This is a genomic window from Bartonella sp. SL317 (genome assembly GCF_059687655.1).
On sequence record NZ_CM185144.1, the window covers coordinates 1586100 to 1816785 of the forward strand.

A 230686-nucleotide genomic window follows, 5' to 3' on the forward strand; every position below is an offset into this window, starting at 1 on the left:
TAAACACCATTTGAAAGATAAAGCCCCATAAGTTGGCGATTGCTTTCAGGATTTACTTCCGTAACCAAACTCAATGTAAAAGGAGCTGCTGGTGGTGTTGTAATTTCTAAACGTGAAGGTGTAACTTTATAAGCATTTGGGGCTAATGTCTCACCATTAATCGCAACAGAAATTAAAGTAAGATCATCACCAGAAAGCACAAGAGGTGTTAATTCTTTTGTATTCTGACGGGGCTCAATAGACAATATGGCTGTAACAGAGGTTTTTGTTGGTGCCAATTGGAAGGAAAGTTGTGTTTTAGGAATGGTGTAAGGGGTTGGCTGGTAGTCTTCCAAACGATAAATAGGCGTTGTCGGCTGTTTCATAATTTTCTCCCATTCGTATTTTTATAGTTTAAAGAAAGTGCTTAATTTCAGAGACAAAGAAGGTTAAAATCATACAAGGTTATCGAGACGATTTTTTACTTCTAAAAAGTCTATCCATGTAAGCTTTTTTTGACTAGGGGTTCGAAGAAGGTAAGCAGGGTGAAAAGTTGGCATAACAGGTATTTTTATATTATCTTCACTTTCATAAACATGCCATTTCCCTCGTGTTCGGATAATCCCATTTTGAGATCCCGTAAGAAATTGTGCAGCAACGCCTCCCAGCGCTATAAGCACACGAGGACGTGCTAAATAAATGTGCCGTTCAATAAAAGGGCGGCACAAGGCAACTTCTCTTGGTGTTGGTGTACGATTGCCTGGTGGGCGCCAAGGAATAGTGTTGGCAATATAGACATTATCTCTTGTTAAGCCAATTGATGCTAGAATTTTATTCAGTAACATTCCTGCCTTTCCCACAAAAGGAATTCCCTGTATATCCTCTTCTCGTCCAGGGGCTTCGCCTATGAGCATCAGGGGGCTTCCTGCTGTTCCATCTGAAAAACAGGTATTTTTTGCTGTCAACTTTAATGAACAACCATTAAATGCAAGAAGAGCAGATTTTAATTCATCGAGTGTTTTTGCATTTTTGGCACTCTCGACAGCTGCTGGGTCACTTTGTATGACCTTAGAGTTATGCTGCGTATGATGATTTAATTTTATGGTTGGAGATGTTTTGGGGGATGTTCGTTGATGATGAGAAATATCCACAACAGGTGTTGTTTTTTTCTCTGAACAAGCAGACGACTTAAAACGATCAATCGGTAAGTCTGTCAGAACAGCATCCGCACCACTTTCTTTATAAAAGTTTAAGAGTTCTTCATAGGAAATTGAGTACGGCGTTTGATTGAGCATTTTATTTTTTCTAATGATCTAACGACTATAGATCAAACAAAATTATCCTTCAAGTTTTATAAATATTTTTGTTAGCGTTCGTATATAAAGAACGATAATAGCATTTTTTCTTTATCATAAAAAATCTAGATCGTAAAATGCAGGTATTTGCGATTATACGCACCTGTTAAATGTACAAACTGTTTAAATTTCAGTATATTAGCTTCTAATAAGAGAAGTAATTTCTTTATGTTAAAAGAATTTTAGACTGAATGCAAGTGTAATAAATAATAATATTTGTAATCATTATATTCTATAATTAATTAAAGTTAAGTTTATTATATTCTGTTTATAAATTTTTATTAAAAAATATTAATTATATGAATAAAATATATCAATATTACTTTATATATGAAAAAATATAAAGATTTTAAAAACTATTTTTACAATGATTTAAAAGCAATGTGTGGGTATATTCTTTTGCTTTTTTTACAGCTGAAATAAGAGATTCATTGAGTGCTAAATGAGCCGCAATAGCACTTGAGAGAATACATCCTGTTCCACGCATTGTTCCTTTTATACGGGGAGCAGAAATATTGATGATTTCCATTTTGTCAATGAAGCTATCAATTGCAAGGGGGCCCTCTGCATGTCCCCCTTTTACTAAAACAGAACGGGCTCCCAATGATAAAAGTGTTTTTGCTTGTTGTATTGTCTCTTCATGATGAGATGCTAAAGGGGCTTGGCTGAGAACAGAGAGCTCGACTCTATTTGGTGTTAAAAGAGTAACACGTGGAAGAAGCTGATTGATCATAATTTCTATAACTTTTTCTGTTGTCAGCTTTCCTCCTGATGAGGCAACCAGTACAGGATCAAGAATAACGGGAATATGAGGATAATCTTCAAGCACACGACAAATTGCTGCTATAATTGCTTGATTTCCTGTCATACCAATTTTTATTGCGCTGATGGAATGAGCCTCTAAGGCACTGCGCATTTGTGCGGCAATCAGTTTTTCATTCATGGGGACAATTTCAGCAACGTGATGATCATCTTGTACATTGACACAAGTGATGGCTAAATTTGCTTTGATATGAAAATATGCCGCTGTTTCTATATCACGAACAATGCCAGCACCACCTGTTGGATCAGTGCCAGCAACAATGAGAATAGAAGGTGTTAACGCCATGGCTGAGTCACCGTAAGCCATTGTTTTACTCGCTCTTCGGGTTTTTTATGGAGAATAATGTCGGTAACAACAGCCGCGCTATTGGCTCCTGCGTTCAACACATCTATTGCGCGTTCTGGGGTTAAACCACCAATGCTAACGAAAGGTAAATCCCCAATCTGTTTTCTCCATTGTTTAATTTTTTCTAACCCTTGAGGTTGCCATTTCATTTTTTTTAAGATTGTTAGATAAATAGGACCAAGAGCAATATAATCAGGATGAACAGAAAGCGCGATATCCAATTCATGTTCATCATGGGTACTAAGACCAAATCTTATACCATTTCTGCGAATTTCAGGAAGATCAGCATTGCTTAGATCTTCTTGTCCAAGATGAATAAAGTTGCATTTTTCATCAATGGCTATGCGCCAATGATCATTAATAATGAGTTGTGCCCCCCATTGATCACAGATGTTTTTTGCGCGTCTGATATGTTGACGGATTGTTTGAAGATCTTCGTCTTTCATCCGCAACTGTATGAGTTTGACACCAAGAGGAACTAAGCGTTCAATCCAATCAGCATTATCAACGATGAGGTAAAATGGATCTAATTTCATCAAAAGACCGCTTTACCGATAACGGGGGTTGAAGGAACCGCTACATTGCGTGCTTCGAGAATACCGGCTTTATATCCCATACGCCCTGCCTGAATAGCTTTAGAAAATGCTTCAGCCATCAAGACAGGGTCACCTGCTTTAGCAACAGCGGTATTAAGAAGGACGGCATCATAACCCAGTTCCATAGCAACAGCGGCATGGGATGGGCGCCCAATACCAGCATCAATCACAAGAGTAACATCAGGAAGGTAAGCGCGAATAGAGCGCAGTCCATCAGTATGATGAGGGCCTTTTGCCGATCCAATAGGGGCACACCAAGGCATAATAACACGGCAACCAACATCGAGAAGCTTTTCAGCAACAATGAGATCATCGGTTGTATAAGCAAAAACTTTGAAATTTTCACTGTTTAAAATTTTTGCGGCTTCAATTAAAGAAAAAACATTGGGCTGCAAAGTATCGGAATTACCAATAATTTCGAGTTTAATCCAAGAGGTTTTAAAGAGATCACGAGCTAAATGGGCTGTCGTTACTGCTTCTTTAACAGTGTAACAACCTGCAGTATTGGGAAGTACCGTTATATCAAGCTCTTGAAGGAATTGCCAAAATTGTCCCCCTCCTTTTCCACCGGCACTTTCTCGGCGCAACGAAACGGTTATAATTTCTGTATTCGATTTATGAATAGCATCACGCAGAATTGCAGGTGAGGGATATTGCGCTGTACCTAACAGTAGACGGGATGAGAATTCACGTCCATAAAGATTCAACATAAAGATTAGCCTCCTTGCATTGGGCTTAAAATTTCTACTTTATCTCCTTCACGCAAAATAAATTGGTCGCGCGCCTCTACAGGAACAACTTGTGCATTAACAGCTGTTGCGAGCCAATTTCCTTCATACCCCAATTCCACAAGCAAGAGATTAAGAAAAGTGGCTTCTGTTTGAATTTTTTCACCATTAACAAATATCTGCATGTTTTATTCCAATGCCAATTTTACTGCTCGTTTTGCCATTTCTGGAGATAAAAGAAAACCATGTCTATAAAATCCATTTATAGAGATGTGATTACCATATTTGTATACAGAAGGGAAGTTATCAGGGTAAGCTGGACGAATTCCAACGCCGGATTCAACAATTTCTGCTTCAGCAAAAGCAGGGTGCAATGTATAGGCGGCGTTAAGCAATTCCATCATTGATCTAACCGATATGGCACCATCAAAGTCACTTTCAATCATCGTTGCACCAATCATAAAAATATTATCTTCTCTCGGTACAATATAGAGCGGAATCCGTGGATGGAGAAGACGAATTGGGCGGGAAAGTTTAATATCTTTACTGCGCACCAGCAGCATTTCACCACGCACCCCCCGTATATTTTTATCTTTTCCCAAACGAGCGATTCCTGTTGCATCAATGATCATATCAAAATCTGTTTCAGCTATTTCGACATCAACAAAACATGCACCGTTTTTTATCAGGGTTTCTTTTAAAGCAATAAGCGCTTTACGAGGATCCAGATGAGCTTCATTTTCATAAAAAAGCGCACAATCAAAATGTTCTGCAAGATCGGGTTCAAGATGCGCTATTTCTGCATGGCTTATCATTCTATGATGATGTGTCCGCTCTGAAAATCGTTTAAGTTCTACCTTATCTCGTGCTGGTGCAACGACTAAAGTTCCTTTTTGTATAACAAGATCTGGAAATGTTGTAGACCACCATCGTATGGCTTGTACACCAAGGTCTTCAACAATCTGTTCAGCATTTTCTCTTTCACAATAAGGGGCGAGCATTCCGCCCGCATACCAACTTGCCGTTCCTATAGGAGAAGAAGAAGGGGCCGATACAGTAACATGAGCGCCTTTTTGTTGTAACATAAAAGCGACGGTTAAACCACCGACCCCCGCACCTTTGATAAGGATATTCTTCAACTGTGTGCTCTCTTTTTTTGAGGTGCTTCAACATAAAGATCACCATTTTCTTGATATTTTTCAGCCATAGCAACCATCCCTTCACCTTTTGTTTTTTGGAGTGCTGCAGCATCACGAATATCATGAGAAATACGCATAGAACAGAACTTTGGTCCACACATGGAACAAAAATGCACCAATTTATGGGCATCTTTCGGCATTGTTTCATCATGAAAGCTACACGCTGTTTCTGGATCAAGAGACAGATTGAATTGATCATGCCATCTAAAATCAAATCGTGCACGTGAAAGAGCATTATCGCGCAATTGTGCTCTGGGTAAACCTTTTGCAAGATCAGCGGCATGAGCGGCAATTTTATAAGTGATGACTCCCGTTTTGACATCATTTTTATCGGGAAGTCCTAAATGTTCTTTAGGGGTTACATAGCACAACATAGCGGTTCCAAACCATCCAATCATAGCCGCTCCAATGGCGGATGTAATATGGTCATAGCCAGGAGCGATATCAGTTGTAAGAGGTCCCAAAGTATAAAAAGGGGCTTCATGACAAAGATCGAGTTGTTGTTCCATATTTTCTTTAATTTTGTGCATAGGAACATGTCCTGGTCCTTCAATCATAACTTGTACATTTTTTTCCCAAGCAATTTTTGTCAATTCTCCTAAAGTTCTCAGTTCAGCAAATTGGGCTTCATCATTAGCATCAGCAATAGAACCAGGGCGTAATCCATCTCCTAAGGAAAGAGAGATATCATAGGTGCTTGCAATATCACAAATTTCATCAAAATGCTCATAGAGAAAGCTTTCTTTATGATGATGGAGACACCATTTTGCCATAATAGAACCACCTCGTGAAACAATACCTGTGACACGATCAATGGTCATCGGAATAAATGGTAACCTTAAGCCTGCATGAATAGTAAAATAATCAACGCCTTGTTCTGCTTGTTCTATGAGAGTATCACGAAAAATATCCCATGTTAAATTTTCCGCAATACCTTGTACTTTTTCAAGTGCTTGATAAAGAGGAACAGTCCCAATGGGAACAGGGGAATTTCGAATAATCCACTCACGAATATTATGAATATTCCGCCCTGTCGAGAGATCCATTACTGTATCTGCTCCCCAACGAATGGCCCAAACCATTTTATCAACTTCTTTTGCCATTGAAGAAGTTACGGCAGAATTGCCAATATTGGCATTAATTTTAACACGAAAATTGCGTCCAATAATCATTGGTTCGCATTCTGGATGATTGATATTTTGAGGAATAATAGCGCGTCCATTTGCAATTTCATTGCGAACAAATTCCGCAGTATAAATTTCTGGTATTTCTCCACCCAATGGATTTGATTGCGCTTTTTGTTGATCTTTTACGGCTAATCCTTCATTTTCTCGTATAGCAACATATTCCATCTCTTCTGTAATAATCCCCGCACGTGCATACGCCATTTGTGTAATTTCTTTACCACTTTTGGCACGTAAAATAGGACGTTTTTGTTCAAAGGCTGGTATAGGAGAGCCTGTTAATCCATTATCTTCAGGTTTAATTGGGCGTGCAGGATAAGGTTCAGTATCAGCACGATTAGAGAGCCAAGATGAGCCAATTGCAGGTAAACCTTTGGTAAGATCAATGTTTGCATCTTTGTCGGTATAGGGGCCAGAAGTATCATAAACATTTAAAGGTTCTTCACCACTACCATGGGTTAATGAAATTTCACGCAATGGAACACGTACATCAGAAAAGAGCAGGCTCTGTTGATAAATTTTGCGTGAAGCGGGAAAGGGACCACAACTGATTGATGGAATATTTTTTGGCACAAACTTTTTCCTTCTAAATACAGAGTTTAAAAACCAAGGTGGTATGGGGATATATTCAAACGATCAATTATGTACTCTTAAATGAAGAAAGACTTATAATACTTTATAGTCAGCGGCCTTCAACAAAGCTTAAGAAAATTTATTTTGAAAAGATTAATGCAATATTTAAATAATATCTGCACTCCCCCCATGTAAACACTTTTATGAGCACAGATATGATTGGCTTAAATACGGATATTGTCAATCACAAAGATATATTTTTAAAGATTTTGATGTATTTTTAGAGAATGGAAATAGATATTATGAAGCGATAAACTATAATATTAAGAAGTTATCTTGGAGAGTTAAAGGGATAGCAAATGCTCACATCAATGGAGCATTTTTGGTTTTTTTATTAATGAGCCAGATGAGTTTGCAAAATAGTTTGGAAAATGCTTACTTTTATATCGTAATGAATTAAAGAAAACACCAATAATTACGAGATCATGTTTAAAAGGATTTATTGTTCTTGCAAAAAAAATATACCTATAATAAAATATATACACTAGGAGAGCCGTTTTAAGTGTGGAGGGGAGAAGGCGGTTACAAAGCGTTGGTTTTAAAAAGCTGGTGATATGTTTTTGTAAGAAGTTGGGGGTGAGGGCATATTTCTTAGGGCCCAGATCGGATATAATCTTCAGAGATACAATTTTAGATTTGAGAAAAGTCTTGTGATCTTGCCTTAGTATTTCAGTTTACTGAAGAGAAGAGATTATCATATCGAATATATTCTCTATGATACATTAAGGTTGAAGAGAAGTCAGTTCAAAAAATATTGGTACTGATCTCGTAATACACTTTCAGAAATAAATTGAATGAAATAGAATAAAGTATCTGCATGTAAATAAAAATATAATGAAGCATGCGAAGAATTTGAAGCTAACTTTTGATTTTTTTTAATATAAATCATAGTCAAAAGATAAACTTAACATATTAAAAAAACAAAGTATCTCATTAAAAATTTAAATCAGCAATTTTATATGTAGATGGCAAATTATTGTATTCAATAATGGTTATGTCACATCCATAGCGATAGAAGAATTAAAAAGTATTTTTAAACTTTGCAACAAGATGCAAGCTTAAAAATACAATTGTATAACAACAATAAAGCAACCAAGTAAGATATTAAGTAACATCAGATGAGATGGCTATATTACACATTAGAAATGGAAGCATTTAAGACTGATATTATAAAAAATCTGATGAAATGAGCTTATTAAATTGAAAGGAGTGAAGAAAGAACGCGTAAAATATGGAGATTGTACAGTGGTTATGATGTAACAATGCGGTAAGAACATTTTACAGCATAGAACGAAAAATTATTAGAAAAACGATGAACATTATGGGGGATTTATAATGTCTAATATTTACGATTGGTCACTAAAAGCTGATGAAAATGCTCATTCAGATAATATCATTAATTGGGCAGAAGGTCAGCCACCTAGTTCTGTCAATGATAGTGCGCGGGCGATGATGCAACGCGTGCGTGAATATCTTGCAGATAATGGCGGATCTATTGACTCAAGCTTTGTGATTAATGCGGAAGATAAAACAACATTAATTACTTTAAAGACAGTTTCGTCTATAAAGAAATATAACAATGATATCGTTATACGTTTTAAAGCGCGTGGTATGAATATTGGCACAACGACAGTAATTGTTAATAACATAGGAGAAAAACTTATCTATAAAGCCACTGATGCAGGCATTATACCATTAGAAGGAGGAGAATTACAAACAGATGGCATCTATGAAATGGTATACAATAATGGTTTTTCAATACAAGAGCATGAGGGGTGGTATTTATTAAATCCTACACCACCAAAGATAGAAATTTTTCCCGCTGGATTTATTGCGACATTTGCTATGCAAGAAGTACCAGTCGGTTGGCTTTTATGTGATGGTAAAGCCTATAAACGTGAAGATTATCCGCAGCTATTCAAGGCAATAGGCGATACATGGGGAAAAGACAGTGAAACAACTTTTAAAGTTCCAGATTTTAGAGGCATGTTTTTGCGTGGTTTTGATGATGGCCGTGGTCTAGATGAGGATAGACAATTTGCCAATGAACAGCAAGATAGCATAAAGTCGCATACGCATATTGGAACCATTGAAGAATCAGGTGAGCATACACACAATTTTCAATATAAAGGCGTTGGATGGCAGACTGGTGATATTGGGAGAGCATCGCGTTATTATACCTATGATGCTACCTTGCAAGGGACAACAGATCCTGTTGATGCACATACACACAAGATAACTCTTTCCCATACAGGTGAGGCAGAAACGCGACCTGTTAATACAACGGTTGTCTATGCTATAAAATCATGAGCATGATCGAGGAATAAAGAAGCTCTACAGATTTGATAATTTTACTAACGCGGAATTATTCCGCGTTATTTTTATGTATGTGAAAAGAAAACGTATACTATTAATACGATACTTAAAAGAGTCAAAAAATAATTTTTAAATGATTGGAGGCCGTTGAATCTGTAGAGCTGATGATATAGCTTAAATTGTAATTTTTTATAATGATGACATAGAGAAAATGTGTAAAAATCATTTTAAAATTTATCCTTGAGTGATCTTGAGATATACTTTTTCGTAAGATGTTTTGAGAGGGGAAAAAGAGAGAGCGTTATTCAATTTGATGCATGAAAAAGTGCAATGTTTGTAACGTTTTTTATTGTGCACAAACAACAGACCTCTCTATGAAAGTCATTCATCTCATAAAGAGATTTTTCCTTTGTTAAACTTATTTCTTAGATCATTTTCATAAAGACAAGAGTGATAAAAAGAGCCGAAAATGTGTATTTCATGTTATATAAACGCGTGATAAAAAAATAAAAACTCCAATATTTCTAGTTACGTAAAATCTTAAATGATTTTAATGAGGTGGTTTTTTCTAAAAATATCTTTTGGGTGTATGTTTTAATGACAGATAACAGAAAGACACTTATGTAAAATAAAACAAACTCTTGAATATTGGCATGTTTTATTTTTCTCATGGCTTTTAACTTTGAGACTAAAGCTGATGGTTTTAGGATTTGACTTCATAGGAAGATGCTGTTTGAGGGAGTATAAACGGGATATCTTCTTTAGGTAATTCAGAAACGTTTAAGGAACAATGATAAACATTGCGGAGATTTTGTGTTGTCAAAACGGCAGAAGCATTTCCTTCGCAATAAATCTCTCCCTCTTTGAGCAAGATCATGCTATCTGCATAATGTGCCGCGAGATTGAGATCGTGAAGAACAGCAAGAACGCCACCACCAGAATGAGCAAATTGTTTTGCAATATCCATAACGATAATTTGATGTTGAATATCGAGGCTAGCAATAGGCTCATCTAATATCATCCAACGAGGAATTCCATTATAAATGGGTTCCCAGATTTGACAGAGAACACGCGCAAGTTGTACACGCGCTTGTTCTCCACCTGATAATTGGTGATAATACAGGTTACCGTAATCAGAAAGGTCAACACGCTCTAAAGCTTCTTGGATAAGATTTTGTAATTTGGCTTTGGCAGTGGTAATTTGATTTACGGAAAGGCCAAGGCCTACAACTTCATGGACTAAGAATGGAAATACAAGCGTTGTTGATTGCGGGAGTACAGCGCGCATTTTTGCCATCTCATAAATCTTTGTTTGTCGGATGTCATAACCATTTAAGATTATTTTTCCACTGTAAGGAATTTCCCCACTCAATGCTTTGATAAAAGTACTTTTTCCAGATCCGTTGGGACCGATAATGATGGTAAAAGCCCCACTTTTAGCTTGAAGATTAATATGGTTAAGAATCTGTTTCTTTCCGCGTTGAACGCAAATATCTGTTGCTTCAATCATGAAAAATCTGTTCCTCTTTTGCATATAAGGATCCACAGAAAGAAGGGAGAACCAAAAAGCGCTGTTACGATTCCAATTGGTAATTCTGCGGGGGCAACAATTAAGCGTGAAAATGTATCAGCAAAAATAAGTAATGTTGCTCCCAAGAGGGCAGAATAAGGAATGAGATAGCGGTGATCAGGACCAATAAGCTGACGTAAAATATGAGGAACAATAATCCCAATAAAACCAATACCACCACTGACAGCAACAGAACTACCACACATAAGAGCAACAAGGGGAATAGCAATATTTTTAACACGTTGCACAGGGAACCCGATATGGCCAGCAACAGCTTCTCCAAGAGCCAGAGCATTCAGTGCGCGTGATAAAAAGGGAGAGAAAAGAAGACCAATGAAGATGAAAGGGAGAACAAGCCATACTTTCAACCATGTTGCACCCGCAAGAGAACCAAGACTCCAAAAAGTGATATCACGTAATTGTTGGTCATTGGCCATAAAAATCAACGTTCCGACAACTGCACTACTTAAGGCACCAAGAGCGATACCAGCAAGTAACATGGTTGCAATAGAGGTAAAGCTATGATGCGTTGCGATTATATAGAGAATAATCGTTGATAAAAGCCCACCACAAAAAGCACCTATGATAACTTTGTAAGGCTCTAGAAAAGGTACAAATGAAACAGGAAAGGCAAAACCTACAACAATGGCTAAAACAGCACCAAGACCGGCTCCTGCTGAGACACCTACGATGCCAGGATCCGCAAGCGGATTACGAAAAAGTCCTTGCATAAGAACGCCGGAGACAGCCAAAGCGGCACCGATCAATAACCCTAAGATAACGCGAGGAAGCCTTATATCGATAAATATGAGATAATCGCGTGTTTTACGACTGACAGAAAATTCTTGCGTAAACATGCTATAGAGAAAATCAAAAAGTGAAGTATTGGAAGCACCATTTAAAAGTCCGCTTAAAATACTAAAGACGAGGAATATTATGAGGCCTAATAAGAGTATTCTTCTCGCATTTTCACGATTTGTTTTTTTATTTTTTTCTGTTTCAGATGCATAAGCCATAGATGGATTTTCTGCCAATTCTATCCGTTTTTATCGTTTTGGTTTGCACCATAAAGCATATGAATAAGGTCTCTTGATGCTTCTGCAGTGCGTGGACCAAATCCTAAAAGGTACATAGCATCCATTTGTTTAATGGCATGATTTTTAGCGGCAGTTGTTGCTTGAATTGCTGGTATAGCTAAAAGCTTTTCAAGATTAGTAGATTTTTCACTATGTGTTATAAGTAAAATAGCATCAGGATTTGCTTTCAATAACGCTTCGTTATTGAGAAGCTTATACCCTTTATAATCCGTAATGGCATTGATAGCCCCTGAGAGTTTTATGATACCATCAGCCGCTGTATCTGTTCCAGATGCCATAACGCGTCCATTTTGCACGGACAAAATAAAAAGCACACGCTTTGGTTTGGTTACTTTTGCCAAAAGAGCATCATTTTCTACAAAATCGCGACTTACTTTTTGAATGAGATCAGCAGCTTGTGCTTCACGATGGATGGCTTTTCCAACAAGGCGAATTTTTTCTATGACACTTTCTCGAGAATAGTTTTCAGGTATGATCACGATAGGAATTGACGTTTTTTTAAGAATTTCAATTGTTGAAGGGGGCCCACTTCCTTCAACGAGTAAGATGCCTTCTGGAGAAAGAGATAGAACACCTTCCGGTGAAAGAGTACGCATATAGCCAAGTACAGGAAGTTTAAGGGCTTCTTTGGGATAAACGCTCGTACTATCACGGGCAACAAGTCGATCTTGTGCGCCTAATGCATAAACAATTTCTGTAAGAGAACCACCAATGGAGACAATTCGTGCATTTTCAGAAAAATACGTGGTAGGTTCAGCAATGACTCTTTGAGAAAAAAAGCTAAGAGAAAGCGATATAAAAAGAAGAAAAAAGCTTAAATGTCTGCGCAAAAGAAGTATAAGCATATCTCGTCTTCCTAAGCGACGACTAATTCTTGATAGAGCGGAAGAGATTTCAATAAAGAACGCCAATCTTCACGTTCTTTTTGACCTTCTTTGCGCAGGCCAAAGAATTGAACAATCATTTCATCATTCTTATCGAAAACTTCAAGTGAACTGACATATCCATCACGGGTAGGTTTGCGAACATGCCATACACTCGCAATTCCAGACGTGAGTAAATGGAGGTCAAATCCTAGATCAAGAACATTAAGCCAAGGTCCCATTTGCTTAATATTTTTTACAATTCCACTAAAAATTTGAATACATCCCTTATTTCCAACAAAGCACATAATGGGCAATTCTTGTTGTGCAGCTTGATTTAACATTATTTCAACAGCATCTATCTGCAATTCTTCGGCAAATTCATTGCCAGCATATTTTACAGCATGATGTCGATTAATTTTAAATTCAGAAATAATTTCGTGAAGTTGGTGTACGTCGGTCATTTTCCGCCAACGATCCCGAAACTTCTCAATGTCCGATTCTGTTATGTCACAATGAATGGGGAGAGAAACAGGAAGAATGTCGAGAACAGAAGATTGATCTTCAAGAAGGAGCTTCTCAACAAGTTCATTCCACTCTTCCATATTCGTCATATCTTGAGAATAGATTTTTAAAATAGCAACGCCATGTGGATCAAAGAATTGTAAACTTTTTGCAGGTTTTCCACGAATGATGAGATCATATTCAAAACCAAACTTCCAGTATTTCGTAAAAATACGCAAATCAATTTCACCAAGTGTTATAGGAACATATTGATTTTGAACAATTTTTTCAAAACATCCTGTTATTTCATGAACAGCATGCTCGTTGCGTGTTAAGACCATGACTTTTCCAAGTCGAGGAGCACTCTCCAAGAGAGTAGCAACATTAGTTTGTAGCTTTTTTGCTTTTCCAACGGTACAATAAGCCGCAATCAGTTCCGCTTCAGATATACCAATCGAAACGGCAAAATCACGGTTTCGCATTTCTTTTTTTTCTTCACGCAAACGAAGAATCATTTCAGCTGTATGGGGCATGGACTTCAACCTTATTTTACTTAACTCAAAAACGAACTCTCAAATTTTACATTCCACGGTGATAGATTGAACGCTTAAAGAAGTTCAATCTATCACAAAATAACGCTTGATCACCAACAGCAGAACAATCAAAAAACGATAAAATAGAAGGAATACAAGCTTCTCTATCAAATCTTTATAATTCTAAAGACGTTAAAAACAGAAACACAAATAAATTATCCTTTTATCGATATGACTTTCTATTAACTAAATCGCTAACAGAAGTGATTAAAATTTTTGTACAAACGATATCTTAAAGTTGCGACCAGGCTGGCTATAATAATCCTTTGGTGTTGAACTTTTTCCTGAAGGAAGCTCTGATGCATTCCAATATTTTGTATTGAAAAGATTATAAACACCAGCTCTTAGAACAGGCCCCGTTTCACCGAATGGTTTCCACCATCCTGTCATATCAACGACACGATATCCTGGAATTTTTTGATAATCAGATTCCTCTGCTACTTTATCACGTTTGGCCGCCAAAGTAAGGATAATATCGCTTCCCCAAGACTCTTTTGCATATCCCAATCCAATAACGGCCTTTAAAGGAGGAATTGAGTTAAGATATTCTTTTTTATCAAGATCTTTTCCTTGTGAATAAGCAAGAGCAACATTGCTATGAAAACCGTTTTTAAGAACTAAATGCGCTTTTGTTTCAACACCAAAAATTTGCACACGTAAACGATTCATGTAATGCTTACGCGACAATCTAAATTCTTCTGATGGTCCTCTCTCCTCGGTATCTATGAAATTCTTATATTGGTTAATAAAGGCGTTAAATGAACCACCAAAACTTGTATTTCCATACCGCAGGCCAACATCATATCCATTGCTTGTTTCTGGTTGAAGATCAGGATTTCCCTTCACGTAATAAGCAGAAGGTTTGATATAAGAGACGTAAAGTTCCGAAATACGCGGTGCACGAAAAGCTTGTGCCCACTGAGCATAGAGTGTTACTTGATTACGAACATCCCATTCTACACGTACTTTAGGAGAAAAGCGTGATCCGTTTCTCTCGGGAGGGAATTTATCAGAAATCAGTGCTTTCTCATAAGCAGGTGTTTTCTGAGGAACATATTTATACCAATCATACCGAATTCCTGGTGTTACACGAAAACGATTATCAACCAAACCAATTTCATCTTCAAAAACAAAACCTAAATTGTAGCCATTGGTATCTGGTGAATCTGACCGGTTAGCAGGAACAAAAAGACATCCTCTCGCGTATTCTTTTATATGACAATTGTCTTTTCCGAACAAATAGTGATGAAATTTAGATGACGAAACATTCGTTGCAAACTTTAATGTATGACTTACAGTGCCAAAATCTATTTTTTTAAGTGCATCAGCATTGAAACCATAATTGATATTACGCAAAAAATTATCTCTCAAATAATCGCCTTTGGGGGCTGAAACACGAACACCAGTTATAACGTTACGATCTGATTGTCTTTGCCAATAAAGCTGCCCACTAAACGCATCAAGAATCGCATCGCCGTTACCATTATAATTATAAGAAAGAGAAAAACGCTCACGAAGTTTATCATCCTGTTCATAAACGGAACCTGGAGTGTATCTCTTAGGTGAATTTAATTCATGCGTATTACTATTATGACCAAAACGTTCTGCGGTAAAACCAAGCCGATGATTATCACTCAAATATTGATGAATTTTAAAAAGCAAGTTATTTTTGTCAAATTGAGAGGGGTTTTTACGTGTGCGTTCTTCATATCCTTCCACTGTTCCCATATTTTTGCGCTCATGACCTTCTACATAAGACCCTTGAAAAAGCAAAAATGTCCGATAATTGCGCACAGCAAAAGCTTGATCGATACGCCAGCTGTTATCAACAGAATGATAACCACCTTTTATAAGGCTTCCCCAATTTTTTCCTTCCACGATAAGGTCTTCAGGATCAAGGGTCCGCAATGCAATTATCCCCCCTAGGGCGCCAGAACCATAAAGACTAGAATCCGATCCTTGAATAGTATCAAATGTAGAAAGAGCATTAAAATCAAAAGTTGTGTTTCCGCCCCCACCACGGAATATATCATTAAACCATGGAAGAGAAATACCATCCATTGTCGTAAGAACACGATTTGCATCTAAACCACGAATAACGAAACTATTATTTTCTGAGTTATAGGAGACAGAAGGATTAAGACGACTCACATCATAAGCATCAGTTATTTGTTTTTCATCAATATTCTTATTGGTCTTACGATCAGTTAGAACGGTTATTAAATTTGAAGGGTCTTCTATTTTTTTTCCTTTAATAAGGATTGGTTTAAGCTCAGTCACAGCATTCTTGTCGCTGTTTTGTGCAAAAACAAATGAAGGTATACAGACCGACAACGCACCTAAAATCACACAGCTCTTATGGATATTTTTTCGTCTTATTTGCATAACACATTATAACCTTTTTTTTTAACATCCCCTCTCTAAGCTTGAAATTTTACATATAAAAATGTCCGTAAAAACGCTTGACTTAACCCTATCAAAAATTAGCCAACCAAGCAGGAATGATTTAATAATATAAAATCACAGAGAGACCATATTAAACATGATAAAATCAGTCAAGAAAAAAGTTGCAATTTCAAAATAGCTTGTTTTAATGAGATGAAATACCAATATTACACTTAGAATAGTGGCGGAATCAACGATGAATTTTGCAAATACGAGGCAGTTATCAACTCTTTGGATTGGTGCATTTGTTGGCGCTCTTTCTTTGCATATTGCATTGGGAACACAGTTTTATTTTCGAAAGACTGGTATCAATAATGGTATGCCTTCGTCGATGGTTATGCTGACTCTTGCCCAAGAGGTTCTATATTTGGATACTGATGTAGATTCATCAAATCCAGATTATGATACAGATTTATTAAGTATCAGCACAAAGTCAGAACTATTACAGCCGGATCTTGCAGAAAAAGAGCCAGAGATATTGGACACAGTAGATGAAATTCAACCGGAAGAGCAGCGACATACTGTAGAAAAAGATGATTTTACAGAAAAAAAATTGGAAGAATCTCTTCCTCAAAAAGCAGAAGATAAAATATTTGAGAAAAAAACAAAACCAAAGGCCGTTGTAAAGAAGCAACCTCTAAAGGCCGTGCGTTCATCAACCGCCAGACAGAGCGGCAGTACAGCAGGGCTTGAAGATATAGTGTTAATGGAGTGGTTAGCAAAGGTACAGTCACAATTAGAAAAGCAAAAAAATTATGTTGTAGGACAACGTACCAGTCGGGCAAAAGGAACGGTGAAATTAGAGTTTAGGGTACATGAGCGGGGGAGTATTTTTTCCAGCCGTGTCGTCGTTTCTGCTGGAGATCCAGAGCTTGATCGATTGGCCATGGCAGCCCTTCAACGTGTTGGTTCTTTTCCTCCCCCTCCACCATCAAAAATGAATAAAGCGATCAGAGTATCCTTGATATTTAGTTGATTTTTATGGGAGGCTATTCGTATAATATATTCACTTATAATAATTTTTATTATTTTATAATTTGAATGAGATATGGTTTTCTCCAAATCTTTTTAATGTTGAATCAGTCAAAACCATTCGCTTGATACGTCAAAAGAGAGAATACGGATAAAAAACTTGAGCAGTGAACATATTTTTCTGAATACCCTAAATGAATGGGCTGTTGCAACATTGGATATTAGGGGATGATAAGGCTATCATTTTTATCTCATTAAAATAATATATCTAATTGCTTTTTATAGCATTTATGAGAGGCTTTTTATAAGTACTCTTCAGGTTCACCGTTGTGAAATAAACTTAGAAATACCAAAAAATCTTTTTTAACAAAAAAAGCATAAGAAATAAATACTATTTGAGTGAGATATTCTGTTTTGTATGAAGGATGTAAATTCATATATATAAATGAGAGATACAAAAGGCAAAGGTTCATCTTCATTCTTTAAAGATATTGATATGTTTTTAGAGTCGTCAAGCTGAATGAAAAGGGAAGGGGCGAGAGGATATTTTGTTAAGATTTTCATGTCCAATGAATCTCTCTTTCTGATTCAGAATGATCCAAGTAGATAGATGCAACAATGCCTCCTGTTTAGTATAGAAATATTGTATAGAAAAAATATTCTTAAAAGATTCTGTTGTATAAGAGTTGAATGTTGATGAATAAGAAACAGTAAAAAAGAGTGAACTATTCGTTTCACTCTTTTTACATTGAAGCCTCTGTGATATTATTGTTTATGTGTTAAGATGAAATGCACTATTTGTGCAACATGATGATTTGTAATGATAAATCATTATTTTATATTTGAAATGAGAGCCCCGAATAGCCAAGGATTTTTCCATTTCAGCTCTATTGCTCCTAAATCAGTTTAAATCACAGATTTGCACTTCATAAAGCAGGGTTATATGCGGGTACTCTTTAGAAGAGGATAAAATGTTTCTTAAGAACACCATGCTATTAGGGAAGATTAAGGCATATTATTTCCAGCGACCCGAAAGCAGGTCGGTTTTGATATCTATTTTTCCAGTGAGTCGTGCTTTGTAGACACCGTAATTTTCCATGACACGCATCACATAATTGCGTGTTTCTGTATAAGGAATGCGCTCAATCCAATCAATGATGTTATCAAGAGATTGTCCTCGAGGATCGCCATAACGTTTTATCCATTCATTGGCTCGACGGGGACCAGCATTATAGCCAATAAGCGTTAGTATATAGGATCCATTAAAACGTTCCAATTGTTCATTGAGAAAATGCGCCCCTAATGTTGCATTATAACGAGCATCACTGCCGAATTTTTTATGAGACCATGCGATTGAGTATTTTTTTGCGAGTGCCTTTGCTGTTGTAGGAAGCAATTGGAGTATGCCTTGTGCTCCTGCTTTTGATATGGCTGTCGGATTAAATTCGCTTTCTTGACGAGCAATGGCATAAATAAGTGATTTTTCTTCTACAGAAATATGAGTAGAAGCTGGTATGGCTCCCAGAGGATGAGCAAGTGCTCCGACATTTTTTCCCTGAAATGCAGCCATTTTTCCGATTTTGAGGCTGGTATAATAGTCCCCATTTTTTTCTGCCATAACAGCCAGAAGAGCTAATTCACCGGGGCTTTCTATTTTTTTTCCGAGTTCTCTATAAAAAACTTTAGCAAAATCAGTATAGCCGGCTTCTTCAAGACGTTGAATGGCTTTGATCGCTTTTCGTGCACTAAAATGTTGTCGCTCAGCGGTTGTGGGCTTAGGAAAGGAAATGTTCAGCTTTTTTTGGTTGAGTCGTGCAGCGGCTAATTGACCATAATAAGTTGTACCGAAATGAGCTGCGCGATGAAAGTAATGCTGGGCATTTTTGTGTTCTCCTAGCGCTTCTGCTGTTCGTCCCATCCAATAATATCCACGTGATGCAGAAAAAGGTAAAGAAGAGAGTTGAGGAATGCGTGAAAAATGCTGCATTGCTAATTTAGGGTTATGAAGAAACCGCAGTGCGTACCATCCTGCATGAAACTGAGCATCGACAGCTAATTCAGATTTCATACCCGTGTGCATTACAACGAGTTTATAAGCCATTTTTGGTTTATTTAAATCGAGCATTTCGCGAGAAAGGGCCCGTTGTTCTTTCCATAATGAATAAGAATTCATAAGATGGAAGGCATCTTTTGATGTTTTCATCATGAGCGCTGCAGCTGCATCATATTGCTCTGTTTTCCGAAGGTGGCGTATTCGGGCAAACTGAAAGAAAGAATTTTTTTTCCATACTCTCTCTATAGCTTTTAATTTTTGTGTCGCTTGAGGGGCATTTTTTTCAACGGCTACAAAAGCATCAAAAAGAGATTGGGCATGGGCTAATTTTGCAATACGTGCCGCTGAATCAAAACGATGTGCATATAGCATAGACTGCATGCGTTTTAAATGATCAATGGGTTTTAAGGCAGCGCTTGCATTTTTAAGCACAAACATTTCTTCCTTTGCATTAAGCGGTGTTTTATGCCACCACGGTGCAATAACGTGTTGAGCACGGGTGACCTGTCCTGTTGCTATAAGGGCGCTAGCAAAGAGAGCCATGCCTTGTGCAGTTCGGGGGGAATGATGAGAAAATTTTTGAATGATGGTGCGTGTAACATTGGTTTCATTCAGAAAAGCACGCTCGGCATTGCGTTGCATCGTTTCTATACCTGGCCATCCTTTTAGCGTGTTGATTGCATAAAATATTTCAGAGCTTGGTATATTATCTTGGTTGGATATTCCCAGCGCCCATGTCAAAATGTAACGATCAAGGCTTTGTTTTTTCAATGAATTACGAAGACTTATTGCTTTTACAATATTGTTATTCGCAAGGGCTTCTAGTCCAGCTTTTAGTTGCTTGAGTGTTGCAGCATTGTGTACTGTCGTGTCTTTTTGTTGAAGAGGTTGACCTTCTTGTTTTACGACAAGGGTGGTAGGGCGTGCCAAAGGGATGGGTACTTTTCCATGTAAAAGGGGCGTTTGTGCATAGGCACTTGAAAGTAAAATCCTTATTGCCAGTATAAATACAGTAAAGGTTGATACGAAAAGAGAGGTGGAAGATACGCGCATAGAAAAAAGACCTTGAGACCTTGCTTTTTGTAAAAAAACTTAAGGATTTATAGAACATAAGCATGAAAAACGCGTTAATACAGATAGTTTCTTTTAAAGAAATGTTCAAAATTTAAGGGAAAACAAGTTCATCTTATCGAGGCTTTTTTCAAATTCATCTTGCTTCAATGATGGAGCAAGATTATGCTCTATTTAAAATTTATAAAGGCGATTATAAAAAGAATAAAAGCGAACATTATAGGGAGTTTATCATGCTCAAGGGAGCTATAACTGCGCTTATCACACCGTTTGATCATAAGGGTGCAATTGATGAGAAAGCGTTTTGTGATTTTGTTGAATGGCAGATCACACAAGGAATTAATGGTGTAAGTCCTGTTGGGACAACAGGTGAATCAGCGACTTTAAGTCATGAAGAACATAAACGAATTATAGAATTGTGTGTTAGGCAGGTTGCAAAGCGTGTTCCTGTTGTTGCTGGAGCAGGATCCAATAGCACAAGTGAGGCTATAGAGCTTGCACAATACGCTCAAAAAGCTGGTGCAGATGCCGTTTTGGTTGTGACTCCCTATTATAATAGACCCAATCAGTCTGGTTTATATAAGCACTTTTCTTCTATCGCCAAAGCAGTTTCTATTCCGATTATAATTTATAATATTCCAGGTCGTTCTGTTATCGATATGGCTGTAGAAACGATGCGAGAGCTTTATCAAGATTTTAGCAATATTATTGGTGTTAAGGATGCAACGAGCAGAATTGAGCGCGTGAGTGAACAAAGTGAAAAGTGCGGCAAAGATTTTGTGCAACTTTCCGGTGATGATTGCACAGCATTAGGGTTTAATGCTCATGGAGGTGTTGGATGTATTTCGGTTTCCTCCAATGTTGCTCCAAAACTTTGTGCAGAGCTTCAAGCCGCTTGTTACCATGGTGATTATAAAACAGCACGGAAATTAAATGATCGTCTCATGCCTCTCAATCGTGCGGTATTTATTGAACCGAGTCCTGCCGGTATTAAATATGCTGCTGCAAAATTAGGATTTTGTGGTGAGACTGTACGTTCTCCGATTGTTCCATTAACAGAGAGCACAAAGAAGATTATCGATGCTGCTCTTAATCATGCTGGTCTTTTAAAAGCGTAAAATGATATTAACAAAGCCATGAATAAAAAAAAGAATGCGCCCGTACGGAAAATAATTGCTGACAATCGTAAAGCACGTTTTAATTTTGAAATCCTAAATAGTCTTGAGGCGGGCCTTGTTCTTCAAGGAGCGGAAGTGAAGTCTTTACGTTCTAATCATGCGAATATTGCTGAAAGCTATGCTAGTTTTGAAAATGGGGAATTATGGTTAGTAAACAGCTATATTCCTGAATATACGCAGGCTAATCGTTTTAACCATGAGCCGCGACGTTTGCGTAAGTTATTACTTTCAAAACGTGAGATGGCACGCTTTTTTAATGCAACATCGCGTGAAGGAATGACTCTTGTTCCTCTCAAACTTTATTTTAATGAACGGGGACGTGTTAAGTTAGAGATTGCTCTAGCACGTGGAAAAAAACTTCATGATAAGCGCGAAACGGAAAAAAAACGTGATTGGGGACGCGAAAAAGCAAGACTTTTAAAAAGATATGGATGATCGGCTTGGATATCCTTTATTAATTTAACATTGATCCAAGTATGTTTTTGCTGCTTGAAAAATTTGGTGAAACATAGCGTCTGTTAAGCGACCAGTATTCGTATTATAACGAGAACAGTGATAGCTTGAAAAGATGCGTAATCTGCCAATGTTATTAATTTTACCATGTCCAAAAGGGTGAGCTAGAACTTTTGCATTAAGAGCGCGTATCGTTGAATGGTGTGCAATGGTACCTAAGGTAATAACGGCTTTGAGTTTGGGAAGATTTGTTAAAAGAGGCGAAAAAAAAGAGCGGCATGTATTAATTTCTACACCGGTGGGCTTATTTTCTGGTGGAACACAACGAACAGAGTTAACAATTGCAGCATCAATCAGTTCAAGAGTATCGTCTGCTCTTTCTTCAAAAACGCCTTGTGCAAACCCGAATTTTTTTAAAGTAGAATAAAGTAAGTGCCCAGCATAATCACCCGTAAATGGACGTCCAGTTCGATTGGCTCCGCGTAATCCAGGAGCAAGACCAACAATGAGAAGACGCGTTGTTTCTGCTCCTTTGTAGGGAAAGAAAGGGCGTACCGGTGCATTATGCCAACTTGGTTCTTTTATACGCCAGTCGGCAATAAACTGATGGAGTCTAGGGCATAAATTACAATTTGAGGGTGGTTCTGGGCAAAGCGATGTTAATGGGCTATTCATGGCGTTAAGCATCAATTATTCTTTATTCTTTTGAGTCTTTTGTGGTGTGTATGACGGGTTATGTTTGGATAAACAACCTAGAATATAAATAAACTGCTTTAGAAAAAAGTTTAATATAAATTCATTGGCTAATTATGATGTCATAAGAGGCAATTTTTTAGTCATTTATTTAATGCATAAGAGTGTGATACACATAATGTTTAAATGTTAAAAAAATCTGTTTTCATAAATATATTAATCATAAAAAGTATGTATTAAGGCTGTTGTTATTGGAAAGAATTTTTAAGAGTTGGTATTCCTTTTAAAAGGATAAAGATTCTAAAGGGATACTTTTGCAAGAAACGCCTTCCTTTGTTTGAATCCAGTCTATTGAAACTCTTTTAAGAGCAGCTTTGATAACGAGCATGAAGAGGATATACATTTTTTATAAAGTTTCCAAGAATTTTCTTAAATTAAGTTTTTTAAGCAAAAAATATGAAAGCTTGTATTGTTTTTCTTGTGTTTTATTTTAGTTATTGTATATACTCCTAGTATCCGCTATTAAACTTTTTATTTGAGAAAGAGGCATAAATGGCCCGCGTAACGGTAGAAGATTGTATTGATAAAGTTGATAACCGCTTTGAATTGGTACTTTTAGCAGGCCATAGGGCGCGTCAGATTTCACAAGGAGCGCAGATTACAGTTGATCGTGATAATGACAAAAATCCGGTTGTTGCTTTGCGTGAAATAGCAGAGGAAACATTGTCGCCTGCTGATTTAAAGGAAGATCTTATTCATTCGCTGCAAAAACATGTGGAAGTCGATGAGCCAGAAATGGCAAGTGAACTTATCACCCATTCAAGTGAAGCTGAAAGTGTTTTTAATACATCATCGCAAGAAGAAGGCACTTCATTTGATCAGATGTCAGAAGAAGAACTTTTAGCGGGTATTGAAGGTTTGGTTGTTCCAGAAAAAAGTGACGATTATTAATTGCGCCAGTGAATATTACAGGAATAGAGATACTTTGTCTGTAAGAAGCTATTATTTTTCTTGTCATTTATTGATAAGATGTGTTCAATGGGCGTTAGAGGTGTGAAAAGATAAAGGATATGCTCGTATGATGCGTCAGTGTGAGCTTGTTGAGCGTGTTCAACGTTACAAGCCTGACGTAGATGAGGCTCTTTTAAACAGAGCCTATGATTATGCAATGCGAAAGCATGCCCACCAAAAGCGTGCTTCGGGAGATCTCTATTTTTCTCATCCTTTAGAAGTTGCTGCTATTTTAACAGATATGCGGTTGGATGAAGCAACGATTGCTGTTGCTCTTTTGCATGATACGATTGAAGATACAAGCGCTACACGAGCAGAAATTGATCAGCTTTTTGGCTCTGAAATTGGGAAGTTGGTTGAAGGTCTTACAAAGCTTAATAAGCTTGATCTTGTCTCGAAAAAAGCTGTACAGGCAGAAAATCTTCGTAAACTTCTGATTGCCATTTCTGATGATGTTCGTGTTCTTTTAGTCAAACTTGCAGATCGCCTTCATAATATGCGTACCCTTGGCGTTATGCGTGATGATAAACGTCGGCGAATTGCTGAGGAGACGATGGATATTTATGCGCCACTTGCGGGGCGTATGGGTATGCAGGATATGCGCGAAGAGTTAGAGGATCTCTCTTTCTTTTATTTAAATCCAGACGGTCATCGTACGATTACCAATCGACTTTCTGAATTATTGAAGCACAACCGTGATTTGCTTTCCACGATTGAAAATGAATTGACAAAGCTTTTTTTCGAGCATGGCATTAAAGCAGATGTTAAAAGTCGTCAGAAAAAATCTTATTCAGTCTTTCGCAAAATGGAAAGTAAAGCCTTATCTTTTGAACAGTTATCGGATATTTTTGGATTTCGTGTGATTGTTGAATCGGTTAATGATTGTTATCGTGCTCTTGGTGTTATCCATACGACATGGCCAATGGTTCCTGGTCGTTTTAAAGATTATATCTCTATACCAAAACAAAATGATTATCGTTCTATTCATACAACTATTGTGGGGCCTTCAAGACAACGCGTTGAATTACAAATTAGAACAGCTGCCATGGATGAAGTTGCTGAATATGGGGTTGCGGCTCATTCCATATATAAAGAGCAGGGTTCCAATTATTCGGCTTCGAAATTGTCAAGCGAAACGAATGCCTATGCATGGTTGCGTCAAACGATACAAGCTTTATGTGATGGAGATAATCCGGAAGAGTTTTTAGAACATACAAAACTTGAACTTTTTCAAGACCAGGTTTTTTGTTTTACGCCAAAAGGTCGTTTAATTGCTTTTCCTAAAGGCGCAACACCTATTGATTTTGCTTATGCTGTCCATACAGATATCGGTGATTCTTGTGTAGGCGTAAAAATTAATGGTCGTATTATGCCTTTAATGACTAAATTAAAAAATGGTGACGAAGTTGATATTATCCGTTCACATGCTCAAATTCCGCCAGCCGCGTGGGAACTTCTTGTTGTCACAGGTAAAGCACGTTCAGCTATTCGACGCGCAAGTCGAGCAGCGGTCCGTAAGCAATATTCTGGCTTAGGATATCGTATTCTTGAACGTTCGTTTGAATATATGGGAAAACAATTTTCAAAAGATGTTTTGAAGAAAGTTTTGCCACGTTTGGCACGTAAAGATGTAGAGGATGTATTGGCTGCTGTTGGGCGTGGAGAGCTGTTTTCGGCTGATGTGATTAAAGCGGTTTATCCTGACTATCAAGAGCGTGTAGTACAAAAGTCATCTTTCAAGCCTGGGGAAGAAGGGTGGTTTAATATTGAAAATGCTCAAGGGATGATTTTTAAGGTTCCAGAAAAAGAAAAGGATGCTATGATAGAGGACCAGCAGTCTAAGGCATTACCTATTCGAGGAACCCGTGGGGATATACCTGTATGTTTTTCACCAGAAGGCGCTGTGCCTGGAGATCGGATTGTTGGTATTATGCAACCAGGTGCTGGAATTGTTATTTATCCAATACAGTCTTCGGCTTTGAAGGCGTATGATGATCAACCAGAACGGTGGATTGATGTCCGCTGGGATATTGATGCCCAAATGAATGAACGTTTTCCTGCACGGATAAATATTTTGATTGTAAATAGCCCAGGTTCTTTAGCTGAAATTACGCAAATAATTTCTACCAACGATGCCAATATCCAAGATTTATCTTTTATCCGTACAGCACCAGATTTTACAGAAATGATGATTGATTTAGAAGTTTGGGATTTAAAACATTTGAATCGTATTTTTTCTCAATTAAAAAAGGCAGATTCAGTCAGTACAGTACGGCGGGTTCATGGATAACAAGAAAGATTTTGCAATGAATACACAAGATGTCATTGATATTTTTAAACAGGCAGATGCTATTCTAGAAGGGCATTTTATTTTAACATCGGGGCGCCATAGTGCGACTTATATGCAAAAGGCGAGAGTGTTTATGCATGCTGACTTGACAGAAAAGCTCTGTCGTGGATTGGCTGAAAAAATCAAAAAATCTATTGAAGGAAAAATTGATTATGTTGTGGGTCCTGCAATTGGTGGTCTTATTCCTTCCTATGAGACTTCGCGTCATCTTGGTGTTCCTTCTCTTTGGGTAGAGCGTGTCAATGGAATCTTTGAATTGCGTCGTTTTGAAATCAAGAAGGGGGCACGGGTTGTTATTGTCGAAGATATTGTGACAACGGGTCTTTCTATTCGTGAGACTGTTGAGGCTTTGACAGCAGTAGGAGCAGAGGTATTGGCAGGAGCATGTATCCTTGATCGTTCTGGTGGTAAGGTGGATGTTGGCGTTCCGTTGATTGCGCTTGCTGAATACGAGATAGCTTCTTATGCGAGTGATGCACTTCCTGCGGATCTTTCTGTTCTTCCAGCGATTAAACCGGGCAGTCGAAATATCTAACTGTCTTTCTATTTTTTTATGCAAAAGCTTAAAAAGATTAATTTGGATGATGTAGATTATTTCATCATCAAAAGATGTGTATATGAGAGTTATATGCTTTTTCGTCGTCGAGAACCAATTAGTTGTGTAGCACGTATTAGACTTTGGTTATGGCCACGTCGTTCATTTTTTCGCTCATTTTCTTACATTTATAAACGTATTTTGCGTCTATCTGCAACACCGCATGAAGTTGCGTTAGGGGTTGCTATTGGTATTTTTTTAGCCTGTTCTCCTATCTTCGGGGTGCATATCATCTTGGCAATATTTCTTTCTTGGCTTCTGCGTGCAAACTTTGCGGCCGCAATCATTGGGACGGTTTTTTCTAATCCACTCACATTTTTATTGATTGCTATGGCTGATTATAAAGTAGGATATTTTTGTTTATCGCTTTTTAGTGATGTCAATGAGATTTCTCTTTCTCAAATTCGTGCTCTGTTTAGTGGTTTGACAGTGTCAAATCTTCCTCTTCTTTTTAAAGGTGCATGGGACACAATTATGAGGCCTATGATTTTAGGTGGAGCTCTTTTAGGTGTTGTTTTTGGTGGTTTATCTTATATAGGTGTTTACAGAGCAACAGCTCGTTTTAAACAAAAGCGCTATCAAAAGATTATAAAAAAAGGGCGTTTAAAGAAGCATTCATCGTAAGAAAGATCGGGTAATATCTTATGATTGTTGGTCTTGGAAGTGATTTAGTTGATATACGACGTATTGAAAAAATGTTGGTTCGTTATGGCGAGCGTTTTATCCAACGTATTTTTACGGATATTGAAAGGAATAGATCCGAAAGTCTTAAAAAAAAATCTTCTTCTTATGCGAAAAGATTTGCTGCTAAAGAAGCATGTGTTAAAGCTTTAGGAACGGGAATCGCTTGTGGTATTAATTGGAAAGACATAGGTGTTGTTAATTTGCCATCTGGTAAACCAATCATGGAATTAACAAATTGTGCGCAAGTGCAACTTCAAAAGTTATTACCTCCTCATCATGATGCGGTTATTCATCTCAGCATAACGGATGATTTTCCTTGGGCGCAAGCATTTGTTATTATTGAAGCACTTCCACGTGGATAGATGGCGTGAGAGATTGTGCTTTTGTTATTTGAATATTATGATGAAAAAAAATTATATTTGTGATGAGAAGGCAGTTGGTGATGATCCAAAAAGATAAAGTGCATAAAAAAGAAAAAAAGGTGGGATTCTTGAATTAATTTCTGTTCTAATACAAGCTCTGCTTTTAGCCGCGTTTATTCGGACACTTTTTTTTCAGCCTTTTAGTATTCCTTCTGGTTCAATGCGTCCTACTTTATTAGTGGGGGATTATCTATTTGTTTCTAAATATGCATATGGGTATTCTCATTTTTCAATGCCCTTTTCTCCTCCCCTTTTTTCTGGACGTATTTGGGCCTCTCAACCTAAACGGGGAGATGTGGTTGTTTTTCGTTTACCAAGTAATCCGAAGATTGATTATATAAAACGTGTTGTTGGGCTACCAGGTGATCGTATACAAGTTCGTCAAAGTGTTCTTTATATTAATGATGAGGCTGTTTCGCGTCGCTTTATGGGAGAGATTGATAATTCTGATATAACGGAAGTCAACTATCCCGTTGAGGTCTATCGTGAGACACTGCCCAATGGTGTTAGCTACGATACGCTTGATTTAGCTTTCATCCCAAAAGTTGATGATACAGAAGTCTTTGAAGTTCCTCAGGGACATTATTTTATGATGGGTGATAACCGCGACAATTCGGATGATAGTCGTTTGGATGTAGGCTATGTTCCAGAAGAAAATCTTATTGGTCGCGCGAGCATAATTTTCTTTTCTATCAGTAACGGTTCAAGTGCTTGGCAGATTTGGCGCTGGCCATTTGATGTGCGTTGGAAACGTTTGTTTTCTTTCATAAATACGGTTCATGATTTGCCGCTTATCAAGCAAGGAAACAACGATGAAACGTCTCGTGATTGATCAGCTTTTCAAGCTGACGGGGCATCGTTTTAAAGATGAAGAGAGATTAAAAAGAGCATTAACCCATGCAAGTGTACAAGATTCGGAACAGGGGAATTATGAACGGTTAGAGTTTTTAGGTGATCGGGTTTTAGGGCTTTTGATTGCAGAGATGCTCTATCAGCTTTTTCCTCAGGCAAGTGAAGGTGAATTATCAGTCCGTTTGAATCATTTGGTTAATGCGCAGACATGTGCTGATATTGCACGTGAAATGAGGCTGCCTGATATGATCCATGTTGGTTTTGAGATGAAAAATTTTGCAGGACGTCGACTCATTAATATGCATGCAGATGTCGTGGAAGCTTTGATTGCCGTGATTTATCTAGAGGGAGGATTGGAAAGCGTTCGTCCCTTTATTCAAAAATATTGGCAAGGTCGAGCAAAAAAAATGGATGCTGGTCGACGTGATGCCAAAACAGAATTACAAGAATGGGCACATATCCAAGGCAATGCACAACCACATTATCAGGTTATTAAACGTTCAGGTCCAGATCACGATCCTGTTTTTATAGTAGAGGTCAGTCTTTCAGGTTTTGCTTCAGAGATTGGGCAGGGAAGTTCTAAAAGATATGCTGAGAGGATGGCCGCTGAAAAAATTTTACGACGAGAGGGAGTATGGAAAAACGTGGGAAAAAATGATCATGAGTGACGTTATGAAAACACGCTCTGGGTTTGTTGTGCTTATTGGGATGCCTAATGCTGGTAAATCGACATTGGTTAATCAATTGGTTGGAACAAAAGTTTCAATTGTAACGCATAAAGTACAAACAACACGAACTTTAATCCGCGGCATTGTCATTCATGATGATGTGCAAATTGTGTTAGTCGATACACCGGGTGTTTTTCGTCCTCATAAGCGTTTAGAACGTGCCATGGTCTCTGCGGCTTGGGGAGGTGCTAAAAGTGCTGATGTTCTTCTTGTTTTAATTGACGCTCAAAGTGGTCTTTCAGATGAAGTTGATAGGATGTTAGATATTGTAAACAATATGAAACAAGAAAAAATTCTTGTTCTCAATAAGGTTGATACCGTTGTTAAATCATCTCTTCTAGCGTTAACCACTCAAATAAATGAACGTGTAAAGTTTGCACAAACATTTATGATTTCTGCTCTAAACGGTTCTGGTTGCAAGGATTTACTTCATGCGTTGAGTAACATGATGCAGGAGGGGCCGTGGTATTATCCGGAAGATCAAATTTCCGATATGCCGATGCGTCATCTTGCTGCAGAAATTACGCGTGAAAAACTTTTCCTTCGTCTTCATGATGAGCTTCCTTATTCTTCCACAGTTGAAACAGAAAGCTTTGAAGAGCGTTCAGATGGTTCTGTTAAAATTAACCAAGTTATTTATGTAGAGCGTGAGAGTCAGAGGAAAATTGTTTTGGGGGCAAAAGGCGATACAATTAAAACGATTGGTCAAGCAGCACGCAAGGAACTCATGGAAATTATGGACCAAAAGGTTCATCTTTTTCTCTTTGTAAAAGTGCGCAATAATTGGGATACCGATCCAGAACGTTATCGCGAAATGGGATTGGATTTTTTGAAATAATTAAAATAAAATGAAATGGAAAGAACAAGCTGTTATTCTTGGGGCACGCCAATATGGCGAAACAAGTGTTATTCTTGAGATTATGACGCGCGAGCATGGTCGTTATATGGGCGTGGTAAAAGGGGGACGTTCACGTCGTATGGCCGCTCTTCTTCAGCCGGGCAATTTTGTGGAGGCTGAATGGTGGGCGCGTTTAGAAGAACATCTAGGGCTTTTTCGCCTTGAAGCACTGGATTTACATGCGGCACGATTAATTTGTTTACCGGAAGCACTTTATGCTTTGCAATTGATTGCTTTTCATTTACGGCTTCTTCCTGAGCGTGATCCACATCCCGTTTTATATGATATTTTACACCTTTTTATGCAGAATTTTGATGAACCATTTGTCAATGCAGAATTGCTTGTACGTTTTGAAATGCGGCTTCTTGAAGAACTTGGCTTTGGTCTTGATTTATCTTGTTGTGCTGCCACAGGTCGCCAAGAAAAGCTTTATTACGTATCGCCAAAATCTGGACGGGCTGTTTGTGAAGAAGCAGGGGAGCCTTGGAAAAAAAAGCTTCTCATTCTTCCACAGTTTCTTGTGCAAAGAGCAACCCGTCCTGCTAATTTTAGGGATATAATGGATGGTTTTAACTTAACGGGTTTTTTTCTTATGCGTCATGTTTGGGAGCCACGAGATATCAAACAGCCATCGGTGCGGATGAATTTGATCCAGTTGTTTGAGCGTCGATTTGGTATACAAGACTTTATTTGTTGATCTGATCATAATTGAATAGAATAGAAAAATGAAAGTTTTAGAGACAATTGCGGAAGTTCGCCAATATATTTCACAGGAGCGGCATTTAGGCTTTTCGATTGGTTTTGTTCCAACAATGGGAGCACTCCATGAGGGGCATCTGGCATTAGTACAGCGTGCAAAAGCAATGTGTGACCGTGTATTGGTTTCTATTTTTGTTAATCCAAAGCAATTTGGACCCCATGAGGATTTTGCTCAATATCCAAGAAATTTGAAAAGTGATTGTACTTTATTAAAAAAAGAGGGTGTTGAATGTGTTTTTGCGCCTTCTGTAGAAGAAATGTGGCCCTTGGGAAATGATACAATTGTAGAGGTAAAAAAATTATCACGTATTTTGATGGGAAAATTACGTCCAGGGCACTTTTGTGGTGTAACAAGCGTTGTGGCTAAGCTTTTTAATATTGTTCAACCCGATAAAGCTTTTTTTGGAGAAAAAGATTTTCAACAAATTTTAATTATTCGGCGTATGGTTGAGGATTTAGCTTTTCCTGTTGAAATTGTTGGTGTTCCTATTTTACGTGAAGCAGATGGTGTTGCACACTCTTCACGGAATAAACTTTTAACATTAGAAGATCGTAAAGCGGCTAAAATTATTCCTGAAAGTGGAAAAGCTGCTGAAAAGCTTTACCATGAAGGTGAGCGGTCGGTTGATAAGTTATGCAAAACTGTTCGCAATATTTTACAACAAGAAACGCGTGCCATCATTGAAGCAATAGATTTACGGGATATGAAAACTTTGCATGCGGTCAAAGGAAAATTGAATAGACCGGCAGTTTTATTACTGACGGTTCGTTTTGGTGAGGTAAGGCTTATTGATCAATATATATTGCAAGAAAAGGGCGGAAAATGAGTATACATAAAACTGTAAGGCGCATAACATCTTCTCAAATACGTGAAAGAAAAGGACAACAGCCAATTGTTTCTTTAACAGCTTATCAAGCTTATACGGCGCGGATTGCTGATCCCTATTGCGATATTCTTTTGGTTGGTGATAGCCTTGGTATGGTGGTATATGGATTTGAGACAACACTTCCTGTTAATTTAGATATGATGATTTTACACGGGCAGGCTGTGGTACGTGGGTCTCAAAAAGCTCTTGTCGTTATCGATATGCCTTTTGGCTCTTATGAGGAAAGTAAAGAGCAGGCTTTTGTTAATGCATCGCGTGTTCTGGCACAAACGGGATGTGGGGCCGTTAAGCTTGAAGGTGGTGCTTATATGGCCGAAACAATAGATTTTTTATGTAAACGTGGTATTCCAGTGATGGGGCATATTGGTCTCACACCCCAAGCGGTGAATCGTTTTGGTGGTTTTAAGACACAAGGGCGTAAAGAGAGTGATTGGCAGAAAATTGAAGCTGATGGGATTGCAATTGAAGAGGCTGGTGCTTTTGCTGTTGTGTTAGAAGGAATTGTCGAGCCTTTAGCGGTAAAATTGACAGAAAAGCTTTCTATTCCAACCATCGGTATTGGTGCATCCAGTCAATGTGATGGACAAGTATTGGTGATGGAAGATATGTTGGGCTATGGTGCGCATGTACCAAAATTTGTACGTCGTTATGGAGACTTTGAACAAGCCATGGAAACCGCAATCAAAAACTATGCAGAGGATGTTACATCCCGTGCTTTTCCAGCGGATAATGAAGTTTATAAACTGAAATAGATGTTCAGTTTAAGATAAAAAGTTTGAGAATAGAACATTTATTGTTTCGATAATAAATAGGGAGTGTTTCATATATTTTTGTATGTCATTTGAATTGTGATTTCTCTCATTGCTTTTTTCTTTAATTGGAATACGCTTTTCATGCAAAAGAGAGACGCCATTGGCATGCTAATTTGCGCGCTTTAAAAAACTTTCTTAAGATCCCCAATCCCATTTCGTGACAGCACTTGTAAATAGCATAACGATTATAACGATAAAGTCTCTATGAAGTATATAAAATTTGTTAATTACCGCCATCTTTACGTTTCACAAAAGAGTAAGCTGGTTCCATTACACATTTTACCAACTTTCAATGTTGCAGCAGTGCTTAATACTTGAGGCGGTCCATAAGAGGCATTTTTAGTTCTTTCTTGTATAGTTTTATTCACATAACTCTCTCTGTTTAGATGTGTAAGAAAATGATTTGATTGATTCAATATAAACAGAAAAAATAATAAATTATTATTATAAATCAGTATATTGATTTTATATGTTATTGGTAAATGGTTACGGAGGCTCTTTTAAAAGGCTCTTCTTTGGGTGTAAAAAACTTTTGTTTCGATGATGTTTTTTTAATTGATAGGATATAAGGGCGGTAATTGTAGAAGAGTAATAAAGATGCTCAGCTTTATTACTCTATAGCACTTTCGCGCCATAAATGGAAAAAAACGATATATATTCAGCTATAATGACAAGAATAAATAATGCGAAGAGATCTATGATCTTTGGGTATCCAAGTCATTAAAGCGCGTTAAAAATTCTTTTTCAATTTGTTGTGTAGAGGAGGGGTGTAAATGAAGATCATCCGGTACAATATTATTGGGAGAGCCAAAATAGCGAACGGCTTCTTCTGTCTTGAATCCAGCAAGCGTGATTGCTTCATAATATGCTGCGATACGGTCAGCTTGTTTAATTTTTTTTAAAAGCTTTTGAGAAAGATCAACGGGAAGAGAAAAGCGCATGTGAATAGCATCTTGGATGCGCTTTTCGATGCATTCATATTGTTTTCCTATGACAGCTTTAAAGGGTGAAATCATATCGCCGATGACGTATTCTGGTGCATCATGAAGAAGCGTATAAAGACATTCGGTGCTCTTTGTTTGTGGGAAAAGTTTTTGAAATATTTGTTCAACCAAAAGTGAATGTTGGGCAACAGAATAGGCGTGATCTCCTCGTGTTTGACCATTCCAACGGGCCACGCGAGCAAGTCCATGGGCAATATCTTCAATCTCGATATCAAAAGGAGAAGGGTTGAGAAGATCAAGTCTGCGTCCAGAAAGCATTCTTTGCCAAGCGCGTGCTTCTCCACTTTTTAATAGTTCAGCTTTAGCCATGCATATTTTCTATCTTAATTTTCAGGAAAGGTAAAATTCATATTTTCAGCAATATGTATGGTGACAGGAATATTTTTTACAGTAAAGGGGATATTTTGATCCATAGCATCTTTGACGTGGTCAATACGCATTAAAGCAAGAGCCTCATTTGCGACACATGTTCCCAAATGCCCAAGTACTTTTGTTCCTGCTTCAATACTTGCTTGAGGGGGGAGATCACACTGGCCTTTTACAATTAAAATACGGCGTCGTGCTGCACGGCGGTGGTGCATTCGTGAAACAATTTCTTGTCCAATATAACACCCTTTGTTGAATGCAAGTCCATTGATTTGATCGTAATTAATATCATGAGGAAAGACTTTTCCGACTTCATAGTCTTGACCACTTTCCGCAATCGCATAACGAATACGCAATTGATTCCATGCGTCATAATCTTCTGAAGCTAAAAACGGAACTTTGCTGTAGATTCTTATTATTTTTTCTTGTTGTGGGAAGCGTTTATCAACAAAATTTGAATCAAAATTTAAACTATCTAATTCATTCTTCCAAGAAACTGTTACAAGCTCTTGTAATGGTTGTATAATTTCTACTTTTTTACGCAGTTTATAAAGCAACAGACGCTTATAGAGTGTATCGGCCAAAGACATCTCAATATCAATAAAATAGCCTTCCTCTTTTTTACCGATAAGAAAATCAGCAAGGACCTTTCCTTGTGGAGATAAAAGCGCTCCAGGGAAAATTGCTTGGGGGGGGATTTTTTTTACATCTGTCGTGATCAGGGATTGTAAAAAATCTGTTGCTTCTTCGCCTATAACTTGAATAATTTCGCGATTTTTTAAGCAAATGGCGTTTTGTTTTTCAATCATGGTTCTTGCCTTTCTGCTCAAAGTTACCTAATCGATAAGTGAGCAACATGTAAGGAGCGTGGCTATGTTTAAAACATTTGATACAATTTTTAAAGGTGCAACAGTTGTGAATCATGATGGAAGAAGCAAGCGTGATATTGGTGTTATAAATGGCCGTATTGCGGAAATTGGTGACCTTACATGTGCTTCGGCTGGTGAGGTGATTGATTGTACGGGACTGCATATTTTACCGGGAATTATTGATAGCCAAGTACATTTTCGTGAACCAGGCAATGAACATAAGGAAGATTTGGAAAGTGGTTCATATTCTGCTGTGTTAGGGGGGGTTACAGCAGTCTTTGAAATGCCGAACACCAATCCATTGACAACATCAGAAGATACATTAAGGGATAAGGTTAAGCGCGGATTTCATCGCATGCATTGTGATTTTGCATTTTGGGTTGGAGGAACGCGTGAAAATGCTCATGAACTCTCTGAATTAGAAAGACTTCCTGGTGCGGCTGGAATTAAAGTCTTTATGGGGTCTTCTACAGGAGATCTTTTGGTCGATGATGATGAAAGTGTACGTCTTATTTTGCAAAATACACGCCGTCGTGCAGCCTTTCATTCTGAAGATGAGGAAAGGCTCAAAGAGCGTAAAATACTGCGTATTGAAGGGGATGCCTCATCACATCCCGTTTGGCGTGATGAGATTGCGGCGTTAAAGTGTACACAACGTTTGGTAAAAATTGCGCATGAAACGAGGGCTCGCATTCATGTGTTACATCTTTCGACAGAAGAAGAAATTGATTTTCTAAAAAAACATAAAGATGTTGCAACAATTGAAGTGACACATCATCATTTAACTCTTACGGCTGATGATTATAAGCAATTTGGTACATTAATTCAGATGAATCCACCTATTCGTGAGCCGCGTCATCGTGAAGCTCTTTGGTATGGTGTTCAACAGGGGATTATTGATGTTTTAGGTTCTGATCATGCGCCACATACCCTTGAAGAAAAGCTTCAACCTTATCCCTCTTCGCCTTCAGGAATGACAGGGGTGCAAACAACAGCAGCTATTATGTTGACACATGTGAATGCAGGAAAAATGTCTCTTGAGCGTTTTGTTGATCTCACTTCACATAGTCCTAGTCGTATTTTTGGTATCAGCTGTAAAGGACGTCTTGCTGTTGGATATGATGCTGATTTGACGATTGTTGATCTTAAACGGGAAGAAGTCATTACGAATGCCCTGATTGGTTCGCGTGCCGGTTGGACGCCCTATGATGGTCAAAAGGTTAAAGGCTGGCCTGTTGGAACGATTATCCGCGGTATGCGCGTTATGTGGGAAGGTGAAATTGTCACACCTTCACAAGGAGAACCGGTTAAATTCATAGAAACTTTGGTGTAGACAGCATAAATTTTATCTTATGATGCCAAAAACACCATCTTTTAGGGCAGTGATGTGATATTAAGGCATATCAGATTTCTTGATACATAATGTTTCAGTGTCTAATGAATGTCCTTAGGCTTTTTTCTAGAGTGTTAATGAAGCAAATTGTATGAGTGGGAATTTTAGGTGAAATCTGCTAGAATTCGGACTTTTATATCGGTATGGGGTAGGAGTTTTTATCCTTAAAAAACGCAGGGAGAAGGACAAAGAACGATATGGAGGAAAGACTCCCATAAGAATAAAAGCATTATTTTTCAAAAGTTACTCTCTTTTGAGAAGCCAGTTTATTGATCTTTGCATTTATGAAGGCGGCATCGTTGATGTTACTAAAAGTGAGGGAGATATTTTTTTACAGGTTCGCTGTTATAATGCGTGAGAAGGTTTTCAGATAAAGTTCTTCCCTCTTCAATGTATCTTTGATTAGCTTCAATGGCAGCTTGTGTACAATGATGATAATTTTCAGAAAAAGCAAGATAGGATTCATTAAACGCTTCATAAAAATAAGCGCGTCTTTGTGGGGTGGGGTGTTCTGCTTCAATCAGTGCGTTCATATAATCATACCATTGGTTTGTGGGGACTCGCAAAGATTTTGGAGAGAATGCAGGGATCCCAAAATTTCCGCGAGGCGAAGGAGTTTTTTTTCATAAGGTGGAGATTGTTGCGCAAAGACTGGCATTGAAATGATAAGAAATGTTAAAATAATAATATTCATCAATCTATTACGCATTATTTTTATTACTTTCTTTGAATAAAACTCTGTACAAATAAAATAATTATGGCATGAAAATGATGTCTAAAAATAGAGTAATTGCGACGTTATTCTCAATGATTTCTTATAAAATATAGGGCGTAAAAGATCGTAAGAAACCCATTGTGAAATATTGAAAATGCTGATGAAACTCTGTGTGGTTAAAAATTTAGATTTTGTTTTTTTTTCATATAAATTCAAACTGTATAGTTTATGAAATTGTTTCTAAGGCTTCTTTTCTTAAGGAGGAATAAGATCTTTATCAAATCAAATGCTTTTAATTAAATAAAAGGGAGTGTTTTTATGATAAATGATGAATACAGCTTCGAGACAATGTGGAAGAAGAATTTTATATAAGCTAAAAGTTTTTATTCTAAACTGCATAATGCGATCATTTGAGATAAGAGACATCTAAAGGGGCGGTGCATCATATCGTTCACGGAGTATAATGATGAAAGAGTTGCGATTTTATAATACGCTGACACGAAAAAAAGAAAATTTTATACCAATCGATCCGACAAAAGTACGTCTTTATGTTTGTGGTCCAACAGTTTATGATTATGCGCATATAGGTAATGCACGTCCTATCATTGTTTTTGATGTTTTATTTCGCTTATTGCGTTATATTTATGGTAATGATCATGTTCTCTATGCGCGTAATATTACCGATGTCGATGATAAAATTAATGCACGAGCCGCCCACGAATATCCAAATTTGTCACTCAATGACGCTATTCGTCAATTAACAGAACGTACATATGCCCAGTTTCAACAAGACACAATAGCGCTGGGGTGTTTATTGCCAACCAGCCAGCCACGTGCAACTGAGCATTTAGAGGAAATGCGTGCGCTCATTGAAAGGTTACTTGAAAAGGGGCACGCTTATAAAGCGGAAAATCATATATTATTTTCTATAAGCAGCATAAAAAATCCTCCCCATTACGGGGCATTTGCCAATCGTTCTTTAGATGAAATGAGGGCAGGGGCGCGTATTGATGTTGCTGCTTATAAACGAGAGGAGATGGATTTTGTTTTATGGAAACCTTCTGCGGAAGGAGAACCAGGTTGGGAATCGCCGGGAGGCATACCTGTTTTAGGTCGTCCAGGTTGGCATATTGAGTGTTCTGCCATGTCAATGGCAAAGTTATTAGTGCCCTATGGTGGTGGTTTAACTTGCGATGATCCAACGGCGAATATTTTTGATATCCATGGTGGTGGACTTGATTTAATTTTTCCTCACCATGAAAATGAGATAGCACAAAGTTGTTCAGCTTTTGGGACGGAACGAATGGCTAATTTTTGGATGCATAACGGCTTTTTACAAGTTGAAGGCAAAAAGATGTCGAAAAGCTTTGGCAACTTCATAACCATTCGTTCTGTTCTAGAGAATAATTTTTTGGAATTTAATGGTGTTTTAGCTGATGAAATGAGGCAAAATTGGGCGGGTTTATCTGCACGTTTTTCAATGTTGCAAACGCATTATCGTGAACCATTAAATTGGACCGCACAGCGTTTAAGACAATCAAGCAGTGAACTTTATCGTTGGTATGAACTGCTTCGCAGTAAAAAGAGTATAATCGAAAATAATGAAACGATTGATGATACTTTAATAGATGCTCTCGGTGATGATCTTAATACGCCCAAAGCATTAACGGTTTTGCGAAAATTTTATAAAGCAGGGGATGTTTTGGCTCTTGCTCATGGAATGAGTTTATTAGGACTATTACGACAAGAATGGATTAAAGAAATAGACTGCCCATTATTCATAAAAAAAATCTCTCTTGATTCAAAATTTATTGATCAGCGCATTGCCGAAAGACTACGGCTTATCCATAATAAAGAGTGGGACGCTGCGGATACAATTCGTGATGAGCTTGCAGCCGAGGGGATTCTCTTAAAAGATAGTAAGGATCCGCAAAGTGGTGAGCGTATAACTATGTGGGAAATAAAACGATCCTAATTTCCCTATTCCAGCAGTTCTCATAAATAAAAGGGAGAATATGATGGAATTTTTATATCATTACGGATATATCGCGCTTAAGCTGGCCGTAGGTCTTATTGCTTTCCTATTTATTTTAAGAACGACAGGTCGTGGGAGTTTGAGGCAGATGACACCCATCGATTTGGTCAGCAATTTTGTCATGGGAGGTATTATTGGAGGAGTCATTTATAACCAGAATATTAGCAGCATTCAATTATTGCTTGTTTTATTGATTTGGCAAACCTTGATTGCCTCTTTTAATATTTTGGCACGCTATTCAGTTTTTTTTCGCCATCTTATTGCAGGGCGGAATGTTACATTGGTTTTAGATGGGGCCTTTCAAATGGATAAGATTAAAAATTTAGGGATCAATATCAATGATCTTATTGCGATGTTACGTCTTAAAGGATGTCATTTACATGAAGCTGCTTTTGTGCGTTTGGAAACCAATGGTGATTGCACTGTTATTAAAAAGGAAGAGGGGAAGAAATCAACGATTGTCGTGGAAAATGGTGAGGTTATTGATGATGGTCTTAAAGAGATTGGTAAAACAAAAAAGTGGCTTCAGGCAGAATTGAAAAAAAAGCATGTAAAAGTTGAAAATTTATTTGCAGCAGAGTGGTATGAGAAGATAGATCAAAATAATAAACTATATAGTGGATTATTTCTTGTTCCTTTTTCAAAAACAGTCTAACTTCACACAATGAGTAGGTATAGCTTATCGAAAAGCGTAACAAGAGATGGACCTATGAATATATAAATAACACAGGGGGGTGTTTTGCCTGTTTGTGTGGATGATAGAGAAGTAAAGGCTTTATGAAACGCAATGAAATGAGAAAAACTGTATCATCTGATACAGAGGGAACTCTGCACACACTTTACAATTTATGGCCTTATATGTGGCCGGTAGGGCGGCGTGACCTAAAAATACGTGTGCTGTGGGCAATATTTTATCTTGTTTTGGCTAAGCTTGTTCTTATATCTGTACCGTATTTTTTTAAATATGCTACGAATGTGCTTGATACAAGCTTTCAGCTCCCTGAATGGTTTCCATCCAGTTTACTTATTCCCATCATGCTTGTTTTGGCATACAATGCTGCACGTATTATACAGGCTGGATTAAATCAATTACGCGATTCTCTTTTTGCCACTGTTAGTCAATACGCTGTTCGTCAACTCGCTTATAAAACCTTTGTCCATATTCATGAGTTATCTTTACGATTTCATTTAGAACGCCGAACTGGTGGACTTTCTCGCGTGATTGAACGTGGTACAAAAGGGATTGAAGCAATCGTAAGATTTTCAATTCTCAGTACTGTACCGACAGTTTTAGAATTTTTATTAACGGCCTTTGTATTTTACATCAACTATGGAGGGTATTATCTTCTCATCGTTGTTATAACAGTTTTATTATATACCTTGTTTACTATTAAGGCGAGTGATTGGCGTATTCGTATTCGGCAACAAATGAATACAGCAGATACGGAAGCGAATACCCGCGCTGTTGATTCTCTTTTGAATTTTGAAACGGTCAAATATTTTGGCAATGAAACGCTAGAAGCCGATCGTTTTGATGCTGCTATGGCTGGTTATGAAAAAGCTGCAACAAAGATTTGGACATCGTTAAGTTGGCTTAATTTTGGTCAGGCTCTTATCTTTGGTATTGGCATGACGATCATGATGTTGATGTCAGCTTATGAAGTTTTTTATAAGACACAAACTTTAGGAGATTTTGTTTTTATTAATGCTCTTTTAATGCAACTTTCTATTCCACTGAATTTTATTGGTTCAATTTATCGTGATGTTCGACAAGGTTTAACGGATATTGAAGCGATGTTTGATCTTTTAGATGTTCAGCAGGAAATCGTTGATAAATCAGATGCTAAACCGTTAGAGATAAGTGATGGGACCATTCGTTTTCATCAGGTAAAGTTTTCTTATGATTCGGTGCGTCAGATTCTCAGAGATATTAATTTTGAAGTCCCAGGAGGAAAAACAGTCGCCATTGTTGGTCCATCGGGTGCTGGTAAATCAACCATTTCTCGATTGCTTTTTCGGTTTTATGATGTTGATGCGGGCTCTATCACAATTGACGGGCAGGATATTCGTAATGTAACACAAAAGAGTTTGCGTGAAGCAATTGGTATGGTTCCACAAGATACGGTATTATTTAATGATACAATTGCTTATAATATTTGCTACGGACGTCCAAGTGCGACAGATGAAGAGATGCGCAAAGCTGCTGAAATGGCACAAATATCAAAATTTATTGAGATGTTACCGGAAGGTTTTCAGTCTATGGTAGGAGAGCGTGGTCTAAAATTATCAGGAGGTGAGAAACAACGTGTGGCTATTGCACGAACGCTTTTAAAAGCTCCCCCCTTCTTATTCTAGATGAAGCAACAGCGGCTCTTGATACGACAACGGAACAGGAAATTCAACAAGCATTAGATATTGTAAGCCGTGGACGAACAACATTGATTATTGCGCATCGTCTTTCTACGGTTATTAATGCTGATGAAATTTTGGTTCTTAAAAGTGGTCGTATTATTGAAAATGGGACGCATACAGAGCTTTTACGCAAGAAAGGTTTATATGCTTCAATGTGGAATAAGCAGCTTGAAGCATCGCAAGCTGAAGAAAAATTACGTAAAATGCGTGAAGAAGATGAGACAGGTATTGTTAATCGTAAAAAATAATGTGGGCAAAATGTAATCTATACCTTGTATATAGGGTGATTGATAAAATACATAAAAAGACACAAGGGGAACAAAAAGAGTTATTGCTTGTTTAAGTTTACGATGAATAGGAAATTATATGAGTATTCTACAATCTGTCCATAATGGCTTTGTGCCGATTCATAAAGAAGGTTATCCTTTTATTGTAGCATTTTTTGTTATTTCGCTTATTCTTGGTTGGATATGGAGTCCATTGTTTTGGTGCGGGCTTGTTCTCACGGTGTGGTGTATATACTTTTTCCGCGATCCCGATCGTGTGATCCCTTTAAATTCAAATTGGGTTATGTCGCCTGCAGACGGCCGTATTTCATTTGTGGAATCATGTGTTCCACCTGAAGAATTAGGGTTAGGGCAAGATGAAATGATCCGTATTTCTATTTTTATGGATGTTTTTTCATGTCATATCAATCGTATTCCTATCAATGGTACAGTAGAATCGATCGTTTATCATCTAGGTCGGTTTACCAATGCTGAGTTTGATAAGGCTAGCCAGTTTAATGAGCGTAATGGGCTGGTCATTGAGAGCAAACATGGTAAAATTGCTATTGTACAGATAGCAGGGATGCTTGCGCGTCGCATTGTTTGTTGGTCAAAAGAAAACGATGCCGTTATGACGGGGGAACGATTTGGATTGATTCGTTTTGGTTCTCGCCTTGATATTTATGTACCAACTGAAATGAAATTGCGTGTTGCAGTTGGTCAGACAGCAATTGCTGGAGAGACCGTTTTGGGCTCTTTTGATGATAAGAGTGCTACAACGGACTTCAGATACGATTAGGATACACAATGAAAAATTTTTCGCCATTTTCTTCATTCAACCCTGAAGGGCAGCATGATGATGTTACAAATCGGCGGCGTTCACCTACATCAATGCGATATGTCATTCCCAATATCATTACTATTTTAGCAATTTGCGCAGGGATGAGCAGCATTCGTTTAGCTTTGGAGCAACGCTATGAAGCTGCTATTTTAATGGTTCTTTTGGCCGCAGTTTTAGATGGTGCGGATGGTCGCATTGCGCGTTTAATAGATGGGAGTTCACCTTTTGGAGCACAGATGGATTCTCTTGCTGATATTGTCAATTTTGGTGTGACTCCTGCACTTATTGTTTATTCTTTTATTTTAAATCAAGCACACCACATTGGTTGGGTTGCTGCTCTTGTTTATTGTGTCGCTTGTTGTTTGCGATTAGCGCGTTTTAATGTGATGTTGGATAACACCAATACACCTCAATGGCAGAAAAGTTATTTCGTGGGCGTTCCAGCGCCAGCGGGAGCGTTACTGCTTTTATTGCCTACCTATTTAGGAGCTCTTGGTTTAGTTCCCAGTTGGGGGTGGGCATTGTTTTTTAGTCTTTATACTGTCATTATTGCTTTTCTTTTGATTAGTCGCCTACCAGTATGGAATGCAAAGACAATTGATCAAAATTTAAGACGTGATATCGTGATACCTTGTATGTTGGTCATTGTTATTTATGTCGGTTTTCTTGTAACTTACACATGGATAACTTTATTGATCACAGCTGTTAGCTATATGATTTTTCTCCCCTGTAGTTTTATCGCTTATAATAAACGCGCTGCTTTAGAAGAGAAGAAGGCTGATACCAAAGCCATCGAAAATTGATAAAGTACTTCATTTTTCTTTTGAAAAGCACAGAAAAAAGAGAGCTTTGGTTATTGATATCTCAAATGATGATCAATCAGGGATATGATAATCCACAAACCTATTTTTATGGACATTAAAGAGTTTTCCAGTTTCCTTTAAATCAGGTGAGAGCAAATGGACTATTTTTTTTGCAACTTCTTGTGGTGATGGGAGTGTTTGTGGATCTTCACCAGGCATAGCTTCGGCTCGCATAGCAGTGCGTGTGGCACCAGGGTTGACACAATTAACTTTAATAGGGGTTTGTTTGAGCTCTTCTGCCCAACAGCGCGCAATCATCTCTAAAGCGGCTTTAGAAGCTGCATAAGCCCCCCAGAAAGGACGTGCATTATGCGCAACACTTGAGGATAACAGGATAGCCCGTCCAGCATCAGATTCACGTAATAAAGGCTCTAAGGCTTTCATTAAGCGCCATTGGCTGAAAAGATTTATTTGAAAGACATCTTCAAATACTGTGTTTTCTATATGCGCTATTGGTGAAAGCGTTCCAAGGATTCCTGCATTTGCAACGATAATATCAAGTTTTTTCCAACGTTTTGTAATAGAGAGTGCAAGAGCATCGATATTTTCCATATGATGCAAGTCAAGGGGAACAAGGGTAGCAAAAGCCCCTTTTTCTTGGATTTGATTGTCCAGTTCAGTAAGCCCACTGACTGTTCGTGCAAGAGCAATAATATGAGCACCACGTGCAGCAAGCTCGAGTGCCAAATAATAGCCAATCCCTCTTGATGCACCAGTAACAAGTGCAATACGTCCATGGAGACTAAAGTCATGTTGTGTCATCATTAATCTCTTGTTTTAAGAACAGATGATTGATGAATTTTGGAGAAATTTTCTTGATCAATCAGATGCGTAGGATAATATCCAGTAAAATAATGGTCAGTAAATTGTGGATTAGCGTTATTTCGTTTTTCACCTGCTACAGCAAGATATAATCCATCCGTTGAAAGAAATTCTAAAGAGTCTGCTCCAATAAAATTGCACATAGATTTTAAATCAGGATATTGATTTGCTAAAAGGCTTTCAGCTTTAGGGGTATCAATACCATAAAAGTCAGGATAAAAAATCATAGGGCTAGAAACACGCATATGCACTTCTTTTGCTCCTGCATCACGGAGCATTCGCACAATTTTAAGCGATGTTGTTCCCCGTACAATGGAGTCATCAATTAAAATAACCCTTTTTCCTTCAATAATAGGGCGGTTTGCAGAATGTTTTAACTTGACGCCAAAAGCGCGAATTTGTTGTGTTGGTTCGATAAAAGTACGACCAACATAGTGATTACGAATAATACCAAGCTCGAAAGGAATTCCAATTTCTTGTGCATAGCCAATTGCAGCGGGTGTTCCTCCGTCAGGAACAGGAACAACAACATCACCCTCACAAGGGGCTTCCTGTGCTAAACGGATCCCCATATTTTTGCGTGTTGTATAAACACTCCGTCCTCCAACGATGGAGTCAGGACGAGCAAAATAAACATATTCAAACAAGCAAAGTTTTTCTGGCCTTTCATTTTCTGGTTTTATAATTTTTTTCGTAATTTCTCCATTTTTTTGTATTTCACAGATAATGATTTCCCCATTCTTTACATCACGGACATATTTTGCCCCAATAATATCAAGAGCACAAGTTTCGGAACAAAAGATAGGCTTACCATCAAGTTCCCCCATCACGAGGGGTCTAATCCCAGTTGGATCACGTGCTGCAATAAGCTTTGTACGTGTAAGTGCTAACATAGCATATCCCCCTTCTACTTGCCGAATCGCATCAACAAAACGATCAGAGGACGATTCATAACGTGAGCGGGCAATAAGATGGAGAAAAACTTCTGAATCTGATGTTGATTGACAGATAGCACCAGAAGCGATGAGTTCACGGCGTAATGTAAGACCATTGGTAAGATTACCATTATGAGCAATAGCAATGCCTCCAGCTTTCAATTCAGCAAAAAGGGGTTGAACATTGCGTAATGCTACTTCTCCAGTTGTTGAGTAACGTGTATGTCCAATAGCGCGATTTCCTGGCAAGCGTGCAAGTGTTGCAGGGTTTGTATAGTGATCACCAACAAGACCTAAATGCTTTTCTTGATGAAACATTTTATTATGGTAGGAAACAATACCAGCTGCTTCTTGTCCACGATGCTGGAGTGCGTGGAGTCCAAGAGCTGTTAATGTTGCTGCATCTTCATGCCCAAGAATGCCAAAAACCCCACATTCTTCATGAAGGGTATCATCATCTAATGAAAATTCTTGACAGGAAATATTGCTTTTTATCATCATATTCTTTCAGTTGTGATAGAGAAGGATTATTAATATCACATTTTATATTATTTAGTTTTCTTTCCTTGTGAAAAGCTATTCTCCATTTTTTAGAATTGTCTTTTCATGAGGGAGCTCCTTATGCGTATGTTTATCGCTCTCTTTAAATAAATTTTCCGCCTTTTCGAGGACAGATCCAAAATCTTTTGGAAGTATTTCCCAAACCTTTTGTCCCAGTGAATCTAAAATAGGCCTCATTTTAGCATCTTTTAACCAGTTTGCTTGGTGTTCTGGTTTAATCAGGGCATTAATCAACAACATACCGATGACCATAATCAGTAAACCACGAAGTGCTCCAAAAACAAAACCAATAGAACGGTCAAGAAGACCAATTCGACTATCAATAATAAAATCAGAGATCTTCATTGTAATAATTGAAGTAATAATGAGAACAATAATAAAAATTGTGACCAATGTTGTGATCAATGCAATCATTTTATTAGAAAGATATTGTTCAAAGAAAGGTAAGACAGGCTTAAATAAAAGCAATGTCGTAACAGCTGCAACTGCCCAAGAAATCAACGATAACACCTCACGTGAGAATCCTCTAAGCATAGCAAGAAAAGCGGACAACAGGATGATTACTACGACAATTCCATCAAGGATTGTTATGATCATTTGTTTGTTCCTTATACATAAAGTTTTATTCTTTTAAGTCAGTATAAAAATATATTTTTTGTGCTTATAGCAAGGATCTTTTATATTTTATAGAGTTTTTTCTATATTATCATAGCTATGGTAAAAATCATTTTTTACTTGCGGTAAGAGTAGCAACGAGTTCAGGAAGGTCGGAGAAAGTTTTTTGTTGAAAATTAAGCGACTTCATCATTTCGGTTGTTGTCGTGGGATGGAATGCTCCCTGAAAGCCGAGTTTTTTTGCTTCATTGATGCGTTGTGCTGAATGGGCAACAGCGCGGGTAGCTCCTGAAAGACTGACTTCACCAAAATATACATAATCCGTTGGCAAAGGGATATTGGCAAGAGAAGAGACCAAAGCCGCGGCTACAGCTAAATCAGCGGCAGGTTCTGATATGCGATATCCACCTGCCACATTTAGATAGACATCATGCTGCCCAAAGCGAATGCCACAATGAGCTTCTAAAACAGCAAGAATCATAGAAAGACGATTTCCATCCCAACCGACAACCGCACGTCGTGGTGTTCCAAGGGAAGAGGGAGCAACAAGTGCTTGAATTTCTACCAATATTGGGCGTGTTCCTTCCATTCCAGCGAAAACAGCAGCGCCTGGTGCTTTTTCATTGCGTTCTCCTAAAAATAATTCGGATGGATTGATCACTTCGCGTAAGCCTTTATCAGACATTTCAAAGACGCCAATTTCATCTGTTGGCCCGAAGCGATTTTTTACAGTTCTAAGAATGCGATAATGATGTCCTCCTTCACCCTCAAAATAGAGAACGCCATCAACCATATGTTCAACGACCCGAGGACCGGCAATTTGTCCATCTTTTGTCACATGACCAACAAGAACAACAGCGGCTCCTGTTTTTTTAGCAAAGCGTATCATAGCCTGAGCACCAATCCGCACTTGTGTGACAGTGCCGGGAGATGAATCTGCTGTATCTGACCATAAAGTTTGAATGGAATCGATAATCACCATATCAAGGTTTTTATGCTCGCTTAAGGTTGCAAGAATATCTTCAACATTGGTTTCAGCAGCAAGCTTTACCTCTGTATTATGCGCTCCAAGCCTTTGCGCGCGCAGACAAATCTGCGCAATAGCTTCTTCACCTGAGACATAAATAACATTATGTCCTTTGCGTGCTAAAGCGGCAGCTGTTTGTGTGAGCAATGTTGATTTTCCAATACCTGGATCACCACCAACAAGAAGTGCCGATCCACGAACAAAGCCCCCACCGGTAACACGATCAAGTTCAGCAATACCAGAATGAATACGTGGAGCATCTTGGATATCTCCAGAAAGGGATGTAAGGGTGACGATGCGCCCTTTACGAGTATTTTGCTTAGGACCACTTCCTATGCCGCTATTTATATTTTCTTCGATAAGGGAATTCCATTCTCCACAGGCGCTACATTTCCCTGCCCAACGAGAGTGGACAGTTCCACAATTTTGGCAAATAAATTGAACACGGGTGCGTGCCATACTGATTTAACCGATTTGTTCTGGAAGATAATTGCTATCTGCCAGATCACTAAAGCGTGTGAAGTCAGATTGAAAGGCAAGGGATACGACGCCTGTGGGGCCATGGCGTTGTTTTGCAACAATAACATCAGCTTTCCCCATAATTTTATCCATTTCATCTTGCCATTTTGTATGTTCAAAAGTGCCCAATTTTGGTTCTTCATTTTTGAAATAATATTCTTCACGATAGACAAAAAGAACGATGTCGGCATCTTGCTCGATAGAACCAGATTCACGCAAGTCTGAGAGTTGTGGTCGTTTATCCGTTCTATTTTCGACTTGGCGCGAAAGCTGTGAAAGAGCGATAATAGGGATGTTCAATTCTTTGGCTAAGGCTTTGAGCCCCGTCGTAATTTCTGTAATCTCTTGAACACGATTTTCAGATGAACGCTTTGAGCTACTTGTCATAAGTTGGATATAATCGATGATTAAAATATCCAAACCATGTTGTCGCTTAAGACGCCGTGCACGAGCTGCCAATTGCGTAATTGATATTCCCCCTGTTTGATCAATATAAAGAGGCGCCCTTTGGAGTTGGTTTACCGCACGAATAATTTTTGAAAATTGTTCATCTGAAATATTTCCCCGTCGAATATCAGAAGAAGAGACTTCAGTTTGTTCAGAAATAATACGGGTCGCAAGCTGTTCAGAGGACATTTCAAGTGAGAAAAATCCTACAATGCCGCCTTCATTTTCTTCGGTCTTGCCATTACGGTTATAAGCATTGGCAATATTAAAGGCAATGTTGGTCGCTAGTGAGGTTTTTCCCATACCAGGGCGCCCCGCAAGGATAATTAAGTCAGATGCTTGTAATCCTCCCATTCTTTCATCAAGTGTTTTAATATGGGTGGCTATCCCTGATAATTGTGAAGTGCGCCTTTTCGCTGCACTTGCCATATCGATAGCTTTTTTGATAGCTTCATTAAAATTTTCAAATCCACCTCCATATTTTCCTTTTTCTGCAAGCTCAAATAACTGATTTTCAACAGTTTCAATTTGTTGGGCAGGCGTAAGCTCTACAGGAGCATCAAAGGCTGTATTGACAACTTGAGTTCCAAGATTAATCAAAGAACGGCGGATAAAAAGGTCGTAAATAACACGTCCATAATCTTCCGCGTTAATAATGGTGACGGCCTCTTTGGCTAAGCGGACAACATACTGGTATACAGTAATATCTCCAATGTTCTCTTCCATTTGGAGGTGAGGTTTGATCGTAACGGGATCTACATGTTTTCCTATTTTAATAAGGTGAGATAAAACAGTATAAATCTTTTGATGGAGCGGGTCAAAAAAATGTTCTGATTTTAGAAAGTCGGAAACGCGATCGAGAGAATCATTGTTGATAAAGATGGCACCAAGTAATGCCTGCTCAGCTTCAATATTATGCGGAAGTTGACGAAAAGAAGAGGAATCTTCTTTTTTCGAAGAGCTGATATTAACAACGCTAGTTTCTTCCATAATATTATTTTCCACTAAAATTCTAAGTCTAGCAACTTTAGGTGATCAATTTAAAATCATACATTAACAGTATAGAGCTACAAAGCTTCATTTTAAGTTAAAATCATATAATTAAAAAAAATCTTTTTTCGTTGTTCATTTATCATGCGTGTTTTATTGATAGAATAACACCTATTGCGTATATTTTATTTTTACAATATGCACTTTTTAAGTAGCGGATTTAGGTAATCTAAATTTAAGTATTTTGAAGTTACGTGAGATTAAAATTACAATATCCCCATAAGTATAGCTACTTTTCTATAACTGAAATTATTTTAGATCATATGAAGATATAATAAAATGGTTACTCTTTCAAACGTTAAACTTAAGAGTAGAAATCTAAATTATTTTTTACTTATATACTGGCAAAATAAGAACCATTTCCGCTTATTGCTGTTATCATTTTAGGAATGCAATATCTTTAGATTAAAATGTTGCTCATTCTTTCAAAAAACGAGCCTCTATGAGAGTCATAAAATACTCGCACTTTAAAACGTAAGTATTTTATGACCAATATTTTATATGGAATAAAAGATATAAAACAGGAAAAAGAAGCCATTAAGCTTCTTGATGAGGACTGTTTGTATCGTTGTCATTCATTTCTTCTAGCAACAATTCTTCCTGACTTTCTTCTAATGTTTCTTCTGGAATATTATATACTTCTTCAGCAGAAGTAAGCGTTTCACCTTCTGCTTGGCGTTGTGCTTCACTGGCAGAACGTGCAACATTAATAACCACAGAAATCTGAACTTCAGGATGGAGGTTAAGAGTGATGGTGTGAAGACCGATCATTTTTATTGGATGGTTCAGTTCAATTTGATTTCGTGCAATAGAAAAACCTTCATTCGTTATGATTTCAGAAATATCACGCGTTGATACAGATCCATAAAGTTGTCCTGTTTCACCAGCAGAACGAACAACGATAAATGATTGACCATCAAGTTTTTCAGCAATTTTTTGTGCTTCGCTTTTGCGTTCAAGATTACGTGCTTCAAGCTGTGCACGTTGTATCTCAAAATGTTTTTTATTCGCTTCATTTGCACGTAAAGCTTTCCCTTGAGGCAAGAGAAAGTTACGTGCATAACCATCTTTAACTGAGACAATATCACCCATCTGGCCAAGACGAGGAATGCGCTCAAGTAAAATAATATCCATAGTTTTTCCTTTCGAATAAATAAATTTAGGGAAGTTTTTTGCGTGATTGAAAGTTGTATTGAATAGCGGCCCAAATCCCCATCAAAAGCATCATGAAAGAAACAGGTGGGAAAAAAACAACAGTTAAAATAGCAATATAGACAAGCGAAAGTATAATAACCCGACCGTTTACCCCTTTTGTAATATTGTGAAGGTAGGCTAAACCGCTAATTGATATGATGACAGTATAGGCAGAGCTAAAGACATATGTTCCCAAATTAAGAGAATCGCTCAATTCAATCATTGATGCAATGGAAACAACAACGAAAATAACAATTCCAGAAATTGGAAGACGAAGGGTTTTGCTCCAATCATCTCGAGGTCTTTTTAGCCACTTCATATATTGAGCTGTCATTATTGAAAAATAAAGATTACCAATGAGAAAAACCAAACTATAAACTGTTAGAATAATAGCTGCTAGAGTTGCAGCATGCGCCATTACAAACTCACTAATATTAAGTATATCAGCTTCCTTTAATGATTGCGATTGTTGTAGAGCTTGTACTATATTTGCAGCGATTCTTTGTGCAACGAAAGGGCTATCTGGGCGGGCTTTTACATAGAGTCCAATGAAGGTTACCATAAAAGCAATAAAGTTTGTTAAATGAAAAATAACAGATGATAAAGGGTACCATATCAGTGTATTTTCTTTTTGCTCTGGTCGTGCAAGCCCAAGGAGCCAAGAAGCATAAACAGCAGGAAGAAAAGATAACAGCATAAGCCCAAGAGCAATATAGATATCAGTGACGATGACAAGAATAACAGTTGCACTGATTAAGGCAATAAAGCTAGCAAATGTTCCTTGGCCAAATGCAACAATAAAAATTGGTAATGAAAGAAAGCAACCAAGAAGTAGAGATAAAGAGGGTACTATCTTTTCAACACTGATGATCGCCACTCCTATCACAGCAGCAAACAACCCAGCTAAAACACCGGTCAATATCTCATCAGTACGATCTTTTTTCATTTATTGCTGTCCTGCTTTTTTGCAGTTAGAGGTATCGAAATACCTCAACTATAATATTTAATAGCCTAACATAGTATATAATAAGCCATTTTCCTAAACCATACAAGAAAAGCAACTGAAGAGTTTCTCCAGTTGCACAAGTGTCCTGATCGTTTACTTTATAACATATGGGAGTAAGCCTAAAAAGCGAGCACGTTTGATCGCGTTAGCTAATTCACGCTGCTTTTTCTGACTAACAGCTGTAATCCGTGAAGGAACAATTTTCCCACGTTCAGAAATATAACGTTGCAATAATTTGATATCTTTATAATCAATTTTGGGAGCATTCGTTCCTGAAAAAGGACATGTTTTACGACGACGATGAAAGGGACGACGTGTAGAGGTTTGATTAGTGTCAGCCATCATTCTACCCCTTCTATAGCACTTTCGCGTTGACGACGTGGAGAACGAGAGCGCTCTTCATCCTGACCAATGTGGGCATTACGATCAAGGTGTGAGAGCATTGCAGATTTTTCTTTTTCGTGTTTTTCTACACGAATAGTCATGTAACGCAAAATATCTTCATTGATTCGCATCTGACGCTCCATTTCAGCGATTGCTGCAGCTGGCGCATCGATGTTGACCAAGGCATAATAAGCCTTACGGTTTTTACGAATACGATAAGCAAGAGGACGAAGTCCCCAATTTTCTACACGCCCAACTTTTCCACCGTGCGTTTCAATGACACCTTTGTAAAGGTTCAAAAGTTCATCAACTTGCTGTGGTGCAATATCTTGTCGGGCAAGGAACATATGTTCATAAAGAGCCATTGTTTTGCCTTTCTTCAATTAAGTCTTACCGGTTTTAGCGCAAAGCCTCTGCGACTTGTCTTTTTTGGAAATCCAAAGAAGAAAGGACGCTTTTACAATTCGAGACATCTCAGAGCGGAGATACGGGAGGCCGGAAACATTGTATTTCCTACTGATATTCTACAGCCCTCCGTTCAACCTCCAGCTAAAATGCCGGCAACGAACATTTCACATCTACAGGTTATTTTAAAAAATAGCAAGTTTACGCACATAAAAAAATTGATTTATTAAATCTTGATATATTTTCACTATATTTCCCTCTTCTTCTACAAAAGCGATAATGCTGTAACATACAGATAAAGGAGATAAAAATGGACTTGTTAAACCAGATTGATGTGACACTTTTTAAGATGCTTGTCGGCAATCATCAATCTTGGTCGATTTTAATTTTGTTTAGTATTTTTTGCGCAAAATTTTTAATTTACATTATTCCTCTTCATCTATGTGCGTTGTGGTTTTGTGGTGGAGAAAGGGAACGGTGTGTCGTGCTAAGCATTTGCATGAGCATTTGTACGGCTCTTTTTATAGGTTATTTGATTTCTCTCATTTATTTCCATCCACGTCCATTCGTTGTAGGGTTGACGACACCGCTGATTAAACATCGTGCAACAGCTTCTTTTCCTAGTAATCATGCTTTAACCATTGCATCTTATACAGCGAGCTTTTATTTTTACCGATACAAAGGGACTTTTAAATGTGCTGTGGTATTTTTATGCTTGATCTGTTGGGCACGCATTTTTGTTGGGGTACATTATCCTTTTGATATTTTAGCAGGTATAATTTTAGGAATTCTCATAAGTTTGTGCGTTATTCAGTTTATCGCTCCTTATTTTCCTAAGTTTTTATATCAAATTCCGCCCTTAAAATATAATTTTAAGAGAGATATTCATTCTAAATAAAGCACTTTATCTTGACTTTTTGTGGATGAATAAGGTCAAAAGAAAATAATTAATGGCATAATTTTAGGAGTCGGTTAATGGGTGCAGCTTTTATTTTTCCAGGGCAAGGGAGTCAACTTGTTGGAATGGGAAAGGCGCTTGCAGAGCAATTTGTTGCAGCGCGAATGGTTTTCGAGGAAGTTGATGATGCTTTGGGGGAAAAATTATCAGAGATCATTTTTGAAGGACCTGCTGATGTTTTAACGTTAACAGCCAATGCCCAGCCAGCACTCATGGCTGTATCTATGGCTGTCATTCGTGTGATGGAACAATTAGGGCTTCGTATAGAAGAAAAGGTAAAGTTTGTTGCTGGTCATTCTTTAGGAGAATATTCAGCTCTTTGTGCTGCTGGTACATTCAGTCTCACAGATACGGCAAGGCTTTTGCGTATTCGTGGCAATGCCATGCAGGCTGCTGTTGCGGTTGGTGAAGGTTCTATGGCAGCTCTTATCGGTTTGGAAGAGCAGGTTGTGGAAGAAATTTGCCAAACTGTTTTGGGAGAAGGACTATGCCAGATTGCCAATGATAATGGTGGGGGGCAAATTGTTATTTCAGGTGTTGCAAAAGCCGTTGAGAAAGCAGTAGAGATTGCCTCAACAAAAGGCGCAAAACGTGCACTTCTTCTTCCAGTTTCCGCTCCTTTTCACTCAATGTTAATGCAGCCTGCTGCCGATGCCATGAAGAAAGCACTTTTGACTGTTAACAAAGCAGCGCCTATTATTCCTTTGATTGCCAATGTTTCTGTTGCACCAGAAAGCGATCCTGAGCGTATTGCTACTCTTCTTGTTCAACAAGTAACAGGAAGAGTGCGGTGGCGTGAAACAATAGAATGGATCGGTGCGAATGGGGTTGATACGCTTTTTGAGGTTGGTTCTGGAAAAGTATTAACAGGTCTAACGCGTCGTATTAATAAGGATATAAAAGGAATAACAATTGGCACAGTTGATGAAATAGAAGCAGCACTAGAGATGCTTGGTACTTAATCTATGAAGGAGTTAAAAAATGTTTAGATTAGTAGGACGTAAAGCTCTTGTAACGGGGGCATCGGGAGGAATCGGTGAGGCAATTGCACGTTGTTTCCATGCACAAGGAGCCATTGTTGGACTTCATGGAACACGTGAAGAAAAGCTTCAAGAAATAGCAGCAGAATTAGGACAGAATGTTTTTATATTTCCCGCTAATCTTTCTGAACGTCAATCGATTAAACAATTGGCTGAAGCTGCAGAAAAAGAAATGGATGGTGTTGATATTTTAGTTAACAATGCGGGAATCACCAAAGATGGTCTTTTTGTGCGTATGCAAGATAAAGACTGGGACAATGTTTTAGAAGTTAATTTAACGGCTGCTTCTCTTTTGACGCGTGAATTAACACATTTTATGATGCGCCGTCGTTATGGAAGGATTATTAACATTACATCTGTTGTGGGTGTTGTGGGTAATCCTGGCCAAACGAATTATTGTGCTGCAAAGGCAGGCTTGATAGGTTTTTCTAAAGCTTTGGCACACGAAATTGCTTCACGAAATATTACTGTCAACTGTATTGCTCCAGGATTTATTAAATCTGCTATGACAGATAAGCTTAACGAAAAGCAAAAAGAGAATATTATGGCTGCGATTCCGATGAAACGTATGGGAAGTGGGCAAGATATAGCAGCAGCAGCTGTTTATTTAGCGAGCGATGAAGCATCTTATATGACAGGCCAAACACTCCATATTAATGGTGGAATGGCAATGATTTGAGTATTTTCTTGTATTCCACATTGATTTATAAGACGTATTATTTTAGATAGTAACAGTTGAAATGGAAAGATGCGTCTGTTTCTTTAATAAGGTCGTTGATCAATTGATGTAAAAATGTCAGATTGGTCCATTTTGGAGGGGATATCCACAGGATGTTTTAAATCATTGCTAAAATCTTTTAAAGAATGCATCTATTGCTTGATTAGATGAGTCAATATAGTTAACCAAATTATATAGTTAACCAAATTATAGGAAAATATAAATTTGAGGATTGCAACATGAGTGATACAGTAGAGCGCGTTAAGAAAATTATTGTGGAACATCTTGGGGTTAATGCTGATAAAGTCGTAGAAAACGCAAGCTTTATCGATGATTTAGGGGCTGATAGCCTTGATACGGTTGAGCTCGTTATGGCTTTTGAAGAAGAATTTGGTGTAGAAATTCCAGATGAAGCTGCTGAAACGATTTTCACAGTGGGTGATGCAGTCAAGTTCATTGATAAAGCTTCTGCATGATTGCTAAAAGGCAAAGGCATTTATTGCTTTTGCCTATATTCTACAGGCTTTTTTTGAAAAGAAAGCTTTGAAAGCTGAAGTTTAGTTCAAGGTTAGAAGTTATGAGACGTGTTGTTGTTACTGGTTTAGGATTAGTATCACCATTAGCTGGTAATGTTGAGTATAGCTGGAAACGACTTCTGGAAGGAAGAAGTGGTGTTCGGCGTGTTACTGAGTTTGATGTATCTGATTTGCCATGCCAGATTGCAGCACGTATCCCCTTAGGGGATGGAACAGAAGGAACTTATAATCCTGATTTGTATATGGAACCTAAAGAGCAACGTAAGGTTGATGCATTTATCGTTTATGCAATGGCTGCTGCTAACCAAGCGCTTGCAGATGCTGAATGGTTTCCTAAAAATGATGAAGATCAGATTTGCACAGGGGTATTAATTGGTTCTGGGATTGGAGGAATTGAGGGCATTGTTGAGGCTGGTTATACGCTTCGTGATAAAGGTCCACGTCGTGTTTCCCCATTTTTTATTCCAGGTCGTTTGATTAATCTTGCTTCTGGTTATGTGTCTATTCAATATGGTTTACGAGGACCTAATCATTCTGTCGTAACAGCTTGTTCGACAGGGGCACATGCGATTGGTGATGCCGCGCGTTTGATTATGTTTGGTGATGCAGATGTTATGGTAGCAGGGGGGACCGAATCTCCAATAAATCGAATATCTCTTGCAGGGTTTTCTGCTTGTAGAGCTCTTTCTACTTGTCGCAATGATGATCCTGAACGAGCTTCACGCCCTTATGATGTTGATCGTGATGGTTTTGTGATGGGGGAGGGAGCCGCAGTTGTTGTTTTAGAAGAGCTGGAACATGCCAAAAGGCGAGGGGCACGTATTTATGCTGAGGTTATCGGCTATGGTTTATCGGGTGACGCTTACCACATTACGGCGCCTTCAGAAAGTGGTGAAGGGGCTCAGCGTAGTATGATGGCAGCTCTTAAGCGTGCACAAGTGAATGTGAGTGAACTTGATTATATTAATGCTCATGGGACATCGACGATGGCTGATTCCATAGAGTTAGCAGCTGTTGAGCGTGTTTTAGGGAGTTCTGCCTCACAAGTTTCTATGTCATCAACGAAATCATCTATTGGGCATTTACTGGGTGCTGCCGGTGCTGCTGAGGCTATTTTTTGTGTTTTAGCCATACGGGATAATATAGCCCCAGCGACCCTTAATCTTGACAATCCGTCGATTGAAACGAAAATCGATCTTGTGCCGCACAAGCCGCGTGAACGAAAGATTGATACGATACTTTCAAATTCTTTTGGATTTGGTGGGACAAATGCATCGTTAGTGATGCGACGTTTTAGGGGATAATAAGTATTTTCATTTAATTTCTGCTTTTGAATTTTCTCCTTTATTATAATTATAAGGTGAAAGGGAAATTATAATATTGTCCTTAATTTCTATTGAGGGGTTATGTCCGATATGAAAAATCATTAAAGGACAGAAGTGATTCCTCTTCGAATCATTGAAGCAGATATATGACATGCTAACACATAAAAAACGAAAGAAATCATTTATCGTCCGTAACCCATTGGTTATTATCGGTCATTCTTTTCTTATGCTGATTGTTATTATTCTTTTTGGCATAAGTATTCCTCTTTATATTGGAAAAAGTATTTTTGAGGAAAAGGGAAAAATTGAGGAAGAACAAGTTGTTCTTATTCATCCAGGAACAGGAATTCGTGAGATTGCTTCATTGCTAGAAAAGCGTGGTTTCATTCGGTCATCAGATATTTTTGTTTATGGGGTTGGTTATCACCAAAATACAACTCACCTGAAGGCTGGTGAATATTTAATTCCAGCCCATGCATCAATGCGAGATATTATGGATATTCTTGTGAAAGGAAAATCCATTGAGTATACGTTTACAGTACCAGAAGGTTTAACAGTTCAGCAAGTTTTTGATCGATTAGCGGAAAATGAAATTTTGATTGGGGATCTTCCAAAAGTTTTGCCTCCAGAAGGCTATTTGATGACGGATACTGTTCGTTTTATTCGAGGGACGACGCGTGAAGAAATTATCAAAAGATTGCTCGAAGGACAGAAAAAATTAATTCATAGAATATGGGCTACACGTTCACCTGATTTACCCATTAAATCAATTGATGAATTTGTCATATTGGCCTCAATTGTTGAGAAAGAAACAGGAGTTGCTGCAGAAAGACCAATGGTTGCTGCGGTATTTTATAACCGCCTTGCAAGACACATGCGTCTTCAATCGGATCCAACGGTAATTTATGGTCTCTTTGGAGGAAAAGGAAAGCCATCCGGTCGTGCAATTTACCGTTCAGATCTTGAGAAGGAAACACCTTATAATACTTATAAAATTAATGGTTTGCCGCCAACAGCTATTGCAAATCCAGGGCGCGATTCTTTGAAAGCGGTGGCACATCCACCAAGCAGTGATGCGCTTTATTTTGTTGCAGATGGTTCAGGAGGGCATGTTTTTTCTCGAACCTTAGAAGAACATAATGTGAATGTTCGCAAATGGCGAGAATTAAAGGCAAAAAATTGATTTATAATGATATCGAATCTTTTGGTTTCGTAAATGAGAGTCGAAATAGAGTAAGATTTTTCTATGTAAACTTTTGATAAGAGTGATAAAAAAATCGTTTTCTTATATGTTACGAGTAGAGTGAATGTATGAATAAAAAATCTTTAAAAAATAAAGTAATATATTTATGATAAATTATTTCAATGGAAGAACAAAAGAAAACAATTGATTGGGAAAAAGGTTGAGATAATGTATCACTCAAATTTTGAAAAAAATGATGAACAAAGTAGAGTGGTATAATGACAGACTTTGAAAGTGCATTGAATAGGATAAAAACAAACCAACGTCGTGGTTTTTTATTTATTCTCTCTTCACCTTCAGGTGCTGGTAAATCAACAATTTCTCGGTTACTTCTAAAAGATGGACAATTAGAGCTTTCTGTCAGTGTGACAACAAGGAAAAAGCGTCCTAGTGAAGTCGATGGACTCCACTATCACTTTATTTCAAAGGAAGAGTTTGAACATAAACGTGATAGAAATGAATTTATTGAATGGGCAGAAGTCCATGGGAATTATTATGGCACGTTACGTGAAACTGTTGAAGATGCATTGAGCGCTGGTCGTGATATGTTGTTTGATATTGATTATCAAGGCACTGAGCAGATGCAAAAAAAGATGCTAGGAGACACCGTATCTGTTTTTATTCTCCCTCCATCAATGAAAGAGCTTGTTTCACGTTTACATCGTCGAGCAGAAGATAGTCAAGATATCATCAATTTACGACTGGAGAACGCACGAACGGAGCTAACACATTGGCATTCTTACGATTATGTAGTTATCAATGAGGATTTAGATCAGTCTTTATCACTTATTAAATCAATTTATTTAGCTGAAACCGCAAAACGCGAGAGATGTGCTTTTCTTGGCTCTTTTGTTGATAGACTTATTGCTGAAAATATTGACAAATGACTTTATTAAAAAAGAATGCATAACAAAAGGTACACTTTTTAAAGCATAAGATGCGCTAAAGTTACAAATTCGGAAATAGAGAGCGTTTCAGCACGGCGCGTTCCATCAATGCCAGCTTTTTCTAACAGCACTGCACCTCCAAGTGTTTTGAGGTTTTGACGAAGCATTTTTCGTCTTTGTCCAAAAGCGGTTTTTGTGACGAGGCTTAATTTCTGTGCAGAACAGACAAGAGGTCGTGTTCGTGGAATAATATGAACAACGGAAGATGTGACTTTAGGCGCCGGTATGAAAGCTTGAGGAGGCACATCAAAAGCAATTTTAGCCGTGGTACGCCAGCCAGTTAAGACACTAAGACGTCCGTAATGAGAAGATTGAGGTTTGGCTGTAATCCGTTGGGCAACCTCTCGTTGAAACATCAATGTCATTGATTCATAAAAAGGAGGCCATGGTTCCACTAACAGCCAATTTAATAAGAGTTGTGTTCCAATATTATAAGGAAGATTGGCAATAATGCGTGGTTTTTCAGGGCTTGTTTCAAAGAGTTTTGAGAAATCTTGTTTTAGGGCATCATTACAGATAACTTTTAACTTGTTCGGATAGTGCTTTTCTATTTCTAAGAGAGCCGGTATACAACGCTCATCACGCTCTATGGCTGTTACAATAGCACCCTTTGCAAGCAAGGCGCGTGTGAGACCTCCAGGACCTGGTCCAACTTCAATAATGGGCTTTCCTTCTATATTTCCTGCTTGATGAGCAATTTTAGAGGTTAAATTCAGATCAAAAAGAAAATTTTGTCCCAAAGATTTATGAGCTTGTAAGCCATATGTATCAATGACTTCACGCAGAGGAGGGAGATTATCTATTGGCATGGTATCAAACTATTTTTTGCAAGTTGATTTGCAAGCTTAAGAGCAGCAATAAAGCTTTCAGGAGAAGCTATGCCTTTATCAGCAATGTCAAAAGCAGTTCCGTGATCTGGAGATGTGCGAATAAAAGGGAGACCTAACGTAACATTAACGGTCGTATCAAATTCTAATGTTTTAACAGGGATAAGGGCTTGATCATGATACATGCAAAGAGCAACATCATATGTCTTTCTTGCACATTCGTGGAACATTGTATCAGCAGGAAGCGGGCCTGTAATATTGAGTCCTTTCTTTTTAAGATATTCAATAGCAGGCATGATAACTTCAAACTCTTCTCTTCCCATTGCTCCTCCTTCTCCAGCATGAGGATTAAGACCAGCAACAGCTAAGCGGGGCGATGTTATTTTAAAACGTGTTTTTAAGTCATATTCAGTAATGAAGGCTGTTTGAGTGATTAAATGATGGGTCAGCTGTGAAGGAACATCTTTGATTGGAATATGAACAGTCGTTGGAACTGTCTTTAATCGAGGTCCTGCCAACATCATAACTGGATGATAACATTTATGAAAAGCTTTATGAGCCAAATCGGCTAAAAATTCTGTATGACCTGGAAATTCAAATCCGACATCATAAAGATTCTTTTTTGCAATAGGACAAGTGACAAGAGCACATGCATGACCATCATGAATTAATTGAACACAGCGTTCAATCGCTTCAATGATTCCAGCGGCATTGTCTGATGAAGATATACCTACTTGATCACTTTGTTTGTTTTTTAACGGTATAACAGGAAGAGCATTTTGAAAATTTTTTACAGAATTGGTGGCTAAAACAGATTCCACCTCAACATCAATCTGTAAAAAACGAGCGCGTGAACGAATAACATCTGGATCAGCAATAAGAACAAAAGGTGGAACTTGACGGTTAACACGTAAATTCCACGCTTTTAAAGCTATTTCAGGACCAATTCCGGCAGGATCACCACCACTAACAACAAGAGCAGCCATTATTGAATACGTGCGACACGCCGTAGTTCTTCTAAATATTTTTCGCTTAATTCTTCAAGTTTTTTAGGACTTCTTTTTTTACTGTCTTGAAGAGAAAATATTAGCCGCGCAACATAATCATCAGAAACTCTTTTTATTTTGCAAACAGCAATTGCTTCGATTCCATCAGATGTTTCTTGCAATTTTGTCATCTTTCCAGCAGGTGTTGCAAGAATAGCTTGCTCCCATGCACTGGGAAGTTGAGGTTCCAGAAATTTTCCTAAATGGCGAATTGTAACATCTAAAATACCTCTTGCTTGATTGTGGGCATTTGCACATCCACGGAAATGCGCGCGGAAATTACTTGCTTCTCTTTGACGTCTTTCAAAGATTTCTGAGCGACGATGTGCAGGAATGACAAAAATAATGCGCTGTAATGTATATTCATTGGTTGAAGGTTTAACACCACCATTTTTTAATATTCTGCGTACAGCTTCTTGTTCGCTAATCATACCTGTTTCAGCTTGATAACGTGCGCTAACAAGACGACCCCACCCTATTTGTCCACGGATGTAATCTTTAAAGTGTTGCACAGTAATATCACTTTGGATCAGAATCTGATTAAGCTGATCAATGGTCATATTATTTTGTGTTGCAAAGTTTTCAAAAGCTCTATCAACTTCATCATTGCTCACTTCAATATTACGGCGTTTTATTTCAATATCTTTCAACTTTTCGTCAATAAGCTCTTTTTTAGCCTGTGCTACCAAATTGCCTTGTTTTTGTTGCAGTCTTAGAAAAGCAACACGCCTTTGTATATCATAATTTGTAATGGGGTTACCATTAACTGTAACAACAATAGCAGTCTGCGCAAAGGCCAACGGAATAAAAAACTCATTTATTAGGAGGCCGCTTATACTCAAAGACGTAATATAAAATAAAGCAAGAACACGCTTTTTCAATTTATTCATGTAAATAGGCTTTCGCATTGTTTATTAATTCTCATCAACAACTTAAATTATACACTTTCTTTCATAAAAACAATAATAAGTTAAATCACTTATACATTCTCTTTATAAATTTGAATCTATCTTTTTTCCGATATCCGCGATTGTACGCAATGAAAAAGAGAAATTAAAGTTTTGTAAGGGGGCTTTTTTCCCTGGATTTATTACCTGTTGATAACCGAATGTAACACCGAAACATTCATCTGCATAATTCAAGCTAATTCCTCGCTTTATAAATGTACCAGATACAAGATCATAAGCGGCGTTGCTATTAATAGACCAATAGTCTGCCAGTTTAAGTCCTGTTTGAAAAGAAATTTCTTGGCGCTTGTTTGGATATTCATAATTTGGTTGGCGTGCGATATAAGCATATTGGACAGAGGCCCACAAAAAACTCCACTTTTGTGATGCTTCAATTTCACTACGGCGGATTTTTCCTGTTTTTTTATCAAAGCGTCCACGCGTTTCTAAGGAAAAGCCGTTTTTATGGGTTGCACCAAACATTGCAACATAATCTGAACGTTTTTCCTCTAAGCTAGAATGAATACCGACATTAACAAAGTCTTTTTCTGCAAAAGAATTTTTCCCTGCGAGATGAAAAGATTGTCCAATAAGACCATAAAGAGACCAATTCTCATTAAAGCTTCCAGAATATCTTAGACCTATATTGGCTCTTGTGCCTCCTTCTACACGATCATAACCAGAAAATTTATCTCGTTGAAAGAGAGTGGTTGCATCAAAGACAAAGCTTTGTGCATCTTCATTAGGAAGTTGTCCGATATATTGTTCGTTATTGCGTATAAAAATTTGTGCGGTTGGTTCTATAATATGTGTAGAATGACCAGTTGTAATGAGTAAGGGATAGCGTGCCTCCAATCCTGCTGTTGCCATGCCACGAATTTTTGAGCCGTGAATTATGGATAAGGTATTGTTTTCTACAGAAGGTGCATGATTTTCTTTTCCATTGACTGTAAGGATATCGGCTCGTAGAGAGAAAAGAGGGGTTAATATGAGTCCATTGTGCGTATTGAAGCGCCTTTTCCACTGAATCTCATTTGTTAAACGCAAACTATTTCCAGCCATACCAGAAAGTCTCACTGTATTGAGAGGATTTTTGTTCCAGTCGGGTGAATTGAAGTCAGCATGAGAACGATAAATTGATTGCATATTGCTATGGAAAGTTAGCTCTCCATTATAAATAGGCTCATCTGGTGTGAAAGAGTAATCAATACGTGGTAGAACCCACGCTTGCCGAGAATGACGTTCATAATAAGGATCATTCAATACCGAATCTTGAATTTTAAAATGATAAAATCGCATATCAAAATGGTTTTTCCCTGCAAGACCGTTCAGATAGATCTGAGAAAGTTGTGTAGGATTTCTATAATTTTCAAGTTTATAGGCACGGCTAAAATGTCGATCCGATTGTGCAAGAATATCCCATCCATAAGTCCAATGTGCATTAATACGAAAGTCCCCCTTTGTCGCTAGCATATAACGGTTTTTATATTGTGCATCAATTGTATCACTATCAAATCTATGCGGTTTCATTTGATATATATGAGCAAAACGAATATTATAACGGCCCGTTTTTAAACGCTGACGCCATTCTCCTTCGGTTAAAAGTCCTTGTTGAGTATAAATGGTAGAAGAAAGCGTGAAATCATAATGGGGGGCGAGATTCCAGAAATAAGAATTCTTTATGCCCATACCAAGATAATTAGTAAAAGAAAAATGAGGCGTAAGCAGACCGCTAGCACGCTTGATAGTTGGATCATAGAGTTCAAAAGTTGGAAGTTTTATAATGGGGACACCAAAAACTTCAAAGCTGCTATTTTCAAACCGAATTTTTTTGACACTATTATTCCATATGATCTTTCTGGCTTTAATTTTCCACAAGACCTCTCTATCTGGTTTATAGGAGCATGGTTCACAGGCTGTATAGGTTGCATGTTCAAAGACTGTTATTTGATTGTTTGTTCGTGTTGCATTTTGGGCTGCAAAGTGAACATTATTGACCGTATCAATTCGTAAGGCATTTACAAAACCCTCGCCAAGGTCTTTGGTCATATCAATTTGATTGGAATAAATTTTATTTCCATCTTTTTGAGTAATTTCAACATTCCCTTGTGCAATAAGCCGTCCTGTTTTTTGATTGTAAATAATTTTTTGAGCGACAACTTTATTGCCATTATATTCGATATGGACATTCCCTTGTGCAGAAACAGTGTTTTCATCACGATTATAGATGAGTTCATCCGCAGAGAGCAAAAGAGGAAGTTCCGGATTTTGAATGCGACTTTGAGAAGAAGACATAATGCTTTGAGTGTGCGCACTATAAGGCAAAGCTCCCCCTAAAATAATTCCCATGACACTTCTAAAAGCAAGAGCACTTAGTTTTTTTAAAATAATTTTTTTATGTGTTAATGCTTTCACTTAGCCATCCTCTTTATGAAGTAAAAAAGAGATTCCCAAGAATAATGCAATAACAACCGGTGTCCAAGCGGCAATAATTGGTGGAATATATCCAGCATTACCAAATGCCTGAACAAGTACGGAAACAACATAAAGCATAAACCCAGCGATGACGCCACCAAGAATCAACATTCCAGATTGGCCAGAACGTGTAAAATTTAAAGAGACAGTTGCCGCAATAAGAGTCATTGCCACAAGCAATGCTGGTAAGGCAATCAAAGATTGTAAATACATATCAAAATTATGGGCAGAATGGCCAAATGAACGTGCAATCATAATTTTTTTGGGCAATTGGTAAAATGGAATAGTCGCCGGATTTACTAAACGTTCCGTTAAAAATTCAGGTTTTAGATTGGTCTTTATTTGCAACACGGAAAATTTTTCAGGGGGATGCCCTATTTTATAGATTGTTCCATTTGTTAAGAGCCAAGCACCATTGGTTAAGGTTGCTTTTGGGGCGTTAATCCAATTTTTGACGGTTGCGTTATTCTTATATTGTACAAAGGTTGCATCGAGAAGAGAAAGTCCTTGATCGGTGATAAATTTAGCACCAATGGTTGTTCTGCCTAAGTCTGTACGCTGTGTTAACCAATGAATACGTGGATTATGAAGAGGTGTTAGCACATTACTATTGCGCCATTCAGTCATCATTTTTTCTGCTTTAGAAAATCCCCATGCCGCAAGGGGGTTAATGAGAAAAATTGAAAATAGTCCCAAAAGCAAAGCTCCCAAACAGGCTGGCATAAGAAATTGCCATGCAGAAACACCAATTGAACGCGTTATCACAAGTTCAAGTTTTTTGTTAAGCGAGATAAGCGTTGCCATGGCTGAAAAGAGCGCAATAAAAGGGATAAGCTGTTGCATAATAAAAGGGATGCGTAAAACAGAAAGGAAAAAAGCATCTTTTGCTGTGTAATGCGCAAGAGAGGGGAGTCTGCCAGAATTTTCTGTAAAATCGATTAAAAGAGCAAGAACAAAAATGCCCCCCAAAAAATAACAAGTTATTTTAAGGTAACGTATAAAAAAATAACGTCCAAGTGTCCACCCAATCATGATATTTCATCCGGAAAATCTTGAGATTTTCGATGTTTAAATTTGTTCATTACTTTTTGAAAAAAAAATTGAAATATCTCATTAAGTTTTGTGGGAAGGCCAATTTTATGATTTGTTAAAAGCATAAACGAGACCAATATACTTGTTCCTATGGGTGTAATATAAAGAAAAGGAACATATGCAAGATCGTTCTTTGCTTTTTCAGCGAAGAAATATCCTATCCAATAGACCAGAAAAGAAAGGGCAATTGCCAAGAAACTTGTAGCGTGACGAGCTTGTCGATGGGAGCGCACATCGCCTGCCGCTGCTAATGCAATAAGTGAAAAAACGATAGGATAGAGCCATTGTGTTAGTCGGCGGTGAAACTCAGCTCTATACTGGAGTGGTTTTCGTTGATAATAGGGATCTTTTGGATCTGGATTTTGTAAATAAGAAAGAGATCGATCTTTGGGATAAAGAGTAGGTGTTTTATCGTTGGGGATAAACTCCCCTAGGCTAAAGGTATATGAGCTAAATTGAACGATTGAAACACTGTTGTTTTGATGGTTTATTCTTTCTATTTCACCGTTATTGAGAACTAAAAAGCGACCGTTTTGATTGTTTACAATGGAGGCTTTTGTTGCATAATAAAAAAGATCAGTTTTAGGATCACGCTGGTCGGCAATGAAAAGACGTTCAAGTGTTCCGTTTGGATTCCGTTCGCCAATTTCTATGTAAAGGTTATTGGCAAGTTTTTGAAAGCTTCCTTCACTAATCAACAGATTAATAAGATCAAAATGGGCACTTGCGAGCATTTGTCGCATATAAAGACGTGCTTGAGGAACAACAAAATTAGCGATAGAAAAAGAGATACATGATGCAACAATAGCAAGCAGAAGAATAGGTTTCCAAACAGTAGTTCTCGGAAAACCAGAGGCATTGATAACAGCAAGTTCTGAGTCTTGATTCATTGTTGAAAGGATGGTTGTAACTGCAATCACTAATGCAAATGGAATAACAAGAAAAATAACAGAAGGAACCAATGAAAGTGAAAATTGTAAGACTGTAAGGAGTGTTTGTTTACTTGTTGTAAGAAAGTTTATCCGCGCAAGAATCTGTACTGTCCAACTCACACTTACAGCTGCAACCATGACAGAACTAAACAAAACAAAGACACGTTTCAGAATGTAGAACTCAATAATACGCATAAATTAGGGAATATCCTCAGTCTTTAATTCGACAGCAAATATTCTTATTGCTCTCGGTTAAAATGTAATAAAATAAAAAAACACCCCTCCCTACATTGGATATTTTCACCCTAATACAAAATTACTCACTAGATTCCTTTTAATTCTTCCACGCATTATATTTTATTTTCAAAGATAGTCTACAAAGAATCTAGAAAATAACTTAAAAGCTTTTTATTAACGTTGAAAATAATTTTTTTGCCTTTTTTTTAAGAGCCTTTTAAAGAAACGAGAAAAAAGCTGATACAGCTCAATAGAAAAAGAGGTTTATATCTTGAACCATTTCCTTTTATATAAGGGATATAGAATTTTCTCTAAAAAAGATGTTGGCTTTTTATAAAGAATAATGAGGGCTTAAGAGATTGGATATTTTATTCTATCATTTGACGCAGTCAACGCTGAAAGACATTTTGCCAACGCTTGTGGAGCGGGCATTAGCACGTTTTGGTAAAGTAACAATACAATGTGTGAGTAAAGAACAACGTGATTCTATAGATATGCATTTATGGGTTTATGCTGATGAATCATTTATTGGACATGGAACAGAGTGTGATCAATATTCAAGCTTTCAGCCTGTATTTCTGACGACAGGACAAGAAAACCCCAATGATTCAAAGATTCGTTTTCTCGTCGAGGGAGCCGTTTGTTCCAATATTGATGCTTATCAACGGCTTGTTGTGCTCTTTGATGGTAGAAATAATGAGCAGTTGAATTTTGCACGGGAACAGTGGAAAAAATATAAAATGAAAAATCATAATTTAACGTATTGGCAACAGAGTGAAGATCGTAGTTGGGAAAAACAGGTTTAATGCGTCTTGTATCTTTTGTTCTGATTTTTATAGGATTGCTAGGAATGATCAATCCAGCACTTTTTATTGCGGAGGGATCGGGAGGAGGGCGTTGGGTCTTTCTTGTGATTCTTCTTTTAGGTGTACTAAAAATATGGCCTATAAGTAAAACAATGAAACGGCGTGATGATAATGATTGATCGCATTTTGCTTGTTTTATGGGCTGTGATATTGGCTTTTTTTTGTGTCTCGTGGTTGGGGACAACGCATATCTTATCAGGAATATTCGCTGTTACTGATATGAGCAATATTGCGGACTTTTTATTTTTCTTTTTGAGTGCATTGTTTGCAGGAATATTGTGGTGGAGTATACCGCAGCCTCTGTCTTTAAAAACGAGACTGGCAGCATTTTTGCTGCCAGTCCTTATTTTATTTTTCCTCACAATATTTTAGTTGGATATTTCATCATCTGTAAATCCGACAAAGCAAATCAGTGAAATAAAAGAAGCAAGAAGCAAATAATAGCCGATATAAGATGTATCGAAATGTTGCACCAGATATTCTGCAATATAAGGCGCAAGAGAGGCACCTACGATACCCGATAAGTTGAAGGTGATAGAAGAACCTGTGTATCGAATGGCTGTTGGGTATGGTGAAGCCAAAACAGCACCAAGAGGGCTATATATCATTCCCATGATAGATAAACCAATGACAGACATTGCAAGCACTCCTATAATTCCAGAATTTAAGAAATAAGGAATTGCGAAAGAATAGATACCAGTGATGATTGTAACCCAAATCATCAAAGTTCTCCGTCTAATACGATCAGCGAGTTTTCCAGTGATAACAGTAAAAATTCCACAGAAAATAGCACCGATAATTTCGACTTGAAGAGCTTGATAAAACGGTAATTGTAGATGATTTGTTGAGTAGCTCAATAAATATGCACTAACCAAGTAAAACAAAACAAATGTCGCCATACCAGAAAATATGCCAAGAAATAGGATTCGTGGACATTTTAAAAAGACATCGATGATAGGAACTCTAACACGTTCTTTACTTTCAAGCGTTTTTTTGAATTGAACAGTTTCATTGATTGAAAGACGGACCCATAATCCTATAATCATGAAAACAACTGAAGCAATAAACGGAATGCGCCATCCCCAAGCTAAAAGTTCATCATGATCGAGAAAATACAAAAGAGCTAAATAAACAGCAATGGATAAAAACAAGCCGATTGGAACACCCAATTGGGGGAACATTGCATACCAGCCGCGTTTTTCTGGTGGAGCATTTTCTGTTGCCAGCAAAACTGCTCCTCCCCATTCTCCTCCTAACCCCATTCCTTGTCCAATACGGCACAAAGTTAAGAGGAAAGGGGCAATCCATCCAGCGGTTTCATACGTGGGAAGAAAACCAATAATGACTGTTGAAAGCCCCATTGTGAGAAGAGAGGCGATCAGTGTTGTTTTTCTTCCAATTTTATCTCCAAAATGTCCAAAGACAATTGATCCAACGGGGCGGGCAAAAAAGGCCGCTCCAAAAATAAGGAAAGATTGCAAAATGGCAATCTGATCATTTTGTGTTGGAAAAAACACATGAGGAAATATGAGAGCTGCGGCAGTGGCAAAGACATAGAAGTCAAAAAATTCAATTGTTGGGCCAATAAGGCTTGCAAATAAAATGCGACGAGGGGAATTTCTGTTGCTTATACCTTGTATTTCTGAGTTTATAGACATGAATAGAATGTCCCTTTCAGTATATGACAAATCAAATATGAATTAACTAACTATAATTATAAAAATTTCAAATCAGTGTCGAGTTGATATTATGCATATTCTCAATATATTAGAACATTCTCAATATATTAGAATAATGATTATAAATTGATGAGCATGAATAAGTGTTTTGGGAATTATTAAAGTTGAAATGAATAAAAAACTATTTTCAATGCTGTAAAAGATGGAAATATGTAGCGATAAAATATACTCTCATTCACAGTGCTATTTCATTTAAAATTTAATACCCTTTTTATTTATTCACAGATCAATCTTATTTCTAAATCAGTGTTTAGTGTCTAAAAAAGATTAAAATTTTTTTATGGATACAATTAAAACACTTTTTGGTTGTATTCAGTAAAACAAACCCTTTAGTTGTATGCGAATCTTAAAAACATAACGTATATTTGATTCTTTAAACTATAATGTATCGAATGTTTTAATAAGGTAATTTATTATCTTTAAAGACATGACGTTGAGTAATATGGTTTTGTTTTGTTGTTTTTATTTATGTGCTTTTTTCTAAATGGGAGGATTTAAATTTGGAGTTATGGAGTGTGAATAATGCAATGCAAATTGAAATTAAGTTTTTGCGCGTTAATAACCAGTAGTTTTTTTGTCAAGATGACGAATGCAGCTGAAGTGGCAACACCAAAAGAAAAGCTATTAACACCAATAGGGGTTAGTGCACATCTAGAAGAGACAAGAAGATTGTTGTCAAAAGTGAAGGGATTAAAAGCAAAAGGAGAAAGTTCGAACACTATATTGAATAAACAAAGAGCAAAAGTAGATGAGCGCTCTGAAGAAGAGGAGGAAAAAATAGAAAGTCTATTTTTTAAAACCCTCACAGATTCAATAATAAGTGATGGTACTTCTATCTATATTACTGATTATGATTCTGAAAATCCTGAAATAAATAGCTTTAATTATAAGAATGCAGGTTATTCCATCAATAATACGGTTCGGGAAGGTGGAAAACTTTACATTATTGAAGCGAGTGTTAGTAAGGATACGACAATTGAACATGATGGGATTGAGTTTGTCCAAAACTTAAGCGATTCAGAATATGCTACTGTTAAAAAAGGGGGAAAACAAATTGTTGAGAGTGGTGCAAATGCTGAAGGGACTAAAATTTATGGTGGTGAACAGGTTGTTTTTGGCAAGGGATTATTTGAAGATGAGGCGTTATTAGATGGCTTTAAGCCAAGCACTGCTTACGATACAGAGATTTATGCTGAAGATGGAGTGCTAGGGCTACAAAGTGTCTATAGTGGGGGAATTGTTTTTGACACAAAGGTTATGGAAGGCGGTGTCCAGAATCTTTATGGTAAAAAGAATTTTAATAATGGGGTTTCAGAAGATGCTGATATAGTTGATATAGAAGATGAAAATTTTACCCTTAATGAGGGGGCTTCTGCACTGAGGACCCAACTTTTTAAAAATGGCGTGCAAAATATCTTTGCAGGAGGGAGTGCGAGTGAAGTTACCTTAAATGATAGAGCTACTCAGAAGATATATAATTCTGGATATGCAGACACTTTAACAATTAATCATCAAGCACAGTCATGGGTTTTTTCTGGTGCAATATTAGATAAGGATACTAATGTTCATGATTTTGGCAGCCTCTATCTTTATGCTGGGAATGATAAAGCGGTTACGGAAGTAGAAAATCTTAATTTAAATGGAGGAGATACCAAACTATACATTATTGCTCCTGAGAATAACGGCAAAAAACCTCAGGTTAATATTAAGAATTTAAAAGGAAGTGGTCGCGTTATTTTTACGTCTTCTGGGGCTAATAAACATTACTCTCAGCTTAATATTGATGATCTTTCAGGTTCTTTACATTTCGATTTCAATGTTGATTTTGCCAAACACTTTAATGATTATCTTCTCATTACAAAAAGTGCTTCAGGTCATCACACAATCAGTGTGACAGATTCTGGGCGTGAAATTACAAATTCTCCTCTACTAAATCAGAACTTAGTTCTTGAGCTTGATTTAATTCATGAACAAAGTGAAAAGGCTCATTTTTCTCTGATAAATTTTTCTGGTGAAGAGATAACGACTGTCGATAGTGGAGCCTACATGTATGCTCTAAAGAAAAAAAATGATAACAGTGGAAAGATTTGGTATTTAACGCCGTTGGAAACAACTTCTACTTCTATCGTTTCTTCATCTCATACGGAATTATCTATGGAGAAATTATCTGATTCAGTATCTTCTCAATCTTTAGCTGATCAGATGACTTTGCGTCCAAGTAATCAAGAACAAGCTTCTCAACAATTGAATGAGACACTTTCAGTTTCTCAATTTTTAACCACGCCTTCTACAGATGCGGTATTGTCTATGTCTGTCGCTCCAGCGATAGTGTTTCACAATGAAATGCAAACCGTGCGTGCGGGAAGAGGAATTTTAGATCAAAGTAAAAAGAATACGGCTTTATGGACCTATGCGATTAAAACGAAAGAGAACATTGCGACAAAGCATATAGACTTTAAGCTCGATCAGACCGGTATCGTTTTAGGGCTTAATGGCTTAAGCGAATGGGAAAATGGAGCGTTTTATATTGGGGGTTTTGGAAGTTATGACCACGCACGTATTGCGCATGCACGGGGTGGTACCAGCGGTATCAATAGTTATGGCATTGGGGCTTATGTCACTTATTTTGATCATAGTGGCTGGTATCTCGATGGCGTTTTAAAATACAATCATTATCAAAATACTCTAAAGGCAGTTTCCACGAATGGTTTAGGAATTGAAGGAACCTATACGCAATGGGCAGTAGGAACCTCCTTTGAAGCCGGTTATCGACTTCAGACGTCCAAGAGCAGTTGGTTGCAGCCTTATGGGCAATTTACATGGTCGCAAGTTGAGGGTAAAGAAATCAAGTTATCAAATGATATGACCGGTAACATGCGTCCTTTTATTTCACTCCGCAGTGAGGTTGGTTTATCTTTAGGGTATGAATTTGGCTCTGGCATGGCTTCTTCTTCACAGGCATATATTACAGCAGCATGGTTGCGTGAACATAAGGACAATAATCAGACATTGATTAATGAACAACATCCATTTATCACAGATTTATCAGACAATGCGGGTAAATTAGGCATAGGTTTGAGCAGTTTTGTGAGTGAGAAGTTGAAGTTATATGGTGAGGCCCATTATGTTAAAGGGCGCAAAACAAAACAATCTCTTCAGGGCATTATAGGGGTACGCTATAGTTTTTAGCGATATGGTTATTTTTTCGTTATCTTTAAGTGTATGATTGTTTTTAAAAGCCTTTAATGAAGTGTCAGAAAGTATTTTTTAGCATGCAGATTCACTTTTTATGATAAGTCGTATAGCCTTATATACTCTATGATATATTGCTTTTTTATTTGATAAGAAATCTTGAAAGGCGTGCTAAAGGAACACGATAAAAATGTCCTTATATTCTCGACCAAAAAGCATCTAAAAGATTGCAAAGAGTGTTTTTTTAGCGAGGTGATGGGGTTTCTCAGAAGAATTATTACAATCTAAGATTGAAAATATATTTTGTAGAGCTAATTACGTTTGTTGTCTATGAAAGACGTGAAGGGGGGAGGATATGGCTCTACAATATAAATGGAAACGAAATTTTTGGGTATTCATGTTGAGCAGCTGTTTTGTGCAAGCTGCTGCTGCAAAGGAGGAAGGAGCACCACTTTTTTGTCAGTCTTCAAGTTATAAAAATGATCAAATATTTCAGGATCAATATAATGGAGATATGAAAATAGGAAGATGCATATTGGGGGCATCGAATGATGTTGTTGTAAGAGCGAACAATGAAGTAGATTTCTTTAAAAAGCCTATCGACTTTACTCTTGTTAAGGGCGCTAGAGTATTTGCCAGTCAACAGGAACTTGACAGCAATCATCGTGATAATCTTGGCTATAAGGAACAAACAGAAAAGACTGCATTTTTGAAAAAGCCTGAGCTTATCTCCATTAAAGATGGGGCACTGCTCGAAAATTATGTCCTTGATAATGAAGGTAAAGCTTACGTTTCAAATGATGGTGAGATTGATAGTCCAGGGCGGTCAATCAATAACACGGTAAAGAATGGTGCAGAGCTTTATGTGTATGCAGGAGGTCTTAGTGAAAATAGTAAAATTGAACATGGTGGAATTGAAAATGTTCAGGCTTTAAAGGGAAAGCAAGGCTTTTCGAAAAATGCTGTTGTTAAAGAAGGTGGACAGCAAAGTGTTGGAAATGGAGGAAAAGTCGAGGGGACTAAAATTTATGGTGGGGAGCAGCTTGTTTTCGGCGAGGGGAATGTTGCAGGAGAGGTTAAAGGGAGTAGCGCTTCTCATACGGTCATTTATGGTCAAGGTAAAACACCAGGTCAACAAAAAGTGTATGATGGGGGGAAAGTTTGGAATACAAAAGTTATGCGAGGGGGCGTCCAAGAGATTGGAAAAAAATCTCAAAATACAAAAAATAATGGTGTTGCATTTGATACAGAGGTTTTTGCTGGTGGTAAGCAGCGTATTTTAAAAGGCGGTCAAGCTATTGGAGTTACTTTAAATGAGAGTGCTGTTCAGGAAATATATACTGACGGATCTGTAAAAAATCTAACAATGAATGATGAAACAACATCATGGGTGCATGCTGGAGCGACATTAGACGGCAAGACACAGGTCAATCATTCTAGTCAGCTTCATCTTTATGCGGGGAATGATCAACAGCGTACGAGAGTAGAAGATATTCTTCTCAATGGAAAAGATGCAAAATTATATTCTATTACGGATGAGATTGATGGAAAAAGCTCTTTGATACAAAAATTAAGTGGTGAGGGAAGTGTTATTTTTACATTTACGGGTTCTGATCCCTACTATTCTCAGCTTCATGTGAACAATCTTTCAGGAAATTTACATTTCGCATTCAATACCACGATTGCTCATAACCGTGGTGATTATCTCTTGGTTGAGAAAGGTACTGGGAATCATACAATAAGTGTTGCTGATTCTGGCGTTGAAATTACGGATCCTTTTTCAAATAAGCGTGATTTAATTACAGATCAAAGTGGTGGAGCGCATTTTGCCTTAACAGATCTTAAGGGTGAAAACATTAATGCTATTGATGGTGGAACTTATATGTATGGTCTGAAAGAAAGAAAGGATGAAAATGGAAAAGTTTGGTATTTATCTGCAGATCGTCTCAGTGGACCAGAAACCTCTATTCCAGATCCTAAAAATCCGTTCGCTCCTGGTGGAATAGCAACCACTCCTTCTACGGATGCAGTGTTAACGTTGTCCGTAGTCCCAGGACTTGTTTTTAACAATGAGTTGCAAATTGTACGAAATGGTAGAAAAATCTGGAACAGAAATAGAAAAGATATCGAACTGTGGACTTATGCGATTAAGAGCAGGGAACGCATTGCAACAGGTCATACAAACTTTAAGTTTGGGCAGACAGGTTTAGTTGTTGGTGCTGATCAGTTAAGTGAATTAAGGCATGGAGAGTTGTATATTGGTGGTTTCGGCAGCTATGATCAAGCGCGTATTTCTCATGCACGAGGGGGAGATAGTGGTCTGAGTTCTTATAGCATTGGAACGTACGCAACTTATTTTGATCGTCGTGGATGGTATATGGATGGTGTTTTGAAATATAATTATTATAAAGATAATTTGAAAGCCATATCAACCAATGGTTTAGCAATTCAAAGTTATTATAATCAATGGGCGATAGGGGGATCATTTGAGATTGGTTGTTATTTTGAACCAGCGCAAAATACTTGGATGCAGCCTTATATAAAGCTAACAGGTCTACAGGTTGAAGGTAAAAAAATAAAACTTTCCAATGGAATGATCGGTGATTTAAGTCCGTCGACTTCATTCCGTAGTGAAGTTGGATTAACGGCAGGACATGAATTCTTTGTGAATTCAGAAACGTCATTAACAGCTTATATTATGGCAGCTTGGTTGCGTGAGAATGTAAATAATAATGATGTGATAATTAATAACCAGTATAAATTTATCACAGACTTATCAGGTAGTGCGGGTAAACTGGGAATTGGTTTAAACAGTTCGGTCAATGATAAACTGACACTTTATGCGGAAGCACATTATCTAAAAGGACGTAAGATTAAGAATGCTCTTCAAGGTATTTTAGGGTTACGTTATAGTTTCTAAATACACATTTATACGGCTGATTAATTTTACCAATATCATTGCTTTGCAAACTTAAACAGATAATGCATCACTATGTCTTCTCGAGAGTATAGAGATCTTCTTGAAACAGTATGATATCTTTATACTCTCTTTTAGTTGAATGAGAGTTCTGATTATCATAAGTTTCTCTTATTCTAAATCTTCTCCATGTTGAATCAATCAAAACCATTTGCTTGCACAGCATAAGTTATGAGAGCCTGTGTGGTGTAAAAATTGTATAAGAAAGCATTCAAAAGTTTCTCATAAACCACCACAAATGTTAAGGGTTTTAGCAATATTTTAGGGCTGGAAAAGTGTTTGATGATGTTGGCTTGCTTTGTCATACGGCGTAAAGATGCGTGGTGCGCAATAAGGTTATTATTGTAGCATTCATAGTCGATGTTGGGAAATGGACTTGGGCCTATTGAGAGATATTTCTTTAAAATAAGCGTGTGAATGAGCAACGCAAGTATGTTTCGTTTAGAATGTTTTATTTTACGTGAAGGGTGTGACCTCATTAAAGGGTACGAGCATTTTCTTCATCCGTAGTTTCAAATACAAACATGCAAACTATTTTTTGAATACAAATAACATTTTGAATTTTATTAATTTTTTTTCCTTAAGTCAGCATTTTTAGTGGTTTAAATATCTACAACTTATAATTGTTTTAAATTTAAAAATACACTAAAAAATTGTATTTAGACATAAATAAAACACATTATGATACAATCTAAAATGAGCTACCCACGTAGTCGCGGGGTATTTTTCTAAATAATTGAGAGTGGAGTGTGGATAATGCGGTATAAATACAAGTTAAGTTTTTCAATCTTGATGATTAGTAGTTGTCTTGTTCCATCTGCAAATGCAGTTGAGAGCAGGAATGGAGAGCTAAAAAGATTAGAAAATGTGACGCCTAGAGGAACTGTCCAAAAAGGTTCAGCATTGATTACAAACATGTTGCCTAGTACTAATATTCAAATTGGAGATGGTGGTGTTGAAATTGTTGAAAATGGAAAAACTTCAATGGGTGCCACTATTCAAAAAGGGGGGATGCAAATAGTTACACGCGGAGGAAATGCAATAGATGCTAAAATCCTTGGAGGTAAACAGTTTGTTCATGAAGAGAAAAATATTGATCTTACAAGTGTGATTAGAAGAAGCAGCGCATATAGTACCACAGTTTCTGGAGGGAGTGGAGCCGTAGGACAACAGAATGTGTCTGATGGAGCAACGGCCTGGAATACGAAAGTGGAAAAAGATGGAGAACAAAATCTTTATTCGGGAGAAAGAAGAGAGGGGGGAAAATCACAGGATACTATAGTTTCGGGGAATGGCAGGCAGCATGTTTTAGCACTGGGAGAATCTGTAAAAACTACCTTGCGTGAAAGAGCTACCCAAGTTGTTTATCCTAGAGGGCTGGTGAATACTTTAACAATTATGGATTATGCTAGGTCTTGGCTACATGTTGGCGCAAAAGATGTCGTTGGGGCCGTAAGGGTCAATGGGGGCGGGGAACTTTATTTGTTTGCTGGTGATGAGACAAATCATACTACTAGGAAAAATATTCCTATAGCAGAAAGAGCCCCAGAAACAATATTTGAGGTAGGTGAGCGAAATGTAGGAGAAAAACCAAAGATTAAAATTCAAGATTTAGGGGGACAGAATGGAACTATTATTTTTAGTTCTATACCGTATGATCCACGACATATTTCACTTCATGTTGAAAAGCTTTCAGGCGATTTACATTTTCGTTTTAATATCAATGCTACAGGAGATCATAATAGTGATTATTTATTGATTGATGAAAGCGCAGGTAATCACACAATAAGCGTTGCGGATTCTGGTCGTGAAATTACTGGTCCTCTCTTACAAAAGAATAGTTTAGTTAGCGGAATCAATCTAATTACCGATAGAAGCCAGAATGAAGGAGCTAACTTTACTTTGGCAGATCTTTCAGGGAAGGGTATTACAGTTGTTGATGGTGGAACCTATCAGTATCAATTGCTGAAGAGAGAAAGGTGTGCTGACTCTAGTGGTGGTGCTACGATTTGGTATTTAGGTATAGCCTCTGAAGGTACGGAACGTTCAAATATTTCCTCTCAGTGTGGAAAACAGAAACAAAAATTTTCTTCTACATCACCTACTGGTAGTGGTAAAGGGGCTCAAAAAGGCGCTTCTTCTAGAGGAAAAAATACTGATTCTCAAAAGTCTACTAAAAAAGCGCAGACCAACTCACGGCCTCCACGTCATTTAAGAGAAGCACAAAACGTCTCGAGTGTTGCGTTATCTTCCTCTCAAGAAAATATGACTCATATGGTATATTCTCCAGAAAGTCATTCTCCTCTTTCTGATAATGAGCAACAGGCTGCTGTTTCAGCATCTTCTCAAGTTTTAGCTGATCAGATGACTTTGCGACCAAGTAATCAAGAGCAAGATTCTCCACAATTAAGTGAAACGCTTCCAGTTTCTCAATTTTTAACCACGCCTTCTACAGATGCGGTATTGTCTATGTCTGTCGCTCCAGCGATGGTATTTCACAATGAAATGCAAACCGTGCGTGCGGGAAGAGGAATTTTAGATCAAAGTAAAAAGAATACGGCTTTATGGACCTATGCGATTAAAACGAAAGAGAGTATTGCGACAAAGCATATAGACTTTAAGCTCGATCAGACCGGTATCGTTTTAGGGCTTAATGGCTTAAGCGAATGGGAAAATGGAGAATTTTATATTGGGGGGTTTGGAAGTTATGACCACGCACGTATTGCGCATGCACGGGGTGGTACCAGCGGTATCAATAGTTATGGCATTGGGGCTTATGCCACTTATTTTGATCATAGTGGCTGGTATCTCGATGGCGTTTTAAAATACAATCATTATCAAAATACTCTAAAGGCAGTTTCCACGAATGGTTTAGGAATTGAAGGAACCTATACGCAATGGGCGGTGGGAACCTCCTTTGAAGCCGGTTATCGACTTCAGACGTCCAAGAGCAGTTGGTTGCAGCCTTATGGGCAATTTACATGGTCGCAAGTTGAGGGTAAAGAAATCAAGTTATCAAATGATATGACCGGTAACATGCGTCCTTTTATTTCACTCCGCAGTGAGGTTGGTTTATCTTTAGGGTATGAATTTGGCTCTGGCATGGCTTCTTCTTCACAGGCATATATTACAGCAGCATGGTTGCGTGAGCATAAGGACAATAATCAGACATTGATTAATGAACAACATCCATTTACCACAGATTTATCAGGCAATGCGGGTAAATTAGGCATAGGTTTGAGCAGTTTTGTGAGTGAGAAGTTGAAGTTATATGGTGAGGCCCATTATGTTAAAGGGCGCAAAACAAAACAATCTCTTCAGGGAATTATAGGGGTACGCTATAGTTTCTAATTATGAGATATTTTTAAATTGTTCTCAGAGTGTAAAGGAGTTTTCACACTGAGATACGGAGTGTCTAGATCCATTTTCTTTTAACGAAGAAGATTTTTATAAAAGATATATATTTTTTTGTGTATTAGATTTTCTTATAATTTTTTATTGCTCAAATGGTAACTTTTGATGGGAGGCGTTTAGGAATATAACGGGAGCTATTTAATAAGAGGTGGCAATACATCTTATGATGGGAGGAGGAGTTGCAGGTATTCCTATTGAAGTCTTCTTTATAATTTATTCTATATTTTTGAGAATTTGTGTAGATTTTTGCAGAGACACTTGGCAAAGGGCTGCTTGCTCGCTATAGAAATGGCTAGAGAATGTTATCAATAGAATAAAGGTGGTTAAATGGCTTTAGAGCGTACTTTTTCGATGATTAAACCAGATGCAACACGTCGTAATTTAACGGGCGCAATTACCAAAATGCTTGAGGATGCGGATTTGCGTGTTATTGCATCTAAACGTGTCTGGATGAGTAAGCGTGAGGCTGAAAATTTTTATGCTGTGCATAAAGAACGCCCTTTTTTTAGCGAATTGGTTGAATTTATGTCTTCTGGTCCAACAGTAGTACAGGTTTTAGAAGGAGAAAATGCCATAGCTAAAAACCGTGAAGTGATGGGGGCGACTAATCCTAGTGATGCAGAAGAAGGAACAATTCGTAAAATTCATGCTTTGTCGATAGGTGAGAATTCTGTCCATGGATCCGATAGTGCTGAAACGGCAAAAACAGAAATCGCTTTTTGGTTTTCTGAGGTAGAAATTGTTGGTTAATAAAAACGTAAATAAAAAGCAAAAACCCGAAACATTGTGTTTTGGGTTTTTGCTTATAAGATTATAGGTCTCTTTGGCAGATATGTAGATTTATCACTTTTTCTGCTTTTAATATTGCAACTGTTTTGTTAGAGCTCATTTATCTTTTCTTGAGGAGCATAACTATATTTGTGATATGCAAAAGAAGAGTTTTGGCTGTTTCATCATCAATAGATTTGAAATAAGTCAATCTTACGGTATTTTTATCTCTTGTTTAAGTGGCAGAAAAGGTAGATTATCATTAAAAATCAAGAGACTATTTCATGAGATGACGTGTTTTAAACCGGCGCGAAAATAGTCCCATCCTGTCCACAATGTAAGCAGGGCAGCAATCCACAGCATCGTAATGCCAAATTCTACTGTGTAAGGGAAAACTTTATTACCCGCTGGTCCTGCTAAAAGAAAGACAATAGCGATCATTTGTACAAAAGTTTTCCACTTTGCAAGACGAGAAACCGGAACGCTTACTTTTAATTCAGCTAAATATTCACGCAATCCTGATACAAGAATTTCTCGGCAAAGAATGATAATAGCAGCCCACAAAGTCCATCCAGCGATGGTACTGTCTGCGGCAAGTAAGAGCAGGCACGCAGAGACCAGAAGTTTATCGGCAATTGGATCTAACATACGACCAATATTGGATGTTTGTTTCCAAATACGGGCAAGGTAACCATCAAGAAAGTCAGTAATGGAAGCAATGACAAAAATAGAAACGGCAATCCAGCGTGCTATATCACTTGATTGTAGGCGTCCTTCTACAAAAAAGCACGCAACCACCATTGGGACTGCAACAATTCGTGCATACGTTAAAAGATTTGGAAAAGAAAAAGTATGATTTTTCATAGAGCTATTTTAAATTCTTGTGAAAGAGAATATATCCCCTTAAACGTAACAAGGCTAAGCTGATGAAACAAGCCTATTTTTCATGAAAATGGTTATGAATTTTTTGTGCAATTGTGGCAGAGATTCCCGTAACATTTTTCAAATCTTCAAGTGAGGCATTAGCAACAGCTTTAGCACTTCCGAAATGATGAAGCAATGCACGCTTTCTTGTCGGACCGATATTTTCGATTTCATCAAGTGGATTTTTGAATGTTGCTTTTTTTCGCTTTATTCTATGTGTTCCAATGGCAAAACGATGTGCTTCATCACGCAGACGTTGCAAAAAATAGAGGATAGGATCACGAGGTGGAAGTGTAAAAGGAGGGATACCTTTTATAAAAAATCGTTCACGTCCTGCATGACGATCAACACCTTTGGCGATTCCAATAACGGTGATCAAATTATTTAATTGCAATTCAGCAAGTACTGTATGCACACTGTTGATTTGTCCTTCACCCCCATCGATTAAGATAAGATCAGGCCAAATGGGAAAAATGTCATGATTTTTATCATGTATGTCATGACTTTTATCGGGCAAATCATGCTCTTTGATAAGGCGTGAAAATCTTCGTTTAATCACTTCTTTCATCATGCCAAAATCATCGCCAGGTGTGATATCTGTTGAGCGAATGTTGAATTTGCGATATTGATTTTTCACAAATCCTATTTGACCAGCAACAATCATAGCACCTACCGAATTTGTTCCCATAATATGAGAATTGTCATAGACTTCTATACGGCGTGGAGGAAAGGGTAGTTGAAATGTTTCAGCAAGCCCTTGAAGCAATTTTGTATGGGTCGCTGTTTCAGCAAGCTTATGTTCAAGTGCTTCATGAGCATTAAGATAGGCATGGTTAACAAGCTTTTTTCGTTCACCTTGCTTGGGTAAAGAGAGAGATATTTTGTGATTTGCTTTGAAACTCAATGCTTCTGTAAGAAGTGTCTTTTCTTCAATTTCTTCGGATAAAAGGATGTTTTTGGGAAGTGGTTTGTCATCGTAAAATTGGGCAAGAAAACTCGCTAAAATTTCAGTACGAGAAAAAGAGGGATCTGCTTTAGGAAAATAGACACGGTTTCCCCAATTTTGCCCCATGCGAAAAAAGAACACTTGAATACAGGTTATTCCTTCCTTTTGTGCAATTGCAAAGACATCTGCTTCTTTTATCGTTTGAGGATTAATACCTTGATGGCTTTGAATATGAGAAAGAGCGGATAAGCGGTCACGATAAGAAGCGGCTTGTTCAAAATCAAGACTTTCTGCGGCTTTATGCATAGCTTGGACCATATCATTTTTAACAGACTGATCTTTTCCCGAAAGGAACGCTTTTGCTTCTCTCACCAGTTCTTTATAATCACTATCATTAATTTCATGGGTACAAGGTGCAGAACATCGCTTAATTTGATAAAGCAAACAAGGGCGCGTACGGTTTTCAAAAGTTGCATTGGTACAGGTGCGTAATAAAAAAGCGCGTTGTAAAACATGAATTGTTTGTGTTACCGCACCAGCAGAGGCAAAAGGACCAAAATAATGAGCTTTTTGTGTTCGAGCACCACGATGTTTGTAAAGTGCAGGGGCTCGATGATCATCTGTAATCATGATATAAGGGAAGCTTTTATCATCACGGAGCAATACATTAAAATGTGGATGCAATCTTTTGATGAGATTTGCTTCTAAAAGGAGTGCTTCTGTTTCTGTATGGGTAACAATAAATTCCATATGATATGTTGCACGAATCATGCGGGTAATACGATTATTGTGTCCTTGCTCACGTGCATAGTTTAAAACACGTTTTTTGAGATTACGGGCTTTTCCAACGTATAGAATGTCCCCATTTTCACCAATCATTCGGTAAACTCCTGGCTTATGCGGAAGGTGTTTAACAAATTCTTGTATGAATTTGACACCTTGGAATTGACTTTTTTCATTGTTTTGATTGGCATTGTTCCACGTAAGATTAGAGAGAAAAGAAAGCTTTTCTCGTTTATTTTGCGAACAATTTGTATTATTTCTCAGGATCATTCCATTTATCAAGAAACGCTTTTTGTTTACTCTTTTACTAAATAATGATTATTTATGCCTTTAATAATTTTTGTCTATAAATAACACACTATAGCATAAGAGTATGATTTTATAGTGCTTATTTTACGTAAAAAATGTGAGAATTGTTGTTTAAGACAGCTTTATGAACGTGCCCCACTGATTCATTAAAAATAATTGGAATAGAAAATCCATAATGATAAAAGAGGGGAGAGACTTTTTAAAAGAAAGAAACGACTTCAAGCTTATAGTCGTTAGCTCAATGATATGGTGATATTATCCAAAAAGTAAAAGAGTATTATCGCCTTCGTATCTTACAAAATGGTACTTTAATTTAGGAAAAATATAAGAGCAAAATCTAATTTAATGGCTGTTCTTTTTGAATCCACTTATGCGTTATTTGGGCATGTTCATCTTGTCCAAGACGGTTGATAAGAAAAGGGCTGAGCTGTTTCATTTCTTCTTCCAAAAGATAGGGAGGGTTGATAATAATCATCCCACTTCCATTCATTGTAGGTGGACTTGAACTTTTTCGAATACGCATTTCAAGCTGTAGAATCTTAGGAATTTTTGTTTGATAAAGCGCGTGAAGAAAATATTCAATTTCTTTGTCATATTTTACAGGATACCATAAAGCGTAGATTCCTCCAGAAAAACGACGATAGGCTTTCATTAATCCTTCAATAAGGCGGGAAAATTCTCCAGTTTTTTCAAACGGAGGGTCAACAAGAATAAATCCACGTTTTTCTTTTGGGGGTACATGAGCGTTTAAGGAAAGCCAACCGTCCAAATGCAGAACTTTTGTCTGATAATCACCAGCAAAATTTTTTGCCAAAATATGATAATCTTCATTGTGCAATTCTATTGCGGTGAGACGATCTTGTTTCCGTAATAATTGACGAATAAGAATAGGGGATCCAGGATAAAATACAATTTCTTTTTCCTCTTTATTGAGGGCATCAATGATATCATACCATGGACAAAGGAGTGCTCTTAAATCTTCAGGGATAGACGTTGAAAAAATTCGTTGCACACCTTCACGCCCCTCTCCAGTTTTTTTGGCTTCTAAAGAAGAAAGGTCATAAATACCGATACCAGCATGCGTATCTATAACGCGGAAAGCTTTTTCTTTGCGTTTGAGATATTCTACAATGCGGGTGACAATAATGTGTTTAAAAACATCAGCAAAATTGCCAGCATGATAAATATGCCGATAATTCATGAAAGAAACTCTATCATTTGTATGACTGTATCAGATTATTAGCATAGAATAATAGAATTGATATCCATAAAAATTCTTTCGTAGAAAGAATTTTATCATCAAAAAATTATACACATAAAATATTGATGTCATGGAAGTATTTATTCTCTGACTATTATGAAATTAATCATTGAGATTTTTATAGGAAAGATGGACGACAGCAAGAGGGGGAAAACATTTCAACAGAGATATTTATATCTTGTAAGAGAATTTTTTATGATTTCTGCTTATTGCAGAAAAATACTAAAAGACATTAGCTAACGAAAACATCCATTAAGTTTGTTGAAAACTTAAGCTTGGCTTACAAACTCATTAATCTAAAGATTAAAGAACTTAAAATGCCTGATAAAAATTAAAAATATTATTATACCAATCAGTTTTTTCTTAAAGCGAGCGCAAAAATATGGGTAAAGCAATAAAATTCTGATGTTATAGCGATGGATTTAAAAAAAGTATGAATAATTTTATTGGTGGGCATGCAAGCTTGGCACTATACCTAATAAATGGCTAGGTTTATGATGCTAAAATAAGAGTTTTTGAAATTGATATGTGCCTTGTCAGCAATCTCAATAGAATAAGGGATCTTTAACCAGAGTAAGCAATTTCATTTATCTCTAGCACTGCATTATCTCATAGCTTTATAGGGTAATTTTATAAAAGAGATTGCGATGAGAAATGCTTCCCACATGGATTGTCCTTTGATTCCATTTTTTTTTGCATGTAATTTGAAATTTCCATGCTGTTTTCAATCTTGAAATACCTTAAGCACATGATATGATGAGTGTGCATACTCAGGGTTCAGAGATTTGCAATAATGAGGCATACAGTGGCTCATAAAGCTTGGTTATATGGAGGGGGAATTGCGTAAAGACGAAAGCTTATACCCTTTATATTTGTTACCAGTATTGTGATAACCCTTGGTACTTGGAGTGGTTTACAGAGTGCATTTTAACTCTTTCCTCTAAGCGTTTTATTCACACGCCAGTTTTGATCGAATGCGATGATGACTCATATTATTTATGTGTAGAATAATTGATGATAGAGCTTCTTCCAATGCAAAGAATAAATATTGTGCTTAAAAGGGGAGTTGTTGAAGAGAGCGATAGTGTATCAAAAAAGTTGTTTAGATTAAAATCGTAAAAATTTTACAGCATGTTATGATTTTTTTATTGGTAACCAATAGTTTCGAAGAAATGTTTGTCTGATACCGTCCCACGTTGTTTTTTTAAGAAAGATATTGGATACAGTATTTGCTTAGTTCCCTAAGGGAGCAGATGAATTTCTTTTAGAAAAGTTTTTAAACCTTTTAAAACTATTTATGAAGCGGTTTATTATTTTTGAATGATTTACGTTATAATATGCTAAAAGGCGTGTGATTGCTTTTAAGTTAAGAAAAAAATATATAATTAGGATACGATATTTGATACTCTCTTCAGAGGTAAGTGAGAAAAAAATTAAAAGCATAGGGTTAGAGAGAGTAATGGGTAATATTTTTTCACCAACACATTTAATTATAATTTTATTGCTTATTTTTGTGCTTTTCGGACGCGGTAAGATTTCTGAATTAATGGGTGATGTTGCTAAGGGAATTAAAGCCTTTAAAAAGAATATGAAGGAAGAAGAGGCGGGCATTGAGGATAAAGTTGAAATCGCTGCTCCTTCCCAAATAATTGATAGAGAATCTCAGCTGTCATCGGCAAAACATGCAGCAATCCGCAAAAAGGCTTCCTCTCACTCTAAAGGAGGCAGGGCATCTGTTGCTAAAAAACAGCGTGTTAAATAACAAAAACGTTATCATCATTGTGTATTATTTTTTTATGAGGAAGTCGAGTATAAGCGATGTTTGGGATTGATGGACCAGAGCTTATCGTGATCTTACTTGTTCTGATCATTGTTGTTGGACCAAAAGATTTACCTAAAATAATCAAGACAATAGCAAAGGTAAGAGCTTATATGTATTCAACAGCCAATGAACTTCGTCACCAGTTTGATGACGTGATAAAACAAATTGAATGCGATGATGTGCAAAATACATATTCGGATATGAGCGATTCAAGCAAGAAGTTGGCAGAGAGTTTTGATTCCATTCAAAATACATCAGAGGCTATCCAAGATAATTTAGATGTTAAGGCAACACACCATAAATCAGAAAAAGACAAAGAAATTTTGGAATGTGATCAAAAGGCAATCAAGAAAGATAGGACAGTATCGATAGCTTCTCATCATTCTGAAGGCATTTCTGTTGCTTCTAAAGGTAGAGAAGATGTGCCATGAATGTCAAAAAAGATGAAATTGATGGCAATATGGCGCCACTTTTAGAACATTTAATTGAACTTCGTCAGCGAATTATTTCTGCTTTGGTTGCATTTATGATCGCTTTTATAATGTGCTTTTTTATTAAAGATTATATTTTAAATTTTTTACTATGGCCATATCAGTGGGCAATGAAAATAGCTGGAGGGTATCCTGAGAGTATTCGTTTGCAATCAACGCAAGTATGGGAAACTTTTTTAACAAAGATGAAACTTGCTGCTTTTGGGGGAGTTATTTTATCTTTTCCTTATACGGCTTTTCAGCTTTATAGTTTTATTGCACCAGGGCTTTATAAAAATGAGCGTATGGCTTTTTTACCATTTCTCATTGGTAGTCCTATTTTATTTTGTATTGGAGGAGCATTTGTTTATGCTCTATTAGCACCCATAATACTCTGGTTTAGCCTTTCTCAACAATTTCTTCCAGATGTTCATTTAAGAATAGAGTTTATCGTGCGTATTTCTGATTATTTGAGTTTTATGACGTCGTTTATTCTCATTTTTGGTTTGATTTTTCAATTACCTCTTGTCATCAGCTTGTTAACAAAAATTAGACTTTTAACGTCTCATGATTTGGTGTCTAAACGAAAATGGGCTATTCTGCTCTCTTTTGTTATTGCGGCAATGATAACACCGTCGGATTTTTTTACGATGTTTGCAGTAGCTTTACCAACGATAGCGCTCTATGAGGTCTCAATTTTAATGGCTTACGGTATAGAAAAGAGAAGAAAATCCGCTTAAAAAAATGTATAATCTCACACGGTAAGAAATGAGTAAAAACAATATAGAATAAAAAATAATATAAATGAGGAATTTTAATGCTTGATATTAAGTGGATTCGCGAAAATCCTGAAAAATTAGATAAAGCGCTTGTCAGTAGAGGTCTTGAGCCACAAGCCGAAAGGTTAATGCAACTTGATCTTGCACGTCGCTCCCATGTTGCTAAGGTGCAATTGGCGCAGGAACGTCGCAATGCGATTTCAAAGGAAATAGGACAAGCTTTAGCTGTATCTGATCAGCAAATGGTTGAACGCCTTAGAGCAGAAGTTGAAGAGCTTAAAGTCTTTCTTTCCTCAGCAATAGCGGAAGAAAAACAGCTGACAGAGAGTCTTGAAAAAAATCTTTCAGCACTTCCCAATATTCCATTGGATGATGTTCCAGAAGGTAAAGATGAAAGTGATAATGTCGTCATTCGACATGTTGGAACGCCTCCAACCTTTAATTTTACACCAAAGGAGCATTTTGATCTTGGTCAAGATCTCAAGCAGATGGATTTTGAACGGGCTAGTCGTTTGTCTGGAACACGTTTTACAGTACTTTCAGGGGCGTTAGCACGGTTAGAGCGTGCATTGGGACAATTTATGCTTGATGTGCATGTCAATGAGCATGGTTATACGGAAATTTCAGTGCCTCTTCTTGTTCGTGATGAAATTGTTTACGGAGCAGCCCAATTGCCGAAGTTTGCTGAAGATCTCTTTCAAACAACAGATGGTCGATGGCTTATTTCTACAGCAGAAGTGCCCTTAACCAATTTGGTTAACGATGAAATTCTTGAAATATCAGATTTGCCACTGCGATTTTCTTCTTTGTCTCCTTGTTTTCGTTCAGAGGCAGGAGCCGCCGGCCGTGATACGCGCGGTATGTTGCGTCAACACCAATTTTGGAAGGTAGAAATGGTTTCAATCACCAGTGAAGAGCAGTCTCTTACTGAATTGGAACGTATGACGGAATGTGCAGAAGATATCTTAAAACGGCTTGGTTTGCCTTTTCGTACAGTGGTTCTTTCTACGGGAGATATGGGGTTTGCAGCACGTAAAACCTATGACATTGAGGTTTGGCTTCCTGGTCAAGCATGTTATCGTGAAATTTCAAGCTGTTCCGTTTGTGGAGACTTTCAAGGTCGCCGTATGAATGCGCGCTATCGTCAAGAAAGCGATAAAAAATTACATTTTGTTCATAGCCTTAATGGTTCTGGTACAGCTGTTGGTCGTTGTCTTATTGCTGTGCTTGAAAATTATCAACAGGCCGATGGGTCAATTATTGTTCCAGATGTTTTACAACCCTATATGGGGGGGATGCGTTGCATTACTGCTTAAGTTTGTGACAGGAGAGACAATATGCGTTTATTGCAAAGAGGTAATAGTATGCGCACACGCAAGGTTTTGCCATTTTAAAATAAGTGGTTTGTAGAGATGATACAAAGTGCACTTCCATTAATAGAGTGAATGATACTATGGGGCAAAAGGGTATTTTACAGTTTCGTGAGGAGTTGGCTGCTCTTGTACTGAAAATGCGTAGCAAAGGCATTGATGACGTGCGATTTTTTTCGGCGTTAGAGAAAATTCCACGTCAACAATTTGTTTCTGCCCCTTGGTTTAATAGTGCTTATGATAATAAAGTTATTCCCCTTGAGTGTGGGGAATATATGGAGCGTTTGGAAGAACAACTGTTAATTCTTTCAGCACTATCATTGAAAAAAAAACATCGTGTTTTGGAAATCGGTACAGGCTCTGGTTTTTGCACTGCTCTTATGGCATGCTTAAGTGACCGTGTGACAACGATTGATCGTTACAAAACGCTTGTTGATTTGGCACGCCAAAAGTTTCAAACTTTGGGCATTGAAAATATTATTATACGACAGACTGATGGAAGCCATAGTGTGGCAGGTTTGGGATCATTTGATCGCATTCTTATTTGGCCATCACGTTCTGATGAGCCCAAGGAATTTTTAGAACTTTTAGCTGAAAATGGAATTCTCATTCAGGCGATAGGACCTGATGAAGGGATACAAACGGTGACGCGCTATACAAAAATTGGTAGTCGATTTGAGTATTTAGAGCTGTTTCAGGTGCGTTATCAACCTTTTATTAAAGGTAGTGCAGAAATACTTTAGTTTTTAAAATTTAAGGCACAATGCAAATTATTTTACTCTTTTTACTTGTCCATTAAATCCATTTTGATCTTCAGTAAAGATATTTATTAATAAAACATCTCATTTTAACTCTTCGGTAATTTAAAAAAGCTTTAATGGAGTAAGTTGAGTATTGATGAGTGAGCAAAACGATGTGTTTAAAAGCTTTGGATAACATTTTCCGGCATAATTTTCAGAGAATAACTTTTTTAGCGGTGATCATTATTGTTGCTGGTTGTAGTTCTGGTACACAACGTTTTTCTAATATTTTCTCTCATCATACGGTATCAGCTCAGTCAAATATATCAAACACTATGTCTACAGATCCGCAAATGTTATCGTATGGTGCGGGTATGATACAAAGCACTGAATTGCCTCCTGTAGACTCAAGCGATGATTCGTGGATTGATGACAATTCTTCCTATAATTCTTCGCAGCAAGGTAGGAGAGCTTTTTCTGATGGTCGCGTTATGGGGGCTCCTCCACGTAATCTTGGAACGCTTTCTCGTTCACAAATGGATAACTCTCCTATTTTTCGAAAAAATTCTTATATTGTCCAGAGTGGAGACACACTGCTTAGTATTGCAAGACAAATAGGGGTTAGTGTTGAAGCATTAAAATCAGCAAATGGTATAAACAGCAATTCTATTTATATCGGTCAGGTCCTTGTGGTTCCAAGCAAACGTAGATTAGCAACTTCAAAAGCGCACAATAATAACGATTGGGCAGCATCAACAGCAGAATCTTCCCTCCAATCTCAAGTGACGTCTTCTATAAAGCACAAGAAGACTACGCCTATATATAAAGCTCCTATAACAACGCCACCTTCTGCTCAGATGAACAGGCCAAATTCTGAAAAGAATTCTTCCACACAGATGATGCACTTGAAGCATGAGTCTGGTTTATCAAGTACTGTTACGAGTACAGATAATATTGTGACTCCGCAAGCCACAGGAATTTCCAAGATGCGTTGGCCAGTACGAGGGCGTTTACTAAGCCAGTTTGGTCAAAAAAAGGGAACAATGATGAATCGAGGAATAGACATTGCTGTGCCTGAAGGCTCATCGGTAAAGGCAGCAGAAAATGGTGTGGTTATTTATGCAGGAGATGGATTAAAAGAATTGGGTAATGTTGTCATGATTCGACATGAAAATAATATTATCACTATTTATGGATGTAATAGTAAGCTTGTTGTTAACAAAGGACAAAGGATAAGACGTGGTGATGAGATTGCTAAGTCTGGTGTTTCTGGAAATGTTAAAACGCCACGTGTTTATTTTGAGATGCGAAAGAATTCATTACCTGTTGATCCTCTTAAATATTTAGAAAACTAATTTATAGATGATTTTAAATTTGAATAATTTTATAGTTTAAATAAATTTCATAAAGGACAATTTATTTTCTTAAATCCATAGACTCATCAGCATGTTGGAAGCCTTCTGCTTTTAGAGCTAATTCTACAATGCCATGACCTTTCTGAGTGATTTGTCTTGTAGATGATACAAGAGCTTTAGCAATGCTTGGGCGTTGAATAATTAATCTGTGGTGTTACTCCTTTTTTCAAAAGTCGTTCATATTTTATAAAGTATTGACGTGTTTCATGTCCTTTTTTTATTGCTATAAGAAGTTGAATTATAATACTAATTTAGCATTATTCATATTGGATTAGAGCCCTGAAGACCGTAAGATTTTCTCATGTCAAATCTCTCTATGTTGCATCAATTAAAATCACTCGCTTGCACATCACAAGTGGGATAAGTGTCTGGATAAAAACTGTATAAGAAAGGACTAAAAATTGTTATTCTGAATCATCTTAATGCAAGGATTGTCGCAACATTAGGGGCTGGTAAATAGTGTGATGGTGCCGGCTTGTTACTCCACAAACGTAAAGATGGAGGTGCTCAATGGATTTACCGTTGTACTCTTCACGCTCGGTGCCGTGAAATGGGCTTGGGTGCTTTAAGAGATGTTTCTTTAAAATAAGCTGGTGAATGTGCAAACCAATGGCGTTCTATTTTACGTGGGGGTCGTGATCCCATTAAAGAACGCAATAAACAAAAGCGTAAGGCAATAAGCAATCTTCATTACGTTTGATCATTGAAAAGTGTTGGCTTATGTCTAACGTAATATGGTAGCAGACAATCATGATTTTAGAAGAGCAGTTGGTTGGGTTCATTAGAGATTATCATCTTTGTATTTATGAAGGTATAAGATGATAACATCATACGATTTGTTAGCGCTCAATGTGCGCAAGACTCTCGCATTTGAGAGAGAACATGAAAGTGATACTTGATTTCTTATCATTAAAGAGTTTTTATCTCTAGGCTTATTAGCAGATGTGACGTGCAAAAAATCGTTTTGATGAATTCAAAAGGTTTAAAATGAGAGCATTTTACGGTATTTAGCTCCATCATTCGACATTAAAAATGATAAATTATCTCTATAAATGAAAGTTTTCCATTAGAAAAATTGTTTTGTAATTATTTATTGAGTGAGTAGGCTTCTAGTGTAGGATATATAATTCAAGAAAAATAAATCTGTTTTTTACATTTTTTTCTTATTGTATTCTGTCGCTTAAGGATTTATTGCATTTTTATAAGGCTGAGATTACATTATATCATTATCAATTTTTATGATAAATTTTTTAGGAAAGTTTTTCTGAATCGGAACTTTATTTTAATAGAGTGGGAAATACTTGAAGTTTAACTATAGGAGATAAATAATGTTTATTACGAACGCTTATGCTCAAGGTGCAGGCGATGTTTCCAGTGGATTTTCATTTGTTAGCGTTATCCCACTCATTTTAATTTTTGCAATTATGTATTTTTTTATCATTCGTCCGCAGCGTGCACAAATGAAAAAGCGACAGGAAATGCTTAATGCCGTACGTCGCGGTGATACGGTTATAACGGGTGGTGGTATTATCGGCAAGGTTACAAAGGTTCATGACGAGAGTGGTGAACTAGAGGTCGAAATTGGTGAGAACATGAATATTCGTGTTATGCGCTCAACATTAGCTGATGTGCGGGTTAAAGGTGAGCCGATTGCAGAAAAAAAATCAAAACTTAATGCTAAAACAAAAACACTACAAAAGTCTAAGTCTAAAACGACAGTGAAAAATATGCATGTCTCTAAAGAGAAAAAAGCTATATCAAAGGAAAATAAGGAACATAAGGAAAATGCATCTTAAGGTGTAAGTACAATTTATACTATTTAAAAAGGCATTTTTATAAAAAGCGTCCAAATATAAAAACAAATTCATGAGGAGGGGTGTTTTTTATAATCATGACAGAAAAGGGGGGCTTTGTTTTCTGTAGACTATTCAAGTTACTGCTTTATTCATATTAAGATAAATTTTTTTGTCTTTTAAACAGTATTCTTATTTTTCTAAAGAGAAGCTTCCTATTTTTGTGTAAACTCAGTTGAGAAAATTTTTTAAAGGGTAGAATAAGTAGAACATTTAATCGCACAGTTTATAGCGAATTTTTCATATATTTGTCGTATGACCAAATCAAAGTTTTATAGTAAATTTCTACTTTAGTCCTCTTAGAGTTATGGTTAATATATCAATTTTTTTACCGTTAATTTTAATGGTGAGAAGTAAAAGACAAGTGGATTTTCAAAAATAAAGGGTGCTTATTCATGTTCGATGCAATTCAAATTCGTGAAGCACATTTTCCAAGTCGTGCACCTATTGATGCTTATGGAAATGGTGGATTTCGTTTTGCTGATATGTCACATAGAGGTTCTATTATTTGTGTCCCATCAGGAATTTATGGCATTGATATGGCAGGTCCTATTCCCACTCAAGGGGATCTATCTCGTGTTTTAGAAGAAGCGTCTCAGATCGAAGTTTTATTAATAGGGACTGGAATTGAATTATTACGATTACCTGAAGAGTTACGGGGGCTTTTATGGGAAAAGCGTATTTCATCAGATACAATGAGTACAGGAGCAGCGGTGCGTACATTTAATGTTTTATTGGCTGAAGATCGCGCTGTCGCGGCGTTATTATTTGCGGTAGAATAACGTGTTTTTTAATAAAATAAATGTTCTCGTCTAGCATATAAAGACGAATGTAATTATTTTTCTCTGCCGCAAAATAGCGCCGTTTAAGACAGTAATATAAAGGAACATAAATTATAATATAACTTAACACATTAAGTATATTTAATACAATAGAAAGTATTTAGAACTGAGCCAGCTTGTAGTATCTCGTGCATCAGATAAGGGATAAGCCTCTAGCACTTGAGATGCTGCATAAAAGGCATTTTTATTCTTTTTTTTAAATCTACGCACCCGCTTCGCTTGTGGCATGCAAGAGAATAGTTTTGATTATTTTAACATAAAATAGGTTTGAAATAAGATAATTTTAATGACGATATTTGTTTTTTAACTCAACATGCAAAAAAATAAATTATTATTATAAATCAATTTGTTGATAACAATAAGATTCCATCAAGTGTAATTGGGTTTTTGATAAATAGGTGCGGGTAGGGACTTTTATCTTTAGGATGGGAAGAAGGCTAATAAGTTAATTAAGTTTTTGTAATCAGTGCATGTTTTATAAAAGTGCCTTGTTATCTATTCAGTCAAAAGTGTTTTGTGTTGTCTGTTGTTCTATCTAAGTTTCACCATACATGTTATGATTAGTTTTTAGCTGTTTTTATGACATAAGTTGGATAAGATGAATTTTATTAAAAAAATGATTTATTTCATTTTTAACACTTTTTTTTCAGAAAAGAAAAGTGATTAGAAAGGAAGTCTTAATTCATCATACATTAAGAGAAATATTGAAAAATCTTATTTTCTAGGCTTTATTATTTTTAATATGAATAAAAAGAGAATTATTAATTTAATGGCTAAAAAAGGGGACGTTAATCGGTTCATAGAATGGTAAGTTCTCTTCCTTATTGTCTTGATATTTTACGTAACATAGATCGTGATCGCTATATATCGGTTTTATTTGCGCCTAAAAAAAAGCGTCAAGCATTGGCGGCTTTGTACGCATTTAATGCTGAGATTTCTCGTATTCGTGAAAGTGTTCATGATCCACTCATCGGAGAAATACGATTACGCTGGTGGTATGATTCTATCGCACATGGTGAAGAGCAAACGAGTGGAAGTAATCCGATTTTGAGTGATTTATTGACAGCAATAACTCTTTTTAATTTACCTAAGGCAGCTTTTTTACGGTATTGTGATGCACAAATTTTGGACCTTTACCACAATCCAATAGAATCGCTCCATGAGCTCGAGCACTATTGTGGTGAGACAGCAAGTATAATTTTACAGCTTTCTTGTCAGATATTAGATCCTGATGCCGCACAAGATTTTACAGATATCTATGAACATGGGGGAATTGCTCAAGGATTAAGCGGTGTATTGCGCCTTTTATCATTCATGAAATCACGATATCAATATTATTTACCTACTGATATTTTGAAGGCTGTAGGAGTAAACAGGGAGGATTTAGATTCTCATCGTCTCAGTGATCAACAAAAAAGCCGTATTGTTGAAGCTATGGTAGCATTATCACGTGATCATTATAGCAAATTTTACGCGTATTCTTGTACTTTACCTAGAGCTCTTAAGCCCGCATTTCTTCCCTTGGCCATTATACCGGCTTCTCTTCAAAAGGCTCTCCAGCTAGGGGCAGCCGTTTTTCAAGAAAATGCAACTTTGCCATTGATATATCGCTATTGGTTGATAACAAGGACAGCAATGAGCAGTAATCTTCCAAAGATAGTGTAAAAGATAAAAATTAGACTAATTTTTTCATATTGAAGATAAAGGGGATGCTCGTGATACGAAACCATTTTTTTGTTATCAAAAAATATTGATGTGTTGGTTTTTATGAGCGCAAAAGAGTGAGAAATTTCATAATCTTTTAAAATACGATGTATTGGATGGATGAGAGGAAAGCCAGCACTATTGTTATTACTGGCCAGCTCCCAATGTTACGGCCGCCCTTGGCACTTGAGACTCTTTATAAGATCTATCTCCTCTCTTTAATGTTTATTCAAATGCTCATTCCATTTATAATGTGCAAGTGAGAGGTTTTGACTGATTCAACATGGAAAAGATTTAGAATAAAAGAATCTTACGGTATTCAGAATTTTTATTCAATATGAATCATTATATAGTATCATTATAAATCAATGTCTTATCCAATGATAACAAAACATAAGATAAAGCTTAATTACATTGGTTTTCTAGGATAAAAACTTTTAAGTATTCTGAATATGTTGATCGCATTTCATTTGCAAATGAGATATGATTCCTTCTTATGAGAGATGTTATCTTGGCATTCTATAAATCGATAAAAACGTTCACTTTTGAGAAATTAAAATTATGAAGTCATAATTGATGGTTGTTATGATCTATGAAAAAATTGATTTACCATGAGAGTTCGTTTTTCATTCATATTGAATAAAGGCCTTGAAGAGAAGAAGATTTTCTCATTTTAAATCATGTCTAGAATGAATTTTAAAAGTGTTTTTCATGTTATAAGTTGGATGTGTTAACAAAAATCATTTAAGAAAAAAGCAATAGGTTCCTTATGAAGGAATATCAAGAGGAGCAATATGATGCGCTGTCAATGAATGGCAATGGGGATGATAATCGGGGATGATATTGAGAGCTGAATTGGTGACAACCTTTACAGCTTTTGGATGAGTAATATTGCTTACTGCGTTGAAAAAAACGCCTCGACATTTCATTCCCCATTTTCTTGCAAATCCATAAATGCACTGACTTGCAAGAAAATGAATTGTAATGTCGATCTTAAGATATCAGTAAACAAGAGATTTATCTTACCTTTTCAACGACAGATGAAATGGTGACAGAAACCCTATCAAGTAAGCTCTTTAACTTATGTCCCCCTCTCTTTATTGGAGAGCGTTAAAGATCTGATTATAATTCGTGCTATTAATTTCCAAAGGATTTTCCTTATTGGCAATTTGTAGCACTTCTAACTTGAGATCTTCTCTTATCATCATATCTATATTGGTACGGATATCAGGTGAAAGAGTATGAGGCGTGATATCTTTAGGCATCGTTACAGTTTTTATTTGATAAATGATACGGTTTGTTGCAACAGGACCTTTTATGATGCCATAATGATCTTTGGGACCGGAAAATAGTGCTTTAATCCCTTCAGCCCCAAGGGTTTCAGATGAGTCTTGACGCCGGAGGGCTTGTGTTGTGTGTTTTGTAACACCAAGTGTACGCGCAAGAGCAACAAGACTTTTTCCTTCCCTAAGCTGATTGAGAACGTTTTGGGCTTTTTCATCAAGAAGGCGTTGAGTTTCTTCACTTTTCCATTGAGAAAGAGCATCTATCTTTGATTCTTCAAGTGTTTTATCGCGGGCAGGAATAATTTTATCGACCTTATACCAGAGATATCCACCATGTTGAAAAGAGAGAGGGTCAAGATCAACATCTTCATTTGCTTTATAAATGGCATTCAGTAGAATATCTTTTTCAGGTAAATCCGTGAGGAGGGTACCTTCAAGCGTTTTTCCCGTTTGATCAAGGGTAATTGTGCGCAAAGATAAGTTGTATTGCTCGGCAAGTTCTTTAAGAGAAGCACCCTCAAAACGAGCATTTTCAATGGCAACATAATTGTTACGAATCTCATCATTAGCACGATTTTTGGCAAGCGTTTGACGAATATTTTCTTCTACCCTTTCAAAGGGGAGAGAACTTGCAGGCTCAATATGGGTGACGCGAATGAGAACAGGCCCCTGTAAGTCATTGATGACAGGGCTAACTTCCCCCTGTTGGAGTTCAAAAACTTCAGATGCGAGATGATTAGGAAGTTCATTTTCTGCAAGAGGCCCTTTTTTTATATCATTAAGAGTCTTTTTTTCAGCTTTTACCAGCTCATCAAAACTCAATCCATCGGTCATTTTTTTGGCTGCATTATCAGCTTCTTTACGTGTGGAAAATCGCAGTTCTTCAAATGTACGTTTTTCAGGCGTTACAAAACGGGAAGCATTTTTCGTATAATAGGCTTTTGCTTCATCTATTGAGATATCTTGAGGTTTTACGAAATCATTAAGTTCCATAGAGAGTAAAGAGACAGTGCGGTATTCTGGAGTGCGAAATTCATTTTGATGTGTTTCAAACCATTTTTGTAGTGTTTCATGATCAGGATCAGCAATTGTTTGCTTTTCTTTTAGGTCAATAACAAGATAATCAGCACTCCGCATTTCTCCTTGATAAAGAGCAAGGGCTTTATAAAAGAGATCAGGTGCTTTCATATCAGAAAGCAAAGCTGTAATAAGTTGATTACGCTTTTCTTGTTTAGTATAATAATTAAGAAAAGCACTTTCGCTGATCCGTAAATACTGAAGATAGTTTTGAAATAAATTTTTATCAAAAGTGCCATTTACTTGGAACATCTTATCAGAAGCAATTGTATGAGCTATAGTATCTTTTGAAAGACTTATTTTCATTTTACGAACTTGCTCATCAAGGAGTACATTTTGTTGTAATTGATTAAACACCAAAGCAGGAATTTGATATTGCTGCATTTCATTTGGTGTAAACATTCGTCCAAGATGGGCCGCCTGTGCTAAACGTGAACTTTGATCGGCAAGTGCGAGATGATAATCGTCAATAGTTGCTGTGGACTTTCCAGAAGTAATGAGATCTCTTTCGCTTTTTGTGTGTAGCTGTGGTATCCCCCATAAAAGAATGAAACATAAGAGTAAAATAGCCAAGAAAGTTCTGGAAATCCAAGAATTTGTAGCACTTCTTATGACGTCAAGCATTGTTCAATTCCATTTTTAACATAAGTTATTACCAAAGCAGTAATGGAATTTGCAATAAAGAGACAAAAGATGCAAGCTTTTAAAGACTTGCTTTCGTTTTATAATTTGATACTACAGACAAATTAAAGTGTTATAAGAACTCTTGAGGTAAAAATATGTCTCCAAATATTAGACCTTTTCTTGCTGGAAATTGGAAAATGAATGGAACAAATGAATCACTTGGAGAGTTGCGTGCTATTGCTACAGGTATAAGCTCTGATTTCCGTCATCTATTTGAAGCGCTTATTTGCGTTCCAGCAACGCTTTTATCGCGTGCTTCTGATACGCTGGATGGTGCTAATCTCCTTTTAGGAGGACAAAATTGTCACTTTGATGATCATGGTCCTTATACGGGAGATATTTCAGCTTTTATGCTTAAAGAAGCCGGAGCAAGTCATGTTATTCTTGGGCATTCAGAACGTCGTACAGTGTATAAGGAAAATAATGCAATTGTTCGTGCCAAAGTGCAAGCTGCGTGGCGCGCAGGTCTTGTAGCTCTTGTGTGTATTGGGGAAACATTGGAGGAGCGTAATAATAATGAAGTGTTGGATGTTCTTGAGCAGCAGCTTGCAGGATCTTTACCAGATGATGCAACAGCAGAAAATACCATTATCGCCTATGAACCTATTTGGGCGATAGGCACTGGCAATACGGCGACTTCAGAAGATATTGCAAAAGTGCATCATTTCATTCGTGATGAGATGCGTGCTCGTTTTGGTGATGAAGGAAATAAGATGCGTTTACTTTATGGCGGATCCGTAAAGCCATCCAATGCCTTTGAGCTTTTAAGCATTGCACATGTTAATGGTGCTTTGATTGGTGGAGCTAGCTTAAAAGCAATTGATTTTTTAACTATTTGCGATGTTTGTCGTAAATTATAGCAGAGAAATTTGAGTTCCCTCTTGGATTGTGTGTTATTTATGTGTAAACAACCATGAAAGAGTTATTTGAAGAGCAGGGTTTATGCAAACAGTACTTATTGTTATTCATCTATTGATTGTGATTACTTTGGTTGGGGTTATCTTAATCCAACCTTCAGAAGGTGGTGGGCTCGGTGTGAGTAATAATAGCTCAGGGTTGATGAAAGCCCGTGGATCTCAGAACCCTTTAACGCGTTTGACAGCTATTTTAGCCTGTTGTTTTTTTGTTGTGTCCATTGGGCTTAGTGTGGTGGGAAGTATATCAAACTCTAGTTCTGACATTTTAAAACGTATACCAGCTCATTCACAACATAATTCCAACAATCAAAGTTTAGAATCAGTTCCATCACCGAATGGTGAGTCCTCGCCCTCTATTCTTGAACAGCTCGGAGGCGCTGTGGATTCCACGCTGGAACAAAAGCAAGAACAAAAACAGTCTACAACGCCTGAAGCGGAAAGCCCAGTTCCACCTGTTTTTGAAAAGACAGCTCCAGATAACAGTACAAAATAGTTTTTTAGAAAATATGGACTTTTTTAAAAGGTGATTTTTTCACCTTTTTTTATTTTAGAAGAAAAATTATTTCTTTTTGCATTTTTTACTGGAAAAATCATTATAAATTGCTTATCAACATAAGCCCATGGCACGTTATGTTTTTATTACTGGTGGTGTGGTTTCTTCCCTTGGAAAAGGCATCGCAGCAGCGTCGTTAGCGGCGTTATTACAGGCTCGTGGTTATCATGTGCGCCTTCGCAAACTTGATCCTTATTTAAATGTTGATCCAGGGACCATGTCGCCTTATCAACATGGTGAGGTGTTTGTAACCGATGATGGGGCAGAAACGGATCTTGATCTTGGTCATTATGAGCGTTTTACAGGTCGTTCCGCAAATAGCCAAGATAATATTACAACAGGGCGTATTTATCGTAATATCATCGAACGAGAGCGGCGGGGTGATTATTTAGGAGCAACAGTTCAAGTTATTCCGCATGTTACAGATGAAATTAAGCGATTCATTACGACGGGAAATGAAGAGTTTGATTTTGTTTTATGTGAAATAGGGGGAACGGTTGGTGATATTGAGGCCATGCCCTTTCTAGAAGCGATTCGTCAGCTTGGTAATGAACTTTTCCGACAAAATGTCGTTTATGTCCATCTTACATTAATGCCTTATATTTCTTCGGCAGGGGAATTAAAAACCAAACCAACACAACATTCTGTCAAAGAATTGCAATCAGTTGGTATTTCTCCTGATATTTTGCTTGTACGTGCCGATCGCTCTATTCCAGAAACCGAGCGGTGCAAGTTATCACTTTTTTGCAATGTTCGTTCCAATGCCGTCATTCAGGCATTAGATATGCCAACAATTTATGATGTTCCTATGGCCTATCATAAAGAGGGGTTAGATTCTGAAGTTCTTTGTGCTTTTGGAATCGATACGGCTCCTCCTCCTCAGATGGATCGTTGGGAAGATATTACGCATCGCATTCACCATCCTGAAGGAGAAGTTACAATTGCTATTGTAGGAAAATATACAGGCTTAAAGGATGCTTATAAATCTCTTATCGAAGCGATTGCACATGGTGGTTTAGCGAATAAAGTAAAAGTTAATATTGAGTGGATTGATTCGCAACTTCTTGAAAAAGAAGATTCTATTTTAGCTTTACAAAAAGCGCATGGAATTTTGGTTCCTGGGGCTTTTGGGGCTCGAGGGGCTGAAGGGAAGATTCGAGCAATTCAATTTGCACGAGAGCGTAAAATTCCATTTTTAGGGATTTGTTTTGGCATGCAATTGGCTTGTATAGAAGCTGCACGCAATATTGCAAAGATTAAGAATGCTTCATCAAGTGAGTTTTGCGAAACAGAAAATCCAATTGTAGGTTTAATGACGGAATGGCTCAAAGGCGATGTTCTTGAAAAGCGGACAAGAAATGGTGACCTTGGCGGATCTATGCGCCTTGGTGCTTTTGCTGCTGAATTAAAAGAAGAGAGCCATATTGCCAAAATTTATGGGATGACAAAGATTGTTGAACGGCATCGCCATCGTTATGAAGTCAATATTGATTATAAAGATCAGTTAGAACAGTGTGGTTTGATTTTTTCTGGCATGTCTCCCGATGGTATTTTGCCGGAAACAATAGAATATGCAGATCATCCATGGTTCATTGCTGTTCAATATCATCCAGAACTAAAATCACGTCCTTTTGATCCACATCCGCTTTTTTCTTCTTTTATTGAGGCCGCTGTAGAACAAAGTCGATTGGTTTAGTACATAAGTTTTGTTACTTTTTTTGAGGGATAAAATGACGAAACCAAATGCTCGTGTAAAAGTTGGAAATGTTATTTTTTCAAATGAAATGCCTTTTTCATTAATTGCAGGGCCGTGTCAGATGGAAAGTCGTGATCATGCTTTTGAAATGGCTGGTCGGATTAAAATAATTACTGATCAGCTTGGTATTGGGTTTGTTTATAAATCGAGTTATGACAAAGCTAATCGAACCTCTTTGAGTGCCGCACGTGGCATTGGTCTTGAAAAAGCAATGGCTATTTTTTCTGATTTAAAAAAAGAGTTTGATTGTCCCATATTGACTGATGTGCATACCGAAGAGCAATGTAGGATTGTTTCTTCGACAGTTGATGTTTTACAAATACCGGCTTTTTTATGTCGTCAAACAGATCTTTTGGTTGCAGCTGCCAAAACAGGGCATGTTATTAATATTAAAAAAGGTCAGTTTTTGGCGCCGTGGGATATGGAAAATGTTTTACAAAAGGTTGTTTACAGTGGTAATCCCAATGTGATGCTTTGTGAGCGCGGCACGTCATTTGGTTATAACCGACTTATTTCGGATATGCGTTCGTTGCCTGTCTTACGTTCATTTGGGGCTCCTGTTATTTTCGATGCAACACATTCTGTTCAAGAACCTGGAGGGCAGGGGTCTTCATCTGGTGGACAGCGGCAGTTTGTTGAAATTTTAGCGCGTGCGGCTGTTTCTGTGGGGGTTGCAGGTATTTTCTTAGAAACGCATCAAGATCCAGATCATGCGCCTTCTGATGGTCCTAATATGATTAAAATTGATGATTTACAAAGATTGCTTGAGACTTTAATGGAATTTGACTATCTGTCAAAAAAGCTAAATTAAGATAAGAAGAGAAAAATGTTCCATGAGTAGGGCATTAGAAATGGGCGTGACTTTTATTGGATAGGGAAACATAGATGACTATAATTGTCGATATCATTGGGCGTGAGGTTCTTGATAGCCGTGGTAATCCAACGGTGGAAGTTGATGTTTATTTAGAAAATGGAGCTTTTGGTCGTGCTCTGGTTCCTTCAGGAGCTTCAACGGGGGCACATGAGGCTGTTGAGCTTCGTGATGGTGGTCCGCGTTATCAAGGGAAAGGTGTTGAAAAAGCAGTTGCAGCAGTTAATGGCGAAATTCTTGAAGAACTTGGTGGACGGGATGCAAGAGATCAGATCGCTATTGATCAAGCAATGATTGCTTTGGATGGAACGCCAAATAAATCTCGTCTTGGTGCTAATGCACTTCTTGGCGTTTCATTGGCTGTTGCAAAAGCTGCTGCGGACTCATTAAATTTACCCTTGTATCGTTATATTGGTGGGACGCAAGCGCATATTCTTCCAACTCCCATGATGAATATTATTAATGGTGGCGTTCATGCTGATAATCTGATTGATTTTCAAGAGTTTATGATTATTCCTGTAGGAGCCCCTACCGTGAGAGAGGCCATCCGTTATGGTGCTGAAGTTTTCCATGCATTGAAAAAGCGTTTAAAAGATGCGGGGCATAATACCAATGTTGGTGATGAAGGTGGTTTTGCACCGCAATTTAAAAGTGCAGATCAAGCAATTGACTTTATTATGGAATCTATCATCTCATGTGGCTATAAACTAGGTGAAGAGATTGCCCTTGGTTTAGACTGTGCTTCCACTGAATTTTATAAAAATGGCTCATATTTTTATAAAGGTGAAGGCAAATGCCGTGATATTCAAGAACAGGTAGATTATTTAGAGAACCTTGTGAAAAGTTATCCTATTATTACCATTGAAGATGGAATGGCAGAGGATGATTGGGAAGGATGGAAGCTCCTTACTGACACAATTGGAGAGAAATGTCAGCTTGTGGGCGATGATTTGTTTGTAACAAACTCAGCACGTTTGCGTGAGGGTATCAAAATGGGGGTAGGCAATTCTATTCTCATAAAAGTTAATCAAATTGGGACATTGAGTGAAACACTTGATGCTGTAGAAGTTGCCCATAAAGCAGGCTATCGTGCCATTATATCTCATCGCTCAGGTGAAACAGAGGATTCTTTTATTGCAGATCTTGCGGTTGCAGCGAACTGTGGACAAATTAAAACTGGTTCTCTTGCACGTTCGGATAGATTAGCAAAGTATAATCAACTTATTCGTATTGAGGAAATGCTAGGGGCCCAAGCATGTTATGCTGGTGATATAATCGTTAATCGTTGTGAGTGCAAAGTATGAGAGTATGATATTATTTAGATTATGAAATTGAACTGTCTTATTAAAGACATATACGCAGTGATTTTATAGGCATTTAAATTTATAGGGATTAAGATGAGAGGTGTAATTATTAGCCAAGATCAAGGAACGTATCTCGTTTCGGGTGATGATGATAAACGTTATCAATTTGCGACTTGGGATTGGTTGGGAAAGAAACCACCAAGGATTGGAGATACCGTTGATTTTGTCTGTGAAGGGGATGTTGTCAGTTCTGTTTTTCCATTGTTGAGACCAAGTACAGAGAATTCAAGGATAATGTTTGCACTCCTTTGTTGGTGTGCGGGTATCTTTGGTGTCCATCGCTTTATGGTTGGGAGAGTTCGGACAGGTGCTTTAATGCTTGTTTTATCTTTATCGGTTATTGGATTGATGATTTCCGGTATTTGGGCAATCGTTGATTTTATACTGATTGTCGCTGGAAGATTTACAGATAAAAATGGGAATCAGATTACAGATTTGTGAGAAAATTTTGTCATGATGTAAAGAACAGGGTATTCAGTTCGCTTTTTATGTTTTATAAATATATTAAGTTCATCATGCCAAATTATTGTACTCTATTTCTTTAATGTGAGATATTAAGAAAAATATATACCGTTAAATAAAAGTGGTGAAAAAGACTGTGCCATTTTATAGGGGTAAAACAACGACGTAAATCAACAACGATATGTTTTGTGTTGCTGCTTATAGCAACAGAAAACATTAGATTATTGGGGGGAGTTCTGGGTTATTTTAATTTCACGTTTATCATGGCTACTACAAATTTTATTTACGTCGTGAGGTTAATCGATATATTATCAAATTAGGAATAATCTCTTTATGAATAACACATGAGGGACAGCTTTATAGGTGGGCAAGAATGAAGGGTAGGGTTATTGGTCAGGATCAAGGAGATTATTTCGTTTCAGGGGCAGATGGTAAGCGTTATCAGTTTGCCACTTGGGATTGGTTAGGGGAAAAACCTCCGAAGATTGGTGATACTGTTGATTTTGTATATGAAGATAATGTTGTTAAATCTGTTCTTCCTCTGTTGAGTAAATCACAGTCAGACAAATCAAGGTTGGCGATAGCACTTGTTTGTTGGTTTTTTGGTTTATTGGGAATTCACCGCTTTATGGCTGGTAAAGTTGGAACCGGTATTGCAATGCTTCTTATAACGATAACAGGTATAGGACTCTTGGTTACTATACCTTGGGCATTTATTGATTTTATAGTTATTTTATCGGGATATTTTAGGGATGATAATGGCGATAAAATTACAAATTGGTAGAATTTTAGAATAATATAGAGCAAGGAACTCTCTAATTTTAATGTTATCGGATATATCAGGTTCATAATGTTAAATTACTTTGAGTATATGTCTTTAAAGTGAAATATTAAATAAAACTATTGAAAACTAAAGTAATATTTCATATAGAAAAGCGAAAGTACAAATCGAACAGCGTGCTTTGTATTGCCACTTATAATTGCGGGAATTTTAAGTTGTTGGGGGATTTTAAGCTTTTTAAATTGTAATACATCACGGTGAATACAGATCGTATTTATGCAGTGAGGTTTATCCAATATATTAGCATATTAGAAAAAAACTTCTTTATGAATAACATTTTATAGGTGGTGAAGATGAAAGGTAAGATTATTGGTGAGGATCAAGGAAATTATTTCATTTCAGGGGCTGATGGTAAGCGCTATCAATTTGCAAATTGGGATTGGTCAGGAAAAAAGCCGCCGAAGATTGGTGATACCGTTGATTTTGTTTGTGAAGGGGATAGCATTAAATCTATTTTCCCTATCTTGACTGAAGGTCAGTCACAACAATCAAAAGTGACGTTAGCGGTCGTTTGTTTTTTTCTAGGTGGACTAGGAATTCATCGTTTTATGGTTGGTAAAATTATAACTGGAATTGTAATGCTTCTTATAAGTATATTAAGTATAATAACTATACCGTTTACTATGGGGTTAGGGATTATTTTTATAGTTTCACCTTGGGTATTGATTGATTTTATAGTCATTTTAACGGGAAACTTTAGAGACAAAGATGGGAATAAAATCACAAGTTAGTGAATATGTAATTTATAATATAAATTATGATATAAAAAGTGAGGCATTCAGCTTACTTTGATTATCTTAAGGGGACAAATTGATGATAACAAATTGTTTGCACCTATAGATTGAGTAATGAGGTGTTAATCAAAATCGTGCATAGTTGGGCAAAACTATTAAGAAATTTGTGCTGTAGAGACTGTGCTATTTTATGTGGACAAAGCAAAAACGTCGATCAATCAAAGTACGCTTTGTACTACCTCTTATGACGGTAGGCGTTTTAAGTTATTTCAGTTACCATATTTATCATGGTGAGTATGGATTGTATTCACGCAGTGAGGTTAATCAACAGATTAGCGAATTGGAAAAGGAGCTTCATAAAATAGAAGCTGAGCGGGAATTCATTAAAAAGCGTATTTCTCTTTTACGCAATGGACATATCGAAAAGGATATGTTGGATGAGTATGTTCGAAAGAATTTAAACGTTTCTAAGCCAAATGAATTGACAATCTTAACGCCTTGTAAATGATAGCAAAAATGAATGAAAAGTCGCTTAATTTGAACGACAATCAGCAATGATATTGTTTAAGCTGGTTGATAAGGCTTGTAACTTTTGTTCGTAAAGGTTATTCCTAAATAATCATAAAAGGGAGTTTAATATGGCAGAAAGACTTAAAAAAAAATCTGCGTCGGTAGCGCACACTGCATTATCAAGCACCACAAAGAAAGCATCAATAGTAGATTTTACAAAAGAGGAAGAAATTGATGTTTATCGTGAAATGCTCTTAATTCGCCGTTTTGAAGAAAAAGCAGGACAACTGTATGGGATGGGGCTTATTGGGGGATTTTGTCATCTTTATATTGGGCAAGAAGCTGTTGTTATAGGGACTTTAAAGGCAACAAAAGAGGGGGATCAGGTTATTACGTCTTATCGTGATCATGGGCATATGTTAGCTGTTGGGATGAGCCCGCGTGGTGTCATGGCAGAATTAACGGGACGTCAGGGGGGCTTTTCCAAAGGGAAAGGGGGCTCGATGCATATGTTCTCTACAGAAAAGAACTTTTATGGTGGACATGGTATTGTTGGTGCGCAAGTTCCCATAGGTTCAGGTTTGGCATTTTCGAATCAATATCTTGGTAAAGATAATGTGACATTGGTTTATTTTGGTGATGGTGCAGCCAATCAGGGGCAGGTTTACGAAAGTTTTAATATGGCGTCTCTTTGGAAACTGCCCGTTATTTATATTATTGAAAACAATCAGTATGCTATGGGAACATCCGTTTCACGAGCATCTGCAGAAACTGATTTTTCTCGTCGTGGTCTTTCTTTTGAAATTCCAGGTATTGTTGTTGACGGTATGGATGTTCGCTCTGTAAAAGGAGCTGCTGATGAAGCAATTTCTTGGGCTCGTTCAGGTAAAGGGCCGATCATTCTTGATATGCAAACCTATCGTTATCGTGGTCATTCCATGTCTGATCCAGCGAAATATCGCTCTAAAGAAGAAGTCCAAAAAATAAAAGAGGAACACGATCCGATTGATCAAGTAAAAAGTCGGATTCTTAAAAAAAATTGGGCGAGTGAAGACGATTTGAAGTCTATTGAGAAAGAGATTCGTGCAATTGTTGCTGATGCGGTAGATTTTGCACAAAGTGATCAAGAGCCAGATGCTTCTGAGCTCTACACTGATATTTTAGTTTGATGCGAGGGAAGCAAGTATGTCTATTGATATTTTGATGCCGGCGCTTTCACCAACCATGGAAGAAGGTAAACTATCTAAGTGGCTTAAAAAAGAAGGTGATAAGGTTAGCTCTGGTGATGTTATTGCTGAAATTGAAACAGATAAGGCAACAATGGAAGTAGAGGCTGTTGATGAAGGCACTCTTGGTAAAGTTTTTGTTCCTGAAGGCTCTGAAGGCGTGAAGGTTAACACTGTTATTGCGGTTTTATTAGAAGAAGGTGAGCGTGCTGAGGATATTTCTCAACCTACAAATACATCACAAAAATCTGAAGTATCTTCTCCTGCTCTTCCTTCTTCAGTTCCACAGTCTCCAACTTTTGCGCCCCCTCCTGATTTTGATATTCCAGCGGGAACACAAATGGTAACAATGACAGTTCGTGAAGCACTTAATCAAGCTTTGGCTGAAGAAATGCGCCGTGATGAAAAGGTTTTTCTCATGGGAGAAGAAGTCGCGCAATATCAAGGAGCCTATAAAGTTAGCCAAGGTTTGTTGGAAGAATTCGGGGAGCGCCGAGTTATTGATACCCCAATTACAGAACACGGCTTTGCTGGGCTGGCTGTTGGTGCTGCTTTTGGAGGGCTACGCCCCATTGTCGAGTTTATGACATTTAATTTTGCCATGCAGGCAATGGATCAAATTATTAATTCAGCAGCAAAAACACGTTATATGTCTGGTGGACAAATGAGCGTTCCTATGGTTTTTCGCGGCCCCAATGGTGCTGCTGCTCGTGTTGGTGCTCAACATTCTCAATGTTATGCTGCATGGTATAGTCATATCCCAGGGCTGAAAGTTGTTATGCCTTATAGTGCAGCAGATGCAAAAGGTTTACTAAAAGCAGCTATTCGTGATGATAATCCTATTATTTTCCTTGAAAATGAGATTTTATACGGGCATCAATTTGAGGTTCCTCAACTTGATGATTTTGTTTTGCCTATTGGTAAAGCGCGTATCCATAAGTCTGGGCAAGATGTGACGATTGTTGCATACGGGATTGGAATGCATTACGCTGTTCAAGCATTACCAGAGATTGAAAAGCTTGATATTGACGTTGAATTAATTGATTTACGAACCATTCGTCCGATGGATCTTCCAACAATTCTTTCTTCCGTTAAAAAAACAGGTCGTTTGATAACAATTGAAGAGGGGTTTCCTCAGTCATCGGTGGGAACTGAAATAGCAACGCGTGTTATGCAGCAAGCTTTTGACTATCTTGATGCACCAATTGCGACGATTTCTGGCAAAGATGTTCCGATGCCTTATGCAGCGAATCTTGAAAAGTTGGCTTTGCCTGATACGGCTGAAATTATTGAGGCCGTTAAAGCTGTGACGTACAGAGCATAACGGAGGAAAGCATAATGCCCATTAAAATTACAATGCCAGCGCTTTCCCCTACGATGGAAGAGGGAAATTTAACAAAATGGAATATTAAGGAGGGTGATAAGGTTTCTTCTGGGGATGTTATTGCTGAAATTGAGACGGATAAAGCGACGATGGAAGTCGAGGCCGTTGATGAAGGTACAGTTGCTAAAATTGTTGTTCCTGCTGGAACACAAGGCGTTAAAGTGAATGCTTTGATTGTGGTTTTAGCAGAAGAAGGTGAAGATTTAGCTGAAGCTGCAAAAGTTGTAGAAGAAACGCCTTCTGTTGCAAGACAAGAACCAGAGGGTAAAGAGAGCGTAAAACAGACAGATTTTCTAAAGCCGGCGGACTCAAAGGATGTAAAAATGTCTCATGAATCATCAGTGCAGCAATTCATACAGCAAGATAAAGAAGGAAATCGTCTTTTTGCTTCTCCTTTAGCACGGCGATTAGCTTTGCAGGCTGGTCTTGATTTATCTCTTATTTCTGGAAGTGGTCCGCATGGACGTATTATCAAGCGCGATGTAGAAAAAGCTATGAGCGGCGGTCTTTCTCAAGCTTCTTATGCGTCACAGATGGGAGAGGCGGTCGCAGCAGGTGCTTCTGATAAACAGATATTGAAGCTCTTTAAAGAGGATGAATATATCTTCACTCCCCATAATAATATGCGTAAAACGATTGCTACACGTTTGGTGGAATCAAAACAAAGAGTTCCACATTTCTATGTGAGTGTAGATTGTGAACTTGATGCGTTATTAGCGCTGCGTACGCAGTTGAATGCTGCTGCACCAATGGTTAAGACGCAGGAAGAAGCTAAGCCTACTTATAAGCTTTCAGTTAATGATATGGTGATCAAAGCTGTGGCTCTTTCTTTGAAAGCGGTTCCTGATGCGAATGTCTCTTGGCTTGAAGGTGGAATGCTTCATCATAAACATTGTGATGTTGGGGTTGCAGTGTCTATTCCCAATGGATTAATTACGCCGATCATTCGCCATGCAGAGGAAAAGCCGTTATCGCTTATTTCAAAAGAAATGAAAGATTTTACAAAGCGGGCGCGTGAGCACAAGTTAAAAATGGAAGAATATCAAGGGGGGACAACAGCTGTATCCAATATGGGGATGTATGGTGTAAAAAGTTTTTCTGCTATCCTTAATCCACCGCATGCGACGATTTTTGCCATTGGTGCAGGAGAACAACGCGCTGTTGTTAAAAATGGTGCATTAGCTGTCGCGACAGTTATGTCGGTTACACTTTCTGCTGATCATCGCGCTGTTGATGGAGCTTTAGCAGCAGAGCTCGCGCGGACTTTTAAGAAGATAATTGAAAATCCATTAGCAATGTTGGTTTGAACGAAAGTTCTTCACGTAAATTGTCAGAGAGTGTGTTAAGAGAGTAAAAACAAATTTAAAAAGTCTGAAGAGCAATATTATGGCCGTTTCTAGAATATTATTGCTGTTTCTAGTTTGGATAAAGTATTTATATGATACTGAGAGTAAAAGACGTAAGATCATTCTGTCATGTTGGTTTTTAGTCTTAAGTTTAAAAAGTACATAGCCATTTTATATATATCCATGGAGGAATTACTGTGGCAAGTCTTTATGATGTAATTGTGATTGGATCAGGTCCAGGCGGATATGTAACCGCAATTCGTGCAGCGCAATGTGGCTTTAAGACAGCAATTGTTGAGCGTGAACATTTAGGGGGGATTTGTTTAAATTGGGGATGTATTCCAACAAAAGCCCTTTTACGTTCAGCGGAAATGAAACATTTTGCCGAACATGCAAAAGATTATGGACTAAAAATTAATGGTTCAATTGAAGCAAGCATCAAAGATGTTGTGGCACGTTCACGCGGCGTTTCAGCACGTTTAAATGCGGGTGTTGGTTTTTTAATGAAAAAAAACAAAATTGATATTATCTGGGGTGAAGCAAAGCTTACGAAGGAAGCGAAAGGAAGCCAGCCTGCGGAAATTATGGTTTCGTCATCGTCCAAGCCAATTATGCAACCGCAAAATCCAGTCCCTAAAGGAACATTAGGAGCGGGGACTTATCAAGCAAAGCACATCATTATTGCAACAGGAGCACGCCCTCGTGTTCTTCCTAATATTGAACCAGATGGAAAGCTCATTTGGACTTATTTTGAAGCGATGATACCACCAGCAATGCCAAAATCGCTTTTGGTTATAGGATCTGGAGCTATTGGCATTGAATTTGCTTCCTTTTATCGTGATATGGGCGCTGAGGTCACTGTTGTTGAAATGATGCCTCATATCATGCCGGCTGAAGATATTGAAATTTCAACATTTGCTCGTAAACAGTTAGAGAAAAAAGGTTTACGCATTCTTTGCCAAGCAAAAGTAACAAAAGTTGAAAAAGCTCTCAATTCTGTGACTGTACATATTGATGTTCAAGGCAAAACAGAGACAATAACGGTTGACCGATTAATTTCCGCTGTTGGGGTTCAGGGTAATATTGAGAATCTTGGGTTAGAAGCTGTGGGAATAAAAACCGATCGTGGATGCATTGTAACTGATGAATGGAGTTGGACAGGAGTTGCAGGTATTTATGCTATCGGTGATGTGGCAGGTCCTCCTATGTTAGCGCATAAAGCAGAAGAAGAAGGCGTGATATGTATTGAACGTCTTGCTGGTTTAAAAAATGTTCATCCGCTTGATAAGAAAAAAATTCCAGGGTGTACCTATTGCACACCGCAAGTTGCTTCTGTAGGGTTTTCAGAAGCGGCAGCAAAAGAAGCAGGTTATGATATACGGATTGGTCGTTATTCCTTTTCAGCCAATGGCAAAGCGATTGCTTTGGGTGAAGATCAGGGATTAGTCAAAACAATTTTTGATAAAAAGACAGGACAGCTTCTTGGAGCTCATATGGTAGGGGCTGAGGTAACAGAATTGATTCAGGGGTTTGTTATTGCCATGAATCTTGAAACTACAGAAGAAGAATTAATGCATACTGTCTTTCCACATCCGACCTTATCGGAAATGATGAAAGAAAGTGTGTTGGATGCTTATGATCAAGTTTTAAACGCTTGATGGTTGGCTTTGTATGAAAAATCTTATATTTTTCATGAATCCTTCGTATTTATAAGGCAAAGGCTTAAATGGTTACGGTTGTTGATAGAGTTACGAATAGACGTTTGCGTCATCCTGAAAAGGCCCATCGTCCAGATACAAGCGTTCAGAAAAAGCCAGATTGGATTCGTGTAAAAGCACCAACATCACCGATCTATAAGGAAACGCATAGCATTGTTCGCACCCATAAGTTAGTGACTGTCTGTGAAGAAGCAGGCTGCCCTAATATTGGTGAATGTTGGAGCCAGCGGCATGCCAGCTTTATGATTTTGGGTGAGATATGTACGCGCGCATGTGCTTTTTGTAACGTTGCAACAGGTATTCCGCTTGCCGTTGATGATAATGAGCCAGCACGTGTAGCCGATGCTGTTGCGCGGATGGAATTAAAGCATGTCGTCATCACATCGGTTGATCGCGATGATCTTGCTGATGGTGGTGCTGAACATTTTGCAAAAGTTATTTATGCGATTCGTCGAGAAGCGCCTAAAACGACGATTGAAGTTCTTACCCCTGATTTTCGTCATAAGGATGGTGCTCTAGAAATTGTTGTTGCTGCTAAGCCTGATGTTTTTAACCATAATTTAGAAACAGTTCCTTCTAAATATTTAAAGGTTCGTCCAGGAGCGCGTTATTTTCATTCAATTCGTCTGTTACAACGTGTTAAAGAATTGGATCCAACAATTTTTACAAAATCGGGAATTATGGTTGGCCTTGGGGAAGAGAGAAATGAAATTCTGCAGTTGATGGATGATTTACGCGCTGCGGATGTGGATTTTATGACCATTGGACAATATTTGCAGCCTACGCGAAAACATCATCCAGTTATTCGTTTTGTACCTCCTGAAGAGTTTGAATCCTTTGCCAAAATTGGTAAAGCAAAAGGATTTTTACATATGGCTTCTAATCCTTTGACGCGTTCATCTCATCATGCAGGAGATGATTTTGCCATTTTGCAAAAAGCGCGTGATGAAAAATTTGCTTTACAGAGATAACAATGCCAAATTTTTCAACACATCGGCAAGTTGCTCATAGTGCTCGTGAGATGTTTGACCTTGTATCCGATATCGAGCGTTATCCTGAATTTCTACCTATGTGTGAGGCTTTAATAATACGCTCTCGCAAGAAATGTGAAGAAAAAACATTGCTTCTTGCAGATATGACTGTTGGCTATAAGGTTATTCGGGAAACTTTTACAACACAAGTTTTTCTTCAGCCGAAAAAAGGCTTGATAGAGGTTAACTATATTGATGGGCCATTTAAATATCTTGAAAACCGTTGGATCTTTCATGATATTGAAAATACCAATGCCTGTAATATAGAATTTTTTATTGATTATGAATTTAAAAATAAAATACTCGGACGCGTGATGGGCTCAATGTTTGATATTGCATTTCGTAAATTTACCGATGCTTTTGAAAAACGTGCTCATCAGATTTATGGCTCTTCGGTAACATAATCTATTGCGTTATTTTTTTACAATACACATTGCTATAAAGGCATAAAAATAGAAATTAATTTTTATCTTCATGCCTTTTAATTCAGGGTTTTGGTTTTCAAAGGCATATAAAGAAAGATCATTTTAAATAATTGAGATGCTTATAGTCTCACACTTTTGCTTCTTTCTTTTTTAGGGGCACATTTTTTTAACAGAACATCACAACATTATCAGGTAATATATTGATTTATAATAATATATTATTATTCATATTGAGTTAAAACTCTTAATACCGTAGGATTCTTTCGTTCTAGGTCTGTTTTTATATTGAAACAATGAAAAACACTCACTTGCATGTTATAAATGCTAAGAGGCATGTGGATAAAAATTATTAAAGGAAGGAATAAGTTATGTCTTTTATGAATCGATAAAGGACTAAGAGTTGTCGTGATATTAAGAGTTGACAAAGTGTGTGTGGTCTCGCTTTTATGACATATATTCATAGGCTTTTAAAAAAAAGCAATATCTCTCAGAACAAGAGATTCTCATTTCACGACAGCGCATATAAATGGTACAAAGACGCCGTAAAAGTGTATAAAATTGTGCACTGCATTTACACTTATGACTTATGAAGAAGTAGTTTACACTCTTGTTATCTCTTAGATGTTGCAGCAGCTCTTCGCACTTGATAGAGGCACAAATGTTCTTTTTTTCATAATTCTTATTTCACACAGCTTTCATCATTTGCGGTTTGAAAGTGAATGAATTTGTTCAATTCAACATAAAAAAGGACTGGAAATAACTTTAGGATATTCGGGTCTTTTATGTCCAAGTTGGAATATAATAAATTATTCTGATGACAATTATGACTCCAATGTGGAAGAGAGAATTTTGAAATTGGTATGGTAATTCAGTGAAGTAGTTCCAGAATCATTTGAAAAGCATTCTCAACAGTTGCATGGCGGATAGTCTTTCGATCAAGATCACCAAAATGCATTTCTTGGTGCAGGGGAGAGTGATTTTTGTAAGCAACCGCAAAATGCACAAGTCCGATAGGTTTGTTCAGACTTGCACCTCCTGGACCAGCAATGCCTGTTACAGAAACCGCAATGTCAGCTTGTGAATGTTTTAATCCACCCTCGGCCATTGCAAGAGCAACTTCCTTTGAGACGGCACCGTAGGTTTTTATAAGTTCAGCGCATACACCAACAAGGCGCGTTTTGGATTCATTTGAATAAACAACGAATCCACAATCGAGCACATCGGATGATCCTGCAATATTCGTGAGGTTTGCAGAAATGAGTCCTCCTGTACAAGACTCGACAGTTGTTAACAGCAAACCTTTTTGGCGACAGGTATTAAGAACTTCACGCGCTTGTTTTTCACAAAAACATGTCATTTGGGAATTTCTCCTGGATAAAGAACACTCGCTGTTGCCAAAGCTGCAATGCCCTCGCCACGACCAATAAATCCCAGTTTTTCATTTGTTGTTGCTTTGATAGAGATGCGATCAGGTGTTATTGCAAGTATTGTCATAAGGTTTTCTGTCATAGCGTGACGATAGGGGCCAATTTTAGGGTTTTCAGCGATAATTGTGATATCCACATTCGCAATACGACCACCCGCTTGTATAATAATATCAAGCGCATGGCGTAGAAAAATTTCTGATGATACATTTTTCCATTGAGGATCAGAGGGAGGAAAATGTGTACCAATATCTCCTGCACCTTGGGTTGCAAGAAGAGCATCTGTTAATGCATGAAGCGCAACGTCCGCATCGGAGTGTCCATTTAATTTTTTATGAAAAGGGATCTTTATACCACATAATATGAGAAAATCTCCTTCTTCGAAAGAATGAACATCATAACCATTGCCAGTACGGATATCAGGAAACATTTGCATTTTTTTCTGGAGGTGGAAAAGGGCGGTATCAAAATCTTCTTGCCATGTAATTTTTATATTATGAGGATCACCTAGAACAGTAAGCATAGGAATCCCAAACCATTCGGCAATGGCACAATCATCAGTAAAGTCTTCTTTACCAAGTTTTTTTGCTTGTTTGTGGGCTGCTAAAATATGATCAAAGGGAAAACACTGTGGCGTTTGTGCACAGTAAAGATGGGTACGGGGAATTGTTTCTAAAACATGCTGATGATTGACGCGTTTAAGCGTATCAGAGACTGGTAAAACAGGAAGAACACCTTTTTCAGACGTGATCGTGTTATGAATGTTATCAAGGAGCTTATTTTCGACAAAGGGGCGTGCTCCATCATGAATATGCACATATTGGGGATTGAGATTTTTAAGTGCCTGCAGCCCATGTAAGGTAGAGATTTGACGTGTATTGCCTCCTTCAACGATAATAAGGCGCTCTTTAAATTCGGCGAGTGCTTGTTCACAGATTTGACGATCTTCTGGATGAATAACCAGGATAATCGTTGTGATAGTTGGATGCTGCAAAAAACAACGAACAGTATGATAAATAACCGGCTTTTGTCCTAGAAGCCGATATTGTTTTGGAATTTTATAGGGAGATTCTGCTCTTTCACCACGTCCAGCGGCTAATATTATTGCTGCGATAGAAATATTAAAATCTCCTTGTATTATGATTTCAGTTTACTCTTTTATCGTTCATTTTAAAATGATTTTGAAAGGATGACCGTTGTAAATCAGCAAGGGATATCACAGATAACACCTCAAAAAAAGCATTTAATGCTTTTTGAAGTGCGGTATTTAAACCACAAAAATCAATCAATGGGCAATTGGATTCAGCAGGATCGAAACATTCTGCGAGAGAAAAGTTATCTTCTGTAACTTTCACAACATCAGCAACTGAAATCTCTGCTGCGGGTTTAGCCAATTTAACACCACCATTGCGTCCGCGCACTGTTTGTATAAAACCTGCTTGAACAAGCGGTTGAAGGATTTTGAATAAAAAAAGTTCCGAAACAGCATATGTTTTAGCAATTTCTGGAACACGACTGAGAGTTCCCTGATTATCTGCACAATACATGAGCATTCGAAGAGCATAATTTGTCTGTTTTGTTAATCGCATCTCATTTCCTTTGTAAAGCATTATCGAATGCGGTTTAATTTAAAGATTTTGTAAAATGGAGCAGTTCTTTCCCATTGACTATATTTGCTCTATTTTAAATAGAGTATTACTATTGTCAATTTCTGTCACAAAAGGTTATATGAGAATAATGGGATAAGGATCTGTAAGCTCATGATGAATGCAACGTCTGTGACGAAACTTCAAGACATGGATGAAAGTACTTATAACGATGATTTGTATCGTTTAAATAAGGTATATATCTTTTTAGGGATTGCTATTATTGTCTTGGCTTTACTTACAGCTTCTGCTTCATTTATTATTCTTATCGGATTAACCCCTGTTGTTCCCAGTAGAACGGTCACCCTTATTCTTATAGGGATTAATAGTTTCTGGATTTTAGGGCTTGTTGTCATCGTTTTTTATGAGATGATTCCCATCATTCGTGCTTGGCGTTCAAGACGTGCAGGATCACGCCTTCATGTGCGTCTTATTTCATTGTTTGCACTTGTTGCAACGATGCCAGCTGTTGCGGTCGCTCTTGTATCAGGTCCCGCATTAAATTTAGGGCTTGATCGATGGTTTGATACAACAACGCGGCAAATTGTAGGTTCTTCTATTGATTTAGCAAATGCTTATGCAGATGAAATGCTTCAAAATTTAAAAAACTTATCCTATGCTATGGCGTTTGCACTTGATAATAAAAAACTTTTAGAACGTAATCCAGCTGAATATCGGATGCAATTGACGCGTCATGCTCTAGGACGCAATTTGCGTGGTGCATTTTTGTTAAGTTCTAGCGGAACTATTTTTATATCAAGTGCTATTGGTGATGAGGATAAACTGCCAATTCCTCCTGCGCATCTTATTGAACGTGCAACCAGTGCAAGGCCTTTTTCTTTTCAGCCAGGTGTTCACGATTATTTTGGTATTATTTTAAAATTTACCAATATTCCAAACACATTTTTATATTTGGTGCGTGATGTTGATAAAGGCGTTTTATCGGCTTTGCGTTTGACAGAAGTCAATACAGATCGTTATCGCGATTTAAATGAAAACCGCCTGCTGACGCAAATTGCATTTGGTATGCTTTATTTATGTCTTTTTTTTAGTTTGTTCTTATCCGCTATTTGGGCTGCGATTGCTGTCGCTGATCGCTTAGTTCGTCCTATTCGTCTTCTCATTAGTGCTGCTGATGATGTTGCTTCTGGGAATATGGAAATTTTTGTACCAGTACGAGCAAAAGATGGAGATATTGGGCAATTATCTAAAACGTTTAATTATATGGTCAGTGAATTGAAAAGTCGGCGCAATGAATTGATTGCAGTGCGTGATCAAATTGATGAAAGACGGCGTTTTTCTGAAGCTGTGTTATCGGGTGTAACAGCGGGAGTAGCCGGTATCGATGATAATGGTGATATTACAATTATTAATCGGTCTATTGAAACGATGTTTGATATTCGTTTTGAACAGGTTGTTGGACAAAGCCTTTTATCTTTGAGTGCTGAAATCTGGCAGGTTTTTCAATTTGCACGTTCATTGGGGCGTAAAAATCATCATGAACAGGTCACTTTAAACGTTGCAGGAAAAGAGCGTGTCTGTAATGTTCAAGTTACGATGGAAGAGGATGATGGACAGGGGCAATCTTGGGTTCTAACCATTGATGATATTACAGATCTTGTTGCAGCACAACGTACAGCAGCGTGGGCCGATATTGCACGGCGTATTGCACACGAAATAAAAAATCCCCTCACACCTATTCAGTTATCGGCTGAGCGTATTCGTAAACGTTATAACAAAGTTATTACACAAGATAGAGAGGTTTTTGAGCGGTGTATTGACACAATTATTCGACAGGTTGGCGATATTGGGCGTATGGTTGATGAGTTTTCTTCTTTTGCACGTATGCCCAAACCACAAATGCATGTTTTAGATATACGTGAATTGTTGCGTGAAGCATGTTTCTTGATAGAAGTAACGCGACATGATATTCATTTTGAGCAAGACTTAGGAAGTCACCCCCTTATGGGGGCATTTGATAATCGTCTCATTGTACAGGCTTTTTGCAACGTTATCAAAAATGCCAGTGAATCCATAGATTCTGTTTTGCGAGAGGAAAATATTCGCGGCCATATTCTTATCCGTTCTTATCGTCAAGAAGAATGGGTGATTGTGGATGTTGTTGATAACGGGAAAGGACTTCCTAAAGAGCAAAGACAAAAGCTATTAGAACCCTATATAACAACGCGGGAGAAAGGAACAGGACTAGGATTAGCCATTGTACGCAAAGTTATAGAAGATCACGGTGGTTCTATGGAGCTTCATGATGCACCAGAGAGTTTTTATGAAGGTCGTGGTGCGATGATCCGTTTGATATTTCCGGCGCAGGGAGAAAAGCAGGGTCGTATTATACAAGCTATAAATCATAAGATAGGGGAATAGTATATGGTATCAGATATCTTGATTGTTGATGATGAAGCGGATATTCGTGAGCTTGTTGCTGGTATTTTAGATGATGAAGGTTATGAAACGCGTGTTGCTTGTAATTCTGATGAAGCATTGGCTCAAATTAGTGAGCGTATTCCAAAACTCATTTTCTTAGATATTTGGTTACAGGGAAGTCGCCTTGATGGTCTCGCACTGCTTGATGAAATTAAAACGCAATATCCGGCTCTTCCGGTTGTTATGATTTCTGGTCATGGGAATATTGAGACTGCTGTTTCTGCTATAAAGAGAGGGGCCTATGATTTTATTGAAAAACCTTTTAAAGCAGACAGACTTGTATTGGTTGCTGAGCGAACACTCGAAAACTCAAATTTGAAACGTGAGCTTTTAGAATTGCGAAAACGCTCGAACGAGACATTGGAATTACTCGGAAAATCAACGGTTATTAAAAATTTGCGCCAAATTATAGAAAAAGTAGCGCCAACCAATAGTCGTATCATGATAACAGGTCCTTCAGGGGCGGGAAAAGAGACTGTTGCACGAACCATACATGCGCTCTCAACACGTTCAGATGGGCCCTTTGTTACAATAAATGCAGCAACGATTACGCCGGAAAGAATGGAAATAGAGTTGTTTGGTAGTGAAATGGAGGGAAGAGAGCGCAAGATCGGTGCCTTAGAGGAAGCTCATGGTGGAATACTCTATCTTGATGAAATTGCTGATATGCCGCGTGAGACTCAGGGTAAGATTCTTCGCGTGTTAACGGGACAGGCATTTGAAAGAGTTGGCGGTACAAAACGTGTTAAAGTGGATGTTCGTATCATTTCTTCAACAGCGCAAAATCTTGAAAACCTTATTTCTGATGGGCGCTTTAGAGAAGATCTTTTCCATCGCCTTTCCGTTGTTCCTATTGCTATTCCTCCCCTTTCAGCCCGTCGTGAAGATATTCCAGAACTGGTTCATCATTTTGTAAAAACAATATCGCAGCAGGTTGGAATTAAGCCGCGTGAAATCAGTGATGATGTGATCGCTATATTGCAAACGCATGCTTGGCCGGGTAATGTACGGCAATTACGCAACAATATTGAACGTCTTCTCATTCTTGTGCGAGATGGTGATGGTCCTATAACAGCGGACTCTCTCCCCAGTGAAGTGAGTGATTCTTTGCCACGTTTTCAAATGGATTCAGATGAAAGTATCATGGATTTACCATTGCGTGAAGCACGGGAATTGTTTGAAAAGAAATATTTAGTAGCGCAAATTGGGCGTTTGGGTGGAAATATATCCCGCACTGCTGAATTTATAGGCATGGAACGTTCAGCTTTGCACCGTAAGCTTAAAGCGCTTGGAGTTTCTTAAAGTTATGCGTATTATTATTTGTGGTGCAGGACAGGTTGGTTATGGGATAGCAGAGCGTCTTTCTGCTGAAAATCACGATGTGACTGTTATTGATATTGAAACCAGATTAATTGAAAAAATTCGCGACACATTGGATGTAAGAGGTTTTGTTGGTCATGGTTCACGGCCTGAAGTTCTTTTGGCTGCTGATGCGGACAAAGCTGATATGCTGATTGCTGTTACTTTGTTTGATGAGGTGAATATGGTTGCTTGCCAAGTCGCTCATTCATTATTTAATGTTCCCACAAAAATTGCTCGTATTCGCTCACAATCTTATTTAGAACCACGCTATAAGACACTTTTTTCCAGAGAGAATATCCCCATTGATGTGGTCATTTCGCCAGAAGTTGAAGTTGGGGAAATGGTTTTACGCCGTATTGCTCTGCCTGGTGCAATAGATGTTCTTTATTTTTGTAATGATGATATTGTTGCGCTAGCCTTAGAGTGTATGGAAGATTGTCCTGTTATTAATACCCCTTTGCGTCAATTAACAGAGCTTTTTCCAGATCTTAATACAACGGTTACCGCGATTAAACGTGGCTCAGAATTGTTGATTGCACATTCAGAAACGCAATTACGCGTTGGTGATATAACCTATCTTGTTGTTGCTCGTGAGCAGATGCGTCGTGCTGTTGGGCTTTTTGGTCATAAAGAACAAGATGCCCACCGCATGATTATTGCAGGGGGGGGCACATTGGCCTTTATGTTGCTCAGGCTATCGAAAAGCGTCTCCATAAATTAAAATTAAAGATTATAGAATCGCAAAGAGAAAGAGCCCTTACAATCGCTGATCAGCTTGAAAAAACAACCGTTTTATATGGTAACGTCTTAGATCCGATGATTCTTCAAGATGCAGGCATTGATCAGGCCGATTTAATGATTACATTGACCAATCAGGATCAGGTTAATCTCTTAAGCGCTATTATTGCTAAAAGATTGGGATGCAAAGCCAATATGGTGTTAATTAATAATGTTGCCTACCAAGAATTTAGCCGTACTGTTGGTGTGGATGCCTATCTTAATCCACATAGCGTTACAATATCAAAAATTTTGCAACAAATGCGTCGTGGGCGTATTCGTTGTGTTCATTCAGTTTTTAATGGTCGAGCAGAAATTATTGAAGCTGAAGTAATGCAAACATCTTCATTGGTTGGTAAGTCATTATCAGAGCTTAATTTATCAGATGGTTTGAGAATTGGGGCAATTTATCGTAATAAGACAATAATACAGCTTTCAGCAGAGACGCGTATTTTGTCTGGTGATAGAGTAGTGATTTTTGCCCTTGCTGATAGAGTTCGTGATGTTGAACAACTTTTTCGCGTAAGTTTGGAATATTTTTGATATATTATTGATGGATATTTGTACTTTTTGGTATAGTGGACAGTTAAGATTGGTGGATAGGCTTTGTTTGTCCTCAATGGTCAAAACTGGACAGCGCGTTAAGCTTTTTAGTTATGATAAGAAAATAGATAATCTCCCTGCTGGTGTTGAATTGCATGAAGCCGAATCAATTTTACCGCGTTCAGCAATTTATCGCCTTGATCCCTCTTTTTCTGAGGATAAACCAGGATGTACAATTGTTCAGTTCTCGGATTTTTTTCGTGTTATGCTGATGAAATATCAACAAGGTGTTTGGTTAGATACAGATGTTTACCTCATTAAACAATTTCATCCAGATGCGAATAAGGTTTGGTTAGCAAGAGAAAATAATGTAAGAGTGGGCGTTTCTGCCCTTTATTTTCCTCCAGATAACCCTATCATAAAAGTGTTTGAAGATTATTGGGCAAGTACAGAAATTATTCCTCATTGGCTTGGTTTTAAGCGTCGTGTTTGGAGACCATTTTGGTTAAAGAGAAAAAAAATACCAGTTTTACCCAGAAATCTTGGCGTTACGATATTTGGCAATGATGGTATTTCACGATTAGCAAAACAATATGGTTTTTTTCACGAGGCAAAGGCAAAGCAAACTTTTTATTATTGGACAGGGCGAAAAACTGAGTACATCTTTGAACCAGCTTTTGGCATAAAACTGCTCACAGATTCACGCTTGATAGGATTTCATATTCACAGAAAGACCAAGACCACGCAAAGACCTCAGGAAGGAAGTTTTTACCATTGGGCAGTCTCTCGCATTCCTGAAGTTCATGGTTTGTTTTAAGTAGAGTTATTATCGCTATTTTAACCATTGGGATTTTAATCTATCCAAAACAGCTCTTGATTGTCGCGTGCACAAGAGGGTAATGTTAGCCTATGGATAAAAATATTGAATGTGTAAAGAGCGATTGTTATATGACAAGGAAAGTAAAAATATGAGTGATCCAATGAAAACAGCCTTAAGCCTTGTTCCTATGGTTATTGAACAAACCAATCGTGGTGAGCGGGCCTATGATATTTTTTCCCGTCTTTTAAAGGAGCGGATTATTTTTATTAATGGTCCTGTTGAAGATGGTATGGCAATGCTCGTTTGTGCTCAATTACTTTTCTTGGAAGCGGAAAATCCCAAAAAAGAAATTAGTCTTTATATTAATTCTCCAGGAGGGGTCGTGACATCTGGTATGGCAATTTATGATACGATGCAGTTTATTCGCCCTCCTGTTTCTACGCTTTGCATGGGGCAGGCAGCATCTATGGGATCGTTATTGTTAACAGCTGGAGCAAAAGGTCACCGTTTTACTTTACCAAATGCGCGTATTATGGTGCATCAACCATCTGGTGGTTTTCAAGGTCAAGCGTCAGATATTGAGCGACATGCACAAGATATTATAAAGATGAAACGGCGTTTAAATGAAATTTATGTTCAACATACAGGTCAAGATTATGAGGTTATTGAGAGAACGCTTGATCGCGATCATTTTATGACAGCAGAAGAAGCTAAAGCATTTGGCTTAGTTGATGATGTTATACATTATCGTGCTGAGACTGAAAAAGAAGAAAAGGATTAAGAATTTTTATAGAAAAAATAGCTATTTTAAATAAAGAGTTTTATAGAAATATCGCAAAATTAAAAGAGATCCCTAAAAATATTGAGACATTTATGATTTTCTATATGTCTTTTAGTTTTCATGATGAACAGCTTCCTTTGAAAAGGCGAAGTATTCATATATCGTGGTGAAAGGAAAGAAACATGAGCAAAATTAGCAATAGCGGGAACGAATCAAAAAATACTCTCTATTGCTCGTTCTGCGGCAAGAGTCAGCATGAGGTGCGTAAGCTTATTGCGGGGCCTACTGTATTTATCTGTGATGAATGTGTAGAGCTTTGCATGGATATTATTCGGGAAGAAAATAAGTCTTCTGGGGTTAAGGTGCGTGATGGCGTTCCTACTCCGCAGGAAATTATAACAGTTCTTGATGATTATGTTATTGGTCAGCAGCATGCAAAGCGTGTTCTTTCTGTCGCAGTCCATAATCATTATAAACGGTTGGCGCATCAGTCCAAAAGCAATGATATTGAGTTAGCGAAATCAAATATTCTTCTTGTTGGTCCAACGGGCTGCGGTAAAACTTATCTTGCACAGACATTAGCACGTATTATTGATGTTCCTTTTACAATGGCGGATGCGACCACTTTGACTGAAGCCGGCTATGTGGGGGAAGATGTTGAAAATATTATTTTAAAGCTTCTTCAAGCGGCGGATTATAATGTTGAACGTGCGCAGCGTGGTATTGTTTATATTGATGAGGTCGATAAGATTTCTCGTAAAGCTGACAATCCTTCTATTACAAGAGATGTTTCGGGGGAAGGTGTTCAGCAAGCGTTATTAAAAATTATGGAAGGAACGATTGCTTCTGTTCCTCCTCAAGGTGGACGTAAGCATCCGCAACAAGAGTTTCTTCAAGTTGACACGACAAACATCTTATTCATTTGTGGAGGAGCTTTTGCAGGTTTAGAGCGAATTATTTCAGGGCGTGGGGAAAAAACTTCTATTGGTTTTTCTGCGACCGTTAAGGCCCCTGATGAGCGTTGCGTTGGTGAAATCTTTCGTGATTTGGAGCCTGAAGATCTTATAAAGTTTGGTTTAATACCAGAATTTATCGGGCGCCTTCCTATCGTTGCTACTTTAGAGGATTTAGACGTTAACGCTCTCGTACAAATTTTATCACAACCTAAAAATGCTTTAGTAAAACAATATCAGCGCCTTTTTGAAATGGAAAATGTTGAGTTAACATTTCATGAAGATGCTTTACGTGCTATTGCGAAGAAAGCCATTGAACGTAAAACTGGTGCCCGTGGTTTACGTTCTATTATGGAGAAAATCCTGCTTGAGACGATGTTTGAGCTACCGGCTCTTGAAGGTGTTCAAAAAGTGGTTATTTCGAGTGATGTCGTTGATGGAAAAGCGCGTCCTCTTTATATTTACTCAGAATGTACAGAAGATAAAGAAAATGTATCAGCATAACAGTGTGCGCTGTACAATATAAAAAGTGGTAATGAACGGTATTAATGAGTTTTCTAATAATATCGTTATAATGCTTGATTTATGTGTTAGAAATTACCACTTCATGTATTGTGGAGAGCTGAGATTTTTTAAGAGTGGTCTCTGTGTTATAGATAGCTCATAGGCTCCAGAAAGGAGAGTTATGCAATATATTGATGAAAAGACAGATGAGTTAAGAGATGGGGTTTATGCTGTTTTACCTCTTCGTGATATTGTTGTTTTCCCCCATATGATTGTTCCACTTTTTGTGGGTCGCGAAAAATCGATTCGTGCTCTTGAAGAAACGATGGCGATTGACAAGCAAATACTGTTGGTGACACAAAAAAATGCCTCTGATGATGATCCAAAAGCAGAGGATATTTATCATATTGGTACATTTGCAAATATTCTTCAACTTTTAAAGCTTCCTGATGGCACTGTAAAGGTTTTGGTTGAGGGAACAGCCCGTGCAAAAATTAGTCAGTTTGCTTTAAGTGAAGGCTATCATCAGGCTTTTGCAACTGTTACAGAAGAACCTAAAGAGGGTGATGTTGAGATTGAAGCTCTTTCAAGGTCGGTAATTGCTTATTTTGAAAATTATGTAAAGCTTAATAAAAAAATCTCTCCTGAAGTTGTCAATGCAATTGGCCAGATTGATAATCCTTCTAAGCTTGCTGATACGATTGCCTCTCATTTGATGATTAAACTTGCAGAAAAACAGGAGATATTAGAGCTTTTACCTGTACGGGATCGTCTTGAACGTGTTCTGTCTTTCATGGAAGGAGAAATTTCTGTTTTGCAGGTTGAGAAGCGTATCCGTTCGCACGTTAAACGGCAAATGGAAAAAAACCAACGGGAATATTATCTCAATGAGCAGATGAAGGCTATTCAAAAAGAGTTAGGAGCAGGTGATGATAGCCGCGATGAGCTCTCTGAACTAGAAGACCGTATTAAGAGTACAAAGCTTTCCAAGGAAGCACAGGAAAAAGCTGTAGCAGAGTTGAGAAAATTACGGAATATGTCTCCTATGTCTGCAGAAGCGACAGTGGTTCGTAATTATCTTGATTGGTTATTAGCAATGCCTTGGGGTAAAAAATCTAAGATTAAAAACAATTTAGATTTTGCTGAAAAGGTCATGAATAACGAACATTTCGGTCTTGAAAAAGTTAAAGAGAGAATTATTGAGTATTTGGCCGTACAAAGTCGCGCGTCGAAGATAAAAGGTCCCATTATTTGTTTGTTAGGTCCTCCTGGTGTGGGAAAAACATCATTAGCGCGCTCTATTGCAAAGGCGACGGGACGTGAATATGTTCGTATCTCGTTGGGAGGTGTGCGGGACGAAGCAGAAATTCGTGGACATCGCCGAACATATATTGGTTCGATGCCTGGAAAAATTATCCAGTCTATGAAAAAGGCAAAAAAATCTAATCCGCTTTTCTTGCTTGATGAGATTGATAAAATGGGACAAGATTTTCGTGGAGATCCTTCTTCGGCTTTATTAGAAGTTCTTGATCCTGAACAAAATGGTACATTCACTGACCACTATTTGGAAGTTGAATATGATCTTTCTGATGTCATGTTTATCACAACTGCCAATACGCTTAATATTCCAGGTCCATTAATGGATCGAATGGAAATTATTCGTATTGCTGGTTATACTGAATGTGAGAAAATGGAAATTGTTAAGCAGCATCTTTTACCGAAGGCCTTAAAAGAGCACTGTTTGTCTAAAAAAGAACTCAGTATTTCTGATGGAGCACTAAGGTCGATTATTCAGTTTTACACACGTGAAGCAGGGGTTCGTAACCTTGAGCGTGAACTCATGAAAGTTGCCCGTAAATCTGTTACAAAAATTCTCAAAACGCATCAAAAATCTGTAAAAGTGACCGAAAATAATATTAATGATTTCCTAGGAGTAAAACGTTACCACTATAATCAGATTGAAGGAGAAAATTACATTGGTGTTGTAACAGGCCTTGCATGGACAGAGGTTGGTGGAGAGTTATTGACTATTGAAGGTGTTATGATGCCCGGAAAAGGAAAGATGACTGTCACTGGGAATTTGCGTGATATTATGAAAGAGTCTATCTCTGCGGCTGCATCTTATGTTCGTTCTCGTGCTGTTGATTTTGGTATTGAACCTCCGCTTTTTGAAAAACGCGATATCCATGTTCATGTTCCAGAGGGGGCGACACCAAAAGATGGTCCATCTGCTGGAATTGCAATGGTAACCGCGATTGTTTCGGTTCTTACAGGGATAGCTGTGCATAAAGATATCGCTATGACTGGAGAAATTACTTTACGTGGTCGTGTTTTACCCATTGGTGGATTAAAAGAAAAACTTTTAGCTGCGCTTCGAGGAGGAATAAAAAAAGTACTCATTCCTGAAGAAAACGTAAAAGATTTGGTTGATATTCCTGATGATGTCAAAAATAATATGGAAATTATTCCGGTAAATCATGTGAGTGAAGTTTTAAAACACGCTTTGGTTCGTTTCCCCGACACTATTGAATGGAAGGAGCCTTCTACAGTGGCTGTTCCCATCCGGTCAGAAAGCAGCGATAATGAAGGAATACAGATTGCGCACTGATTCACTTATCTCTTTATAACGGCCTCTTTTAGGGAGCAGAAAGTGTTTTCATAGTTGTTTTTTGGTTTTTTGTCGAAAAAAAATAAAAAATTCCGTGAATAACTGTGATTATTGCTAAAAAACAATGTTTTGGATAAAAATAAGACTTCTGTTTGCTGTACTTTTCAATAAACTGACCAATAACATGGATTAGATCATGTTGTCAGGTAATACAGGGAAAGGAAATATCTCATGAATAAAAGTGAATTGATTAGCTCCGTTGCTGAAAAGGCAGGTGTTTCAAAAGCGCAAGCAGGGGCTGTTGTTGATGCTTTTATGGCTTCTGTAACAGAGGCGTTGGCTTCAGGGGGAGATGTTCGTCTTCCAGGTTTTGGCTCTTTTGAAGTTTCTCATCGTGCTGCGACAAAGGGGCGTAATCCTTCAACTGGTGCTGAGATCGATATTCCAGCACGTTCTGTACCTAAATTTTCTGCAGGAAAAAGCCTTAAAGAAGCAGTTAATAAAAAATAATATAAACGATATTAAAAAAAACCCGATTTATTTATTATCGGGTTTTTTAATATATATGCACCGTACGCGTTTTTCATACAAAAATTTTTGAGATTTGTACGGTACTTTTCTTATTTCATGAATTTCTAATATATTTGAAAATCATTTCAAATATTGTCTAAAATACCGTGGTTTTTAAATGTATTGTCTCAAGCTTATTTCAATAAATATTCTATTTTAATAATAGGGCATTGTATAGCTTATAAATATGATGTTTACTTTTATGATATGGAAGCGCTACGGTATTTATTTCCAAATAACACTCATAAAGGGTATAAGGTAAAAAAACTGTGAAATTCATAAAAGCTATTATGAGTTACTGTCTTTTTGCTTAATAGAAGTGCACATTGTGCCATCATACTATTTTCTCAGTTTCTACAATATTGCGGTGAGCATTCAGCATTTGAGGCGGGTGTTCTAAGAGGTCGTTTTATTCCTTTTTTTATAGTTCTCTTAACTTACAGTAACAATTTGCTTATAAGGCAGTAATTGACTGGTTAAGCAGATGATTTTTTTTTGGCTCTTGAGCTGGAAAAAATATATTCAGCTGTTTTTTTTAATATTTTAGGTCCATATTTTTATTTCACTTGTGCTATACAAGTGATTTTTTTCATTACATAAAAGTTAAAATTATAAGATCTTATAAATATTAAGGAATGAAGTAAATAATAAAAATTATATTATAGAGTAATATAATATTATAACTTAATGAATATTGATAAAAGTAAATTATTATTTCTATTTGATATAGATTTATTTTTAATTGTCATAATAAATTTATACCGTTAAATTGTTTTTTTCATTGAGGTATATTAAATGATTTATATAGATAAATAATTTTTATAATAAAAAATTATTTCATATCTTTTACATTATTGAATAAATGATGAAATATAGAACAGCGTCTATTGATTGAGAGAGCCTTTTAAACAAGGCTTTAGAATGATTATTTTATGAGGGTTATAGAGATCTATTCAGTAGATGAGAAATAAATCATGTATTTTTTATAAACAGGGGCTCTTGGATTCTTTATTTGTTAGCCACTGAATACAATCATTGAGAGCTCTCGCTGTTATAACTTGTTTTTTTGCTAATTTTTTTTCTTTACTTGGCAAGCGTTTTCCTGAATGTTTTAGAGAAGCAATAGGGGGAAGAGTTCGAAATTGATATTCATTGGCTGGAAAGACTGTCTTTCTGCATCTTCATCTATAATGTGCCCCCCTGTAATATGATTCAAAAGAGCTCCAAACGCTGTGGTTTGTGGGGGGAGACAAGGACATTTATGATGATAGTCGGCCGCAGAAAAACGTCCAGCAAGAAGCCCTATTGCTGCTGATTCTACATAACCTTCACATCCGGTAATTTGCCCAGCAAAGCGTAGCTGTTTTTTTTGTTTTAAACGAAGAGTTGGATCAAGAATGATTGGAGAGTTGAGATAGGTATTGCGGTGAAGACCACCAAGACGTGCAAATTCTGCTTTTTCAAGACCGGGGATCATTCTAAAAATACGGATTTGTTCGCCATATTTCAGTTTTGTTTGAAAGCCGACCATATTGTAAAGCGTTCCAAGTTTATTATCTTGGCGCAATTGAACGACAGCATAGGGTTTAACGGTGGGATTATGAGCATTGGTTAAGCCCATAGGCTTCATCGGTCCGTGTCTTAAAGTTTCCAGTCCACGCTCAGCCATAATTTCAATGGGGAGGCATCCATCAAAATAGGGCGTTTTTTCAAAGTCACGAAACTCTGTTTTTTCTGCATTCTTTAATGCTTCAACAAATAATTCATATTGTTCTTTGTTGAGGGGACAATTAAGATAATCTTTTCCTGTTCCCTCAGGACCAATTTTATCGTAGCGAGACTGATACCAACAAATATTCGTATCAATACTATCGGTATGGATAATAGGGGCAATAGCATCAAAAAAAGAAAGAGCTTTTATACCGGTTATTTCTTTTAATTCTTGAGCAAGTGCAGGTGAGGTAAGGGGCCCCGTTGCAATGACAACATGCTTCCAATCTTCGGGAATATCTTGAATTTCTTCGCGTTTGATTGTTATAAGCGAATGATTTTCAAGTGCTGATGTCACAGTTTTTGAAAATCCATCACGATCCACAGCAAGAGCACTCCCTGCAGGGACTTTGTTAGCATCAGCCGCTTTCATAATCAACGATTTTGCTAATCGCATTTCAGCATGTAAAAGTCCTACGGCATTTGTTGATGAATCATCAGAGCGAAATGAATTTGAACAAACCAGTTCTGCCAATTTATCGGTTTTATGGGCATCTGACTTTTTTTGGGGACGCATTTCATGCAAAATAACAGGAATTCCTGATTGAGCGATTTGCCAGCTTGCTTCACACCCTGCAAGACCGCCACCGATGATATGAATTGGAGTATCAAATGTCTTTAGCATAATCGACTTTTAGCGTAAGCCGCCGTGTATGAAAAGCCTAGATTTTGTTTTTATTTTTTATAAGAATGGTGTGTATTGAGTTTTTTTAATATATTTGTTTGCTTTTTTTCTATAATTAATGGTATAGAAACGCCGCTTGTATAAGGTTATTAGCTTGCTAAGTTTGAGCGGATGTGGCGAAATTGGTAGACGCACCAGATTTAGGTTCTGGCGGGAGACCGTGGGGGTTCGAGTCCCTCCATCCGCACCAAAGCAATCCCTTAAGTGCTACGGATTTCTAAATGTCTGAAATTCCGCTTCATGGTAATGTAACACTTAAAGTGTTAAAATGTAATGATGATTAGAGTGGGTTTATCCCTCTCCTTGAGAAAAATGAAGGTGTTTAATGCAGGTTACCGAGACGCTTAATGAAGGACTGAAGCGCGAAATTAAGATCGTGGTTCCAGCGAAAGATTTAGAAGAAAAACTAAATGAACGATTGGATGATACCAAGGGTAAGGTTAAGCTTAACGGTTTTCGTCCCGGTAAAGTGCCAAGTGGACATTTGCGAAAAATGTACGGTAAATCTTTTATGGCGGAGATTCTCAATGAGATACTCGCTGATGCGCCACGTTCTGTCTTAGCGGATCGAAATGAACGTGCAGCGATGCAGCCGAAAATTGATATAGATGAAGATGAAGAAATTCTAGAGGGAAAAGCCGATTTTACTTTTAGTTTAAAGTATGAAGTTTTACCAAAAATTGAAATTAAAGATTTTGAACATATTGAAGTTATTCGTGAAATTGCAGCTATTCCTGAAAAGGACATTGATGAGCAAGTTAATCGCGTCCTTTCTTCTACGCGTAATTATTCTCTAAAAGAAGGGGTTTCTGAAGAAGGTGATCGTGTTACCATAGATTATTTGGGTAAGCTTGAAGGAGTTCCATTTGAAGGAGGGGCAGATAATGACGCCCCATTGATTCTTGGATCAAAACAATTTATTCCTGGTTTTGAAGAGCAATTGGTTGGTGTGAAAGCAGGGGATGCGAAAACGATTTCTGTTCAATTTCCTGATAATTATAGTGCCGCACATTTGGCAGGACGGGAGGCAGAGTTTGATATTACTGTCAAAGCTGTTTTTAAACCAGACGAGTTAAAAATTGATGATGAAGCAGCGCAAAAAGTTGGTTTAGAATCTCTAGAGCGTTTACGTGAGGTTGTTCGTGGGCAGATTGAAAGTCAATATGGTTCAATGACACGTCAAAAAGTTAAACGTCAGATTCTTGATGCTTTAGATGCTGATTATAATTTTGAGATTCCTGAGGGTCTTTTAGAAATTGAGTTTAACAATATATGGGCGCAGGTTAATGATGATTTGAAAAAGGCTGGGCGTAGTTTTGAGGACGAAGGGATTACAGAAGAAAAAGCCCGAGAAGAATATCGTGTTCTTGCACAACGTCGTGTCCGTCTTGGTTTGGTTCTTTCTGAAATTGGAATGAAGGTTGGTGTTAAAGTTAGTGAGGATGAGCTAAAAGCAGCCGTTTTTGAGCAAGTTCGTCAGTATCCTGGACAGGAAAAAGAGATTATGGACTTTTTCCGTAAGACACCGGAAGCTGTTGAAAATCTACGGGCTCCGATTTTTGAAGAAAAGGTCATTGATCATTTGTTAGCGAAGATAAAAGTCACAGATAAAGAAGTGACGGTTGAAGAACTGATGAAAGAATATGACGAATCAGATATTCCTGAAGAAAAGACAGCAAAGAAAAAATCTTCAGTGAAAGAAAAGTCTGCAGAAAAAGCATCAGCTAAGAAAAAGGCTCCTAAAAAAGCGTAGATTTAAATGAATAGAACAAGCTCGATGGAATCGGGTTTGTTTTAATTATATTCTAGGCTTACACTGGGAGTAGTTTTAGATGAGCCGTGAGATATGTTTTAAAATATTGGTAGTGGATTGGCAATGAGCATCATTGATACGCGTATTCCTGATTCTAAGCGTTTTATTTCTGGCGTTACAGGTGATTGGGAAGTCATCATTGGCATGGAGGTTCATGCACAAGTCATATCAAATTCGAAACTTTTTTCAGGAGCATCAACCAAATTCGGTGCAGAGCCGAATAATCATGTATCACTTATTGATGCGGCTATGCCAGGAATGTTGCCGGTTCTTAATCAAGAATGTGTTCGTCAAGCGGTTCGAACGGGTTTAGGATTAAAAGCGCGTATTAATTTAAAATCTGTTTTTGATCGTAAGAATTACTTTTATCCAGATTTACCGCAAGGGTATCAGATTTCTCAGTTTCGCTATCCCATTGTAGGGGAGGGGAAGATTACCATATCTGTTGGTCCAGATTCGAATGGCCAATTTGAGGATATCGAAGTAGGGATTGAAAGGTTGCATCTTGAACAGGATGCTGGGAAATCCATGCATGATCAACATCCAACGATGTCTTTTGTGGATCTTAATCGCTCTGGTGTTGCTCTTATGGAAATTGTTTCCAAACCTGATATGCGCTCATCAGATGAAGCCAAAGCTTATATGACAAAACTGCGGACGATTGTTCGTTATTTAGGAACCTGCGATGGCAATATGGATGAAGGTTCTATGCGTGCGGATGTTAATGTATCCGTTCGTCGTCCTGGTGAAGATTTTGGAACGCGTTGTGAAATAAAAAACGTTAATTCTATTCGCTTTATTGGTCAAGCAATTGAATATGAAGCACGTCGTCAGATCGCAATCTTAGAAGATGGAGGCGTTATAGAGCAAGAAACACGTCTTTTTGATGCCACTAAAGGTGAAACACGCTCTATGCGTTCAAAGGAAGAAGCGCATGATTATCGTTATTTCCCTGATCCTGATCTTTTGCCATTAGAATTTGATCAGGCATTTGTGGATGCTTTGGCAGCAGACTTGCCTGAATTGCCTGACGCTATAAAAGCACGTTTTGTTAAGGAAATGGGATTGACCGTGTATGATGCTTCCATTCTTGTGACAGAAAAGGCTATTGCGGATTATTTTGAAGAAGTAGCGTATGGGCGTGATGGAAAAATAGTTGCCAATTGGGTGATTAATGACCTCTTAGGAGCTTTAAATAAAGATAATCGAGAAATTGAAGCGTCACCAGTATCGCCAAATCAGTTGGGAAGCATTATTGATCTTATAAAAGAAGGCGTTATTTCTGGGAAAATTGCCAAAGATCTTTTCGAGATTGTTTGGAATGAGGGGGGAGATCCACGCCAAATTGTAGAAGAGCGCAATATGCAGCAGGTAACAGATACAAAGGCTATTGAAAAAGCCGTTGATGAGATCATTGCCAATAATTCTGATAAAGTTGCGCAGGCAAAGCGAAAACCTGCTTTAGCAGGTTGGTTTGTTGGACAGGTCATGAAAGCAACAGGGGGTAAGGCAAATCCTCAAACTGTTAATGAATTGGTTAAGATAAAACTTGGCATAGATTAAATTTTATGGGGTAGAGAAAAGTCCGTAAATATGATATCTTGTCGAAATTAAGGGATAGTCAGTTATCCAATCAATTTAGGTATGGCTGGATTTACCAGTCACTTTTTTGCTAATTTCAAGCATTACTAAGTTTATTCCAGCGCTTGATTTTATTATGAGCATACTGAAGAAATGGAATAGGAAATGGCTCGTTTTTTTAAGCAAATATTTACCTGGTGGAATGGTAATACCATCGGTACACGTTTTTTTACATGGCGCAAAGGTAAGCGGATAGGAGAAGATCAATTTGGAAATATATATTATGAAGGGGGACTTCATAAAGATGGTTATCCGCATCGTTGGGTTATTTATAAAGACTATTCGGAAGCTTCCACTATTCCACCAGGTTGGCACGGTTGGATTCATCATCGCTTTGATAATCCACCAACACAGGAGGATTATCACCCCTATGAATGGGAAAAGCCTCATGTTGCAAATATGACAGGAACAAGTGAGGCTTATCGACCAAAGGGAGCTATTCCTTACAATGATGAGCGTCCTTTTGTGCATGAGGATTATGATGCCTGGTCACCTAAAAGATAAAATGGTCACCTAAAAATAGAATGTTTTAATGGGCATGTGTATTTTCATCTTATTGGGCTCGATGTTATGATAAGTGTTATTTTAAAGGTGCGATTGATTTTGAGATGATGAGCTTTTTTTTATTATTGAGGTTGAGGCGTTTTAGATATATTTTTTTTATGGGAATTTTGGTTTTTTTATCCTTAAATAGTGGGGCGCGTGCTGAACGTATTAGCAATGGGATTGCTGTTTTTGCAGGTCTTGATAAAATTACGGGGCGGACGATACGTTTTGAAGTTTCTCTTGGTAAAACTTATCAGTATGGTGCATTGCAGGTGACGCCTCGTGCTTGTTATACGAGCTCTAAAGATGAACCAACGCGTACAACGGGTTTTGTTGAAGTTAATGAAGTAACATTAGATAAAAAAATACGGCGTATTTTTACAGGATGGATGTTCGCAGACAGCCCCGGTTTAAACGCTGTTGAGCATCCTATTTATGATGTGTGGTTAAAAGACTGCAAGCAGGCTTCTCAAGATTTACCTCTTCAATGATTACGGTGTTATCTATTTGTAATGCATTGATTTATAATGAGAGTTTATTATTTCATAATTCGAATTTGAAGTTTGAATTTTTATGATTTTTTCATTCTAAACTTTTTATATTGAAACGAGCAAAACCATTGCCTTATTCGTTACAAGCGGCCTGCTATTTAAGAAAGAAATAAAAATTTCTTTCATGAACCTTTTGAATCTAAGGATGCATTCTGAAAATGAATGCATTGTTTTTTAGAGTATCTCATAGGCAACAATTCTTGAATTATATCTATTAGAAGTTGAAGTAAAAGGCTTATTCATATTTGTTAAAAAGATAAACTGATTCTTATGCCTTTAATAAGGTTAAACCTCTCATGAAGAATGGAACATCACTGCGTTTCATATTTATGGTCTTGTTTTAAAGTGACCTTTCTTAAGGCTCGTCACATTCATTTCATGATGGCGCTCATGAATGATATAAAGATAAATCCATTAAGTATTTCCCATTTTTAGGCTTGTAGAAGAATAAGCAGAGATCATCACACACTTGGGACCGCGCCAATGTTGCTCCTCGACAGTCCTTGACACTTAAAACTCTTCATAAGAGGCATTTTTATTCTTCTCTTGTATCGTTTTATCAACTCAGCTCTTTTCGCTTGTAACGTGAAAGCCAATGGTTTTACTTAATTCAATATAAATGAGTTTGGGATGAGAGAATCTTACGATATTGAGAGATCTAACTCAATATGAATAAAACTAAATTATCATTATAAATCAAAATATTGACTTTATGGAAAAACAGACATGTAAAGTGCATAGTTTATGAAACACCAATGATTATATCGAGAAAAAACAAATGTGCTGATAGGCCTTTATTCTCGCGGAGATTTCTTTTGTCATTCAAAAAGTAGAAGCAATTCAAGCTCTTTTGTTGGAACAATTAAGCTTTAAGATTATTTAAAACTTTAATTGCAGTATAGCATGATTTAAAAATGCAAAAATTGATATGTTTCTGGAAAAAAGCAACATTTATGGTATTTTACATGTTTATGATAGAGAGCTTTACGAGAAGTTTGTTTATTTATAAATTTTTGTATATTTCATGACAAGCTTCACATTTTAATAAGCAGAATATTACTGATTTTGTATATGATATTTTTGACATCCCTGCTTCTCAACATCTCTTTATATAAGAGACATGTGTTTTTACGGTGAGCCATTGAAAGTTTAAAAAAGAGTTGCGAAAAGCCGTTAAAAGATTTCGTATCACGGGGGAGGGGTGCCTTTATTTTGCGTAAAGAATGCTCCGTTTTTCTAAAGAAATAAGAGATTTTATATAATGAAAGTTTCTAGTCATCAATATAAGAATGTTTCCCGATTGCCGAGAAAACCTAAAGAACCTTTATTGAATGTCCCATTTATTATTGTTGTTTTGATAGCATTTTGTTTTTGTCTTTATTGCATTCCTCAGTATTTTTTTTCTCCTCAGCTTTATATTGAAAGTCTTGAGCTTTTTTCATTTACGCCAGCATTGTTTAAGACGGATCCTCTCGCATTTTTTTATACCATGGTGAGTTATTCATTTATGCATGGTAGTTTTAAACATGTTTCTCTTAATATGGTTTGGCTTTTGGTTTTTGGTTCTCCTTTAGTAAGGCATTTTGGTGTTTTACGTTTTTTAATTTTTTGGGTTGTAACGGCGGTTATTTCTGTTTTGACTTATTTTATCTTTCATCAAGAAAGTGTCATATCACTTGTTGGGGCCTCAGGGGCTGTATCTGGCATGATGGGAGCTATTGCACGTTACGGTTTTCCCAGCAGTTATTTAGGTGCTAATACGCAGAACAAAAAAACTTTGGGGGCTTTATTATCCATCAAAAAAGCTCTTTGTTCCAAGGGCGTACTCATTTATATAAGTGTATGGCTGGCAGCTGATTTTATCATAGGTATTTCTTCTGTTCTGTTTGAAGAAAATGGTATCTCAATAGCATGGGAAGCACATATTGGCGGATTTGTTACGGGGTTTTTGTTGGTTCGTTTTTTTGATGTCTCACAAAAAATTAAAAGCTAGAATCTAAGATATCGATGTGCTACATAAAGTGCTATTGTTGCGGCATTTGAAACATTTAATGATTTAATATTTCCAGGCATATCAAGGCGAGCTAAAGCGCAAACGGTCTCACGAGTTTTTTTACGCAAGCCTTTGCCTTCTGCTCCTAAAACAAGAGCAACTTTATTTCCTATTAATGCTGTTTCTAGAGGTTGCTCCCCTTCTGAATCAAGACCAAAGCTTGTAAAGCCTGTTTGGTGGAGCTCTTGAAGAGTTTCAGCAAGGTTTCGTACGGTAATGTAATGAATCATTTCTAGGGCCCCAGATGCCGCTTTCGCAAGAACGCCGCTTTCTTGGGGAGAGTGTCGGTAAGTAGTAATAAGTGCTTTAGCTTTAAATGCAACGGCAGAGCGCATAATGGCACCAACATTATGGGGATCAGTAATTTGATCCATGACAATGACCAGATCACTATTGGTTAATTCCGATAGTTTGCATGGTTTGAGAGGAGACGTTTCCAAAACAATCCCTTGATGAACTGCCTCACTTCCAACGAGCGAATCAAGATATTTGGGGGTGCATAATGTAACAGGGCAAGGATAATCTGATTCGGATACATTTAATCGTTTCAAGGCATTTTGTGTAACGTAAAGACATTTAAAAATTCTTTTTGGGTTTTTTAAAGCAGCCTGAACAGAATGAATGCCATAAAGACGGATTATCCCTTGCTGTAAGGCAACAGTTTCCTTCTTTAGCTGCGTAGAAGATCGAGAAGGAGAGCCTTTTCTATCACGATATTGACGACGTAAACGAGCATAATGAGAATTTTGTGATGTTTTATCTTTCATAACTTCTTTATAGCGTCTTAATAAGAAAAATAGCTAGAAAAAATCTATAATTTAAAGTTATGAGCAGGAAATTTGTACAGAATTGTATTTATTCTGTTGACAGATACAATCGTAATCGTCATAACCACTTCGCAATCAGATTGAATTGAATGGGTGTTCGAGATGATTGTCGTGATGCCTCATCGCGCAACTTTGCCGGTGTAATGGAGGGGTGCCCGAGTGGTTAAAGGGGGCGGACTGTAAATCCGTTGCGTATGCTACGTTGGTTCGAATCCAACCCCCTCCACCATTCATCGAAGGAGAGTTAGTCCATGGGTCTGCGGGTATAGCTCAATGGTAGAGCAGCAGCCTTCCAAGCTGAATACGCGGGTTCGATTCCCGCTACCCGCTCCAGATGGTCACAGTGGTTATTGATGACTAGGCAGTTCGATGTGATATACGATGGAAGATATTCCATTGTTTAAAGTGGGCGGGCTTTTCCGTCTAGGTATTATGGTGATTGGGCTAGTTATAGGGTCCAGTTGAATTCAGTTCTGCAGACCTGTTTTTAGGGGCAAATGATTAGAGAATAGAACAAGAGACTAATAGCAATGGCGAAGAGCAAGTTTGAACGTACGAAACCACATGTTAATATTGGTACGATTGGTCACGTTGATCATGGGAAGACTTCGTTGACAGCAGCGATTACGAAATTTTTTGGTGAATTTAAAGCTTATGATCAAATTGATGCGGCACCAGAGGAGCGTGCCCGTGGGATTACCATTTCTACAGCACATGTTGAGTATGAAACGGAAAATCGTCACTATGCCCACGTTGATTGTCCAGGACACGCTGACTATGTAAAAAATATGATCACTGGGGCAGCGCAAATGGACGGTGCCATTTTGGTTGTTTCTGCGGCTGATGGTCCTATGCCTCAGACCCGTGAGCATATTTTGCTTGCTCGCCAAGTTGGTGTTCCAGCGATTGTTGTTTTTTTGAATAAAGTTGATCAGGTTGATGATGCAGAGCTTTTGGAGCTTGTAGAGCTTGAGGTTCGTGAGTTATTATCCAAATATGACTTCCCAGGTGATGATATTCCGATTGTTAAAGGTTCTGCATTGGCAGCACTTGAGGATAAAGATAAAAGCATTGGAGAAGATGCGGTTCGTCTTTTAATGAGTGAAGTTGACAGTTATATCCCAACACCTGAGCGTCCTGTTGATCAACCATTTTTGATGCCAATAGAAGATGTTTTTTCTATTTCGGGTCGTGGAACGGTTGTTACGGGTCGTGTTGAACGTGGTATCATTAAAGTTGGAGAAGAAATCGAGATTATCGGCATTCGTCCAACCTCTAAGACGACGGTGACAGGCGTTGAAATGTTCCGCAAGCTTTTAGATCAAGGTCAAGCAGGTGATAATATAGGGGCTCTGCTTCGTGGTGTTGATCGAGAAGGAATTGAGCGTGGTCAAGTATTGGCAAAGCCTGGTTCTGTTACACCACATACCCGTTTTAAAGCAGAGGCTTACATTTTGACGAAAGATGAAGGAGGCCGTCATACGCCCTTTTTCACGAATTATCGTCCACAATTTTACTTCCGTACGACGGATGTTACGGGTATAGTTACGCTTCCTGAAGGAACAGAAATGGTTATGCCAGGCGATAATGTTGCGATGGATGTGTCTCTGATTGTTCCGATAGCGATGGAAGAGAAACTTCGTTTTGCTATTCGTGAAGGTGGTCGTACTGTTGGTGCTGGTATCGTCTCTAAGATCATTGAATAAATAATGCTTGTTGAAACATTGCTGGAAGGATTGCTAAAGGTTTTTTAGTTTTTAGAGTTAGGGGTATAGCTCAGTTGGTAGAGCGGCGGTCTCCAAAACCGCAGGTCGCGGGTTCAAGTCCTGCTGCCCCTGCCAAAAGGGAGATAGGGTTTTAGATATGGGAGGTGGATTCTTGCTGCCTTTTTCGCTTTTTTTTATATAGGGCTTGTTTTTTTGTGTGTGAAACGCTATTGAATAAGAAGTAAGGAAAATTGCATCAGTCTGGAAATTGGCTTTTGCATTTTTTATATTTATTTTTGTATAAAACGCAATGAGACTAGAAGAAAGTACGTAGAGCTAGAGAGAGTATAGTGTGGCGATGGCATCTAAAACCAATCCGATTACCTTTTTAAAGCAGGTTTATGCAGAAACAGCTAAAGTGAAATGGCCAACACGTCGTGAGACTGTTATTTCTACTGTTATGGTTTTGCTGGTGACGGCCTTAGCTTCAGTTTTCTTTTTTGTTGTAGATCAGGTTATGCATTTTAGTGTTTGGCGGGTTATTGATCTTCTGAAATATCTTTTTAGTTGAGAATGTGAGGAAGTGTGACTGTGGCGGCTCGTTGGTATATTGTTCAGGCATATTCAAATTTTGAAAAGAAAGTAGCGGAGGCTATTGATAAGGAGGCGAAGCAAAAAGGACTTGATCATTTATTTGAAAGAATTTTCGTTCCAACGGAGCGTGTTGTAGAAGTTCGTCGTGGACGAAAGGTTGATGCTGAACGGAAATTTTTTCCTGGCTATGTTCTTGTTCGTGCTGAATTAACAGATGAAGTTTACCATCTTATTAAGAATACACCTAAAGTGACGGGCTTTTTAGGGTCTGATTCGCGTCCTGTTCCTATTTCTGATCGAGAGGTTGAGCAAATTCTCAAACAAGTTCAGGAAGGGGTTGAGTCTCCAAAATCTTCTGTATTGTTTGAGGTTGGAGAGCAAGTCCGTGTTGCTGATGGTCCTTTCGTTTCGTTTAATGGAATTGTTCAAGAGGTTGAGGAAGAGCGCTCTCGTCTTAAGGTTGAGGTGCTCATTTTTGGGCGTCCTACGCCTGTTGATTTGGAATTTGGTCAGGTTGAAAAACTCTGATTAAACTTAGAGTTTTTAAATGACTTTAAGGAAGAAGTGGGAGGTGATTTATGGCTTTTGTCGGCTTAATGATCCAAACCACATGACTGCAGCGGGTGGCGAGCAAGATATCGAGAAAGAGATAAAGATATATTGTCAGTATACCAGTGAATTTGAAGGCAGATTGTTATGGCAAAAAAAAGTATAGGTCAGCTCAAGTTGCAGGTTCCTGCAGGGGCTGCTACTCCATCTCCACCGATTGGTCCGGCTCTTGGACAACGTGGTATTAATATCATGGAATTTTGTAAGGCGTTTAATGCAGCGACACAAGAAATGGAAAAGGGCGCACCGATTCCAGTTGTTATTACGTATTACCAAGATAAGTCTTTTACGTTTTCTCTCAAGACACCTCCTGTATCGTTCTTTTTAAAGAAGGAAGCGCAACTGAAATCTGGCTCAAAAGAACCTGGTAAGGTGTCTGTGGGAAGTATTTCTCGCGATAAAATTCGTTTGATTGCGGAATCAAAGATGAAAGATCTTAATGCGAATGACATTGAGGCAGCGATGCGTATGGTTGAAGGTTCTGCACGCTCGATGGGCTTAGAAGTGGTGGGCTAGTATTATGGCAAAAGTAGCAAAGAGAATAAAAAATATTCGGAAAGATATTGATTTTAATCAGCCTTACGCTTTAAAAGATGCCGTTTCCATGGTTAAGGAGCGTGCTGTTGCTAAGTTTGATGAGACAATTGAAATTTCAATGAACTTGGGTGTTGATCCTCGTCATGCTGATCAGATGGTTCGAGGTGTTGCTCATTTGCCAAACGGTACGGGACGAAATATTCGTGTTGCTGTTTTTGCTCGTGGAGACAAGGCTGAGGAGGCTAAGGCAGCAGGAGCTGATATTGTGGGTGCTGAGGATTTATTTGAAAGCATTAATGGGGGCACAATTAACTTTGATCGTTGTATTGCAACGCCAGATATGATGCCTCTTGTTGGTCGCCTTGGTAAGATTCTAGGGCCACGGAGTTTGATGCCAAATCCAAAAGTTGGTACTGTAACACTTGATGTTGCTGCTGCTGTTAAAGCTTCTAAGGGTGGTGCTGTCGAGTTTCGTGTTGAAAAAGCTGGTATTGTGCATGCTGGTATTGGGAAGGCTTCTTTTGGCGTTGAAAAAATCGTAGAAAATATTAAAGCCTTTGCAAGTGCGGTTATTAAAGCAAAGCCACAAGGTGCGAAAGGTGAATATATTAAGCGTGTTGCTGTTTCTTCAACGATGGGGGTTGGTATTAAGGTTGATCCAGCAACAGTTCGTTCCGAATCAGTATAAGTCTGATTTATATTTTTTTGAGGTAAGTGACGATCAACATTCTATTTTAAATGTCGGTTTTGACGGACATTTAGCTATCTAAGCTTTATAAGGCTTAGGTTATACTGGAAGAAATTCCGGAATATCCTGTCCGAGATTGTAGGTGATGCTTTAAAGTATCTTAATCAAGAAAAACCTGCATGAGACTGGGGTAAGAAACTGAAAGTTAAAAGACTTGAAGGGTTTGAGCCAGGGTTGCCTTTGAACGCTGTGCGTGAAAAAGGGGACAGGATCCTCATCGGTAGCATAAGATTTTTTATGTTATCAAAGGTAACCAACAGATTTGTTTTAAACAAATCTGTTAAATGGAGAGAGACAGTGAATAGAGCGGAAAAACGCGAATTTGTTACATGGCTTAACGAGGCTTTTCAAAAGTCTGGTTCTGTTGTTGTTGCACATTATTCCGGTCTGACAGTTTCGCAGATGAACGATCTTCGTTCAAAAATGGGTGAAGCTGGCGGTGCCGTTAAAGTCGCCAAAAACCGTCTTGCTAAAATCGCTCTTCAGGGCACGGAATCTGAATCGATAGCAAGTTTGTTTACTGGGCAGACACTTATTGCTTATTCGGAAGATCCAATTACAGCACCGAAAGTTGCTGTTGATTTTGCGAAAAGCAATGACAAATTTGTTATCCTTGGTGGTTCAATGGGGGCAACAAATTTGAGTGTAGACGCTGTGAAGTCATTGGCTTCATTGCCTTCACTCAACGAGTTGCGAGCAAAACTTGTGGGTATGATTTCTACCCCTGCGACCCGTATTGCACAGGTTGTTAATGCACCTGCTGGTCAGGTTGCGCGTGTCATTGGAGCATATGCTCAAGAGGATAAGGCGGCTTAAGGCTGTTTGTATTCATACTTATGGGAAAGCTTTGCTGCTTTTCTGTTTTTTGAATAAATTTTAAACAATGGTTCAAATCTTTTAATTGAAGGAATTTAAAAATGGCTGATCTAGCAAAGATCGTAGAAGACCTTTCTAACCTAACTCTTTTGGAAGCTGCAGAGCTTTCTAAATTGCTTGAAGAAAAATGGGGTGTTTCGGCTGCTGCTCCTGTAGCTGTTGCTGCTGTTGCTGGTGCGGCTGCTCCAGCTGCTGAAGAAAAAACAGAATTTGATGTTATTCTTGTTGAAGGTGGCGCACAAAAAATTAATGTTATTAAGGAAGTTCGTGCTTTGACTGGACTTGGTCTTAAAGAAGCAAAAGATCTGGTTGAAGGAGCGCCTAAGCCTATTAAAGAAGGGGCTTCGAAAGAAGAAGCAGAGAAAATTAAATCTCAACTTGAAGCTGCTGGTGCTAAAGTTGAACTTAAGTAAGTTTAATTGTATCGGCGAACATAAATGTTCGCCGATTTTCTTTCTCTTAAACAAAGAGGGAAAGTAATGAGTGCGAAAACCTTTTCTCAACGATTTCATAACAGTCGTGGGGATAGATTGGGTTTCTTATTTCTCATCATGAGAGCAAAATAGATGAATGGCTTGTATTGATGGGAAAAGTTAACGATGCTCATTATTGAGTGTCAAGTGAACTGGTCTGCATATGCAGGTTAATGATGTAAAGCTTTCAAGGTTGGTCTATCTTGAAGAGTAAGGATCAAGGAGCGGTGATGGCTCAGACTCATGCAATGATGTCTCAATTCAATGGTCGTAAGCGGGTGCGCAAATTTTTTGGTAAGATTCCTGAAGTAGCAGAGATGCCGAATCTTATTGAGGTTCAAAAAGCGTCATATGATCAGTTTCTCATGGTTGAGGAGCCGAAAGGTGGACGACCAGATGAAGGTTTGCAAGCTGTTTTTAAATCGGTATTTCCTATTTCCGATTTTTCCGGTACAGCTATGCTTGAGTTTGTTGGTTATGAATTTGATTTACCGAAATTTGATGTTGAAGAATGTCGTCAACGCGATTTAACTTATGCGGCCCCATTAAAAGTGATATTACGTTTGATTGTTTTTGATGTTGATGAAGATACGGGCTCTAAAGATATCAAAGACATTAAAGAGCAGGGCGTTTATATGGGCGATATGCCTTTAATGACGACCAATGGTACTTTTATCGTTAATGGTACGGAGCGTGTTATTGTTTCTCAGATGCACCGTTCTCCTGGCGTCTTTTTTGACCATGATAAAGGAAAGTCCCATTCATCGGGAAAGCTTCTTTTTGCTGCTCGTGTGATTCCATATCGTGGCTCTTGGTTGGATATTGAATTTGATGCTAAGGATATCATTTATGCGCGTATTGATCGGCGACGCAAGATTCCTGTTACCAGTCTTTTAATGGCATTAGGTATGGATGCTTCGGATATTTTGTCAACATTTTATGATAAAGTGACTTATGAGCGTGATGGGGAAGGATGGCGTGTTCCTTATTCTGTCGATCGTTTTAAAGGAATGAAGCTCATTTCTGATCTTATAGATGCAGATAGTGGTGAAGTTGTTGCGGAAGCTGGTAAAAAGCTAACAGTTCGCAGCGCAAAGTCTTTAGCAGAAAAGGGCCTAAAGGCGGTTAAAGTTAGTGAAGATGATTTATTAGGGTCTTATCTTGCCGAAGATATCGTCAATTACGAGACCGGTGAGATTTACCTTGAAGCTGGCGATGAAATTGACGAAAAAGTATTGAAAACTTTACTTGATGTGAGTGCTGATCAAATCAATATCCTTGATATTGATCATATGAATATTGGTGCCTATATTCGCAATACTTTAAAGGCGGATAAAAATGAAAGTCGACAAGATGCATTATTTGATATTTACCGAGTAATGCGTCCAGGGGAACCCCCAACAATTGATACAGCAGAAGCAATGTTTCATTCATTGTTTTTTGACCCAGAGCGTTATGATCTTTCAGCTGTTGGGCGTGTTAAGATGAATCTGCGTATGGATCTTGATTGTCCAGATACAGTCCGCGTTTTACGTCAAGAGGATATTCTGGCTGTTGTGAAAATGTTGGTTGAATTGCGTGATGGTCGCGGTGAAATTGATGATATTGATAATCTTGGCAATCGTCGCGTTCGTTCGGTTGGGGAATTGATGGAGAATCAATATCGCATTGGTCTCCTTCGTATGGAGCGTGCGATAAAAGAACGTATGTCATCAGTTGAAATTGATACAGTTATGCCGCAGGATTTAATCAATGCAAAGCCTGCTGCAGCAGCCGTTCGTGAGTTTTTTGGGTCTTCACAATTATCACAGTTTATGGATCAAACCAATCCGCTGTCGGAAATTACCCATAAACGCCGTCTTTCTGCTCTTGGTCCAGGGGGGTTAACTCGTGAGCGTGCGGGATTTGAGGTGCGTGACGTTCATCCTACCCATTATGGTCGTATTTGTCCAATTGAAACGCCGGAAGGCCCCAATATTGGTCTTATTAACTCTTTAGCAACATTTGCGCGGGTTAATAAATATGGCTTTATTGAAAGCCCATATCGAAAAATTGTTGATGGTAAAGTCACCAAGGAAGTTATTTATCTTTCAGCGATGGAAGAAGCAAAGCATTATGTTGCACAAGCAAATTCTTCATTAGACAGTGAAGGCCGCTTTATAGAAGAGTTTGTTGTTTGTCGTCATGCTGGTGAGGTTTTAATGGCGCCGCGTGATTATGTTGATTTGATGGATGTTTCACCCAAACAGTTGGTTTCAGTCGCGGCTGCACTCATTCCTTTTTTGGAAAATGATGATGCGAATCGTGCGCTTATGGGGTCGAATATGCAGCGTCAGGCCGTTCCTCTTGTACGTGCGGAAGCGCCATTTGTTGGGACGGGGATGGAATCCGTTGTTGCGCGCGATTCAGGAGCAGCTGTGAGTGCAAAACGGAGTGGTATTGTTGATCAAGTTGATGCTACCCGTATTGTTATCCGTGCAACAGAAGATTTAGATCCTTCAAAATCGGGCGTTGATATTTATCGCTTACAAAAGTTTCAGCGTTCTAACCAGTCCACTTGTATTAATCAGCGTCCTCTTGTGCATGTTGGTGATCAGGTAGAGAAGGGTGATATCATTGCAGATGGTCCATCTACGGATCTTGGTGATTTGGCTCTTGGGCGGAATGTTCTTGTCGCCTTTATGCCGTGGAATGGATACAACTACGAAGATTCCATTTTGTTATCTGAGCGCATTGTTGCGGATGATGTGTTTACTTCAATCCATATTGAGGAGTTTGAAGTTGCAGCCCGTGATACAAAACTTGGGCCGGAGGAAATTACGCGCGATATTCCGAATGTTGCGGAAGAAGCGTTAAGGAATCTTGACGAAGCTGGCATTATTTATATCGGTGCTGAAGTTCAACCGGGTGATATTTTAGTTGGAAAGATTACACCGAAGGGTGAAAGTCCGATGACGCCGGAAGAAAAGCTCCTACGTGCAATTTTTGGAGAAAAGGCATCTGATGTTCGTGATACGTCTATGCGTATGCCTCCTGGGACATTTGGCACTGTTGTTGAAGTTCGCGTTTTTAATCGCCATGGTGTGGAAAAAGATGAACGCGCTATGGCTATTGAGCGTGAAGAAATTGAGCGTTTAGCAAAAGACCGCGATGATGAACAGTCGATTCTTGATCGCAATGTTTATGCACGCCTTACGGATATGTTGACCGGTAAAGTTGCTGTAGAAGGTCCAAAAGGCTTTTCGGAAAGCAAAAAGCTTGATAGTGCGGTAATGGGGCATTATCCACGGTCACAGTGGTGGCAATTTGCTGTTGAGGATGAAAAGCTTCAAAATGAAATTGAGGCTTTGCGCAAGCAATATGATGAATCAAAAGAAGCATTACAGCGTCGCTTTATGGATAAAGTTGAAAAGGTCCAAAGAGGCGATGAAATGCCTCCTGGTGTCATGAAAATGGTGAAGGTTTTTGTGGCTGTGAAGCGTAAGATTCAACCAGGTGATAAGATGGCGGGACGTCACGGCAATAAGGGTGTTGTCTCACGTATTCTTCCTGTTGAAGATATGCCCTTTCTTGAAGATGGAACCCATGCTGATATCGTCTTAAATCCACTTGGTGTGCCTAGTCGTATGAATGTTGGACAAATTCTTGAGACTCACCTTGGTTGGGCGTGTGCGGGGATGGGCAAGAAGATTGGCGATTTGTTAGAATTATATCAAGAGACTGGTGATATACTCCCTCTGCGTCAGCGTATTGAAAATCTTATGCCTGATGATAATCATAATGAACCTGTGCGTCAGTATGATAACGAAAGCCTTTATAAGTTGGCATTGCAAATGAAGAAAGGGGTTTCAATTGCAACGCCTGTTTTTGATGGAGCCCATGAGTCCGATATCAATATGATGCTTGAAGACGCAGGTCTAGATAGCTCAGGGCAGGTTACGCTTTATGATGGTCGTACGGGAGAGCCTTTTGATCGTCCAGTAACGGTGGGGTATATTTATATGTTGAAATTGCATCACCTTGTTGATGATAAGATTCATGCACGCTCTATTGGTCCTTATTCACTTGTTACGCAGCAGCCATTGGGAGGTAAGGCACAATTTGGTGGTCAGCGTTTTGGTGAAATGGAGGTGTGGGCACTTGAAGCTTATGGTGCAGCATACACTTTGCAGGAGATGTTGACAGTAAAATCGGATGATGTTGCTGGTCGGACGAAAGTCTATGAAGCGATTGTGCGTGGTGATGATACATTTGAGGCCGGTATACCTGAAAGCTTTAATGTGTTAGTGAAGGAAATGCGTTCACTCGCTCTTAATGTAGAGCTTGATGATGCGCGTGAACTGATTGCACAGCGTGCATTATCTGATACAGCAGAACAATAGTTCAAGGAGCGTACTAGGAAATGAGTGCGCTCTGATTACTTATACGAGGTTCAATAACCTTATTAAAGCCATACAGATTATTTTTAAAAGTAAATATCTTTTAAAAGAAGATCTGTTATAGAATGAGTGAGATATTACAACAGGTTCTAAGAATCTTTTAAGGAGACCACCATGAACCACGAGGTCATGAATCTTTTCAATCCTCAAGCGCCAGCGCAGACATTTGACTCTATTCGTATTTCTATTGCGAGTCCGGAGAAGATTTTGTCTTGGTCGTATGGTGAGATTAAGAAACCTGAGACGATTAATTATCGGACTTTTAAACCAGAGCGTGATGGTCTTTTTTGTGCACGTATATTTGGCCCAATTAAAGACTATGAATGTCTATGCGGCAAATATAAACGCATGAAATATAAGGGGATTATTTGTGAAAAATGTGGCGTAGAGGTAACTCTTTCACGTGTACGTCGTGAACGTATGGGGCACATTGAGCTTGCAGCACCTGTTGCGCATATATGGTTTCTTAAGTCATTACCAGGCCGCATTTCCACACTTTTAGATTTAACTTTAAAGGATATCGAGCGCGTTCTTTATTTTGAAAATTATATTGTAACCGAACCCGGGCTGACCTCCCTGAAACTCCACCAACTTCTTTCTGAAGAAGAATATATGCTCGCTATTGATGAGTTTGGAGAAGATCAATTTACCGCGATGATTGGTGCTGAAGCTATTTACGATCTTTTAGCTGGTATGGATCTCGATAAAATCGCCAATGATTTACGTCTTGAATTAGCTGAAACAACTTCAGAGTTAAAACAGAAAAAGTTGATTAAAAGACTTAAGATCGTTGAAAATTTTCTTGAATCTGGAAATAAGCCAGAATGGATGATTATGAAAACAATTCCGGTTATTCCACCGGATTTGCGTCCACTGGTTCCACTTGATGGTGGGCGTTTTGCGACATCAGATCTAAATGATCTTTATCGGCGTGTTATCAATCGTAATAACCGTTTAAAACGACTGATCGAATTGCGTGCTCCTGGGATTATCGTGCGCAATGAAAAGCGTATGGTGCAAGAGGCTGTTGATGCATTGTTTGATAATGGGCGGCGTGGGCGTGTAATTACTGGAGCCAATAAACGTCCGTTAAAATCTCTTTCAGATATGTTAAAGGGTAAGCAGGGTCGTTTTCGTCAAAACTTACTTGGAAAGCGTGTTGATTACTCGGGGCGTTCTGTTATCGTGACGGGACCTGAATTAAAATTACATCAATGTGGTCTCCCCAAAAAAATGGCGCTTGAACTATTTAAGCCCTTCATTTATGCGCGACTTGATGCAAAAGGTTATTCCTCAACTGTAAAGCAAGCAAAAAAGCTTGTTGAGAAAGAGCATCCAGAAGTTTGGGATATTTTGGATGAGGTTATTCGTGAACATCCTGTTCTACTCAATCGTGCACCAACATTACACCGTTTGGGAATTCAAGCTTTTGAACCTATCTTAATTGAAGGGAAGGCTATCCAACTTCATCCATTAGTATGTACCGCTTTTAATGCGGATTTTGATGGCGATCAGATGGCTGTTCACGTTCCGCTTTCTCTTGAAGCACAGCTTGAAGCCCGTGTTTTGATGATGTCAACCAATAATATTCTGCATCCAGCCAATGGTGCCCCTATTATTGTTCCATCACAGGACATGGTTCTTGGCCTTTATTATCTTTCGATTGTTTCTGAAAAAGAACCAGGTGAGGGAATGGCTTTTTCCGATATCGGTGAACTTCATTATGCCTTGGAAAATAAAGTTGTAACGCTTCATACGAAAATTAAAGGTCGTGTTAAAAGTATTGGTAAGGATGGAAAAGAAGTTGCTAAACTTTATGATACGACACCTGGTCGTTTGATTATCGGTGAGCTTTTGCCGAAAAATTCTGACATCTCATTTGATATTGTCAATCAAGAAATGACGAAAAAGAATATTTCTAAAATGATTGATCATGTTTATCGCCATTGTGGACAAAAAGAGACGGTTATTTTTTGTGATCGTATTATGCAGCTTGGTTTTTCTTATGCTTGTCGTGCAGGAATTTCATTTGGTAAGGATGATATGGTTATTCCTGATAGCAAGTCACGTTTGGTTGCAGAAACAGAAGCTTTGGCTAAGGAGTACGAGCAGCAATATAATGATGGTTTGATTACACAAGGTGAGAAATACAATAAGGTTGTCGATGCTTGGGGTAAATGTACCGATCGCGTTGCAGATGAAATGATGAAACGTATTCAAGCTGTTGATTTTGATCCAAAAACAGGTCGTCAACGACCCATGAATTCGATCTATATGATGTCGCATTCTGGGGCTCGTGGTTCTGCTAACCAGATGAGACAATTGGCTGGTATGCGTGGTTTGATGGCAAAACCATCAGGTGAAATTATTGAAACACCTATTATTTCAAATTTTAAGGAAGGTCTAACTGTTAACGAGTATTTCAACTCTACGCATGGTGCACGTAAAGGACTTGCTGATACTGCGTTAAAAACGGCGAATTCTGGTTATCTAACACGGCGTCTTGTTGATGTTGCACAAGATGCTATTATTTCAGCTGTTGATTGTGGTACAGCAAAAGGGCTTACTATGCAGCCAATTGTTGATGCAGGGCAAATTGTTGCTTCTCTAGGGCAAAGAATTCTTGGTCGTACAGCGCTTATTGATATTTTACATCCCATCTCTGGAGAGGTTATCCTTGAAGGTGGAGCGATGATTGAGGAATCTGATGTTGCAAAGATTGAGGAAGCGGGAATTCAATCTGTTCAAATTCGTTCTGCTTTAACATGCGAAACACGTCTTGGTGTTTGTGCTAAATGCTATGGCCGTGATTTGGCACGTGGAACCCCAGTTAATCAGGGAGAAGCCGTTGGTGTTATTGCTGCTCAGTCAATTGGTGAGCCGGGAACACAGCTGACTATGCGTACTTTCCACTTAGGAGGAACAGCGCAGGTTGTTGATTCATCGTATTTAGAAGCATCTTATGAAGGTAGGGTGGAGATTCGTAATCGTAATGTGGTTCGCAATTCTGAAGGACAGTTGGTTGTTATGGGGCGTAATATGGCTATCCTTATCAAGGATGAGCTAGGAAAAGAGCGCGTTGTGCATCGTGTGAGCTATGGTGCGCATATTTTTGTTGATGATGGTGATGTAGTTAAACGTGGTCAGCGTATAGCAGAATGGGATCCTTATACACGTCCGATTTTAACGGAAGTTGATGGCTATGTAGGATTTGAAGATATGATTGATGGTTTATCGGTCACTGAAACAGCTGATGAATCTACGGGGATTACGAAGCATTTGGTGATTGATTGGCGTGCTAATCCACGTGGTGCAGATCTCAAACCAGCTATTATTATTCACGCAGATAAAAAAGGTGAATCCATTGCTAAATTGTATAAGGGAGGTGAAGCCCGTTATATGATGTCAGTGGAAACAATTCTTTCTGTTGAACTTGGTGCTCATGTTAAGGCTGGTGATGTGATTGCTCGTTTGCCAATGGAAAGTGCCAAAACAAAAGATATTACAGGTGGTCTACCACGTGTGGCTGAACTTTTTGAAGCGCGTCGTCCAAAGGATCATGCGATTATTGCTGAAGTTAGTGGTACGATTCGATTTGGTCGTGGTTATAAGAATAAACGTCGTATTATTATTGAACCAAATGATGAAACTCTTGAGCCAGTAGAATATTTGATTCCAAAAGGTAAGTTATTTCACTTCCAAGAAGGCGATCAAATTGAAAAGGGGGATTATATCCTTGATGGTAATCCAGCGCCTCATGATATCTTAGCGATTAAGGGCGTTGAAGCTTTAGCATCTTACCTTGTTAATGAGATTCAGGAGGTTTATCGTTTGCAAGGGGTTCTTATTAATGACAAGCACATTGAAGTGATTGTTCGTCAAATGTTGCAAAAAGTTGAAATTACAGAATCTGGAGATTCTGGTTATATTCCAGGTGATAATGTTGATCGTATTGAACTTGATGAAATCAATGATAATTTGATCGCAGAAGGGAAAAAACCTGCATCTGGTAATCCCATTCTTCTTGGGATTACAAAAGCTTCTCTTCAAACGCCTTCTTTCATTTCGGCGGCATCGTTTCAGGAAACAACCCGTGTTCTTACTGAAGCGGCAGTTTCTGGTAAAATTGATACTTTACAAGGACTTAAGGAGAACGTTATTGTCGGCCGTCTTATTCCTGCCGGTACAGGGGGTACGATTTCTCAAATCCGTCGTATTGCAGCAGTTCGTGATGATTTGATTGTTGATGAGCAACGTAAGTCTAGTAAAAATGAAATGGCTAAGGCTATGTTGACAAATATGACAACCGAAGCCGTTGCTGAATAATTTTAGTATAATATCCCCTAATAAATATAAAAACGTCTGAATAAAAAATTCGGACGTTTTTTGTCTCGAAATGTAGAAGTTGTATATTCTTCTGAAAAATATTAAAAATTATAGGGTAATAGTTATTTGAAACATCTTTAATAGCTTATTATTTTGCGTGGATACTTATCTTTTTGTTTTTTCATTTTAAAGTTTTTAAATTTCTTCAAGTGGTAGAAAAAGTTTTTTTAAGATATGTGAAGTTTAAAATCCATATTCAAGGAAAAGAAAAGATTCTCTACAAGTGTGACTGATTTCAAATTTTAAGAAATTTTTGATTGCTATCTGTTGTAAAAAATAGACATATTTCTTATAAGAATGCGATCTATGAAAATAGAATGATAAAGTGTATGAATATTATTCAATTGAATGAATTGACATGTGTATTTTCAATAACAGTTTAAATTTTGCCTTATTATAAAGAAGAGAGATTTCTTTTTCCTTTCTGGCGTGCTTTATACAAAATGAATTGTTATAAGCTAAAACAAACTGTTGCATGCTAAAAGAGTTAAGTTTTCGTTTTTTGCAATATCTGACATGTACAATAGTGAGAAAAACACTTGATAATGAAAAAAGCTTAAGAAATTAAGTTCAGGAGTTTATAAAAAACAAACTTATTTAAAGCAGATATCAGCGTGATATTGATGATTTTCAGAAGAATTTAAAAATAAATTACAGAGATTTTTTTTGAGAGCTTAGCGAAGTTGAGCGGGTGCAGCATTGATTACGAAATTTATTTCATCTTCTTTTAGATAATTTCCTTTCTATTAAAAGAGATAGGTTGTACTATCTTTAATGGGGGGTATTGAACACGGCTTTATTTGAAGAAATTGAGTATTTCAAAAAAGTTGCAAAAGTATTTGCGCAGCATATTGTTCTTGATAGGGAAAAACTCATAAAGAAAGTAAAGAGAATGCCAGCTTCTCCTATGAATATTTTTCAATCTATTTTGTCACGAAAGTCAATTCGTGCTTTTACTAAACAATCAGTTAGTCTGGAAACAGTCAAAGAAATCTTAAAACTTGCAGCACGAACACCATCTGGAACAAATATTCAGCCATGGCAAGTAATTGTGCTTACGGGAAGTATATTACAAAAAGTAGGGCAAGAACTTTCCCAACTTGTGCTTTCAGGTGTAAAAGGAGAGCGTGAATATCATTATTATCCACGTCAGTGGCGCGAGCCTTATATTTCTAGGCGTCAAAAAGTTGGTTTGGATCTTTATCAGAGTCTTGGAATTGAAAAAGGTGATGAAGAAAAAATGATTCATCAAAAAGCACGAAATTTTTTATTTTTCAATGCACCTGTAGGACTCTTGTTTACAATGGATCATGATATGGAAAGGGGGAGTTGGCTTGATTTGGGGATGTTTATGCAGACCATTATGTTAGCGGCACGTGGATTTGGTTTAGATACCTGTCCTCAAGCAGCTTTTGCGGATTATCATAATCAGATTCGTAGGCTTTTATCTATCCCTTCTGATCGCCATATTATTTGTGGTATGGCACTTGGTTATCGCGATACGAGCGCTCCAGAAAACAATTTTGAGACAGAACGAGAACCTTTAGAAAAATTTGTACGTTTCATTGAAACATATCCATAGAATATTTTATATAATGAAGCATATTTTGTGAAGAGCCTTGGCATGATAAAAATATCCTTGGTTAAGAATCTCTCATCTTGGTTGAATTTTTACCATTGTATATTAACACTTATTTTACTACGTTTGGAAAATGAGCGAGTAAAGCAATGACTTTAGGAACATTGTCCGTTTTGAAGGTTGGCTAATAATGGAAAGCACTATAGAAAGAAAATGTTGGGTGGTCGCAAGGCGAGCAACATTCGTGTTTATCGCTGTTATTTTTTTAGTTTATCTCGCAATTTGATTCTAAACGGGATAAACGTTATAAAAGAAGCGTATATGCTCAAGCTGTACTGTAGTTTTGAGGGGATGCATGTTTTTATCTGTTTTTGAACTTTTTAAAATTGGGATTGGTCCTTCTAGTTCACATACAATGGGGCCGATGACAGCTTCCAATATGTTTTTGCAAAAGATACGAGACTTTTCTCAGTCATCTGATATTCAAGTTTCTCGTATACGTGTTTCTCTCTATGGTTCTTTAGCTTTCACAGGTATTGGTCATGCGACAGATAGGGCTATCATATTAGGACTTTTAGGAGAAAAAGCTTCCACGGTTGATCCTGATAGCATGGCATTCCTGTTAGAAAAAGTTATACGTGAAAAAAAAGTACAACCAGAAGGTCATCCTGCTTATCATTTTGATTCACAAAGTGACCTTATTTTTGAGCGAAAGGAAATCTTACCTGGACACACCAATGGGCTAGCATTTGAAGGACTTGATACGGAGGGGAATGTTTTATTGCGGCAGATTTATTATTCTATCGGTGGTGGCTTTGTAGTGACTGAGGATGAATTAAATCATATGAGTGATAATGTACAGCCAGAAGTGCCTGACGTGCCATATCCATTTGATTCTGCGCGTACAATGTTATCAATGGCAGAAAAATCAGGGCTTTCAATTGCTGAAATGAAGCGCTTAAATGAAGAAACAAGGATAGAGCGCTCTTCTCTGGATGCAGGGCTTGATAAAATTTTTTCAGCAATGACAAGTTGTATTGATAGAGGTCTTGCACAAGAAGGGGAGTTGCCTGGTGGATTACATGTTTTAAGGCGAGCTAAAAAGTTGCATGAAACACTTTTGGAAAAACAAAAGAAAAATTACAATTATCCACTTTGGGCAAATGATTGGCTTTCGGTATATGCTATGGCAGTCAATGAGGAAAATGCCGCTGGTGGTCGTGTTGTTACAGCACCCACAAATGGGGCGGCTGGTGTTGTCCCTGCAGTTTTGCGTTATTATCTTCAGTTTAATGATGATTCAGATCAAGAGGGAATACACAATTTTCTATTAACAGCAGCAGCTATTGGCGGTGTTATCAAACATAATGCCTCTATTTCTGGTGCAGAAGTTGGATGTCAAGGTGAAGTTGGAACGGCATCTTCAATGGCTGCAGCGGGGTTGACTGCGGCATTAGGTGGAACGCCGGCTCAAATTGAAAATGCAGCCGAAATTGCGCTTGAACACCATTTAGGAATGACGTGTGATCCTATTGCAGGTCTTGTACAAATTCCTTGTATCGAACGTAATGCAATGGGGGCTGTTAAGGCAGTAACGGCTTCTTCTCTTGCCTTATATGGTAATGGAAATCATTTTGTTTCTCTTGATGCTTGTATAGAAACAATGCGCCAGACGGGTCATGATATGAATGAACGCTATAAAGAAACAAGTAAAGGTGGTCTCGCAGTCAATGCAGTATCTTGTTAAGAATACGACCTTTTGTGAGGAGCTGGAATATTTTTCAATCTATGGTTGTAATCTTTGTGGAAGGTTCACATTGTTATTCCTAAAAAGGTTGAGTTTTTTGCTTATCAATCAAAATTCAAATTTAATTGACCAGCATACTTGAAGTAAATTGGAGGTGTATTTTGTGTTTTTTAACGAGGAGTAGTCTTTGCTAGCAAGATTTGAGGGAGAGTATTTCTTATATCTGTTTGATTTGTTCTCTGAAATGGAAAAACAGTCTCATTGAGAAAAAATAAGAGAGCGTAAAGTAAAATGAGCGTTCAATCTATCATTACTTTTTCCTAGATTTTATGACTTTAAAAAATTTCTGGAATAATACCTTTTAAGGAATGAAAAATTAAGCGTCGATATCTAGGCTAAATTCTTTAAATCTGAATGATTATGATGGGGGCGAGGAGACTTTAAAAATTTTAATTTGTTTTAAATGAAACTCTTTTAAACATCTAATATGGTCAGAAATACCTTGAAAAAACTCTAATTCGCAATAATTAAAAGATATATTATAAATATCTTATTCTTCGACTTTTATTTTATAAATCTTGTAGTGTCGAAAAAAATAAAATGGATACAATAGAATATTATCTTATTAGTTTGTTTTAAAGAGATATTTCTCAATATGCGTCACATCCATTTCACGACGGCGCCTGTGAATGGTATAATTGTAGATCTATTAATCACATCTTTATACTTAATAGAATAGCAAGCCTATAGAGATTTTGTTAACCCCAATCTTTGTGTGACAGATCTTAGCATTAAGAGAGGTAGAGGCATTTTAACTCCTTTTCTTGGAGGAGACTCATCACACCACATCGCTGTCCTAGCTTATAAAGTGGAAGAAAATGGTTTTGATTGCTTCAACATGAGAGAGATTTGAAATAAAAAAATCTTACGATATTTAAAACTCTCATCAATATACAAAATAAAGAACGATCTTTATAAATTAAATATCCTATATATGAAGAGTATAATGTAAGATTTCCATAAATGATATAAAATCTACAGAATATCAGCATCTTGATTGATAAAGAGAGAAAATAAATTTACCATTCTTTTTATCAATCCTCAATATTACAAAAATTCTTAATACTTAAGACAGTTCATAAGAGATATTTTGCTTCCTTTTTAATAGATTATATGCCAATTTTTTTCGTGATGAATAAATAAATAGTTTTGATTAATTCAATATAGGAAAATCTTACGAAAATTTTTATTGAATATGAAAAAATAAATTATCATTCTCCTCTAAGTTTTTTCCTGTTTGAATTTCATCAAAGAAAAATTGTCAAGCAGTTCATCATTATAAATTAAAATCTTATGAAAAGCGTATAGTGATCTTTAATTCTGATAATGTTTTTCGTTTTTTATTGAGAGTATTTGTATGTCTAAATTTCTTTGTCTGTTGGAAAGAAATATAAGAAAAAGGGCTTAGACTTACTTTTTACAGCGTTTATCGTTTATATTGTAGGGGAAATCGTTATTAAAAGGGAGGCTTGATTGAAGTTTTACAATAATCCCATCAAGTGATAAGTTATTTATCCAATAAAGATATTCATTTTTTCTAGAAAGATATCAAGGGTAGTTTTTGCTATTAAATCAAAAGTGCGAGAATATTTTGTATGTCCTAAAAAATGGTCTGATGGGAGGCTTAAAGATATCTATTGAGATTCTTGAAAAAGCTATCAACATAATTCTTACGACTTAAGAAAGAAATATGTCTGCTCAAAGGCTTTTCCAAGATGTAGATAATGATGCATAATAAAATCTCTTTTTTAGAGAGGGGCTGTCGAATTAAATATTTGTTGCTCCTAAACGGATTTTAATAGGTACATTACCAGTTTGGCTCGCAACGCGTAAATGAATACGTACAGGAGGCATTATAAGACGACGGTTGCGCATTGTTTGGCAAATGAGAAGGTTAACAAGAGATTGTGTATCTAATGCAGTTGGATTATATTTTAAACCAGCAAGTTTTGCTGCAGCATCATGAAGAGAACGCAATGAAAGAAGGGGTGATTGCTTCAATAAAATTTCTTTTTTATAGAATGAAGCAAAAGCATTATCTGTCATAATACTATCCTTAACGCAGAATTCAAAAACTTTTAGTAGGCTACAGTATAGCAGTTAAAATTTGCTTTCTTTAATGTAGAACAAGCATCAAATGCTTCTTTTTTTGATTGAAACCCTGTAAAGCGGGCTCGATAATAACGCCGCCCCTTTTTTTCAAACAGTTGCATATGTGAAGAGGCGTGCTTTAAAGTAGAAAAAGCTGTATTTTTTGCTTTTACAAGCAAAGTTTTAGCTTGTTTTTCACTAGGAAGAGAACCAATTTGGATAGCCCATCCGGCGTTTGTGGACAAAGAGGCAGTTAGAATTTTATGAGTTTCAACAGGCATCGTTTTTTGAGGGTTAGGTATTGGTATAATTACCTTATTTACAGCCGTTATTGCAATATTGGAGTTTTTAGGCTGCTCCGCAAATGCTGTCAACAGAGTCGAAATTTCATCATCAAAATTATTTGGATCAGCTTTAATGGTTGGTATAGGAGTATTGGCGCCATTGGGTAAGTGATAGTGTACAGAGGTCATTAAATGTTTACCACTTTTCATTTGGCTTGCTTTTGGTAAATAGTGATTCAATAAGCTCGCCATATGTTCGTCACGTGCCGTAGATGATTTACCTCCCATAACAACTGCGACAATAGAGCGTCCTTCAAGATGCATAGAAGTTGCTAAATTAGAACCTGACATTTGTGTGTATCCTGTTTTAATTCCGTCTACACCTTTCATTATTTTGACGAGTTTATTATGGCTGCTAATTGTATGTCCTCGAAAATTAAAGCTTTTTATTTTGAACAATTTATATTGTTTTGGAAAATGTTTACGTAAGGCTAATGACAAAGTGGCTATATCTCGTGCTGTAGAATAATTGTGCACATCGGGCAGTCCTGAAGCATTTGCAAAATGCGTATGTTTCATGCCAAGTTTACGGGCTTTTGCTGTCATCATTCGAGCAAATTTTTTTTCACTTCCTCCAAGGTATTCTGCAATGGCCACCGCAACATCATTTGCGGATCTTGTAATGAGTGCTTTAGCGGCAGCTTCAGCAGAAATCGTTTGGCCTGCTTTAAATCCAATTTTTGTCGGTGGACGCATTGCTGCATAATGTGAAACAGGAATTGGTGTATTGGGTGTCACACGACGCATCTGCATTGCTTCAAACAAGAGGTATAATGTCATCATTTTTGTTAAAGAAGCAGGATAACGCTTTAGTGTTGCATTGGCTTGAAAGAGCGTTTTTCCCGTAGAGGCATCAATAACGATGGCCGCATACTTATCAGGATAGGCTCCTTGAGGTGTCGCTGATGCCCAACAATAAGAAAAAGCTAACATAACAAAAGAAATTGCTATTTTTTTATAGCAGCGCATAATTTTCTGACCGTTAATATACACTTGCAGTATCCTATTTCTCCATTTACCCTAAAAACTTCTATAAAGCTTTCTTTTCTGTAATAAGCTGGTACAGTTTAGACGAATGGTATTACTAATTTGTTTACAGAAGTTATTTTATGAGTGATTTAAATCTAACCATAGGGGAAAGTCTTTTCTTATACGAAAGAGCTATTGCAATAGTTATGAAAGAACTTAAAATTAATAAAAAACATGCTGCATGGAAAACGATAATGGGACAAACACTCATAATAAGTACTATACCTTATACTATACCTTATACTATACCTTATACTATGCATAGTATTATGCATAATGAAAAGGGCAAGAATTGGGATGAAGGTAGGTATGGTGCCGTTATAATACCTAAAGCTAGACAAAAAATCCAAAAACCTAAATTATATCGCGTTCTTTTACTTAATGATGATTACACACCTATGGATTTTGTTGTTTTCATTTTGAAAAACTTTTTTAAAAAAAGTTTCGAAGAAGCAACGCAGATTATGTTAGATGTTCATCATAATGGGATAGGCGAATGTGGAACTTATACGTATGAAGTCGCTGAAATGAAAATAGAACAAGTAAGGGAGTGTGCACGTCAAAATGAACATCCGTTACAATGTGTAATGGAGTGGAAGTGAGGAATTATGCCATCTTTTACACCTAGCCTTGAAGAGGTTTTACATCGTGCATTAACAATTGCTACTCAAGCGCGGCATGAATATGCGACATTAGAACATCTGCTCCTTGCATTATTAGATGATGCTGATGCAAATTTGGTTATTCAAGCATGCCAAGTAGATGTGGAGGAATTGCGAGAGCGTTTAACCAATTATCTTCGTTCAGAGTTAGATGAACAAATTAAAGCTGATGAGGATACAAAACCTACGGCCTTTTTCCAGCGTGTTATCCAACGTGCGGTGATACATGCTCAATCAGCAGGAAAAGATGAAGTATCGGGAGCCAATGTTCTTGTTGCAATTTTTTCTGAACGTGAAAGCCATGCAGCTTATTTTCTTCAAGAGATGGGCATGACACGCTATGATGCTGTACGTTTTATTTCACATGGTATCACGCGTGATGATGGGTTATCCATGTTACTTGAAGGACTTGAAGAGCAATTAGATCAACAGATTTCAGATAATGGTGAAAGGGTAACAAGTGCTTTAACGAGTTATTGTATTGATCTCAATTGTAAAGCACGGACTGGAAAAATTGATTTATTAATTGGCCGTGAAAGAGAAGTCTCACGCATGATTCAGATTTTATGTCGAAGATCAAAAAACAATCCGCTTCTGGTTGGTGATCCTGGAGTGGGAAAAACGGCTATCATTGAGGGATTGGCAAAGCGTATTGTTGATGGACAAGTGCCTGAAATTTTATCAAATGCCACGATATTTTCTCTTGATATGGGGGGACTTGTTGCTGGTACCCGTTATCGCGGTGATTTTGAAGAACGATTAAAGCAAGTGATTAAAGAGTTTGAGTTATATCCAGATGCTATTTTATTTATTGATGAAATTCATACCTTAATTGGAGCAGGGGCAACATTAGGGGGAAATATGGATGCCGCAAATCTTTTAAAACCTGTATTATCTTCTGGAACTATGCGATGTATTGGGGCGACAACTTACAGAGAATATCGTAAATTCTTTGAACAAGACCGTGCTTTAGAGCGCCGTTTTCAAAAGATTGATATTAATGAACCTTCTGTTCCTGAGGCGATTAAGATTTTGCAAGGGATGAAGCCTTACTTTGAAGATTTTCATCAGATCAAATATACTGATGAGGCGATGAAGGCATCGGTAGAATTATCTTCACGCTATATGGTTGATCGTAGATTACCAGACAAAGCAATTGATATTATTGATGAAAGTGGTGCAGCGCAAAAGCTTTTACCACAAAAACAGCGCAAAAAGACTATAGGTATTAAGGAAATTGAAGCGACTGTTGCTACAATTGCAAGGATTCCACCCAAAACAGTTTCGCGGAATGATCAGAAGATATTAGGTAAGCTTGAGAGAGAACTCAAGCATGTTGTTTATGGGCAAGATCAGGCAATTTCCGTCTTAGTTTCATCCATAAAATTGGCGCGGGCAGGTTTACGCGAACCCGATAAACCAATAGGAAGTTATTTATTTTCAGGACCAACAGGTGTTGGAAAAACTGAAGTGGCAAAACAGCTTGCATCATCTTTAGGCATTGAACTCTTACGTTTTGATATGTCAGAATATATGGAACGCCATACGGTAGCACGCTTAATCGGTGCTCCTCCAGGATACATAGGGTTTGATCAAGGAGGTCTCCTTACAGATGCAGTTGATCAGAAGCCTCATGCAGTCTTATTGCTCGATGAGATTGAAAAAGCCCATCCAGAGTTATTTAATATTTTATTGCAAGTCATGGATTATGGTCGATTAACAGACCATAATGGCAAGAAAATTGATTTCCGTAATATTATTTTAATTATGACAACCAATGCTGGTGCTTCAGATATGGCAAAATCAGCGATTGGATTTGGAAAAGTCCATCGTGATGGTGAGGACATAGAGGCAATCAATCGATTATTTACACCAGAGTTTCGTAATCGGTTAGATGCAATTATTCCATTTGCGCCTTTATCGCACTTAATGATTAACCAGATCGTGCAAAAATTTATTTTTCAGCTTGAAGCACAATTAGCTGATCGGGGAATTTGTTTTGAATTAAGTCCTTCTGCAACTCTATGGCTTTCCAATAAAGGGTATGATTCTCAGATGGGAGCACGTCCATTAGGTCGTGTTATACAAGAATATATTAAAAAGCCATTAGCGGATGAAATTTTATTTGGAAAGTTACGCAATGGTGGCATCGTTCGCGTATTGACACAAAAATCAGATGGCGAAAAAGAAAGATTACAGTTAAAAATCTTCTCTTCCGATGTATCTACTAGCTTAAAGAAAAGTAAAGTGAAAAACTCTACAAAAAAACACGTAGAAAAGAAAAGCACAACATCTTAAGAACGTGTTACAAGAGGGCATATTATAGTGCAGCACGAATTTTTTTGGCATTTTCTTCAAGTATTTCTGTAGGCGTTATCACCTCATTGTGAGGAGTAAGTTCTATCCCTTCCATACGTGGTATAATATGGAAATGGAGATGGAAAACGGTTTGTTGGCTCGCCGCTTCATTAAATTGCATAACCGTTATACCATCTGCTTGAAAGGCTTTTTTGACAGCATTGGCAATTTTTTGAACAGCTTTAATAACAGGAAATAACGTTTCAGGATCAGCATCAAGTAAGTTTCTGGAGCCTTTTTTAGGAATAACCAGCGTATGACCTGGCGCTTGTGGCATGATATCCATAAATCCAATAACATCATCATCTTCGTAAACACGAACGGAAGGGATTTCATTGCGAATCAATTTAGCAAAAATATTGTTACTGTCATAAGTTTGTTTCATACAAATATTTCCTTTTATTGTAAGTTTAGAATTTTAATTTTAAAACAAAAAAATGCAAGTTTTATCAGAGTGTAAGACAAAGAACATTTTGACTTCAGTTATATTTAAGGGGGATAATTTCTTTGATAAAAATTTAGATCTCTATGATGGCTTCAACTTCTACAGGAACATCCATAGGAAGAGAGGCAACACCAATCGCAGAACGAGCGTGTTTTCCAATTTCACCAAGAATATTAACGAATAAATCAGAAGCGCCATTGGCAACAAAAGGGATATCGGTAAAATGAGAATCGACAGCCACAAAAACAGTAATTTTTACTACGCGTTTTATTTTATTTAAGTCCCCTAGAGTTGTTTTAAGTTGAGCGAGAATATTAAGAGCACAAGCTTCAGATGCTTGTTTAGCTTGCTCAGTATTCACAGTTGCACCAACTTTACCGATGGCTATTAGTTTTCCGTTTATAAGAGGAAGCTGTCCAGAAACAAAGATTTGATTGCCGCTTTGTGACGTGGTGATATAATTGGCAAGGGGTTGCGTTGCTTCAGGAAGAGTGATACCGAATTTTTCTAAGTTTTTTTCAATCACATTGGTCATAGTTTAAACTCCATAGCTGCTCTATATACATTCATTGCATAACCTATTTTTTGATGGAAGGAAATGTGTGGTTAATTAAGAAAAGAGCCTTTTTTGCTTTATTGTATAATGTTACGCAACAGGAATAAAGTTTGGAAATTGGGAATGATTAGATTATTATTTATAATAATTTTATATAGTATTTTTTCATGTACTGTGAGAGCTGAAGAGCCTATTTTTATTGTGCCTCATCGAGCAATTTATGATTTTAAGCTTGATAGCGTTTCTCATGAAATGGCAATTTCAGGGATGTCAGGGCGAATGGTTTATGAGCTTACCGGTTCTCCATGCCAGGGCTATAGCACACGTTTTCGTTTCATTAGCCGTATTCACGTTGAAGATATGCCAGTACGTTTAACAGATCAACAGACGACGAGTTATGAAACGGGGGATAGTCGTACATTTCGTTTTGATGTTATCGATCAAGAGGGAGAAGAGGTTGCACATCGTGCTGAAGGGGTAGCACAGCGTACTGAAGATGGACTTACAGTTACTTTAAAAAAGCCAAAGGAAAAAGAGTATAAGCTTGCAATGGCTGAATTTCCAATAATGCAACTAAAGAATATTATCCGCCATGCAAAAGCAGGAGATCACTTTTATAATGCTACTGTATTTGATGGGACCAATAAAGCTGATAAAGTTATAAAAGAAAGTATCGTTATTGGGAAAAAGACGGCGCTTTTATCTGATAGCGAAACGGAAAAAATGAAAAAATTGGATGAAGAAGAATATTGGCCTATTACAATTTCTTATTTTGATGATGCAGAAAATAAAGATGGTTTGCCGGTTTATCAGAGCAGCTTTCTCTTAAATGAAAATGGTGTCATGCGTGATTTTCGTATCGATTATGGCACTTTTTCAGTGCGTGCAAAATTGAGTAGTCTCGAATTCCTCGAACTTGGAAAAGATCTTGATCAATGTGAAAATGCAAATATTAAATGATTAAAGAAAATGACTTGAAAAAGAATCAAATATTAGTATGTTTGCGCTATTCCACACGCGGAGTTTGGGTGTTTGTAAATGATCTGTAAAGAAAGTTTAGAAAGCATCCGCCGGTAGTAGGTTTTCCTGCTTTTTCCGCGGAGGTTGAACCGGAAAGGATAAAATTTATGGCACTACCCGATTTTACAATGCACCAGCTTTTAGAAGCAGGTGTGCATTTTGGTCACCAGACACATCGCTGGAATCCTAAAATGACCCCCTATATTTATGGTCAGCGTAATAATATTCATATTATTGACCTTGCTCAGACTGTTCCACTTTTACATCAAGCGCTTAAACTTGTTTCAGATACTGTTGCCCGTGGTGGCCGTATTCTGTTCGTTGGAACGAAAAGGCAAGCTTCTGACATTATTGCTGATGCGGCGAATCGTTCAGCGCAATATTATGTTAATGCGCGTTGGCTTGGCGGTATGTTGACGAATTGGAAAACAGTTTCCAATTCAATACATCGTTTGCGTAAGCTTGATGAAATTCTTGCTGCTGAAACGCAAGGGTTTACCAAAAAGGAACGTTTAAATCTTGAACGTGACCGTGAAAAACTTAATCGTGCGCTTGGTGGTATTAAAGATATGGGCTCTGTTCCAGATCTTATTTTTGTTATCGATACAAATAAAGAAAATATTGCACTCCAAGAAGCAAAACGTTTGGGTATTCCAGTGATTGCTATTATTGATACCAATTGTGATCCTGATGATGTAACACATCCAATACCAGGCAATGATGATGCTTCACGTGCAATTTCGCTTTATTGCGATCTTTTTGCTCGTGCTGCTCTTGATGGTATTGCGCGCCAGCAAGGTGCAATGGGTGTTGATTTAGGAGCTCAAGTTGATGCACCTGTGGAGCCTATTTTGGAAGAAAATGTGGTTTCAGCAGTTCCTGAGTAATATAAAACGCCTAATTAAGGTACTTTTATTATTGAAAGAAAAAGGTATGGGCGTGCAGAGGAAATTTGCACGCTTTCACTGTTACAGAATAAAGAGGCAAATATGAGCGTTACTGCTGCACAAGTAAAAGAACTTCGGGAATTATCGGGCGCCGGTATGATGGACTGTAAAGCTGCTTTAGCAGAAACCAATGGTGATATGGAAGCTGCTGTTGATTGGCTTCGTAAAAAAGGAATAGCTAAAGCAGATAAAAAGGCTGGTCGTACGGCAGCTGAGGGATTAATTGGAGTCGTATCAAAAGATTCACATGCAGTTTTGGTTGAGATTAATTCTGAAACAGATTTTGTTGCACGTAATGATGGATTTCAAGATATCGTGCGCAACGTAGCAACTGCTGCCTTGGATACGCCAGGTGATGTTGAATCTGTTGCTGTTTCTCTTTATCCAGGCTCCGAGAAGACTGTAGAACTGACGATTAAAGATGCAATTGGTACTATTGGCGAAAACATGACATTTCGTCGTTCTGCTAAATTGTCTGTTGAGAATGGTGTTGTGGCGACTTATATACACAACAGTGTGGCTGATGGGCTTGGAAAACTTGGTGTTTTGGTTGCAATTGAGACAACGGGAAATAAAGAAGCCGCTTTTGCTTTTGGGCGGCAGGTTGCCATGCATATTGCGGCAACCAATCCATTAGCGCTTACAGCACAAGATGTTGATGCTAGTGCTGTTGAACGTGAAAAAGCAATTTTCTCAGATCAAGCACGTCAGTCTGGAAAACCAGAAAATATTATTGAAAAAATGGTAGAAGGACGTATGCGTAAGTTTTTTGAAGAGGTTGTTTTACTTTCTCAAGCTTTTGTTATGAATCCTGATCTGACCGTTGAAGCAGCCTTAAAGGATGCTGAGAAATCAATTGGTGCCCCAGCAAAAATTACAGGCTTTATTCGTTTTGCACTGGGTGAAGGTGTGGAAAAAGAGGAATCTGATTTTGCTGCAGAGGTTGCGGCAGCTGCAAAAGGCTAATTATTGCAAACTCTTGATCAGAGATTTAAAGTCATTATTGGTTTTAAAGGTCTTTGATTAAAACAATATAATTGTTTGAGAGGGCGTCACGTGAAAGAAGTGGTGCCCTTCGTGGTGTCAAAAGCAAAAAGACAATGTGCTTTTGGGGAGATTATGAATGGCATTAGCACTTCCGTATAAACGTATTCTTTTAAAGGCTTCTGGTGAAGCTCTTATGGGGGGGCAAAATTTTGGCATTGATGTTTCTGTTGTTGACCGTATTGCTGCTGATATTGCAGAAGTGCGGGCAATGGGGATAGAAGTTGCAGTTGTTATCGGTGGGGGAAATATTTTTCGTGGTGTTGCTGTTGCTTCGCATGGAGGGGATCGTGTGACGGGTGATCATATGGGAATGCTTGCAACGGCTATTAATTCTTTAGCATTGCGAACATCATTAACAAAATTAGGGGTCGAAGCCGTTGTACTTTCTGCGATTGCTATGCCGCAAATTTGTGAAAGTTTCTCACAACGTAAAGCAATAGCTTATATGAATCAGGGCAAAGTTGTTATTTTTGCAGGCGGTACAGGAAATCCATTTTTTACCACTGATTCTGCCGCGACTTTACGTGCAGCGGAAATCGGTGCAGATGTCCTTCTTAAAGGAACACAAGTTGATGGTATTTATTCAGCAGATCCCAAATTAGATCCTACGGCTAAGCGTTTTGATCAATTAACGCATGTTGAAATTTTACAATGGGGATTATCGGTGATGGATTCAACCGCGGTTACTTTAGCCCGTGAGAACAATGTACCGATTATAGTGTATTCCATTCATGAAAAAGGTGGTTTGGCTAAGGTCTTGAATGGAACTGGACGCTTTACAATAGTATCGGAATAAAGGTAATCTTCAAAAGATAATTGAAGGAGGCATAAATATGAATATTACATCAATTATGGATGATTTAAAACGTCGTATGGATGGTGCTATTACGGCTTTTAAACATGAATTGGGTGGTTTGCGGACAGGACGGGCATCGGCCAGTTTATTAGAACCGTTGACTGTTGAATCTTATGGTTCTGTTGTGCACATCAATCAGGTTGCTAATATTTCTGTTCCCGAACCTCGGATGCTTTCTGTTTCTGTATGGGATAAAACGATGGTAGGGGCTGTCGAGCGTGCTATCCGTGATTCTGGTCTTGGTTTGAATCCCATAACCGATGGTACAAATTTACGTATTCCTTTACCTGAGTTGAACGAAGAGCGTCGTAAAGAACTTGTAAAAATTGCGCATCACTATGCAGAGCAAGCGCGTGTTGCTACGCGTCATGTTCGGCGGGATGGTATGGACAATTTGAAAAAATTAGAAAAAGATGGTGAAATCGGAAAAGATGAGGCCCATAATTTATCTGAAAAAGTTCAAAAACTCACAGATGAAACTATTGCTGATATTGATAAAATTTTAGCCGTGAAAGAATCTGAGATTATGCACGTTTAGGAGCGTTTTTCATTAAAAAAAGATATTATACGCCCAGTGTGTAAATTATTTTTATAGATAAGAACAGGGGAGTATACGCATTATGATAGCAAGGGATGATGTAGGAGGGCATTTTATCATCTTTATAGGAGAAAGATTGCATTTAGCAAAGGCTGCTTCTTTTATTCTTTAACCTGTGCAGTGATCATACCCTTTTCTGGAAAATACTCTTAACAGTCTGGTGAGATTTTTTGTTCGGTATGCCTTTGTTAAACTGCATGATAAAAAGCATTATTTAAAGACTACTTCAATATTCTAAGATGGGGTTGGAAAAAAATATAATGCAAAAAATATGTATTGCTCTTACATTCGACTATAAAATATGTGCATAGGCTTGGATCAAGCAGATGTTATGGGGGCTTATTTTTTGGGCGAAGCGTTGATAGAGAAGTTTTTAAAAGCAATGAAATTTCAGCTTTAAATAATCGTCATGCTGTTAAGAGGCCGATGTGAATTAATTTATGTAGGGCGTAGATAGCTGCTTTTTTTATTTTATGTTTGAAAAAATATTTAAAAACTTATTTTAGGGTTAGCTTTAATAAGGAAGATTTTTGGAGCTGTTCTCATTGATTATTCGCCTTATAAGCGCTATCTTGGTAAGCGAGATCACTTATGATAAATTATAAGAAAAATTTGTACAAGTGTGCAATAAAAATACTATGTAGGGGATTTTTATTACATCAATTTTAGAGTTTGTCTTGTTTATTTTTATTGTTTGGATGTTGTTTTGTCTAATTTGGTCTATCGTGTTCTGACAGCTTTTGTGTTCGGCGTTATTGCTTTGTATCTAACGTGGTTGGGAGGAAACACCTTTTTTGTATTTGCATGGTGTATTGGTGGTTTTATTCTCTATGAGTGGATGAGTATTACGCAAGAGAAGTGGTGTGTTTTACAAAAAATACTAGCAAGTATTTTTTATTGTCTCTTTGGCTTTTTGTTAGTATCGAGATTATCTGCTTCATTGGTTTTTGGTGTTTTAATTTTTTTGGCGGTGGTACTGGCTATTCTCTCTATAAAAAAGAGTAGTTGGGTATTTTGTGGTTTTTTATATGCATCTCTTCCTGTTGCGGCTTTATGCTTTTTACGGGATCATGAGGTGTTGGGGTTCCAAGTTGTTATTTTTTTATTTACGATAGTGTGGGGAACCGATATTGGTGGATATTTTATCGGACGTGCATTAGGGGGGCCTAAATTAGCACCACAATTTTCTCCTAATAAAACATGGTCAGGAGCACTTGGAGGTACATTTTTCGGTGTTTTGGGTGGTATATGGGTTGCTTTTGGATTTTTTGATATAAATTTAGCAAGTTTTTTTGTGCCACTCCTTACACTCATTTTGTCGATTGTTTCACAATTAAGTGATTTAGGGCAATCATGGCTTAAAAGACGGTTTTCTGTTAAAGATTCCAGTTCGTTATTGCCTGGACACGGTGGATTTATGGATCGTATGGATGGGCTGGTAGGAGCGGCTTGTCTTCTTTATTTAATTGGTTCTTTTATGTCTGATATGGACACACCTTTTAATCTTTTTAGCATGGCTTAATGGGGAGAAGGTATTTTGGGATTTTTAAATCATATGGTCACTATGGGTGACTTTCTTTTAAGAAGTTTGAGTATTCTTTTCATCGTTATGATTATTATTTTTGTGCACGAACTTGGGCATTATCTCATTGGGCGGTGGTGTGGTATTAAGGCTTTGGTTTTTTCACTTGGGTTTGGGCCACAAGTTGCTAGTTACACAGATAAATATGGCACGAAGTGGCGCTTAGCGCTTATTCCCTTAGGTGGTTATGTAAAATTTGTTGGTGATGAGGAAAAAGTCGATACGGTATCATCCCAATCATCTCGGGTTATTGAGGGTTCATTTGCTGATGCACATGCTTGGAAAAAAGCAGCAACAGTTTTTGCGGGTCCTTTTTTTAATGCTCTTTTTACCGTTGTCATTCTAACATTTTTTTTCTTCATTTATGGTCGTGCCATCATTGAACCCGTTGTTGGTTCTTTGGTAAAAGATAGCCCTGCTGTTCAGTCCGGTTTGGCGTTAGGGGACCGTTTTATTGAAATGGATGGTCAACGGGTTGAAGATTTTAGAGATTTGATGAATTATGTGGCTCTTCATGGGAAAAAACCGATAGAGTTTAAAATAGAACGCATGGGGCGAGAGTTTACAACGATCATTACCCCGAATGTCGTTGAGCGGGATGATGGATTTGGTAATCGAACGCAACGTGCTATGATAGGTGTGGGAGGACCTGTCGATTTAGATAATCCTACACGTTTAGATCCAGCTTATATAAAGCATGTTCGCTATGATTTTATAAAGGCTGCAAAAGAAGCATCAAACCGTACAGTGTTTATTGTTACTCAAACTGCTCTTTTTATGAGTCGTTTAATCGGGGGGAAAGAAGATCGTTGTCAACTAAGTGGGCCTTCTAAAACCGTTAAAATTGCTTGGAAAGTAAGCGAGACAGGTTTTATCTCTTTGTTGAATTTAGCCGCTGTTCTTTCAATAAGTGTTGGGCTTATTAACCTTTTTCCGATTCTACCGCTTGATGGTGGGCACCTTTTATTTCATGTCATTGAAGTCATTACTGGGAGGAAGATATCCGCTAAAATTCAGGGGGTTGTTTTTCGTTTAGGTTTTTCTTTTCTTTTATTTTTTATAATTTTTGTCTTTTTAAATGATTATTTTTGTTGGTTTCTCTAATTAAACTATGGAAAAGACTTTATAAATTGGGTAATAATAGCAAAAATAAATTGAAGGTTGTTTACCATGTCTGCAAAATGTTGTGGCGTTGTGTATTATAATGGGTAATTAAGGGATAAAAAGTCTCGCAGTAAAAAGGTTGTTATGGCATAGCTTTTTAAGGCATCATGTCTAAGGAACAAGAGTAAGGTAAAAAAGGCCAATGACTACGAATTCAAAGTTTTTAAATGCAGCATCTGTGTTGGTGTTAAAGATGGGAATGATTGCCCCAGCAGCGGTCTTTATGTCAATTGCTGCGGTTGGAGAAATGCAAGCATCTGTAGTTCGTTATATTGAGGTTCGTGGGAATAAATTTGTAAGTTCTCAAGCGATTCGGGACAATATGGGTATTAAGGCTGGACAAGGGGTTTCCAGAGGTGATGTTGATCATGCTGTAAAGAATCTTTTCGCATTAGGTTTATTTTATGATGTTAAAATAAATCAAGTAGGTAATAAATTGGTTGTATTCGTAAAAGAATATGAGGTTGTCAATCAAGTATTATTTCAGGGAAATAAATCTTTTAAAGACCCAGATCTTAAACGGTTTATTTCTTTGAAGCCGAATGAGTCTTTTAACTCTGCCAAGCTTTCTGCTGATATAAATACAATTCGTGAGGCTTATAAAACTCTTGGTCGTAATAATGTCACGGTTAACGTTCAAACGATTAATCTTGGAAAAGGGCGTGTTAATGTAGTATTTAATGTTGTTGAAGGACGAAAAACAAAGATTGGTAATATCACTTTTAGGGGAAATAATGTCTTTGCAAGTCGTCGTTTGCGTGATGTGATTTCAACAAGATCTTCAGGAATTTTTTCGAAGTTGTTGGGAGGTGATGTCTATAGCGAAGAGCGTCTTGCTGCTGATGAAGAAGCTTTACGTCGCTTTTATTATAATCGTGGTTATGCAGATTTTCGTGTTGTTTCTTCTAAAGCGACTTTTGATGCTGCAAGCAATACATATCAAATTTCTTTCCTTCTTGATGAAGGTCCGTGCTATAAAATTAGTGATATTCAGGTTGAAAGTGATGTTGATGGAATTGACATTCAATCTGTGAAAAGCAAGCTTAAAACCCAGCCAGGTAATGTTTATAGTGCAGAGGATATTGAACGGTCTGTCGCAATTATTAATAATAAGGTTGCTGATTCTGGATATGCTTTTGCTAAAGTTGAGCCACGGGGAAACCGTAATTTGGCAAATCATACAATTTCAATTTTATATAATATTGAACAAGGTACACGTGCTTATATTCAACGTATTGATATTCGTGGCAATGAGAAAACCCGTGATTACGTCATTCGCCGTGAGCTTGATTTGAATGAAGGAGATGCCTACAATCAGACTTTATTACAACGAGCAAAACGTCGTCTAGAAAGTTTAGGTTTCTTCAAAGCTGTTAATATTTCAATGGTTCCCACCGATCAATCTGATCAGGTTGTTTTGGTGATAGATGTGGTTGAAGCTTCAACAGGAGATCTCTCTCTTTCTGGGGGGTATACAACGGGAGGTACAAGCCCTGGTATGTCACTTGAAGTTTCAGTTACAGAGCGTAATCTTGGAGGACGTGGGCAGTATGTTCGTTTAGGGTTAGGAGCAGGGCAAGAAAAATCCCGTAATTATAATTTATCATTTGTTGATCCTTATTTCTTAGGGTACCGTTTATCTGCTGGTATTGATGTTTTTCGTAGTACTTATCGCGCTGATAAAGCCTATGATGTACGACAGACAGGGGGATCATTACGGTTTGCGTTACCTATTAATAATCAATTATCTGCGAATGTTGCGTATTCTTATGTACAGGAAGAATATGATTTTGGCGGGGAGTATGATTTTGACAAAGAGAGTGATATAATAGAATTATATGGGAAATATTCTGGTGCGATTGTTCAAGCTGCAAAGAACAGCCCGTGGAAACGTTCATCAATTAGTTATGGTTTAACCTATAATACGATTGACGATATGAGAAATCCCCATGATGGGTGGTACGTGCATCTTCTTCAGGAATATGCAGGGCTTGGCGGAAATGCAAAGTTTTTGAAGACCACGGGTAAGGCGATGATGTACAAGACTCTTTCTGATCAGAGAGATATTGTTGGTTTGCTTTCCTTTGGCGGTGGTTATATCCATGGCATAGGCAAAGAAGGTATGCGTATTTTCGATATGTTTAAAGCCAATACTGATATGATCCGAGGGTTCAAATACAATGGGATAGGTCCACGTCAGATTTCCAATAAAGGTGAAGTTTATTTCTTAGGGGGAACAACATATTTGAATGCGACTGCTGAGGTGCAGTTTCCTATTCCTGTTGTGCCTGAAGGGTTTGGATTACGCGGTGCTTTATTTGCGGATATTGCTACGCTTTATGGCAATAATTATAAAGCCGTTTTTAGTGGGGAACCACCTGTTACCAATACCAAAAGCGCTTGGCGTTCATCTGCGGGTGTGAGTTTGATGTGGGATTCTCCGTTTGGTCCTTTGCGTTTTGATTATGCTTGGCCAATAACAAAGCAGGAAGGAGATCGTTTACAGCAATTGAATTTTGGTATTTCTACGAAGTTCTAACTTGAGTGCTTTAAAGAAGGAAGAACTTGAAGAGAATAGCTTAGGCTGGGAGAGAAAGTGTTTTGATGGCGGATACATTTTTTTTTACGCCGTCCCAGCAATTAACAGTTGCAAATGTTGCTGAGTTGACGGGTGCAAAGCTTCTTAATCCAGAATTTTCTCATAAAGTTATCAATACTCTTTCTTCGCTTGACAGTGCTGTAGAAGGCTCCCTTGTTTTTGTAGAGCATCGAAAGTTTTCTGATGCTTTACTGGGCAGTTCTGCTGCTGCTGTTTTTTGTACGAATGAGATTGTTTGTAAAGTTCCTGAAACGATGGCAATTTTAGTGACATCCACACCGCAGCGGGATTTTGCTCAGATTGGTCGTATTTTGTTTCCTGATTCTGTCAAGCCAATGCCTTGGTTGGGAAAGAAAGAGATTTCACCACATGCGCATATTCATCCAACGGCTAAGTTTGCCAGTGATGTGTGTATTGAAGCGGGAGCTGTTATTGGTAGAAATGTTGAGATCGGTTCAGGAACTTTGGTTTCATCCACAGCTGTTATTGGTGAAAATTGCCGTATTGGACGTGACTGCTATATTGCTCCTAAAGTAACCGTTCAATGTTCTTTAATAGGCGATAGGGTTCAGCTTTATCCTGGCGTTTGCATTGGACAAGATGGGTTTGGTTATGTTGGAGGGAGCTCTGGAATCGAGAAAATCCCACAACTTGGTCGCGTTATTATTGAGGATGATGTAGAAATTGGTGCGAACACAACGATTGATCGCGGGACATTTCAAGATACTGTTATTGGAGAAGGAAGCAAGATTGATAATCTTGTACAAATTGCTCACAATGTAAAAATTGGCCGTTATTGCCTTATTGCTGCTCAATGTGGAATCGCAGGAAGTACATCGATAGGGGATATGTCTCAGCTTGGTGGAAGTGTTGGGCTAGCTGATCATATTGTTATAGGTAAATGTGTTCAGATTGCAGCGCGTAGTGGTGTTATGAATGACATTCCGGATGGTGAAAAATGGGGAGGTAGTCCAGCGCGACCATTTAAACAATGGTTTCGTGAAGTAGCGACGTTACGCAGTATGGGAAAAATTAAAAAGGAGAAAAGCTGATATGATCAGCACTGAAGGAGTAAAAAAATTAGAGGCTGTTGATATTGAGAAACTGCTATCGATATTACCGCACCGTTATCCGTTTTTATTAATCGATCGTATCGTTGATATTGATGGTGAACAAGAAGCAATTGGTATTAAAAATATAACGATTAACGAGCCACATTTTACGGGACATTTTCCCGCAAAGCCTGTTATGCCCGGCGTTTTGATTTTAGAAGCTATGGCACAAACAGCAGGAGCAATAGCGCTTTTAAATTTAGGTAATAAACAAACAAATTTAGTTTATCTTATGACGGTTGATAATGCGAAATTTCGTAAGCCGGTTATGCCTGGTGATCAGCTCAAGATTCACGTTCAACTTTTAAAAAAGAGATCTGGCATGAGGCGTTTTTCATGTGTTGCAAAAGTAGAAGATCTCTGCGTCGCTGAAGCAGAAATTGCTGCGATGATTGTTGAAAAAGAATAAACGATATTTGATGGGGATTTAAAAATGTCCGGTACAAAAATCCATCCAACTGCTCTTGTGGAGAAGGGAGCGCAGCTTGGTGAGAATGTACGCGTTGGGCCATTTTGCCATATTAGTTCAGAGGCTGTTATTGGTGATGAATGTAGTTTGACAAGTCATGTTGTAATAATGGGAAAGACAATTTTAGGAGCTAAGAGCAAAGTCTTTTCTCATGCTGTTTTGGGAGCAGAACCGCAAAATAATAAACATAAAGGGGGGGCTACTACTCTTTCTATTGGTAAAAATTGTACGATTCGTGAAGGCGTCACAATGCATAGAGGCTCCGATTCGAGTATGGGAGTGACGGTTGTTGGTGATAATTGCCAATTTTTTTGTTATGTGCATATCGCTCATGATTGTCATGTAGGCAATCATGTAACATTTGCCAATAACGCAATGATTGCTGGTCATGTTACTGTTGGTGATTATGTGATTATCGGTGGGGGTGCTGCTGTTCACCAGTTTGTTCGTGTTGGGCATCATGCATTTATCGGCGGTGTATCTGCACTGGTGGGTGACCTGATTCCTTATGGAACAGCTGTTGGTGTGCAGGCAAAACTTGCAGGACTGAATATTATAGGCATGAAGCGTGCAGGGCTTGAGCGTCAAGATATTCATGCACTCCGTCATGCGGTTGCCATGCTTTTTGATCATAGCAAGCCATTTAAAGAACGTGTCAATGATGTTGCTTCTTTCTATTCTTCTTCTCAGTCAGTTTCTGACGTTGTTAATTTTATTAAAGAAGAAGGAAAGCGTTTTTATTGTACACCAAAATTTGAAGGTGATAGCATAAAAGAACATAAGGATTAAAAATGCCTATTTGGGGTGCCAGAAATGTTCTTTCCGGCCGTACTGCTATTATAGCGGGAAGTGGTGTTTTACCAATTGCTGTTGCGCAGGCTCTTGAAAAGAATGGAGAGAATCCTTTTCTTGTGCTTTTGCGTGGTGAGGCCGATACTGTTCTTTATCGCTATGAGCATTGCGAGCTATCAATTGTAGAGTTAGCGCGACTCGTTAAAATTTTAAAAGAAGCTGGCGTTTATAACGTTGTTTTGGCAGGTGGTGTGAAAAAGCGACCACTTCTTACACAATTGCGATTGGACTGGACAACATTTTTAGCTCTTCCTAAGTTAATCGGAGCTTTGAGGAGAGGGGATGATGCGTTATTAAAAGCCTTTATACGGGTTATTGAAGAGCATGGTTTTTGTGTTATTGGTGCTCACGAAATAGTCTCAGATCTTTTAGCGCCTATAGAATTTAATTTAACAGTACGGCGTGCGACGCAGAAAGAGAAAAAAGATATTCTTTTAGCAGCACAAGCAGCAAAACTTTTAGGTCAATTGGATGTCGGGCAAGCCGTTGTCGTTGTCCAAGGAAGGGTGGTTGCCCTAGAGGGCGCTGAGGGAACTGATAATATGTTGTGGCGTGTTTATGAAATGCGAGAAAGAGGGCAAATCCCCCCTAAAGGTGGTGTTCTTGTTAAATGTGCAAAGCCCCAACAGGATGATCGCGTTGATTTGCCATCGATTGGGCCTGCCACAATAATGAATATTGCAAAGAGTGGTTTATCTGGTATTGCGGTGGAGGCAAATAGAAGTCTAATATTATCAATGAAAACAACAGTAGAAAAAGCCAACAAATATTCTCTATTTATAGAAACATTTGAAAAGTTTGATCATGAATGATGGTTTTTTAAAGATTGCTGTGGTTGCAGGTGAAGAATCTGGTGATTTGCTGGGGGCAGATTTAATTTCTTGTTTATCACAACAAATAGGATGCAACATCCATTTGATGGGTGTTGGGGGCACGCATTTAAAGGCCTTAGGTTTAAAAAGCTTTTTTAATTCTCATGATATTGCTTTAATAGGTTTAAAAGAAGTACTGAAAAAATTACCGTTGTTGTTGCTTCATATTCGCAATTTATCCAAGTTTATCGCGCGAGAACAACCTGATTGTTTAATTATCATTGATAGTCCTGATTTCACGCATCGTGTTGCAAAAAAGGTACGTGCTTTAGCGCCTTCCATTCCGATTATTAAATATATTGCACCAACCGTTTGGGCATGGAGGCCGGAGCGTGCAAAAGCTATGCGCGGCTTTATTGATCATATTTTAGCGGTTTTTCCTTTTGAAGAAAAGGTTATGCAGGATTTAGGAGGGCCTACGACCACCTATGTTGGACATCGTCTTTTGACATATCCTCCCCTTTTGAGAATTCAGTCAGAAAAAAAGCACCAAGTAGAACAAAGAAATTTGTGTAATCAACAAACATCATCGCCTACATTAGTGATTTTGCCAGGGTCACGCAATTTAGAGATTCGTTCTTTAATGCCTATTTTTCGAGAAACAATAGAGATTCTTGTACAACGTATTCCTCATTTACAGATTATTTTACCAACTTTACCCCATTTGGTGGATAGAATTCGTGACTTTGTGCAGGGCTGGAAAAGTAAAATAGAAATTGTTGTTGGTGAAGATGAAAAATGGCGTGCTTTTGCGCAAGCAGATGTTGCTCTTGCAGCTCATGGAACGGTTTCTCTTGAATTAGCATTAGCAAAAATTCCTACGGTTCTATGCTATAAACTTGATTATTTTTCTAGACTATTCATTTTTCCTAAAATGATGTTATGGAGTGCTGCTCTTCCAAATATTATTGCTGATAGACCTATTGTTCCGGAGTATTTGAATGAATTAATCCGTCCTGGTATGTTAGCAAGACAGTTAGAACAACTTTTATCTAATCCTTTATTGCGTCAAGCTCAACTCGATGCTTTTGAGGAGGTGGAACAGAAAATGAAAATTGAAGTCCCATCGGGAATTGTCGGTGCACAAAAAATTATCACTCTTTTAAAAAACAGAACTGAAATTATATAAATAAAGCAATATGTTGATGATTAATGTTTAATTTTAGCAAGAAAATCACACGCACGTTGGCTTTGAGGGTTGGTAAAAAATGTGTCCGAGTCTGTATCTTCAACAATTTTTCCATTTTCTAAAAAGAGTATTCTCTCTGAGACTTTACGGGCAAAACCCATTTCATGGGTAACACAAAGCATTGTAATCCCTGTATCGGCCAATCGAGCCATGACTTCCAAAACTTCCCCTACACTTTCTGGATCAAGAGCTGAGGTAGGTTCATCAAAAAGCATGACTTCAGGTTCCATACAAAGTGCACGGGCAATTGCAACACGTTGTTGTTGTCCACCAGAAAGTTGTAAAGGATATTTTTCACAGTATTTTTCAATACCGACATGCGTTAAGTAACGAATTGCCTGTTCTTTTGCTTGTTGTTTGGAAAGTCCTTGAACCGTCATAGGAGCTAAAATACAATTCTGTATAACGCTCATGTGAGGAAATAAATTAAAGTTCTGAAAAACCATTCCTATCTTTCGAAGAACATTTTTTTGCTGTGGTATAGGAGCGGTGTTGATGTCAACGTTATGGATACAGATTGAACCTTTTTGTGCTTGTTCTAATTGGTTAATACAACGAATTAATGTTGATTTTCCTGATCCGGATGGACCACAAATAACGATATGTTCACCAGCTTGAACATCAAAATTGATATCATGAAGGACCTGAAAGTCTCCATACCATTTATTGAGGTTACGGATGGATATCACAGGGTTTTGACTAGGAGAGATCAATAGATTATTTTTTAAATTCATCTTTTTTATTCTTTCATTGATGAATAAATTGATTAATTCATCATTTGGATTTGGTAAAATTTTTTATGATCATGTTATTTTATCGTAAATATCGAGTGAGGTGATGTTCGATAAAAACAATAAAACGATGAATAAGTTCAACCATAAAAAGATAGATAAGAGCAGCCCAAACGTAAACTTGAAAATCGAATGTACGTGAATAAGTGAGTTTAGCAATCCCCATTAAGTCATAAACAGTAATAAGTGAGGCAATGGCACTGGATTTAATCATTAAAATCAACTCATTTCCTAAAGGACGTAATGCTACAATCATTGCTTGTGGAAGAATAATTCTAAAAAATGTGACAGAGTTGCTCAGACCTAAAGCTTTTGATGCTTCACGCTGCCCAGTTTGTACGGATAGAAAACTCCCTTTAAAGATCTCAGATTGATAGGCAGCAGAATTAAGTGTGAAAATAAAAAGACAACAATACCACGCACTTTGAAAAAACCACCATAGACCAGTCTGTTGCCAAAAATTGTTCATTGAACCAAGTCCATAATAAAAAAGGAAGAGTTGGGCTAACAAAGGAGAGCCACGGAAAAAATAGACATAAGCATTGGCAAGGTATTGTAAAAATTTATTTTTTGATAAACGTGCAAAAGCGAGAAGCATACCAAGAAAAAAACCAAGAGAACAAGAAATAGAAACAAGCTCAATAGTAACAATAAAGCCATCAATAAATTTTGGCCCATAACGGCTTAAAAGGCTAGGATTAAAAAGAAAATAAAGCCACTCAGGAATCATTAACTTAGCACCTTTTTATAGCCCATTTGAGTGTATGCTTCCAAACGGTGTAAGATTACAGTAAAAAACGCTGAAAAAAATAAATAAAGTAAGCACGCTACAAGATAAAATAGCATGGGTTCATTCGTTGCAGCGACAGCTAAATTTGTTTGTCGCATAAGGTCAACAAGCGCGATGGTTGAAACGAGGGACGTATCTTTCAGTAAAGTAAGCCAATTATTAGAAAGTCCTGGTAAGGCATTTCGGATTAGCTGAGGGAAGACAATACGGAAAAATGTGGTTGACCGCGAAAGGCCTAAAGCTTTAGCCGCTTCATATTGACCTTTATCAAAAATATTAAATGCTCCAAGCCAAACTTCACAAGAAAAGGCAGCAAGAACCATACTGAGTGCAAGAACACCCGCAATAAAAGCATTAATACTGAACATAACTTCAAGATTAAAATAGTCAAAGGCATTTTGAATAAGGCTTTGTAATCCATAGTATACTAAAAATAAGGTTAAAAGCTCTGGTAGCCCACGAAATACCGTTGAAAAGAGACGTGCTATAGTTTTGGCTATCTTAATATTGGATCGAATCATCATTGCATTGAGAAGGCCTAGAGGAAGTCCTAGAAGGCCACAACATAATGCTAATGATAATGTCATTCCTGCACTAGAAAGTATAACCATCCCCCATCCCCCATTGCTAAAGGATAGCAATGCTAAACTTTCAATCATTTTTGTGTTCCTCATGAAGAGTTAGATAATATTTTTTAGAAATAACTATCGGATTTAATTGAAATATTATAGTGACATTTAATCAATATCGAATGCAAAATATTTTCTCATAATTTTCTCATAAGTTCCATCCAAACGGATTTCTTTTATTGCTTCATTGAACTTATTTTTAAGATCATTATTATTTTTACGCAGTGCAATTGCAACAGGAAATTTTGTTTCCTCTAGGGTTCCTAGGAGGAGGCAACAATCTTTTCCTTCATTTTTAAGCCAATTTAATGCTTGTAATTTATCAACAATAATCACATCAAGTCGATGATTTAAAAGGTCACGGTTCACTTCTACAGTGGAAGGGTAGAATTTTATTTTCACCTCTTTAGAGGCATAATGGTCTTCTGCATAGAAAGCTTGTGTTGTGTTTGATTGCACACCAAGATTTTTTCCTTTAAAGCCTTGTGTCGAGATTTCTTTGATTCCTGAAGTTTTGGTGACGATAACAGCCAGTGCAGTATCGTAGTAAGGGTCTGTAAAGTCAATTTTTTGTAAGCGCTCTTGTGTGAGAGAAAGGGAAGCAACGATAGCATCATATTTTTTTGCAATAAGTCCAGGAATCATTCCCTCGAAGTCTTGCGTGACAATCGTACACTCAATATTCATTTTTTTACAAAGTGCATAAGATATATCAATATCAAGGCCCTGCAACTTGTTATTTGAGTCAATATAACTAAAAGGAGGGTAGGTCCCTTCACTGGCAATTTTCAATATTTTCGCATCAGCCATTTGGGTAAATAGCGCGGCACTTATTATAAGAGCTCCTGCTAATAGTTTCATAATGTTCTCCTATTGGATAAGCAGGCAAATATACAATCGTTAAGTTCTTATAATCTGTAAGCTTTTCTGGAGCAATGCAAAAAAATTATTGGTATTTATTTTAAGCCATAATGCTATATATTTTTGTCAAAAAAATGATTTTTTATATCATTTCATGAGTAAGAACTGAGAGTTTTTCTTGAAAAATAAGGCTATTCAATTTGAACCTAAAAAACAGATTTTGCTAAGATTAAAGATAAAACTCTATTGTTACCCTCAGATTCTATAAAATGTTTAACTCTTGCGGAATAATTAAAAATTAATTTTTTATCAATGTGCGTTTTACTTATAAGAATGCTGAATTCCTAAAGACTTTTTTGCTGAACAAAAATTTAAAATTTGTTTCTTGAAAAGATTCAATTTTAATCTTCATCGAGTGTGAAATATTTTTTCATAATTTTCTCATACGTTCCGTCGGCGCGGATTTCTTCTATTGCTTTATTAAAACTGTTTTTAAGGTCATTATTATTTTTACGCAGTGCAATTGCAACGGGGAATTTTGTTTCTTCTAAAGTTCCAAGAAGCTTACAGCAATCTTTTCCTTCATTTTCAAGCCAATTTAATGCTTTTACTTTATCAAAGATGATGATATCAAGCCGGTGATTTAAAAGATCACGATGAACTTCTGTTGCTGTAGGATAGAGCTTGATATTAGCACCTTCAGAAGCATAGTGATCTTCTGCATAGGCAGCTTGTGTCGTATTTGATTGTACACCAAGATTTTTACCTCTAAAGCTTTTTGTTGAGATGTCTTTAATTTCTGAATTTTTGCTAATAATAACAGCGAGTACCGTATTGTAGTAAGGATCAGTAAAATCAATTTTTTGTAAGCGTTCTTTTGTAGGAGAAAGAGAAGAAACAATGGCATCATATTTTTTGGCGAGAAGGCCAGGAATCATTCCCTCAAAGTCTTGTGTGAGGATAGTACATTCAATATTCATTTTTTCACAAAGGGCATAAGATATATCAATATCAAACCCTTTAAGCTCATTATTGGAGTCGATATAACTAAAGGGAGGATAAGAAGCATCACTTGCAATTTTCAGCGTTTGAGAATTGGCTGACAGGGTCAATAGTGTTGTGCTTATTATAAGAGCTCCTGCTAATAATCTCATTGTGTTCTCCTATTTCAATAAGCGGGCAAGTATAAAACCATCATGAGTTTTTATAATCTGTAAGCTCTTTTGGAGCAATGTAAAAAATTTATTGCTGTTTATTTTAGATTATTATGCTGGATATTATAATCAAAAAATGATTTATTCGTATCCAATATAGGAAAAGAAAGACAAAAAAAGAAGGAAAGTTTTTGTTTATGATAGGATGAGTTTTAATAGTTTCATTTAAATCAATAAGTTATCTTTAAAAGAAAAAATATTGATTTAAATATTAAAGAGAATATAAGTTCTTAACAGTATAAAATATCAAGTATTATATTTCGTATAAAATATTTCGATATTAATAATATAAGAATAATTTTTTAAATGCTTCCTATCTAAAATTATCATTTTGTGTAGAAAATTTTAAGAGTATATTTCATTTTTATTATTATTGTCTTTAAGAAGAATAGGAAGTTTTGGTAGATAAGAACACTTAAGGTGAGTCTTTTTATTTAGGGAAGATAGAGCGTGAAACGCTAATATTGCTCAATCTTAATATATGATTAGTCTTTATTAATACTACGCAATAAATATGCTTATCTAAAGGATAATAAGAATTATAAAATAATTTTTTTTAATTTCTTTTGCTAAATATTTGACTCCTTTCTAAGAAGAGTACTCTCGATTTATTCATCGAGTCACAAGCTAGAACTTTTCCATAAACTTTTATAATGCTGTTATCTTTGTAGAAAGAGTTTAAAAATTAAATTTTACAAAAATTCTTAAAGAATTTGTTTTCGACATTTTCAATAAAGCTTCAGTTTACTGAAGCTTTATTGATTTCTTTCTTTAATTTACACGTTTATCTATAGAAACATAGTCACGCATAGCATGGCCTGTGTAGAGTTGACGAGGGCGACCAATTTTTTGTGCAGGATCTTCAATCATTTCTTTCCATTGTGCTACCCATCCGACACTGCGTGCTAATGCAAAAAGAACAGTAAACATTTCGGTTGGAAAGCCTAAGGCTTTTAAGGTAATACCGGAATAGAAATCAACATTAGGATAAAGCTTTTTCTCAATAAAATATTCATCACTTAAGGCAATTTTTTCAAGTTCTATTGCAATATCCAGAAGCGGATCATCTTGAATGTTGAGTTCTTTTAAAACTTCATGACAGGTTTTTTGCATGATTTTCGCACGGGGGTCATAATTTTTATAGACACGGTGTCCAAAACCCATAAGGCGGAAAGGGTCATTTTTATCTTTTGCACGTGCAATAAATTCAGGAATTCTCTTAATAGAACCTATTTCTTGCAGCATTTTTAGACATGCTTCATTGGCTCCACCATGTGCTGGTCCCCAAAGGCATGCAATACCTGCTGCAATACAAGCAAACGGATTAGCACCCGATGATCCAGCAAGACGAACCGTAGATGTAGAAGCATTTTGTTCATGATCTGCATGAAGAATAAAGATTTGGTCCATCGCCCGTGCAAGCACAGGGTTTACTTTATATTCTTCACAAGGAACAGCAAAGCACATACGAAGGAAATTTGCAGCATAACCAAGATCATTGCTTGGATAAACAAATGCTTGTCCAATACTATATTTATAGGCCATAGCAGCAAGTGTTGGAACTTTTGAGATAAGACGAACAGAAGCGATCATTCTCTGGTGAGGATCTGTAATATCAATAGAGTCGTGATAGAACGCAGACATAGCGCCAAGGCAAGCAACCATGACGGCCATGGGATGCGAGTCACGACGAAAACCGTGGAAGAAGCGTGCAAACTGTTCGTGGACCATGGTATGCTGCATGATACATCGATCAAAGTCATTTTTTTCTTGCTGTGTTGGGAGTTCCCCATGAAGGAGCAGATAACAACTTTCGAGAAAGTCTCCTTTTTCAGCCAATTGGTCGATAGGATATCCACGATAAAGCAATATCCCTTTATCGCCATCAATATAAGTAATTTTTGATTCACAAGAAGCCGTGGAAGTAAAACCAGGGTCATAAGTAAAAGTATTGGTTTTTTTGTAGAGAGAAGCAATTTCTATGACATCAGGTCCACTCGTGCCTTTACGCAGGGGAAGCTCTACTTTTTTATCATTCACAATAATATGCGCGTTATTCTCAGACATTCGGCATTCCTTTCAGATCCTTCTCTTCTAAAAATTAAGACTCTGCTTCATCAGAGTGGAGATGTGTAACTGAAGCTTTTCTTACTTATATTAAAGATAGATTGCATCTAAAAATGAGTACATGCAATCTAAAAATATTTTCTTATTAATCATTATTACTCAATAAACACTGTATTTCAATGATATAACATAAAAAAAATCTTTTAGATCGCGTTGAGATGTCTGTATAGATACACTCAGGATACATCATGGACCTATCGTTGTGATAAGTTGGTCATTGATACGATGAAGAGATTCATCACGTCCCAATAAAATAAGAACATCCAAAACACTAGGCGATGTAGTACATCCTGTAAGAGCTGCACGAAGTGGTTGGGCGATAGAGCCAAATTTAAGATTCTGTGTTTGGATATAAGAGCGAAGAGCTTCATCGAGAACTTTTGTGTCCCAAGAAGGACAAGCTTTCAGAGTAAGATAAAGATCATTTAAAATAGTTCGTCCATTTTTATCTAAGAGCATTTGTGCTTTTTCATCAAGTTGTAATGGTCGTTGCGTAAAAATGAAGGAAGCATTGTCAATCAGTTCGCACAGGTTTTTTGAACGTTCTTTCAAATATGGGATTGCTTTGAAAAATTGAATACGGTGTTGTTCATCAAGTCTTTCAATGATTTGTACTCCCTCATCGGTTTCTGGTAGAATGTCAAGAACCGCATTAAAAAGTTCTTGATCTTTGCTCGTGCGCATATAATGTCCGTTGATGGAATCGAGCTTTTTGAAATCAAAACGAGCAGCACCTTTGTTAATATCTTCAATATCAAACCAAGAAATCATATCTTTAAGTGACATGAGTTCGTCATCACCATGACTCCATCCTAAACGGACAAGGTAATTGCGCAAAGCAGCAGGAAGATATCCCATTTTTCGATAAGCATCAACACCGAGTGCACCATGTCGCTTTGATAATTTTGCACCGTTTTCACCATGGATAAGAGGAATATGGGCCATAACAGGAATATCCCACCCCATTGCTTTAAAGATAATCGTTTGTCGGGCTGCATTGGTTAGGTGATCATCACCACGTATGATATGTGTAACCCCCATATCATGATCATCAACGACAACAGCATGCATGTAGGTAGGCGAGCCATCAGAACGCAAAATAATAAAGTCATCTAAATCTTTGTTAGGAAAACGAACATCTCCTTGAACACGGTCGTGTACAATCGTTTCTCCATCTTCAGGGGCTTTGATGCGAATAACAGGCTTAACGTTTTTAGGCGCTTCAGAAGGATCACGGTCGCGCCAACGTCCATCATAACGAGGTGGGCGTCCTTCTGCACGGGCTTTTTCACGCATTTCAGCTAACTCTTCAGGTGAGGCATAACAATAATATGCTTTACCATTCTTGACCAACTGTTTGGCAATTTGGCGGTGACGTTCTGCACGTTCGAATTGTGAAATAGGGGGACCATCATAACTAAGCCCCATCCAGTGCAAACCATCTATAATAGCTTTTACAGCGGCTTCTGTTGAGCGTTCTCGGTCTGTATCTTCAATGCGTAGAAGCATTTTTCCACCGGTATGTTTTGCATAAAGCCAATTAAAAAGAGCTGTACGAGCGCCACCAATATGAAGGAATCCTGTGGGTGAGGGAGCAAAACGAGTAATAACAGACACGAATATTTTCCTTTAAATTAAGATATTATTTATAGAACTTCATAAAAAGGTTATGTTAGCATAGGTTATGGGGTGTGCAATAGCCGCATTGCGAGTTAAAAGTGGGGGCGGATGTTTCATAAAAGCAAAGTTAAAGAGGGATTATCCGCAAAATCTGTTACAGAAAGAAAAAAGCCGTGTCAAATAGGGCAGAGTGTTTTTTCTAAGTGTAATGATGCTAAGAATAGCCGTTATAATCAACAAAAATTCTTTTTATTGACGCTCTTAAAAGAAGCAATCATTTTTGTTGGGAAATGGTTAGCAGATTGTATCAATAAAGAAGTTTCTTTTGGTATCCTTTTTTCGCTAACTTTATTCTTTTTTTCCCTAGGAATCATTTTTTATTTTCATTTAGAACAGGAGCCAAGTTGGGGACAATTGGGGGTGTTGCTCAGTATTTTGCTGGGAATATTCTATAGTGCACATTTTTATCGAAAAATGTGGATTCCGACGGTTTTTTTGTTTTGTATCGTATTGGGGATTTTGGCTGCCAAAATAGAAACTTGGCGTATTGCAACACCCATGTTAAGCAGTGATATTGTCACTACATTGACGGGGAGAATTGTTTCTATTGAGTTAGGAGCCAAAGGGGGATATCGTTTAGTCTTGGATGTTTTGAATACAGAAAAGCCCATATTACGACATAGTCTTCATCGTGTGCGTCTATCGGCAAGATATTTGCCATCTGGATTAGCAATTGGTGATGGTTTGCATGGAAAAGTTAAGCTTCGTGCGTTCTTAGGGCCGGTACGTCCAGGAGGCTATGATTTTAGTTTTCATAATTATTTTAAAGGAATTGGGGCTCAAGGCGTTTATTTAGGAAAACCAAAAAAAATATCCGTTGCAAAGCCTGATGCAATATTTGCTATCATTTTACAGAAAATTGAAAGTTTACGCACAAAGATAACACAAAGAATCCGATTGAATCTTGAGGGAGAAAAGGGGAGTGTTGCTGCAGCTCTCATAACAGGACACCGTGCAGGCATTTCAAATGAGACAAATGAAGCGCTACGTACGGCTGGATTAGCTCATATTTTATCAATATCAGGTTTACATATGGCTTTATTGAGTGGTATAGTTCTTTTGGGTGTCCGTAGTTTTTTAGCACTTTTTCCAGTTTTTTCTTCCTATTACTCCAGTAAAAAATTTGCTGCTATCGTTGCATTTATGATAACAGCTTTTTATTTGCTTTTGTCGGGCTTAGCAATATCCGCACAAAGAAGTTTTGTGATGATTGCTGTTATGTTGATTGCTATATTGTGTAATCGCTCTGCTGTAACAATGCGTAATTTTTCTATTGCGGGGTTGATAACTCTAGCGATTAGACCCCATGAAATATTAGGTCCTAGTTTTCAAATGTCCTTTTCAGCAACAGCTGCTTTGATTGCTTTTTTTGATTGGTGGAGTGGACGGTCATTTTTTCGTAAAAGAAAAACATCCCCTTCTTATGTTGGAGGAGAAGTAATCAATGTTACTTTCTTATCGATACTTTCAATATGTGCATCTTCCCTTGTTGCAGGGAGTGCAAGTGGAATTTATGCTGCTTATCATTTTTCTAATACGGCATCTTTGAGTATTTTCAGTAATGCTTTCGCTTTGCCTATCATCTCAATTTTCGTCATTCCTTTTGGGTTGATGGCAGTTTTTGCAATGTTAGGAGGATTTGAATGGCTCCCCCTTCAAATTATGGGGTTTGGTATTGATCTTGTAATAAAGATTGCACAGACTATCAAGACTATTTCTCCTGATTTAAATCCTGGTTTTATGCCGTTATCCGCGTTAGTTTTATTGAGTATAGGCTTGGTTGGGCTGACTTTTTGCAAAACACCCATCAGACTCTTTTTTAGTCTTTTTATCTTAGCTGGTATATTTATTTGTGTCATGCATTCACCTATACAACTGATTATAGCCGATAATATGCGTCTTGTAGGCGTTATCCATGATAAAAAATTATATATTGATCGTCACCATTATTCTAAGTTTACGACATCCATATGGAAAAAGTCGTTTCGTTTGAATGAGACGATTAAACCCACAAAGTATGGTCCCTCGTTTCACGGACAATTTATTTGTGATCGTCATGTATGTACGTCTTTATTAGAGAATGGATTAAAAGTTATGGTTTTACAGAGAGAAACGGATCAATGTTTAGAGGCAGATATTCTTATTCAGACACGTTTAATGCATAGCAAAACATGCAACAACAAGGCAAAAATAATATTTATGCCTCAACAACTGCAATCAAGAGGAAGCGTTATGATGACGGAAGGTGGAGATATTATTTGGTCTTCACTAGGGTTTTATAGACCATGGAATATGCACAGACAATATTCACAAAAAAAACTATAATTTATCGCATTTTCTCATATCTGGATAATTGACCAAACAAAAGTCAAGAGAAGATTTTTCTGATATATTTTTGCGTTGAAATAGAAAAGATAATTGTTGATTATTCTATTTTATTCTTATCATATATTTCTATAATGGGTAACATCTCTTCAAAAGAAAGTAGCGGTTAAGTTGCAATAAATTGTGTCAAAAGATTACCTTTTATTATCGTTATTGCTGATGGTAATGGGGGTGATATATGTTGCTTGCGGATAATAAAAGGTAAAGTCATTCATGGATGTTCAGCGGTTAAAAAAAATGGCAGCTGCTAAAGCGCTTGAATTTATTGAAGATGGTATGCGACTTGGTATTGGATCTGGTTCAACTGTTAATGAATTTATTCGTCTTCTTGGTGAGCGTGTTGCGGAGGGGCTGCGTGTGACGGGTGTTGCTACTTCACGATATTCTGAACAACTCTGTCATCAGTTTGGGGTACCTGTGAGCACTCTAGAGCAAATACCGGAGCTGGATCTTGATATCGATGGAGCAGATGAAATCGGTCCTCAGATGATGCTCATTAAAGGGGGGGGGAGCATTATTGTATGAAAAAATTGTCGCATCGGCATCTCGTGCAATGCTTGTCATTGCTGATGAGACAAAGATAGTCAAAAGACTTGGTGCTTTTGCGCTACCGATTGAAGTGAATCCATTTGGTATCCATACAACACGCAAAGCCATTGAAAAAGCTGCTGAAGATTTAGGGCTTTCTGGAGAAATTTCATTGCGAATGAATGGAAAAAGACCTTTTGAAACAGATGGTGGTCATTTTATTCTTGATGCGTCTTGGGGATGCATTTTGCAGCCCAAATTATTATCAGACGCACTTTTTGCCATTCCTGGGGTTGTTGAGCATGGTCTTTTTTTGGGGTTGGCTTCACGTGCAATTGTCGCTATGGCTGATGGTCAAATAAAAGTTTTAGAGCCATTTGATTTTTAGCAAAGACATTTACAAGGTGATATGGTAGCACAGTAAAAAAGATTTTGGGTAGAATAACGAATTTAAATTATAATTAGCGATTGGGGTAATCATTAAATGAGAGTAATATTTTCTTTTCAGCGTTTTTTTGTATACTTAGCTGCAATTACCGTTTTTTTAAATATTGGCATGGTTCATGCGCAAGGTGTGAGTGAGCAGCATTTAGATTCTGCACGAAAGGCAATCAGAGCTATTCATGCAACGGATCAGTTTGATAGTTTTTTACCAAATGCAGTCCATGATTTCAAAAATGAGCTGATCAGTGATGATCCGAATTTAGCAACAACTATTTCTGATATCGTCGATAAGCAGGCGCTTGCTTTGATTAAAAGGCGCTCTGATCTAGAAAAAGAGGTTGCTCATGTGTATGCAAAATATTTTACGCAAAAAGAACTTGATGCAATCACAGCATTTTATAATTCTGATACCGGTAAAAAGTTTTTGAAAGAAGTTCCTAATATTGCGCGTGATTCCTATTCTGTATTTGATGTATGGCGTTCTGCTCTTATGCAGGATCTTGTAGAAAATGTAAAAAAAGAAATGTCTGAAACACTTAATTTGAATAATTCTGCAATGCCTACAAAATCAGAATCTTCAGAAAGTAAAAAATAGCCTAGTGGATATTGTAACAGCAATGGGTAATTTCTGATTTTTAAAGAGCGGCGGTTTTTCCGCCGTTTTTAATATTTTAATTTAAGAGTCTGTTCTTTTTTGACTAAAAAAATGCTTATTCAAAAGAAAAAAACTTTTATTTGAAAATAAATGATCTTAGCTTATTGCTACAGATATATTAAGAAGGAATAGTTTGTGAGCTCATTTGATTTTGATTTATTTGTTATTGGAAGTGGTTCTGGTGGGGTGCGTGCAGCACGGCTTGCAGGAGCTCTTGGCAAGCGTGTCGCTATAGCAGAGGAATATCGCATAGGGGGAACCTGTGTTATTCGTGGTTGCGTTCCCAAAAAACTTTATGTTTATGCTTCACAATATACAAAAGAATTTAAGAAAAGCGTCGGTTTTGGATGGAAATATACGGATCCAATTTTTAGCTGGGAAAAGTTGGTTGAGGCTAAAAATAAAGAAATATCAAGATTAGAAGGGCTGTATCGTCAGGGATTAGAAAATAACAATGTACATATTTATGAAAGTCGTGCTACTTTTATCGATGATCACACATTAGAGCTTTCTGCTACCGGTGAGCGCGTAACTGCGGAAAAAGTTTTGATTGCAACGGGGGCGAAAGTTGCACCAAATACAACCATAGAAGGCGCTGATTTTTGCCTGACTTCTAATGAGGTTTTTGATCTTGATGAACTTCCAAAATCAATAGCTATTGTTGGTGGAGGGTATATTGGTGTTGAGTTTGCTAATATTTTTCATGAGCTAGGTGTAAAAACAACACTCCTTCATCGTGGTGATTTAATTCTCCGTGATTTTGATCATGATTTGCGGCAATTGCTCAGCGATTCAATGATTGAAAAAGGGATTTCTATGCTTTATGGTGTAACAGTTTCTAAAGTGCAAGCGGCAGAAAATTGTTATACTGTTGTTTTATCCAATGGGCAAACGATCAAAACCGATCAAGTTATGTTAGCTATGGGGCGTATACCCAATACCGTTGGTTTAGGACTTGAGAGGGCAGGTATAAAAATGAATGCGTTTGGTGGTGTTATTGTTGATGAAAAAATGACAACAAATATCCCCCATATTTGGGCTGTAGGGGATGTAACAGGTCATATTCAATTAACACCTGTTGCGATACATGATGCTATGTGTTTCGTGAAGACAGCATTTGAGAATATTCCCACAAAACCTGATTATGATTTAATTACAACAGCCGTTTTTTCACAGCCTGAAATTGGAACAGTAGGTCTTTCTGAAGAAGAGGCTATACAGCGTTATAAGCGTCTTGAGATTTATCGTACTATTTTTCGTCCTATGCGTAATGCTCTTTCCGGTAGTTCAGAAAAAATGTTTATGAAGCTCATTGTTGATGGTGAAAGCCGTATTGTTGTAGGCGCTCATATTTTAGGAGAAAATGCTGGTGAAATGGCACAACTTATTGGAATATCTATCAAGGGTAAGCTGACGAAGGATATTTTTGATGAAACGATGGCAGTGCATCCAACGATGGCAGAAGAATTTGTAACGATGTATAAACCAAGTTATATGTATGAAAATGGGAAGAAAATAGAAAGTTAAACAGCCTTTAAGTTTGATAAAAAATTTTTGATATGCCAAGCTGAAAGAAGCTTAACTTTTTAGAGGGAGTGTAATGATAAAAGAATGGGCGCCTGACTCTTGGAGAAAAAAGCCAATTAAACAAGTTCCGACTTATTCAGATAAGTCTATGTTAGAAGATGTTGAAAGAAAACTGAGAAGCTATCCTCCCTTGGTTTTTGCTGGTGAAGCGCGTGATTTAAAAAATGAATTAGCCGCTGTTGCGAAAGGCAGGGCTTTTTTATTGCAAGGGGGTGATTGTGCCGAAAGCTTTGCAGAACATGAAGCTGATAATATCCGCGATTTTTTTCGTGTATTTTTGCAAATGGCGATTGTTTTAACCTTTGGGAGTTCTAAACCCGTTGTTAAAATTGGTCGTATTGCTGGTCAATTTGCAAAGCCTCGCTCTTCTGATATAGAAAGAAAAGATGGCGTTGAATTTCCTGTTTATCGGGGGGATATTATTAACGGCATTGAATTTGGAGCTGATTCTCGTATTCCAGATCCGCAACGGATGTCTATGGCTTATCGCCAATCTGCAGCAACACTTAATCTATTGCGTGCTTTTTCACAAGGTGGTTATGCTAATTTAGAAAATGTTCACACATGGATGTTGGGTTTTGTTTCTAACAGTCCGCAGGGGGAGCTTTATGAATTATTGGCAGAGCGTATTTCTGAAGCAATTGATTTTATGCGTTCCATAGGGATTACATCCAAAACGCATTCTTCATTGCGTGAAACATCTTTTTATACCAGTCATGAAGCACTTTTGCTTGGTTATGAAGAGGCTTTGACGCGGATTGATTCAACTTCAGGAAATTGGTATGCAACATCTGGCCATATGTTATGGATTGGTGACCGTACACGTCAGATTGATCATGCTCACGTTGAATATTGCCGCGGCATTAAAAATCCCATAGGATTAAAGTGTGGTCCTTCTATTGAACCTGATGAGCTTTTAAGATTAATTGATATTTTGAATCCTGAGAATGAACCGGGCGGCTTACGCTTATTACGCGCTTTGGTTATGATAAGGTTGAAAGGTATCTCCCTCAACTTATCCGTGCCGTTGAACGGGAAAAGCGTGAGGTTATATGGTCCTGTGATCCAATGCATGGTAATACAATTACTGCCAACGGTTATAAGACGCGTCCCTTTGAATATGTTTTAAAAGAAGTAGAGAGCTTTTTTGCTGTGCATCGTGGAGAGGGAACCTATCCAGGAGGCATTCATATTGAGATGACAGGTCGTGATGTAACCGAATGTACGGGGGGAGCGCATGCTATTTCTGTAGATGACTTATCTGATCGCTATCATACGCAATGTGATCCACGATTAAATGCAGATCAAGCATTAGAACTAGCTTTTCTTGTTGCTGAACTCCTTAAAAAGAATCGTGCAACTGACCCGTTAGCACTGGCTGCTGGTGAGTAGATAAACATCTTTAATTTTAGATCATTATGGTCATTTTAAAGGAAGTAATATTTTCAATGATGAAGAATAAAGTTGTGGTCGCCAAACTGATGAAGTGATATAAAGGTTTATGAAAAATGATTTTCGGGTAGCAGTTGCTCAATTGAATCCTATTGTCGGTGATATTGAAGGAAATTTTTCTCTTGCTGTTATGGCACATCAAACGGCCAAAGAAGAGGGGGCTGATCTTGTTTTATTCACGGAGCTTTTTATAAGTGCTTATCCGCCGGAAGATCTTATTTTAAAACCTGTTTTTACAAAAACATGTGAAGAGGCTGTTGAGAAATTAGCAAAAATAACTGTAGGCGGACCAGGAATTGTTATTGGCCTCCCATTAAGGCGTGATGGCCATATTTACAATGCTGTCATGCTTATTGATGAAGGGCGAGTCATTTCTGAAAGCTTGAAGTTTGATTTACCTAATTACGCTGAGTTTGATGAAAAGCGTTTGTTTTCTCCCGGACCACGTCCTGAACCAATTAATTATCATGGAATAAAATTGGGAATAGCGATTTGTGAAGATATTTGGAATGATCCCTCTTTATGTAAAGGACTTGGCAATAAAGGGGCTGAGATGATTCTGGTCCTTAATGGATCTCCCTATTATCGTAATAAAACACAGAAGCGGATAGAAGTTGTTCGTGCACATGCACTTCAATCTGGGCTGCCAGTTATCTATGCTAATCAAGTTGGAGGTCAGGATGAACTGGTTTTTGATGGGGGATCTTTTGCCTTAAATGGACAAGGCAAAACGGTATTTCAAATGAAACATTTTGACAGTCATCTTTCTTTAAGTCATTGGCAACGAACAACGACAGGATGGCACTGTATTTCAGGCTCTAATGAAACTCTTCTCAATGGATTAGCCGCTGATTATCAGGCTTGTGTTTTAGGTTTGAAAGATTACGTTAATAAAAACGGCTTTAAGGATGTTATTCTTGGTCTTTCAGGAGGAATTGATTCAGCTCTTTGTACGGCAATGGCGGTGGATGCTCTTGGTGCTGAGAGGGTTCGCACCATTATGATGCCCTATCATTATACTTCGCAAGAATCATTACAAGATGCCAAAGAATGTGCCAATCTTTTAGGATGCCATTATGAAATCATACCGATTGAGCAAGCTGTTGAGACTTTTTTGAATATAACATCGCCTCTTTTTGTAGGCCTATCCTCTGATGTGACGGAAGAAAATCTTCAAAGTCGTATCCGTGGCACACTTTTAATGGCTCTTTCAAATAAGTTTGGGTCAATGGTGGTAACAACAGGCAATAAGTCAGAAATGGCTGTGGGATATGCAACATTATATGGTGATATGAATGGCGGATTTAATCCTCTCAAAGATATTTATAAAATGCAAGTGTATGAATTATCTGAGTGGCGCAATAAAAATCACTTACACAATTTTAAAGGACCAAAAGGAATTGTCATTCCACCCAATATTATAGAAAAAGCACCTTCTGCAGAGCTGCGGAAAAATCAAAAAGATGAAGATTCTCTTCCCCCTTATCCTATTTTAGATGATATCTTGCAATCTCTTGTAGAAAATGACATGAGTATTTGTGATATTGTTCAACGTGGGCATTTGCGGGAAACTGTTGAGAAAATTGAACAGCTTCTTTATGGTGCTGAATATAAAAGGCGACAATCTGCACCCGGTGTAAAAATCAGTTATAAGAATTTCGGACGCGATCGTCGTTATCCCATTGTCAATCATTTTCGCGATAAAAATTGAGTATTCTTTTATGGTTAAAGTTCGTTTTGCTCCCTCTCCAACAGGTTATATTCACATTGGCAATATCCGTAGTGCGCTTTTCAATTGGCTTCATGCGCAAGCACATAAGGGAAAGTTTATTTTGCGCTATGATGATACAGATATTGAGCGTTCTAAACAGGAATATATCGATGCTATTGCTGTTGACCTTGAATGGCTTGGAATCCAACCCGATGAAATTTATTACCAATCTAAGCGATTTAAGCGATATGATGAAGTGGCAGAAATTCTCAAACAACGTGGCCTTCTTTATCCTTGTTATGAAACAGCGGAAGAATTAGAGCGACGTCGTAAAATCCAGCTTTCACGCAAACTGCCTCCCATTTATGACCGTGCAGCATTGAAGTTGACAGCAGAAGAGAAAAAAAACTTTGAATCACAAGGTCGTAAACCCCATTGGCGTTTTCTTCTTCCTAATTTTGAAAATAATCCTTTGCAAACAAAGAGAACAGACGTTTGTTGGAATGATGCTGTAAAGGGAAAGTTAACGATTGATTTGGCTTCTCTTTCAGACCCTGTTCTTATTCGTGAAGATGGAACCTATCTTTATACATTACCGTCTGTTGTAGATGATATAGATATGGCCATTACACATATTATTCGTGGCGATGATCATGTTACAAATACAGGTGCTCAGATTGCTCTTTTTAAAGCTCTGGGTGCAGAATTACCGGTTTTTGGTCATTTCAATTTATTAGCGACAGTTTTAGGAAAAGGATTTTCAAAACGTAACAATGATCTTTCTATTCGTTCTCTACGGGAAGAAGGATTTGAATCGATAGCTGTTCAATGTCTTGCTGTTTTGATTGGGACATCACAAAATGTGCATCCCTATCCCCATCAAGCAGCGCTTTTAGAACATTTTAATTTACAAAATACGTCAAAATCGGTGGCAAAATTTGATATTGCTGATCTTTATACTTTAAATAGCCACCTTGTTCATGAATTAAATTATGAGGACGTTAAAACGCGTCTTCAAAATCTTTCTATTGAAGGAGAAAAGGCGGAGTATTTTTGGAATGCGATAAAAGGCAATATTGATAAAGTTAATGATGCTGTCTTGTGGTGGAAAATTATTCATGATGAACAGAGTTTTGATACCGTTGCACCAGAGGATCGCGCATTCGTACAGCAGTCACTTGGTTTCTTACCTGAAGGTATCTTGAAGGATGAAAGTTGGCAAGTTTGGACGACAGCCTTAAAAGAAAAAACGGGACGGAAAGGAAAGTCTCTATTTATGCCATTACGTCAAGCACTTACGGGCATGGATCATGGACCTGAAATGGGAAAGCTTTTGCAGCTTTTAGGGCGTGAAAAGGTGATAGAAAGACTCTCTGGGAAATAAGAGCAACTTTTAAAAGTATTTTTTATTTATTTTACGCTTACAGAGAGTAAAGTGCGAGTTTATTTACGCGTTTTTATCAGCATGAATGCAGGAATATCATCCCCAAATCCAAGGGGCACGTAATTCCTATTTTTTCGTGGGCGCTGTTGCTCAAATGAATTTTCTTTACCCTTCACGTTTTTGATAAGATCTATTTTATTCTCTTTTGCAGTCTTTTTAGAGTGAGTAACAGCCTCTTTTCGAGAAGTTTTCTTTGATGATTGTGAAGATTTTTTCTTTACAACAATATCTTCTGTTTGATCATCGGTTATTAAAGTTGAGAGATCTCCATTGAGCCATTCAATTTTTTGATGACTCATTTCTTCAATAGCGTTGATGTATTTTTGATCCTCTTTTGTGACAATTGTAAAAGCTTTTCCACGACGATTTGCACGTCCTGTACGACCAATTCGATGAATATAGTCTTCGGCATGCGTAGGAACATCATAGTTAAATACATGACTTACCGCGGGGATATCGAGACCACGGGCAGCAACATCAGAAGCAACCAGAAGCGTAAGTTTATTATTTTTAAAATCAACGAGCGTGTTCATGCGTGAATACTGATCCATATCTCCATGAAGTGCCCCTACATTAAAGTTATGTTTGACGAGTGATCTAAAAAGTTCGGAGATATCTCTTTTTCGATTACAGAAAATGATGGCATTTTGCAGCTCAGCCCCTTCATTTTGGATAAGTTCACGTAAAACCGCTCTTTTATCCCATGATTTATTGCCAGATTTGACAAGCCTTTGTGTAATTGTGGTCGCTGTTGAAGAAGCTTTTGTAACTTCAACAGATACGGGAGAATGTAAAAATTGTTTCGTTAGCTTTGTAATTTCTGGCGCCATTGTTGCAGAAAAGAACAAAGTTTGACGCGTAAAAGGGGTTAGTTTACAGATGCGTTCAATATCAGGAATAAATCCCATATCCAACATGCGATCAGCTTCATCAATTACAAGAATTTCAACACCCATAAGGAGTAATTTACCGCGCTCAAAATGATCAAGAAGGCGCCCAGGTGTTGCGATAAGAACATCCGCTCCTCGTTCAAGTTTACGATCTTGGTGTTCAAAAGAAACTCCACCAATTAAAAGAGCAACATTTAAACGATGATTTATTCCATATTTATCGAAATTTTCTTCAACTTGGGCTGCAATTTCCCGTGTTGGCTCCAAGATGAGCGTACGAGGCATTCGTGCTCTTGCACGACCTTTTTCAAGGAGAGTGAGCATAGGCAATACGAAAGAGGCGGTTTTTCCTGTTCCCGTTTGAGCGATTCCTAGAATGTCTTTTCTTTGAAGAACATGAGGAATTGTTTCACTTTGAATAGGTGTTGGAACTGTATATCCCGCTGACTTTACTGCATTAATAACCTTTGCGGAAAGACCTAAATCATCAAAACTATTTAAAGATGGTATCATTTTTTTATTAATTGCTCTGTACTTTTTACTTCGCATTCTCAATGATGAATATAACCAATGTTCTCCACTCATAAAGGAGTGTTAAGATGCTTTCACAAAAAAACAAACTATAACAATCATATACATATAAAGCACATAATACAATCATTAATAGCGAAATTGTTCTGATAAAATGCGCTCATCCCATGAATGGCTTGAGTCAAAAAGGATTGAAGCAGTTACTTCTGTTGCCATTGAAATAGTCACTGAATGGACTGATTTAACTTCAACATTATCAGCAGCAGCATTAACAGGACGTTTTTCAGCTTCGAGCATATCAAAACGCACTGTTACTGTATCGGGAAGCAATGCGCCATGCCAACGTCGAGGGCGAAAAGGGCTAACAGGGGTGAGGGCCATAAGGGGGGCTATAAGGGGGAGAATAGGTCCTTGTGCTGATAAATTATAGGCGGTCGATCCTGCAGGTGTTGCGACGAGGACACCATCACAACTTAATTCTTCCATGCGTATGTTATTATCAATACTGATGCGAATTTTGGCTGCTTGATAAGATTGCCGAAAGAGGGATACTTCATTAATGGCAAGCGCTTCGATAGATCCTTGACATTCAGTTTTTGCAATCATGCGCAGGGGATGGATTTCTTTTTTATGAGCGACAGCAATACGATTAGGCAATTTTTTTTCATGAAATTCATTCATAAGAAATCCTACAGAGCCTTGATTCATGCCATAAATAGGTTTTCCAGTGTTCATAACGTCTCGTACTGTTTGTAACATTGTTCCATCACCGCCAATAGCAACAACAATATCAGTTTCTTCCAGAGGGGAATGACCATAAATGGAAATTAATTTATGAGTAGCTTTAAGAGCTTCCTCAGTTTCTGCGGAAATAAAATGAAAGCGACTTGGTAATGTAGTCATTTAAGAATTATCCTGATACTCATACTTTATCTTGTAACTTATTTTTTAAGAATTTTGAAGTTGTAATAAAAGCTCTTTTTATAATAATAAAGAGTATTGAAGACAAAAAGAGAAGCCATTTCATGGTGAAATATCATAGTAGAAAAATAAGAGAGTTGCGTCGTTAGATAATTACAAATAAGTGATTTTTTTTATTAGAATGGTCATTTAAATATTGAAGCGGAGAATATGATTGGTTAAAAGACCACAACTGATTTTTATATTCAGTGTGAAGCACCCGTAGCTCAGCTGGATAGAGCGCTGCCCTCCGAAGGCAGAGGTCACAGATTCGAATTCTGTCGGGTGCACCAGACTTTTTAACTTCATATTATATCTCAATAACAATATTCCCTAAAAGAATTGAATTTCTCCTTTATTAAAATGCCATACAATACTTTTAGGGGAAAGCATACAGCGGACTTATCGCCGTGTTTCTAGCGCCCGACGCCCTTATAGGGTGTCAATAGAAACTTCATTACGATAAGGAAATATTCCAATGAAAAAATATGAATTTACTGGTGAAACTCTCCGTATTCCAGGGAATAAGCTTGTACGACGTATACGAGCATTAAGGGACTTTGCAGACGTTAAAGCAGGCGACCTCGGTGGCGTTATTGAAAATGAAGGCAACCTCTCTCATGACGGCGATTGCTGGGTTTATGATAACGCTATGGTTGCTATGGATTCTGTTGTTTCTGATAATGCACAAATTCGTAATAATGCACGCGTTTATAAAAGTGCAAAAGTATATGGCAACGCTGTTATTATGGATAACGCTCAAGTTTTTCATAATGCTAAGATTTTTGAAAATGCGAAAATTTGTGATAGCGCAATGGTTAATGGCACTGTTCGTGGCAATGCTGTTGTTTCTGATAATGCACAACTCTCTTTTTTGGCATATGTTTCTGATAATGCAAAAGTTTTTGGTAGTACTCATGTGAGTGGCAAAGTTTACGGAAATGCAAAAGTATTAGGATTTGCTTGTATTTATAGTGGTGCTAAAATTTATGATGATGCTTGTATTTATGACAGAGCTACTATTTCTGAGGATGTTGAGGTCTTTGGCAATGCACAGGTTTGTGACAATGCAACAGTTTATAGCAAGCCTCGTACTGATGGTTGGGCTATAGCTAATTATGTAAAAATTTATGGAAACGCCGTTATTAATGGCGAGCAAAAGATTTGTGAAGATACTGATGGTAGCAAACAAACTTTAGATAAAACAGCATAAAACGGGGCGGGGGGCTGCTTTATAGCAAAAAAAGCCGTTTCTTAAATGGGAGCGGCTTTTGTTTTGCTATAAAAAAACATATGAAAATGCAAGCGATTAAGTGATATTAAGTTAGTATTAACAGTGTATATTCAGTTGCTTATAATTTTTTTTAACAAGATCAATGCCATTCATAGCGATAATACTTAAAAATGTTGTTATCTTATTGAAAATATTGAAAAAATAAACAAATTATGATAAAATTTTATATGTATAAAATGCAAATCAAATGGAACTTACAAACATGTTGAATAAAGTGACTTTAATTGGCTATTTAGGGGATAATCCAGAGAGCAAAACGATGAATTCTGGTGCAGAAGTGGTCAATTTTCGGTTAGCAACCTCTGAGAGCTATACAGATAAAAACACGCACCAAAAAGTAGAGAAAACAGAATGGCATTCTGTGGTAGTTTTTAATCCACATTTGGCAAAAATTGCTCTTCAATACTTAAACAAAGGTTCAAAGGTTTACGTAGAAGGCAAATTACAAACCCGTAAATGGCAAGATAAAAATGGTCATGACCGTTACACAACAGAAATTGTTTTGTCACAATACAAAGGTGAACTGTATTTGCTTGATGCAAAAAAAGAGCAATCTACTCCTCCACCCGTTACTTCTCAAAATTATGCTGTTGCTTCAGGGGCAGCCGATTATAGCGCATCTTATAATGACAGCATGCCATTCTGATTGAACAATATAGCAAAAAGAAAAAAATGTGGATGCTTACAGATTGAGAGATCTATGAGAGAGAAAAAATATTGTGCTTCACGGGTTATACCGTTTCCGGAACCTATTAATCAACTAGCAATTGAAATGCGTGCAAAGCGCTTTGGTTTGACTATAGAAGAGGCTAAAAGTCCACTTGCTGGGTCTTATATCGGGCGGTTGTGTTTGCAAGGTGTTCTTACTCAAGAGCAGTATGATGCTGCGCAAAAATATCTTGAAGTGAAAAATGACTATTCGTGTGCAAAAGGCTTGCCAAGCGCTGTTTATGACGAAATGCCGTCATCTTCTGATGAGGCAGCAAGGGAAAAATGGGTTGAATTGGCAACAGAACAGTTTTCAAATATGCAAGAGGCGATAAGAGAGGAACAATACATCTATAGACAGTATAATCTTCATGCAGCTTTACAATATATTGTTGTAGAAGATCAAGAGCTACCATATCTTGTAAGTTCGTTGCGTATTGCTCTGAATGCTCTCCAGAAATATTTTGATCAAAAAAATAAATGGTAAATGTTTTTACATAGTTTTTTGCAGCGTGGCGTGAAACGTTTTTCTGTACAATAAGTTGTATTTGTATTACAGTGAATACAACTATGAGGATTGCGTTATGACAATATCTATTCGTTTGTCAAGTGATCTTGAAACACGTTTAAATAATTTAGCTGCTAAGACAGGACGTACAAAGTCTTTTTATTTGCGTGAGATTATTGAACGTGGAATAGAGGAAGCAGAGGATTATTATTTAGCTTCACAGGTCAGAGAGCGTGTTAAAAGAGGAGAGGCACCTTTTTATAGCTCTGAAGAGGTGAGGGAAGAGCTTGGCTTGGACGATTAGATATGAGAAACTAAGGAAATTATCTATTATAATGTTTCAAAAGATGTTGACTGTTGTTCTAATAATTCTGCTATAAATACTGCGTGAAAAAAGCTACATAATACATATATGAATATTTCAAAGCATGCGATAGAAAATACAATTTCCATAGATATAATTTCGCAAAACTGAATCCAAAGAATTAATATTTGTAGTAAGAATAAATTCGGTAGCGATTGGATTCTATCTTGGATTGGTGCTATACAGACTGTAAGAGGAAGAGTAAGCATTAAAATAATTGTTCCTATAAAATAAGGCGCAAAGGAATAGGAGAAAAATGTGCCAATTATATACAATGTAGAAAACATAATTATTAAAGTTGCTGCTGCTGCGAAATAGGATAATCCCGCTAAACGCAAGAGTAAAAATAAACTGTGTTTGGCAAAGCGAAAGCAATAATCTATTATTCTTTCTCCGCTTTTTTTCTTAATTGCTCTATGTTTTTTAAATTCTTTTCGTTTTTCAATGATTTCGTTCCATTTGCTTTTATCCTTTGTAAAGGCATAGTCAATAGTTTCTACTGTTGGTGATATTATTGTTAATAGTACGTTTCCTACTATACTTAGTATGGTGATTAGAATTTCAAATATGCCCTTTAGTAATAATCCAATACCGTAAATTAATGCTATAATAATATCAATTAATATTGGGATTATTAAGATAAGGATTGCAATTGTTATGAGAAACCACATTTTCCCCCCTTTTTATTAATTATCAGTTTTCTAATTGATTCGTTTAGTTAAGGCAATTGCGAGTTTTTGACTATTAAAAACACTAGATTTAGATAAAAAATAAAAAAATATACAATATCATGATTTTTTTGTTGACATGGTGTGAATAATGGTGTTTTATAGCGCTGCTGTACTGGTCGAATTGCGTCTAAAATTACAGTAGAGAGTTTCTCATTAAACCCCTTTTATGATGATATGATTGTTTAGAGCCCTGCGTTTTGCGGGGTTTTTTGTTATCTGGAGATAAGTATTGGATGACAGCAGAAAATACAGAGATGACTTCGCAACTAAAAAGAATGCCTCCAAAAGCAGGGCAAGGGCGTGTCAAAGGTGTACCCAATAAGACGACACGCATTTTAAAAGAGGCAGTGATTAAAGCAGCGGAACGGGCAGGCAATAAGTATGGCAATGAGGGGTTGATCTCTTATCTGGAAAAGCAAGCACTCAAATGCCCCGCGGCTTATTTAGCGTTGCTTGGTAAGATTTTGCCTTTGCAAGTGACGGGGGAAGATGGGGGCGCAATTAAGATGATAGGGCGTGTAGAAATAGCGCCTTTGGTTCATGACAACAAGACAGATTAAGATTGTACCAAAGCTTATTTCACTTTTTGCAGGGGAAGCTTTGGTCAGAGCAGCTTGGGGTGGACGGGGGTCTGGGAAGACAAGATCATTTGCCTTGATGGCGGCTTTAAAAGGCTATCAATTTGGTATGGGAGGGATATCGGGGACTATCCTTTGTGCACGTCAGTTTCAAAATTCGTTGGCAGAAAGTTCATTGGAGGAAATTAAGCGCGCGATTGAAGCCCATGACTTCTTACAGGACTATTACAAGGTTGGTGAAGCTTCGATTAAGTCGAATGATGGTCGTATAGCTTTTCAGTTTTCTGGACTGGACCGTAATATTGCGAGTATTAAGTCGATGGGGCGTATTTTGCTCTGTTGGGTTGATGAGGCAGAGCCCGTGACAGAGACAGCTTGGCAGACGCTTATACCGACGTTGCGTGAAGAGGGAGAGGGCTGGAGAGCAGAGTTATGGGTGACATGGAACCCATTACGGGATAATGCACCGGTTGAAAGGCGGTTTCGCTTTTCAGACAATGAAGCCATTAAGCGTGTAGAGATCAACTGGTCGGATAATCCGAAGTTTCCGAAAATCTTGAATGAAGCACGGCTTGATGATTTGAGATCCCGCCCCGAGACCTATAAACATATCTGGGAAGGGGCTTATCTTACAGCAGTTCAAGGGGCTTACTTTCAAAAGGAGATGTTGGCAGCCGAGCAAGAGGGGCGGATAGGGCGTGTTGCACGTGATCCTTTAATGCAGATACGGGCGTTTTGGGATATTGGGGGAACGGGTGCTAAGGCAGATGCAACAGCGATATGGATAGCACAATTTGTTGGCAGAGAGATCAGAGTGCTGGATTATTACGAGGCACAAGGGCAGCCCTTATCAGAGCATATCGGTTGGTTACGTCACAATGGTTACGAGAAAGCACTAATGGTGTTACCCCATGATGGTGCGACCAGAGACCGTGTGCACAATGTGAGTTTTGAGAGTGCTCTCAATGATGCGGGTTTTGAAACGCAGGTCATTCCTAATCAAGGAGCCGGTGCTGTCAAAATGCGAATAGAGGCAGTGCGATGTATTTTACCTTCGTGGCTTTTTTACCCTGGAAAAGCTCTCTGAGAGTGCCAAGGCTGGTATGGAACAAGCCGGAGAAGCTTTAGGGGATTCGGTTATCGATGGCTTTATGTCGTCTATCTCACAATTGATAGATTTTTGTAAATCATTGCCTCGCCGCATTAAAGGGTGGATTGGGTCGATTGATGTAAGAGATTATTTGCCAAGTTTTTTGGGAGACAAAACGCCTATCCAACCACTTGTGCAATTTGCAAGCGCAGGGCATGGCAATGCCCCTCTCACAGAGCAGCGAGAGAAAGAGCGCGTCCCCATCACGCACAATCAAAATGTCACGGTGCATGTCAATGGCGCACATGATCCCGCCTCGACCGGTTATGCGGTTCGTCATGCTTTGCAACGGGCAGGAGCCAATGCCTTGCACGGCGGAACAGAGTAATGGAGACGATAGAATGAAGGGAATAGAATGAGAGGGGAGGGAGCATGCAAGATCCTTTGTTGATGTTAGGACCGCATCAATTCTATGTGGACTGGTTGAATTTCCAATCTTTTGAGGAAGAGTTTTCTGCCTCGTGGGTTTGCTTAGAACGTTTTGGCCGCTCCCCTGGTTTGCAATTTACCGGCTATGGCAATGATCCTAAAACCCTCCACGGGGTATTGTTTCCAGAAGAGTTTGGTGATCGGGTTGCCATTGATGCCATCACCAGAACCATTCGGGCTGCAAAACCCGTTCAGATGATCCGTTGGATGCGTGATGATAGCTACAGTGCCTTAATGCATGGTTTAGTCGTGATTACCCATATTCGTAAAGACCATGATTACATTAACCGCTCTGGTCAATCGGGGCGCATTCGCTATTCCATAAGCCTGTTACCGTTTTTTGATGGGGGAAAGCCGCAAGGTCAATATCAAATAGGGCAATCTCAGGGGGGACAAGAGAAGGATAGCCCATGAAGATCCCCGCAAAGCATTTCGTTGTAGAATTAGAGGATATGAGTTTAGACTTGATTTGTTATCAGCATGCCTTGTCTGTTTTAGGAGACTGGAGGCAAGCGGGGTCATTGAGAGGCTATTTAGAAGCCACGCTGGAGGCTAATCCAGAAATTGCGGGGTATGGGGCTTTTTTGCCGCGGGGCTTAAAAGTCTTTTTGCCTGAATTTGTCTCATGCGAAAAGAACAGTGTGGTCAAACGGCTATGGGATTAATGCGCACATATCCCTTTATTGAGGTAAGGGTGGGGGAGAAACTTGTTCATGAGGTTTTTTACCAGCGTCTTTTAACGGCAACCATCACGGACAATACGAGTAATGAAGCCGATAGCTTTGAAGCAGAATTTGATGATAGCGGCAATGATTTAGAAGTTCCAGCAGCGGGCAGTGCACTCCATATCACCTTTGGTTATGAGAACAGCATTCGTGCTTTTATGGGGCGTTTTGTTGTAGAATCGGTGATCAGTTGTGGGGGCAGTGATGGAGAGATTTTACGCCTTTGTGGCAAAAGTGCTTCCATGCGTGAGGAAATCAAAGAACAGATGAGCGAACATTTTGACCATCAAACCGTTGGCAAGATCGTTGAGACCCTTGCCAAACGTCATGGCTATCAAGCAAAGGTGAGTCCCCAATTTACCAAACAAACCTTGCCTTATGTGGTGCGCACGGATCAATCGGCAATTGATTTTTTAACCCGCCTTGCTGATCGGATGCAGGCGCGTTTTTTGATCAAAGACAATAAGTTTTTATTTTTAAGCGGGGACAATCTTCCTCTCCAGACAATTCATCAACAGGATTGTTCCCATTGGGAATTTAGTCTCGAGCCGCGCACCCAATACGGCACCATTGAAGCCTCTTATTTTGATCGCACAAAAGGGCAACAGTATTTTGTCAAACATCACACGGGGTATCATGGTCCGGTGCGTCGTCTGCGAACCTGCTACCCCTGTGAGAGCCAAGCACGAGCAGCAGCAGCCTCTGAGTCGGAACGGCTTTGCCGCGCGATGGGCAGTGGTTCTGTAAGCCTTGAGGGGCGCCCTGAGATCATGGCGGGTCAACCACTGCTATTGCAAGGGTTTCGTAGAGAGATCAATGGTCCATGGCATGCGGCAACCGTGACCCATCGCTATGAAAAGCAAAGCGGATACACCATAGAAATCACCTTTGAGGCACCAAATCAAGGAAAAGAGGCATGAGAAAATTAAATGTGTTAGAAGCAGAAAACCCAAGAGATACTTTTGCCTCTTCTTTTCGGCAACTGCCCCATAATATTGAAGCAGAACAAGCTTTGCTTGGGGCAATCATGATCAATAATAATGCGCTTGAGAGTGTTGCTGATTTTCTTAAAGCAGAACATTTTTTTGAAGCCCTTCATCAAAGGCTTTTTGATATCATCTCACAAATTGTTCAAAAGGGAAAAGTTGCAGATCCCATTACCATGAAGCCCTTTATTGCAAATGATGAGAAAGTTGGAGATATCACAGTCTTTAATTATGTGGTGCGTTTAGCCAAAGAAGCTATCACAATCATCAATACTCAAGAGTATGGACAGGTCATTTATGATCTTTTTATTCGCCGCTCTTTAATTAACCTTGGCACTCAAATTGTGAATAGATCTTTTGATGCTCCTCTAGAACTGACCACTTCGCAACAAATTGAAGCGATTGAAAGTCAGTTATTTGCATTAGCCGAAAAAGGCAAATATGGGGGTGGTTTTGAAAAGTTTAATACCGCCATTACAAAGGCACTTAACATGGCAAGTGCTGCGAAACAGCGTTCTTCAAAGCTTTCTGGTATGGCAACCCATATTAAAACCCTTGATGCGAAAATGGGTGGGTTGCAAGCATCTGATTTGATTATTCTAGCAGGGCGTCCCGGTATGGGGAAAACGTCCCTTGCAACCAATATTGCTTTTAATATTGCCAATGCTTGCAAGTGTGATAGCAACACAAAAGAAGGTGAAGGGGGGATTGTTGGTTTCTTCTCTCTTGAAATGTCAACAGAACAGCTTGCAACCCGCATGATCTCAGAACAAACGAAGGTTTCTTCTTCTGATATACGGCGAGGGAATCTTTCTGATGATCAGTTTATAAACATTGTTCATATGACGCGTTCCCTTCAAACCATTCCTCTTTATATCGATCAAACGGGGGCTGTATCTCTTGCGCAATTGGCTGCGCGTGCAAGGCGTCTTAAACGACAACATGGTCTAGATGTTTTGATCATTGATTATATCCAACTGATGACAAGCGGTTCAAAGCGTTCTTTAGAAAACCGCGTTCAAGAGATTACAGCCATCACTATGGGGCTTAAAGCACTTGCAAAAGAACTCAATATTCCCATCATTGCGCTTTCACAATTATCACGACAAGTTGAAAACCGTACAGATAAACGTCCACAATTGTCTGATTTACGGGAATCAGGTTCAATTGAGCAAGATGCCGATATTGTGTTGTTTGTTTATCGTGAAGAATATTATCTCAACAATGAAGAGCCCAAAGAAGGCACGCTTGAATATCACAAATGGAAAGAGGCAATGGAGCAAGCCAAGGGCAAAGCCGAAGTTATCATAGCCAAGCAACGTCATGGTCCAACAGGAATCGTCCCTCTTGCTTTCCAATCTGACTTTACATGCTTTAGTGATTTAACAGATCATACTCATCTCTCAGAAATATCTGCTTGAGCTCAAAATGATGATCCGATGATTGAGAAGAAAAAAACCATAGATTCTTACAAAAAATTACGAATCTTAAAACACCCTTTGAAAGGCCTTTGAAGACCCTTTGAGAACCCCTTAAAAATCATGTGAAAAAAAATAAATTGGTACAAAACCTAGTGTCAAAATATACAAAACCCGCTGGCAAGCTACACCCTTACATGAAAAAACACTAATAAAGCTTAATAAGTTATACGGAGAAAAAAGAAAGTGGCTCCCCGGGCCGGATTCGAACCAGCGACCAACCGGTTAACAGCCGGTTGCTCTACCGCTGAGCTACCGGGGAACGACGCTCAACCATTTAGCTGAACAGGCTATAGCAAAGCAAGATTGATTTGCAAAGGATAAAATTACTTTTTTTAAAGAATATGATAAAAAATATGATAAATTGTGTAATAAGAGGAAAAAAGACCAGAGAAGATTTCTACACCTTGACGGATGCGTTGCCTTCCCTTATTGAGACCTTTATATATGTTGATAAGGCCTTGTGGCGGAATGGTTACGCAGAGGACTGCAAATCCTTGTATCCCGGTTCGATTCCGGGCGAGGCCTCCAGCTGATCTCAAATGAAATGGCTTTTAGGGGGGCTGTGGAAAATAAATTATTTTCCTCTACAATTGTCAAAGACACTTTTGTATGAGAGACTATAAAGTTAAAATCTAATTGCTTGACTGTTGTCTCTTTTTTTGTAGCATCCATAGTTTAAGAGATCTTAGGTCCTCATTGTTGCTGTTTTTGTTTATTTTTGTAGGTTAGGAGAAAATAGTCGTTATGGTTGCAGATTTTGCTGAGCTTCGTCGCAAAATGGTTGACAATCAAATTCGTACAGTCGATGTAACGGATTTATCAGTTCTTGAAGCGTTTTTAACGGTATCTCGTGAGGATTTTGTATCGGAAGATATGAAAGCATTAAGCTACCTTGATACGGATGTTGTTCTATGTCCAATGCAAGATGAGATTCCACCGCGTTACTTAATGAAGCCTGCATCTCTCGCAAAATTATTACAGCTTGCTGCTGTAAAATCATCAGATGTTGTTTTAGATATTGGTGCAAATAGTGGTTATTGTGCAGCCTTGCTTTCAAAACTGGCAGGGTCTGTGATTGCATTGGAAAGTAATAAGTTTCTTTTTGAACGTGCCCTTGAAGCTTTAGAACGTAATCAATGTGATAATGTAGTTGTCATTCATGGTTCATTAGAGTATGGATACGCTGTTGAAGGTCCTTATGATGTAATTTTTATTGAGGGATCGGTCGATTTTATTCCACAAGGTATCTTTGATCAAATGAAAGACAATGGACGTCTTGTTGTGGTTGAAGGGAATGGAAATGCTGCTGTGGCACGAATCTATATAAAAGAAGATGGAATCATTTCATCCCGTCGTGCTTTTAATCTCGCTGTGAAGCCTCTTCCTTGTTTTTTAAAAACACCTGATTTTGTATTTTAGTGCTTGTTTGTTTTGTGGATAAAAGATAGTTCTATTATTTATTTGGGATTTGTTATTGTGTGTATTGTGTTCAAAGTAAACAAGAAGTTTCAGGCGTGTTTTTTTCTGCTCTTGAGTTTTTTACTATCAGGGACTGTTTGTGCTGAAACATTGATGGATGCCTTTTCTAAGGCTTATCAAAACAATGCTAAGTTGAATAGTGAACGGGCAGCTGTGCGTATATCCAGTGATGATGTTGTCATTGCGCGGTCAGGGATGTTGCCACAAATTGAAGGGGTTGGGAGCTATGGGCGGAGTAAGTCTTTTCCAGGCTCTTATGTTACTTCTGGATCTATAGGCGTAAGGTTAAATCAAAGATTGTTTGACGGTTTTATTACGCAAAATATGTTTTCTTCAGCTCAGATTAAGCTGCAGGCGCAACGGGAATATCTTCGTAATGCTGAACAAAATACCTTTCTGGAAACTGTGACGGCTTATGCTAATGTCTATCAGGCACGTCGTGTTGCCGATCTTCGGAGAGAAAATTTAGCCGCTCTTGAAGAGCAAGTTCGTTCTAATAAAGCAAAGTTTGATGTAGGTGAGGGGGGGCGTGTTGATCTTGCTCAAGCTCAAGCGGCACGCTCTGTGGCGGTTTCAGAACTGAGTCTTGCTCGTGCTGATGTAAAAGCAGCAGAGGCAGTGTATCGACAAGTTATTGGTTCTGATCCTGAAAAGTTAAAACGCCCACCTGTCGCTACAGATTTTCCTGTCAATCTTGATATTGCTTATCAAATGAGTGTTGTGATGCACCCAGCAATCCTTTACGCTCAATATTTGGTCGATGCGAGTGGTTATAATGTAAAGGCGAAAGAAGGAGCACTGCTGCCTAAAGTTGATTTTTCTGCAACCGCATCTTATAATAGAATTTACAGTGGTGTTGGAGAGGATGGCGTTTCTAAATCAATAGGATTGTCAGTGAGTGTCCCAATCTTTGAAGGGGGGCGTACGTCAGCGCAGATTCGTCAATCGAAGGAACAGCTCGGACAGGCACAGCTTCAACTCGATTTGGCGCATAGTAGTACAAGACAAGCACTTACTTCCGCTTGGTTCCAGTTGGAGGGGGCCCGTGCATCCGTTATCGCCTACCGTGAAAGTGTTCGTGCTGCTGAAATTGCTCTTAAAGGTCGTGTTCAAGAAAATCGTGTGGGGCAGGCAACGACATTAGATGTTTTAAATTCTCGTACTCAATTAATTAATGCTCAAATTGCGCTTGCAATGGCAGAACGTAATGCTGTTGTAGCAAGCTATACTGTTCAATCTTCTATTGGTAAATTGACTGCAAAGTATCTAGGACTAAAAACAATTCAATATATTCGATAATGCATAAAATGAGCTCTTTGATCTCACATCATTTTAATTTTTTAAAAAATAGTTAATTAGTCGTTGGATATGTTGAAAAACAAAGTGGAGATGTATTTTTTTAAGTGCATAAAGTTGTGTGTAGCGCCCTCTTTATGACAAGCATATTTGAAAATATCACGAGAGGCATGTTGATCTTATAATTCTTTTGCATACACTGAAAATATGATTCTATTTATTGTTGCGTTTTTGAGAGGTTGTAAAGTATGGCACAGAGTTCAAGCGTGTTACGTGAGCCAAGTATGGATGAAATCTTGACATCTATTCGTGAAATAATCGAAGAAAATGCAGTTCAGTCTGATCACTTTTTAAATGAAAATGTTGCAGAAAATGCTTCTCAAGATCGTTCAGAAGCTGTTTATGATACAACCCTATCAGTTGATGATGCTATGAAAGCTTTAGCTGATCGTATTGGTCTTTCTACTGAAAATAAAGAGGGAAGGATAATGCAAGAAAAAGAGAATACAGAGGTAGAAAGTAATACAGTGGGTGTGGATGCGCAAAAAGTGAATCTTTCTTCTGAAGAACGGAACTCTGTTTATAAGGCAAAAGAATACGAAGATGAGATAAGAAAATCACAGTCAGATGGAGGGGCTGGTCGTGTAGAATTGTCTGCATACTGCATTTCTTCTGCAGAAAAGATTGCAAAGGATGTGTTGCGTCCGGCTATAGCAGAATGGTTACAGTCTAAGTTGCCTCTTTTGATGGAAGATATTTTGCGTGAAGAGATTGTGAAGGCGATTAAAAAGTCGTCTTAATGATTTTCTCTACATTGTTTTTATATTTTTCATTTTATAGAAATTTTTTATAGCTTTGCGGGCTCTCTAGTAAAGGGTTAAGGTTTCTGAGATTCTGATCGGATTTTGATCATATATTGTGTTTTTCAGCGACGTTATGAATGGATAGAATGTTAGAAAAAAACTATGATGCTGCTTCCATAGAGCAACGGGTTGCAAAGAGATGGGAGGCTCGTGGGGCTTTTAAAGCGGGAGCGGGTTCTAAAAGTGGGGCAGAACCTTTTTGCGTTATGCTTCCACCGCCTAATGTTACGGGCTCACTTCATATGGGGCATGCGCTCAATACAACAATTCAAGATATAATGGTTCGATTTCAGCGGATGCGTGGCAGAAATGTGTTGTGGCAGCCGGGGATGGATCATGCTGGGATTGCTACACAAATGGTTGTAGAGCGTCAACTTGCAGAGCGCCAAGAGCCAACGCGTCAAGAAATGGGAAGAGAAAAGTTTATTGAGCGTATTTGGGAGTGGCGCCATGAAACGGGAGGGGTTATTGCCAATCAATTGCGTCGCCTTGGCATTTCATGTGATTGGTCGCGTGAGCGGTTTACAATGGATGAGGGGTTGTCGCAAGCTGTTCGTGAAGTTTTTGTCACACTTTATAAGCAAGGGTTGATATATAAAGATAAGCGCCTCGTTAATTGGGATCCTAAATTGTTAACGGCTATTTCGGATCTTGAAGTTGAGCAAAAAGAAGTTAAAGGACATTTGTGGCATTTTAGATATCCCCTTGAGGGGAAAACTTTTGATCCAAATGATGCGACAACTTTTATAGTAGTGGCAACAACACGACCAGAAACAATGCTCGGTGATACAGGAATTGCTGTTAATCCTGAAGATGAGCGTTATAAAAATCTTATTGGTAAAAATGCTCTTTTGCCACTTGTTGGTCGTAGATTATTGATCGTTGGTGATACGCATGCTGATCCTGAGGCTGGAAGTGGTGCTGTCAAAATCACCCCAGCCCATGATTTTAATGACTTTGAGGTAGGACAGCGTAATCATTTACGCTTAATCAATGTTTTTACCCAAAAAGCTGAGATCTTTCTTCGTGAGAATGAAGCATTTTTCGATGGTTTGATTTTATCAGATGAATTAAAAATTTTAGTAGAAAATCTCGATAAAGCTGATCGTTTTGTTGCGCGACAAAAGATTGTTTCTTTGATGGAAGAACGGGGATACTTAGCTTCTGTTGATGATCATTCTCATATGGTTCCTCATGGAGATCGCAGTGGTGTGCCTATTGAACCTTTTTTGACAGATCAATGGTATGTTCATGCTGCTGAATTAGCAAAGCCCGCGATAGAAGCTGTACAACAAGGAAAAACGCAGTTTGTTCCTGATAACTGGAAAAAAACCTACTTCAATTGGATGCAAAATATTCAGCCTTGGTGCATTTCTCGTCAATTATGGTGGGGACATCAAATTCCTGCTTGGTATGGCCCTGATGGAACAGTTTTTGTTGAAAAAAGTGAAAAAGAGGCTTTAGATTCGGCTTTTGCTCATTATGGTGAGGTGGTTGAATTAATTCGTGATCCGGATGTTTTAGATACTTGGTTTTCATCAGCGCTTTGGCCTTTTTCAACACTAGGATGGCCCGATAAAACGGTTGAATTATCGACCTTTTACCCAACATCTTTATCCGTGACAGGATTTGATATTATTTTTTTCTGGGTTGCTCGTATGATAATGATGGGACTTCACTTTATGGGTGATGTTCCTTTTCCAACGGTTTATGTGCACGCTCTTGTTCGGGATCAAAAGGGTGCAAAGATGTCAAAGTCAAAGGGAAATGTTATTGATCCCTTAGAGCTTATTGATCAATATAGTGCTGATTCATTACGGTTTACTTTGGCTATTATGGCTGCACAAGGTCGTGATGTAAAACTTGATACTTCTCGTATTGCTGGTTATCGTAATTTTGCTACAAAATTGTGGAATGCTACTCGATTTGCGCAGATGAATGGTGTGAAGCATGATCCAAATTTTAAGCCAGGACAAGCAAAACTGGCACTTAATCGTTGGATTTTAACAGAGCTCTCTAAAACGATTTCTCTCGTGACGAAAGGTATTGAACACTATAAATTTAATGAGTCTGCTGCTGCACTTTATCGTTTCATTTGGAATACATTCTGTGATTGGTATTTGGAACTCCTCAAACCTATCTTCCAAGGAGAAGATGACGTAGCTAAACGTGAGGCTCAGGCTTGTACTGCTTGGGTTTTAGATGAAGTTTATAAACTTCTTCATCCCTTTATGCCACATATGACAGAAGAGTTGTGGTCACTTACAGAGACGCAAACGATCAAGCGTGAAGATATGCTCGCATTAACAAAATGGCCAGAGGCAACATTGGTGGATGAAGAGGCTGCTGCTGATATTAATTGGCTTATTGATGTGGTCACGGGGATTAGGTCTGTGCGTTTTGAAATGAATATTCCAGCAGCGACACGAGCCCCTCTTATCGTGGTGGAAGGAGGGGAAATAACGCGAGAACGTGTACAGCGTTATGATGCACTTCTTAAAAAGTTAGCACGTATTGAAGTCATTGATTTCTCTGATAAAGTTCCGGAAATATCGGCACAAATGATTTTGGGAGAGGCTGTTTTTTGTTTGCCATTAGGACAGTTGATTGATTTGGAGGCTGAACGTGTTCGTTTGAAGAAAGAAATCAGTAAAATTGAACAAGATATTGAAAAAATATCGTTTAAGTTAAACAATCCAAAATTTGTAGAAAATGCAAAAGCAGAGATTGTTGAAAGTGAACGGAATAGGATTCTAAAACTGCGTGCTGCACAAGAAAAAATATCTATTGCTTTAGAGCGGTTGGGCTGATTCTTATTTTTTGTTTTTTGATGACTGATTTCATAGCATTATGGCTGGTATCAATTTTAAAAAGAAAACTTTTTCTTTTGTTCGTGTTTCATGAATGTGATCATGAAATCTCTACGGGTAGCCAATGTTTTTATGTTTATTATTAAAGATACGTTTCATTCCAAGCTCATTTCTCGTTGGAGGCTTATAATGGTAAAGTCTAAAACCTTCTGTAGTTTGACACTAGGTTTTGTACTAAGTGGGATTAGTTAGGAATACGTGATAATTTTTTGTTTTTATGTATAAAATTTAGCATTAAATGCATGTTTTGTCAAAATGAATTTTGACACCTAAAATTGCAAGAAATGCTAAAAAAGAGCGAAAATTGGAATTTGAGTGTAAAAATGAGAAAAAGCTTTGAAAGGTCTTTGAAAATCCTTTAAAGATTTTTAAAAAGTTTGTGAAAGTCCAGAAAACTGCCTTTGAAGATCCTTTGAAAAAATCCAATAAAATGTGAAGCGCATTGCAAAATAAACCGAAAATGACCAAAAAAGCAAAAAAGATACGCGCCATATGGCGCATTTCTATTTTTTGCAGATATAATTTTTTAAAAATAAGGCGTTATTAAAGATTCTTAATGTAAAAAGATTTCCACTTTCATTTTTCATTTTAAATGATGTTTTAGATGGAATTTTGTGGTGCTTTTAAGTGGCTTTTCATTTTCAATTTGATGCTTTAAATGAATCTTAAGAAGAGGGAAACTTGCTTCGCCTTCACCCGTAACGAGCCAATGAGGTTATCATTGCGCAAGAATTGACAACGGTTTGTGAAAAAATCAATCCTTATCAAAATTTTGCGTCTCTCCCTAGAACCGTTACCATTCCTAAAGACATTACCGCTGGGACAAAGAATGTGATTGCACGCGGCAAAGGTGGAAGGGTTGCAATGGGGCTTTTTACCGGACAAGGCGTGATTGATGTAAAAGTCATGCGGCGCACCACCACGGTAAAAATATGGACAGCCTATGATCCGCAAGCACAAGTCTTTACCCCCGATGAAACACGACAAATCACCGGCATTGACTTTCATCTTTGTAAAATTGGCAATCAAGCCCATGATCTGGTGATTGATTTGGTGACCACTGAAAACGGTTATCCTACCGCTGATATTCAAGCCCAAACCTCCTATTCCATGAAGGGCGCCAAAACGGGCTGGGCGAGCGCACGCTATGCTGTACCCTTGTTAGTGCCCGATGATCGTTTGACCGCCTTTGTCATTAAGACCGATGATGGTGATCATTCCGTATCACTTGCCAAACTTGGGGATTTTGATAAAGAACATCAAAGGTATGTTTCCAGTCACCCTTATGTGACGGGTCCACGCTTTTCTTCTGTGAATGCAAAAAGCTGGAGCGCGCACCAAGATGAAGCCTTAGCCTTTCGGGTGTTGGCCGCCCGCTACAAGCAAACAGAAAAAACAGTGGATTTAGGCAGCTTTGATCTTGTGGACTGTTCTGATTTACAAATCCGTGCAGCCATTGAATTGCCTTCAAGCGATTGTTCTGTCATCTTTGAAATTGAACGCAATAATGGCACGGTTTATCAATTGTTGCCCTTTCAATTGCTCAGTCTAACCGAATATATCAGTGAAAAAGTCAAGCTTCGCGCTATTCTCAAAGGTACAGAAAAGCTCTCGCCGGTGTTATTTGCTCCCGTGCAATTGATTGCAGGAAAGATTCATAAAACAGCAACCTATGTCACGAGAGCTTTTGCCTTTGGGGAAAAGGCAAGATTAACCAGCTATATCAAAAGCTTTTTACCAGGTGGTTCTTGCTTAACCCTCGAGATGCAACTGGATGATGGTGCTTTTACCCCTTTAAAACTCGATGAAACAGAACAGCTTTCTGAACCCCTTTGGACAGAGCGCAAGTTTATTAGCAGTGACAAAACAGGAGGACATGCGCGCCTTAAACTTACCCTTACCGGTGGACCAGCGGCACGGTCCATGGTGTGTGATTTTGGCGCCGGTATCATATAATGGGAGAATGAGAGATGACAAAAACTAAAAAACTCGACATGGAATTGCCTCAAGAAGGACGCTTTATCAGTTCTGAATTCCCCATTTTACGCGATAACCTCAACAAACTTGATCAAGCCCTTATAGAAGTTGAAGAAAAGACAAACGAAAAAGCGCCTTTACAACATAAGCATACAATTAGTGATGTGACGGGGCTAGAAACAGCCCTTAATGGCAAAATGGCAGCGAATAAAACCTTCACTTTTGCCGATTTAAGCGATATCGAGGGGGAAAAAGATGCCGCCAACAATTATGTGCTTTATAAATCAGGCAACAATAATTTTACCTTTGGCAGTGCGATATCGCTGTTAGGCACCCATCAACATAAAACAGAAGATATTGTAGGACTTGATGACTTTAGAGCTAAGATTAATGAAGATCTGACCAGCTATGGGCGCTTAAAACAAGCCAATGAATGGCAAAGCTACAATAAATTTACCAGCAAAGTCACCATGAGTGGTGGTTTGGAACTGCTGAACAATTCATCACTGAATCTTATCCATAATGGTGAAGTGGTGACAAATTTAAGCACAAGCGGAAGCTCGCTTAAAGGACCCCTGAAAATCGATGGTGATGTTGTTTATACCAAGGCGCAAGTAGATGCCGCCATTTTGGCAGAGATAAAGAGTCTTAAAAAAGATTTGACCGATAAAATCACAAATTGGCCGGCTCTTGCTGATGCTGAATTGCTCTATACGCAGAACGGAAAAATTGAATGGCCCGATTGGGTCACGGATAAAACCAAAGTCGAAATTACAGCCTGGGGCGGTGGCGGTAGTGGTGGTGCAACTAATAATCCATATATGGGTGGTGGTGGTGGTGGCGGCGGTTGTTCCGTATGGTATGGCTATAAAGCCAGTTTAAACGGTCATCAAGATATCATCATTGGTAAAGGAGGGACTTCTGTTTCAGAACTTAGTAAGACAGGAAATTCTGGAGGCACAACAACCGTTGGCAAAAATTTTATCACTGCTACAGGAGGAAATGGTGGCTACAGTGGTCTTCATTCTTTAGGTTCTGGTGGTGCTGGAGGCGTGGGAGGAAATTTTGGTTTAGCAACAGACGAACATCCAGGAATTGCCAAAAGCGGCAATGGTTATGCTGGAACGAATGGAAGAAAAGGCGTAAGCGGAAATGGCGGTGATGCTGGGGGTGATACATCAAGAGGTGGGGGTGGTGGAGTTGGAAGTGGTGGGAAAGAAGATTATACTTCAGGAAAAGCAGGGCGTGGTTTTGGGGGTGGCGGTGCTGGCTCTCGCTATTACCTTTATCCAAGCGGTGCTGGTGCTGATGGTGCTGTTCTTATAAGATTATGGAAAGAATAAATACAAAACCAAAGATAGCGCAATTCAAATGGATAGTTGTTGTATAAAACAGTCTTTGTATGTTTTTAAGTCTTTTTATCGCTCTTTCAAAGCCCTTTTAAAGGGCTTTTTTGACTGACACTGTCAGGCTTATGAAGCATGCTGTTACTTGTTAGTGTCTCTTCATTGATTTGGAGAGCAAAATGGCAACAGAATTTAATCATGGTATTCGTCTCATTGAGGATGGTCAAGCGTCTCGCCCCTTAGAGATGTTTAGCCAAACCGCTATTGGGGCGGTTGTTACAGCCCCTGATGCGGATGCACAGATCTATCCCTTTAATGAGCCCGTGTTGGTCTTTACCCATGAGACAGAGAAAATCCAAAAGCTTGGGCAAAAAGGCACAGCCCTTGATGTTATCAATGCCGTGCGTGCACAAGGAATTGAGGCACAAGTGATCCTTGTGCGGGTGGAAGAAAAATCCACTATTGCTGAAACACAAACCGAAATGGTAGGGTCAAGTGTTGCTTTAACTGGTGTTCATGCGCTAAAACATGCACGGGGGCATTTGGGTGTGGAGCCTAGAATTCTCTTAGCACCAGCTTATAGTGCAGGGCGGCTTGATAATGCTAAAAATCCACTAGCAGATGCTCTAGAGCAGGTTGCCGAAAAGCTACAAGCCATTGCCGTGTTTGATACGGGAGGCAAAAATACGGAAGAAAGCCTTGCCTTTCGGGCGGATTTCTCTTCACGCTTTTGTTATCTCATTGACCCCTTTGTGCGTGTAGCAAATGTTGAGGGGGGCTTTAGCATTAAACCGGCAAGCCCCTTTGCAGCCGCTATGTTTATCAAACGGGACAAACAAAAAGGGGGTGTTTTTTGGTCACCCTCCAATCAAGATGTCAAAGGTATTTTAGGCACAGCACGCCCCATTAGCTATTTTGATGGGGAAATTGATCATGAGGCTAATCGTCTCAATCAAGCCGATATCGCCACCTTTATTCCAGCCCGCCTTAGCCAAAATTCCCAAGGACAACCGTCTGCCAATGGGCGCATTTTATGGGGCAATCACACCACCTCGAGTGATCCACTCTGGCGCTTTGTCAATGTGGTGCGTACCCGCGCCGCCTTGGAAAAGGCCATCATTAACAATTTGCGCCCTTGGGCCAATGACGAAAACCTGACCGGTCAACATGTGATTGCCATTACCCGCAGCCTTACACAGTTTCTTGATGATATGATTGTCCGTGGTGCCCTTTTAGGGGGGCGGGTTTGGTTTGACCGTGATTTGAATTCCAACAGCAATTTGCAATTGGGAAAACTGCGGGTGGAATTTGATGCAGAAGAAGTCCCCCCTCTCGAAGATTTAAGCTTTGGAAGCCGGCGCAATGGCGCTTACTTTAATCGGCTCTCTGAAGATATCCAAAATAAAATGACCCATACTTTTGGTGATACGCTTGATACCTATCGCAAAGCAGCAAGGAGTAACGCATGACTTTAAGAATTGTTCGTGGTTTTACCCTGATTGTTGATGATGATGTAAACCTTCATCTTGATCTTGAAACACTCAAACTTCCAACGTTGGAAGAAATCACCGAAACCTATCAACCTGGTGGCTCTGATATGCAAATTGATGTCAGTGGTCTTGGTGTGAAAGCTTTAAGCTTACAAATGAAGATCCACAGCCATACCCCCGAAATCATCGGCATTTTTGGTGGTTCTCCAGGGGTTCGTCATAAATTTACCGGCAAAAAACATGTGGTGTCTGAAGAAGATGGACGCGAGCATGAACATTCCATTGATGTCACGGGGCGTTTGGTCAAAGTTGATAGCGAAAGCTTAACAGCTGGAAAAGCCACAGGCTATGATTGTGAGATCAAAAATATTTGGGACTATACGGAATTTTGGGATGGTTCTGTTTTGCACCGCTTTTCCTTTAAACGAGGCGGTTGGTTGGTGCGCAATGGACAAGAGATCGGTGGGCGCCGCCGCGCTATACTTAATTTATAGGAATTGATCATGACCAGTTTACAAACAAGTGTCGCTGTGGAATTGCAGGTTCCCCTTGTCTATCAAGACAAGGATGGCAAAGAAGCCACACAACACAAATTGACCTTTTATCGCCCAAACTTCAAACAAGCACGCCAATTAGCCGTGTTAATGGGACCACAGTTGGCAAAGTTCATTCTCCCCGCTTTAGAAGAAGATAAAACACCCTTGAGCAATGATGTTCTCATTTTCAAGCTTTGTGAGACTTTACTTACCCATGAAGCCATGGAAGGAATCGCTGAACTTTTGGCAGAGATGTCTCATGAATCCGTTGAATTGATTAATCGTCTTGATTTGCTTGATCTTGTGGCTGTTTTTAAGGTTTTTTTTGCTTTTTTTCCCAAACTCCAATCCTCTATGCCGGACAATTTGGAGCCGAACTAGCCCTTTATTACCACTGGTCGGCTCTAGAGATCAATCAGATGGATTGGCTGGACGTCATTGCCTACCGCGAAGAATTAGCCCGCTTGAAACAACAAGAATATGAAAGCCAAATGTTAGGATGAGAGGCAATCATGGATGTTTCCCTTGTTATCCGTTTTGTGAATCATCTCCAAGAAGGGATCGCTTCTGCCAAGCAAGACCTCAGAGCCTTTAGCCTTGATATTGCGCATTTCAAAAACCAGACACGCAAGCATTTTAAAGGGTGGTTTGACCCTAAGCATCTAAAAGAAGCGACAGAAAATGCGCAAAATGCTTATAACCATGCGCGTGGGCGTATGGTGGGGGCTGTTGCTCAAACCGCAACCTTAATCGCCCCTCTTTATAAAGCCATGCAATTTGACCAATCAATGAAGGGCTTGGAAAAGGTTCTGGATGCCCCCCTTGATCGTTTAAAAGAATTGCGCCGTTTTGCTTTGGAAACCTCAACAAAGATTCCTCTCGCCGCCCGTGAAGTTTTAGAATTGATGACCAGTGCCAGCCAAGCAGGCATTGGTGAACAAGATCTCGAGGCTTTTAGTATTTATGCCGCCAAAGCCGCCGTTGCCTTTGATATGACGGGGGACCAGATTGGGGAACGCTTTGCCAAATTGCGCAATGTCTTTAAGCTTAATCAGGCAGGCATTGAAGATTTAGGCGATGCCATCAATCATCTCTCCAATCACATGGCGGCAAAGGCAAGTGAAGTTACAGACTTTACCAATCGGGCGACCGGTGCGGCAACCATGTTTAAACTCACCGCTCGTGAAACCGCAGCCTTTGGGACGGCAATGATTTCTGCTGGTATTGTACCAGAGAGTGCAGCGCGTGGTTTTAATTCCATCAGTGCGCGTATTCGGGCAGGGGGAAAACATATTGAAGATGCTTTCAGTAATATTGGTCTCTCCCGCCAAAAATTTATGGAAGATTTGGACAAGGATGCCACAGGTACCTTGGTGCGCTTTTTTGAAGCCTTAGGCAAATCAGAAAAAGGCATGAATTCTCTGATCGCCGTTGCAGGACGCGATTTTACGGGAGACTTTGCCAAACTAGTCAATAACCCCGAACTGTTACAACAAGCCTTAAAGTTTGTTGAAGACCCAAAAATCTTTAAAGGCTCTGTTGAACAAGAGGCAGACAAACAAGCAACCGGTGCCATGCGGCAATTTGAACTGTTACAAAACCGCGTTGTGGCTTTAGGGGTGACCATCGGTGAAGTGTTGTTGCCCCATGTCAACAGTTTAATGGCCAGTGTGGGTGGTTTTCTAAACGTGCTGATGGCATGGGCTAATGAACACCCTGTTTTAACCGGTGTGATCATCAAAACCATTGCCGCCCTCATGGCTTTTAATATTGCTTTGCGGGTTGTGCGTTTTACCATGGCGGGTACCCGCCTTGGGGTTCTTCAATTAATCGGCTCTTTTATCAAGATGAGGGCTGTTAGCGGTGCGCTGAAAGCCAGTTGGCGCGGGCTCTTGGCTTCAGGGCGTTCACTGGGCTTGCTTACTGCAGGACTTGGGGCAAGTTCACTGCAACTCTTGCGCCCTATGACTTTATTGATGGGCGCGTTGCGGGGGATTGCAATTTCAGGTACAGCATTTGCTGCCTCTTTTGGTTGGATAGGAACTGTGATCGAGGTGGTTGGGGCTGGCATTGCCTCTGTTGTTGGGGCTGTTTTTTCGCCAATCGGGGCAGCGGTTGCTGCTGCTATAGCTGTCATATTGGCTCAGTGTTTTATTTTGTGGAAATATTGGGACCGCTTTTCTTCTTTTATAAAAGGCTTTGCACGGGGGATAACACGTGCTTTTGGGCGAGCCTTTGAAGCTGTCATGCGTTTTTTGGTGCCGATACCAGCACCATTACCCGTTGGAAAAACATCATTGCTGCTGCCTTTGATTTCTCTCACCATTGGCAAAAGCTTAAACAGGGACTTGCCTCTGTTTCCAAGTGGTTTGGTAATGTGTGGGATGGGATTAAACAAAGCCTTTCCAATTTTTGGGGGTGGCTTTGTGGCTTTTTTGCCCGCGAAAAGCTCTCTGAGAGTGCCAAGGCTGGTATGGAACAAGCCGGAGAAGATTTAGCAGATTCGATTGTCGATGGCTTTATGTCGTCTATCTCACAATTGATAGATTTTTGTAAATCTTTGCCTCGCCGCATAAAGGGGTGGATTGGGTCGATTGATTTTAGAGATTATTTGCCAAGTTTTTTGGGAGGCAAAACGCCTATCCAACCACTTGTGCAATTTGCAAGCGCAGGGCGTGACAATGCCCCTCTCACAGAGCAGCGAGAGAAAGAGCGCGTCCCCATTACGCACAATCAAAATGTCACGGTGCATGTCAATGGCGCACGTGATCCTGTTGCAACCGGTTATGCGGTTCGTCATGCTTTGCAACGGGCAGGAGCCAATGCCTTGCACGGCGGAACAGAGTAATGGAGACAATAGAATGAAGGGAATAGAATGAGAGGGGATGGAGCATGCAAGATCCTTTGCTGATGTTAGGACCGCATCAATTTTATGTGGACTGGTTGAATTTCCAATCTTTTGAGGAAGAGTTTTCTGCTTCATGGGTTTGCTTAGAACGTTTTGGCCGTTCCCCTGGTTTGCAATTTACCGGCTATGGCAATGACCCTAAAACCCTCCACGGGGTATTATTTCCAGAAGAGTTTGGAGACCGTGCGGCTATTGATGCTATCACCAGAACAATTCGAAGAGCCAAGCCCGTTCAGATGATCCGTTGGATGCGTGATGATAGCTACAGTGCTTTGATGCATGGTTTAGTCGTGATTACCCATATTCGTAAAGACCATGATTACATTAACCGTTCTGGTCAATCGGGGCGCATTCGCTATTCCATAAGCCTGTTACCGTTTTTTGATTGGGGAAAACCGCAAGGTCAATATCAAATAGGGCAATACCAAGAGGGGCAAGAGGAGGACACCCCATGAAGATTCCCGCAAAGCAGTTTGTGGTCGAGCTTGAGGATATGAGTTTAGATCTGATTTGTTATCACCATGCCTTGTCTGTTTTAGGAGACCGGCGGCAAGCGGGTTTATTAAAAGGCTATTTAGAAGCCACGCTGGAGGCTAATCCAGAGATTGCGGGATATGGGGCTTTTTTACCGCGGGGCTTAAAAGTCTTTTTGCCTGAATTTGTCTCATGCGAAAAGAACAGTGTGGTCAAACGGCTATGGGATTAATGCGCACATATCCCTTTATTGAGGTAAGGGTGGGGGAGAAACTTGTTCATGAGGTTTTTTACCAGCGTCTTTTAACGGCAACCATCACGGATAATACGAGTAATGAAGCCGATAGCTTTGAAGCAGAATTTGATGATAGCGGCAATGATTTAGAAGTTCCAGCAGCGGGCAGTGCACTCCATGTCACCTTTGGTTATGAGAACAGCATTCGTGCCTTTATGGGGCGTTTTGTTGTAGAATCGGTGATCAGTTGTGGGGGCAGTGATGGAGAGATTTTACGCCTTTGTGGCAAAAGTGCTTCCATGCGTGCGGAGATCAAAGAACAGATGAGCGAACATTTTGACCATCAAACCATTGGCAAGATTGTTGAGACCCTTGCCAAACGTCATGGCTATCAAGCAAAGGTGAGTCCCCAATTTACCAAACAAACCTTGCCTTATGTGGTGCGCACGGATCAATCGGCAATTGATTTTTTAACCCGCCTTGCTGACCGAATGCAGGCGCGTTTTTTGATCAAAGACAATAAGTTTTTATTTTTAAGCGGGGACAATCTTCCTCTCCAGACAATTCATCAACAGGATTGTTCCCATTGGGAATTTAGTCTCGAGCCGCGCACCCAATATGGCACCATTGAAGCCTCTTATTTTGATCGCGCAAAAGGGCAACAGCATTCTGTCAAACATCGCACGGGGTATACGGGGCCCATTCGCCGTCTACGAACCTGCTACCCTTGTGAGAGCCAAGCACAAGCAGCAGCAGCCTCTGAGTCGGAACGTCTTTGCCGCGCGATGGGCAGTGGTTCTGTAAGCCTTGAGGGGCGCCCTGAGATCATGGCGGGTCAACCACTGCTATTGCAAGGATTCCGTAGAGAAATCAATGGTCCATGGCATGCGGCAACCGTGACCCATCGCTATGAAAAGCAAAGCGGATACACCACAGAAATCACCTTTGAGGCACCAAATCAAGGAAAAGAGGTATGAGAAAATTAAATGTGTTAGAAGCAGAAAACCCAAGAGATACTTTTGCCTCTTCTTTTCGGCAACTGCCCCATAATATTGAAGCAGAACAAGCTTTGCTTGGGGCAATCATGATCAATAATAATGCGCTTGAGAGCGTTGCTGATTTTCTCAAAGCAGAACATTTTTTTGAAGCCCTTCATCAAAGGCTTTTTGATATCATCTCACAAATTGTTCAAAAGGGAAAAGTTGCAGATCCCATTACCATGAAGCCCTTTATTGCAAATGATGAGAAAGTTGGAGATATCACAGTTTTTAATTATGTGGTGCGTTTAGCCAAAGAAGCAGTCACAATCATCAATACTCAAGAGTATGGGGGCGTCATTTATGATCTGTTTATTCGGCGTTCTTTAATTAATCTTGGCACTCAAATTGTGAATAGATCTTTTGATGCTCCTCTAGAACTTAGTCCTTTACAACAAATTGAAGCGATTGAAAATCAGTTATTTGCATTAGCCGAAAAGGGCAAATATGAGGGTGGTTTTGAAAAGTTTAATACCGCCATTACAAAGGCACTTAACATGGCAAGTGCTGCGAAACAGCGTTCTTCAAAGCTTTCTGGTATGGCAACCCATATTAAAAGCCTTGATGCGAAAATGGGTGGGTTGCAAGCATCTGATTTGATTATTCTAGCAGGGCGCCCCGGTATGGGGAAAACGTCCCTTGCAACCAATATTGCTTTTAACATTGCCAATGCTTGCAAGCGTGATAGCAACACAAAAGAAGGTGAAGGGGGGATTGTTGGTTTCTTCTCTCTTGAAATGTCAACAGAACAGCTTGCAACCCGCATGATCTCAGAACAAACGAAGGTTTCTTCTTCTGATATACGGCGGGGGAATCTTTCTGATGATCAGTTTATAAACATTGTTCACATGACGCGTTCCCTTCAAACCATTCCTCTTTATATCGATCAAACGGGGACTGTATCTCTTGCGCAATTGGCTGCGCGTGCAAGGCGTCTTAAACGACAACATGGTCTAGATGTTTTGATCATTGATTATATCCAACTGATGACAAGCGGTTCAAAGCGTTCTTTAGAAAACCGCGTTCAAGAGATTACAGCCATCACCATGGGGCTTAAAGCACTTGCAAAAGAACTCAATATTCCCATCATTGCGCTTTCATAATTATCACGACAAGTTGAAAACCGTACAGATAAACGTCCACAACTGTCTGATTTACGGGAATCAGGTTCAATTGAGCAAGATGCCGATATTGTGTTGTTTGTTTATCGTGAAGAATATTATCTCAACAATGAAGAACCAAAAGAAGGCACGCTTGAATATCACAAATGGAAAGAGGCAATGGAGGAAGCCAAGGGCAAAGCTGAGGTTATCATAGCCAAGCAACGTCATGGTCCAACAGGAATCGTCCCTCTTGCTTTCCAATCTGACTTTACATGCTTTAGTGATTTAACAGATCATACTCATCTCTCAGAAATATCTGCTTGAGCTCAAAATGATGATCCGATGATTGAGAAGAAAAAAACCATCGATTCTCATAAACAATTACGAATCTTAAAACACCCTTTGAAAGGCCTTTGAAGACCCTTTGAGAACCCCTTAAAAATCATGTGAAAAAAAATAAATTGGTACAAAACCTAGTGTCAAAATATACAAAACCCGCTGGCAAGCTACAGTGGAGGAATGTGGCGGTCGCTATTACACACTTTGCTAGTATCCAATGCTGTGCGGGGGGGGGCCTTGACATTTAAAATGTTTTTTTAGTTTTTTCTTACACAGTTTTACTCCACGCAGATTTTTCTGCTTATAACGGGCAAAAGGTTGGTTTTGGTTGTTTAAACATGAAGCAGGTTTGAAATGAGAGAATTTTATGATATTTGTGGGCCTCGTTTAATAAGCTAAGCAGTAAACTATCATTATAAATCAATATGTTGAATTGTTACTGTAAAACATTATCATTTAGCTCAATAGGCATATAAAATTTTCATATGCGGTATTTTTGCTTATGGAGTAGCAAATATTGAGGGGAGATCTGATTTGTAGAGCTTATAAAGGTACAAGCGGGGCGGTTATGATATTTTCTAGCTTCCAATGTTGTAATAGCTTTTCTGTTTAAGTATATTTATTAGAGGTGTTTTAAATTCTCATTTAAATTCAGCCGCAAATCCTGCTTATCGCTTATGTGCAAGTGATTTTAATTGCTTCAATATGAAAGAGGGTTGGAATCTCCTGTATTGGGAGTATGAATCGATATATTATCCATTAAGAAAAGCACATGAAAAGATCAGCAGTTAGAAACTACCAAAAAACTAGATTATTTATAGATTTATGGGAATGAGAAACTTCATCTTTTAGCTGGAGAGGCAGTTGTGAAGTTATAAGTTAATGATCATCATTATATCTATCCACCTTTCATGTTATTTTTTGTCGTTAAATGTTTCTCATTTATCATAGATTCTTTTCGTTTTCGAAATGCTGTTCAATATGCAGGTTATTTTATTGGTCTTTTCTTTTTTAAATTTTACTTTAGAATCCTTCTTATTTCTGATTAAGAAGAAGAATTTAAGGACCTACAAAGAAATTTGTAACAGAGAGAGAGCAATTAATATTGAGAGAGGGGGAAAATGGTTAAGAGATTTCAGATATGGAAAAAAGCTAAGATTATTGTGACTGTAGGGGGACTTTTTTCGATTGTTTATGCAATAGATGCCAATAGCTTGCAGGAAGTGAATGATGATTCGTTTTATTTTTTGAAACGTGGTATGTTTTCTTATAAAAATGGACATATAGATCAGGCTATTTCAGCACTGTATAGTGCTGCTAAGAGAGGCCATATTGGTGCAAATTGGAAACTTGGCTCTATCTACGCAAACGGTGATGGTGTTCCTAAAGATGATTACAAAGCCTATCATTTTTTTGCCTATATCGTTGAAAAAGGCGCTGATCTTGGTTCAGAGGATGAAAGTTATGTTTCTGATGCATTGGTTAGACTTGCGGGATATATAAAAAAGGCATTCCTCAATCGCTCGTGAAACCTAATCCTTCTTATGCTGCTCGTCTTTATATGCAGGCTGCGGTGAACTATGGAAATCCTAATGCTCAGTATCATTTAGAAAAAATATTTTTAGAGGGAGAGGGAAGGGAGAAAAATCTTATACAAGCAGCACGATGGTTTCAACTTTCAGCAAAAAAAGGAAATCCTTCTGCCCAAGCGATGCTTGGAAATATGCTTCTTCAAGAAGGAAAAATCATTCGCGGTACGGCAATGTTAACTGCTGCCTATGAAAAAGCTAACGTAAAAGACAAAAAATGGATTCGATCTTTGCAAGAGCAAGGTTTTACTCTTTGTAATGAATTTGAGAGACGTACAGCAATGTCACTGGTCGCTGATATTTTAAAAGATAAAAATTTTTAAAATATTTGATTGTAATAATTTTTATATTCTCTCATCTGTTCTTAAACTTCTCCTTTCTATGTCTAATTTTATAGTAGAGATAGCTTTTTACAACACTATAATGGCTAATGACTTAGGATTTTAGATAAAAATTCTTGCGCTCTTGGTGTTCTGGCTTCTGGATGAGAAAAGAATTCTTTGGATGAACAGTCTTCAAGAATTGTTCCTTGATCTATGAAAATAACACGCTCCGAGACTTTTTGTGCAAAGCCCATTTCGTGTGTTACACAAATCATCGTCATGCCTTCTTCTGCTAAACTGATCATGACATCGAGTACTTCACCTACCATTTCAGGATCTAGAGCAGATGTTGGTTCATCAAAAAGCATAACGTGTGGATCCATGGTTAAAGCACGTGCAATAGCAACACGTTGTTGTTGTCCTCCAGAAAGTTGACCAGGATATTTGTCTTTATGTTCGGTCAGTCCAACGCGCTCAAGATATAACAAACCACGTTCAAGCGCTTCTTTTTTGCTGCGTTTTAGAACTTTGATTTGTGCAATTGTCAAATTTTCTGTGACAGATAAATGGGGGAAAAGCTCGAAGTGTTGAAATACCATTCCCACCTGACTGCGCAATTTAGGCAGATTCGTTTGTTTTGAATGCACTGGTATTCCATTAATCCAAATTTCACCTTTTTGAAAAGGAACGAGAGCGTTAATGGTTTTAATGAGTGTTGACTTTCCTGATCCTGATGGTCCGCAAATGACAACCACTTCTCCTTTATTAATGTTAGTTGTACAGTTTTTTAGGACTTGAATTTCGCCATACCAATTAGAAACATTTTTTATTTCGATCATATGCGTGGACATTTTTTTTCCTTGTTAGCGAATAATGGATACTTTTTTTTGTAAATATAAAACAATTTGTGACAGTGTAAAACAGATCACAAAATAGAAAATAGCTGCTAAGATATAAGCTTCTTGCTTTACACCAAAATTATTCGCAGCAATATCAAAACCATTCAAAAGGCTATGACCGCTGATGGCATAAACAAGGGTTGTATCCTGAAAAAGGATAATGACTTGGGTTAAAAAGACTGGAAGCATATCTCTAAAGGCTTGAGGAAGAATAACAATATACATACTTTGCCAATATGTCATTCCAAGAGCTTGTCCCGCATATTTTTGTCCTTGCGGGACTGAACGGATACCAGCACGCATAATTTCAGCAAAATAAGCTGTTTCAAATGCAGTAAAGGTAATGAGTGCTGATTTATTGGCACCGATGGATGTACCGGTTAAAAAAGGAAGAAGCACGAAAAACCATAAGATAACCATTACAAGTGGTATTGAACGCATAGCGGTTATGTAAACGATTGCAAACCAAGAAAGAATCTTTATGGAAGAAAGGCGCATCATTGCTAAAAATGTGCCGAAAATAAACCCTAATACTGTTGCAAAAAGAGTTAGAAAAACGCTAAAGAGCAAGCCTGATAAAATGTAAGAACGAAATACATCAAAAGTAAAAAAGGAAAAATCAAAATCTGAAAAATTGAAAGGAAAATAAAGTCCAAACTGAGAGCTTATGAAATTTATCATATTCAATTTCCCTTTGTTTGAAGATTAGGAATTTTAAGCGTTTGTTCAATGATTGTCATCACAATGAACACAAATAAGGCTATAAGAATATAAAGGATCGTGACAAGCAAATAGTTTTCATAAACATGACTTACTTCTTCAATTGCTTGGTATTGAAATTGCATGAGCTCATTGATTGAAACGGCGAATGCTATAGATGAATTTTTCACAATGCCCATTGCTTCTGAAGTAAGCGGCGGCATAATTGCACGCATAGCACGCGGTAATATAATATATCGGTAACTTTGGTAAGTTGTAAATCCCATTGCCATTGCAGCATAGCGTTGTCCTGAAGGAATTGCTTCAATGCCTGAACGAACCTGTTCTGCGATGCGTGCTGATGTAAAGAATCCCAATGCGCATGTTACTAAGAGAATCGGGGAAAATTTCATCGCTGGTGGATAAATTTTAGGAACAACGAAATACCATAAAAATACTTGTACAAGGAGGGGAATGTTACGCATAATCTCCACCCAAATAGCACCGATTGTGCGAAATATGCAATTGATGATGGATGTTTTGGGTAAAGTGCGCATTGTTCCTATAATAACACCACAAAATATGGCTAATATCAGCGAAGTGATGGACAATATAACCGTATTTTTTAAGCCATCGAGAAGCGTATCTAAATAGGTATGGCTCACACCAGGAGTACCCAAACATCCTGTTACCAGTGTTTGAGTAAGGTCATCTCTACAAAGGAAAGAAAAGTCCATTAATTGATATTTCCTCAAATTAGTCATTCACAAACAGAACAATACATCCAAGTTTATTTACATAGGTGGAATTTATTAAAAAGTGAACTAAAATATAAACCACACTCAATTTTTAAAGAGTGTGGTTTTTTCAAATTTTATAAATCTTCTTCTGTGTAGCTTTCCCGAGGCTTATTATTTGGGTGATCCCAAGCATATCTTGTTTGTTTTGATAAGGGAAGATTCATTACAGTATTGGCAGGTGGGATCGGCTTCATAAACCACTTATCATAAAGTTTTTCAAGTGATTCGTCTTTAATTTGACGGAGAATACTGTCGTTGATTACTTGTTCAAATTTTTTGTCATGTAATCTAAGCATGCAGGCGATGGGTTCGACTGAAAGTACGGTGTCAAGAATGACATAATCAGATGGATTTTTTGATTTGGCAATATGTCCAGCAAGAATTGAGGCATCCATAACAAAGGCATCGGCACGACCAGATTCAAGCAATAAGAAGCTATCTCCGTGATCCTTTCCTTTGACAACATTAAAATGAATGTTTTTTGCCCGTTTATTCTTACGAATAAGTTGAACGGATGTCGTACCGGTGGTCGTTGCAACTGTTTTTCCATTTAAATCTTCAAGAGATTTAATGTTAGAATTTTTCTTAACAGCGATCCGAACCTCTTCAACGTATGTTGTATAAGCAAATGCTGCTTCTTTACTGCGGGCAGTATCATTTGTTGTTGAGCCACATTCAAAATCATAAGTACCATTTTTCAAGAGAGGAATTCTATTTTGAGAAGTGATGGGAAGATAATGAATTTTAATTGGTTTACCAATTTTTTTTGAGATATCATTAATGATCCGTTCTGCCATTTCTGTGTGAAAACCTACATATTTATTATTCCCAAGGGCATAGGCTAACCCCGATGATTCACGAACACCTAAAGTGATTTCCCCTGTTCGTTTTATTTTTTCAAGGGTATCGTCTCCAGCGTGCGCAATACTTGTAAGCCCAATGGCTGCAGCTGCAATAAACATTAACAATGATTTCTTCATTTATGTCCTCCATTCATTTATTTTTTAGTCACTCAGAATATACTGTTTGAACAGCGTAGCATAGTTATTTTTCTGAGTAGATTTTTTGTTATCTCACAAAATGAGGGCTGTACTTTCTTAATTGACATTAAGATGAATCCAAACAGGAACATGGTCGGATGGTTTCTGATATCCCCTTACCTCTGTTTGACTATGAGCACAAATAAGGTGATCAACAGCTTCTGGTGATAGGAGTAAATGATCAATACGAATCCCATTATTTTTAAGCCAAGCCGCCGCTTGAAAATCCCAGAAACTAAAGGAGGGGGTATCGGTAACATTCCGGATAGCATCGTAAAGACCTAAATGAAGAATACGTTGGAATGCCTTTCTTGTTTGTAGAAGAAACAAGGCATCTTGACTCCATTCTTGAGGTTTCTTTGCATCGAGTGGGGTGGGGATGACATTATAATCACCGGCTAGAATAAGAGGCTCTTCATAGGCAAGCAGTGATTTTGCATGGGCATATAATCTTTCCATCCATTCCATTTTATAGAAATATTTTTCACTCTCAATAGGGTTTCCATTTGGCAAATAGAGCGAGGCAACACGCACAACACCTTTGTTTGTTGAATAAACGGCTTCAATATAGCGTGTTTGTTCATCATTATCATTGCCTGGTAATCGACGGATTACTTCATCTGGTGTTTTTTTAGAAAGAATCGCAACGCCATTAAAACTTTTTTGTCCGTGTGTTTCTATATGGTAACCTAGACTTTCAATTGCATCGCGTGGAAAATTTTGATCAATACTTTTTATTTCCTGTAGACAAACTATGTCCGGCTGATTTTTCTGTAGCCATTGGCACAACGTTTCATGTCGGGCTTTTATTCCCGCAATATTCCACGTT

At 38.1% G+C, this 230686-nt stretch carries 184 protein-coding genes, 7 tRNA genes and 13 pseudogenes (2 of these 204 only partly in view); 139 read left to right on the forward strand and 65 right to left on the reverse strand.

Annotated features, from left to right (window positions below):
• The 8 genes from pepN to thiC all read right to left on the reverse strand — a co-directional run.
• Nucleotides 1-365: the beginning of an aminopeptidase N gene (gene pepN, locus AC6ER9_RS06515; RefSeq protein ID WP_497073976.1), read on the reverse strand. It extends 2263 nt beyond the left edge of the window; the window shows 365 of its 2628 coding nt (coding positions 1-365); it begins with the start codon at nucleotides 363-365; its stop codon lies beyond the left edge, outside the window.
• 69 nt (nucleotides 366-434) lie between these two features.
• A complete protein-coding gene (locus AC6ER9_RS06520) occupies nucleotides 435-1274 on the reverse strand; it encodes a uracil-DNA glycosylase (RefSeq protein ID WP_497073977.1) in 840 nt (279 codons plus the stop codon).
• Between the two features lie 409 nt (nucleotides 1275-1683).
• Nucleotides 1684-2442: a hydroxymethylpyrimidine/phosphomethylpyrimidine kinase gene (locus AC6ER9_RS06525; protein WP_497075294.1), complete on the reverse strand. Its 759-nt coding sequence runs from the start codon at nucleotides 2440-2442 to the stop codon at nucleotides 1684-1686.
• Nucleotides 2433-3038, reverse strand: coding sequence for a thiamine phosphate synthase (locus AC6ER9_RS06530; protein WP_497073978.1), 606 nt, complete (start codon nucleotides 3036-3038; stop codon nucleotides 2433-2435). Before AC6ER9_RS06530 ends, AC6ER9_RS06525 begins: the two co-directional genes overlap by 10 nt.
• Entirely contained in the window at nucleotides 3038-3808 is a 771-nt protein-coding gene (locus AC6ER9_RS06535) for a thiazole synthase (protein ID WP_497073979.1), read from the reverse strand. Before AC6ER9_RS06535 ends, AC6ER9_RS06530 begins: the two co-directional genes overlap by 1 nt.
• A gap of 5 nt (nucleotides 3809-3813) precedes the next feature.
• Nucleotides 3814-4011 carry a sulfur carrier protein ThiS gene (thiS, locus tag AC6ER9_RS06540; protein ID WP_497073980.1) on the reverse strand — a complete coding sequence of 66 codons (198 nt, stop codon included), beginning with the start codon at nucleotides 4009-4011 and terminating at the stop codon, nucleotides 3814-3816.
• A gap of 3 nt (nucleotides 4012-4014) precedes the next feature.
• The gene (thiO, locus tag AC6ER9_RS06545; RefSeq protein ID WP_497073981.1) at nucleotides 4015-4965 is read right to left on the reverse strand and encodes a glycine oxidase ThiO; all 951 of its coding nucleotides are present in this window, start codon (nucleotides 4963-4965) and stop codon (nucleotides 4015-4017) included.
• Complete coding sequence (gene thiC, locus AC6ER9_RS06550; RefSeq protein WP_497073982.1) at nucleotides 4962-6782, reverse strand: phosphomethylpyrimidine synthase ThiC; 1821 nt, start codon at nucleotides 6780-6782, stop codon at nucleotides 4962-4964. Before thiC ends, thiO begins: the two co-directional genes overlap by 4 nt.
• A 1395-nt stretch (nucleotides 6783-8177) precedes the next feature.
• Here thiC and bgtC point away from each other — a divergent pair.
• Nucleotides 8178-9152 (forward strand): gene transfer agent tail collar protein BgtC, encoded by a 975-nt coding sequence (bgtC, locus tag AC6ER9_RS06555; protein WP_497073983.1) that lies wholly within the window; start codon nucleotides 8178-8180, stop codon nucleotides 9150-9152.
• A gap of 709 nt (nucleotides 9153-9861) precedes the next feature.
• Here bgtC and AC6ER9_RS06560 read toward each other — a convergent pair.
• The 5 genes from AC6ER9_RS06560 to AC6ER9_RS06580 all read right to left on the reverse strand — a co-directional run bounded on the left by AC6ER9_RS06560 (nucleotide 9862) and on the right by AC6ER9_RS06580 (nucleotide 16170).
• Nucleotides 9862-10668 carry a heme ABC transporter ATP-binding protein gene (locus AC6ER9_RS06560; RefSeq protein WP_497073984.1) on the reverse strand — a complete coding sequence of 269 codons (807 nt, stop codon included), beginning with the start codon at nucleotides 10666-10668 and terminating at the stop codon, nucleotides 9862-9864.
• Entirely contained in the window at nucleotides 10665-11744 is a 1080-nt protein-coding gene (locus tag AC6ER9_RS06565; protein ID WP_497075295.1) for a FecCD family ABC transporter permease, read from the reverse strand. The genes AC6ER9_RS06560 and AC6ER9_RS06565 overlap by 4 nt, the downstream gene beginning before the upstream one ends.
• Before the next feature lie 20 nt (nucleotides 11745-11764).
• Nucleotides 11765-12670 (reverse strand): heme/hemin ABC transporter substrate-binding protein, encoded by a 906-nt coding sequence (locus AC6ER9_RS06570; protein ID WP_497073985.1) that lies wholly within the window; start codon nucleotides 12668-12670, stop codon nucleotides 11765-11767.
• A gap of 11 nt (nucleotides 12671-12681) precedes the next feature.
• On the reverse strand, nucleotides 12682-13725 hold the full coding sequence (locus tag AC6ER9_RS06575; RefSeq protein WP_497073986.1) for a hemin-degrading factor: 1044 nt from the start codon (nucleotides 13723-13725) through the stop codon (nucleotides 12682-12684).
• A 267-nt stretch (nucleotides 13726-13992) separates the two neighbouring features.
• A complete protein-coding gene (locus AC6ER9_RS06580; RefSeq protein ID WP_497073987.1) occupies nucleotides 13993-16170 on the reverse strand; it encodes a TonB-dependent hemoglobin/transferrin/lactoferrin family receptor in 2178 nt (725 codons plus the stop codon).
• 256 nt (nucleotides 16171-16426) lie between these two features.
• On the opposite strand from AC6ER9_RS06580, the gene tolA reads away from it, so the two are divergent.
• The gene (tolA, locus tag AC6ER9_RS06585) at nucleotides 16427-17206 is read left to right on the forward strand and encodes a cell envelope integrity protein TolA (RefSeq protein ID WP_497073988.1); all 780 of its coding nucleotides are present in this window, start codon (nucleotides 16427-16429) and stop codon (nucleotides 17204-17206) included.
• Between the two features lie 1011 nt (nucleotides 17207-18217).
• On the opposite strand, the gene AC6ER9_RS06590 is transcribed toward tolA, so the two are convergent.
• On the reverse strand, nucleotides 18218-20308 hold the full coding sequence (locus AC6ER9_RS06590) for a lytic transglycosylase domain-containing protein (protein ID WP_497073989.1): 2091 nt from the start codon (nucleotides 20306-20308) through the stop codon (nucleotides 18218-18220).
• A 251-nt stretch (nucleotides 20309-20559) separates the two neighbouring features.
• Here AC6ER9_RS06590 and dapA point away from each other — a divergent pair, with 251 nt between their 5' ends.
• Both dapA and smpB read left to right on the forward strand, forming a co-directional pair.
• Complete coding sequence (gene dapA / locus AC6ER9_RS06595) at nucleotides 20560-21444, forward strand: 4-hydroxy-tetrahydrodipicolinate synthase (protein ID WP_497073990.1); 885 nt, start codon at nucleotides 20560-20562, stop codon at nucleotides 21442-21444.
• An 18-nt stretch (nucleotides 21445-21462) separates the two neighbouring features.
• A complete protein-coding gene (gene smpB / locus AC6ER9_RS06600; protein WP_375695719.1) occupies nucleotides 21463-21939 on the forward strand; it encodes an SsrA-binding protein SmpB in 477 nt (158 codons plus the stop codon).
• Nucleotides 21940-21963: 24 nt separating this feature from the next.
• On the opposite strand, the gene AC6ER9_RS06605 is transcribed toward smpB, so the two are convergent.
• The gene (locus tag AC6ER9_RS06605) at nucleotides 21964-22632 is read right to left on the reverse strand and encodes a uracil-DNA glycosylase (protein WP_497075296.1); all 669 of its coding nucleotides are present in this window, start codon (nucleotides 22630-22632) and stop codon (nucleotides 21964-21966) included.
• 570 nt (nucleotides 22633-23202) lie between these two features.
• Here AC6ER9_RS06605 and rpoZ point away from each other — a divergent pair.
• The 11 genes and pseudogenes from rpoZ (at nucleotide 23203) to panB (ending at nucleotide 32588) form a co-directional block, all read left to right on the forward strand.
• Nucleotides 23203-23601: a DNA-directed RNA polymerase subunit omega gene (gene rpoZ, locus AC6ER9_RS06610; RefSeq protein WP_497073991.1), complete on the forward strand. Its 399-nt coding sequence runs from the start codon at nucleotides 23203-23205 to the stop codon at nucleotides 23599-23601.
• A gap of 127 nt (nucleotides 23602-23728) precedes the next feature.
• Nucleotides 23729-25951, forward strand: a complete 2223-nt coding sequence (locus tag AC6ER9_RS06615; protein ID WP_497073992.1) for a RelA/SpoT family protein — start codon at nucleotides 23729-23731, stop codon at nucleotides 25949-25951.
• Nucleotides 25952-25967: 16 nt separating this feature from the next.
• Nucleotides 25968-26546: an orotate phosphoribosyltransferase gene (gene pyrE, locus AC6ER9_RS06620; protein ID WP_497075297.1), complete on the forward strand. Its 579-nt coding sequence runs from the start codon at nucleotides 25968-25970 to the stop codon at nucleotides 26544-26546.
• Nucleotides 26547-26639: 93 nt separating this feature from the next.
• On the forward strand, nucleotides 26640-27230 hold the full coding sequence (locus AC6ER9_RS06625) for a DUF2062 domain-containing protein (protein ID WP_497073993.1): 591 nt from the start codon (nucleotides 26640-26642) through the stop codon (nucleotides 27228-27230).
• A 20-nt stretch (nucleotides 27231-27250) separates the two neighbouring features.
• Nucleotides 27251-27652, forward strand: coding sequence for a holo-ACP synthase (acpS, locus tag AC6ER9_RS06630; RefSeq protein WP_497073994.1), 402 nt, complete (start codon nucleotides 27251-27253; stop codon nucleotides 27650-27652).
• Nucleotides 27653-27732: 80 nt separating this feature from the next.
• Nucleotides 27733-28544: pseudogene (lepB, locus tag AC6ER9_RS06635) on the forward strand (signal peptidase I).
• Complete coding sequence (rnc, locus tag AC6ER9_RS06640) at nucleotides 28525-29232, forward strand: ribonuclease III (RefSeq protein ID WP_497073995.1); 708 nt, start codon at nucleotides 28525-28527, stop codon at nucleotides 29230-29232. The pseudogene lepB and the gene rnc overlap by 20 nt, the downstream one beginning before the upstream one ends.
• Complete coding sequence (era, locus tag AC6ER9_RS06645) at nucleotides 29225-30130, forward strand: GTPase Era (protein ID WP_497073996.1); 906 nt, start codon at nucleotides 29225-29227, stop codon at nucleotides 30128-30130. Before rnc ends, era begins: the two co-directional genes overlap by 8 nt.
• Nucleotides 30131-30140: 10 nt before the next feature.
• Nucleotides 30141-30887: a DNA repair protein RecO gene (gene recO / locus AC6ER9_RS06650; protein WP_497073997.1), complete on the forward strand. Its 747-nt coding sequence runs from the start codon at nucleotides 30141-30143 to the stop codon at nucleotides 30885-30887.
• Between the two features lie 28 nt (nucleotides 30888-30915).
• Complete coding sequence (gene panC, locus AC6ER9_RS06655; protein ID WP_497073998.1) at nucleotides 30916-31776, forward strand: pantoate--beta-alanine ligase; 861 nt, start codon at nucleotides 30916-30918, stop codon at nucleotides 31774-31776.
• Nucleotides 31773-32588 carry a 3-methyl-2-oxobutanoate hydroxymethyltransferase gene (gene panB / locus AC6ER9_RS06660; RefSeq protein ID WP_497073999.1) on the forward strand — a complete coding sequence of 272 codons (816 nt, stop codon included), beginning with the start codon at nucleotides 31773-31775 and terminating at the stop codon, nucleotides 32586-32588. The genes panC and panB overlap by 4 nt, the downstream gene beginning before the upstream one ends.
• 755 nt (nucleotides 32589-33343) lie before the next feature.
• On the opposite strand, the gene AC6ER9_RS06665 is transcribed toward panB, so the two are convergent.
• Both AC6ER9_RS06665 and ygfZ read right to left on the reverse strand, forming a co-directional pair.
• Nucleotides 33344-33961, reverse strand: a complete 618-nt coding sequence (locus AC6ER9_RS06665) for a YfbR-like 5'-deoxynucleotidase (protein WP_497074000.1) — start codon at nucleotides 33959-33961, stop codon at nucleotides 33344-33346.
• 14 nt (nucleotides 33962-33975) lie between these two features.
• Nucleotides 33976-34827, reverse strand: coding sequence for a CAF17-like 4Fe-4S cluster assembly/insertion protein YgfZ (ygfZ, locus tag AC6ER9_RS06670; protein WP_497074001.1), 852 nt, complete (start codon nucleotides 34825-34827; stop codon nucleotides 33976-33978).
• Between the two features lie 64 nt (nucleotides 34828-34891).
• Between ygfZ and AC6ER9_RS06675 the strand changes: the two genes are divergently transcribed.
• Nucleotides 34892-36220 (forward strand): dihydroorotase, encoded by a 1329-nt coding sequence (locus AC6ER9_RS06675; RefSeq protein WP_497074002.1) that lies wholly within the window; start codon nucleotides 34892-34894, stop codon nucleotides 36218-36220.
• 368 nt (nucleotides 36221-36588) lie between these two features.
• On the opposite strand, the pseudogene AC6ER9_RS06680 reads toward AC6ER9_RS06675, so the two are convergent.
• Nucleotides 36589-36989: pseudogene (locus tag AC6ER9_RS06680) on the reverse strand (TIGR02301 family protein).
• 472 nt (nucleotides 36990-37461) lie between these two features.
• Between AC6ER9_RS06680 and cysS the strand changes: the two are divergent.
• The 5 genes and pseudogenes from cysS to pssA all read left to right on the forward strand — a co-directional run bounded on the left by cysS (nucleotide 37462) and on the right by pssA (nucleotide 43352).
• On the forward strand, nucleotides 37462-38970 hold the full coding sequence (cysS, locus tag AC6ER9_RS06685) for a cysteine--tRNA ligase (protein ID WP_497075298.1): 1509 nt from the start codon (nucleotides 37462-37464) through the stop codon (nucleotides 38968-38970).
• A gap of 43 nt (nucleotides 38971-39013) precedes the next feature.
• Nucleotides 39014-39685, forward strand: coding sequence for a DUF421 domain-containing protein (locus AC6ER9_RS06690; RefSeq protein WP_497075299.1), 672 nt, complete (start codon nucleotides 39014-39016; stop codon nucleotides 39683-39685).
• Nucleotides 39686-39807: 122 nt separating this feature from the next.
• Nucleotides 39808-41690, forward strand: a pseudogene (locus AC6ER9_RS06695) (ABCB family ABC transporter ATP-binding protein/permease).
• A 118-nt stretch (nucleotides 41691-41808) separates the two neighbouring features.
• Complete coding sequence (locus AC6ER9_RS06700) at nucleotides 41809-42507, forward strand: phosphatidylserine decarboxylase (RefSeq protein WP_497074003.1); 699 nt, start codon at nucleotides 41809-41811, stop codon at nucleotides 42505-42507.
• 8 nt (nucleotides 42508-42515) lie between these two features.
• Nucleotides 42516-43352 carry a CDP-diacylglycerol--serine O-phosphatidyltransferase gene (pssA, locus tag AC6ER9_RS06705; protein WP_497074004.1) on the forward strand — a complete coding sequence of 279 codons (837 nt, stop codon included), beginning with the start codon at nucleotides 42516-42518 and terminating at the stop codon, nucleotides 43350-43352.
• A 72-nt stretch (nucleotides 43353-43424) separates the two neighbouring features.
• Here the strand turns inward: pssA and AC6ER9_RS06710 are convergent, their stop codons facing one another.
• The 9 genes from AC6ER9_RS06710 to rpsF form a co-directional block, all read right to left on the reverse strand.
• Nucleotides 43425-44174, reverse strand: coding sequence for an SDR family NAD(P)-dependent oxidoreductase (locus AC6ER9_RS06710; RefSeq protein WP_497075300.1), 750 nt, complete (start codon nucleotides 44172-44174; stop codon nucleotides 43425-43427).
• A 2-nt stretch (nucleotides 44175-44176) separates the two neighbouring features.
• On the reverse strand, nucleotides 44177-45670 hold the full coding sequence (gene purF, locus AC6ER9_RS06715; protein ID WP_497074005.1) for an amidophosphoribosyltransferase: 1494 nt from the start codon (nucleotides 45668-45670) through the stop codon (nucleotides 44177-44179).
• A gap of 75 nt (nucleotides 45671-45745) precedes the next feature.
• Nucleotides 45746-46327, reverse strand: a complete 582-nt coding sequence (locus AC6ER9_RS06720; protein ID WP_497074006.1) for a CvpA family protein — start codon at nucleotides 46325-46327, stop codon at nucleotides 45746-45748.
• Nucleotides 46328-46454: 127 nt separating this feature from the next.
• Nucleotides 46455-47831 (reverse strand): DNA repair protein RadA, encoded by a 1377-nt coding sequence (gene radA, locus AC6ER9_RS06725; protein WP_497074007.1) that lies wholly within the window; start codon nucleotides 47829-47831, stop codon nucleotides 46455-46457.
• A gap of 6 nt (nucleotides 47832-47837) precedes the next feature.
• Nucleotides 47838-49328: a replicative DNA helicase gene (locus AC6ER9_RS06730; protein ID WP_497074008.1), complete on the reverse strand. Its 1491-nt coding sequence runs from the start codon at nucleotides 49326-49328 to the stop codon at nucleotides 47838-47840.
• A 597-nt stretch (nucleotides 49329-49925) separates the two neighbouring features.
• Entirely contained in the window at nucleotides 49926-50522 is a 597-nt protein-coding gene (rplI, locus tag AC6ER9_RS06735) for a 50S ribosomal protein L9 (protein ID WP_497074009.1), read from the reverse strand.
• A gap of 25 nt (nucleotides 50523-50547) precedes the next feature.
• The gene (locus AC6ER9_RS06740; RefSeq protein WP_497074010.1) at nucleotides 50548-51528 is read right to left on the reverse strand and encodes a hypothetical protein; all 981 of its coding nucleotides are present in this window, start codon (nucleotides 51526-51528) and stop codon (nucleotides 50548-50550) included.
• Between the two features lie 153 nt (nucleotides 51529-51681).
• Nucleotides 51682-51930, reverse strand: coding sequence for a 30S ribosomal protein S18 (rpsR, locus tag AC6ER9_RS06745; RefSeq protein ID WP_497075301.1), 249 nt, complete (start codon nucleotides 51928-51930; stop codon nucleotides 51682-51684).
• The gene (gene rpsF, locus AC6ER9_RS06750) at nucleotides 51930-52337 is read right to left on the reverse strand and encodes a 30S ribosomal protein S6 (RefSeq protein ID WP_497074011.1); all 408 of its coding nucleotides are present in this window, start codon (nucleotides 52335-52337) and stop codon (nucleotides 51930-51932) included. The genes rpsR and rpsF overlap by 1 nt, the downstream gene beginning before the upstream one ends.
• 350 nt (nucleotides 52338-52687) lie before the next feature.
• On the opposite strand from rpsF, the gene AC6ER9_RS06755 reads away from it, so the two are divergent.
• From AC6ER9_RS06755 to gmk, 7 genes and pseudogenes are all read left to right on the forward strand, one after another.
• Entirely contained in the window at nucleotides 52688-53275 is a 588-nt protein-coding gene (locus tag AC6ER9_RS06755; protein WP_497074012.1) for an undecaprenyl-diphosphatase, read from the forward strand.
• Between the two features lie 77 nt (nucleotides 53276-53352).
• Nucleotides 53353-54297, forward strand: a complete 945-nt coding sequence (gene fabD / locus AC6ER9_RS06760; protein ID WP_497074013.1) for an ACP S-malonyltransferase — start codon at nucleotides 53353-53355, stop codon at nucleotides 54295-54297.
• A gap of 19 nt (nucleotides 54298-54316) precedes the next feature.
• Complete coding sequence (gene fabG / locus AC6ER9_RS06765; protein WP_497074014.1) at nucleotides 54317-55054, forward strand: 3-oxoacyl-[acyl-carrier-protein] reductase; 738 nt, start codon at nucleotides 54317-54319, stop codon at nucleotides 55052-55054.
• Nucleotides 55055-55332: 278 nt separating this feature from the next.
• A complete protein-coding gene (locus AC6ER9_RS06770) occupies nucleotides 55333-55569 on the forward strand; it encodes an acyl carrier protein (protein ID WP_004860281.1) in 237 nt (78 codons plus the stop codon).
• Between the two features lie 101 nt (nucleotides 55570-55670).
• Nucleotides 55671-56933: a beta-ketoacyl-ACP synthase II gene (gene fabF, locus AC6ER9_RS06775; protein WP_497074015.1), complete on the forward strand. Its 1263-nt coding sequence runs from the start codon at nucleotides 55671-55673 to the stop codon at nucleotides 56931-56933.
• 92 nt (nucleotides 56934-57025) lie between these two features.
• A pseudogene (mltG, locus tag AC6ER9_RS06780) lies at nucleotides 57026-58137 on the forward strand (endolytic transglycosylase MltG).
• 278 nt (nucleotides 58138-58415) lie between these two features.
• Nucleotides 58416-59084: a guanylate kinase gene (gene gmk, locus AC6ER9_RS06785; RefSeq protein WP_497074016.1), complete on the forward strand. Its 669-nt coding sequence runs from the start codon at nucleotides 58416-58418 to the stop codon at nucleotides 59082-59084.
• Between the two features lie 38 nt (nucleotides 59085-59122).
• Here the strand turns inward: gmk and rsmA are convergent, their stop codons facing one another.
• The 6 genes from rsmA to lptF all read right to left on the reverse strand — a co-directional run bounded on the left by rsmA (nucleotide 59123) and on the right by lptF (nucleotide 66658).
• Nucleotides 59123-59953: a 16S rRNA (adenine(1518)-N(6)/adenine(1519)-N(6))-dimethyltransferase RsmA gene (gene rsmA, locus AC6ER9_RS06790; protein WP_497074017.1), complete on the reverse strand. Its 831-nt coding sequence runs from the start codon at nucleotides 59951-59953 to the stop codon at nucleotides 59123-59125.
• Nucleotides 59944-60957 (reverse strand): 4-hydroxythreonine-4-phosphate dehydrogenase PdxA, encoded by a 1014-nt coding sequence (gene pdxA / locus AC6ER9_RS06795; protein WP_497074018.1) that lies wholly within the window; start codon nucleotides 60955-60957, stop codon nucleotides 59944-59946. The genes rsmA and pdxA overlap by 10 nt, the downstream gene beginning before the upstream one ends.
• Complete coding sequence (locus AC6ER9_RS06800) at nucleotides 60957-61907, reverse strand: SurA N-terminal domain-containing protein (RefSeq protein WP_497074019.1); 951 nt, start codon at nucleotides 61905-61907, stop codon at nucleotides 60957-60959. Before AC6ER9_RS06800 ends, pdxA begins: the two co-directional genes overlap by 1 nt.
• A gap of 102 nt (nucleotides 61908-62009) precedes the next feature.
• The gene (locus AC6ER9_RS06805) at nucleotides 62010-64379 is read right to left on the reverse strand and encodes an LPS-assembly protein LptD (RefSeq protein WP_497074020.1); all 2370 of its coding nucleotides are present in this window, start codon (nucleotides 64377-64379) and stop codon (nucleotides 62010-62012) included.
• Nucleotides 64380-65471, reverse strand: coding sequence for an LPS export ABC transporter permease LptG (gene lptG, locus AC6ER9_RS06810; RefSeq protein WP_497074021.1), 1092 nt, complete (start codon nucleotides 65469-65471; stop codon nucleotides 64380-64382).
• Complete coding sequence (gene lptF, locus AC6ER9_RS06815) at nucleotides 65468-66658, reverse strand: LPS export ABC transporter permease LptF (RefSeq protein ID WP_497074022.1); 1191 nt, start codon at nucleotides 66656-66658, stop codon at nucleotides 65468-65470. The genes lptG and lptF overlap by 4 nt, the downstream gene beginning before the upstream one ends.
• Nucleotides 66659-67059: 401 nt before the next feature.
• Here lptF and AC6ER9_RS06820 point away from each other — a divergent pair, with 401 nt between their 5' ends.
• The 3 genes from AC6ER9_RS06820 to AC6ER9_RS06830 are packed head-to-tail and all read left to right on the forward strand — an operon-like array spanning nucleotide 67060 to nucleotide 67938.
• Nucleotides 67060-67506 (forward strand): DNA polymerase III subunit chi, encoded by a 447-nt coding sequence (locus AC6ER9_RS06820; RefSeq protein WP_497074023.1) that lies wholly within the window; start codon nucleotides 67060-67062, stop codon nucleotides 67504-67506.
• Nucleotides 67506-67685: a hypothetical protein gene (locus AC6ER9_RS06825; RefSeq protein WP_497074024.1), complete on the forward strand. Its 180-nt coding sequence runs from the start codon at nucleotides 67506-67508 to the stop codon at nucleotides 67683-67685. The genes AC6ER9_RS06820 and AC6ER9_RS06825 overlap by 1 nt, the downstream gene beginning before the upstream one ends.
• Complete coding sequence (locus tag AC6ER9_RS06830; RefSeq protein ID WP_497075302.1) at nucleotides 67672-67938, forward strand: hypothetical protein; 267 nt, start codon at nucleotides 67672-67674, stop codon at nucleotides 67936-67938. Before AC6ER9_RS06825 ends, AC6ER9_RS06830 begins: the two co-directional genes overlap by 14 nt.
• Here AC6ER9_RS06830 and AC6ER9_RS06835 read toward each other — a convergent pair.
• Complete coding sequence (locus tag AC6ER9_RS06835; protein ID WP_497074025.1) at nucleotides 67935-69224, reverse strand: MFS transporter; 1290 nt, start codon at nucleotides 69222-69224, stop codon at nucleotides 67935-67937. The two genes, AC6ER9_RS06830 and AC6ER9_RS06835, sit on opposite strands and share 4 nt — an antisense overlap.
• 603 nt (nucleotides 69225-69827) lie before the next feature.
• Between AC6ER9_RS06835 and bafA (AC6ER9_RS06840) the strand changes: the two genes are divergently transcribed.
• From bafA (AC6ER9_RS06840) to ndk, 4 genes are all read left to right on the forward strand, one after another.
• Nucleotides 69828-72494 (forward strand): BafA family autotransporter, encoded by a 2667-nt coding sequence (bafA, locus tag AC6ER9_RS06840; RefSeq protein ID WP_497074026.1) that lies wholly within the window; start codon nucleotides 69828-69830, stop codon nucleotides 72492-72494.
• 358 nt (nucleotides 72495-72852) lie between these two features.
• Nucleotides 72853-75417: a BafA family autotransporter gene (bafA, locus tag AC6ER9_RS06845; protein WP_497074027.1), complete on the forward strand. Its 2565-nt coding sequence runs from the start codon at nucleotides 72853-72855 to the stop codon at nucleotides 75415-75417.
• An 813-nt stretch (nucleotides 75418-76230) separates the two neighbouring features.
• Nucleotides 76231-78825, forward strand: a complete 2595-nt coding sequence (gene bafA / locus AC6ER9_RS06850) for a BafA family autotransporter (RefSeq protein WP_497074028.1) — start codon at nucleotides 76231-76233, stop codon at nucleotides 78823-78825.
• 390 nt (nucleotides 78826-79215) lie between these two features.
• On the forward strand, nucleotides 79216-79638 hold the full coding sequence (gene ndk, locus AC6ER9_RS06855; protein WP_497074029.1) for a nucleoside-diphosphate kinase: 423 nt from the start codon (nucleotides 79216-79218) through the stop codon (nucleotides 79636-79638).
• Nucleotides 79639-79938: 300 nt separating this feature from the next.
• On the opposite strand, the gene pgsA is transcribed toward ndk, so the two are convergent.
• The 3 genes from pgsA to AC6ER9_RS06870 all read right to left on the reverse strand — a co-directional run bounded on the left by pgsA (nucleotide 79939) and on the right by AC6ER9_RS06870 (nucleotide 83819).
• Nucleotides 79939-80520, reverse strand: coding sequence for a CDP-diacylglycerol--glycerol-3-phosphate 3-phosphatidyltransferase (pgsA, locus tag AC6ER9_RS06860; protein ID WP_497074030.1), 582 nt, complete (start codon nucleotides 80518-80520; stop codon nucleotides 79939-79941).
• Nucleotides 80521-80593: 73 nt separating this feature from the next.
• Complete coding sequence (gene uvrC, locus AC6ER9_RS06865; RefSeq protein ID WP_497074031.1) at nucleotides 80594-82579, reverse strand: excinuclease ABC subunit UvrC; 1986 nt, start codon at nucleotides 82577-82579, stop codon at nucleotides 80594-80596.
• Nucleotides 82580-82955: 376 nt separating this feature from the next.
• Complete coding sequence (locus tag AC6ER9_RS06870) at nucleotides 82956-83819, reverse strand: 23S rRNA (adenine(2030)-N(6))-methyltransferase RlmJ (RefSeq protein ID WP_497074032.1); 864 nt, start codon at nucleotides 83817-83819, stop codon at nucleotides 82956-82958.
• Nucleotides 83820-85338: 1519 nt separating this feature from the next.
• Between AC6ER9_RS06870 and tatA the strand changes: the two genes are divergently transcribed.
• The 6 genes from tatA to AC6ER9_RS06900 all read left to right on the forward strand — a co-directional run bounded on the left by tatA (nucleotide 85339) and on the right by AC6ER9_RS06900 (nucleotide 90415).
• The gene (tatA, locus tag AC6ER9_RS06875; protein WP_497075303.1) at nucleotides 85339-85641 is read left to right on the forward strand and encodes a twin-arginine translocase TatA/TatE family subunit; all 303 of its coding nucleotides are present in this window, start codon (nucleotides 85339-85341) and stop codon (nucleotides 85639-85641) included.
• Nucleotides 85642-85697: 56 nt separating this feature from the next.
• On the forward strand, nucleotides 85698-86132 hold the full coding sequence (locus tag AC6ER9_RS06880; protein WP_497074033.1) for a twin-arginine translocase TatA/TatE family subunit: 435 nt from the start codon (nucleotides 85698-85700) through the stop codon (nucleotides 86130-86132).
• Nucleotides 86129-86911 carry a twin-arginine translocase subunit TatC gene (gene tatC / locus AC6ER9_RS06885; protein ID WP_497074034.1) on the forward strand — a complete coding sequence of 261 codons (783 nt, stop codon included), beginning with the start codon at nucleotides 86129-86131 and terminating at the stop codon, nucleotides 86909-86911. Before AC6ER9_RS06880 ends, tatC begins: the two co-directional genes overlap by 4 nt.
• 77 nt (nucleotides 86912-86988) lie before the next feature.
• Nucleotides 86989-88266, forward strand: coding sequence for a serine--tRNA ligase (gene serS / locus AC6ER9_RS06890; RefSeq protein WP_497074035.1), 1278 nt, complete (start codon nucleotides 86989-86991; stop codon nucleotides 88264-88266).
• Between the two features lie 137 nt (nucleotides 88267-88403).
• Nucleotides 88404-89063, forward strand: a complete 660-nt coding sequence (locus AC6ER9_RS06895) for a protein-L-isoaspartate(D-aspartate) O-methyltransferase (RefSeq protein ID WP_497074036.1) — start codon at nucleotides 88404-88406, stop codon at nucleotides 89061-89063.
• A gap of 170 nt (nucleotides 89064-89233) precedes the next feature.
• On the forward strand, nucleotides 89234-90415 hold the full coding sequence (locus AC6ER9_RS06900) for a peptidoglycan DD-metalloendopeptidase family protein (RefSeq protein ID WP_497074037.1): 1182 nt from the start codon (nucleotides 89234-89236) through the stop codon (nucleotides 90413-90415).
• Between the two features lie 94 nt (nucleotides 90416-90509).
• On the opposite strand, the pseudogene AC6ER9_RS06905 reads toward AC6ER9_RS06900, so the two are convergent.
• Nucleotides 90510-90690: pseudogene (locus tag AC6ER9_RS06905) on the reverse strand (hypothetical protein); the annotation flags it as partial.
• Nucleotides 90691-90950: 260 nt separating this feature from the next.
• On the opposite strand from AC6ER9_RS06905, the pseudogene AC6ER9_RS06910 reads away from it, so the two are divergent.
• The 4 genes and pseudogenes from AC6ER9_RS06910 to AC6ER9_RS06925 all read left to right on the forward strand — a co-directional run.
• A pseudogene (locus AC6ER9_RS06910) lies at nucleotides 90951-91172 on the forward strand (Arm DNA-binding domain-containing protein); the annotation flags it as partial.
• 631 nt (nucleotides 91173-91803) lie between these two features.
• Entirely contained in the window at nucleotides 91804-92271 is a 468-nt protein-coding gene (yajC, locus tag AC6ER9_RS06915) for a preprotein translocase subunit YajC (RefSeq protein ID WP_497074038.1), read from the forward strand.
• A gap of 452 nt (nucleotides 92272-92723) precedes the next feature.
• A complete protein-coding gene (locus AC6ER9_RS06920) occupies nucleotides 92724-93110 on the forward strand; it encodes an Mth938-like domain-containing protein (protein WP_497074039.1) in 387 nt (128 codons plus the stop codon).
• Nucleotides 93111-93974: 864 nt separating this feature from the next.
• Nucleotides 93975-94835: a phytoene/squalene synthase family protein gene (locus AC6ER9_RS06925; RefSeq protein ID WP_497074040.1), complete on the forward strand. Its 861-nt coding sequence runs from the start codon at nucleotides 93975-93977 to the stop codon at nucleotides 94833-94835.
• 806 nt (nucleotides 94836-95641) lie between these two features.
• Here AC6ER9_RS06925 and AC6ER9_RS06930 read toward each other — a convergent pair.
• Together AC6ER9_RS06930 and AC6ER9_RS06935 are read right to left on the reverse strand one after the other, a co-directional pair.
• Nucleotides 95642-95803: a hypothetical protein gene (locus tag AC6ER9_RS06930; protein ID WP_497074041.1), complete on the reverse strand. Its 162-nt coding sequence runs from the start codon at nucleotides 95801-95803 to the stop codon at nucleotides 95642-95644.
• A 168-nt stretch (nucleotides 95804-95971) separates the two neighbouring features.
• The gene (locus AC6ER9_RS06935) at nucleotides 95972-97861 is read right to left on the reverse strand and encodes a peptidyl-prolyl cis-trans isomerase (protein WP_497074042.1); all 1890 of its coding nucleotides are present in this window, start codon (nucleotides 97859-97861) and stop codon (nucleotides 95972-95974) included.
• Nucleotides 97862-98016: 155 nt separating this feature from the next.
• On the opposite strand from AC6ER9_RS06935, the gene tpiA reads away from it, so the two are divergent.
• The 15 genes from tpiA to AC6ER9_RS07010 all read left to right on the forward strand — a co-directional run bounded on the left by tpiA (nucleotide 98017) and on the right by AC6ER9_RS07010 (nucleotide 113038).
• Nucleotides 98017-98781, forward strand: coding sequence for a triose-phosphate isomerase (tpiA, locus tag AC6ER9_RS06940; protein ID WP_497074043.1), 765 nt, complete (start codon nucleotides 98017-98019; stop codon nucleotides 98779-98781).
• An 82-nt stretch (nucleotides 98782-98863) separates the two neighbouring features.
• Entirely contained in the window at nucleotides 98864-99331 is a 468-nt protein-coding gene (secG, locus tag AC6ER9_RS06945; protein WP_497074044.1) for a preprotein translocase subunit SecG, read from the forward strand.
• A 127-nt stretch (nucleotides 99332-99458) separates the two neighbouring features.
• Nucleotides 99459-101087, forward strand: coding sequence for a CTP synthase (pyrG, locus tag AC6ER9_RS06950; protein WP_497074045.1), 1629 nt, complete (start codon nucleotides 99459-99461; stop codon nucleotides 101085-101087).
• Nucleotides 101088-101121: 34 nt separating this feature from the next.
• The gene (kdsA, locus tag AC6ER9_RS06955; RefSeq protein WP_497074046.1) at nucleotides 101122-101958 is read left to right on the forward strand and encodes a 3-deoxy-8-phosphooctulonate synthase; all 837 of its coding nucleotides are present in this window, start codon (nucleotides 101122-101124) and stop codon (nucleotides 101956-101958) included.
• A gap of 74 nt (nucleotides 101959-102032) precedes the next feature.
• A complete protein-coding gene (gene eno / locus AC6ER9_RS06960; RefSeq protein WP_497074047.1) occupies nucleotides 102033-103322 on the forward strand; it encodes a phosphopyruvate hydratase in 1290 nt (429 codons plus the stop codon).
• 93 nt (nucleotides 103323-103415) lie between these two features.
• Nucleotides 103416-103823, forward strand: coding sequence for a TM2 domain-containing protein (locus AC6ER9_RS06965; protein ID WP_497074048.1), 408 nt, complete (start codon nucleotides 103416-103418; stop codon nucleotides 103821-103823).
• A gap of 394 nt (nucleotides 103824-104217) precedes the next feature.
• Nucleotides 104218-104628 carry a TM2 domain-containing protein gene (locus AC6ER9_RS06970; RefSeq protein WP_497074049.1) on the forward strand — a complete coding sequence of 137 codons (411 nt, stop codon included), beginning with the start codon at nucleotides 104218-104220 and terminating at the stop codon, nucleotides 104626-104628.
• 350 nt (nucleotides 104629-104978) lie between these two features.
• Entirely contained in the window at nucleotides 104979-105416 is a 438-nt protein-coding gene (locus AC6ER9_RS06975) for a TM2 domain-containing protein (protein ID WP_497074050.1), read from the forward strand.
• Nucleotides 105417-105609: 193 nt separating this feature from the next.
• Entirely contained in the window at nucleotides 105610-105927 is a 318-nt protein-coding gene (locus AC6ER9_RS06980) for an FtsB family cell division protein (protein WP_142417142.1), read from the forward strand.
• A gap of 130 nt (nucleotides 105928-106057) precedes the next feature.
• Nucleotides 106058-107098 carry a pyruvate dehydrogenase (acetyl-transferring) E1 component subunit alpha gene (pdhA, locus tag AC6ER9_RS06985; protein WP_497074051.1) on the forward strand — a complete coding sequence of 347 codons (1041 nt, stop codon included), beginning with the start codon at nucleotides 106058-106060 and terminating at the stop codon, nucleotides 107096-107098.
• A gap of 16 nt (nucleotides 107099-107114) precedes the next feature.
• Complete coding sequence (locus AC6ER9_RS06990; protein WP_497074052.1) at nucleotides 107115-108479, forward strand: pyruvate dehydrogenase complex E1 component subunit beta; 1365 nt, start codon at nucleotides 107115-107117, stop codon at nucleotides 108477-108479.
• A 14-nt stretch (nucleotides 108480-108493) separates the two neighbouring features.
• Complete coding sequence (locus AC6ER9_RS06995; RefSeq protein ID WP_497074053.1) at nucleotides 108494-109846, forward strand: pyruvate dehydrogenase complex dihydrolipoamide acetyltransferase; 1353 nt, start codon at nucleotides 108494-108496, stop codon at nucleotides 109844-109846.
• A gap of 236 nt (nucleotides 109847-110082) precedes the next feature.
• A complete protein-coding gene (gene lpdA / locus AC6ER9_RS07000) occupies nucleotides 110083-111543 on the forward strand; it encodes a dihydrolipoyl dehydrogenase (RefSeq protein WP_497074054.1) in 1461 nt (486 codons plus the stop codon).
• A 68-nt stretch (nucleotides 111544-111611) separates the two neighbouring features.
• The gene (gene lipA / locus AC6ER9_RS07005; RefSeq protein WP_497074055.1) at nucleotides 111612-112574 is read left to right on the forward strand and encodes a lipoyl synthase; all 963 of its coding nucleotides are present in this window, start codon (nucleotides 111612-111614) and stop codon (nucleotides 112572-112574) included.
• Between the two features lie 2 nt (nucleotides 112575-112576).
• Entirely contained in the window at nucleotides 112577-113038 is a 462-nt protein-coding gene (locus AC6ER9_RS07010; RefSeq protein ID WP_497074056.1) for a type II toxin-antitoxin system RatA family toxin, read from the forward strand.
• A gap of 889 nt (nucleotides 113039-113927) precedes the next feature.
• Here AC6ER9_RS07010 and AC6ER9_RS07015 read toward each other — a convergent pair.
• Genes AC6ER9_RS07015 through rirA form a run of 3 tightly spaced genes read right to left on the reverse strand, consistent with a single transcriptional unit; the run spans nucleotide 113928 to nucleotide 116072 of the window.
• Nucleotides 113928-114416 (reverse strand): CinA family protein, encoded by a 489-nt coding sequence (locus AC6ER9_RS07015; protein ID WP_497074057.1) that lies wholly within the window; start codon nucleotides 114414-114416, stop codon nucleotides 113928-113930.
• Complete coding sequence (locus tag AC6ER9_RS07020; RefSeq protein ID WP_497075304.1) at nucleotides 114413-115603, reverse strand: bifunctional 2-C-methyl-D-erythritol 4-phosphate cytidylyltransferase/2-C-methyl-D-erythritol 2,4-cyclodiphosphate synthase; 1191 nt, start codon at nucleotides 115601-115603, stop codon at nucleotides 114413-114415. Before AC6ER9_RS07020 ends, AC6ER9_RS07015 begins: the two co-directional genes overlap by 4 nt.
• 25 nt (nucleotides 115604-115628) lie before the next feature.
• Entirely contained in the window at nucleotides 115629-116072 is a 444-nt protein-coding gene (gene rirA, locus AC6ER9_RS07025; RefSeq protein WP_497074058.1) for an iron-responsive transcriptional regulator RirA, read from the reverse strand.
• Nucleotides 116073-116246: 174 nt separating this feature from the next.
• On the opposite strand from rirA, the gene AC6ER9_RS07030 reads away from it, so the two are divergent.
• From AC6ER9_RS07030 to AC6ER9_RS07065, 8 genes and pseudogenes are all read left to right on the forward strand, one after another.
• Nucleotides 116247-118511 carry a sensor histidine kinase NtrY-like gene (locus tag AC6ER9_RS07030; protein ID WP_497075305.1) on the forward strand — a complete coding sequence of 755 codons (2265 nt, stop codon included), beginning with the start codon at nucleotides 116247-116249 and terminating at the stop codon, nucleotides 118509-118511.
• 3 nt (nucleotides 118512-118514) lie between these two features.
• Nucleotides 118515-119873, forward strand: coding sequence for a nitrogen assimilation response regulator NtrX (ntrX, locus tag AC6ER9_RS07035; RefSeq protein ID WP_497074059.1), 1359 nt, complete (start codon nucleotides 118515-118517; stop codon nucleotides 119871-119873).
• A gap of 4 nt (nucleotides 119874-119877) precedes the next feature.
• Nucleotides 119878-121253: pseudogene (gene trkA, locus AC6ER9_RS07040) on the forward strand (Trk system potassium transporter TrkA).
• A gap of 10 nt (nucleotides 121254-121263) precedes the next feature.
• The gene (locus AC6ER9_RS07045; protein WP_497075306.1) at nucleotides 121264-122070 is read left to right on the forward strand and encodes a glycosyltransferase family 32 protein; all 807 of its coding nucleotides are present in this window, start codon (nucleotides 121264-121266) and stop codon (nucleotides 122068-122070) included.
• Between the two features lie 151 nt (nucleotides 122071-122221).
• Nucleotides 122222-122854, forward strand: a complete 633-nt coding sequence (clpP, locus tag AC6ER9_RS07050; RefSeq protein WP_212112123.1) for an ATP-dependent Clp endopeptidase proteolytic subunit ClpP — start codon at nucleotides 122222-122224, stop codon at nucleotides 122852-122854.
• Between the two features lie 182 nt (nucleotides 122855-123036).
• Nucleotides 123037-124311 carry an ATP-dependent Clp protease ATP-binding subunit ClpX gene (gene clpX / locus AC6ER9_RS07055; protein ID WP_497074060.1) on the forward strand — a complete coding sequence of 425 codons (1275 nt, stop codon included), beginning with the start codon at nucleotides 123037-123039 and terminating at the stop codon, nucleotides 124309-124311.
• Between the two features lie 181 nt (nucleotides 124312-124492).
• Nucleotides 124493-126919, forward strand: coding sequence for an endopeptidase La (gene lon, locus AC6ER9_RS07060; protein ID WP_497074061.1), 2427 nt, complete (start codon nucleotides 124493-124495; stop codon nucleotides 126917-126919).
• 231 nt (nucleotides 126920-127150) lie between these two features.
• Nucleotides 127151-127429, forward strand: a complete 279-nt coding sequence (locus AC6ER9_RS07065) for an HU family DNA-binding protein (RefSeq protein WP_497074062.1) — start codon at nucleotides 127151-127153, stop codon at nucleotides 127427-127429.
• A gap of 1043 nt (nucleotides 127430-128472) precedes the next feature.
• On the opposite strand, the pseudogene trmFO reads toward AC6ER9_RS07065, so the two are convergent.
• Nucleotides 128473-129884 (reverse strand): annotated as a pseudogene (gene trmFO, locus AC6ER9_RS07070) (methylenetetrahydrofolate--tRNA-(uracil(54)-C(5))-methyltransferase (FADH(2)-oxidizing) TrmFO).
• Nucleotides 129885-130051: 167 nt separating this feature from the next.
• Between trmFO and AC6ER9_RS07075 the strand changes: the two are divergent.
• From AC6ER9_RS07075 to AC6ER9_RS07100, 6 genes are all read left to right on the forward strand, one after another.
• Nucleotides 130052-130134 (forward strand) — tRNA-Leu (locus AC6ER9_RS07075).
• 135 nt (nucleotides 130135-130269) lie between these two features.
• The gene (tig, locus tag AC6ER9_RS07080; protein ID WP_497074063.1) at nucleotides 130270-131697 is read left to right on the forward strand and encodes a trigger factor; all 1428 of its coding nucleotides are present in this window, start codon (nucleotides 130270-130272) and stop codon (nucleotides 131695-131697) included.
• A 123-nt stretch (nucleotides 131698-131820) separates the two neighbouring features.
• Nucleotides 131821-133320: an Asp-tRNA(Asn)/Glu-tRNA(Gln) amidotransferase subunit GatB gene (gatB, locus tag AC6ER9_RS07085; RefSeq protein ID WP_497074064.1), complete on the forward strand. Its 1500-nt coding sequence runs from the start codon at nucleotides 131821-131823 to the stop codon at nucleotides 133318-133320.
• Nucleotides 133321-133503: 183 nt separating this feature from the next.
• Nucleotides 133504-133902 (forward strand): NADH:ubiquinone oxidoreductase subunit NDUFA12, encoded by a 399-nt coding sequence (locus tag AC6ER9_RS07090; RefSeq protein ID WP_497074065.1) that lies wholly within the window; start codon nucleotides 133504-133506, stop codon nucleotides 133900-133902.
• A gap of 107 nt (nucleotides 133903-134009) precedes the next feature.
• Nucleotides 134010-134435 (forward strand): DUF2155 domain-containing protein, encoded by a 426-nt coding sequence (locus tag AC6ER9_RS07095; RefSeq protein ID WP_497075307.1) that lies wholly within the window; start codon nucleotides 134010-134012, stop codon nucleotides 134433-134435.
• Between the two features lie 1321 nt (nucleotides 134436-135756).
• Nucleotides 135757-136488, forward strand: a complete 732-nt coding sequence (locus AC6ER9_RS07100) for a rhomboid family intramembrane serine protease (protein ID WP_497074066.1) — start codon at nucleotides 135757-135759, stop codon at nucleotides 136486-136488.
• Here the strand turns inward: AC6ER9_RS07100 and AC6ER9_RS07105 are convergent.
• Nucleotides 136485-137315: a TrmH family RNA methyltransferase gene (locus tag AC6ER9_RS07105; RefSeq protein ID WP_497074067.1), complete on the reverse strand. Its 831-nt coding sequence runs from the start codon at nucleotides 137313-137315 to the stop codon at nucleotides 136485-136487. The two genes, AC6ER9_RS07100 and AC6ER9_RS07105, sit on opposite strands and share 4 nt — an antisense overlap.
• Before the next feature lie 205 nt (nucleotides 137316-137520).
• On the opposite strand from AC6ER9_RS07105, the gene AC6ER9_RS07110 reads away from it, so the two are divergent.
• From AC6ER9_RS07110 to AC6ER9_RS07175, 14 genes are all read left to right on the forward strand, one after another.
• Nucleotides 137521-137604 (forward strand) — tRNA-Tyr (locus AC6ER9_RS07110).
• Between the two features lie 30 nt (nucleotides 137605-137634).
• Nucleotides 137635-137708, forward strand: a tRNA-Gly gene (locus AC6ER9_RS07115).
• A gap of 197 nt (nucleotides 137709-137905) precedes the next feature.
• Entirely contained in the window at nucleotides 137906-139081 is a 1176-nt protein-coding gene (tuf, locus tag AC6ER9_RS07120) for an elongation factor Tu (RefSeq protein WP_142417119.1), read from the forward strand.
• A gap of 59 nt (nucleotides 139082-139140) precedes the next feature.
• A tRNA-Trp gene (locus AC6ER9_RS07125) sits at nucleotides 139141-139216 on the forward strand.
• A 223-nt stretch (nucleotides 139217-139439) separates the two neighbouring features.
• On the forward strand, nucleotides 139440-139652 hold the full coding sequence (secE, locus tag AC6ER9_RS07130) for a preprotein translocase subunit SecE (protein WP_497075308.1): 213 nt from the start codon (nucleotides 139440-139442) through the stop codon (nucleotides 139650-139652).
• A 20-nt stretch (nucleotides 139653-139672) separates the two neighbouring features.
• Nucleotides 139673-140203 (forward strand): transcription termination/antitermination protein NusG, encoded by a 531-nt coding sequence (nusG, locus tag AC6ER9_RS07135; RefSeq protein ID WP_497074068.1) that lies wholly within the window; start codon nucleotides 139673-139675, stop codon nucleotides 140201-140203.
• Between the two features lie 168 nt (nucleotides 140204-140371).
• Complete coding sequence (gene rplK, locus AC6ER9_RS07140) at nucleotides 140372-140800, forward strand: 50S ribosomal protein L11 (RefSeq protein ID WP_120122041.1); 429 nt, start codon at nucleotides 140372-140374, stop codon at nucleotides 140798-140800.
• Nucleotides 140801-140804: 4 nt separating this feature from the next.
• A complete protein-coding gene (gene rplA, locus AC6ER9_RS07145) occupies nucleotides 140805-141509 on the forward strand; it encodes a 50S ribosomal protein L1 (protein WP_497074069.1) in 705 nt (234 codons plus the stop codon).
• 357 nt (nucleotides 141510-141866) lie between these two features.
• Nucleotides 141867-142385: a 50S ribosomal protein L10 gene (gene rplJ / locus AC6ER9_RS07150; RefSeq protein WP_497074070.1), complete on the forward strand. Its 519-nt coding sequence runs from the start codon at nucleotides 141867-141869 to the stop codon at nucleotides 142383-142385.
• Between the two features lie 101 nt (nucleotides 142386-142486).
• Nucleotides 142487-142858 (forward strand): 50S ribosomal protein L7/L12, encoded by a 372-nt coding sequence (gene rplL / locus AC6ER9_RS07155; RefSeq protein ID WP_012231477.1) that lies wholly within the window; start codon nucleotides 142487-142489, stop codon nucleotides 142856-142858.
• A gap of 290 nt (nucleotides 142859-143148) precedes the next feature.
• Nucleotides 143149-147300 carry a DNA-directed RNA polymerase subunit beta gene (rpoB, locus tag AC6ER9_RS07160; RefSeq protein ID WP_497074071.1) on the forward strand — a complete coding sequence of 1384 codons (4152 nt, stop codon included), beginning with the start codon at nucleotides 143149-143151 and terminating at the stop codon, nucleotides 147298-147300.
• 171 nt (nucleotides 147301-147471) lie between these two features.
• On the forward strand, nucleotides 147472-151683 hold the full coding sequence (gene rpoC / locus AC6ER9_RS07165; protein WP_497074072.1) for a DNA-directed RNA polymerase subunit beta': 4212 nt from the start codon (nucleotides 147472-147474) through the stop codon (nucleotides 151681-151683).
• 952 nt (nucleotides 151684-152635) lie between these two features.
• Complete coding sequence (locus AC6ER9_RS07170; RefSeq protein WP_497075309.1) at nucleotides 152636-153325, forward strand: nitroreductase; 690 nt, start codon at nucleotides 152636-152638, stop codon at nucleotides 153323-153325.
• Between the two features lie 352 nt (nucleotides 153326-153677).
• Nucleotides 153678-155069, forward strand: a complete 1392-nt coding sequence (locus AC6ER9_RS07175; RefSeq protein ID WP_497074073.1) for an L-serine ammonia-lyase — start codon at nucleotides 153678-153680, stop codon at nucleotides 155067-155069.
• A gap of 1827 nt (nucleotides 155070-156896) precedes the next feature.
• Here the strand turns inward: AC6ER9_RS07175 and AC6ER9_RS07180 are convergent.
• A complete protein-coding gene (locus tag AC6ER9_RS07180; RefSeq protein WP_497074074.1) occupies nucleotides 156897-157175 on the reverse strand; it encodes a hypothetical protein in 279 nt (92 codons plus the stop codon).
• A gap of 32 nt (nucleotides 157176-157207) precedes the next feature.
• Nucleotides 157208-158557: a D-alanyl-D-alanine carboxypeptidase gene (locus AC6ER9_RS07185; RefSeq protein ID WP_497074075.1), complete on the reverse strand. Its 1350-nt coding sequence runs from the start codon at nucleotides 158555-158557 to the stop codon at nucleotides 157208-157210.
• A 230-nt stretch (nucleotides 158558-158787) separates the two neighbouring features.
• Here AC6ER9_RS07185 and clpS point away from each other — a divergent pair, with 230 nt between their 5' ends.
• Both clpS and clpA read left to right on the forward strand, forming a co-directional pair.
• Nucleotides 158788-159195, forward strand: a complete 408-nt coding sequence (clpS, locus tag AC6ER9_RS07190; RefSeq protein ID WP_497075310.1) for an ATP-dependent Clp protease adapter ClpS — start codon at nucleotides 158788-158790, stop codon at nucleotides 159193-159195.
• 6 nt (nucleotides 159196-159201) lie between these two features.
• Nucleotides 159202-161553 carry an ATP-dependent Clp protease ATP-binding subunit ClpA gene (clpA, locus tag AC6ER9_RS07195; protein ID WP_497074076.1) on the forward strand — a complete coding sequence of 784 codons (2352 nt, stop codon included), beginning with the start codon at nucleotides 159202-159204 and terminating at the stop codon, nucleotides 161551-161553.
• A gap of 22 nt (nucleotides 161554-161575) precedes the next feature.
• On the opposite strand, the gene AC6ER9_RS07200 is transcribed toward clpA, so the two are convergent.
• The gene (locus tag AC6ER9_RS07200) at nucleotides 161576-161998 is read right to left on the reverse strand and encodes an HIT family protein (protein ID WP_497074077.1); all 423 of its coding nucleotides are present in this window, start codon (nucleotides 161996-161998) and stop codon (nucleotides 161576-161578) included.
• 133 nt (nucleotides 161999-162131) lie between these two features.
• Nucleotides 162132-162593: a RidA family protein gene (locus AC6ER9_RS07205; protein ID WP_497074078.1), complete on the reverse strand. Its 462-nt coding sequence runs from the start codon at nucleotides 162591-162593 to the stop codon at nucleotides 162132-162134.
• A gap of 144 nt (nucleotides 162594-162737) precedes the next feature.
• Between AC6ER9_RS07205 and AC6ER9_RS07210 the strand changes: the two genes are divergently transcribed.
• The 13 genes from AC6ER9_RS07210 to lpxB all read left to right on the forward strand — a co-directional run bounded on the left by AC6ER9_RS07210 (nucleotide 162738) and on the right by lpxB (nucleotide 176861).
• Nucleotides 162738-163574, forward strand: coding sequence for a cell envelope integrity EipB family protein (locus AC6ER9_RS07210; protein WP_497074079.1), 837 nt, complete (start codon nucleotides 162738-162740; stop codon nucleotides 163572-163574).
• Between the two features lie 167 nt (nucleotides 163575-163741).
• Nucleotides 163742-164521 (forward strand): 30S ribosomal protein S2, encoded by a 780-nt coding sequence (gene rpsB, locus AC6ER9_RS07215; RefSeq protein WP_497074080.1) that lies wholly within the window; start codon nucleotides 163742-163744, stop codon nucleotides 164519-164521.
• A gap of 102 nt (nucleotides 164522-164623) precedes the next feature.
• A complete protein-coding gene (gene tsf / locus AC6ER9_RS07220; RefSeq protein ID WP_497074081.1) occupies nucleotides 164624-165547 on the forward strand; it encodes a translation elongation factor Ts in 924 nt (307 codons plus the stop codon).
• A 157-nt stretch (nucleotides 165548-165704) separates the two neighbouring features.
• Nucleotides 165705-166424, forward strand: a complete 720-nt coding sequence (pyrH, locus tag AC6ER9_RS07225; protein ID WP_497074082.1) for a UMP kinase — start codon at nucleotides 165705-165707, stop codon at nucleotides 166422-166424.
• Between the two features lie 37 nt (nucleotides 166425-166461).
• Nucleotides 166462-167022, forward strand: coding sequence for a ribosome recycling factor (gene frr, locus AC6ER9_RS07230; protein WP_497074083.1), 561 nt, complete (start codon nucleotides 166462-166464; stop codon nucleotides 167020-167022).
• 766 nt (nucleotides 167023-167788) lie between these two features.
• Nucleotides 167789-168604 (forward strand): phosphatidate cytidylyltransferase, encoded by an 816-nt coding sequence (locus AC6ER9_RS07235; RefSeq protein WP_497074084.1) that lies wholly within the window; start codon nucleotides 167789-167791, stop codon nucleotides 168602-168604.
• A gap of 15 nt (nucleotides 168605-168619) precedes the next feature.
• Complete coding sequence (locus AC6ER9_RS07240) at nucleotides 168620-169768, forward strand: M50 family metallopeptidase (protein WP_497074085.1); 1149 nt, start codon at nucleotides 168620-168622, stop codon at nucleotides 169766-169768.
• 202 nt (nucleotides 169769-169970) lie between these two features.
• Nucleotides 169971-172367, forward strand: coding sequence for an outer membrane protein assembly factor BamA (bamA, locus tag AC6ER9_RS07245; protein ID WP_497074086.1), 2397 nt, complete (start codon nucleotides 169971-169973; stop codon nucleotides 172365-172367).
• A 65-nt stretch (nucleotides 172368-172432) separates the two neighbouring features.
• On the forward strand, nucleotides 172433-173479 hold the full coding sequence (gene lpxD / locus AC6ER9_RS07250; protein ID WP_497074087.1) for a UDP-3-O-(3-hydroxymyristoyl)glucosamine N-acyltransferase: 1047 nt from the start codon (nucleotides 172433-172435) through the stop codon (nucleotides 173477-173479).
• A gap of 1 nt (nucleotide 173480) precedes the next feature.
• The gene (gene fabZ, locus AC6ER9_RS07255; RefSeq protein ID WP_497074088.1) at nucleotides 173481-173948 is read left to right on the forward strand and encodes a 3-hydroxyacyl-ACP dehydratase FabZ; all 468 of its coding nucleotides are present in this window, start codon (nucleotides 173481-173483) and stop codon (nucleotides 173946-173948) included.
• Between the two features lie 24 nt (nucleotides 173949-173972).
• On the forward strand, nucleotides 173973-174797 hold the full coding sequence (gene lpxA, locus AC6ER9_RS07260; protein ID WP_497074089.1) for an acyl-ACP--UDP-N-acetylglucosamine O-acyltransferase: 825 nt from the start codon (nucleotides 173973-173975) through the stop codon (nucleotides 174795-174797).
• Between the two features lie 2 nt (nucleotides 174798-174799).
• The gene (locus tag AC6ER9_RS07265; RefSeq protein ID WP_497074090.1) at nucleotides 174800-175672 is read left to right on the forward strand and encodes an LpxI family protein; all 873 of its coding nucleotides are present in this window, start codon (nucleotides 174800-174802) and stop codon (nucleotides 175670-175672) included.
• Nucleotides 175665-176861 carry a lipid-A-disaccharide synthase gene (lpxB, locus tag AC6ER9_RS07270; RefSeq protein ID WP_497074091.1) on the forward strand — a complete coding sequence of 399 codons (1197 nt, stop codon included), beginning with the start codon at nucleotides 175665-175667 and terminating at the stop codon, nucleotides 176859-176861. The genes AC6ER9_RS07265 and lpxB overlap by 8 nt, the downstream gene beginning before the upstream one ends.
• A gap of 20 nt (nucleotides 176862-176881) precedes the next feature.
• On the opposite strand, the gene AC6ER9_RS07275 is transcribed toward lpxB, so the two are convergent.
• The 7 genes from AC6ER9_RS07275 to gltX (AC6ER9_RS07305) all read right to left on the reverse strand — a co-directional run bounded on the left by AC6ER9_RS07275 (nucleotide 176882) and on the right by gltX (AC6ER9_RS07305) (nucleotide 184950).
• Nucleotides 176882-177655 carry an amino acid ABC transporter ATP-binding protein gene (locus AC6ER9_RS07275; RefSeq protein ID WP_497074092.1) on the reverse strand — a complete coding sequence of 258 codons (774 nt, stop codon included), beginning with the start codon at nucleotides 177653-177655 and terminating at the stop codon, nucleotides 176882-176884.
• Between the two features lie 79 nt (nucleotides 177656-177734).
• A complete protein-coding gene (locus AC6ER9_RS07280; protein WP_497074093.1) occupies nucleotides 177735-178442 on the reverse strand; it encodes an ABC transporter permease in 708 nt (235 codons plus the stop codon).
• Complete coding sequence (locus AC6ER9_RS07285) at nucleotides 178442-179161, reverse strand: ABC transporter permease (RefSeq protein WP_497074094.1); 720 nt, start codon at nucleotides 179159-179161, stop codon at nucleotides 178442-178444. The genes AC6ER9_RS07280 and AC6ER9_RS07285 overlap by 1 nt, the downstream gene beginning before the upstream one ends.
• A gap of 78 nt (nucleotides 179162-179239) precedes the next feature.
• Complete coding sequence (locus AC6ER9_RS07290) at nucleotides 179240-179992, reverse strand: transporter substrate-binding domain-containing protein (RefSeq protein WP_497074095.1); 753 nt, start codon at nucleotides 179990-179992, stop codon at nucleotides 179240-179242.
• Nucleotides 179993-180393: 401 nt separating this feature from the next.
• Nucleotides 180394-181146 (reverse strand): transporter substrate-binding domain-containing protein, encoded by a 753-nt coding sequence (locus AC6ER9_RS07295; RefSeq protein WP_497074096.1) that lies wholly within the window; start codon nucleotides 181144-181146, stop codon nucleotides 180394-180396.
• Nucleotides 181147-181977: 831 nt separating this feature from the next.
• The gene (gene gltA, locus AC6ER9_RS07300; RefSeq protein ID WP_497074097.1) at nucleotides 181978-183273 is read right to left on the reverse strand and encodes a citrate synthase; all 1296 of its coding nucleotides are present in this window, start codon (nucleotides 183271-183273) and stop codon (nucleotides 181978-181980) included.
• Between the two features lie 246 nt (nucleotides 183274-183519).
• Complete coding sequence (gene gltX, locus AC6ER9_RS07305) at nucleotides 183520-184950, reverse strand: glutamate--tRNA ligase (RefSeq protein WP_497074098.1); 1431 nt, start codon at nucleotides 184948-184950, stop codon at nucleotides 183520-183522.
• 111 nt (nucleotides 184951-185061) lie between these two features.
• Between gltX (AC6ER9_RS07305) and AC6ER9_RS07310 the strand changes: the two genes are divergently transcribed.
• The 7 genes and pseudogenes from AC6ER9_RS07310 to gltX (AC6ER9_RS07340) all read left to right on the forward strand — a co-directional run bounded on the left by AC6ER9_RS07310 (nucleotide 185062) and on the right by gltX (AC6ER9_RS07340) (nucleotide 195159).
• Complete coding sequence (locus AC6ER9_RS07310; RefSeq protein ID WP_497074099.1) at nucleotides 185062-187338, forward strand: ComEC/Rec2 family competence protein; 2277 nt, start codon at nucleotides 185062-185064, stop codon at nucleotides 187336-187338.
• Nucleotides 187339-187611: 273 nt separating this feature from the next.
• Nucleotides 187612-188314, forward strand: a pseudogene (gene rpiA / locus AC6ER9_RS07315) (ribose-5-phosphate isomerase RpiA).
• A gap of 96 nt (nucleotides 188315-188410) precedes the next feature.
• A complete protein-coding gene (locus AC6ER9_RS07320) occupies nucleotides 188411-188965 on the forward strand; it encodes a DUF2059 domain-containing protein (RefSeq protein ID WP_497074100.1) in 555 nt (184 codons plus the stop codon).
• 195 nt (nucleotides 188966-189160) lie between these two features.
• Entirely contained in the window at nucleotides 189161-190552 is a 1392-nt protein-coding gene (gene gor, locus AC6ER9_RS07325; RefSeq protein WP_497074101.1) for a glutathione-disulfide reductase, read from the forward strand.
• 73 nt (nucleotides 190553-190625) lie between these two features.
• A pseudogene (locus AC6ER9_RS07330) lies at nucleotides 190626-192004 on the forward strand (class II 3-deoxy-7-phosphoheptulonate synthase).
• 109 nt (nucleotides 192005-192113) lie between these two features.
• A complete protein-coding gene (locus tag AC6ER9_RS07335; RefSeq protein ID WP_497074102.1) occupies nucleotides 192114-193775 on the forward strand; it encodes an NAD+ synthase in 1662 nt (553 codons plus the stop codon).
• Nucleotides 193776-193785: 10 nt separating this feature from the next.
• Nucleotides 193786-195159 (forward strand): glutamate--tRNA ligase, encoded by a 1374-nt coding sequence (gltX, locus tag AC6ER9_RS07340; protein ID WP_497074103.1) that lies wholly within the window; start codon nucleotides 193786-193788, stop codon nucleotides 195157-195159.
• A gap of 59 nt (nucleotides 195160-195218) precedes the next feature.
• On the opposite strand, the gene AC6ER9_RS07345 is transcribed toward gltX (AC6ER9_RS07340), so the two are convergent.
• Together AC6ER9_RS07345 and AC6ER9_RS07350 are read right to left on the reverse strand one after the other, a co-directional pair.
• Complete coding sequence (locus AC6ER9_RS07345; protein ID WP_497074104.1) at nucleotides 195219-196622, reverse strand: DEAD/DEAH box helicase; 1404 nt, start codon at nucleotides 196620-196622, stop codon at nucleotides 195219-195221.
• 147 nt (nucleotides 196623-196769) lie between these two features.
• On the reverse strand, nucleotides 196770-197543 hold the full coding sequence (locus tag AC6ER9_RS07350; protein ID WP_497074105.1) for an NAD kinase: 774 nt from the start codon (nucleotides 197541-197543) through the stop codon (nucleotides 196770-196772).
• A 273-nt stretch (nucleotides 197544-197816) separates the two neighbouring features.
• Between AC6ER9_RS07350 and AC6ER9_RS07355 the strand changes: the two genes are divergently transcribed.
• The 5 genes from AC6ER9_RS07355 to relB all read left to right on the forward strand — a co-directional run bounded on the left by AC6ER9_RS07355 (nucleotide 197817) and on the right by relB (nucleotide 200414).
• A tRNA-Arg gene (locus AC6ER9_RS07355) sits at nucleotides 197817-197893 on the forward strand.
• A gap of 185 nt (nucleotides 197894-198078) precedes the next feature.
• Entirely contained in the window at nucleotides 198079-198813 is a 735-nt protein-coding gene (locus AC6ER9_RS07360) for a hypothetical protein (RefSeq protein ID WP_497074106.1), read from the forward strand.
• Between the two features lie 283 nt (nucleotides 198814-199096).
• Entirely contained in the window at nucleotides 199097-199540 is a 444-nt protein-coding gene (ssb, locus tag AC6ER9_RS07365) for a single-stranded DNA-binding protein (protein ID WP_497074107.1), read from the forward strand.
• A 54-nt stretch (nucleotides 199541-199594) separates the two neighbouring features.
• Nucleotides 199595-200089: a hypothetical protein gene (locus AC6ER9_RS07370; protein WP_497074108.1), complete on the forward strand. Its 495-nt coding sequence runs from the start codon at nucleotides 199595-199597 to the stop codon at nucleotides 200087-200089.
• 97 nt (nucleotides 200090-200186) lie between these two features.
• Nucleotides 200187-200414: a type II toxin-antitoxin system RelB family antitoxin gene (relB, locus tag AC6ER9_RS07375; RefSeq protein ID WP_497074109.1), complete on the forward strand. Its 228-nt coding sequence runs from the start codon at nucleotides 200187-200189 to the stop codon at nucleotides 200412-200414.
• A 26-nt stretch (nucleotides 200415-200440) separates the two neighbouring features.
• Here the strand turns inward: relB and AC6ER9_RS07380 are convergent, their stop codons facing one another.
• A complete protein-coding gene (locus AC6ER9_RS07380; RefSeq protein WP_497074110.1) occupies nucleotides 200441-201145 on the reverse strand; it encodes a hypothetical protein in 705 nt (234 codons plus the stop codon).
• Between the two features lie 293 nt (nucleotides 201146-201438).
• Here AC6ER9_RS07380 and AC6ER9_RS07385 point away from each other — a divergent pair, with 293 nt between their 5' ends.
• From AC6ER9_RS07385 to AC6ER9_RS07415, 7 genes are read left to right on the forward strand one after another with little or no spacing between them, the layout of a single operon-like run.
• Nucleotides 201439-201765 carry a hypothetical protein gene (locus AC6ER9_RS07385; protein ID WP_497074111.1) on the forward strand — a complete coding sequence of 109 codons (327 nt, stop codon included), beginning with the start codon at nucleotides 201439-201441 and terminating at the stop codon, nucleotides 201763-201765.
• Nucleotides 201746-202870, forward strand: a complete 1125-nt coding sequence (locus AC6ER9_RS07390) for a PBSX family phage terminase large subunit (RefSeq protein WP_497074112.1) — start codon at nucleotides 201746-201748, stop codon at nucleotides 202868-202870. The genes AC6ER9_RS07385 and AC6ER9_RS07390 overlap by 20 nt, the downstream gene beginning before the upstream one ends.
• Nucleotides 202871-202886: 16 nt before the next feature.
• Nucleotides 202887-203261 carry a hypothetical protein gene (locus AC6ER9_RS07395; RefSeq protein WP_497074113.1) on the forward strand — a complete coding sequence of 125 codons (375 nt, stop codon included), beginning with the start codon at nucleotides 202887-202889 and terminating at the stop codon, nucleotides 203259-203261.
• 44 nt (nucleotides 203262-203305) lie between these two features.
• Entirely contained in the window at nucleotides 203306-203776 is a 471-nt protein-coding gene (locus AC6ER9_RS07400; protein WP_497074114.1) for a phage tail protein, read from the forward strand.
• Complete coding sequence (locus AC6ER9_RS07405; protein WP_497074115.1) at nucleotides 203773-204027, forward strand: tail protein X; 255 nt, start codon at nucleotides 203773-203775, stop codon at nucleotides 204025-204027. The genes AC6ER9_RS07400 and AC6ER9_RS07405 overlap by 4 nt, the downstream gene beginning before the upstream one ends.
• The gene (locus AC6ER9_RS07410; protein WP_497075311.1) at nucleotides 204018-205007 is read left to right on the forward strand and encodes a phage late control D family protein; all 990 of its coding nucleotides are present in this window, start codon (nucleotides 204018-204020) and stop codon (nucleotides 205005-205007) included. The genes AC6ER9_RS07405 and AC6ER9_RS07410 overlap by 10 nt, the downstream gene beginning before the upstream one ends.
• The gene (locus AC6ER9_RS07415) at nucleotides 205004-206494 is read left to right on the forward strand and encodes a replicative DNA helicase (RefSeq protein WP_497074116.1); all 1491 of its coding nucleotides are present in this window, start codon (nucleotides 205004-205006) and stop codon (nucleotides 206492-206494) included. The genes AC6ER9_RS07410 and AC6ER9_RS07415 overlap by 4 nt, the downstream gene beginning before the upstream one ends.
• A gap of 244 nt (nucleotides 206495-206738) precedes the next feature.
• Here the strand turns inward: AC6ER9_RS07415 and AC6ER9_RS07420 are convergent.
• Nucleotides 206739-206813 (reverse strand) — tRNA-Asn (locus AC6ER9_RS07420).
• A gap of 195 nt (nucleotides 206814-207008) precedes the next feature.
• Here AC6ER9_RS07420 and AC6ER9_RS07425 point away from each other — a divergent pair.
• From AC6ER9_RS07425 to AC6ER9_RS07505, 17 genes and pseudogenes are all read left to right on the forward strand, one after another.
• Nucleotides 207009-207082, forward strand: a tRNA-Cys gene (locus AC6ER9_RS07425).
• 216 nt (nucleotides 207083-207298) lie between these two features.
• Nucleotides 207299-207973: a protein-L-isoaspartate O-methyltransferase family protein gene (locus tag AC6ER9_RS07430; RefSeq protein ID WP_497074117.1), complete on the forward strand. Its 675-nt coding sequence runs from the start codon at nucleotides 207299-207301 to the stop codon at nucleotides 207971-207973.
• A gap of 33 nt (nucleotides 207974-208006) precedes the next feature.
• The gene (locus AC6ER9_RS07435; protein WP_497075312.1) at nucleotides 208007-209332 is read left to right on the forward strand and encodes a TolC family outer membrane protein; all 1326 of its coding nucleotides are present in this window, start codon (nucleotides 208007-208009) and stop codon (nucleotides 209330-209332) included.
• A 245-nt stretch (nucleotides 209333-209577) separates the two neighbouring features.
• A complete protein-coding gene (locus tag AC6ER9_RS07440) occupies nucleotides 209578-210129 on the forward strand; it encodes a DUF2497 domain-containing protein (RefSeq protein ID WP_497074118.1) in 552 nt (183 codons plus the stop codon).
• A 149-nt stretch (nucleotides 210130-210278) separates the two neighbouring features.
• A complete protein-coding gene (locus AC6ER9_RS07445; protein WP_497075313.1) occupies nucleotides 210279-213002 on the forward strand; it encodes a valine--tRNA ligase in 2724 nt (907 codons plus the stop codon).
• Nucleotides 213003-213770: 768 nt separating this feature from the next.
• Nucleotides 213771-215018 (forward strand): annotated as a pseudogene (locus tag AC6ER9_RS07450) (DUF4815 domain-containing protein); the annotation flags it as partial.
• A 14-nt stretch (nucleotides 215019-215032) separates the two neighbouring features.
• Nucleotides 215033-216382 (forward strand): Bgr_08870 family protein, encoded by a 1350-nt coding sequence (locus tag AC6ER9_RS07455; RefSeq protein ID WP_497074119.1) that lies wholly within the window; start codon nucleotides 215033-215035, stop codon nucleotides 216380-216382.
• Between the two features lie 182 nt (nucleotides 216383-216564).
• Entirely contained in the window at nucleotides 216565-217854 is a 1290-nt protein-coding gene (locus tag AC6ER9_RS07460; protein WP_497074120.1) for a phage tail sheath C-terminal domain-containing protein, read from the forward strand.
• Nucleotides 217851-218369 (forward strand): phage major tail tube protein, encoded by a 519-nt coding sequence (locus AC6ER9_RS07465; protein WP_497074121.1) that lies wholly within the window; start codon nucleotides 217851-217853, stop codon nucleotides 218367-218369. Before AC6ER9_RS07460 ends, AC6ER9_RS07465 begins: the two co-directional genes overlap by 4 nt.
• A 9-nt stretch (nucleotides 218370-218378) precedes the next feature.
• Nucleotides 218379-218792: a hypothetical protein gene (locus AC6ER9_RS07470; RefSeq protein WP_497074122.1), complete on the forward strand. Its 414-nt coding sequence runs from the start codon at nucleotides 218379-218381 to the stop codon at nucleotides 218790-218792.
• Between the two features lie 131 nt (nucleotides 218793-218923).
• Nucleotides 218924-220909 (forward strand): phage tail tape measure protein, encoded by a 1986-nt coding sequence (locus tag AC6ER9_RS07475; RefSeq protein WP_497074123.1) that lies wholly within the window; start codon nucleotides 218924-218926, stop codon nucleotides 220907-220909.
• Nucleotides 220885-221259, forward strand: a complete 375-nt coding sequence (locus tag AC6ER9_RS07480) for a hypothetical protein (RefSeq protein WP_497074124.1) — start codon at nucleotides 220885-220887, stop codon at nucleotides 221257-221259. Before AC6ER9_RS07475 ends, AC6ER9_RS07480 begins: the two co-directional genes overlap by 25 nt.
• 44 nt (nucleotides 221260-221303) lie before the next feature.
• Nucleotides 221304-221774: a phage tail protein gene (locus AC6ER9_RS07485; protein ID WP_497074125.1), complete on the forward strand. Its 471-nt coding sequence runs from the start codon at nucleotides 221304-221306 to the stop codon at nucleotides 221772-221774.
• The gene (locus AC6ER9_RS07490; RefSeq protein ID WP_497074126.1) at nucleotides 221771-222025 is read left to right on the forward strand and encodes a tail protein X; all 255 of its coding nucleotides are present in this window, start codon (nucleotides 221771-221773) and stop codon (nucleotides 222023-222025) included. The genes AC6ER9_RS07485 and AC6ER9_RS07490 overlap by 4 nt, the downstream gene beginning before the upstream one ends.
• Complete coding sequence (locus tag AC6ER9_RS07495) at nucleotides 222025-223005, forward strand: phage late control D family protein (RefSeq protein WP_497075314.1); 981 nt, start codon at nucleotides 222025-222027, stop codon at nucleotides 223003-223005. The genes AC6ER9_RS07490 and AC6ER9_RS07495 overlap by 1 nt, the downstream gene beginning before the upstream one ends.
• Nucleotides 223002-224492 (forward strand): annotated as a pseudogene (locus AC6ER9_RS07500) (replicative DNA helicase). Before AC6ER9_RS07495 ends, AC6ER9_RS07500 begins: the two are co-directional and overlap by 4 nt.
• A 1136-nt stretch (nucleotides 224493-225628) precedes the next feature.
• A pseudogene (locus AC6ER9_RS07505) lies at nucleotides 225629-226419 on the forward strand (tetratricopeptide repeat protein).
• A 104-nt stretch (nucleotides 226420-226523) separates the two neighbouring features.
• Here AC6ER9_RS07505 and AC6ER9_RS07510 read toward each other — a convergent pair.
• From AC6ER9_RS07510 to xth, 5 genes are all read right to left on the reverse strand, one after another.
• A complete protein-coding gene (locus tag AC6ER9_RS07510) occupies nucleotides 226524-227270 on the reverse strand; it encodes an amino acid ABC transporter ATP-binding protein (protein WP_497074127.1) in 747 nt (248 codons plus the stop codon).
• A 12-nt stretch (nucleotides 227271-227282) separates the two neighbouring features.
• Entirely contained in the window at nucleotides 227283-227999 is a 717-nt protein-coding gene (locus AC6ER9_RS07515) for an amino acid ABC transporter permease (RefSeq protein ID WP_497074128.1), read from the reverse strand.
• A 2-nt stretch (nucleotides 228000-228001) separates the two neighbouring features.
• A complete protein-coding gene (locus AC6ER9_RS07520; RefSeq protein WP_497074129.1) occupies nucleotides 228002-228754 on the reverse strand; it encodes an amino acid ABC transporter permease in 753 nt (250 codons plus the stop codon).
• Nucleotides 228755-228891: 137 nt separating this feature from the next.
• Nucleotides 228892-229797, reverse strand: coding sequence for a transporter substrate-binding domain-containing protein (locus AC6ER9_RS07525; protein ID WP_497074130.1), 906 nt, complete (start codon nucleotides 229795-229797; stop codon nucleotides 228892-228894).
• A gap of 117 nt (nucleotides 229798-229914) precedes the next feature.
• Nucleotides 229915-230686, reverse strand: partial view of an exodeoxyribonuclease III gene (xth, locus tag AC6ER9_RS07530; protein ID WP_497074131.1) — the 3' portion only. The gene runs 11 nt beyond the window's last position; 772 of the gene's 783 nt are visible here — the last part of the coding sequence; its start codon lies beyond the right edge, outside the window; it ends in the stop codon at nucleotides 229915-229917.

What these genes read in the sequence shown, in the direction of transcription:
- AC6ER9_RS06520 (WP_497073977.1), bottom strand. Translation starts at nt 1,274, where the DNA reads ATGCTCAATCAAACGCCGTACTCAATTTCCTATGAAGAACTCTTAAAC.
- AC6ER9_RS06525 (WP_497075294.1), bottom strand. Translation starts at nt 2,442, where the DNA reads ATGGCGTTAACACCTTCTATTCTCATTGTTGCTGGCACTGATCCAACA.
- AC6ER9_RS06530 (WP_497073978.1), bottom strand. Translation starts at nt 3,038, where the DNA reads ATGAAATTAGATCCATTTTACCTCATCGTTGATAATGCTGATTGGATT.
- AC6ER9_RS06535 (WP_497073979.1), bottom strand. Translation starts at nt 3,808, where the DNA reads ATGTTGAATCTTTATGGACGTGAATTCTCATCCCGTCTACTGTTAGGT.
- thiS (WP_497073980.1), bottom strand. Translation starts at nt 4,011, where the DNA reads ATGCAGATATTTGTTAATGGTGAAAAAATTCAAACAGAAGCCACTTTT.
- bgtC (WP_497073983.1), top strand. Translation starts at nt 8,178, where the DNA reads ATGTCTAATATTTACGATTGGTCACTAAAAGCTGATGAAAATGCTCAT.
- AC6ER9_RS06560 (WP_497073984.1), bottom strand. Translation starts at nt 10,668, where the DNA reads ATGATTGAAGCAACAGATATTTGCGTTCAACGCGGAAAGAAACAGATT.
- AC6ER9_RS06565 (WP_497075295.1), bottom strand. Translation starts at nt 11,744, where the DNA reads ATGGCTTATGCATCTGAAACAGAAAAAAATAAAAAAACAAATCGTGAA.
- AC6ER9_RS06570 (WP_497073985.1), bottom strand. Translation starts at nt 12,670, where the DNA reads ATGCTTATACTTCTTTTGCGCAGACATTTAAGCTTTTTTCTTCTTTTT.
- AC6ER9_RS06575 (WP_497073986.1), bottom strand. Translation starts at nt 13,725, where the DNA reads ATGCCCCATACAGCTGAAATGATTCTTCGTTTGCGTGAAGAAAAAAAA.
- AC6ER9_RS06580 (WP_497073987.1), bottom strand. Translation starts at nt 16,170, where the DNA reads ATGCAAATAAGACGAAAAAATATCCATAAGAGCTGTGTGATTTTAGGT.
- tolA (WP_497073988.1), top strand. Translation starts at nt 16,427, where the DNA reads ATGAATTTTGCAAATACGAGGCAGTTATCAACTCTTTGGATTGGTGCA.
- AC6ER9_RS06590 (WP_497073989.1), bottom strand. Translation starts at nt 20,308, where the DNA reads ATGCGCGTATCTTCCACCTCTCTTTTCGTATCAACCTTTACTGTATTT.
- dapA (WP_497073990.1), top strand. Translation starts at nt 20,560, where the DNA reads ATGCTCAAGGGAGCTATAACTGCGCTTATCACACCGTTTGATCATAAG.
- smpB (WP_375695719.1), top strand. Translation starts at nt 21,463, where the DNA reads ATGAATAAAAAAAAGAATGCGCCCGTACGGAAAATAATTGCTGACAAT.
- AC6ER9_RS06605 (WP_497075296.1), bottom strand. Translation starts at nt 22,632, where the DNA reads ATGAATAGCCCATTAACATCGCTTTGCCCAGAACCACCCTCAAATTGT.
- rpoZ (WP_497073991.1), top strand. Translation starts at nt 23,203, where the DNA reads ATGGCCCGCGTAACGGTAGAAGATTGTATTGATAAAGTTGATAACCGC.
- AC6ER9_RS06615 (WP_497073992.1), top strand. Translation starts at nt 23,729, where the DNA reads ATGATGCGTCAGTGTGAGCTTGTTGAGCGTGTTCAACGTTACAAGCCT.
- pyrE (WP_497075297.1), top strand. Translation starts at nt 25,968, where the DNA reads ATGAATACACAAGATGTCATTGATATTTTTAAACAGGCAGATGCTATT.
- AC6ER9_RS06625 (WP_497073993.1), top strand. Translation starts at nt 26,640, where the DNA reads ATGCTTTTTCGTCGTCGAGAACCAATTAGTTGTGTAGCACGTATTAGA.
- acpS (WP_497073994.1), top strand. Translation starts at nt 27,251, where the DNA reads ATGATTGTTGGTCTTGGAAGTGATTTAGTTGATATACGACGTATTGAA.
- rnc (WP_497073995.1), top strand. Translation starts at nt 28,525, where the DNA reads ATGAAACGTCTCGTGATTGATCAGCTTTTCAAGCTGACGGGGCATCGT.
- era (WP_497073996.1), top strand. Translation starts at nt 29,225, where the DNA reads ATGAGTGACGTTATGAAAACACGCTCTGGGTTTGTTGTGCTTATTGGG.
- recO (WP_497073997.1), top strand. Translation starts at nt 30,141, where the DNA reads ATGAAATGGAAAGAACAAGCTGTTATTCTTGGGGCACGCCAATATGGC.
- panC (WP_497073998.1), top strand. Translation starts at nt 30,916, where the DNA reads ATGAAAGTTTTAGAGACAATTGCGGAAGTTCGCCAATATATTTCACAG.
- panB (WP_497073999.1), top strand. Translation starts at nt 31,773, where the DNA reads ATGAGTATACATAAAACTGTAAGGCGCATAACATCTTCTCAAATACGT.
- AC6ER9_RS06665 (WP_497074000.1), bottom strand. Translation starts at nt 33,961, where the DNA reads ATGGCTAAAGCTGAACTATTAAAAAGTGGAGAAGCACGCGCTTGGCAA.
- ygfZ (WP_497074001.1), bottom strand. Translation starts at nt 34,827, where the DNA reads ATGATTGAAAAACAAAACGCCATTTGCTTAAAAAATCGCGAAATTATT.
- AC6ER9_RS06675 (WP_497074002.1), top strand. Translation starts at nt 34,892, where the DNA reads ATGTTTAAAACATTTGATACAATTTTTAAAGGTGCAACAGTTGTGAAT.
- cysS (WP_497075298.1), top strand. Translation starts at nt 37,462, where the DNA reads ATGAAAGAGTTGCGATTTTATAATACGCTGACACGAAAAAAAGAAAAT.
- AC6ER9_RS06690 (WP_497075299.1), top strand. Translation starts at nt 39,014, where the DNA reads ATGGAATTTTTATATCATTACGGATATATCGCGCTTAAGCTGGCCGTA.
- AC6ER9_RS06700 (WP_497074003.1), top strand. Translation starts at nt 41,809, where the DNA reads ATGAGTATTCTACAATCTGTCCATAATGGCTTTGTGCCGATTCATAAA.
- pssA (WP_497074004.1), top strand. Translation starts at nt 42,516, where the DNA reads ATGAAAAATTTTTCGCCATTTTCTTCATTCAACCCTGAAGGGCAGCAT.
- AC6ER9_RS06710 (WP_497075300.1), bottom strand. Translation starts at nt 44,174, where the DNA reads ATGACACAACATGACTTTAGTCTCCATGGACGTATTGCACTTGTTACT.
- purF (WP_497074005.1), bottom strand. Translation starts at nt 45,670, where the DNA reads ATGATGATAAAAAGCAATATTTCCTGTCAAGAATTTTCATTAGATGAT.
- AC6ER9_RS06720 (WP_497074006.1), bottom strand. Translation starts at nt 46,327, where the DNA reads ATGATCATAACAATCCTTGATGGAATTGTCGTAGTAATCATCCTGTTG.
- radA (WP_497074007.1), bottom strand. Translation starts at nt 47,831, where the DNA reads ATGGCACGCACCCGTGTTCAATTTATTTGCCAAAATTGTGGAACTGTC.
- AC6ER9_RS06730 (WP_497074008.1), bottom strand. Translation starts at nt 49,328, where the DNA reads ATGGAAGAAACTAGCGTTGTTAATATCAGCTCTTCGAAAAAAGAAGAT.
- rplI (WP_497074009.1), bottom strand. Translation starts at nt 50,522, where the DNA reads ATGGATATTATTTTACTTGAGCGCATTCCTCGTCTTGGCCAGATGGGT.
- AC6ER9_RS06740 (WP_497074010.1), bottom strand. Translation starts at nt 51,528, where the DNA reads ATGAAAAAAGATCGTACTGATGAGATATTGACCGGTGTTTTAGCTGGG.
- rpsR (WP_497075301.1), bottom strand. Translation starts at nt 51,930, where the DNA reads ATGGCTGACACTAATCAAACCTCTACACGTCGTCCCTTTCATCGTCGT.
- rpsF (WP_497074011.1), bottom strand. Translation starts at nt 52,337, where the DNA reads ATGGCTCTTTATGAACATATGTTCCTTGCCCGACAAGATATTGCACCA.
- AC6ER9_RS06755 (WP_497074012.1), top strand. Translation starts at nt 52,688, where the DNA reads ATGGACTTGTTAAACCAGATTGATGTGACACTTTTTAAGATGCTTGTC.
- fabD (WP_497074013.1), top strand. Translation starts at nt 53,353, where the DNA reads ATGGGTGCAGCTTTTATTTTTCCAGGGCAAGGGAGTCAACTTGTTGGA.
- fabG (WP_497074014.1), top strand. Translation starts at nt 54,317, where the DNA reads ATGTTTAGATTAGTAGGACGTAAAGCTCTTGTAACGGGGGCATCGGGA.
- AC6ER9_RS06770 (WP_004860281.1), top strand. Translation starts at nt 55,333, where the DNA reads ATGAGTGATACAGTAGAGCGCGTTAAGAAAATTATTGTGGAACATCTT.
- fabF (WP_497074015.1), top strand. Translation starts at nt 55,671, where the DNA reads ATGAGACGTGTTGTTGTTACTGGTTTAGGATTAGTATCACCATTAGCT.
- gmk (WP_497074016.1), top strand. Translation starts at nt 58,416, where the DNA reads ATGACAGACTTTGAAAGTGCATTGAATAGGATAAAAACAAACCAACGT.
- rsmA (WP_497074017.1), bottom strand. Translation starts at nt 59,953, where the DNA reads ATGCCAATAGATAATCTCCCTCCTCTGCGTGAAGTCATTGATACATAT.
- pdxA (WP_497074018.1), bottom strand. Translation starts at nt 60,957, where the DNA reads ATGGCTGCTCTTGTTGTTAGTGGTGGTGATCCTGCCGGAATTGGTCCT.
- AC6ER9_RS06800 (WP_497074019.1), bottom strand. Translation starts at nt 61,907, where the DNA reads ATGAATAAATTGAAAAAGCGTGTTCTTGCTTTATTTTATATTACGTCT.
- lptG (WP_497074021.1), bottom strand. Translation starts at nt 65,471, where the DNA reads ATGATTGGGTGGACACTTGGACGTTATTTTTTTATACGTTACCTTAAA.
- lptF (WP_497074022.1), bottom strand. Translation starts at nt 66,658, where the DNA reads ATGCGTATTATTGAGTTCTACATTCTGAAACGTGTCTTTGTTTTGTTT.
- AC6ER9_RS06825 (WP_497074024.1), top strand. Translation starts at nt 67,506, where the DNA reads ATGCGTCTTGTATCTTTTGTTCTGATTTTTATAGGATTGCTAGGAATG.
- AC6ER9_RS06830 (WP_497075302.1), top strand. Translation starts at nt 67,672, where the DNA reads ATGATAATGATTGATCGCATTTTGCTTGTTTTATGGGCTGTGATATTG.
- AC6ER9_RS06835 (WP_497074025.1), bottom strand. Translation starts at nt 69,224, where the DNA reads ATGTCTATAAACTCAGAAATACAAGGTATAAGCAACAGAAATTCCCCT.
- bafA (WP_497074026.1), top strand. Translation starts at nt 69,828, where the DNA reads ATGCAATGCAAATTGAAATTAAGTTTTTGCGCGTTAATAACCAGTAGT.
- bafA (WP_497074027.1), top strand. Translation starts at nt 72,853, where the DNA reads ATGGCTCTACAATATAAATGGAAACGAAATTTTTGGGTATTCATGTTG.
- bafA (WP_497074028.1), top strand. Translation starts at nt 76,231, where the DNA reads ATGCGGTATAAATACAAGTTAAGTTTTTCAATCTTGATGATTAGTAGT.
- ndk (WP_497074029.1), top strand. Translation starts at nt 79,216, where the DNA reads ATGGCTTTAGAGCGTACTTTTTCGATGATTAAACCAGATGCAACACGT.
- pgsA (WP_497074030.1), bottom strand. Translation starts at nt 80,520, where the DNA reads ATGAAAAATCATACTTTTTCTTTTCCAAATCTTTTAACGTATGCACGA.
- uvrC (WP_497074031.1), bottom strand. Translation starts at nt 82,579, where the DNA reads ATGATCCTGAGAAATAATACAAATTGTTCGCAAAATAAACGAGAAAAG.
- AC6ER9_RS06870 (WP_497074032.1), bottom strand. Translation starts at nt 83,819, where the DNA reads ATGAATTATCGGCATATTTATCATGCTGGCAATTTTGCTGATGTTTTT.
- tatA (WP_497075303.1), top strand. Translation starts at nt 85,339, where the DNA reads ATGGGTAATATTTTTTCACCAACACATTTAATTATAATTTTATTGCTT.
- AC6ER9_RS06880 (WP_497074033.1), top strand. Translation starts at nt 85,698, where the DNA reads ATGTTTGGGATTGATGGACCAGAGCTTATCGTGATCTTACTTGTTCTG.
- tatC (WP_497074034.1), top strand. Translation starts at nt 86,129, where the DNA reads ATGAATGTCAAAAAAGATGAAATTGATGGCAATATGGCGCCACTTTTA.
- serS (WP_497074035.1), top strand. Translation starts at nt 86,989, where the DNA reads ATGCTTGATATTAAGTGGATTCGCGAAAATCCTGAAAAATTAGATAAA.
- AC6ER9_RS06895 (WP_497074036.1), top strand. Translation starts at nt 88,404, where the DNA reads ATGGGGCAAAAGGGTATTTTACAGTTTCGTGAGGAGTTGGCTGCTCTT.
- AC6ER9_RS06900 (WP_497074037.1), top strand. Translation starts at nt 89,234, where the DNA reads ATGTGTTTAAAAGCTTTGGATAACATTTTCCGGCATAATTTTCAGAGA.
- yajC (WP_497074038.1), top strand. Translation starts at nt 91,804, where the DNA reads ATGTTTATTACGAACGCTTATGCTCAAGGTGCAGGCGATGTTTCCAGT.
- AC6ER9_RS06920 (WP_497074039.1), top strand. Translation starts at nt 92,724, where the DNA reads ATGTTCGATGCAATTCAAATTCGTGAAGCACATTTTCCAAGTCGTGCA.
- AC6ER9_RS06925 (WP_497074040.1), top strand. Translation starts at nt 93,975, where the DNA reads ATGGTAAGTTCTCTTCCTTATTGTCTTGATATTTTACGTAACATAGAT.
- AC6ER9_RS06930 (WP_497074041.1), bottom strand. Translation starts at nt 95,803, where the DNA reads ATGAAATGTCGAGGCGTTTTTTTCAACGCAGTAAGCAATATTACTCAT.
- AC6ER9_RS06935 (WP_497074042.1), bottom strand. Translation starts at nt 97,861, where the DNA reads ATGCTTGACGTCATAAGAAGTGCTACAAATTCTTGGATTTCCAGAACT.
- tpiA (WP_497074043.1), top strand. Translation starts at nt 98,017, where the DNA reads ATGTCTCCAAATATTAGACCTTTTCTTGCTGGAAATTGGAAAATGAAT.
- secG (WP_497074044.1), top strand. Translation starts at nt 98,864, where the DNA reads ATGCAAACAGTACTTATTGTTATTCATCTATTGATTGTGATTACTTTG.
- pyrG (WP_497074045.1), top strand. Translation starts at nt 99,459, where the DNA reads ATGGCACGTTATGTTTTTATTACTGGTGGTGTGGTTTCTTCCCTTGGA.
- kdsA (WP_497074046.1), top strand. Translation starts at nt 101,122, where the DNA reads ATGACGAAACCAAATGCTCGTGTAAAAGTTGGAAATGTTATTTTTTCA.
- eno (WP_497074047.1), top strand. Translation starts at nt 102,033, where the DNA reads ATGACTATAATTGTCGATATCATTGGGCGTGAGGTTCTTGATAGCCGT.
- AC6ER9_RS06965 (WP_497074048.1), top strand. Translation starts at nt 103,416, where the DNA reads ATGAGAGGTGTAATTATTAGCCAAGATCAAGGAACGTATCTCGTTTCG.
- AC6ER9_RS06970 (WP_497074049.1), top strand. Translation starts at nt 104,218, where the DNA reads ATGAAGGGTAGGGTTATTGGTCAGGATCAAGGAGATTATTTCGTTTCA.
- AC6ER9_RS06975 (WP_497074050.1), top strand. Translation starts at nt 104,979, where the DNA reads ATGAAAGGTAAGATTATTGGTGAGGATCAAGGAAATTATTTCATTTCA.
- AC6ER9_RS06980 (WP_142417142.1), top strand. Translation starts at nt 105,610, where the DNA reads ATGTGGACAAAGCAAAAACGTCGATCAATCAAAGTACGCTTTGTACTA.
- pdhA (WP_497074051.1), top strand. Translation starts at nt 106,058, where the DNA reads ATGGCAGAAAGACTTAAAAAAAAATCTGCGTCGGTAGCGCACACTGCA.
- AC6ER9_RS06990 (WP_497074052.1), top strand. Translation starts at nt 107,115, where the DNA reads ATGTCTATTGATATTTTGATGCCGGCGCTTTCACCAACCATGGAAGAA.
- AC6ER9_RS06995 (WP_497074053.1), top strand. Translation starts at nt 108,494, where the DNA reads ATGCCCATTAAAATTACAATGCCAGCGCTTTCCCCTACGATGGAAGAG.
- lipA (WP_497074055.1), top strand. Translation starts at nt 111,612, where the DNA reads ATGGTTACGGTTGTTGATAGAGTTACGAATAGACGTTTGCGTCATCCT.
- AC6ER9_RS07010 (WP_497074056.1), top strand. Translation starts at nt 112,577, where the DNA reads ATGCCAAATTTTTCAACACATCGGCAAGTTGCTCATAGTGCTCGTGAG.
- AC6ER9_RS07015 (WP_497074057.1), bottom strand. Translation starts at nt 114,416, where the DNA reads ATGACATGTTTTTGTGAAAAACAAGCGCGTGAAGTTCTTAATACCTGT.
- rirA (WP_497074058.1), bottom strand. Translation starts at nt 116,072, where the DNA reads ATGCGATTAACAAAACAGACAAATTATGCTCTTCGAATGCTCATGTAT.
- AC6ER9_RS07030 (WP_497075305.1), top strand. Translation starts at nt 116,247, where the DNA reads ATGAATGCAACGTCTGTGACGAAACTTCAAGACATGGATGAAAGTACT.
- ntrX (WP_497074059.1), top strand. Translation starts at nt 118,515, where the DNA reads ATGGTATCAGATATCTTGATTGTTGATGATGAAGCGGATATTCGTGAG.
- AC6ER9_RS07045 (WP_497075306.1), top strand. Translation starts at nt 121,264, where the DNA reads ATGGATATTTGTACTTTTTGGTATAGTGGACAGTTAAGATTGGTGGAT.
- clpP (WP_212112123.1), top strand. Translation starts at nt 122,222, where the DNA reads ATGAGTGATCCAATGAAAACAGCCTTAAGCCTTGTTCCTATGGTTATT.
- clpX (WP_497074060.1), top strand. Translation starts at nt 123,037, where the DNA reads ATGAGCAAAATTAGCAATAGCGGGAACGAATCAAAAAATACTCTCTAT.
- lon (WP_497074061.1), top strand. Translation starts at nt 124,493, where the DNA reads ATGCAATATATTGATGAAAAGACAGATGAGTTAAGAGATGGGGTTTAT.
- AC6ER9_RS07065 (WP_497074062.1), top strand. Translation starts at nt 127,151, where the DNA reads ATGAATAAAAGTGAATTGATTAGCTCCGTTGCTGAAAAGGCAGGTGTT.
- tig (WP_497074063.1), top strand. Translation starts at nt 130,270, where the DNA reads ATGCAGGTTACCGAGACGCTTAATGAAGGACTGAAGCGCGAAATTAAG.
- gatB (WP_497074064.1), top strand. Translation starts at nt 131,821, where the DNA reads ATGAGCATCATTGATACGCGTATTCCTGATTCTAAGCGTTTTATTTCT.
- AC6ER9_RS07090 (WP_497074065.1), top strand. Translation starts at nt 133,504, where the DNA reads ATGGCTCGTTTTTTTAAGCAAATATTTACCTGGTGGAATGGTAATACC.
- AC6ER9_RS07095 (WP_497075307.1), top strand. Translation starts at nt 134,010, where the DNA reads ATGAGCTTTTTTTTATTATTGAGGTTGAGGCGTTTTAGATATATTTTT.
- AC6ER9_RS07100 (WP_497074066.1), top strand. Translation starts at nt 135,757, where the DNA reads ATGAAAGTTTCTAGTCATCAATATAAGAATGTTTCCCGATTGCCGAGA.
- AC6ER9_RS07105 (WP_497074067.1), bottom strand. Translation starts at nt 137,315, where the DNA reads ATGAAAGATAAAACATCACAAAATTCTCATTATGCTCGTTTACGTCGT.
- tuf (WP_142417119.1), top strand. Translation starts at nt 137,906, where the DNA reads ATGGCGAAGAGCAAGTTTGAACGTACGAAACCACATGTTAATATTGGT.
- secE (WP_497075308.1), top strand. Translation starts at nt 139,440, where the DNA reads ATGGCATCTAAAACCAATCCGATTACCTTTTTAAAGCAGGTTTATGCA.
- rplK (WP_120122041.1), top strand. Translation starts at nt 140,372, where the DNA reads ATGGCAAAAAAAAGTATAGGTCAGCTCAAGTTGCAGGTTCCTGCAGGG.
- rplA (WP_497074069.1), top strand. Translation starts at nt 140,805, where the DNA reads ATGGCAAAAGTAGCAAAGAGAATAAAAAATATTCGGAAAGATATTGAT.
- rplL (WP_012231477.1), top strand. Translation starts at nt 142,487, where the DNA reads ATGGCTGATCTAGCAAAGATCGTAGAAGACCTTTCTAACCTAACTCTT.
- rpoB (WP_497074071.1), top strand. Translation starts at nt 143,149, where the DNA reads ATGGCTCAGACTCATGCAATGATGTCTCAATTCAATGGTCGTAAGCGG.
- rpoC (WP_497074072.1), top strand. Translation starts at nt 147,472, where the DNA reads ATGAACCACGAGGTCATGAATCTTTTCAATCCTCAAGCGCCAGCGCAG.
- AC6ER9_RS07170 (WP_497075309.1), top strand. Translation starts at nt 152,636, where the DNA reads ATGCCAGCTTCTCCTATGAATATTTTTCAATCTATTTTGTCACGAAAG.
- AC6ER9_RS07175 (WP_497074073.1), top strand. Translation starts at nt 153,678, where the DNA reads ATGTTTTTATCTGTTTTTGAACTTTTTAAAATTGGGATTGGTCCTTCT.
- AC6ER9_RS07180 (WP_497074074.1), bottom strand. Translation starts at nt 157,175, where the DNA reads ATGACAGATAATGCTTTTGCTTCATTCTATAAAAAAGAAATTTTATTG.
- clpS (WP_497075310.1), top strand. Translation starts at nt 158,788, where the DNA reads ATGGGACAAACACTCATAATAAGTACTATACCTTATACTATACCTTAT.
- clpA (WP_497074076.1), top strand. Translation starts at nt 159,202, where the DNA reads ATGCCATCTTTTACACCTAGCCTTGAAGAGGTTTTACATCGTGCATTA.
- AC6ER9_RS07200 (WP_497074077.1), bottom strand. Translation starts at nt 161,998, where the DNA reads ATGAAACAAACTTATGACAGTAACAATATTTTTGCTAAATTGATTCGC.
- AC6ER9_RS07205 (WP_497074078.1), bottom strand. Translation starts at nt 162,593, where the DNA reads ATGACCAATGTGATTGAAAAAAACTTAGAAAAATTCGGTATCACTCTT.
- AC6ER9_RS07210 (WP_497074079.1), top strand. Translation starts at nt 162,738, where the DNA reads ATGATTAGATTATTATTTATAATAATTTTATATAGTATTTTTTCATGT.
- rpsB (WP_497074080.1), top strand. Translation starts at nt 163,742, where the DNA reads ATGGCACTACCCGATTTTACAATGCACCAGCTTTTAGAAGCAGGTGTG.
- tsf (WP_497074081.1), top strand. Translation starts at nt 164,624, where the DNA reads ATGAGCGTTACTGCTGCACAAGTAAAAGAACTTCGGGAATTATCGGGC.
- pyrH (WP_497074082.1), top strand. Translation starts at nt 165,705, where the DNA reads ATGGCATTAGCACTTCCGTATAAACGTATTCTTTTAAAGGCTTCTGGT.
- frr (WP_497074083.1), top strand. Translation starts at nt 166,462, where the DNA reads ATGAATATTACATCAATTATGGATGATTTAAAACGTCGTATGGATGGT.
- bamA (WP_497074086.1), top strand. Translation starts at nt 169,971, where the DNA reads ATGACTACGAATTCAAAGTTTTTAAATGCAGCATCTGTGTTGGTGTTA.
- lpxD (WP_497074087.1), top strand. Translation starts at nt 172,433, where the DNA reads ATGGCGGATACATTTTTTTTTACGCCGTCCCAGCAATTAACAGTTGCA.
- fabZ (WP_497074088.1), top strand. Translation starts at nt 173,481, where the DNA reads ATGATCAGCACTGAAGGAGTAAAAAAATTAGAGGCTGTTGATATTGAG.
- lpxA (WP_497074089.1), top strand. Translation starts at nt 173,973, where the DNA reads ATGTCCGGTACAAAAATCCATCCAACTGCTCTTGTGGAGAAGGGAGCG.
- AC6ER9_RS07265 (WP_497074090.1), top strand. Translation starts at nt 174,800, where the DNA reads ATGCCTATTTGGGGTGCCAGAAATGTTCTTTCCGGCCGTACTGCTATT.
- lpxB (WP_497074091.1), top strand. Translation starts at nt 175,665, where the DNA reads ATGAATGATGGTTTTTTAAAGATTGCTGTGGTTGCAGGTGAAGAATCT.
- AC6ER9_RS07275 (WP_497074092.1), bottom strand. Translation starts at nt 177,655, where the DNA reads ATGAATTTAAAAAATAATCTATTGATCTCTCCTAGTCAAAACCCTGTG.
- AC6ER9_RS07280 (WP_497074093.1), bottom strand. Translation starts at nt 178,442, where the DNA reads ATGATTCCTGAGTGGCTTTATTTTCTTTTTAATCCTAGCCTTTTAAGC.
- AC6ER9_RS07285 (WP_497074094.1), bottom strand. Translation starts at nt 179,161, where the DNA reads ATGATTGAAAGTTTAGCATTGCTATCCTTTAGCAATGGGGGATGGGGG.
- AC6ER9_RS07290 (WP_497074095.1), bottom strand. Translation starts at nt 179,992, where the DNA reads ATGAAACTATTAGCAGGAGCTCTTATAATAAGTGCCGCGCTATTTACC.
- AC6ER9_RS07295 (WP_497074096.1), bottom strand. Translation starts at nt 181,146, where the DNA reads ATGAGATTATTAGCAGGAGCTCTTATAATAAGCACAACACTATTGACC.
- gltA (WP_497074097.1), bottom strand. Translation starts at nt 183,273, where the DNA reads ATGTCTGAGAATAACGCGCATATTATTGTGAATGATAAAAAAGTAGAG.
- AC6ER9_RS07310 (WP_497074099.1), top strand. Translation starts at nt 185,062, where the DNA reads ATGTTTCATAAAAGCAAAGTTAAAGAGGGATTATCCGCAAAATCTGTT.
- AC6ER9_RS07320 (WP_497074100.1), top strand. Translation starts at nt 188,411, where the DNA reads ATGAGAGTAATATTTTCTTTTCAGCGTTTTTTTGTATACTTAGCTGCA.
- AC6ER9_RS07335 (WP_497074102.1), top strand. Translation starts at nt 192,114, where the DNA reads ATGAAAAATGATTTTCGGGTAGCAGTTGCTCAATTGAATCCTATTGTC.
- gltX (WP_497074103.1), top strand. Translation starts at nt 193,786, where the DNA reads ATGGTTAAAGTTCGTTTTGCTCCCTCTCCAACAGGTTATATTCACATT.
- AC6ER9_RS07345 (WP_497074104.1), bottom strand. Translation starts at nt 196,622, where the DNA reads ATGATACCATCTTTAAATAGTTTTGATGATTTAGGTCTTTCCGCAAAG.
- AC6ER9_RS07350 (WP_497074105.1), bottom strand. Translation starts at nt 197,543, where the DNA reads ATGACTACATTACCAAGTCGCTTTCATTTTATTTCCGCAGAAACTGAG.
- AC6ER9_RS07360 (WP_497074106.1), top strand. Translation starts at nt 198,079, where the DNA reads ATGAAAAAATATGAATTTACTGGTGAAACTCTCCGTATTCCAGGGAAT.
- ssb (WP_497074107.1), top strand. Translation starts at nt 199,097, where the DNA reads ATGTTGAATAAAGTGACTTTAATTGGCTATTTAGGGGATAATCCAGAG.
- AC6ER9_RS07370 (WP_497074108.1), top strand. Translation starts at nt 199,595, where the DNA reads ATGAGAGAGAAAAAATATTGTGCTTCACGGGTTATACCGTTTCCGGAA.
- relB (WP_497074109.1), top strand. Translation starts at nt 200,187, where the DNA reads ATGACAATATCTATTCGTTTGTCAAGTGATCTTGAAACACGTTTAAAT.
- AC6ER9_RS07380 (WP_497074110.1), bottom strand. Translation starts at nt 201,145, where the DNA reads ATGTGGTTTCTCATAACAATTGCAATCCTTATCTTAATAATCCCAATA.
- AC6ER9_RS07385 (WP_497074111.1), top strand. Translation starts at nt 201,439, where the DNA reads ATGACAGCAGAAAATACAGAGATGACTTCGCAACTAAAAAGAATGCCT.
- AC6ER9_RS07390 (WP_497074112.1), top strand. Translation starts at nt 201,746, where the DNA reads ATGACAACAAGACAGATTAAGATTGTACCAAAGCTTATTTCACTTTTT.
- AC6ER9_RS07395 (WP_497074113.1), top strand. Translation starts at nt 202,887, where the DNA reads ATGGAACAAGCCGGAGAAGCTTTAGGGGATTCGGTTATCGATGGCTTT.
- AC6ER9_RS07400 (WP_497074114.1), top strand. Translation starts at nt 203,306, where the DNA reads ATGCAAGATCCTTTGTTGATGTTAGGACCGCATCAATTCTATGTGGAC.
- AC6ER9_RS07405 (WP_497074115.1), top strand. Translation starts at nt 203,773, where the DNA reads ATGAAGATCCCCGCAAAGCATTTCGTTGTAGAATTAGAGGATATGAGT.
- AC6ER9_RS07410 (WP_497075311.1), top strand. Translation starts at nt 204,018, where the DNA reads ATGGGATTAATGCGCACATATCCCTTTATTGAGGTAAGGGTGGGGGAG.
- AC6ER9_RS07415 (WP_497074116.1), top strand. Translation starts at nt 205,004, where the DNA reads ATGAGAAAATTAAATGTGTTAGAAGCAGAAAACCCAAGAGATACTTTT.
- AC6ER9_RS07430 (WP_497074117.1), top strand. Translation starts at nt 207,299, where the DNA reads ATGGTTGCAGATTTTGCTGAGCTTCGTCGCAAAATGGTTGACAATCAA.
- AC6ER9_RS07440 (WP_497074118.1), top strand. Translation starts at nt 209,578, where the DNA reads ATGGCACAGAGTTCAAGCGTGTTACGTGAGCCAAGTATGGATGAAATC.
- AC6ER9_RS07445 (WP_497075313.1), top strand. Translation starts at nt 210,279, where the DNA reads ATGTTAGAAAAAAACTATGATGCTGCTTCCATAGAGCAACGGGTTGCA.
- AC6ER9_RS07455 (WP_497074119.1), top strand. Translation starts at nt 215,033, where the DNA reads ATGACAAAAACTAAAAAACTCGACATGGAATTGCCTCAAGAAGGACGC.
- AC6ER9_RS07460 (WP_497074120.1), top strand. Translation starts at nt 216,565, where the DNA reads ATGGCAACAGAATTTAATCATGGTATTCGTCTCATTGAGGATGGTCAA.
- AC6ER9_RS07465 (WP_497074121.1), top strand. Translation starts at nt 217,851, where the DNA reads ATGACTTTAAGAATTGTTCGTGGTTTTACCCTGATTGTTGATGATGAT.
- AC6ER9_RS07470 (WP_497074122.1), top strand. Translation starts at nt 218,379, where the DNA reads ATGACCAGTTTACAAACAAGTGTCGCTGTGGAATTGCAGGTTCCCCTT.
- AC6ER9_RS07475 (WP_497074123.1), top strand. Translation starts at nt 218,924, where the DNA reads ATGGATGTTTCCCTTGTTATCCGTTTTGTGAATCATCTCCAAGAAGGG.
- AC6ER9_RS07480 (WP_497074124.1), top strand. Translation starts at nt 220,885, where the DNA reads ATGGAACAAGCCGGAGAAGATTTAGCAGATTCGATTGTCGATGGCTTT.
- AC6ER9_RS07485 (WP_497074125.1), top strand. Translation starts at nt 221,304, where the DNA reads ATGCAAGATCCTTTGCTGATGTTAGGACCGCATCAATTTTATGTGGAC.
- AC6ER9_RS07490 (WP_497074126.1), top strand. Translation starts at nt 221,771, where the DNA reads ATGAAGATTCCCGCAAAGCAGTTTGTGGTCGAGCTTGAGGATATGAGT.
- AC6ER9_RS07495 (WP_497075314.1), top strand. Translation starts at nt 222,025, where the DNA reads ATGCGCACATATCCCTTTATTGAGGTAAGGGTGGGGGAGAAACTTGTT.
- AC6ER9_RS07510 (WP_497074127.1), bottom strand. Translation starts at nt 227,270, where the DNA reads ATGTCCACGCATATGATCGAAATAAAAAATGTTTCTAATTGGTATGGC.
- AC6ER9_RS07515 (WP_497074128.1), bottom strand. Translation starts at nt 227,999, where the DNA reads ATGATAAATTTCATAAGCTCTCAGTTTGGACTTTATTTTCCTTTCAAT.
- AC6ER9_RS07520 (WP_497074129.1), bottom strand. Translation starts at nt 228,754, where the DNA reads ATGGACTTTTCTTTCCTTTGTAGAGATGACCTTACTCAAACACTGGTA.
- AC6ER9_RS07525 (WP_497074130.1), bottom strand. Translation starts at nt 229,797, where the DNA reads ATGAAGAAATCATTGTTAATGTTTATTGCAGCTGCAGCCATTGGGCTT.